Source organism: Variovorax sp. Soil_C_12 (genome assembly GCF_057657375.1).
The window spans coordinates 56025-281245 of the sequence record NZ_JBDGIO010000007.1 but is presented as its reverse complement, the minus strand read 5'-3'; the positions used below and the strand labels follow the sequence as shown (position 1 = coordinate 281245).

General features: G+C 65.6%; 211 protein-coding genes and 13 pseudogenes (2 of these 224 cut by a window edge). 140 read left to right on the top strand and 84 right to left on the bottom strand.

Annotated features, from left to right (window positions below):
- From AC3A6X_RS20680 to AC3A6X_RS20670, 3 genes are all read left to right on the top strand, one after another.
- Positions 1–57 carry the 3' portion of a Bug family tripartite tricarboxylate transporter substrate binding protein gene (locus AC3A6X_RS20680; RefSeq protein ID WP_487844085.1) on the top strand. Its footprint begins 921 nt before the window's first position, so only the last 57 of its 978 coding nucleotides appear in the window; the start codon falls outside the window, past its left edge; it ends in the stop codon at positions 55–57.
- A gap of 58 nt (positions 58–115) precedes the next feature.
- The gene (pobA, locus tag AC3A6X_RS20675; protein ID WP_487844084.1) at positions 116–1306 is read left to right on the top strand and encodes a 4-hydroxybenzoate 3-monooxygenase; all 1191 of its coding nucleotides are present in this window, start codon (positions 116–118) and stop codon (positions 1304–1306) included.
- A gap of 102 nt (positions 1307–1408) precedes the next feature.
- The gene (locus AC3A6X_RS20670) at positions 1409–2554 is read left to right on the top strand and encodes an alpha-hydroxy acid oxidase (RefSeq protein ID WP_487843956.1); all 1146 of its coding nucleotides are present in this window, start codon (positions 1409–1411) and stop codon (positions 2552–2554) included.
- On the opposite strand, the gene AC3A6X_RS20665 is transcribed toward AC3A6X_RS20670, so the two are convergent.
- Positions 2543–3556: an AraC-like ligand-binding domain-containing protein gene (locus tag AC3A6X_RS20665; protein ID WP_487843955.1), complete on the bottom strand. Its 1014-nt coding sequence runs from the start codon at positions 3554–3556 to the stop codon at positions 2543–2545. The genes AC3A6X_RS20670 and AC3A6X_RS20665 overlap by 12 nt on opposite strands.
- Before the next feature lie 273 nt (positions 3557–3829).
- Here AC3A6X_RS20665 and AC3A6X_RS20660 point away from each other — a divergent pair, with 273 nt between their 5' ends.
- The 7 genes and pseudogenes from AC3A6X_RS20660 to AC3A6X_RS20630 all read left to right on the top strand — a co-directional run.
- The gene (locus AC3A6X_RS20660) at positions 3830–5143 is read left to right on the top strand and encodes an ABC transporter substrate-binding protein (RefSeq protein ID WP_487843954.1); all 1314 of its coding nucleotides are present in this window, start codon (positions 3830–3832) and stop codon (positions 5141–5143) included.
- Between the two features lie 9 nt (positions 5144–5152).
- Positions 5153–5896, top strand: a complete 744-nt coding sequence (locus AC3A6X_RS20655; protein WP_487843953.1) for an ABC transporter ATP-binding protein — start codon at positions 5153–5155, stop codon at positions 5894–5896.
- Positions 5883–6575, top strand: a complete 693-nt coding sequence (locus AC3A6X_RS20650; RefSeq protein ID WP_487843952.1) for an ABC transporter ATP-binding protein — start codon at positions 5883–5885, stop codon at positions 6573–6575. The genes AC3A6X_RS20655 and AC3A6X_RS20650 overlap by 14 nt, the downstream gene beginning before the upstream one ends.
- 1 nt (position 6576) lies before the next feature.
- Positions 6577–7443, top strand: coding sequence for a branched-chain amino acid ABC transporter permease (locus AC3A6X_RS20645; RefSeq protein ID WP_487843951.1), 867 nt, complete (start codon positions 6577–6579; stop codon positions 7441–7443).
- Positions 7440–8441 (top strand): branched-chain amino acid ABC transporter permease, encoded by a 1002-nt coding sequence (locus AC3A6X_RS20640; protein WP_487843950.1) that lies wholly within the window; start codon positions 7440–7442, stop codon positions 8439–8441. The genes AC3A6X_RS20645 and AC3A6X_RS20640 overlap by 4 nt, the downstream gene beginning before the upstream one ends.
- Before the next feature lie 43 nt (positions 8442–8484).
- Positions 8485–9498, top strand: coding sequence for a nitrilase (locus AC3A6X_RS20635; protein WP_487843949.1), 1014 nt, complete (start codon positions 8485–8487; stop codon positions 9496–9498).
- A gap of 52 nt (positions 9499–9550) precedes the next feature.
- Positions 9551–9733: pseudogene (locus AC3A6X_RS20630) on the top strand (ATP-binding protein); the annotation flags it as partial.
- Positions 9734–9865: 132 nt separating this feature from the next.
- Here AC3A6X_RS20630 and AC3A6X_RS20625 read toward each other — a convergent pair.
- From AC3A6X_RS20625 to AC3A6X_RS20615, 3 genes and pseudogenes are all read right to left on the bottom strand, one after another.
- Positions 9866–9961, bottom strand: a pseudogene (locus tag AC3A6X_RS20625) (hypothetical protein); the annotation flags it as partial.
- Positions 9927–10361: a GntR family transcriptional regulator gene (locus AC3A6X_RS20620; RefSeq protein WP_487843948.1), complete on the bottom strand. Its 435-nt coding sequence runs from the start codon at positions 10359–10361 to the stop codon at positions 9927–9929. The gene AC3A6X_RS20620 and the pseudogene AC3A6X_RS20625, both read right to left, overlap by 35 nt.
- 273 nt (positions 10362–10634) lie before the next feature.
- Positions 10635–11426 (bottom strand): GntR family transcriptional regulator, encoded by a 792-nt coding sequence (locus AC3A6X_RS20615; protein WP_487843947.1) that lies wholly within the window; start codon positions 11424–11426, stop codon positions 10635–10637.
- A gap of 112 nt (positions 11427–11538) precedes the next feature.
- On the opposite strand from AC3A6X_RS20615, the gene AC3A6X_RS20610 reads away from it, so the two are divergent.
- The 7 genes from AC3A6X_RS20610 (at position 11539) to AC3A6X_RS20580 (ending at position 18110) form a co-directional block, all read left to right on the top strand.
- The gene (locus AC3A6X_RS20610) at positions 11539–12408 is read left to right on the top strand and encodes an isocitrate lyase/PEP mutase family protein (protein ID WP_487843946.1); all 870 of its coding nucleotides are present in this window, start codon (positions 11539–11541) and stop codon (positions 12406–12408) included.
- Positions 12408–13811 (top strand): 3-isopropylmalate dehydratase large subunit, encoded by a 1404-nt coding sequence (gene leuC / locus AC3A6X_RS20605; RefSeq protein ID WP_487843945.1) that lies wholly within the window; start codon positions 12408–12410, stop codon positions 13809–13811. Before AC3A6X_RS20610 ends, leuC begins: the two co-directional genes overlap by 1 nt.
- Before the next feature lie 2 nt (positions 13812–13813).
- Positions 13814–14437: a 3-isopropylmalate dehydratase small subunit gene (leuD, locus tag AC3A6X_RS20600; protein ID WP_487844083.1), complete on the top strand. Its 624-nt coding sequence runs from the start codon at positions 13814–13816 to the stop codon at positions 14435–14437.
- Between the two features lie 166 nt (positions 14438–14603).
- Positions 14604–15554, top strand: a complete 951-nt coding sequence (locus AC3A6X_RS20595; RefSeq protein WP_487843944.1) for a tripartite tricarboxylate transporter substrate binding protein — start codon at positions 14604–14606, stop codon at positions 15552–15554.
- A gap of 476 nt (positions 15555–16030) precedes the next feature.
- Positions 16031–16333: a hypothetical protein gene (locus AC3A6X_RS20590; RefSeq protein ID WP_487843943.1), complete on the top strand. Its 303-nt coding sequence runs from the start codon at positions 16031–16033 to the stop codon at positions 16331–16333.
- Between the two features lie 37 nt (positions 16334–16370).
- On the top strand, positions 16371–17105 hold the full coding sequence (locus AC3A6X_RS20585) for a Sua5/YciO/YrdC/YwlC family protein (protein ID WP_487843942.1): 735 nt from the start codon (positions 16371–16373) through the stop codon (positions 17103–17105).
- A gap of 9 nt (positions 17106–17114) precedes the next feature.
- Positions 17115–18110 (top strand): Bug family tripartite tricarboxylate transporter substrate binding protein, encoded by a 996-nt coding sequence (locus AC3A6X_RS20580; RefSeq protein WP_487843941.1) that lies wholly within the window; start codon positions 17115–17117, stop codon positions 18108–18110.
- A gap of 268 nt (positions 18111–18378) precedes the next feature.
- On the opposite strand, the gene AC3A6X_RS20575 is transcribed toward AC3A6X_RS20580, so the two are convergent.
- Positions 18379–19335: a PDR/VanB family oxidoreductase gene (locus tag AC3A6X_RS20575; protein WP_487843940.1), complete on the bottom strand. Its 957-nt coding sequence runs from the start codon at positions 19333–19335 to the stop codon at positions 18379–18381.
- Positions 19336–19355: 20 nt separating this feature from the next.
- Entirely contained in the window at positions 19356–20294 is a 939-nt protein-coding gene (locus AC3A6X_RS20570) for an NAD-dependent epimerase/dehydratase family protein (RefSeq protein ID WP_487844082.1), read from the bottom strand.
- Between the two features lie 238 nt (positions 20295–20532).
- On the opposite strand from AC3A6X_RS20570, the pseudogene AC3A6X_RS20565 reads away from it, so the two are divergent.
- A pseudogene (locus AC3A6X_RS20565) lies at positions 20533–21761 on the top strand (IS110 family RNA-guided transposase).
- Between the two features lie 19 nt (positions 21762–21780).
- Here AC3A6X_RS20565 and AC3A6X_RS20560 read toward each other — a convergent pair.
- The 3 genes from AC3A6X_RS20560 to AC3A6X_RS20550 are packed head-to-tail and all read right to left on the bottom strand — an operon-like array spanning position 21781 to position 24600.
- On the bottom strand, positions 21781–22566 hold the full coding sequence (locus AC3A6X_RS20560) for a cyclase family protein (protein ID WP_487843939.1): 786 nt from the start codon (positions 22564–22566) through the stop codon (positions 21781–21783).
- A gap of 4 nt (positions 22567–22570) precedes the next feature.
- Complete coding sequence (locus AC3A6X_RS20555) at positions 22571–23566, bottom strand: fumarylacetoacetate hydrolase family protein (protein ID WP_487843938.1); 996 nt, start codon at positions 23564–23566, stop codon at positions 22571–22573.
- On the bottom strand, positions 23563–24600 hold the full coding sequence (locus AC3A6X_RS20550; RefSeq protein ID WP_487843937.1) for an SMP-30/gluconolactonase/LRE family protein: 1038 nt from the start codon (positions 24598–24600) through the stop codon (positions 23563–23565). Before AC3A6X_RS20550 ends, AC3A6X_RS20555 begins: the two co-directional genes overlap by 4 nt.
- Before the next feature lie 96 nt (positions 24601–24696).
- On the opposite strand from AC3A6X_RS20550, the gene AC3A6X_RS20545 reads away from it, so the two are divergent.
- A complete protein-coding gene (locus AC3A6X_RS20545; protein ID WP_487843936.1) occupies positions 24697–25611 on the top strand; it encodes a LysR family transcriptional regulator in 915 nt (304 codons plus the stop codon).
- 5 nt (positions 25612–25616) lie between these two features.
- Here AC3A6X_RS20545 and AC3A6X_RS20540 read toward each other — a convergent pair whose 3' ends face one another.
- The 12 genes from AC3A6X_RS20540 to AC3A6X_RS20485 form a co-directional block, all read right to left on the bottom strand.
- On the bottom strand, positions 25617–26768 hold the full coding sequence (locus AC3A6X_RS20540) for an MFS transporter (RefSeq protein ID WP_487843935.1): 1152 nt from the start codon (positions 26766–26768) through the stop codon (positions 25617–25619).
- Complete coding sequence (locus tag AC3A6X_RS20535; protein WP_487843934.1) at positions 26765–27124, bottom strand: Rieske (2Fe-2S) protein; 360 nt, start codon at positions 27122–27124, stop codon at positions 26765–26767. The genes AC3A6X_RS20540 and AC3A6X_RS20535 overlap by 4 nt, the downstream gene beginning before the upstream one ends.
- A gap of 4 nt (positions 27125–27128) precedes the next feature.
- Positions 27129–28286 carry an alpha/beta hydrolase family protein gene (locus AC3A6X_RS20530; RefSeq protein WP_487843933.1) on the bottom strand — a complete coding sequence of 386 codons (1158 nt, stop codon included), beginning with the start codon at positions 28284–28286 and terminating at the stop codon, positions 27129–27131.
- Between the two features lie 26 nt (positions 28287–28312).
- A complete protein-coding gene (locus AC3A6X_RS20525; protein ID WP_487843932.1) occupies positions 28313–29335 on the bottom strand; it encodes an aromatic ring-hydroxylating dioxygenase subunit alpha in 1023 nt (340 codons plus the stop codon).
- Positions 29336–29349: 14 nt separating this feature from the next.
- Positions 29350–31761 (bottom strand): efflux RND transporter permease subunit, encoded by a 2412-nt coding sequence (locus AC3A6X_RS20520; RefSeq protein WP_487843931.1) that lies wholly within the window; start codon positions 31759–31761, stop codon positions 29350–29352.
- On the bottom strand, positions 31758–32858 hold the full coding sequence (locus AC3A6X_RS20515) for a WD40/YVTN/BNR-like repeat-containing protein (protein WP_487843930.1): 1101 nt from the start codon (positions 32856–32858) through the stop codon (positions 31758–31760). The genes AC3A6X_RS20520 and AC3A6X_RS20515 overlap by 4 nt, the downstream gene beginning before the upstream one ends.
- Positions 32859–32881: 23 nt before the next feature.
- Entirely contained in the window at positions 32882–34237 is a 1356-nt protein-coding gene (locus tag AC3A6X_RS20510; RefSeq protein ID WP_487843929.1) for a DUF1329 domain-containing protein, read from the bottom strand.
- Positions 34238–34257: 20 nt separating this feature from the next.
- Positions 34258–35931, bottom strand: a complete 1674-nt coding sequence (locus tag AC3A6X_RS20505) for a DUF1302 domain-containing protein (protein WP_487843928.1) — start codon at positions 35929–35931, stop codon at positions 34258–34260.
- A gap of 116 nt (positions 35932–36047) precedes the next feature.
- The gene (locus tag AC3A6X_RS20500; protein ID WP_487843927.1) at positions 36048–37178 is read right to left on the bottom strand and encodes an FAD-dependent oxidoreductase; all 1131 of its coding nucleotides are present in this window, start codon (positions 37176–37178) and stop codon (positions 36048–36050) included.
- Positions 37179–37366: 188 nt separating this feature from the next.
- Positions 37367–38293: a VOC family protein gene (locus AC3A6X_RS20495; protein ID WP_487843926.1), complete on the bottom strand. Its 927-nt coding sequence runs from the start codon at positions 38291–38293 to the stop codon at positions 37367–37369.
- Between the two features lie 51 nt (positions 38294–38344).
- Complete coding sequence (locus AC3A6X_RS20490; protein ID WP_487843925.1) at positions 38345–39091, bottom strand: EthD domain-containing protein; 747 nt, start codon at positions 39089–39091, stop codon at positions 38345–38347.
- Between the two features lie 43 nt (positions 39092–39134).
- Complete coding sequence (locus AC3A6X_RS20485; protein ID WP_487843924.1) at positions 39135–40238, bottom strand: FAD-dependent oxidoreductase; 1104 nt, start codon at positions 40236–40238, stop codon at positions 39135–39137.
- Positions 40239–40564: 326 nt separating this feature from the next.
- Here AC3A6X_RS20485 and AC3A6X_RS20480 point away from each other — a divergent pair, with 326 nt between their 5' ends.
- From AC3A6X_RS20480 to AC3A6X_RS20455, 6 genes are all read left to right on the top strand, one after another.
- A complete protein-coding gene (locus tag AC3A6X_RS20480) occupies positions 40565–41479 on the top strand; it encodes a LysR family transcriptional regulator (RefSeq protein WP_487843923.1) in 915 nt (304 codons plus the stop codon).
- Positions 41479–42396 carry a LysR family transcriptional regulator gene (locus tag AC3A6X_RS20475; protein ID WP_487843922.1) on the top strand — a complete coding sequence of 306 codons (918 nt, stop codon included), beginning with the start codon at positions 41479–41481 and terminating at the stop codon, positions 42394–42396. The genes AC3A6X_RS20480 and AC3A6X_RS20475 overlap by 1 nt, the downstream gene beginning before the upstream one ends.
- Positions 42397–42498: 102 nt before the next feature.
- The gene (locus AC3A6X_RS20470; RefSeq protein WP_487843921.1) at positions 42499–43521 is read left to right on the top strand and encodes an ornithine cyclodeaminase family protein; all 1023 of its coding nucleotides are present in this window, start codon (positions 42499–42501) and stop codon (positions 43519–43521) included.
- Positions 43522–43546: 25 nt separating this feature from the next.
- Positions 43547–44566 (top strand): dihydrodipicolinate synthase family protein, encoded by a 1020-nt coding sequence (locus tag AC3A6X_RS20465; protein ID WP_487843920.1) that lies wholly within the window; start codon positions 43547–43549, stop codon positions 44564–44566.
- An 11-nt stretch (positions 44567–44577) separates the two neighbouring features.
- Positions 44578–46053: an NAD-dependent succinate-semialdehyde dehydrogenase gene (locus AC3A6X_RS20460; protein WP_487843919.1), complete on the top strand. Its 1476-nt coding sequence runs from the start codon at positions 44578–44580 to the stop codon at positions 46051–46053.
- A gap of 21 nt (positions 46054–46074) precedes the next feature.
- On the top strand, positions 46075–47037 hold the full coding sequence (locus tag AC3A6X_RS20455; RefSeq protein WP_487843918.1) for a tripartite tricarboxylate transporter substrate-binding protein: 963 nt from the start codon (positions 46075–46077) through the stop codon (positions 47035–47037).
- Positions 47038–47647: 610 nt separating this feature from the next.
- Here the strand turns inward: AC3A6X_RS20455 and AC3A6X_RS20450 are convergent.
- Positions 47648–48562: a LysR family transcriptional regulator gene (locus AC3A6X_RS20450; RefSeq protein ID WP_487843917.1), complete on the bottom strand. Its 915-nt coding sequence runs from the start codon at positions 48560–48562 to the stop codon at positions 47648–47650.
- 213 nt (positions 48563–48775) lie between these two features.
- Here AC3A6X_RS20450 and AC3A6X_RS20445 point away from each other — a divergent pair, with 213 nt between their 5' ends.
- The 17 genes from AC3A6X_RS20445 to AC3A6X_RS20365 all read left to right on the top strand — a co-directional run bounded on the left by AC3A6X_RS20445 (position 48776) and on the right by AC3A6X_RS20365 (position 64121).
- Complete coding sequence (locus AC3A6X_RS20445; protein ID WP_487844081.1) at positions 48776–49699, top strand: NAD(P)-dependent oxidoreductase; 924 nt, start codon at positions 48776–48778, stop codon at positions 49697–49699.
- A gap of 36 nt (positions 49700–49735) precedes the next feature.
- Positions 49736–51235, top strand: coding sequence for an aldehyde dehydrogenase family protein (locus tag AC3A6X_RS20440; protein ID WP_487843916.1), 1500 nt, complete (start codon positions 49736–49738; stop codon positions 51233–51235).
- An 11-nt stretch (positions 51236–51246) separates the two neighbouring features.
- Positions 51247–52332: a glutamate cyclase domain-containing protein gene (locus tag AC3A6X_RS20435; RefSeq protein WP_487843915.1), complete on the top strand. Its 1086-nt coding sequence runs from the start codon at positions 51247–51249 to the stop codon at positions 52330–52332.
- 12 nt (positions 52333–52344) lie between these two features.
- Positions 52345–53628 (top strand): aminotransferase class I/II-fold pyridoxal phosphate-dependent enzyme, encoded by a 1284-nt coding sequence (locus AC3A6X_RS20430; RefSeq protein ID WP_487843914.1) that lies wholly within the window; start codon positions 52345–52347, stop codon positions 53626–53628.
- The gene (locus AC3A6X_RS20425) at positions 53625–54620 is read left to right on the top strand and encodes a glutamate cyclase domain-containing protein (RefSeq protein ID WP_487843913.1); all 996 of its coding nucleotides are present in this window, start codon (positions 53625–53627) and stop codon (positions 54618–54620) included. The genes AC3A6X_RS20430 and AC3A6X_RS20425 overlap by 4 nt, the downstream gene beginning before the upstream one ends.
- 54 nt (positions 54621–54674) lie before the next feature.
- Complete coding sequence (locus AC3A6X_RS20420) at positions 54675–55508, top strand: transporter substrate-binding domain-containing protein (protein ID WP_487843912.1); 834 nt, start codon at positions 54675–54677, stop codon at positions 55506–55508.
- A 30-nt stretch (positions 55509–55538) separates the two neighbouring features.
- Positions 55539–56192: an amino acid ABC transporter permease gene (locus AC3A6X_RS20415; RefSeq protein WP_487843911.1), complete on the top strand. Its 654-nt coding sequence runs from the start codon at positions 55539–55541 to the stop codon at positions 56190–56192.
- 7 nt (positions 56193–56199) lie between these two features.
- Entirely contained in the window at positions 56200–56841 is a 642-nt protein-coding gene (locus AC3A6X_RS20410) for an amino acid ABC transporter permease (protein WP_487843910.1), read from the top strand.
- Positions 56842–56886: 45 nt separating this feature from the next.
- A complete protein-coding gene (locus tag AC3A6X_RS20405) occupies positions 56887–57663 on the top strand; it encodes an amino acid ABC transporter ATP-binding protein (RefSeq protein WP_487843909.1) in 777 nt (258 codons plus the stop codon).
- Between the two features lie 38 nt (positions 57664–57701).
- Positions 57702–58469, top strand: a complete 768-nt coding sequence (locus AC3A6X_RS20400) for an amino acid ABC transporter ATP-binding protein (protein ID WP_487843908.1) — start codon at positions 57702–57704, stop codon at positions 58467–58469.
- Between the two features lie 53 nt (positions 58470–58522).
- Positions 58523–59395, top strand: coding sequence for a transporter substrate-binding domain-containing protein (locus tag AC3A6X_RS20395; RefSeq protein ID WP_487843907.1), 873 nt, complete (start codon positions 58523–58525; stop codon positions 59393–59395).
- 61 nt (positions 59396–59456) lie between these two features.
- Entirely contained in the window at positions 59457–60119 is a 663-nt protein-coding gene (locus AC3A6X_RS20390) for an amino acid ABC transporter permease (RefSeq protein ID WP_487843906.1), read from the top strand.
- A complete protein-coding gene (locus AC3A6X_RS20385) occupies positions 60116–60778 on the top strand; it encodes an amino acid ABC transporter permease (RefSeq protein WP_487843905.1) in 663 nt (220 codons plus the stop codon). Before AC3A6X_RS20390 ends, AC3A6X_RS20385 begins: the two co-directional genes overlap by 4 nt.
- 6 nt (positions 60779–60784) lie before the next feature.
- Positions 60785–60997 (top strand): hypothetical protein, encoded by a 213-nt coding sequence (locus tag AC3A6X_RS20380; RefSeq protein ID WP_487843904.1) that lies wholly within the window; start codon positions 60785–60787, stop codon positions 60995–60997.
- Positions 60994–62346 (top strand): NAD(P)/FAD-dependent oxidoreductase, encoded by a 1353-nt coding sequence (locus tag AC3A6X_RS20375; protein ID WP_487843903.1) that lies wholly within the window; start codon positions 60994–60996, stop codon positions 62344–62346. The genes AC3A6X_RS20380 and AC3A6X_RS20375 overlap by 4 nt, the downstream gene beginning before the upstream one ends.
- A 47-nt stretch (positions 62347–62393) precedes the next feature.
- Positions 62394–63566, top strand: a complete 1173-nt coding sequence (locus tag AC3A6X_RS20370) for an aminotransferase class V-fold PLP-dependent enzyme (RefSeq protein ID WP_487843902.1) — start codon at positions 62394–62396, stop codon at positions 63564–63566.
- 36 nt (positions 63567–63602) lie between these two features.
- On the top strand, positions 63603–64121 hold the full coding sequence (locus AC3A6X_RS20365; protein WP_487843901.1) for an MBL fold metallo-hydrolase: 519 nt from the start codon (positions 63603–63605) through the stop codon (positions 64119–64121).
- Positions 64122–64595: 474 nt separating this feature from the next.
- On the opposite strand, the gene AC3A6X_RS20360 is transcribed toward AC3A6X_RS20365, so the two are convergent.
- Positions 64596–64892, bottom strand: a complete 297-nt coding sequence (locus tag AC3A6X_RS20360) for a hypothetical protein (RefSeq protein WP_487843900.1) — start codon at positions 64890–64892, stop codon at positions 64596–64598.
- A 162-nt stretch (positions 64893–65054) separates the two neighbouring features.
- Here AC3A6X_RS20360 and AC3A6X_RS20355 point away from each other — a divergent pair, with 162 nt between their 5' ends.
- The 4 genes from AC3A6X_RS20355 to AC3A6X_RS20340 all read left to right on the top strand — a co-directional run bounded on the left by AC3A6X_RS20355 (position 65055) and on the right by AC3A6X_RS20340 (position 70064).
- The gene (locus AC3A6X_RS20355; RefSeq protein WP_487843899.1) at positions 65055–66215 is read left to right on the top strand and encodes a mandelate racemase/muconate lactonizing enzyme family protein; all 1161 of its coding nucleotides are present in this window, start codon (positions 65055–65057) and stop codon (positions 66213–66215) included.
- Between the two features lie 38 nt (positions 66216–66253).
- Positions 66254–67393 (top strand): M24 family metallopeptidase, encoded by a 1140-nt coding sequence (locus AC3A6X_RS20350; protein WP_487843898.1) that lies wholly within the window; start codon positions 66254–66256, stop codon positions 67391–67393.
- A 35-nt stretch (positions 67394–67428) separates the two neighbouring features.
- A complete protein-coding gene (locus AC3A6X_RS20345; protein WP_487843897.1) occupies positions 67429–68868 on the top strand; it encodes an amidohydrolase family protein in 1440 nt (479 codons plus the stop codon).
- A 71-nt stretch (positions 68869–68939) separates the two neighbouring features.
- A complete protein-coding gene (locus AC3A6X_RS20340; protein ID WP_487843896.1) occupies positions 68940–70064 on the top strand; it encodes an amidohydrolase family protein in 1125 nt (374 codons plus the stop codon).
- Here the strand turns inward: AC3A6X_RS20340 and AC3A6X_RS20335 are convergent.
- The 3 genes from AC3A6X_RS20335 to AC3A6X_RS20325 are packed head-to-tail and all read right to left on the bottom strand — an operon-like array spanning position 70029 to position 72311.
- Complete coding sequence (locus AC3A6X_RS20335; RefSeq protein ID WP_487843895.1) at positions 70029–71066, bottom strand: CobW family GTP-binding protein; 1038 nt, start codon at positions 71064–71066, stop codon at positions 70029–70031. The two genes, AC3A6X_RS20340 and AC3A6X_RS20335, sit on opposite strands and share 36 nt — an antisense overlap.
- Before the next feature lie 2 nt (positions 71067–71068).
- Complete coding sequence (locus AC3A6X_RS20330) at positions 71069–71539, bottom strand: RidA family protein (protein ID WP_487843894.1); 471 nt, start codon at positions 71537–71539, stop codon at positions 71069–71071.
- Between the two features lie 25 nt (positions 71540–71564).
- The gene (locus AC3A6X_RS20325; RefSeq protein ID WP_487843893.1) at positions 71565–72311 is read right to left on the bottom strand and encodes a GntR family transcriptional regulator; all 747 of its coding nucleotides are present in this window, start codon (positions 72309–72311) and stop codon (positions 71565–71567) included.
- Positions 72312–72510: 199 nt separating this feature from the next.
- On the opposite strand from AC3A6X_RS20325, the gene AC3A6X_RS20320 reads away from it, so the two are divergent.
- From AC3A6X_RS20320 to AC3A6X_RS20280, 9 genes are all read left to right on the top strand, one after another.
- Positions 72511–73485, top strand: coding sequence for an ABC transporter substrate-binding protein (locus tag AC3A6X_RS20320; RefSeq protein ID WP_487843892.1), 975 nt, complete (start codon positions 72511–72513; stop codon positions 73483–73485).
- A 15-nt stretch (positions 73486–73500) separates the two neighbouring features.
- Positions 73501–74325 carry an ABC transporter permease gene (locus tag AC3A6X_RS20315; RefSeq protein WP_487843891.1) on the top strand — a complete coding sequence of 275 codons (825 nt, stop codon included), beginning with the start codon at positions 73501–73503 and terminating at the stop codon, positions 74323–74325.
- Positions 74326–74388: 63 nt separating this feature from the next.
- Positions 74389–75177, top strand: a complete 789-nt coding sequence (locus tag AC3A6X_RS20310; protein ID WP_487843890.1) for an ABC transporter ATP-binding protein — start codon at positions 74389–74391, stop codon at positions 75175–75177.
- An 8-nt stretch (positions 75178–75185) separates the two neighbouring features.
- Positions 75186–76277, top strand: a complete 1092-nt coding sequence (locus tag AC3A6X_RS20305) for an NAD/NADP octopine/nopaline dehydrogenase family protein (RefSeq protein WP_487843889.1) — start codon at positions 75186–75188, stop codon at positions 76275–76277.
- The gene (locus tag AC3A6X_RS20300; protein ID WP_487843888.1) at positions 76274–77164 is read left to right on the top strand and encodes a dipicolinate synthase subunit DpsA; all 891 of its coding nucleotides are present in this window, start codon (positions 76274–76276) and stop codon (positions 77162–77164) included. The genes AC3A6X_RS20305 and AC3A6X_RS20300 overlap by 4 nt, the downstream gene beginning before the upstream one ends.
- Positions 77161–78510 (top strand): dihydroorotase, encoded by a 1350-nt coding sequence (locus AC3A6X_RS20295; RefSeq protein ID WP_487843887.1) that lies wholly within the window; start codon positions 77161–77163, stop codon positions 78508–78510. Before AC3A6X_RS20300 ends, AC3A6X_RS20295 begins: the two co-directional genes overlap by 4 nt.
- A 12-nt stretch (positions 78511–78522) precedes the next feature.
- Positions 78523–79200, top strand: a complete 678-nt coding sequence (locus AC3A6X_RS20290; RefSeq protein ID WP_487843886.1) for a hypothetical protein — start codon at positions 78523–78525, stop codon at positions 79198–79200.
- Between the two features lies 1 nt (position 79201).
- Positions 79202–79396, top strand: coding sequence for a 2-hydroxymuconate tautomerase (gene thmT, locus AC3A6X_RS20285; RefSeq protein WP_487843885.1), 195 nt, complete (start codon positions 79202–79204; stop codon positions 79394–79396).
- Complete coding sequence (locus tag AC3A6X_RS20280) at positions 79396–80385, top strand: isochorismatase family protein (RefSeq protein ID WP_487843884.1); 990 nt, start codon at positions 79396–79398, stop codon at positions 80383–80385. The genes thmT and AC3A6X_RS20280 overlap by 1 nt, the downstream gene beginning before the upstream one ends.
- Positions 80386–80918: 533 nt before the next feature.
- On the opposite strand, the gene AC3A6X_RS20275 is transcribed toward AC3A6X_RS20280, so the two are convergent.
- From AC3A6X_RS20275 to AC3A6X_RS20255, 5 genes are read right to left on the bottom strand one after another with little or no spacing between them, the layout of a single operon-like run.
- Positions 80919–81578 carry a hypothetical protein gene (locus AC3A6X_RS20275; RefSeq protein WP_487843883.1) on the bottom strand — a complete coding sequence of 220 codons (660 nt, stop codon included), beginning with the start codon at positions 81576–81578 and terminating at the stop codon, positions 80919–80921.
- Positions 81579–81611: 33 nt separating this feature from the next.
- Positions 81612–82574 carry a Bug family tripartite tricarboxylate transporter substrate binding protein gene (locus AC3A6X_RS20270; protein ID WP_487843882.1) on the bottom strand — a complete coding sequence of 321 codons (963 nt, stop codon included), beginning with the start codon at positions 82572–82574 and terminating at the stop codon, positions 81612–81614.
- A 31-nt stretch (positions 82575–82605) separates the two neighbouring features.
- Positions 82606–83562, bottom strand: coding sequence for a Bug family tripartite tricarboxylate transporter substrate binding protein (locus AC3A6X_RS20265; protein WP_487843881.1), 957 nt, complete (start codon positions 83560–83562; stop codon positions 82606–82608).
- Entirely contained in the window at positions 83555–84931 is a 1377-nt protein-coding gene (locus AC3A6X_RS20260) for an amidase (RefSeq protein ID WP_487843880.1), read from the bottom strand. Before AC3A6X_RS20260 ends, AC3A6X_RS20265 begins: the two co-directional genes overlap by 8 nt.
- Positions 84928–85596, bottom strand: a complete 669-nt coding sequence (locus AC3A6X_RS20255) for an RraA family protein (RefSeq protein WP_487843879.1) — start codon at positions 85594–85596, stop codon at positions 84928–84930. Before AC3A6X_RS20255 ends, AC3A6X_RS20260 begins: the two co-directional genes overlap by 4 nt.
- A gap of 73 nt (positions 85597–85669) precedes the next feature.
- Here AC3A6X_RS20255 and AC3A6X_RS20250 point away from each other — a divergent pair, with 73 nt between their 5' ends.
- Both AC3A6X_RS20250 and AC3A6X_RS20245 read left to right on the top strand, forming a co-directional pair.
- On the top strand, positions 85670–86623 hold the full coding sequence (locus AC3A6X_RS20250; protein WP_487843878.1) for a LysR family transcriptional regulator: 954 nt from the start codon (positions 85670–85672) through the stop codon (positions 86621–86623).
- Positions 86624–87126: 503 nt separating this feature from the next.
- A complete protein-coding gene (locus AC3A6X_RS20245) occupies positions 87127–87489 on the top strand; it encodes a DUF6351 family protein (RefSeq protein ID WP_487843877.1) in 363 nt (120 codons plus the stop codon).
- A gap of 128 nt (positions 87490–87617) precedes the next feature.
- Here AC3A6X_RS20245 and AC3A6X_RS20240 read toward each other — a convergent pair whose 3' ends face one another.
- Both AC3A6X_RS20240 and AC3A6X_RS20235 read right to left on the bottom strand, forming a co-directional pair.
- Positions 87618–88301 carry an IS6 family transposase gene (locus AC3A6X_RS20240; RefSeq protein ID WP_487844080.1) on the bottom strand — a complete coding sequence of 228 codons (684 nt, stop codon included), beginning with the start codon at positions 88299–88301 and terminating at the stop codon, positions 87618–87620.
- A 597-nt stretch (positions 88302–88898) separates the two neighbouring features.
- The gene (locus tag AC3A6X_RS20235) at positions 88899–90281 is read right to left on the bottom strand and encodes an aminotransferase-like domain-containing protein (protein WP_487843876.1); all 1383 of its coding nucleotides are present in this window, start codon (positions 90279–90281) and stop codon (positions 88899–88901) included.
- Between the two features lie 238 nt (positions 90282–90519).
- Here AC3A6X_RS20235 and ltaE point away from each other — a divergent pair, with 238 nt between their 5' ends.
- The 4 genes from ltaE to AC3A6X_RS20215 are packed head-to-tail and all read left to right on the top strand — an operon-like array spanning position 90520 to position 94343.
- A complete protein-coding gene (gene ltaE / locus AC3A6X_RS20230) occupies positions 90520–91566 on the top strand; it encodes a low-specificity L-threonine aldolase (RefSeq protein ID WP_487843875.1) in 1047 nt (348 codons plus the stop codon).
- A complete protein-coding gene (locus AC3A6X_RS20225) occupies positions 91559–92662 on the top strand; it encodes a four-carbon acid sugar kinase family protein (RefSeq protein ID WP_487843874.1) in 1104 nt (367 codons plus the stop codon). Before ltaE ends, AC3A6X_RS20225 begins: the two co-directional genes overlap by 8 nt.
- Positions 92662–93660, top strand: a complete 999-nt coding sequence (pdxA, locus tag AC3A6X_RS20220) for a 4-hydroxythreonine-4-phosphate dehydrogenase PdxA (RefSeq protein WP_487843873.1) — start codon at positions 92662–92664, stop codon at positions 93658–93660. Before AC3A6X_RS20225 ends, pdxA begins: the two co-directional genes overlap by 1 nt.
- Positions 93661–93671: 11 nt before the next feature.
- Positions 93672–94343, top strand: coding sequence for a beta/alpha barrel domain-containing protein (locus tag AC3A6X_RS20215; protein WP_487843872.1), 672 nt, complete (start codon positions 93672–93674; stop codon positions 94341–94343).
- 229 nt (positions 94344–94572) lie between these two features.
- Here the strand turns inward: AC3A6X_RS20215 and AC3A6X_RS20210 are convergent, their stop codons facing one another.
- From AC3A6X_RS20210 to AC3A6X_RS20195, 4 genes are all read right to left on the bottom strand, one after another.
- Complete coding sequence (locus tag AC3A6X_RS20210) at positions 94573–96021, bottom strand: NAD-dependent succinate-semialdehyde dehydrogenase (protein WP_487843871.1); 1449 nt, start codon at positions 96019–96021, stop codon at positions 94573–94575.
- Entirely contained in the window at positions 96018–96737 is a 720-nt protein-coding gene (locus AC3A6X_RS20205; RefSeq protein ID WP_487843870.1) for a cupin domain-containing protein, read from the bottom strand. The genes AC3A6X_RS20210 and AC3A6X_RS20205 overlap by 4 nt, the downstream gene beginning before the upstream one ends.
- Positions 96738–96764: 27 nt before the next feature.
- Positions 96765–98231, bottom strand: coding sequence for an aldehyde dehydrogenase family protein (locus AC3A6X_RS20200; RefSeq protein WP_487843869.1), 1467 nt, complete (start codon positions 98229–98231; stop codon positions 96765–96767).
- A 121-nt stretch (positions 98232–98352) separates the two neighbouring features.
- Positions 98353–99270: a LysR substrate-binding domain-containing protein gene (locus AC3A6X_RS20195; protein ID WP_487843868.1), complete on the bottom strand. Its 918-nt coding sequence runs from the start codon at positions 99268–99270 to the stop codon at positions 98353–98355.
- A gap of 105 nt (positions 99271–99375) precedes the next feature.
- On the opposite strand from AC3A6X_RS20195, the gene AC3A6X_RS20190 reads away from it, so the two are divergent.
- From AC3A6X_RS20190 to AC3A6X_RS20095, 20 genes and pseudogenes are all read left to right on the top strand, one after another.
- Positions 99376–99702, top strand: a complete 327-nt coding sequence (locus AC3A6X_RS20190; RefSeq protein ID WP_487843867.1) for a (2Fe-2S)-binding protein — start codon at positions 99376–99378, stop codon at positions 99700–99702.
- Complete coding sequence (locus tag AC3A6X_RS20185; RefSeq protein WP_487843866.1) at positions 99684–101066, top strand: FAD/NAD(P)-dependent oxidoreductase; 1383 nt, start codon at positions 99684–99686, stop codon at positions 101064–101066. The genes AC3A6X_RS20190 and AC3A6X_RS20185 overlap by 19 nt, the downstream gene beginning before the upstream one ends.
- Positions 101063–102232 (top strand): NAD(P)/FAD-dependent oxidoreductase, encoded by a 1170-nt coding sequence (locus tag AC3A6X_RS20180; protein WP_487843865.1) that lies wholly within the window; start codon positions 101063–101065, stop codon positions 102230–102232. Before AC3A6X_RS20185 ends, AC3A6X_RS20180 begins: the two co-directional genes overlap by 4 nt.
- A 30-nt stretch (positions 102233–102262) precedes the next feature.
- Positions 102263–103972, top strand: coding sequence for a peptide ABC transporter substrate-binding protein (locus AC3A6X_RS20175; RefSeq protein ID WP_487843864.1), 1710 nt, complete (start codon positions 102263–102265; stop codon positions 103970–103972).
- Between the two features lie 10 nt (positions 103973–103982).
- Positions 103983–104939 (top strand): ABC transporter permease, encoded by a 957-nt coding sequence (locus AC3A6X_RS20170; RefSeq protein WP_487843863.1) that lies wholly within the window; start codon positions 103983–103985, stop codon positions 104937–104939.
- Positions 104936–105823: an ABC transporter permease gene (locus tag AC3A6X_RS20165; RefSeq protein ID WP_487843862.1), complete on the top strand. Its 888-nt coding sequence runs from the start codon at positions 104936–104938 to the stop codon at positions 105821–105823. Before AC3A6X_RS20170 ends, AC3A6X_RS20165 begins: the two co-directional genes overlap by 4 nt.
- A 2-nt stretch (positions 105824–105825) precedes the next feature.
- Positions 105826–106938 carry an ABC transporter ATP-binding protein gene (locus AC3A6X_RS20160; protein ID WP_487843861.1) on the top strand — a complete coding sequence of 371 codons (1113 nt, stop codon included), beginning with the start codon at positions 105826–105828 and terminating at the stop codon, positions 106936–106938.
- A complete protein-coding gene (locus tag AC3A6X_RS20155; protein WP_487843860.1) occupies positions 106938–107927 on the top strand; it encodes an ABC transporter ATP-binding protein in 990 nt (329 codons plus the stop codon). The genes AC3A6X_RS20160 and AC3A6X_RS20155 overlap by 1 nt, the downstream gene beginning before the upstream one ends.
- Positions 107928–107936: 9 nt before the next feature.
- Entirely contained in the window at positions 107937–109265 is a 1329-nt protein-coding gene (locus AC3A6X_RS20150; RefSeq protein WP_487843859.1) for an NAD(P)/FAD-dependent oxidoreductase, read from the top strand.
- Between the two features lie 30 nt (positions 109266–109295).
- Positions 109296–109652: a cupin domain-containing protein gene (locus AC3A6X_RS20145; protein WP_487843858.1), complete on the top strand. Its 357-nt coding sequence runs from the start codon at positions 109296–109298 to the stop codon at positions 109650–109652.
- A gap of 2 nt (positions 109653–109654) precedes the next feature.
- On the top strand, positions 109655–110581 hold the full coding sequence (locus tag AC3A6X_RS20140; protein ID WP_487843857.1) for a 2-hydroxyacid dehydrogenase: 927 nt from the start codon (positions 109655–109657) through the stop codon (positions 110579–110581).
- A 3-nt stretch (positions 110582–110584) separates the two neighbouring features.
- A complete protein-coding gene (locus AC3A6X_RS20135; protein ID WP_487843856.1) occupies positions 110585–111760 on the top strand; it encodes an amidohydrolase in 1176 nt (391 codons plus the stop codon).
- On the top strand, positions 111760–113154 hold the full coding sequence (gene thrC, locus AC3A6X_RS20130; protein ID WP_487843855.1) for a threonine synthase: 1395 nt from the start codon (positions 111760–111762) through the stop codon (positions 113152–113154). The genes AC3A6X_RS20135 and thrC overlap by 1 nt, the downstream gene beginning before the upstream one ends.
- A gap of 6 nt (positions 113155–113160) precedes the next feature.
- Positions 113161–114120 (top strand): homoserine kinase, encoded by a 960-nt coding sequence (locus tag AC3A6X_RS20125; protein WP_487843854.1) that lies wholly within the window; start codon positions 113161–113163, stop codon positions 114118–114120.
- Between the two features lie 19 nt (positions 114121–114139).
- Positions 114140–115342, top strand: a complete 1203-nt coding sequence (kbl, locus tag AC3A6X_RS20120; protein WP_487843853.1) for a glycine C-acetyltransferase — start codon at positions 114140–114142, stop codon at positions 115340–115342.
- Positions 115339–116337, top strand: a complete 999-nt coding sequence (locus AC3A6X_RS20115; RefSeq protein ID WP_487843852.1) for an NAD-dependent epimerase/dehydratase family protein — start codon at positions 115339–115341, stop codon at positions 116335–116337. Before kbl ends, AC3A6X_RS20115 begins: the two co-directional genes overlap by 4 nt.
- 486 nt (positions 116338–116823) lie before the next feature.
- Positions 116824–117990: a DSD1 family PLP-dependent enzyme gene (locus AC3A6X_RS20110; protein ID WP_487843851.1), complete on the top strand. Its 1167-nt coding sequence runs from the start codon at positions 116824–116826 to the stop codon at positions 117988–117990.
- Positions 117987–118832, top strand: coding sequence for a GNAT family N-acetyltransferase (locus AC3A6X_RS20105; protein ID WP_487843850.1), 846 nt, complete (start codon positions 117987–117989; stop codon positions 118830–118832). Before AC3A6X_RS20110 ends, AC3A6X_RS20105 begins: the two co-directional genes overlap by 4 nt.
- A 24-nt stretch (positions 118833–118856) precedes the next feature.
- The gene (locus AC3A6X_RS20100) at positions 118857–119828 is read left to right on the top strand and encodes an ornithine cyclodeaminase family protein (protein WP_487844079.1); all 972 of its coding nucleotides are present in this window, start codon (positions 118857–118859) and stop codon (positions 119826–119828) included.
- Between the two features lie 52 nt (positions 119829–119880).
- Positions 119881–120003: pseudogene (locus tag AC3A6X_RS20095) on the top strand (transcriptional regulator); the annotation flags it as partial.
- Between the two features lie 250 nt (positions 120004–120253).
- Here the strand turns inward: AC3A6X_RS20095 and AC3A6X_RS20090 are convergent.
- The 6 genes from AC3A6X_RS20090 to AC3A6X_RS20065 all read right to left on the bottom strand — a co-directional run bounded on the left by AC3A6X_RS20090 (position 120254) and on the right by AC3A6X_RS20065 (position 126894).
- A complete protein-coding gene (locus AC3A6X_RS20090; RefSeq protein ID WP_487843849.1) occupies positions 120254–121093 on the bottom strand; it encodes an amidohydrolase family protein in 840 nt (279 codons plus the stop codon).
- 124 nt (positions 121094–121217) lie between these two features.
- On the bottom strand, positions 121218–122177 hold the full coding sequence (locus tag AC3A6X_RS20085; RefSeq protein ID WP_487843848.1) for a Bug family tripartite tricarboxylate transporter substrate binding protein: 960 nt from the start codon (positions 122175–122177) through the stop codon (positions 121218–121220).
- Positions 122178–122317: 140 nt separating this feature from the next.
- On the bottom strand, positions 122318–123289 hold the full coding sequence (locus AC3A6X_RS20080) for a Bug family tripartite tricarboxylate transporter substrate binding protein (protein ID WP_487843847.1): 972 nt from the start codon (positions 123287–123289) through the stop codon (positions 122318–122320).
- A gap of 198 nt (positions 123290–123487) precedes the next feature.
- Positions 123488–124456, bottom strand: a complete 969-nt coding sequence (locus AC3A6X_RS20075) for a Bug family tripartite tricarboxylate transporter substrate binding protein (RefSeq protein WP_487843846.1) — start codon at positions 124454–124456, stop codon at positions 123488–123490.
- 153 nt (positions 124457–124609) lie between these two features.
- Positions 124610–125791 carry a M24 family metallopeptidase gene (locus AC3A6X_RS20070; protein ID WP_487843845.1) on the bottom strand — a complete coding sequence of 394 codons (1182 nt, stop codon included), beginning with the start codon at positions 125789–125791 and terminating at the stop codon, positions 124610–124612.
- The gene (locus tag AC3A6X_RS20065) at positions 125788–126894 is read right to left on the bottom strand and encodes a threonine aldolase family protein (protein WP_487843844.1); all 1107 of its coding nucleotides are present in this window, start codon (positions 126892–126894) and stop codon (positions 125788–125790) included. Before AC3A6X_RS20065 ends, AC3A6X_RS20070 begins: the two co-directional genes overlap by 4 nt.
- A gap of 121 nt (positions 126895–127015) precedes the next feature.
- On the opposite strand from AC3A6X_RS20065, the gene AC3A6X_RS20060 reads away from it, so the two are divergent.
- On the top strand, positions 127016–127894 hold the full coding sequence (locus tag AC3A6X_RS20060; RefSeq protein ID WP_487843843.1) for a LysR family transcriptional regulator: 879 nt from the start codon (positions 127016–127018) through the stop codon (positions 127892–127894).
- A 562-nt stretch (positions 127895–128456) separates the two neighbouring features.
- Positions 128457–128936 carry a hypothetical protein gene (locus tag AC3A6X_RS20055; RefSeq protein WP_487843842.1) on the top strand — a complete coding sequence of 160 codons (480 nt, stop codon included), beginning with the start codon at positions 128457–128459 and terminating at the stop codon, positions 128934–128936.
- Here the strand turns inward: AC3A6X_RS20055 and AC3A6X_RS20050 are convergent.
- The 7 genes from AC3A6X_RS20050 to AC3A6X_RS20020 all read right to left on the bottom strand — a co-directional run bounded on the left by AC3A6X_RS20050 (position 128929) and on the right by AC3A6X_RS20020 (position 136158).
- Complete coding sequence (locus tag AC3A6X_RS20050; protein WP_487843841.1) at positions 128929–130503, bottom strand: UxaA family hydrolase; 1575 nt, start codon at positions 130501–130503, stop codon at positions 128929–128931. The two genes, AC3A6X_RS20055 and AC3A6X_RS20050, sit on opposite strands and share 8 nt — an antisense overlap.
- Positions 130504–131697: a fumarylacetoacetate hydrolase family protein gene (locus tag AC3A6X_RS20045; RefSeq protein WP_487843840.1), complete on the bottom strand. Its 1194-nt coding sequence runs from the start codon at positions 131695–131697 to the stop codon at positions 130504–130506.
- A 98-nt stretch (positions 131698–131795) separates the two neighbouring features.
- Entirely contained in the window at positions 131796–132689 is an 894-nt protein-coding gene (locus tag AC3A6X_RS20040; protein ID WP_487843839.1) for a fumarylacetoacetate hydrolase family protein, read from the bottom strand.
- A gap of 20 nt (positions 132690–132709) precedes the next feature.
- Complete coding sequence (locus tag AC3A6X_RS20035) at positions 132710–133771, bottom strand: ABC transporter ATP-binding protein (protein ID WP_487843838.1); 1062 nt, start codon at positions 133769–133771, stop codon at positions 132710–132712.
- A 108-nt stretch (positions 133772–133879) separates the two neighbouring features.
- Entirely contained in the window at positions 133880–134557 is a 678-nt protein-coding gene (locus AC3A6X_RS20030; RefSeq protein ID WP_487843837.1) for a hypothetical protein, read from the bottom strand.
- Positions 134544–135329 (bottom strand): 2-keto-4-pentenoate hydratase, encoded by a 786-nt coding sequence (locus AC3A6X_RS20025; RefSeq protein WP_487843836.1) that lies wholly within the window; start codon positions 135327–135329, stop codon positions 134544–134546. Before AC3A6X_RS20025 ends, AC3A6X_RS20030 begins: the two co-directional genes overlap by 14 nt.
- 7 nt (positions 135330–135336) lie before the next feature.
- A complete protein-coding gene (locus AC3A6X_RS20020) occupies positions 135337–136158 on the bottom strand; it encodes an IclR family transcriptional regulator (RefSeq protein ID WP_487843835.1) in 822 nt (273 codons plus the stop codon).
- Between the two features lie 132 nt (positions 136159–136290).
- Between AC3A6X_RS20020 and AC3A6X_RS20015 the strand changes: the two genes are divergently transcribed.
- The 6 genes from AC3A6X_RS20015 (at position 136291) to AC3A6X_RS19990 (ending at position 141882) form a co-directional block, all read left to right on the top strand.
- Positions 136291–137202 (top strand): carbohydrate ABC transporter permease, encoded by a 912-nt coding sequence (locus tag AC3A6X_RS20015; RefSeq protein ID WP_487843834.1) that lies wholly within the window; start codon positions 136291–136293, stop codon positions 137200–137202.
- Positions 137203–137271: 69 nt separating this feature from the next.
- Entirely contained in the window at positions 137272–138042 is a 771-nt protein-coding gene (locus AC3A6X_RS20010; protein WP_487843833.1) for a carbohydrate ABC transporter permease, read from the top strand.
- 35 nt (positions 138043–138077) lie between these two features.
- Entirely contained in the window at positions 138078–139400 is a 1323-nt protein-coding gene (locus AC3A6X_RS20005; RefSeq protein WP_487843832.1) for an ABC transporter substrate-binding protein, read from the top strand.
- Positions 139397–140254, top strand: a complete 858-nt coding sequence (locus AC3A6X_RS20000; RefSeq protein WP_487843831.1) for a shikimate dehydrogenase family protein — start codon at positions 139397–139399, stop codon at positions 140252–140254. Before AC3A6X_RS20005 ends, AC3A6X_RS20000 begins: the two co-directional genes overlap by 4 nt.
- Positions 140251–141270, top strand: coding sequence for a Gfo/Idh/MocA family protein (locus tag AC3A6X_RS19995; protein ID WP_487843830.1), 1020 nt, complete (start codon positions 140251–140253; stop codon positions 141268–141270). The genes AC3A6X_RS20000 and AC3A6X_RS19995 overlap by 4 nt, the downstream gene beginning before the upstream one ends.
- Positions 141271–141453: 183 nt before the next feature.
- Positions 141454–141882, top strand: coding sequence for a cupin domain-containing protein (locus AC3A6X_RS19990; protein ID WP_487843829.1), 429 nt, complete (start codon positions 141454–141456; stop codon positions 141880–141882).
- Positions 141883–142150: 268 nt separating this feature from the next.
- Here the strand turns inward: AC3A6X_RS19990 and AC3A6X_RS19985 are convergent, their stop codons facing one another.
- The gene (locus AC3A6X_RS19985) at positions 142151–143212 is read right to left on the bottom strand and encodes an AraC family transcriptional regulator (protein ID WP_487843828.1); all 1062 of its coding nucleotides are present in this window, start codon (positions 143210–143212) and stop codon (positions 142151–142153) included.
- A 259-nt stretch (positions 143213–143471) separates the two neighbouring features.
- On the opposite strand from AC3A6X_RS19985, the gene AC3A6X_RS19980 reads away from it, so the two are divergent.
- From AC3A6X_RS19980 to AC3A6X_RS19920, 13 genes and pseudogenes are all read left to right on the top strand, one after another.
- Positions 143472–144452 carry a Bug family tripartite tricarboxylate transporter substrate binding protein gene (locus AC3A6X_RS19980; protein WP_487843827.1) on the top strand — a complete coding sequence of 327 codons (981 nt, stop codon included), beginning with the start codon at positions 143472–143474 and terminating at the stop codon, positions 144450–144452.
- 238 nt (positions 144453–144690) lie between these two features.
- Entirely contained in the window at positions 144691–144972 is a 282-nt protein-coding gene (locus tag AC3A6X_RS19975; protein WP_487843826.1) for a putative quinol monooxygenase, read from the top strand.
- Between the two features lie 6 nt (positions 144973–144978).
- Positions 144979–145248, top strand: a pseudogene (locus AC3A6X_RS19970) (SDR family NAD(P)-dependent oxidoreductase); the annotation flags it as partial.
- 135 nt (positions 145249–145383) lie between these two features.
- Positions 145384–146181, top strand: a complete 798-nt coding sequence (locus AC3A6X_RS19965; RefSeq protein ID WP_487843825.1) for an enoyl-CoA hydratase/isomerase family protein — start codon at positions 145384–145386, stop codon at positions 146179–146181.
- 2 nt (positions 146182–146183) lie between these two features.
- Positions 146184–147470, top strand: coding sequence for a CaiB/BaiF CoA transferase family protein (locus AC3A6X_RS19960; protein ID WP_487843824.1), 1287 nt, complete (start codon positions 146184–146186; stop codon positions 147468–147470).
- A gap of 17 nt (positions 147471–147487) precedes the next feature.
- Positions 147488–148792 (top strand): fumarylacetoacetase, encoded by a 1305-nt coding sequence (gene fahA, locus AC3A6X_RS19955; protein ID WP_487843823.1) that lies wholly within the window; start codon positions 147488–147490, stop codon positions 148790–148792.
- On the top strand, positions 148789–149298 hold the full coding sequence (locus tag AC3A6X_RS19950) for a (2Fe-2S)-binding protein (RefSeq protein ID WP_487843822.1): 510 nt from the start codon (positions 148789–148791) through the stop codon (positions 149296–149298). The genes fahA and AC3A6X_RS19950 overlap by 4 nt, the downstream gene beginning before the upstream one ends.
- On the top strand, positions 149190–151676 hold the full coding sequence (locus AC3A6X_RS19945) for a xanthine dehydrogenase family protein molybdopterin-binding subunit (protein ID WP_487843821.1): 2487 nt from the start codon (positions 149190–149192) through the stop codon (positions 151674–151676). Before AC3A6X_RS19950 ends, AC3A6X_RS19945 begins: the two co-directional genes overlap by 109 nt.
- Before the next feature lie 4 nt (positions 151677–151680).
- Positions 151681–152538 carry an FAD binding domain-containing protein gene (locus AC3A6X_RS19940; protein WP_487843820.1) on the top strand — a complete coding sequence of 286 codons (858 nt, stop codon included), beginning with the start codon at positions 151681–151683 and terminating at the stop codon, positions 152536–152538.
- A gap of 22 nt (positions 152539–152560) precedes the next feature.
- Positions 152561–153169: a DUF302 domain-containing protein gene (locus tag AC3A6X_RS19935; protein WP_487843819.1), complete on the top strand. Its 609-nt coding sequence runs from the start codon at positions 152561–152563 to the stop codon at positions 153167–153169.
- A 49-nt stretch (positions 153170–153218) separates the two neighbouring features.
- The gene (locus AC3A6X_RS19930) at positions 153219–154421 is read left to right on the top strand and encodes an SRPBCC family protein (RefSeq protein ID WP_487843818.1); all 1203 of its coding nucleotides are present in this window, start codon (positions 153219–153221) and stop codon (positions 154419–154421) included.
- Between the two features lie 8 nt (positions 154422–154429).
- Positions 154430–156082 carry a 3-(methylthio)propionyl-CoA ligase gene (locus AC3A6X_RS19925; protein ID WP_487843817.1) on the top strand — a complete coding sequence of 551 codons (1653 nt, stop codon included), beginning with the start codon at positions 154430–154432 and terminating at the stop codon, positions 156080–156082.
- A gap of 62 nt (positions 156083–156144) precedes the next feature.
- Positions 156145–156360 (top strand): enoyl-CoA hydratase-related protein, encoded by a 216-nt coding sequence (locus AC3A6X_RS19920; protein WP_487843816.1) that lies wholly within the window; start codon positions 156145–156147, stop codon positions 156358–156360.
- A gap of 338 nt (positions 156361–156698) precedes the next feature.
- On the opposite strand, the gene AC3A6X_RS19915 is transcribed toward AC3A6X_RS19920, so the two are convergent.
- Entirely contained in the window at positions 156699–156929 is a 231-nt protein-coding gene (locus AC3A6X_RS19915) for a hypothetical protein (protein ID WP_487843815.1), read from the bottom strand.
- A 60-nt stretch (positions 156930–156989) separates the two neighbouring features.
- On the bottom strand, positions 156990–158174 hold the full coding sequence (locus AC3A6X_RS19910) for a thiolase family protein (RefSeq protein WP_487844078.1): 1185 nt from the start codon (positions 158172–158174) through the stop codon (positions 156990–156992).
- 245 nt (positions 158175–158419) lie between these two features.
- Between AC3A6X_RS19910 and AC3A6X_RS19905 the strand changes: the two genes are divergently transcribed.
- The 6 genes from AC3A6X_RS19905 (at position 158420) to AC3A6X_RS19880 (ending at position 163683) form a co-directional block, all read left to right on the top strand.
- The gene (locus tag AC3A6X_RS19905) at positions 158420–159016 is read left to right on the top strand and encodes a TetR/AcrR family transcriptional regulator (RefSeq protein ID WP_487843814.1); all 597 of its coding nucleotides are present in this window, start codon (positions 158420–158422) and stop codon (positions 159014–159016) included.
- 100 nt (positions 159017–159116) lie between these two features.
- On the top strand, positions 159117–159821 hold the full coding sequence (locus AC3A6X_RS19900; protein WP_487843813.1) for an SDR family oxidoreductase: 705 nt from the start codon (positions 159117–159119) through the stop codon (positions 159819–159821).
- 12 nt (positions 159822–159833) lie between these two features.
- Complete coding sequence (locus AC3A6X_RS19895) at positions 159834–160655, top strand: oxidoreductase (protein ID WP_487843812.1); 822 nt, start codon at positions 159834–159836, stop codon at positions 160653–160655.
- Positions 160652–161638: an acrylyl-CoA reductase (NADPH) gene (gene acuI / locus AC3A6X_RS19890; RefSeq protein WP_487843811.1), complete on the top strand. Its 987-nt coding sequence runs from the start codon at positions 160652–160654 to the stop codon at positions 161636–161638. The genes AC3A6X_RS19895 and acuI overlap by 4 nt, the downstream gene beginning before the upstream one ends.
- Before the next feature lie 30 nt (positions 161639–161668).
- Positions 161669–162121: an MFS transporter gene (locus tag AC3A6X_RS19885; protein WP_487843810.1), complete on the top strand. Its 453-nt coding sequence runs from the start codon at positions 161669–161671 to the stop codon at positions 162119–162121.
- 506 nt (positions 162122–162627) lie between these two features.
- On the top strand, positions 162628–163683 hold the full coding sequence (locus tag AC3A6X_RS19880) for a lysophospholipase (RefSeq protein WP_487843809.1): 1056 nt from the start codon (positions 162628–162630) through the stop codon (positions 163681–163683).
- A gap of 72 nt (positions 163684–163755) precedes the next feature.
- Here AC3A6X_RS19880 and AC3A6X_RS19875 read toward each other — a convergent pair whose 3' ends face one another.
- The gene (locus AC3A6X_RS19875; protein ID WP_487843808.1) at positions 163756–164553 is read right to left on the bottom strand and encodes a fumarylacetoacetate hydrolase family protein; all 798 of its coding nucleotides are present in this window, start codon (positions 164551–164553) and stop codon (positions 163756–163758) included.
- Between the two features lie 263 nt (positions 164554–164816).
- On the opposite strand from AC3A6X_RS19875, the gene AC3A6X_RS19870 reads away from it, so the two are divergent.
- The 11 genes from AC3A6X_RS19870 (at position 164817) to AC3A6X_RS19820 (ending at position 175714) form a co-directional block, all read left to right on the top strand.
- Positions 164817–165665 carry a branched-chain amino acid ABC transporter permease gene (locus AC3A6X_RS19870; RefSeq protein ID WP_487843807.1) on the top strand — a complete coding sequence of 283 codons (849 nt, stop codon included), beginning with the start codon at positions 164817–164819 and terminating at the stop codon, positions 165663–165665.
- Entirely contained in the window at positions 165656–167419 is a 1764-nt protein-coding gene (locus tag AC3A6X_RS19865; RefSeq protein WP_487843806.1) for a branched-chain amino acid ABC transporter ATP-binding protein/permease, read from the top strand. Before AC3A6X_RS19870 ends, AC3A6X_RS19865 begins: the two co-directional genes overlap by 10 nt.
- Complete coding sequence (locus AC3A6X_RS19860; protein WP_487843805.1) at positions 167409–168116, top strand: ABC transporter ATP-binding protein; 708 nt, start codon at positions 167409–167411, stop codon at positions 168114–168116. The genes AC3A6X_RS19865 and AC3A6X_RS19860 overlap by 11 nt, the downstream gene beginning before the upstream one ends.
- A complete protein-coding gene (locus AC3A6X_RS19855; RefSeq protein ID WP_487843804.1) occupies positions 168106–168702 on the top strand; it encodes a cupin domain-containing protein in 597 nt (198 codons plus the stop codon). Before AC3A6X_RS19860 ends, AC3A6X_RS19855 begins: the two co-directional genes overlap by 11 nt.
- Positions 168695–170023 carry a phosphopyruvate hydratase gene (gene eno, locus AC3A6X_RS19850; protein ID WP_487843803.1) on the top strand — a complete coding sequence of 443 codons (1329 nt, stop codon included), beginning with the start codon at positions 168695–168697 and terminating at the stop codon, positions 170021–170023. The genes AC3A6X_RS19855 and eno overlap by 8 nt, the downstream gene beginning before the upstream one ends.
- Positions 170020–170607, top strand: a complete 588-nt coding sequence (locus tag AC3A6X_RS19845) for an NADPH-dependent FMN reductase (RefSeq protein ID WP_487843802.1) — start codon at positions 170020–170022, stop codon at positions 170605–170607. The genes eno and AC3A6X_RS19845 overlap by 4 nt, the downstream gene beginning before the upstream one ends.
- 46 nt (positions 170608–170653) lie before the next feature.
- Positions 170654–171658 carry a VOC family protein gene (locus AC3A6X_RS19840; protein WP_487843801.1) on the top strand — a complete coding sequence of 335 codons (1005 nt, stop codon included), beginning with the start codon at positions 170654–170656 and terminating at the stop codon, positions 171656–171658.
- Positions 171659–171678: 20 nt separating this feature from the next.
- The gene (locus AC3A6X_RS19835; RefSeq protein ID WP_487843800.1) at positions 171679–172209 is read left to right on the top strand and encodes a carboxymuconolactone decarboxylase family protein; all 531 of its coding nucleotides are present in this window, start codon (positions 171679–171681) and stop codon (positions 172207–172209) included.
- 63 nt (positions 172210–172272) lie between these two features.
- Positions 172273–173496: an amino acid ABC transporter substrate-binding protein gene (locus AC3A6X_RS19830; RefSeq protein WP_487843799.1), complete on the top strand. Its 1224-nt coding sequence runs from the start codon at positions 172273–172275 to the stop codon at positions 173494–173496.
- 89 nt (positions 173497–173585) lie between these two features.
- Positions 173586–174713, top strand: coding sequence for an alcohol dehydrogenase catalytic domain-containing protein (locus AC3A6X_RS19825; protein WP_487843798.1), 1128 nt, complete (start codon positions 173586–173588; stop codon positions 174711–174713).
- A complete protein-coding gene (locus tag AC3A6X_RS19820) occupies positions 174710–175714 on the top strand; it encodes a phosphotransferase family protein (protein WP_487843797.1) in 1005 nt (334 codons plus the stop codon). Before AC3A6X_RS19825 ends, AC3A6X_RS19820 begins: the two co-directional genes overlap by 4 nt.
- 52 nt (positions 175715–175766) lie before the next feature.
- Here AC3A6X_RS19820 and AC3A6X_RS19815 read toward each other — a convergent pair whose 3' ends face one another.
- Both AC3A6X_RS19815 and AC3A6X_RS19810 read right to left on the bottom strand, forming a co-directional pair.
- On the bottom strand, positions 175767–176732 hold the full coding sequence (locus AC3A6X_RS19815) for a C-terminal binding protein (protein WP_487843796.1): 966 nt from the start codon (positions 176730–176732) through the stop codon (positions 175767–175769).
- 23 nt (positions 176733–176755) lie between these two features.
- Positions 176756–177808 (bottom strand): LacI family DNA-binding transcriptional regulator, encoded by a 1053-nt coding sequence (locus tag AC3A6X_RS19810; protein ID WP_487843795.1) that lies wholly within the window; start codon positions 177806–177808, stop codon positions 176756–176758.
- A gap of 255 nt (positions 177809–178063) precedes the next feature.
- On the opposite strand from AC3A6X_RS19810, the gene AC3A6X_RS19805 reads away from it, so the two are divergent.
- Positions 178064–179290: a porin gene (locus tag AC3A6X_RS19805; protein ID WP_487843794.1), complete on the top strand. Its 1227-nt coding sequence runs from the start codon at positions 178064–178066 to the stop codon at positions 179288–179290.
- Here AC3A6X_RS19805 and AC3A6X_RS19800 read toward each other — a convergent pair.
- Positions 179287–180216, bottom strand: a complete 930-nt coding sequence (locus AC3A6X_RS19800; protein ID WP_487843793.1) for a LysR family transcriptional regulator — start codon at positions 180214–180216, stop codon at positions 179287–179289. The two genes, AC3A6X_RS19805 and AC3A6X_RS19800, sit on opposite strands and share 4 nt — an antisense overlap.
- Before the next feature lie 119 nt (positions 180217–180335).
- Here AC3A6X_RS19800 and AC3A6X_RS19795 point away from each other — a divergent pair, with 119 nt between their 5' ends.
- The 7 genes from AC3A6X_RS19795 to dmpG all read left to right on the top strand — a co-directional run bounded on the left by AC3A6X_RS19795 (position 180336) and on the right by dmpG (position 185728).
- Positions 180336–181310: a tripartite tricarboxylate transporter substrate binding protein gene (locus tag AC3A6X_RS19795; RefSeq protein WP_487843792.1), complete on the top strand. Its 975-nt coding sequence runs from the start codon at positions 180336–180338 to the stop codon at positions 181308–181310.
- A 32-nt stretch (positions 181311–181342) separates the two neighbouring features.
- Entirely contained in the window at positions 181343–181867 is a 525-nt protein-coding gene (locus AC3A6X_RS19790; protein WP_487843791.1) for a GlcG/HbpS family heme-binding protein, read from the top strand.
- Between the two features lie 84 nt (positions 181868–181951).
- Positions 181952–182767 (top strand): 2-keto-4-pentenoate hydratase, encoded by an 816-nt coding sequence (gene mhpD, locus AC3A6X_RS19785; RefSeq protein ID WP_487843790.1) that lies wholly within the window; start codon positions 181952–181954, stop codon positions 182765–182767.
- The gene (locus tag AC3A6X_RS19780; RefSeq protein ID WP_487843789.1) at positions 182764–183531 is read left to right on the top strand and encodes a 2-keto-4-pentenoate hydratase; all 768 of its coding nucleotides are present in this window, start codon (positions 182764–182766) and stop codon (positions 183529–183531) included. Before mhpD ends, AC3A6X_RS19780 begins: the two co-directional genes overlap by 4 nt.
- A 3-nt stretch (positions 183532–183534) precedes the next feature.
- Positions 183535–183738 carry a tautomerase family protein gene (locus AC3A6X_RS19775; protein ID WP_487843788.1) on the top strand — a complete coding sequence of 68 codons (204 nt, stop codon included), beginning with the start codon at positions 183535–183537 and terminating at the stop codon, positions 183736–183738.
- Positions 183735–184694 carry an acetaldehyde dehydrogenase (acetylating) gene (locus AC3A6X_RS19770; RefSeq protein ID WP_487843787.1) on the top strand — a complete coding sequence of 320 codons (960 nt, stop codon included), beginning with the start codon at positions 183735–183737 and terminating at the stop codon, positions 184692–184694. Before AC3A6X_RS19775 ends, AC3A6X_RS19770 begins: the two co-directional genes overlap by 4 nt.
- A complete protein-coding gene (gene dmpG / locus AC3A6X_RS19765; protein ID WP_487843786.1) occupies positions 184691–185728 on the top strand; it encodes a 4-hydroxy-2-oxovalerate aldolase in 1038 nt (345 codons plus the stop codon). Before AC3A6X_RS19770 ends, dmpG begins: the two co-directional genes overlap by 4 nt.
- Before the next feature lie 218 nt (positions 185729–185946).
- On the opposite strand, the gene AC3A6X_RS19760 is transcribed toward dmpG, so the two are convergent.
- Entirely contained in the window at positions 185947–186159 is a 213-nt protein-coding gene (locus AC3A6X_RS19760) for a hypothetical protein (protein ID WP_487844094.1), read from the bottom strand.
- Here AC3A6X_RS19760 and AC3A6X_RS19755 point away from each other — a divergent pair.
- Positions 186143–186289 (top strand): annotated as a pseudogene (locus AC3A6X_RS19755) (IS6 family transposase); the annotation flags it as partial. The gene AC3A6X_RS19760 and the pseudogene AC3A6X_RS19755 sit on opposite strands and share 17 nt — an antisense overlap.
- A gap of 237 nt (positions 186290–186526) precedes the next feature.
- Here AC3A6X_RS19755 and AC3A6X_RS19750 read toward each other — a convergent pair.
- From AC3A6X_RS19750 to AC3A6X_RS19710, 9 genes are all read right to left on the bottom strand, one after another.
- Complete coding sequence (locus AC3A6X_RS19750; protein WP_487843785.1) at positions 186527–187282, bottom strand: SDR family NAD(P)-dependent oxidoreductase; 756 nt, start codon at positions 187280–187282, stop codon at positions 186527–186529.
- 11 nt (positions 187283–187293) lie between these two features.
- Entirely contained in the window at positions 187294–188766 is a 1473-nt protein-coding gene (locus AC3A6X_RS19745) for an NAD-dependent succinate-semialdehyde dehydrogenase (protein ID WP_487843784.1), read from the bottom strand.
- 21 nt (positions 188767–188787) lie between these two features.
- A complete protein-coding gene (locus AC3A6X_RS19740; protein WP_487844077.1) occupies positions 188788–189798 on the bottom strand; it encodes a PDR/VanB family oxidoreductase in 1011 nt (336 codons plus the stop codon).
- Positions 189770–190468 (bottom strand): ABC transporter ATP-binding protein, encoded by a 699-nt coding sequence (locus tag AC3A6X_RS19735; RefSeq protein WP_487843783.1) that lies wholly within the window; start codon positions 190466–190468, stop codon positions 189770–189772. The genes AC3A6X_RS19740 and AC3A6X_RS19735 overlap by 29 nt, the downstream gene beginning before the upstream one ends.
- Positions 190468–191220 (bottom strand): ABC transporter ATP-binding protein, encoded by a 753-nt coding sequence (locus AC3A6X_RS19730; RefSeq protein WP_487843782.1) that lies wholly within the window; start codon positions 191218–191220, stop codon positions 190468–190470. Before AC3A6X_RS19730 ends, AC3A6X_RS19735 begins: the two co-directional genes overlap by 1 nt.
- On the bottom strand, positions 191217–192170 hold the full coding sequence (locus AC3A6X_RS19725) for a branched-chain amino acid ABC transporter permease (RefSeq protein WP_487843781.1): 954 nt from the start codon (positions 192168–192170) through the stop codon (positions 191217–191219). Before AC3A6X_RS19725 ends, AC3A6X_RS19730 begins: the two co-directional genes overlap by 4 nt.
- An 85-nt stretch (positions 192171–192255) precedes the next feature.
- A complete protein-coding gene (locus AC3A6X_RS19720; protein WP_487843780.1) occupies positions 192256–193125 on the bottom strand; it encodes a branched-chain amino acid ABC transporter permease in 870 nt (289 codons plus the stop codon).
- A 23-nt stretch (positions 193126–193148) separates the two neighbouring features.
- Entirely contained in the window at positions 193149–194327 is a 1179-nt protein-coding gene (locus AC3A6X_RS19715) for an ABC transporter substrate-binding protein (RefSeq protein ID WP_487843779.1), read from the bottom strand.
- 50 nt (positions 194328–194377) lie between these two features.
- A complete protein-coding gene (locus AC3A6X_RS19710) occupies positions 194378–195430 on the bottom strand; it encodes an aromatic ring-hydroxylating dioxygenase subunit alpha (protein WP_487843778.1) in 1053 nt (350 codons plus the stop codon).
- Between the two features lie 276 nt (positions 195431–195706).
- Here AC3A6X_RS19710 and AC3A6X_RS19705 point away from each other — a divergent pair, with 276 nt between their 5' ends.
- The 6 genes and pseudogenes from AC3A6X_RS19705 to AC3A6X_RS19680 all read left to right on the top strand — a co-directional run.
- Entirely contained in the window at positions 195707–196453 is a 747-nt protein-coding gene (locus AC3A6X_RS19705; protein WP_487843777.1) for an IclR family transcriptional regulator, read from the top strand.
- A 196-nt stretch (positions 196454–196649) separates the two neighbouring features.
- Positions 196650–197044 (top strand): annotated as a pseudogene (locus AC3A6X_RS19700) (integrase catalytic domain-containing protein); the annotation flags it as partial.
- A 33-nt stretch (positions 197045–197077) separates the two neighbouring features.
- Positions 197078–197809 (top strand): Mu transposase C-terminal domain-containing protein, encoded by a 732-nt coding sequence (locus AC3A6X_RS19695; RefSeq protein ID WP_487844076.1) that lies wholly within the window; start codon positions 197078–197080, stop codon positions 197807–197809.
- A 1-nt stretch (position 197810) separates the two neighbouring features.
- Positions 197811–198533 carry a TniB family NTP-binding protein gene (locus tag AC3A6X_RS19690; RefSeq protein ID WP_487843776.1) on the top strand — a complete coding sequence of 241 codons (723 nt, stop codon included), beginning with the start codon at positions 197811–197813 and terminating at the stop codon, positions 198531–198533.
- Complete coding sequence (locus AC3A6X_RS19685) at positions 198530–198718, top strand: hypothetical protein (protein WP_487843775.1); 189 nt, start codon at positions 198530–198532, stop codon at positions 198716–198718. Before AC3A6X_RS19690 ends, AC3A6X_RS19685 begins: the two co-directional genes overlap by 4 nt.
- A 98-nt stretch (positions 198719–198816) precedes the next feature.
- Positions 198817–199023: pseudogene (locus AC3A6X_RS19680) on the top strand (phosphotransferase family protein); the annotation flags it as partial.
- Between the two features lie 29 nt (positions 199024–199052).
- Here AC3A6X_RS19680 and AC3A6X_RS19675 read toward each other — a convergent pair.
- The 9 genes and pseudogenes from AC3A6X_RS19675 to AC3A6X_RS19635 all read right to left on the bottom strand — a co-directional run bounded on the left by AC3A6X_RS19675 (position 199053) and on the right by AC3A6X_RS19635 (position 209924).
- A complete protein-coding gene (locus AC3A6X_RS19675; protein WP_487843774.1) occupies positions 199053–200648 on the bottom strand; it encodes a long-chain-fatty-acid--CoA ligase in 1596 nt (531 codons plus the stop codon).
- The gene (locus tag AC3A6X_RS19670; protein ID WP_487843773.1) at positions 200645–202468 is read right to left on the bottom strand and encodes an acyclic terpene utilization AtuA family protein; all 1824 of its coding nucleotides are present in this window, start codon (positions 202466–202468) and stop codon (positions 200645–200647) included. The genes AC3A6X_RS19675 and AC3A6X_RS19670 overlap by 4 nt, the downstream gene beginning before the upstream one ends.
- A 114-nt stretch (positions 202469–202582) precedes the next feature.
- Positions 202583–203323 carry a carbonate dehydratase gene (gene can, locus AC3A6X_RS19665; RefSeq protein WP_487843772.1) on the bottom strand — a complete coding sequence of 247 codons (741 nt, stop codon included), beginning with the start codon at positions 203321–203323 and terminating at the stop codon, positions 202583–202585.
- Positions 203324–203410: 87 nt separating this feature from the next.
- Positions 203411–204623, bottom strand: a pseudogene (locus AC3A6X_RS19660) (acyl-CoA dehydrogenase family protein).
- A gap of 4 nt (positions 204624–204627) precedes the next feature.
- A complete protein-coding gene (locus tag AC3A6X_RS19655) occupies positions 204628–205419 on the bottom strand; it encodes an enoyl-CoA hydratase/isomerase family protein (RefSeq protein ID WP_487843771.1) in 792 nt (263 codons plus the stop codon).
- 106 nt (positions 205420–205525) lie between these two features.
- Entirely contained in the window at positions 205526–206437 is a 912-nt protein-coding gene (locus tag AC3A6X_RS19650) for a phosphatidylglycerol lysyltransferase domain-containing protein (protein WP_487843770.1), read from the bottom strand.
- Positions 206415–207215, bottom strand: coding sequence for a TIGR03084 family metal-binding protein (locus AC3A6X_RS19645; RefSeq protein ID WP_487843769.1), 801 nt, complete (start codon positions 207213–207215; stop codon positions 206415–206417). Before AC3A6X_RS19645 ends, AC3A6X_RS19650 begins: the two co-directional genes overlap by 23 nt.
- A gap of 85 nt (positions 207216–207300) precedes the next feature.
- Positions 207301–208131 carry a helix-turn-helix transcriptional regulator gene (locus AC3A6X_RS19640; RefSeq protein WP_487843768.1) on the bottom strand — a complete coding sequence of 277 codons (831 nt, stop codon included), beginning with the start codon at positions 208129–208131 and terminating at the stop codon, positions 207301–207303.
- Between the two features lie 188 nt (positions 208132–208319).
- Positions 208320–209924, bottom strand: a complete 1605-nt coding sequence (locus tag AC3A6X_RS19635) for an AMP-binding protein (protein WP_487843767.1) — start codon at positions 209922–209924, stop codon at positions 208320–208322.
- Positions 209925–210184: 260 nt separating this feature from the next.
- On the opposite strand from AC3A6X_RS19635, the gene AC3A6X_RS19630 reads away from it, so the two are divergent.
- The 4 genes and pseudogenes from AC3A6X_RS19630 to AC3A6X_RS19615 all read left to right on the top strand — a co-directional run bounded on the left by AC3A6X_RS19630 (position 210185) and on the right by AC3A6X_RS19615 (position 213348).
- Positions 210185–210445, top strand: coding sequence for an ABC transporter substrate-binding protein (locus AC3A6X_RS19630; RefSeq protein ID WP_487844075.1), 261 nt, complete (start codon positions 210185–210187; stop codon positions 210443–210445).
- The gene (locus tag AC3A6X_RS19625) at positions 210442–210594 is read left to right on the top strand and encodes a hypothetical protein (RefSeq protein ID WP_487843766.1); all 153 of its coding nucleotides are present in this window, start codon (positions 210442–210444) and stop codon (positions 210592–210594) included. The genes AC3A6X_RS19630 and AC3A6X_RS19625 overlap by 4 nt, the downstream gene beginning before the upstream one ends.
- Before the next feature lie 108 nt (positions 210595–210702).
- A pseudogene (locus tag AC3A6X_RS19620) lies at positions 210703–211248 on the top strand (ABC transporter substrate-binding protein); the annotation flags it as partial.
- 57 nt (positions 211249–211305) lie between these two features.
- Entirely contained in the window at positions 211306–213348 is a 2043-nt protein-coding gene (locus AC3A6X_RS19615) for an oxidoreductase (protein ID WP_487843765.1), read from the top strand.
- A 3-nt stretch (positions 213349–213351) separates the two neighbouring features.
- On the opposite strand, the gene AC3A6X_RS19610 is transcribed toward AC3A6X_RS19615, so the two are convergent.
- From AC3A6X_RS19610 to AC3A6X_RS19590, 5 genes and pseudogenes are all read right to left on the bottom strand, one after another.
- Positions 213352–214152, bottom strand: coding sequence for a helix-turn-helix domain-containing protein (locus AC3A6X_RS19610; RefSeq protein WP_487843764.1), 801 nt, complete (start codon positions 214150–214152; stop codon positions 213352–213354).
- 52 nt (positions 214153–214204) lie between these two features.
- Entirely contained in the window at positions 214205–215026 is an 822-nt protein-coding gene (locus AC3A6X_RS19605) for an SDR family oxidoreductase (RefSeq protein ID WP_487843763.1), read from the bottom strand.
- Between the two features lie 25 nt (positions 215027–215051).
- Positions 215052–216998: an acetyl/propionyl/methylcrotonyl-CoA carboxylase subunit alpha gene (locus AC3A6X_RS19600; protein ID WP_487843762.1), complete on the bottom strand. Its 1947-nt coding sequence runs from the start codon at positions 216996–216998 to the stop codon at positions 215052–215054.
- A 14-nt stretch (positions 216999–217012) separates the two neighbouring features.
- On the bottom strand, positions 217013–218635 hold the full coding sequence (locus AC3A6X_RS19595) for an acyl-CoA carboxylase subunit beta (RefSeq protein WP_487843761.1): 1623 nt from the start codon (positions 218633–218635) through the stop codon (positions 217013–217015).
- 150 nt (positions 218636–218785) lie between these two features.
- Positions 218786–219588 (bottom strand): annotated as a pseudogene (locus AC3A6X_RS19590) (ABC transporter substrate-binding protein); the annotation flags it as partial.
- Between the two features lie 190 nt (positions 219589–219778).
- On the opposite strand from AC3A6X_RS19590, the gene AC3A6X_RS19585 reads away from it, so the two are divergent.
- Both AC3A6X_RS19585 and AC3A6X_RS19580 read left to right on the top strand, forming a co-directional pair.
- On the top strand, positions 219779–220528 hold the full coding sequence (locus AC3A6X_RS19585) for an electron transfer flavoprotein subunit beta/FixA family protein (protein WP_487843760.1): 750 nt from the start codon (positions 219779–219781) through the stop codon (positions 220526–220528).
- Position 220529: 1 nt separating this feature from the next.
- A pseudogene (locus AC3A6X_RS19580) lies at positions 220530–221467 on the top strand (electron transfer flavoprotein subunit alpha/FixB family protein).
- Between the two features lie 1304 nt (positions 221468–222771).
- On the opposite strand, the gene AC3A6X_RS19575 reads toward AC3A6X_RS19580, so the two are convergent.
- The 3 genes and pseudogenes from AC3A6X_RS19575 to AC3A6X_RS19565 form a co-directional block, all read right to left on the bottom strand.
- Entirely contained in the window at positions 222772–223233 is a 462-nt protein-coding gene (locus AC3A6X_RS19575; RefSeq protein ID WP_487843759.1) for a hypothetical protein, read from the bottom strand.
- A 634-nt stretch (positions 223234–223867) separates the two neighbouring features.
- Positions 223868–224521, bottom strand: a pseudogene (locus tag AC3A6X_RS19570) (site-specific integrase); the annotation flags it as partial.
- Between the two features lie 19 nt (positions 224522–224540).
- Positions 224541–225221, bottom strand: partial view of a GntR family transcriptional regulator gene (locus tag AC3A6X_RS19565; RefSeq protein WP_487843758.1) — the 3' portion only. 42 nt of this gene lie beyond the right edge of the window; 681 of the gene's 723 nt are visible here — the last part of the coding sequence; the start codon falls outside the window, past its right edge; the stop codon is at positions 224541–224543.

Genomic DNA, 225221 nt, shown 5'->3' with positions numbered 1-225221 from the left:
GAGGACGGCAAGCGATTCGGCAAGGTCATTCGCGAGAGAAAGATCGTCGGTGACTGAATACCGTTCGCACGACCTCATCACGCCATCCCACGCGGAACCGAAGGAAACAAAAAAAGTGCGCACCCAAGTAGCCATCATTGGTGCCGGCCCAGCCGGCCTGATGCTCTCTCACATGCTGTACCTGCAGGGCATCGAGTCCATCGTGCTCGAAACCCGCAGCCGGGAGGCCATCGAGGCCACCATCCGTGCCGGCGTACTTGAACAAGGCACGGTGGACCTGATGAAGCAGATGGGCATCGGCCCCCGCATGGAGCGTGAAGGCTTTCGTCACGAAGGAACGATCCTGCGCTTTGACGGCATTGACCGGCGCATCGACTTCCCCGAGTTGACCGGCGGCAAGGCCGTGATGGTCTACGCCCAGCACGAGGTCATCAAAGATCTCGTGGAAGCCAGACTGGCCACCGGTGGCGACATTCGGTTCGAAGTCAGCGATGTCAGTGTGCATGGTCTGGACTCAAAGACGCCGAGCGTGCAGTTTCGTCAGCAAGGCGGCGAACTTCAGACGATCGAGGCGGACTTCATCGCCGGCTGCGATGGAACGCAAGGCGTGAGCCGTCCCGCGATCCCAAAGGGCGTGCTCAAGGGTTTCGAGCGCCTTTACCCGTTCGGCTGGCTTGGCATCCTGTGCAAGGCGCCAGCCTCGTCTGATGAATTGATCTACGCCTTGAGCGATCGGGGGTTCGCGCTCGTCAGCACGCGTTCGCCTGACGTGCAGCGCATGTACCTGCAGTGCGAACCCACCGACAAGATCGAGAACTGGTCCGACGATCGTATCTGGAGCGAGTTTCGCGCCCGCCTGGCGACGCGCGATGGCTGGGCACCGAAGGAAGGTCCGATCTTCAGCAAGACGGTCGTGGGCATGCGCAGCTTCGTGACCGAGCCGATGCAGTACGGCAGGCTCTTTTTGGCGGGGGATGCCGCCCACGTGGTGCCACCGACAGGCGCCAAGGGTCTGAACCTGGCCGTCGCAGACGTGCGCGTGCTCTCGCGTGCCATCGGCGAGTTCTACAAGACAGGTCGCGAAGATTTGCTTGTCCGTTACAGCGACACCGCATTGCGGCGCATCTGGAAGGCCCAGCGCTTTTCCTGGTGGATGACGTCGATGTTGCACCGCTTCCCCGGTGCCGATGAATTCCAGCACAAGGTCCAGATCGCCGAGCTCGACTACGTCACCGGCTCGCGCGCCGCTTCGACCGCCTTGGCGGAGAACTACGTCGGGCTGCCGTTCGACGACCTCGCCAATTGACTCGTGCACACCGCTCACCAAGAGGCGGAAAAAGAATGAGTCGACACACCCGTGAGCGCCAGACAATGGCGAGCGCCCGATCTGGAGACGAGATCACTGCCCATGTTGTTGAACATTGAAGACTATCGCCGCAGAGCCCGCTCGGTGCTGCCGCGATTCGTCCATGACTACATCGAAGGATCTGCCGACGATGGCCATTGCATGCGTCGAAATGCAGGCGATCTGTCGTCCATCGAGCTCACGCCGCGCGTGCTGCGCGACACCACGCATGTCGACACTTCCGTCGAGGTCTTCGGCCGGAATTGGGCGCTGCCCATCGGCATTGCGCCGACCGGGCTCAACGGCCTGGTCCGGCCGGAGGGAGACCGCCTGCTGGCGGCCGCGGCCGCCGATGCGGGCATTCCTTTTTCACTGTCGACCGCTTCCAACATGCGGCTGGAGGATGTACGCGCAGCCGCCCCAGGCGGCGTGCAGTGGATGCAGCTGTACGTCATGCACCGCGAGATGGCGAGCCAGATCGTCGAGCGTGCCCAGAATGACGGCTACCAGGCGCTGGTGCTGACCGTGGACGTTCCCGTCAGCGGCAACCGAGAACTCGACCTGCGCAACGGGTTCCGCATGCCGTTTCGGCCGACACCCCGCCTGGCCTGGGACCTGGTGAGTCACCCCAGGTGGTCGCTTCGGATGGCCCCCCGCGGCGCGCCGGACTTTGCCAATCTGACGCCCTCGGGGAGCGGCGCGGGTTCGACCAGCATGCAGGCGGCCTTGCTGGCCCGCGCCATGGACCGGTCGCTCGTCTGGGAATCGCTGGCATGGCTTCGCGGAATGTGGAAGGGACCGCTCCTTCTCAAGGGCGTGCTCCATCCAGACGATGCACGCATGGCGGTCGACCACGGCATCGACGGCCTGATCGTGTCGAACCATGGCGGCCGCCAGAACGATGCGTCTCCCTCGGCGATCTCCGCGCTGCCGCGCGTCGCGGGGGCAGTCGCTGGACGCATTCCCGTGTTCATGGACGGCGGAATCCGCCGTGGTGGCGACGTCGCGAAGGCCTTGGCCTTGGGGGCCACGGCTGTGTTCGTGGGCCGGCCCACCCTTTACGGCCTGGCGGTGGGTGGGCAGCAGGGCGCGGCAGCCGTGCTGAAAATCCTGGCCGACGAGCTGGTGCGCAACATGACCCTGCTCGGTGCCACAACGGTGCGCGATCTTCCGGCTCGCCGGGTGGCGGGTGACGCCTCAGGCGGTTGAAGCGGTCGAAGGGGTTGAACCCGTCGAGACAGCGCCGCTTGCGCGGTACGCGCGGGGCGAGAGGTCGAACCGTTGCCGGAATGCCCGGCTGAAGTGGCTCAAGTCGTTGAAGCCGTGCGCCATCGCGATCGCTGAAATGCCGAGGCCGGCGCGCGCCGGATCCTGAAGGTCGGCCGCCGCACGCTCCAGGCGCCGTCGCCAGATGTACCGGGTCAGGGATGTGTTCTCGGCTTCGAACAATTTGTTGATGTAGCGCGGCGACAGATTCAAGGCGGTGCTCACCATGGACGTGTCGAGTTCGCACACGTCGAGATGGCGCTCCACGAAGTCCCTCACGCGCATCAACGCGGTTGCACGGTATTCGGAAAGCGGCAGCGGTGAGGCCAGGATGACTTCGTCCAGGGCGGCAGCCAGCAACTCGGTGAAGTTCCGGACCACCTTTTCCGACGCGGCCGGCGCCAGAAGCGAAGCCTGCTTGCTGAAACTGACCAGGTACCCGAAAAGGATCGGGCACATCTGGCTCGATTCGCCAAAGCTTGTGGCCGTGATGCGATGGATGCTCCCGGCCCGGTGCGCGATGGCCGAACGCGCCAGCTTGATCGTGATGATCTTGAACGTGTCGTCGAATCTGAGCGAATAGGGGCGCTGTGCATCGCAGACGGCGCCGTCGCCCGCCCTCAGCACCACGCTTCTCCCATCCTGCTGCGCCATGGCCACGCCCGAGAGGACGAAATTGAAGATCAGCGACTCTTCGCTGGCGCGCGCTATGGCCGAAGGCTGGCGCTCGACGCGGTGCGCCGAAGCTTCGATCCGGGCAACGCTCAGCCCCTCGAGGCGCGATCCCTCGACGGAGGCCTCGAAGGCCATGCCGCTCACCGGCCTGCACTCGAGATCGACCAGCGCACGGCACACGACGTCCTGCCAATAGCCGAATTTGTCGTGCTGATCGAGGCCGGCAGTGGAAGCGAGGATCGAGGTCGAGTTGACGGTGGAAGTCGACATGGCGGCCCGCCTTGGGGCTGACGTTGCACTTGCTCGGTGCCCGGGTAGCGCAGGCCCGGTGCATGAGTCCGGATGTCCGGAGTTTGATGGAAATCACGCAAGGTTGATGCCAAGAAAACCCTAGGTCACGCCTCGGTGACGCGCGTGTTTCTGCCCTCGGGCAGGGCCGTTCCAGTCAACTTTTGCGGCCGAGCCAGCAAAGTCGCGCGTGCCGGAAAAAAGCAAAGTTCGGGCAGGCCTTCGCGGAGGGCTGTAACCGCAACGGAGCGCACCTTGAAGACATCCACTTACATGCAGAACGCCAGCTACACAGGTCTCCTGGGCAACCGCCGCCAGCTGCTTCGCGGCGCGGCAGCGCTCGGCGCGGTGGCGGCCCTCGGCCAGGCCGGCAAGGTCTGGGCAGCCGACAAGGACACGATCAAGATCGGCTACATCAGCCCGAAGACGGGGCCTTTCTCTCCCTTCGCCGAGGCCGATGACTTCATCCTCGACCAGGTGCGCAAGTCGCTCGCGGACGGCCTTGTCGTCGGGGGCAGGAAATACAAGGTCGAGATCCTGGCGCGCGACGACCAGAGCAGCCCCGACCGGCAGTCCAACCTGGCGGCCGAGCTCATCAACAAGGAGAACATCGACCTGATGCTGGCGCAGGTGGCGATCGGCCCCAACGCATCGCAGCAATGCGAACTGAATGGCGTGCCCTGCATCTCGACGGTCGGCCCGTGGCAAGCGTGGATGTTCCCGCTCAAGGGCGATCCGGCCAAGGGCTTCAAGAGCGTCTTCCACTTCTTCTGGGGCCTTGAAGACATCTCCGACGTGTATCTCGACATCTGGTCCGGCGTGCCGTCGAACAAGGCGGTCGGATCGGTCTTCAGCAACGACGTGCCGGGCAACGCCATGGGCGACCTGAAGCTCGGCATGCCCGGCGCCTTCGCCAAGGGGGGCTACAAGATCGTGGACATCGGCCGGTTCCCGGTGGGCGCCGACGATTTTTCCTCCTACATCCAGGCGTTCAAGAAGGACAACGTCGAGATCGTCACCGGCCTGTTCAATCCGCCCGAGTGGGCTTCGTTCGTCAAGCAGTCCGCGCAGATGAACTTCAAGCCGAAGGTCGCGACTGTCGCCAAGGCTCTGCTCTTCCCGGGCGGGGTCGCCGCACTCGGGCCGCGCGCCGACGGCATGTCCACCGAGATCTGGTGGACGCCTGCCTATCCGTTCAAGTCGAGCCTCACCGGCCAGACGGCCAGGCAGTTCGCCGATGCCTACACCGCCGCCACGAAGCGCGAGTGGACCCAGCCGATGGGCGTCGTCCATGCGCTGTTCGAAGCGGGCATCCAGGCGCTCAAGGCCAGCGGCAACCCCAAGGACCCGGTCAAGGTGGCCGACGCCGTGCGCGTGATGAAACACGACACCATCATCGGCAGGCTGGACTTCACGTCGAGCGGCATCAAGAACGTCTCCAAGATGCGTGTCGTCGGCGGCCAGTGGCGGGTGAACGCTGCAGGCAAGCCGGAGCTCTTCATCACGAACAACAAGACCGCGCCGGAGATTCCCGTGCAGCGCAAGTTCGAACTCCTGAAGCTGGGCTGAGGAGCTGCCATGCTGCTCGAACTGCGTGACACAACCAAGCGCTACGGAGACATGGTGATCATCCCGAAGCTCTCGCTTTCAGTCGAGGAGGGCGAATTCATCGGGGTGATCGGCCCCAACGGCGCCGGCAAGAGCACGATGTTCGGGCTCATTTCCGGCAGCACGCGCTGTGACGGCGGCAGCGTCTTTCTCGATGGTATGGACGTCACCACGCTGGATGCGGCGCAGCGTTGCCGCGCCGGCATCGGACGCACCTTCCAGATTCCGCAGCCGTTCGAAGGCATGACCGCCTACGAGAACGCCCTGGTCGCCGCGAGCTTCGGCAGCAGCGGGACCGGGAGTGCCGCACAGGCCCTGGCGGTCGATGCGATCGAACGCTGCGGCCTCGCTCCGGTCGCGGACAAGCTGGCAGGCACACTCACGCTGCTTCAGCGCAAGCGGCTCGAGCTTGCGCGCGCGATTGCCACGCAGCCGCGCCTCTTGTTGCTCGACGAGGTGGCCGGGGGCCTGACCGACGGCGAGATGCAGCAATTGCTGCAGCTGATCGTCACGATCCATCAAAGCGGCGTCGCCATTCTCTGGATCGAGCACCTTGTGCACGCGCTGGTCTCGGCGGCGGACCGTCTCGTGGTGCTTGCCAGCGGCGCCGTCATCTGCGACGGCGATCCTGGATCGGTCATGGGCGACCAGACCGTGCGAGACACCTACCTCGGCTCCGACATCGGCGCGGAGGTCGACCATGCTGCGCACTGACCGTCTCGATGCGTACTACGGCCTGTTCCAGGCGCTGTTCGGCTTCACGTTCGAGGTCAGGCCAGGCGAAACCGTCGCCCTGATCGGATCGAACGGGGCGGGCAAATCGACGCTGCTTCGTTCGATCGTCGGTTCAGTCCGTACCCGACCGGACGGGGTCCTGCTCGACGGCCGGCCCGTGGGCGGGGAGCCGGAGCGCAAGCAGCTCGATCGCGGCATTGCACTGGTGCCCGAAGGCCGGCGGCTGTTTCCCAGCCTGACGGTGCGCGAAAACCTTCAGCTGGCGATGCGCAACGGCCGCAAGGGGCCGTGGACCGTGGAGCGCCTGATGAAGGAAATTCCGGCGATGGAAGCATTCCAGCACCGTCCCGCGACGGCGTTGTCGGGCGGCCAGCAGCAGCTCGTGGCTCTTTCCCGCGCGCTGGTCTGCAATCCCGACTATCTGCTGTGCGACGAGATCTCGCTGGGACTCTCGCCGGTCGCCGTCGACGAAGTCTATGAACTCCTGGGCCGCGCCCGCAGGGACGGGCTGGCGGTCGTGCTGGTGGAACAGAACGTGAAGCGCGCGCTTTCCGAGTCCGACCGCTTCTATTGCATCCAGAAAGGCCGCGTGGTGCTGGAAGGCAGCTCCGAACACGCGGACCACGCGCAAGTTGCCCAGGCCTACTTTGGAATCTGACATGCAAGCACTACTCGAAACCATCGCAGGCGGGCTGATGCTCGGCGCGCTCTATGCCCTCTTCGGGCTGGGCCTCAGCCTGAGCCTCGGCGTGATGAAGATGATCAACATCGCGCATGGCGACCTGATCGTCCTGGGCGCCTACCTGTGCAGCACGGTGATGCAGCTCCTGGGCATAGGTCCGTTCATCTCGTTGCTCGCCGTGGTCCCGATGATGTTCGTCATCGGCTATGTGCTGCAGAGGGTCCTGCTCAATCGCGTGGTGGGCAGGGGAGCGCTTTCGCCGCTGCTGCTGACCTTCGGGCTCTCGATCGTCCTGCAGAACCTCCTGCAGGAGGTCTATACGGCCGATACGCGCAGCCTCCAGGCCGGCGAGTTCGCGCTGCAGGGATTCGACCTGCGCGGGGTGTCCATAGGTCTGCTGCCGCTCGTCTCGACGTTGATCAGTGTGGCCATCTTCGCGGGCACCAGCTGGTTGATCGGCCACTCGCATCTGGGCCGGCAGGCGCGCGCCGTCGCCGACGACCCCGGCACCGCGCGGCTGGTCGGCGTCAACGACCGCAACTTCTTCTCACTGGTCACCGGCTTCGTCCTCGCCGTGATCGCGCTGGCGTCGGTGATGTACGGCATCAGAACGCCGTTTTCACCCACGGCGGGGCCCGAGCGCCTGCTGTACTCGTTCGAGGCCGTTGTGCTCGGCGGCCTCGGCAATGTCTGGGGCACGTTCGTCGGTGGCTTGATCATCGGCGTGGCGCAGCTCCTTGGTGCCAAGGTGTCGTCGGGCCTCGGCCCGTTCTTCGGACACCTCGTCTTCCTGATCGCGTTGCTGGCCCGTCCGCAAGGGCTTTTCGGAAAGGGTTCGCGATGAACTCGATCGCACTGATAAATGGGACCCGGCCGCGCAAAGCGGGCAGGGCGGTAGTTGGCGTCGTGTTGCTCGCCGTGCTGGGCGCCCTGGCCTTGGCACCGTGGTTCACCAGCTTCGCGACCCAACGTCTCCTCGTGGAAGTCTTCACCGTCTTCGCGATGGCGCTGGCCTGGAACCTGCTCGCAGGCTACGGCGGGCTGGTCGTCGTGGGGCACCAGATGTTTGTCGGCGTGGGGGCCTATGCCCTTTTCGCCCTGTCCAACAGGTTGGGAATCAACCCTTGGATCATGCTGCCGCTCGCGACGGCGGCGACCGCACTCTTCGCATTGCTGAGCGCGCTGCCGATGTTTCGGCTCAGCGGCGCGCATTTCGCGGTGGGAACATGGGTGCTCGCGGAGATGCTGCGGATCCTGACGCTCAACAATGAATGGCTGGGAGCAGGGGGCGGCATGCCGCTCGAGGCGCTCGGGAGCTTCGATCGTTGGACGCGCAACGCGGGTGTCTATTGGTCCGCGCTCATCACCGGCGTCGGCGCGCTCTTCATCGCCCGCCTGATGCTCAGGGGCAAGCTGGGCCTGGCGCTGATGAGCGTGAGGGACTCGGAGGCCGCCGCGGCCGCATCCGGCGTTTCGATACAGCGTGCCAAGCTGGCGCTGTGGGTCATCGCGGGCTCCATCACCGGCCTCGCGGGCGCCGTGGCCTACATGAATACGCTGCAGGTGACGCCGGATGCGACCTTCTCGCTGAACTGGTCCGCCGCAGCCATCTTCATTGCGGTGCTCGGCGGTATCGGAACGCTGGAGGGCCCGATTCTGGGAACGATCCTCTACTTCCTCCTGCGCGAGTCCTTCGCCAGCTACGGCTCGTGGTACTTCATCGGCCTCGGCTCGCTCGCCATCGCCACCATGGTGTTCGCGTCCGGCGGCGCCTGGAGCCTCGTCACCCGGCGATGGGCCATCGATCCATTCGGCGTGCGACGCGACATGCCCCGTCGCTGAAATCCGTCCTTTTCAACCATTCACCCACAGGCAGGAAATCCAGATGTCCGAAACAGCTTTCAAGGTGGCCGTCGTCCAGGCCGCGCCGGCGTTCCTCGATGCGAAGGCCTCCACGGAAAAGGCCGTCGGCCTGATCGCCCAGGCGGGGGCCAACGGCGCGAAGCTCGTGGCGTTTCCGGAGGTGTTCATCCCGGGCTACCCCTGGTGGCTCTGGCTCGGCGCGCCGGCATGGGGGATGCAGTTCGTCTCCAGATACCACGCCAATTCCCTGCGGGCCGACGGGCCGGAGCTGGCGGCAATCGCCGCGGCCGCCAAGAAGTCGGAGATCAATGTCGTGATCGGCTTCTCCGAGATCGAGGGCGGATCGCTGTACATCAGCCAGGCGCTCATCAGCGACAAGGGCGAGATGGTGTTCAAGCGCCGCAAGCTGAAGCCCACGCACGTCGAGCGCACCCTCTTCGGTGAAGGGGATGGCACCGACTTCCAGGTCGTCGACACCAGTGTCGGCCGCCTTGGCGCGCTGTGCTGCGCGGAGCACATCCAGCCGCTGTCGAAGTACGCGATGTACTCGATGCACGAGCAGGTGCACGTGGCGTCCTGGCCCTCGTTCACCCTGTACCGTGGCAAGGCCTATGCGCTCGGACATGAAGTCAACCTGGCCGCCAGCCAGATCTATGCGCTGGAAGGGGGCTGCTACGTGCTCCACGCGAGCGCGGTCACCGGGCAGGACATGTTCGACGCGCTGTGCGACACGCCCGACCGAGTGGCGCTGCTCAATGCCGAAGGCTGCAAGCCGGGCGGCGGCTACTCGATGATCTTCGGACCCGACGGACAACCTCTGGTGCCGCACATGCCTCAGGACCAGGAGGGCCTGCTCTACGCAGACATCGATCTCGCCAACATCGCCGTGGCCAAGGCGGCCTACGACCCATCGGGCCACTACGCTCGCGGCGATGTCGTACGCCTCATGGTCAACAAGAATCCGCGCCGGACCTGCATCAACTTCGGAGAAGGCGTTACCGACGGGAGCCAATGGACAGAAGCAAAGGCTGATTGAGAAGGTGGGTAACCATGAAGTCACCAGACCTTTGTTCAGTCGGCGATGAACTGTGAGGCTGTCCCTGAAGGTGGAAGCCGAGGATCTGGCCATCTTCGCGGACGTGGTGCGGGTCGAACAAATCTTCTGGAACTTGGCGAGCAACGCGCTGAAGTTCACGCCGCCCAGGGGCACGGTCCATCTTCGCCTGAGCCGTGACGGCTCCTGGGCGTCGCTGGAGGTGCGGGATCCCGGCCGTGGAATCGATCCGAATTTTCTCGGGCACGTGTTCGGCATGTTTCAGCAAGGAGACCACAAGCCCACCAACCCTGACGGCCTCGAAGATCGCGCGGTGGTCGCGAACGGCTGCCTGCCGGCGCACAGCGTCGGCCTGGGCGACAGTCCGGCGCGACAGCACGATCTGCGCGCTCAGGGAATTGAGCATGACCTCAAGCCGCGAATTGCGCGCCGCCTTGATCAGCACCGAATGGAAGTCGTGCCCAACTGGGCCCATTTCGCGTCGTTCTTCTCGCGCTCGTATCGCTGGCACAGGCGCTCCAGTTCGGCGATTCGGCCGCCGTGGCGCGCAATGCGGCGTAGCGCGTGGCGCTGGCCTCGAGCACTTCACGCAATTCGAAGAATTCCCGCAAGTCATCAAGAGAACGAAGCGGCACGGCATATCCGCGCGAGGGCAACTGCTGCAGGTAGCCCTCACGGGTGAGCAGCTTCATCGCTTCTCGAATGGGGGTGCGGCTCATGCCGAGGCGGTCGGCCAGATGGATCTCGTACAGCGGCTCTCCCGGAGCCAACGTACCTTGCACGATGGCTTCGAGGAGTTGGTCGCAGGCGCTCGCGGTGAGGCCGGATGGCTTTGATGTTTGCATTGGCGGATTCGCTGTGCATACACAGAGTCCACGCTGTGCCGCCATTAGGTCGACGTGTCAACGGAGCGCCTCTAACTATGACGAGCTCAGTTACTCGCACGCCGGCCTGATCAAATCGCTTCTCGCCGATGCTCGTCCAACCCTTGTGACAACGGCGATGCCCGATTGCAATCGCGAGTCACACTGTTTTCCGATCGCTCAAGCAGGTGCGCAACAAGACGGCGCCGCCGCTGCCCGCGCCTGGGTTGCGTGGATCGCCGCCTTGGTTGGACCTCATCTGGACAAAAGCTCGTCATCGACCGGCGCGTCCAGCACGATCTGCCCGGCCGTCAGGGTGTTCACGGTCGCTCCGGCGATCTCCATCATGATGCTCGCCCGATCCGCCGCCATGTAGGCGGTCAGGTGCAGCACCGGACGCTCGCCCATGTCATGCATCAGCCGCACCAGCTTCAACAGCGGCGCACCCACCTCCGTCTGCAGCAGTGCGGCGCGATCCGGGTCGCTCACCGTCGCGCTGAACTCCTGCACGACGCGGCCGAACTCGACGCCCTGCGTCATCAGGATCTCGTAGAGCGCCTTCTTCTTGAGGGCAGCCGCCGTCACGCGCCGGCCGACGGCCGCGGGCACCCACGCGTCCGTCAGCATCGCAGGCTGGCCGTTGCGGTTGGATCGAATGCGCAACGCGTGCACGGCCTTCTCACCTAGCGGAAGTTGCAGCAGCCTCGCCACATCGGCCGGCGGGACGGTCTGCTCGACCTCGAGGACGCGGACGATCGTCTCGATCGCGGTCTTGCGCAGGCTGTCGATGACGCTGAGGCTGGGCACGGGCCGCAGCTGTCCGGGCTCGCCCCGCACGAAGGTGCCACGGCCGTGCCTGCGCTCGACCAAGCCCAGCGCCGCCAGGTCGCCCAGGGCACGCCGCACGGTGATGCGGGAGACGCCGAATCGCTCGCAGAGCGCTTCCTCGTTCGGCAACGCACCGTCCGGAAACAGGCCGCGCGAAATCTCGTCGCGCAGCACCAGGTAGATCTGCCGGTGCAACGCGGTGCCCCGTGCCCCGTTCATCGGCGTAGTTCCAGTCGACAAGTTCATGGCGCGAGCATAACTTGTTGACTTGTTGTTATGTTGTGATAGTCTTAGTACAACAGAGATCAACCACGTTGAAAGGCCGCCGCCCATGACCCATCCCTCCCTTCGCGAGTTGCTCGCCGCGCCCAGCATGCTCATCGCGCCCGGTGCCTATGACGGCATCGGGGCGCGGCTGATCGAGCAGGCCGGCTTCAGCGCCGTGTACATGACCGGCGCCGGCACGGCGGCGGCGCGCGGCTTTCCCGACTTCGGCCTGCTCGACATGGGCGAGATGGTGGCCAACGCCGCCACGATGGCGCGCTCGATCGGCGTGCCACTGATTGCGGATGCCGACACCGGCTACGGCAACGAGTTGAACGTGACGCGAACGGTGCGCGAGTATGAATCGCGCGGCGTCGCCGCGATCCACATCGAGGACCAGGTCTCGCCCAAGCGCTGCGGCCACCTGGATGGCAAGGAAGTGGTCTCGCGCGACGAGTTCGTGTCCAAGATCCGCGCCGCGGTCGGTGCCCGCCGCAGCAAGGAGTTCGTGATCATCGCCCGCACGGATGCGCGCGCCATGCTGGGCCTGGACGAGGCCATCTGGCGCGGCAACGCGGCGCTCGACGCCGGTGCCGACCTGGTCTTCGTCGAGGCCACGCAGTCGCTGGAGGAGGTGGCGGCGGTGCCGAAAGGCGTGAAGGGGCCGTGCCTGCTCAACGTGGTGCCCGGCGGCCGGACGCCGATCTCCGACCTTCGCGAAGCCGAGGCCATGGGCTACAAAGTGGCGATCCTGCCCGGCCTGATGCTTGCGGCCGCAATCAAGGCCGGCGATGCGGCGCTGGCCCAGCTGAAGGCCACGCACAAGGCGCCCGAGGTCACGCAGAGCGTTGCCCAGACCTTCCGCCGCTTCGGCGCCGACGAGTGGGATGCGCTGCGCAAGCGCTTCAATGCCGGCGCCGTCATGGAAGAGAAGTGATGGCCGCCCGCACGCTTTTCGACAAGATCTGGGACGCCCACGTCATCCGCGACCTCGGCGATGGCTGGGCGCTGCTACACATCGATCGTCACCTGCTGCATGACCTCTCCGGCCCGCCCGCGCTTGCCGAAGTGACGGCACGCGGCCTGCCGGTGCATGATCCGGAGCTGGTGTTCGCCACGCCCGACCACGCGATGTCGAGCCGGCCCGGTCGCAATGGCGTGACCTACGCGCCCGGCGGCAAGCTGTGGACCGCGCTGCGCGACCGCACCCGGTCTGCCGGCGTGCGCCTGTTCGACCTGGGCGAGCCGGGGCAGGGCATCGTGCATGTCATGGGGCCGGAGCTGGGCATCGTGCTGCCGGGCCTCACCGTGGTCTGCGGCGACAGCCACACCTGCACCAATGGCGCGCTGGGTGCGATGGCCTTCGGCATCGGCTCGTCCGAGAGCACGCATGTCCTGGCCACCCAGACGCTGCGCCAGCAGAAGCCCAGGCGCATGCGCATCCGCTGCGACGGCACCCTGCGCGCAGGCGTCACCGCCAAGGACCTCGCGCTGCACATCATCGGTAAGCTCGGTACCGCCGCCGGCGTCGGCCATGTGATCGAGTACGCGGGCAGCGCGATCGAAGACATGGAGGTCGAGGCCCGGCTCACGCTGTGCAACCTCACGGTGGAGCTCGGCGCACGCTGCGGCATGGTGGCGCCCGACCAGCGCACCTTCGACTACCTGCGCGGCCGCTCCTTCGCGCCGCAGGGTGCGGCCTTCGACGCGGCGGTGGCGCAATGGTGGCTGCTGGCCAGCGATGCCGATGCTGTCTTCGATCGGGAAGAGTCCATCGACGTTTCCGGCATCCGCCCCACCATCACCTGGGGCACGAGTCCGGAGCACGCCATCGCCATCGACGCCCGCGTGCCCGATCCGCACGCCGTCGCCGATGCCGCGCAGCGCGACACGCTGGCCGCCGCGCTCGACTACATGGGCTTGAGCGCAGGCCAGCCGATCGCCGGCACGCCGGTCGACTGGGTGTTCATCGGCTCGTGCGCCAACTCGCGCATCACCGACCTGCGCGCCGCCGCCGAGGTGGCGCGCGGCAGGCATGTGGCGCCGGGCGTCACGGCCTGGGTCGTCCCGGGCTCCGAGAACGTCAAGCGCGCGGCGGAGGCCGAAGGCCTGCGCGAGGTGTTCGAAGCGGCCGGCTTCGCCTGGCGCGAACCCGGCTGCAGCATGTGCGTGGCGGCCAACGGCGAGCAGGTGCCGCCGCAGAAGCGCTCGGTATCGACCTCCAACCGCAACTTCGTCGGCCGCCAGGGGCCGGGTGCCCGCACCCACCTGGCGAGCCCTGCGATGGCGGCGGCCGCGGCCATCGCAGGTTGCATCGCCGATGTCGGGAGCATCCTATGAGCATCCCGCCCTTCACCGTCGTCAGCGGCGCTGCGCCGTACCTGCCGCGCGCCAACATCGACACCGATGTGATCATCCGCATCGAGCGCCTGACCTCGCTGCCCAAGGAGCAACTTGGCGCCTACGCGATGGAGGCGCTGCGCTACCGCGCCGACGGCAGCGACGACCCGGACTTCATCCTGAACCGTCCGATCTTCCGAGGCGCGCCGATTCTGCTGGCCGGCGACAACTTTGGCTGCGGCTCCTCGCGCGAGGGCGCGGTGTGGGCGCTGCAGGGCATCGGCGTGCGTTGCGTCATCGCGCCCAGCTTTGGCGACATCTTCCATGGCAATTGCTTTCAGAACGGCGTGTTGCCGATCCGTCTGCCGGCGCGTGAGGTCGGGGCACTGGCCGCGGCCTGCGCCGACGGAGCGCCGCTCACGGTCGACCTCGAACGGCGCACGCTGACTGCGCCGTCGGGCGCGCAGACCGCGTTCACCATCGACCCGCTGCGCCGCGAAGCGCTGCTCCTTGGCCTGGACGACATCGGCCTGACGTTGCGGGACGAAGCCCTTATCCGCGCCTGGCAACAGGCAGACCGCGCGCACCGGCCCTGGGCCTGGACGCCGGCCGCCGTTCCTCGTTGAAGGAGACGGCTTCGCAATTGAACGCTTTCGAGGCAAGGATGGCGCGGCACGCATGCGGCCTGTGCCTTCAGGATCACAGAACCAAGGAGACATCCAGATGATGAAGTGCGTGTTTCAACCCGCGTCGCGCGTTCTCAGGGACGCCAGCCGGCGGCTCCGCGCATATATGACGGCGCTGGCCGCTGCCGTGGCGGCGGCAGGTCTTCCATTCGGCGCCGACGCGGCCGACTGGAAGCCGGACCACCCGGTGACGATGGTGGTGCCCTATGGGGCCGGCGGCGGCACCGACGCGCAAGCGCGGGTGATGGCCAAGGAGCTGTCGCAGCTCTGGGGCCAGCCGGTGGTGGTCGAGAACCTCGGCGGCGCCGACGGGCTGATCGGCACGCGGCGCGTGATCGACGCCAAGCCCAACGGCCTCACGCTGCTGGTGCAGCTGCCCTCGATCACGCTGATCCGGCACCTGCCGGCCTTCAAGGGCGTCGATCCGGTGTCGCAACTGGTGCCGGTCTCGGCGTTCTCGACGCTGCCCGGCGTCGTAGCAGCCAATGCCGCGCTGCCGGCCAGGACCATGGCCGAGATGGTGCGCTATTGCAAGTCGGCCGCGCCCCCGTGCTCACTCGGAACCACCGAGAACATGGCGCGGCTGCAGGCGCGGATGCTGGGCGCAGAGAGCGCGTTGCCCAACCTCATCGTCGTCAACTACAAGGGCGGCGGGCAGTTGATCACCGACCTGGTGGCCAACAACGTCTCCTTCGCCATCGCCGGCAGCACGGCGGTGCTCCCCCATGTGCGCTCCGGCGCGCTCAAGGTCGTCATGACGATGGGCGACAAGCGCTCGTCGGTCTTGCCGGAGGTGCCGACGGCGATCGAGCAGGGCTTTGCCAGCTTCGACGCCACCACCTGGTACGGCATCTTCGTGCCGAAGGGAACTCCCACAGAGATTCAGCAGGGCATCGCGACCGCGCTGCGCGAGGCGGCGAAGAGTGAGGCGGTGCGCAAGGCCTTCGCGACCATCGGCGCCGAGCCGCTCGGCAACACGCCCGCCGAGTTCGCGGCGATGGTCCAGCGCGAGCGGGAGCGGGTCGACGCCTTGGCCAAGCGCTTTCCGCTCGAATGAAATCCACAGGAAGCAACGCATGATGAGCACCGTGACGACCACCCCGGCCGCGGGCCGCGACGCAGCCGCCTGGCGCGGCGCCGACCTCGCCAGCGATGCACGCTGGATGATGCACTTCGACGATGCAGAGCGCACCGACCTGCTGCGGGTGCTGCGCGCCGGGCATCGGCCCGGGCAGTCGCTGCTGGCCTACCGGCGCAGCGACTTTCCCTTCGGTCCAGCGGCGCTCGCGAAGATCCGCCGTGCCGTCGACGAGGCGCAGCACGGCCTCGGCGTCGCGCTGCTCAAGGGCTTTCCGCGCGCGAGCGTCACGCCGGACGAGTTCGTGCTGCTGACCTGGGCCGTTGGCCTCTATGTCGGTGTCGCGCGTCCGCAGGACAGGATGACGCGCTACATCAACCGGGTGCAGGACGTCGGCACGGTCTACCGCGGCCCTACCGGCCGCGGCTATTCGTCGAATGCCGAGCTCGACTTCCATGTCGACGGCGCCGACATCGGGCGACCTGCAGATCCTCAGCAACTTCACTGCGCTGCATTCGCGCACCCAGTTCGAGGACGCCCCCGAGCCCGAGAAGAAGCGGCTGCTGTTCCGCCTGTGGCTGGCCACACCCGATTCGCCACGCTTGCCCGCCGGCTGGGATGGCTTCTACGAATCCACCGAGCCCGGCGTGGTGCGGGGCGGCGCCTACGGGCAGAACTACGACGACGAATGCCGGCGCTTCGATGCCGAGCAGGCGCAGGCCATGGGCATGCGGCTCGGGCCTGGATTCTCGAATTGACCCACTGAACCCACTGAACCCCACCCAAGGAGAAATCATGAGCAGACTCGACATTGCCGGCGACGCCCGCCGCACCATCGACGTGATCAAGAGCGGCGGCATCGCCATCGTGCCCAACGACACGGGCTACGCCTGTTGCGGCTCCTCCATGGATCCGCTGAAGAAGATCTACGACACCAAGCGCCGCGGCAGCCACAAGCGCAATGCGATGGCGGCGGACCTGGAGACGCAGCGCGAGCTGCATACGCTGCCGCCCCGGGCGCAGCAGATGGTGGAGGCGCTCGTCGTCGATCACGACCTGCCTCTGGGCGTGGTCGGCACGTTCCGGCACGACCATCCCTTGATCCGCAAGCTGGACGACGACGCCATCAAGGCGAGCACGGCCGCCGGCACGATCAGCACGCTGGTCAACGCCGGTGTCTTCCACGCGGAGCTGTGCCGCCTGAGCCGCGAGGAGGTCGTGCCGCTGTTCGGCTCGTCGGCCAACATCTCGGGGACCGGCACGCGGTTCAGCGTCGAGGACATTCCCGATGAACTGAAGCAGATCGCCGACATCACCATCGACTACGGGCTGCGCCGCTATCACATCTATCGCCGGGCCGGGACGCTGATCAACTTCGAGACGATGGAGGTGATCCGCATGGGCGCCTGCTACGAATTGATTTCCGGCGTCCTCAAGCGCTGGTTCGACGTCGAGCTGCCGGCGGATCCGGGCGTCGAGGCGCTGCCGTCCGGGCACCTCAACGAGTTCGCATTGAAGAACGTCAAATAGGGGTCGGCCATGCACGCAGCGCTCTTCGATCCGCGGCGCCGCTCGGCGCTTGCCGGCGGCGCAGCCGCTCTCGCGCTCGCGATGCTGGGCGGCCGCGCGCAGGCGCAAGCCTGGCCGAGCAAGCCGGTGCGCCTGCTGCTCGGCTACACGCCGGGCGGTTCCTCCGACATCCTGGCGCGCGAGCTCTCGGTGCCGCTCACAAAGCTGCTGGGCCAGCCCGTGGTGGTCGACTACAAGCCCGGCGCGAGCGGCACCATCGCCGCGTCCGAGGTCGCGCGGTCCGCCCCTGATGGCCACACGCTCGGCCTGCTCGACAACGCGCCCCTGACCATCGTGCCGTCGCTGCGCAACCCGGGCTACGACCCGGTGGCCGGCTTCACGCCGATCGCGATGGCGTCCCAGTTGCCGCAGGTGCTCGTCGTGCCGGCGGCCAGCGGCATTCGCAGCACGCGCGAGCTGATCGCGGCCATGCGCAAGGAGCCCGGCAAGTTGAGCTATGGGTCGGGCGGCGCCGGCAGCGTCAGCCACCTCGCCGGCGAGCTGCTCAAGCTGCGCACGGGGACCTTCGCCGTGCATGTGCCGTACCGTGGCGCCGTGCCCGCGATCACCGCGTTGATCGCGGGCGACGTGCAGTTCGCCTTCCTGACCTACACGGGCACCTCGTCCTTCATCGCGAGCGGCAGGCTGCGGGCCATCGGTGTCAGCTCGCTGCAGCGGCTCCCCGCGATACCGGATGTGCCGACCATCGCGGAGAGCGGTGTGCCCAACTTCGACGCGCCGGGCTGGTTCGCGCTCATGGGCCCGCCCGGCCTGCCGCCGGCAGTGACCGCGACGATCCGCAAGGCGTTGGCCGAGGTCCTGGCGACCCCCGCGGTGGTCACGCGCATGCAGGAGCTCGGGCAAACGGTGGTCACCGGCCAGGCCGACGTGGGCCGGACCATCGCCAACGAACTGGCGATGTGGAAGCAGCTCGTCGCCCAGAGAAAGATCGTTATCGACGGATGAAGGCCATCCTTCCTGCTCCCCGCAACAAGGATTGGTGACAAATTGCATTGCGCCTCATCGAAGATGGCCAGATCGTCTTGAAGACTTGGATGTGGTGCAACCACATTCGGATGTTCCCGCCACAGTGTCTGCCATGAGGGCCATCTCGTTGAATGGGCGGATTGCGATTCGACTGCAGCGGCAAGTGCACGCGCCACATCGCATTCGTGCAGCCCCTGCCCAAGCCCGCCGTGCCAAGATCCTGCGCAGGAAGCCGCGTGCAGCGGCGCTATAGGTCAAGCACCAGCACGGGCGTCCTCGAGCGCGAGCAGCAGGGTGTGAACTGGTCGTTCGCCGCGTGTTCGGCATCCGAGAGGTAGACGTCGCGGTGGTCCGGCGTGCCCTCCAGCACGCGCGTGAGACAGGTCCCGCAGACGCCCGCCTCGCACGAGAAGGTGATATCGATGCCTGCGCCCAGCAGGACTTGCAGGGCGGTCTGGCTCGCCTCGACCCTCAGCGAGTGACCCGAGTGCGCGAGGCGCATCTCGAATGCGGTGTCCGCAGTTGAAGCCGCAGCCGATGCGGCGAAGTATTCGCGATGAAGCTGGTCCTCGGCCCAGCCAAGGCACCGCGCCGTGCCCAGCACATGGTTCATGAAGCCGGACGGGCCGCAGACATACAGGTGCGTTCCAGACGGTGAATTCGTCAGCACATGGTCGGCGTCGAACTTCTGCACCGGCTCGCCGTCGTCGAAGTGGAAGCTGACCCTGCCGGCAAAGGCCGCAGCTTCGATCTCGTCGCGAAACGCGGTGCGTGCGGGAGCGCGCGTGCAGTAGTGCATGTGGAAGCTGCGGCCCTCGCCATCCAGCGCTCGCGCCATGGACAGGATCGGCGTGACGCCGATGCCCCCCGCGATCAGGAGGCTGTGGCGCGCGGGAACAAGCGCGAAGTGGTTGCGCGGCGCGCTCGCTTGCAGCACGGTGCCTGGACGGACGTGGTCATGCATGCCGGCGGAGCCCCCACGCGAAGCCGCCTCACGCAGCACCGCGATGCGCCAGCGCCGCCGCTCGGCCGGATCGCCGCACAGCGAATACTGGCGCACGATGCCCGGCTGAACGTGCACATCGATATGGGCCCCTGCGGCGAACGGCGGCAGCTCGCCGCCCTGCGCGGGCTCGAGTTCGAAACTGCAGATCCCTTCGGCTTCCTGCCGCCAGCCGCGAACGACCAGACTCAGCGCTTCCATTGCTTCATTCCTTCGGTCTCTCAAGCGCTCAGCGCGCGCCGCACGAGCACCTCGGCTGACCCGTCGTCGCGCAGCCCCAACGCGCGCGAAGGAGCGTCGTCCAGCCGCGGATAGCGGCCGAACACGTTTTCAAGTCCAGCTTGAGGGGCAAACTGCACCAGCTGACGGCGGTCCTCTCCGTACAGCGCCGCACAGATCTCGATCACCTGCGCCATCGACAGCCACAGCACGGGCAGGGGCCATGCGCGGGCGGGATCGGCCTGCGAGACATCCATCACGGCCGCGTGCACCAAGTTCTCGGCACAGCACTGTGCCGACATCCACCAGGCCGTGGCCTGCGGCGACACCGGGCATGTGAATGGCTCGCCAGCGGCCAGCGCGTGCAGGATGTCGCTCATGAACGCGGACGCCAGGCCCGAGGGCGCACGGGGCCTGGCGATGATCCCGGGCAGACGCACCGAACGCCCGTCCAGCAGACCCCGGCGGCTGAAGTCGGCCAGCAGTATCTCGCAGGCGAGCTTGTGCGCGCCATAGGTGAGCGGTGGATGAAGAGGTGTCTCGGGGCCGACCCGCTCGGGGAGGCTGCTCCCGTAGACCGCGATGCTGCTGGCGTAGACGACCACTGGCGGCGTGTCACCATCGGCAAGCATCTCGAACAAGGCCAGCGTGGCGTCGAGGTTCACGCGGCGACCCAGCGCGTAGTCCGCTTCCGCCGCGCCGCCCGGCACGGCGGCAAGATGGAAGATCACGGCGGGCGCGAAATCGCGGATCTGCTGCAGCAGCCGTGCGGAGCCCAGATCCCCTTCCAGCGCCAGCGCGCCTGGGGGAACGTCGGCAAGCCGCTGATCGGCCAGCGCAAGGGCGCTGACCGGCTGCTGGCCGATGCGGCTTGTCGTGCGCAGCAGCGCCGCGAGCTGCGTGCCGATGAAGCCGCCCGCGCCTGTGATCAATACCTTCATCTCAGTTGCTCCACCGCGGCTGGCGCGACCCACGACGCATGAAACCTTGCTGTAATTGAGGGGCGGCGTCCGGCAAAGAGGTCGGTTTGTACTTGGTGCCTCGAACCCGTATCTCAGTTGGACCCGCGGCCTCACGAGCACCCCGTACTGTCGCCTGCGGCCTCGGGCCGCTGAGCACGCATTTCAGACTTCGATGACGTGGGCCGCACGCCGATGTCGCCGCGACACGGAGGCGATCATGGAGGTCATCTACCCGCGCTGTGCCGGGCTGGACGTGCACAAGCAGACGGTGGTAGCGTGCGTGCGCATTGCCGGCGACGGCCCCCCGTTGCAGGAATTGCGCACCTTTACCACCACCACCTCGGGCCTGTTGGCCCTGGCCGACTGGCTCGACTCGTTCGGCGTCGAGCATGTGGGTATGGAGGCCACGGGCGTGTACTGGAAGCCGGTGTGGCACGTGCTCGAAGGCCACTTCGAACTGGTGCTGGCCAACGCCGCGCACGTCAAGAACGTCCCCGGTCGCAAGAACGACGTCAACGACGCGATGTGGCTGGCCGACTTGCTGGCGCATGGCCTGATCCGCGCGAGCTTCGTGCCGCCAGCAGCGGTGCAGGAGCTGCGCACGCTCACGCGCACGCGCAAGCAGTTCGTGCGTGAGAGGGCCTCGCGCGCGCAGCGCATCGAGAAAGTGCTCGAAGACGCCAACCTCAAGCTCGGTGTCGTGCTCAGCGACATCCTGGGCAAGAGCGGGCGCGCGGTGCTGCAGGCGATCATTGACGGCCAGGACGATCCCGGGCGCCTGCTCGGCTGCATCGGCTGCATCGGCCGCGTCAAGGCCAGCCGCGCCGAGTTGCTCGAAGCCCTGCGCGGACACGTGCGTGCCCATCACCGCTTCATGCTCAAGCTGCACCTGGGCCACATCGACGCCCGAACAAGGCCATCGCCGAGATCGAGAAGGAGGTGGGCCTCGGGCTTGAGCCGTTTCGACAAGCCGCCAAGCTCCTGAGCACCATGCCCGGCCTGAGGAGCGTCGGCGCGCATGTGGTTGTCGCCGAGATCGGCATCGACATGTCGCGCTTCGCCACACCCGGCCACCTGCTGTCGTGGGCTTGCATGTGCCCGCGCAACGACGAAAGTGCCGGCAAACGCCGCAGCACCCGGCTGCGCCGCGGCGGCAAATGGCTCAAGACCACTCTCGTGCAAGCCGCTTGGGCCGCCATCAAGGTCAACGGCAGCTACCTTCAAGCGCAGTTCCATCGCATCCGCGCGCGCCGCGGCGCCAAGAAGGCCATCATCGCCGTGGCCGCCTCGATGCTCACCGCCGCCTGGCACAGGCTGCGCGACGGCACCGAATGGCACGACCTCGGCGCCGCTCACTTCGACCGCGCCGACGCTACCAAGACCGCCAACCGCCTCATCCAAAGACTTCAGCAGATCGGCTACCACGTCACCGCCGTGCCGGCTTGATCGACGAGACAGTTTCATTTCAGTCCTCGAAGATGGCGACCGCCCGCGTCCAGCCGGCCGATGCGCCGCGGATCTTGTGGGGGAAGCAGCAGATGGTGAACCCGTGGCCCGGCAGCGATTCGAGGTTGTGCAGCTTCTCGAGATGGCAGTAGCCGATGTCCTTGCCCGCCTTGTGGCCCTCCCAGAGCAGAGACCTGTCGCCGGTCTGCGCGAACCTCGTGGCGGTGTACGAGAACGGCGCGTCCCAGCTCCACGCATCGGTGCCGGTCAACCGAACGCCGTGCTCCAGCAGGTACATCGTCGCTTCGTAGCCCATGCCGCAGCCGGCATTGACGTAGTCGCCGTGGCCGTAGCGCGACCCGGCCCGCGTATTGATCACCACGATGTCGAAGGGCTTCAGTTCGTGGCCGATGCGCCGGAGCTCCGCCGCCACGTCGGCCGCCGTGCAGACGTGGCCGTCGGGCAGATGCCGGAAGTCAAGCTTCACGCCCGGGCGAAAGCACCAGTCCAGCGGCACCTCGTCGATCGTCATCGAGGGGCGCGGGTCGCCCAGCTTCGCATCCTGCGTGGAATGGAAGTGGTAGGGCGCATCGAGGTGCGTGCCATTGTGCGTGGTCAGCCGCACCCATTCGGCGGCGGCCGCCTCCTGGTCCGGGTAGTCCTCCGGCTGCGTGCCCGGCAGCAGCTTCATGAAGTCCGGCAGCGTGTCGCCGTGCTTCTGGTAGTCGATCTTCGGCGCCAGCATCGGCGGATCCGACAGCACCTCGTTCTCGAGGTAGATCGACAGGTCGACGAATCGTGGCATCGGCCTACCTCGTTTCTTGCGGGGGCCCAGCCCGGACCACGCGCTGGTCGATCGCGCCGAACACGGACCGCTCCTGCCAGCGGGCCTCCATGCGTACGCGGTCGCCGAACTTCATGAAGGCAGTCCTGGGCTCGCCCTGCTCGATGGCCTCGATCGCGCGGCGCTCGGCAATGCAGGCGGATCCCTTCTTCCCGGATGCGTTCGACACGGTCCCGGAGCCGATGATCGTCCCTGCGCGCAGGCGCCGCGTGGCGGCCGCATGCGCGATCAGCTGGTCGAAGCCGAAATTCATCTCGCTGCCGTTCGGGTTACCGAACCAATGGCCGTTGTGTTCCACGTGCAGATCGAGGCCGATGCGCGCATCGCGCCAGGCGTCGCCGATCTCGTCCGGAGTCACGACCACCGGGGCGAAGCTGGACGAAGGCTTTGCCTGGAAGAAGCCGAAACCGGTGCGCATCTCGCGCGGGCCGAAGGCGCGCAGGCTCACGTCGTTGATCTGCACCAGCAGCAGGATGCGGCTGCGCGCCAGCGCCGCGCCACAGCGCATGGGCACTTCGCCGACGATCACGCCGAACTCCCCCTCGAAGTCGATGCCGTGCGCCTCGTCCGGCAACGGGATGTCGTCGTGCGCCCCGAGCATGTCATCCGACCCGCCCTGGTACATGAGGGGAATCGTGTCCATGTCGGGAATGGGCGGAATGTTGAAGGCCTTTTCCATCAGGCGCCCGTGGTTCAGGAAGGCCGAGCCGTCGCACCATTGGGGAGGGCGCGGCAAGGGCGCCGCGGCCCGGCGTGGCTGGAAGTCGAAGGCGCCCTCCGCCCGGCCTTCGTTCAGCCGCTCGTACAGCGCGAGCAGGCGCGGCGCGGACGAGTCCCAGGTCTCGACAGCGGCCAGCAGGCTGGGCGCGACCGGCACGGCGTCGACGGCGCGCTGCAGATCGCGCGATACGACCACGAGGCGGCCGTCCTTGCTGTTGTCCTTGAGCGTTGCGAGTTTCATGAGGAGGAGGTCTCGTTCCAGTGGATCGGCGCCAGCCCGGCGACGGGCGAGCGGAAGCTGGGCAGGGTGGTGCCGCGCAGGCTGCCGAGGTACACGGTGCGCAGGTCGGGGCCGCCGAAGGTGAGGCTGGCCATCCAGGGTGCGAGCGTGCCGGCGCAGGCGCCCATGATCTCGGGCGTGAGGGTGCGCGCTTCGTAGTGCTCGTTCAGTCTCCGTGCGGCCTCGGGGTTGCTGTCGTCCAGCAGCGTCAGGACTTCGCCTTCGGGGGTGATGGCGATGAGCTGGTCCGTCATCACGAGCGTCACCCAGAGATTGCCGTACGCGTCGAAGGCGAAGCCGTCCGGAAAACCCGGCAGCGAGCTCGGGCCGTAGATCTCCCTGTGCGTCAGCGAGCCGTCGTCCTGCACCCGCAGGCGCGAGATGCGTCGGCCGTTGCTCTCCACGACGTACAGCCATTCCTCGCGCGCATCCAGCCGAACCTCGTTGGTTCCCTCGAAGCCGTCGGCGACGATGCGCACCCCCTTGTCATCGATGAGGGCGATGTAGCCGTCGCGGGCGCGTGCGTTGATGGAGTCGGTCCACGGCTGCATCCGCGTGGTCACCGTGAGCCACACCCTGCCGCGGCTGTCGCGCAGCACAAAGTTGGCCTTGCCGAGCGGGCGCCCGTCAATGCTGTCGAACAGGCGGCGCGCGCGCCCTTCGCGCGTCATCACCTCCACGGCGTCGTTGCCCCAGTTCGCGATGACGAGATCGCCGTTGGGCAGGAAGGCCATGCCGTTGGGCAGCGAGCCCTGGCTCTGCACGTAGCGTGTCTGGAAATCGGTAGCGGCCGCCGTCGCGCCGGATTGCTGCGGCACGATGAGGCGCTGGCTGCCGTCGGGCGCGATGCGCATCACGCCGCCGCGCGCATCGGCGGCCCACAGCATGCCGTTCTTCTCGGCGAGGATGCATTCGGGGCGCTGGAGGTCTTGGCCGATAGGACGGATGGCGTTGCGGTCGACCTGCCAGCCTTGCAGTGGATTGCTCTTTGTCATGGCGGCTGGAGCATAGGGACCACGGGCGCGCTGCACCAATGGCATTTCGCAATGCGAGCCATCGGCCGGCGCGATACCTGCCGCTATGATCGCCGCATGCGTTACCAGCGCATCGACCTCAACCTGCTCGTGGCCCTGGATGCGCTGCTGGCCGAGCGCAGCGTGACGCGCGCGGCCGAGCGCATGCACGTCACGCAGTCCGCCATGAGCGGCGTGCTGGCTCGGCTGCGCGAGCACTTCGACGACCAGTTGCTGGTCCCCGTCGGCCGGACCCTGCGCCTGACGCCGCGTGCCGAGACGCTGGTGCAACCGGTGCGCGACATCATCATGCGGGTCGACTCCACCCTCGGTGGGCGGCCCGACTTCGAACCCTCGACGGCGCAGCGGCATTTCACCATCGTCGCGTCCGACTACCTGTCGCACGTGCTGCTCGCCGACGCGCTGGGGTGCATCGCGCAGGAGGCGCCGGGCCTGAGCTTCGACATCCGGCCCAGCGGCGCCGGCATGGTCCAGGATCTGGACCAGGGCCGGATCGACTTCCTCATCACGCCCGCGCACCTGATGCTCGACGAGCATCCGCAGGCGGTGCTGTTCGAGGACACCTACCACGTGATCGCCTGCCGGCAGCATCCGGAGCTCGAGGACGGCATCACGCTGGAGCAATACCAGGCCCTGGGCCATGTGGTCTACCAGAATGACCGAGGCACGAACCCATGGTTCGAGCAGTGGTATGCCAACGAACATGGCGATACGCGGCGCATCGAGGTGGTCACTCACGGGTACGGGATCATGCCGCGCTTCATCGTGGGAACGCGCCGCATCGCCACCGTGCAGACGCGGCTGGCGAGGCAGTTCGCGCAAGCCACGCCCGTTCGCCTGCTGCGGCCGCCGATGGAGACGCCGCGGCTGACCGAGGTGCTGCAGTGGCACCGCTACCGCGCCGACGATCCCGGCGTGCAATGGGTGCGCGACCGGCTGATCGCCACGGCTCAGGCACTGCCGAAGACCTGAGCGCTTCAATCGGCTTGCCGCGAAAGCGCGGGCGTGAGGCGGCGTTCCCGCGCGCCGGTGAAGAGCAGTGCGGACAACACGCCCGTGCACGCCACGACGAGGCCCAGTGCCGGATAGCCCGCCAACTTGACCGCCGAGCCGCCGAGGAGAGGACCGACGGCGGCGCCGATCATCAACATTGCAGGCGTGGCCGCCACGGCCCGGCCGCTGGCGTCGTGGCGCGCCAGCAGGCCGAACAGGAAGGTGTGCGTGAAGAGCGTCATCGCGATCAGCGTCGAGACCAGCACCGCATACAGGGGGAATGCGGAAGTGTGGGTGATGGCGAAGCTGATGGCCGCATGCAGCAGCGGCCCGACCACCACCACGGCCTCCGCACGCAGCCGGTGCTGCAGCCATCCCGCCAGTGGCGCGGGCAGGAGGTTCACGACGCCTGCGGCGACCAGTACGCCAGTCACGGCGGTGGTGCCGTAGCCGCGGTCCGCGCCGACGCGCTCGACGAAGCTGAACATCGCGGCCTGCGCCAGCGCCAGCAGGCCCATGCCGATCATCCCGAACCAGACCTGCCGTGGCAGCCGCGCCTGCCCTGCGTCGTGCCGATGCGTCGTGTCGCCGGCCCGCGGAAAGCCGATCGTCGTCGCCACCAACGCCACCAGCATGACAACGGCGAACAGCGCGAAGAGCGCGGCGCCCCCGTGCCCCGCCACCAGCCTCGAGCCTCCGCCCAGCATCAGGATGCCAAACAGAGCAAGCGCGAAGCCGGCGGTGGCGAACAGCCGGTGCGGATTGCCGCTGCGCCCGATCAACCCGTGTGTCACGCTCAGTGCACAGCCCGCGCCCAGTCCGCCCGTGAAGTGCAGGAGGGCCATCACGGGATAACTCGTCGACAGGCTCACCCCGAGGAACGACAGCGCGGCAACCGCGAATCCGGTCGTGGCGGCTGCGCGCATCGGCACGCGCATGAACTTCGGCGCAAGCAGGACGCTGCTGGCCACCTGGCCCGCGAGGAACAGGCTGGCCAACAGCCCGGCCTGCTGCGGATCGAAGCCGTACCAGCCGATGAGCGCCCCCACCCATACAGGCAGGGACACCAGGTCCAGCATCCCGGCGCAATGCGCTGCGAGCAACGCCCCACGGCGGGTTCGGGTGAAATCATTCATTGGCTTGGCTCCAGTGCGTTCGGATCGACGGTCAACCACCCGTCAGCGCTTTCCACCAGTGCGACGCGGGCCAGGGCCTGGCCCAGGCACGGCCCGAGCACGCACATCCCGGTCTCGATCTCGAACTGCGCGCCATGGGCGGCGCAGACGATGCGGCTCGCGTCGGCGTTCAGAAAGGCGTCCTTGCGCCAGGCCATCGAGGTGTCCGACCAATGCGGGCAGGCGTTGCGGTAGGCATGAAGGCCGTTGCGGCGCACCACGAACAGGGTGTCCCGGCCACGCTCGGCCGGATCGAAGCCGCGGGCGGCGCCCTCGGGCAACTCGCTCGCGTGGCAAAGGCGCACGAGACGGTTCATCGACTCACGCGGTGCGCCCGCCCAGGGTCTCGGCGACCCAGTCGGCGATGTAGTGGCCGGCGTTGGCGCTGTTATCGAAGCTGGAGTGCTGTACTCCGCCCTCGCGCTCGGTGAAGATCTTCAGCTCTCGCCTGGGACTGTTGATCAACTGCTCGTAGGTGCGCTGTGCCCACGTCATCGGAATCTGCGAGTCCTTTTGCCCGTGCGTCACGAGGAAAGGGACCTTGATGCGGTCCAGCACGCCGTCCAGGTGGACGTCCTCGGCGATGCGCATGAAGTCGTCGAGATCGCTGGCTCCCCATACCCACTGGACGTGCTGCCAATAGTGCGGCACGGGGAAGCTGCCTTCCTTCTGCAGGCGCTTCTTCTGCACGTCGCGCCAGTCGTGGTTGGCCCCCCAGACGACACCGCAGGCGAAGCGCGGCTCGAAGGCGACCGCGCGCGGGCAGAAGTAGCCGCCCAGCGAAACGCCTTCGAGCCCGATGCGTTCCCGGTCCACGTCGTCGCGCGTTTCGAGCCAGTCCACCACGCGGCTGGCCCAATGCTCGCTGTCGAAGCGCGCCGCGAGCCCGTGCAGGCGCAAGGCTTCGCCGCTGCCCGGCTGATCGATCACCAGCGACGAGACGCCGCGCCTGGCCAGCCACGCCGGCAGCCCGACCCGGTACTTCATTTCCTTCGTCGAATCCAGGCCGTTGACCTGCACCAGCACCGGCGCGCGGCCGTCCACGCCCTCGGCGCGCACGTACAGGCCCGCGATCACCTTGCCTTCGTACGGAATCTCGACGCGCTCGCAGTTCTCCCGGGCGAGCCCGACGCCGCGCGTGAAGACATCGAGGAAGCGCTGGTACAGGGCCAGCCGCCCCGGCTCGCCGTGGGCCTGCAACCGCTCGCAGGTGATGAGATAGGTTGCCGCGCGGTTGTACTTCTCGCCGGCCGCGAGCAGCCGCCCGCGGGCTTCGTCCTCCTCGGCCAGCGCGCACAGCTTCTCGGCCATCTTGGCCCACGTCTCGCGAAAGGCCTGCGTGCCCGCGGCATCGGGCGCCTTGGCCGCCTCCTGGAGCGGGGCGCACATCTCTTCGATCTCGCCGATGCGCGCACCCATCTCGATGGCGAGGTCGACGGACAGGTTCCAGACGTAGTTGGTGGGGAAATAGCGGAACAAGAGGGTTCTCCGAAAACGTGACGGGATTAGGCGGCGGCCTCGGCCTGAGCGAGGGCCGTGAGCTTGCGGCGGGCGCGCACGGCGCCGGCGTCCGGCGCCAGCAGGACCGGCTTGAGCGACCAGAAGTCCTGCTCGCCCATGCGCCGCTGCTGGGCCTCGAGCATCGGCTTGTCCTCATGGCGGAAGATGTGCTCCACCATCGGGAGGATGGCGGCATTGGCCTCGGGCGAGATCGCGAAGTCGCGCGTGGCCCAGTACCAGTAGTGCGTGTGCCCGGGGCGCTCGGGCGTGCCCAGATGCAGGTTCAGGGTGGCGACACCCTGGCTGCGCGGTTCTCCTTGAAGGGTCGCGCCGACGCGAAGCAGCATGTTGGAAGGCGCGGTCCAGGTCACCTCTGTCCATTGGTCGGTGGGCTGGCCCTGCTGGCGCAGGTGCATGTCGAACGCGCGCGGCGCGATGTCGCCGCTGGAAACCCATGACACCTTGACGCTGCGATCGGACAGGTCTTCCACGGCCGCCTTCGCGCGCGAGATCGCGCCGCTGCCCAGCGTGGTGGGGTGCAGGAAATCGACGTGCGACAGGTCGAGGATGTTGTCGACCAGCAGCAGGGTGTCGCAGGCGGTGGGCAGGTAGCCGCGGAAGTACGAATGCTCGGGCGCGGCCGCGACGGCGCTGAAGTCGGGAATCAGCGCTTCTTCGGCAAGCGCCGGTTCGCCCATCCAGATCCAGAGCAGGCGATGACGCTCGCGCACCGGATACGACTTCACGCAGGCGGCCTTCGGGATCGTGCCGTGCGGATTGCGCACGCAAGTCCCCGAGCCGTCGAAGGTCAGGCCATGGTAGCCGCACTGGATGCTGCCCTCGCGCAGCGTGCCCGCCGACAGCGGCGCGAATCGATGCGGGCAGCGATCCTCCAGGGCCTTGGGCGTGCCGTCTGTCTCGCGGAACAGGACCACCGGTTCGCCGAGATAGGTGCGCGGCAGCAGCGCCCCGCTCTGCAGCTCGTCGTCGAAGCCGGCCACATACCAGACGTTGCGCGGGTAGGCCATGTTTGTTTTTCCTTTCAGGTATGCGCCAGAGGGGCGGCGACAGGCTGGTGGGCCGCGACCGGCGCACGTCGCACCGGGTCGAGCAGGAAGTGGGCGAGCGCTGGCAGCAGCACCAGCGCGCCCAGCATGTTCCAGAGGAACATGAAGGCCAGCAGCAGCCCCATGTCGGCCTGGAACTTGATCGGACTCGCCACCCAGGTGACGACGCCGATCGCGAGCGTGACCCCCGTCAGCATCACGACCTTGCCGGTGAACTGGAGCGCGCGGTAGTACGCGTCCGACAGGCTCATGCCCGCGCGCATCTGGGCGAGCGTCACGGACAGGATGTACAGGGCGTAGTCCACGCCGATCCCCACCCCGAGCGCAATGACGGGCAGCGTGGCCACCTTCACGCCCATCCCGAGCGCCACCATGAGCGCCTCGGCCAGAACCGAAGTCAGCGCCAGCGGCAGCACCGCGACCACCACCGCGCGCCAGGAGCGGAAAGTCACGAAGCACAGCAGCACCACCGCCCCGTACACCAGCAGCAGCATCTGTCGCCATGCCTTCTGCACGACGATGTTCGTCGCCGCTTCGACCCCCGCCGATCCAGCCGCGAGAAGGAACTGCACGTCCGCCGTGTCATTGGCCCGCGCGAAAGCCTCGACGTGCTGCACGACGGCATTGAGCGTCTCGGCCTTGTGGTCGCGAAGGTACACGTAGGCGGTCAGCAGGCCGCAGCTGTCGTTGTACAGCCCCCGCGGCGCCCCGGCGGTGACGGTATTGAGCATGTCCTGGTTCGGCAGGAACTCGTACCACTTCGGATTGCCTTCGTTGAGCCCCGTGAGCATGCGCCGGTTCAGCAGGGCCAGCGTGTTCGTCGTCTCCACGCCGTCGAGCTGCCTGAGCTCCCACTCCAGCGCATCGACCTTGTTCAGCGTCTGGTAGCTCGAGCACTGGCCTTCCGGGGTCTTCACGAGAACGGCCAGCACATCGCTGGAGGCGCCATAGGCCGTGTTCATGAAGGCAACGTCCAGGTTGTAGCGGCTGGCCGGCCGCAGTTCCGGCGCACCGGGATCGAGATCGCCGATGGACAGCTGCGTGCTGATCGCCAGTCCCAGCACTCCGAGGACCGCCGCTGCGCCGATGGCCACGGCCGCGGGGCGGCGCCGGGTGAAGCGGTCGAGCCAGGCCCACACCGGATGCTTCGCCGTTGCCCGCATGTCGCCCTCTTGCGCGCCGAGGCTGCGACGGGCCGCCTTCGGGCTGACCCCCAGGTACGACAGGAGGATCGGAAGCAGGATCAGGTTCGTGAAGATCAGGGCCGCGACGCCCAGGGATGCGGCGACCGCCAGCTCGCGAATCACCTGGATGTCGATCACCAGCAGCACCGCGAAGCCCACCGCATCCGCGAGCAGCGCGGTCAACCCTGCGAGGAACAGGCGGCGGAAGGTGAGGCGCGCCGCGACCAGCTTGTCCACCCCGCGGCCGACGTCCTGCATGATCCCGTTCATCTTCTGGGCGCCGTGGCTCATGCCGATGGCGAACACCAGGAAGGGCACCAGGATGGAGTACGGGTCGAGCGAGTAGTCGAGCGTCGGCAGCAGCCCGAGCTGCCAGACCACGGCGACCAGCGACGCGGCAACCACCAGGACGGTGGAGCGAATGCAGCGCGTGTATCCATACACCATGGCTGCTGCGATCGCGACGGCGAGCAGGAAGAACGCCAGCACGGCGCGCACGCCCTCGATCAGGTCGCCGACGACCTGGGCGAAGCCGGTGACGCGGATGCGTACGCCCTGCGCCTCGTACTTCTCGCGCAGCGCTTCGATGTGCCCGGCGAAGCGTGCATAGTCAAGCGGGCGCCCTTCGGCGTCTCTCGCCAGCAAGGGGACGTAGATCACGCTGGAGCGGGCGTCGAACGCGACCAGCTGCCCGATCTCGCCCGAGCGCGCGATGTTGGCGCGCAACTGCTCCAGCGAGCGCGCGGAGCCGTCGTACCCGTCCGGAATGACGGGCCCGCCCTCGAGCCCCTCCTCCGTCACCCCGACCCAGCGGGTGGTGGGCGTCCAGAGAGATTTCATCTGGTTGCGGGCCACGCCGGAAAGGAGGAACACCTCGTCGCTGAGCCTGCGCAAGGTGGCCAGGTAACGGTCGTCGTAGATCGTGCCGCCGGGGTTCTCCACCGCGATGCGCACGGCATTGCCCAGGCCGTTGAGCTCGCCCTGGTACTTCAGGAAGTTGCCGATGTACGGGTGATGCGTGGGGATGGTCTTTTCGAAGCTGGCGTTGAGCTGCAGCTTGCCGGCCTGCCAGCCGAGCACGGCTGTCAGCAGCAGGCACAGGGTGACGATGAGCGCGCGATGGTTGAACAGGGCGCGCTCGACCAGTGATCCCGAATGCGCATCGAAGGCTTCTGCGGCCGGGGTTGGAAGCTTGGCGTTCATTGCGACAGCCCCTTGCGAGCCTCATCCGTGCCGCGTACATCCACACGCAGCGCGCCCTGCACGGACAGCGCGAGGACGCGCGCGCGCTCCAGCGGCAAGACGAAGTTCAAAGGCGGCAGCCCAGCCGCGTTCAACGGCTTCAGCATGCCCCCCGACAGGCCGAGGATCATTCCCGCCTGGTTGACGAAGAGCGGCTGCCCGTCCGAACCCTGTGCCGAAGCCGTGATCGACACCGGCCCGGGCGATGCGAGCTGGGTCCAGTTGGCGCCGGCATCCGTCGAGCGCCAAGCATTGCCGCGCAGCCCAGCGACGAGGATCGTCCGGTCATCCGTCAACTCCGCGGTGAAGAAGCTGCCGCCGTACGGCGTCGCCACGCGCCTGAAACTCTGGCCGCCGTCGTGTGACTGCAGGATCAGGCCCTGCTCGCCCGCGATGACGATGCGGCTGCCGCGCTGGCGAACCGCATACAGATGGAGTTCCTTGGGGTTGTCGAGTCGCCCTTGCCAGGAGGTCCAGGTCGCGCCCCCGTCCTCGGTCGCCAAGGCCAGGCCGTAGGCGCCCACGGCAAGGATGCGTTTCGCATCGAAGACGAGGAGATCGAGCAGCGGCTTGTCCGGGCCGTCGTCGACGAGGCGTTGCGCGGATTTCAGGGCCGCCGCGTCACCGCCGGCCTTCGCCTGGGCCAGAAGCACTTGTGCCAGCTGCCGGCCGTCCAGGCGGCGTGTCCAGGTCTGGCCGCCGTCGGTCGTGCCGAGCACCGTACCGCCGTGCCCGATCGCATAGCCGTGCTCACGATCTGCGAAGCGCACGGCGGTCAGCGTGACGCTGACCGGCGCGCTCGCCTGGCGCCAGCGCTGCCCGCCGTCTTCGGAGAGCACGACGAGGCCCCGCTCGCCGACTGCGACGATGCGCGAGCCGGCCTGCGCCGCGCCCAGGAGCACCGAGCGCTCCGGCTGCCGGGCGCCGAGGGCGGCGCGATCCAGCGCGTCGGTCACGGGAGCGGCGGCATGCCCCGCCAGCGGCGCGACCACGAGGCCGAGGATCAGCAACGCCCGGCCCAGGCCTGGACGGCGACCGTGCTTCAAGACTTCTTGCATGGCGTGGGTTCGCGCTGCGGTTCTCAGCGGACGCCCTCGCCAGCCAGCGCATCACCCGTGAACGTGCTGTCCGGGTAGCGGGGCTTGAGTGGGTACTGCGCGGACTTGGTGTTGTAGAGGTTCGATACGAAGCCGGTGCCTGAGAGCAGGTCGTTGAAGCCGAAAGTGCTTCCCACGGTGCCCGGAAGGTCCGGCGCGACGAAGCTCGTCTGCCACAGCGTCTTCCAGAGCTGCCCGTTGGCGTCCCAGCGGTCTCCCAGCGCGCACATCCACGTGTCCTCGTCGCAGTAGTAGCGGCTCTTGGGCGCCTGGTGGCGCTGGCCCGAACGCAGCGCCGCCTCCACCACCCAGACCCGGTGAAGTTCCCAGCGCACGTGGTCGGGGTTGAGGCCGTTCTTGGCGAGCACGTCGCTGTCCGCCTTAGGCTGCATCAGCCTGTTGCCGTTGTAAGGGATGAACATCTCCTTCTTCCCGACCAGCTTCCAGTCGAAGCGGTCGAGCCGCCCGGTCCAGACCTCGAGCTCGTCGAAGCTCATCACGCCCGCCGCGGCCGGTGTCGGCGTGTCGCAGCACGGATTCGGCAGCTTGCGCACGCGGCGTTGCCCGGTGAGATAGACCCAGGCCTCGTCCTTCGTTCCATCGAGCTTGGTGCCCCCGGCGATCGCCTCGCCCGCCCGGATGGGAGGACCGGCATTGACCAGCCGGACCTGCCAGTAAGGAAGGCCGCTCTTCTCGAACGCTTCCGGCGATCCATCGGGCATGTAGAAGGACATCTGCTGGTCGCCGATGCCGTCCGTCGTCAGCACGGCGCGGCCGTCGGCGGTGATCTGGTACATCGTCGAGACGAACTGCCAGGAAGAGCCGCGCCAGCGCAGCATGTGGTTCCACATCACCTCGGCGCCGGTCCTGGGGATGGGAAAGGGGATGCCCCCGTAGCCGCCCTGCTCGATGTCGCCATCGAGCTTGGCGCGCGTCGCGTTCTTGAAGGTGTTCTCGTACACCCATTGCGGCGCAGCGGCGGTGCGGTGGGTCTTGTAGACGTCGATGCGGTACTCGGGGTACTTCTTCAGCAGCGCCTGCTGCCCGTCGCTCAGCTTGTCGGCGTGCTGGGCCATGTTCTGGGCGGTGATCGAGAGCAGCGGCTTCTCGTCCTTGAACGGATCGCCGCGGCGGCCGCCCGGCTTGTCGCCGGCGATCGGCGTCGTGTGGCCGCCGGTCCACGCCGGGATGCTGCCATCCTTGTTGCCGGCCTTCTCGGCCCCCAGGGGCGTCAGCTCGCCCTTGAGTCTGGCGGCCTCCTCGGCGGTGACGGCCGCCAGCGCGGGCGCCACCGCGCCGAGCACGGCCAGCGTGGCGGCCGCGAGAATGATTTGCTTCATTGCATGTCTCCAGTCTTGAATCAGAAGGTCCGGCGCAGCGAGACCGCGATGTTGTTGCGGTCCGCCAGCGGATTGCCGGTCGAGAAGATGGGTGAGCCGCCGCTGAGCAGCGGCGCGAATTCCACGAAGGGGGCGGCCTTGCCGATGTAGTGCGTGTAGGTGATCGCGAACTGCCACACGCCCAGGTAGGTGCCTTCCACGCCGATCGTGGCGCTGCCGCTGCCCCGTGCGTCCCAGGCGGTGATCGCAGAGCGGCCGTCGAGCGTGTAGCGCAGCCCGACCGGGACGTTGATGTCGAGCCCGGGGAGGACCTGCCGGTAGCTCGGGCTGTAGATGAGTTGCAGGGCGGTGGCGCTGCGTGTGCGGCCGGCATCGAGTTCCCGGTTCGGATCGTTGATCTTCAGGACCCGGTTCCAGGCGAGCTCGCCGATCAGGCTGCTTTCCCGGGCGAGGAAGTTCGGACCGAGCGCCGCCAGCCACGAGAGGTTCACGTGCGCGGTGCGCCCGGTTGCATAGGCAGGCGCAGGGCTGAAGGCCCCGGGATAGATCATGTTCTGGCTGCGCAGCGGCATGTTCCAGCGCAGCGACGCCTCGCCGGCGAAGTTCACGTCGCCGATGGAGCGGCTGGCACTGACGCCCGCGGTCTTGATCGCTTCCGGGAACACGTAAAACCACTGGCTGGCCGCCGGAGCGAACACGTTCAGGTTGCCGTACAGCTGCCCGCCCTTGTCGTGGTAGCGCGCCGCATAGAAGCCGAGGTCGGTCTCGGCCACGCGCCACTTGAGCTGCGCTCCGAACTGCCCCGAGTTGCGCGGCTTCACGTCGCCGGCGGGGTTGAGCACGTAGTTGCCCGCGAGCGGGCCGGACTGGATGCCGACCAGTTCCGGTTGCGTCGAGCCCCAGGGAATGTTGGCCACCGAGTAGAAGCTGCCCGCGGGTGGCAGGCGGTCGGCCTCCCAGTGGAACTGGTAGTAGCCGCCGATCGACAGATCCGGCGACAACTGCAGCTGCGTGGACACCTGCGGTACGGGGCGGATGATCTCCTTGAACTGCGCGTTGGGCGAGGACTGCAGCTTGAAGACGTCGACCGGTCCTTGCGCGCGTGCGATCCCGTTGTCCCCGAAGAACACGCTCTCTCCGTACAGCAATGCATGCTGGCCGAAGCGGGCCGTGAGCTTGCGGCCTTCGCCCAGCTCCCAGCCACCGAACACGAACGCATCGAGCAGCTCCGCCTTTTCGCCGGCCAGCTTGCGTGTGCGGGAAGGGAATTCGTTGAAAGGCGTCTGGCCGTTCGCGCGGTCGGTGGCATCGCTGGTGCCGTGGTAGGCGCCGTCGTACCAGGCCGCCGCGCTCACGCGCAGGCCGAAGTTCCTTCGATAGACCGCATCGAATTCGCTCAGCAGGTCGAGCCGCTTCGACACAAGACCGCGGTTGCGGAAGTTGTCGTCCCCGGCATTGAAGTTCAAAGCCTGGGGAAAGGCCGAGGCGGGGACGCCCGGCACCAGCTGTCGGAATGAGCTCGCGAGCGCCGGGTCGGCCGCCTCGGTGCGGTAGATCGTGCTGGCCTTCACGGTGTTGTCGAAGCGCACGCTCCAGTCCGGGTTGCCGGTGTCGAGCTCGATCGCCCAGCCACGGGCCGCCGTGAGCGCGGCGGCCGCGGTGAGGGTGAGCTTGAGTCTCCTCGTCTTGTCCATGTCGTCTCCTCGTTTTGGAATGGTTTTGTGATTCGGTGCCGCAACGCTTCGAAGCCCTCGGGGCTGCGGCAGATGTCTTCTGGGTGCGGGACGGTTCGTTGCGGGAGGTCCTTGCGTCAGATCGGTTCGGCCAGGGCGATCAGCGACTCGCGCATGACCCGCGCGTGTTCGTCCTTGTCGCCGCCAGCGATCTCGATCTCGCCGAGGCGCGCGGAGTTCTGCACGACCATGCGACAGCGTTCCCAGCGTCGCTGCTCGAAAGCGGCCAGCGCGGGCGCCGGGTCGTCCTGGCGGGCAAGTTCCTGGGCCAGCACGAGCGCGTCCTCGATGCCGATGCAGGCGCCGGAGGCCAGGTGCGGGGTCGTCGCGTGCACCGCGTCGCCGATCAGCACGATGCGACCGCGAAACCAGGGACGCGGCACCAGGAGGGCCTCGAGCGGACGGTAGACCACCAGCGAATCCGGACCGAGCTGTCGGCGGATCTGCTGCAGCTCGGGCGCCGGGAAATCGGCCAGCAAGGCGCGCACCTGCTCGACGAAGGTGGCCGGATCCAGGCGTTCGTTCACCAGCCGGGGCTCGGTGATGAAGAGGTACATCTCCTCCTTCGACACCGGGTTCACGCCGGGCTTGATCCTGGGGCCGACCCACATGGTCGCGGTCCGGATCTCCGGCGGCCGAGGCACCACCGCGCGCCAGACCCCCTGGCCGCTGTACTGCGGCCAGGGCGCATCGGGGCAGACCGCCTGCCGCACCTTGGAGTGCAGGCCGTCAGCGCCCACGAGCAGGTCGTAGCGCTCGCGGCGGCCGTCGGTGAAGCGCACCTCCACGCCCTCGGCATCCTGTTCGATGGTGCTGAAGGTGCAGCCCAGGTGCACGCGGGTGCCCGCCCTGCGCGTGGCATCGGCCAGGATCCTCGCCAGCACCGGCCGCATGATGGCGCCGCCTCCGGGCACGTCCGCCCCGGCGATCCGGGGGGTGGGCAACTCGCCGATCTGCACGCCATGGGGCAGGCGGATGGAGACGCCGTCGTGCGCGCTGCCATGCGCCAGGAATTCCTCGAGAACGCCGAGCTGGCGAAACGCCCGAAGGGTCGCCCCGCCCAGGCTGATGCCGGCGCCGTAGTTGCGCCATTCCGGATCGATCTCGACCAGGTCGACCTCGGCCCCCGTCTTGCGCAGCTCGATGGCCGCGGACATGCCTGCAAATCCGCCGCCGACGATGAGGATGCGCCGCGCTTGTCTTGTCATGAATGAATCTCCGAACGGTTGAATGGATCAGCGCGGCAGCGGCATCGAAGCGGCCCAAAGCGCCATCAGCAGGTAGCCGGCGAGCGCCGCCGCGACGAGGGGGGCGCAGGCAAGGGCGTCACCGAGCGATTCGCTTCGCACGCCCATGCCGTTGCACCTCCCTTCGCGTTGCAGGGAGCGCACCGGCGTCACTTCGGCCCCTTCGACGGCGGGCCGCCCGGAGCCCATTTCTCGCGGTACTGGAAAAGAAAGGCTTGCGAGGCATCCGCGCCCATCGGCGATTCGCGCGCCTGCCAATGCTCGTCATGCAGGTCCATGTCGGCGTCGTATTCGACGTGGCAGCCGAGCGGGCTGTTGAAGTACCAGAACCAGTTGCTGCCGAACTTGTGGCGCCCCGGCCCCCAGAACGACTCGTAGCCCTTCTGCACGAATCGTGTGCCCGCCAGCATCAGCTCCGTGGGTCCGCCCAGGTGGAAAGTGAAGTGCTCCACGCCCTTCATGAACTCGGGCGTCTGGATCAGGAACAGCGTGTGGTGGTCCTGCGTGCCGGCCGGCCGCAGAAAGGGACCGCAGTCCGTGAACAGGTCGGTCCGCACAAACCCCAACCGGGTATAGAACGCCTCGGCCTTGGCCGCGTCCGGCACGAAGTACACGACATGCGACAGCGTGCGGGGGCGTGCCGCCATGTCCTCGCGCACGCCCGGCACGTTCAGCCCGCGCTGCGTCGGCGCGCCGGGTGCGTTCACGGTTTCGATCGGCAGCGCCAGCGGCCTGCGCACGCTCACCTGGAAGGCGAGCGCGAAGCCCATGTCGTCGACGCAGCGCAGGACCCCATCCCTGCGCGTCACCTCGCGGTCGCGGCGCAGTTCGTTCTCGATCTCGTCCAGCGCCGCCGCATCGGCGACGCCGTAGACCGTTTCACGCAGCATGCTGGCGGTCGCCAGCGGCGCCGGCAGGCCCGGATCGTCTTTCGGTCGCAGCACGACCGCCGTGCCGTCCAGCGCCTCGAAGCGGCCGTCGGATGACGGCACCAGGCCATAGTCGGTCAGGTATTGAGCACAGGCGGCGACGTCGTCGACGCCGAACACGAGTGCGTCGGGTCCGATGATCTTCATTGCGTTTTCTTGGTCCAAGGAAGGGTGGAAGGTGGTCGTCGCGCAGGCGCGTCAGCGCTCGCCGCGCTCGTAGATCGGGACTTCCGTCGCGTGGAGGAAGAACGATTTCGATGGCTGATAGAAGGCCGATCCGGGATTGGCGTTGATGGCGAGCAGTGCGCGCTCGTACGCGCGGAAGGCCCCCACGCTGGCCACGTCGTCGAACCAGAGGCTCGCCACGCCTTCGTAGAAGACCTCCAGGCCGCCGAAGTACGCGAGCATCTCGTTGAACTGCGGCAGTTGCCGGTTGTGCACGCAGCGGCGCACCGCCTCCGCGGCAGCCGGCGCCGCGGCGAGGGCCTGCGTGTGCGCACGCGCCCAGCGATCGAAGAACTCCGCCAGTTCCAGGCCGTCGGCGGCCCGTATGAAATGCATGACCTTGGCGCCCGCACCGCGGCCAGGGCGCTGGACCGGCTGCTCGTTCTCCTGTGCGACCAGGCTCAATGCCACGCTCAGATCGCTGAAGTTGGCGCCATCGGGACCGACCTTCGTGCGCACATGCTCGTGCGCGAAGTTGGCGGCCATGTCCTGCGGGCTGTCCCAGTACAGCTCCGTCACCGAATCGCGCGCCACCACCATCGAATGCGCGCGGTCGAAGACAGTGCCGAAGGCGGCATCGAACACATGGTTCTGGACGTAGCGCCTCAACGTGACCGGTGTCTCGGTCGCGATCGGGCCATGCACGTGCTGCACGTACGCCACGTACTCGGCGTGGGTCATGCCGGGGCGACGGCAAATGGTGGCGACCATCTTGATCATCGAATGGAGTTCCTGTCGAAGGTCGGAAGTGGGGTTGTGTGGGTCATGCCGGAGCGGCGAGGATCGAGCCGAGTTCGTGTGACAGTGCCAGCAGGTCCGTCGCCGGCTCCGGCCGTGTGACCCATCGCGCCGCGCGTTCGAGCAGGGCATGCACGCGGCGTGCGCGTTCGCCGCGCCTGGCCATGTACTGCTCCAGCAGCAACGGGCGCGTGAGGCCGGCGCCGACGAGTTCGCCAAGCACGACAGCGTCCTCCAGCGCTTGCGCAGCGGCCTGCCCGAACGGCGGCATCTGCGCGTGCACGCAGGCACCCACGCCTACGACAGCTCCCCGGTACCAGGGGAACTCGAGCAGGGCGGTGCTTGCCGGGCGCAGCGCCGCAGGCGTCTGCGGACGGATCAAGGCCGCGAGGCGCCGCGGCAGGCCACCCCAGCCGGCCAGCGTTTCGCGCAGCACAGCGCCCTCCGTCGCAGCGCCTTCCGCCTGCGTCCGGATCACCGTGATGCCCGCGCGTGACATGTCGACGGGAACGAGAAGCAGGCGGCGTCCCGGGGCGCCCGCCATCCAGGTGGTACGGTCCAGGCCCTCGGGACGCGGGAGCAGCGCATGCCACCACCACTGCGCGCTCGCGCTGGGCGGCGCAGAGCCGAACAGTTGCGCGGCGAGCGGCGAGTCGGCACCCGTGGCGAGGACGACCAGATCGGCTTCGATGCGGCCGCCATTCGACGTGGACACGCCGCCCGTCGTGGGATCGACGATGGTGGCGCGCCGTCCCGCGTGAATCGCCGCGCCGGCTGCTTGCGCATGTGTGGTCAGGACCTCCAGAGCCTCGTCGTAGCCGATGCCAGCGGCACACGGCAGATGATTGCCGGCGAGACGCGGCGTCGGCAGCTCGAAACCTTGATCGCCGTGTTCGTTGACCACCGCGAGCCCGTTGTAGGCAAAGCCGCGGCGCACGCATTCCTCGGCGACGCCCAGCCGGGCGAAGTCGCGCAGCAGGTTGGGGACGAGGTCCAGGTGCGCCGGCGTCAGAGCCGGCCGGTCCCGGGCCTGCAGGACGTCCACGCTCGCCCCGGCACGGGCGCAGGCGAGGGCGCACGCCAGGCCCGCAATGCCGGCCCCGACAACCACGACGCGATGCACGGTCATCGTCAAGCTGCTGCGCGCCACGCATGGGCGCATCCGGCGAAGCCGGGATTCGCGGGCACGAGCACGCCCTCCGCCTGGCACATGGCCATTCGTTGTCTCCTGTCTGTGGTGTTGAGCCGCTGATCGCGGTGTTGGGGCTGGAGATTAGGTGGGTGCGCGTCTTCGGAAAATCGCTTTCGATGAAGGCGAGCTTTCGGTGCCGCCGAACGATCGAGGGTTAACCCGGGACACGCGACTCGCGCCCGAGCTGCGCGCCGCGAGCCCCGACAATCACGCGCTGTAAACGGGAGTCCGCGCCGCGGAACCAGACCGGAGATGACGGAACGATGAGATTCAAGAAGCTCGACCTCAACCTGCTGGTGGCGCTCGACGTGCTGCTGAAGGAACGCAGTGTGAGCCGCGCTGCCGAAGCGCTCAACCTGAGCGCCTCGGCGACGAGCAATGCGCTGGCGCGCCTGCGCGAGTACTTCGGCGACGAGTTGCTCGTGCAGATCGGCCGCAAGATGGAGCTCACGCCGCGGGCGGAGGGGCTGCACGCCGCCGTTCGCGATCTGCTCTTGCGCATCGACAGCACGATCGCGGACCAGCCGGTCTTCGAGCCGAACGGCAGCGACCGCGTCTTCCGCATCTTCGCCTCGGACTACACCCAGCTTGTGCTGGTGCCGTCACTGCTGGCGCTCGCGGCGAAGGCGCGTAGCACGGTCCGCTTCGAGTTCCTGCCGCAGGTGGCGGCGCCGCACCGGCAACTGGAACGCGGGGAAGCCGACATGCTCATCATTCCCACCGGCTTCATGTCGCCGGACCACCCGCGCGAGCTTCTCTACCGCGAGGACTTCGTCTGCATGGTGTGGCGACACAGCGCGCTTGCACAAGGAGAACTCAGCTTCGAGCGCTACGTGAACGCGGAGCACGTCGTCATGCAGCCCGTCGGTGGGCAGGCCGACGCCTTCGAGGGCTGGTTCCTCAGGCGCTTCGGCGTCACGCGCCGCATCGCCGTCTCGACCTACAGCTTCGTCACGCTCCCTGCGATGCTGGTGGGCACGGAGTATGTCGCGACGGTGCATGCACGCGTTGCGCACCGGCTGGTCCAAGCGTTTCCGCTCGAGATCCGCCCGACACCGATGCAATTCGACCGCATGGAACAGTCGGTGCAATGGCACAAGTTCCGCACCAGCGATCCCGGGCTGGTCTGGCTGCGCGGATTGCTCGCGGACGCGTCAAGACACATGGACGAGATCTGATGCCGGGCGCCATGCAGACCATCGTCGACGCTCGGTGGCGGCTTTTCGTCCAGGTGGCGGACGCCGGCAGCATCTCGGCCGCGGCGGTGGCACTGGACGTGCCGTCATCCGTGCTGAGCCGGCAGATCGCCCAGCTCGAAGCCGAGTCCGGAGCGCGCCTGTTTCGCCGCACGGGCCGCGGCATGGCGCTGACCGAATTCGGCGAAGAGGTGTATCCGCGCATCCTGGCGTTGATCCGGCAGGCCGAGCAGCTTGCCGATGAAATGCGCACCCGCAGCGGCATGCCCATGGGAGACGTGCGTTTCGGGCTGCTGCCTTCGACGGTGCCCCTGCTGGCGGGGGCGCTCTTCTCCGAAGTGCGCAGGCAATGGCCCGAGGTGCGCCTGCACCTCACCGAAGGTTCCAGCGCGCAGCTGGAGGAGTGGCTGGGCCAGGGCCGGCTCGACATGGCGCTGCTGCTGCGCGAGGAGGACACGGCGAGACCGGACGAGCCCGTGCTGGTTCGGCTGCCGCTGCGCCTGGTGGTGCCCGCCGGGCACGCGGTCGCGAAGCGCAAGAGCATCTCCTTCGAAGACGTGACCAAGCTGCCCCTGGTGCTGCCCAGCGAACCCCACCCGCTGCGGGCACGGCTGACGGCGCTGGCGCGCGAGCACCAGTTGTCCCTGATCCAGGCGCTGGAGGCCGATTCCATCCGGCTGCAGCATGAGATCGTCGCCTGCGGGGGCGGCTTCGCGATCACCGCCGGGGCACTGATGCCACACGACGCCCACCGGCTGGCGGCGGTGCGTATCACGCGGCCGACCTTGTGGCGATCCATCGTGCTCGGCGCCACGGCCCATCGCCCCCACACGCTGGCCACCCGTTCGGTTGCCGGCCTGATCCGCGCCATGGCCACGACCGCCCTCAACGCGGCCTAGGCGCGGCGGCCAGCCACCCGATAACGGCAAAGCTGCTTTCGCGCGCATGCGCTCGCTGCGCGGGCCTCGCCTGCCTAGCATCGGCTCCGACACAAAGGAGAGATGGCCTTGGGCATCCAGACACCCGATACGGCGGCTATCGTCCCGCCCACCCTGTTCCTCGGCGACACCGACGTCGCCGAATTGGCCGACTGGAAAGCGGCTTTCGACGCCCTGCGCACCGCCTACGCCGGTACGGTCGCGCCGGCGATGGTCCCGCCGCGTTCGATGGCGCGCGGCGACGGCATCTGGCTGCGTGGACTCACTGCGGTTTCGCCGAGCGGCCGCCACCTGGGCTGCAAGCTCATCGCGGCCAACACAAAGGCCCGGCGGGCCAGCTACCTGATCTCGCTGTTCGACCAGGAGACCATGGACCTTGCCGCGCTGATCGACGGCAACCGCATCACGGGCATCCGGACCGCGGCGACCGCCGCCGTGGCCGTGGATGCGGCCGCGCCGCGCCGGCCATTGAAGGTCGCCGTGATCGGCTCCGGATTCGAGGCCCGGGGCTTGCTGGCCGCGCTGGCCGCGGTGCGCACCATCGGACACGCTTCGGTGTTCAGCCCCACGCCGTCCAGCCGCGAGCGGTTTGCTGCGACCTTCCGGGACGAGCAGGGCCTGGCCATCGACGTCGCCGCTTCGGCAGCCGAAGCGGTGGCGGGTGCCGACGTGGTGCTGTGCGCCGCGCGCAGCCGCGACGAGACACCGGTGTTGCGCGGCGAATGGCTCCAACCCGCAATGACCGTGGTTTCCATCGGCTCGACGCTGCCCGAACAGCGTGAAGTCGACGAGCAGGTGATCGCGCGCGCATCGCGCATCGTCGCCGACATGCCCGAGGAGGTGGCGCACGACACCGGCGACATGCTGGCAGCCGTCCGCGCGGGGGTCGACTTCGCCGACAAGCTCGTTGCGCTGTCCGACTTCGTGGCAGGCAAGGTCGCGCGCGCGGCGGAAGACATCGTCCTCTACAAGTCCGTCGGCTCCGCGCTGCAGGACGTCATCACCGCCGAGATGCTGCTGGCCCGCGCGCGGGCCCGCCATGTCGGCAACGAGCTGGCACGGAGCATCGTGCCGGTGGTCAAGTAAACGTTAGGAAAAAAGGAAGATCCTCATGCCCGCGTACCAACGCCGCGATGCCCGTGCCTGGGCCCGCGAACACCTCGTCGGCTGCTCCGCAGTGACCATCCCGAGCTACTCCGCCGATCTGGCGCGGCTCAACGAGCGCGGTATCCGCCATGACGTGGCACTCGCCAAGGAGCTCGGCTACACCTACACGCTGCTGTGCTCGGAGGTCGCGATCACGCCGGAGGAGAACGCGCAATTCACCGCCTGGGCGCGCGACACCGCCGGCAGCGGCTTCGGCCTGTTCTTCCACGCGGCGTTCGGCACGCTGGCCGAGAACATCCAGGCCGTGCAACTCGCCGAGCAGACTGGTGCCGACATCGTGCTGCTGTCCTACCCGCCGCAGTTCTGGCCCACGACCGAGCAGGAGATCTACGACTACACGAAGCAGTTCTGCGACGCGACCGGACTCGCGGTGATGCTGTTCCCGATCCCCTTGTGGGGCTTCGAGCGCGTGCACCCCGCCGGCATGTCCGTCGAGCTCGTGCGCCGGCTGCTGAAGGATTGCCCCAACATCGTCGCCATCAAGTCCGAGCAGGGCTTCCCGCTGCCCGCAGGCATCTGCGAGATGTACCACCACTTCCGCGACGAGGTCGTGATCAGCTGCCCGATCGAAGGGGACGCGATTCCGCTCATGAGCCTGATGAAGCTGCAGTTCTCCGGCACGAGCAACACCCAATGGATGGGCAGCTACTACCCGCGCGCCTTCGAACTCGCACGCAAGGGCGAGTGGGAAGCCGCGATGGAGTTGTACTGGAAGGTGAACCCGGCGCGCAACGCCAACGGCGCCGCAGCCCAGAGCTACGCCGCAGGCACGGGTGTGCTGAACCGCACGATGTGGAAGTACCAGGACTGGCTGGCGGGCTTCAACGGCGGACCGCTGCGCGCGCCCGCGATGCGCGTGCCCGATCGCCTCATGAAGATGCTGCGCCAGGGCCTGGTCGCTTCGGGCCTACCGGTCACGCAGGACCCGGACGGCGCATTCATGGCCGGCCGCCATCCCTGTTGAGGAGCGGCGGCATGCGTCATCTCCTGAAGGACACGCAACTCTGGCGCGAAGGCGCGTACGTGGGCGGCAATTGGATCACCTCGTCGCCGCACGGCAGCTACACGCTGCGCAACCCCGCGAGCGACGAAGCGCTCGTGGACCTGCCGCGCTTCAAGGAAGCGGAGACGGCAATCGCCATCGAAGCCGCGCACCGCGCCTTCCTCTCGTGGCGGCAGACCACCGCGAAGTCGCGCTCGGAGATCCTGCGCCGCTGGTACGAGCTGATGGTGCTGCATCGCGACGACCTGGCGACGCTGATCACCCTCGAGGAGGGCAAGCCCCTGGCCGAAGCGAAAGTTGAGATCGATTACGCCGCCTCCTTCCTGCAGTGGTTCTCCGAGGAGGCCAAGCGCGTCCGCGGCGATGTGATCCCGGCGCCGCGGGACACTGCGCGCATCGTCGTGCTGAAGGAGCCGATCGGCGTTTGCGCGGCCATCACCCCCTGGAACTTCCCCGCCGCGATGATCACGCGCAAGGCCGGTCCCGCGCTCGCCGCCGGCTGCAGCATGGTCGTGAAGCCCGCAAGCCAGACGCCGCTCACCGCGTTGGCCTTGGCCGAGCTCGCCCGGCGCGCGGGCGTGCCAGCGGGGGTGTTCAACGTCGTGACCGGCAACGACACGCGCGCGATCGGCGGCACACTGACCTCGCACCCGCTGGTGCGCAAGATCACGTTCACGGGCTCGACCGAGGTGGGGCGCATGCTCCTCGGCCAAGCGGCAGCGACGGTCAAGAAGTGCTCGATGGAGCTGGGCGGCAACGCGCCCTTCATCGTCTTCGACGACGCCGACCTCGACGCGGCGGCAGACGGCCTGGTGGCCGCCAAGTTCCGAAACACCGGCCAGGCCTGCATCAGCGCGAACCGCGTGCTCGTCCAGTCGGGCGTCTACGAGGCGTTCGCGGCCAAGCTGGTCGAGCGCGTGGCCGCGCTTCGCGTGGGCAATGGCCTCGAGCCTGGCGTCCAGCAGGGGCCGCTGATCGACGATGCGGCTGTGGCCAAGGTGGAAGAGCACATCGGCGACGCTGTCGGTCAGGGTGCCACCGTGCTGTGCGGGGGCAGGCGCCACGCGCTCGGCGGCCGCTTCTTCGAGCCGACGGTACTCACTGGCGTGATGCCGCAGATGGCGGTCGCCCGGGAGGAGACCTTCGGGCCTATCGCGCCGCTGTTCTGCTTCCGGACCGACGAGGAGGCCTTCGCGATGGCCAATGCCACGGAGTACGGCCTGGCCGCTTACCTGTACAGCCGGGACGCGGCGCGGATCTGGCGGGCGTCGGCCGCCATCGAGTCGGGCATGGTGGGTGTGAACTGCGGATTGATCTCGAACGAGGTGGCGCCCTTCGGCGGCGTGAAGCAAAGCGGCCTCGGACGCGAGGGCTCGCAGTACGGTATCGAAGAATTCCTCGAGATCAAATACCTTTGCTGGGACGGATTGGCACCGGCCTTCAGCTGAATACAGGCAAGGAGACAAGACATGCAGATTCATCTTCGACGGGTACGGCAGATTTGGCTCGCGGCGAGCTTCATCATGGCGACCGGTCTGGTGCAGGCGCAGCCGAATGTGCTCAAGCTGGTCGTGCCTTTCCCTGCGGGCGGCGTGACGGACCAGGCCGCCCGCATCCTGGCCGACAAGATGTCGCAGCAACTCGGCCAGACCATGATCGTCGAGAACCGCCCCGGCGCCGGCAGCCGGCTCGGCGTCGATGCCGTGGTGAAGGCACCGGCGGACGGTGCCACGCTGCTCTTCACCAACTCAAGCTACAGCATCCTGCCGATCGTCGATCCCAAGGTGCCTTTCGACCCGATCAGGGCGCTGGCGCCGGTGAGCATGTCCGCAACGTACGGGTTGCAGATCGTCACCAGCAACAAGATCCCGGTCAACAGCTTGGCCGAGTTCATCACATATGCCAAGAAGAGTCCGGGCAAGCTGAGCTACGGCAGCGCCGGCGTGGGCAGTGGCACGCACTTCGCCGGTGAATACTTCAAGGCGCTGACCGGGACATTCCTGGTCCATATCCCGTACAAGTCCACGAACGGCGCATTGAACGACGTGGCAGGTGGCCAACTGGACTTAGTGTTCGATGCCGCGGCCAAGCCGCTGGTCGACGCAGGACGGGTCAAGCTCCTCGCCGTGACGAGTGAGAAGCGCGATCCTCGTTTTCCCAGCACGGCGACCGCCGTGGAAGCCGGGGTCAAGGGTTTTGTCCAGCAGTCCTGGGTGGGCCTGCTCGCGCCGGCCGCAACGCCTGCGGGCACGCTCGAACGATTGAACAAGGCCGCTGCCGCCGCAGTGGCAGATCCCGGTGTTCAGAAGCGGTTCGCGGAACTCGGCTTGCAGGCCCAGGGCGGACCGCCGAGCCGGCTTGCCGGCATGATTGGCGACGAGCTCACGCTCTACCGCAAAATTGCGGTCGATGCCAAGCTGCAGTTCGAGTAGCGAGTGTGCCTACAGGGGGGACGATCGCTCTGCTATGCAGCGAGCGTGCCACCGTCCACGGGCAGCGTCACGCCATTGACGTGGCTTGCGCTGGCAAGTTTTTCCGGTTGCCCCATGCGGTGCAGAAAGCGCTGCAAGCGCTGCGCGTGGGCTCGGTCATGGGTGTCTGGATCACGCCCGGCGCTTGCGCATTGACGCGGAGGCCGTCCCGCAGCAAGGTCCGCCGCCAAGGCCTGCGAGCATCTTCATGCCGCCTTTCGCGTCCGCGCCGGTTTTGACCAAGCCGCCCAGTGCTGCACCAATCTGAGTGAGCGTCTGACCCTGTTTCCACCGGCTCCACAGTTCTCGCACTTCCTGAGTGCTCAGGCGTGATCCGCGTCTTCCCATCTCGGTCCTCCAACATCATGCAAAACAATAATGTTGCGTAGACCGGTTGAATCCACCCGCGTCCGAGTAGCCACCATGACCGTCATGCCTTGACAAAACAGTCCTCATAGAAGCTGACGTTCAGACCGCGGCAAGCACAATGACCGCGATCCAAACGCAAACCGAGCAGGAAAATCCCGGGACGGCGGCTGCTAGTCGTCCCTCAACTCTCTCTTGGGGGCCTTTACGCTTCCTTTGCGAAACGAGGCACGACACCGTCAAGGGCTTTCAAGACCGCTGCAATCGCCGGTCTACGAAAAGTACCCTGGACCATCGCCACAAAGATCCGCCGCACCATCAAAGGGTGCACTGGCACCACACTGAACGCCGGGTCTAATGCTGCCGCTCTGAGAGCCAGGGCAGGTAGCACCGTAACGACATAGCCGGTTCGTACCATCTCAAGCGTGGCAGCCATGTTGCGGCAGCTCGCTACCACTCGAGGAGCGTAGCCCGCCTCGTGACAAGCATTCACGATTTGAGCTTTGTAGGTCTGAGCATTTCTGTTGATTGCCCAGTTTTCAGCCTCGAGGTCCTCGATGCCGACCGAAGCGGCTCCCGCCAGTCGATGACTCGAAGCCATCACAGCAGCGAAATGGTCCTCGTAGACCGGGCGGAAGTACAGCATGCTCGAGAGCGCTTCAGCACTGATTGAATCATCAACAAGTGCCAGGTCAACCTGCTTCGCTGCGGCGGCCTTCAGGCTTTCACCAGGCTCGAGTTCCTCGAAACGAAGGTCAAGCTGCGGGTACTCACGAATCAACGACTCGAACACCGCTGGTATGAAAGTCGTCGCGACTGAGCCGAATGCAGATATCCGTACCTCGCCAGCAACCGAACCCTTGGCTGACGCGAGGTCCGATTCGATTTCACTTACTAGGTCGAGCACCTTCCCTGCCCGTGCCACCAAGCTTTCCCCCGCCAGTGTGAGTTGAACCCCTCGGCCTGAGCGCTCGAACAGAACGGTGCCCGTCTCCTGCTCAAGGATTGCCAACTGCTGCGAGACAGCGGGCCGCGTGAGCTTCACGGCGTCGGCGACTTTGGCGATGGTTCCGAGTACGGCGAGTTCGCTCAGAAGATGGAGGCGAGACAGGTTCAACATATGAACGATAGAAAAGCTAACGCTTCCTACACGCCGCGTTCACCCCTCCCTGTGGGTTGCATCAGGGTAATCCCCAATAAAACTAAGCGAAGGGCATACGCTCGCAAGCTTTGTGCCCCATGCCATGCACCAAGGCGAACCCCCGCCGAATAGGAAAGAAATTCTAACTCGTCCCGTAAGCATCGGTGGTCTTATCGCGGCGATCGCCTATCCATAAAGTTCGCCCATCCAAACAGGAGCGCTTACGAAATGAAGAACGTTGCATTTATCGGTGTCGGCAAGATGGGCGCGCAAATGGCTGCGCGACTCGTGGCGGCTGGATTCAAGGTCACGGTTTTTGATCCCAACCGCAGTGCGGTCGACGACTTGGTTTCGAAGGGTGCGGCCGCTGCCGCAAGCCCTAAGGCGGCCGCTGAAGGAGCTGACGCAGTCCTCTTCAGCTTGCCCACCCCAGCCATCCTCAAGTCGGCGATTACCGGGGCAGATGGCGTTCTGGGCTCGCTGTCGAAAGGCGCCGTCCTGATTGATTTCAGTACCGTCGACCCGGAAACGACCAAGGCCTTGGCTGCCGAGGCAGCAAAGAAGGGCGTCGACTTCCTCGACGCGCCGGTCAGCGGCGGTGTCGCAGGCGCAACAAACGGCAAGCTCGTCGTGATGGTCGGCGGCGAGGCCGCTGCACTCGAGCGCGTCACCCCGTTGCTGAACAACCTGGCCGGACGCATCGTCCACTGCGGCGACATCGGGGCCGGCCAACTCACGAAGCTGAGCCACAACCTTGTGGTGGCAATCAACACCGTCGCCCTGGGCGAAGTTCTCGCAGCAAGCGTCAAAGCCGGCGGCAATCTGGAAGTGCTGTGCGACGTGATGACCGCAGGCATGGCCGGCAGCAAGATGCTCGACTGGTTCCAGAAGACATTGTTCACCGCTGAGCGTCCGGCGTTCTTCGCCGTCGATCTGATGAACAAGGACCTCGGCCTGTGCCTCGACGAGTTCTCAAACTACCCGATGCCCCTGGGCCAGCTGGTCAAGCAGACCTACAACGCCGCCCGCGCCAAGGGCCTCGGCGGCAAGGACTCGACCAGCATCTGCGAAATCTACGAGGAACTGCTGGGCGTCCGCCTGCAGGCCGCCGCCTAGACCCGCTTCTCCCCATCCAGCCAAGAAACACCTCAAGTGAACACCACCTCCAAGCCTACCTACGGGACCATCAATCTCCCGACGTCCGGTCTCGCCGGCAACTTCATCAACGGCGAGTGGGTCAAGCCCATTGGCGGAAAGACCCTCGCAGTCATCAACCCCTGTCGCCTCGACACCATCGCCAACGTCGGCGCCGCGGATTCGCGCGACGTGGACGCCGCTGTCGCCGCGGCAAGGGCGGCATTCCCAAAATGGCGCCGCAAGGCAGCGCGCGAACGCGGCGCCATGCTTATCGAGTTCGGCAATCGCATCACGGCAAACGCCGAAGAAATCGCAAGAATTCTGGCCGCCGAAACGGGTAACGCATTGCGCACCCAGAGCCGGCCTGAAGTTGCCAGCACTGCCGAGGTTCTGCGCTACTACGGTGGCGTCATCGCCGAGCAAAAGGGTGAGACCCTGCCGCTTGGCCCGGGCCTCTTCAGCTACACCACTCGCGAGCCCTTCGGCGTGGTCGGGGCCATCATCCCTTGGAACTCGCCGCTCGTCTTGGCCGCGGTCAAGATTGGCATGTCGCTAGGCACTGGCAATACGCTGGTCCTGAAGCCGGCTGAAGACGCACCGCTCGCTGTCATTCGCATCGCCGAGCTCGCCGCCGACATCTTCCCGGCTGGCGTACTCAATGTCGTGACCGGGGAAGGCCTGGAAGCGGGCGCCCCACTCAGCACGCACCCCGACGTTGCGAAAGTGTCGTTCACCGGCTCACACGAGGTCGGTCAAAAGGTCGCGCACGCAGTTGCAGACCGCATCGGCCATCTGACGCTGGAGCTCGGCGGCAAGAGCCCTTGCATCGTCTATCCGGATGCCGGTACCGACGCAATGCTGGACACCACGGTAAACCACATCATTGCGGCGATGCGCTTCGCTCGTCAGGGCCAATCCTGCACCGCCGGCTCGCGCCTGTTCCTGCACAAGTCCATCTGGGACAAGGTCATGCCGCGCCTGGTCGAGAAGGTCAATGCGCTGAAGGTCGGCGACGCCCTCGACGAGACCTCCGACATCGGCGCTGTGATCAACGCCGAGCGTTACAACGCGGTTTGTGGCTTCATCAAAGAGGCGATGGATGCCGGCGCAAAGATCGAGACCGGCACGCTGCCCCCCGCCGCGGGCGACGCCAAGGGCTACTTCCCGACGCCCGTCATCTTCACTGGCGTGGACAACACGTGGCGGATTGCACGCGAGGAGGTCTTCGGCCCCGTGCTCGTGGCCATCGCATGGGAGAGCGAAGCGGAAGTCCTCGCGATGGCAAACGACACCCACTACGGTCTCGCCGCTTACGTGTTCACCAGCGACATCGGCGCTGCGATGCGTGCGACCGAGCAGCTCGACGCTGGCTGGATTCAGGTGAATCGCGCCGGCGGCCAGATTCCTGGCATGTCCTACGGTGGTGCGAAGCAGAGTGGCATTGGTGCCGAGTACTCCATCGAAGGCGCCCTCGAGAGCTACACCAGCCGCAAGAGCGTTACGTTCGGCATCTAAGGGCAGGAAATATGGACGTCACCACCTCTTCGACATCAGCGAGCGCCTGGGCGAACGATTTGACATCGGAGCAGGTCGAATCGGGTAACCGAATCGACCGCCTCATGACCCTGGAAATCCGCCCCCTCACCGGGGGTCTGCCCCCAGGGATCGTGGTGCCAATGTACGAGGTGTGTCGCGCCCGCCAAGGAGCACCGCTCTCCATGGCTGCTGCAGCCGCATTGAAGGACAAGGTTCGTCCAGGCAGCACCGTCCTCATCGCGACCGGCGCTGGGGTCGCGCCCAAGCTGCCCTTCGGTGAGACCGACGGTCCCGTTGGCGCCGCAGCTCTGGCGGCAGCTATCGTGAAGGGATTGAAAGCCAAAGTGGTGTTTGTGACGGAAGACGCTCACATGCCACCGGTTGCGGCCGCCGTCGAACTCATCAACGCCAAGCTTGCAGCCTGGGCAGCTAGTCGCCCAGGGCGTAGTGTCGAGCCGATAACCGTCGAGTCGTTCCCAATCGGGATGAACCGTGGCCAGGCCAAGTCACGTGAGCTTGTAGAGAAGCATCAGCCCAGCGCAGTTGTCTTCGTCGAACGGGACGGTCCCAACGTCGAAGGTGAATTCCACGGTGTGCGCGGCGACTGCCGCGACCCGCTGACGGTCGGCTACGTGTACCTGCTCGCCTATCACGCTGCTGAGGCAGGCATCCTTACGGTCGGCATCGGCGACGGCGGCAACGAAGTTGGCTTCGGCGCAGTTCGGGAAGCCATTCGGGATGTACTTCCGATGCGAGGGCGGTCGCTCGCAGGCCATGCTTCAGGGGTGGTGACGGTCGTCGCAACCGATGTCACGGTGAGCGCCGCAGTATCCAACTGGGGCGCGTGCGCGGTTGCCGCGGCACTGGCTGTGCTTCTCTCCGATCCCGACGTCCTGCACGACGCCGACACCGAGCACGAGCTGATTGCAGTAACCGTCGCGGCTGGCGCGCGTGATGGCGCGACCTCGAAGCAGACCATGGTCGTCGACGGCATCGACTTTGCCGGCCATCTCGCCTTCGTCTCCCTCCTCAAGGTCGTAGCCGGGATTTCCATCCGCACTGCGTCCGCAGCGTGACCAGGAACCTCCATGCAACACAAGAAAACTGCTGACTCCTTCGGGAACCCGCTCGACCCCATCGTCGGATTTGCCAGGGGCACGATCATCCAATCCAGCGTCGACGAAGCACGTCGTCTGCGGCAGGGACAAAAGGTCGCGGCTGAACGCGTCCGCAAACTTGGCCCCAAATCGATTGGAGTCTTCACCGGCAATCAGCGTGAGTTCCCCCTGCTGGTCGAGGACTTGAACACCAACTGCGAAGAGTGGGTGGGCCCCGGTCTCTTCGCGGAAGAACTCCGCGAGTTCGCGGTCGACCACATGGGTGGGCGCGCTGACGACGGCGCCGCAGTCGTCAACCGCACGAGCGCGGGCATCATCGCCGCTATCGCCGCGCTGGCCGAAGGAGAAGACGTTGTGTCTGTCGTGCCGCCGGGCGGGCGTTCTCATGCATCTGTCATTCGTGGCAGTGGTGTGGCGCGGGTCGCGCTGCACGAGGTCCAAGGCGACAAGAACTGGGCGTCGGTACTTGAGGCGCAGAAGCCAGCGCTCGTTGTCGTGACAACGGTCACCAGCAGCCTCGAATTCCTTGACGACAACATCGCGATGGATGTGGCGGCAACGGCACGGCGCCTGGGCGCGCTGGTGCTGTTTGATGAAGCCTATGGTGCACGGATGAGGCCTGTTCTTCGAGGGGGCGCAAAAAGCCTAGATCTCGGCGGGGACCTCGCAATCACCAACTGCGACAAGGCAGGCTTGTCTGGTCCTCGCTCGGGCCTTCTGGTCGGCCGTCCCCATCTGGTCACCCGCGTGTCGGCAAAGGCTTCCGAGTTCGGCATGGAGGCGAGAGCACCCATTGCGGCGAGCGCGCTGCGCTCCATCCAACGCTTCTCGGCTCAAGACCTTATTGAGGAGGCACAGAGCGGTCAGCAGCTGGCGCATGCACTGCGTGAACGCCTCGGGACGGAGCTCGTCGCCGTGAGCGATCTGGGGCCGATGATTGAAGAGGATCTCGTGTTCAAGGAAGTCTTTCGAAGGGCGGGACGGAGCTACGACAACGCGGGAGTCACGCCGGCGGAGATCACCTCGGCTTTGGGCATGGTGCTCTTGCGCGACTACGGAATCTTGACCGTCAACACCCACGGCCAGCCCGGCGCGCGAGTCTCTGTGCGCCTCAAGCCGACACACGGCGCCATTGAGCGAGTGGGCGGCATGGCGAAAGTCATCGACGCGATGGACGCTGCATTCACCGAAGTTGCCCGGTTTGTCGGTGCGCCAAAGGAACTGGCTCAACTGATTCTGGGAGAAACGAAATGACGGTCGACGCCAAGCTGCTCGATGCCATCGACGAACGACTCGACAAGCTCGTCAGCCTGGACATCGGAGGTCGCGGAGTGGAACATCTGTTTGCGGCCGCTCGCTCCCGCCAGGGACGCTCCCTTGTTGGCGCAGCAGCGGATGCGCTGCTCTCCGTGCCCGACGGCTCAACCATCTTCGTCACCACCGGTTCGGTGTCGAGAGCATGGATCTCCACTGAAATCGGTGAGAACGACGGACCTGCCGGGGCTGCTGTCGTCATCCGAGCGTTGACACTGGCCAAGCGCGTTCATTGCGTGCTCTTGGCCGAAGAGACGTTGTTGCCTGGCATAAAGGCCATCCTGACCAGTGCTGGCCTCACGGTGCTCCCCTACGAACAGGCCGAGATCGCCTGCAAAGATGGAAGCCTTGCAGTGGCTTCGCTCCTGCCTTTCACCACCAAAGACGAAGAGGCAGCTGGCGAGGCAAAGTCTCTTCTGGCTCGCTACAAGCCGAGCCTCTTCTTCTCGACCGAGCGGGTTGGACGCGCCAAGGATGGTGTGTACTACAGCATGCGCGCAATCGACTACGGCATGGGGCGCGCCCGTATTGACATCCTATTCGATGAGGCGCTCGCACAAGGCATTCCTACCGTTGCAGTTGGGGACGGCGGAAACGAGATTGGCATGGGTGCCATCCCGCAGGCGGTGGCAGAGCACGTCAAGTTCGGCTCAACTATTGCTGCGGTGACGCCCGCCGACGTTCTGGTCACAGCAGCCTGCTCGAACTGGGGCTGTAACGCCATCGCCGCCGCCATCGCCGCTCGCCGCCAGGATGGGCGTCTTCTGAACTCGCCTGAGCTGGAGCGTCAGTTGCTGATGCGCGGCGTGGACGTAGGCCTCATCAACTCGGTCCAGAACGTCGTCGACGCCAATGTCGATGGCATGCACCTGGACACGCATGTGGCTTTCGCCGAGATGATTCGCGCCGTCGTCAAGCCCGCACTTCTCTAGCCTGCTCCAGTATCAAATTTCCTTCTCAACCCAACTCACGAAAGAGGAATCCCTATGCGCAAACTACTTGGTACCGCTTGCCTGCTCTTTGCAGGCCTGTTCATCTCGCAAACTTCTGCTGCCCAGGAGAAGTCCAAGCTCGACGAAGTACTTGCGCGAGGCAAGGTCGTCGTGGGCGTCAGCAGTGAGTCGCCACCCTTTGGATTCGTCAATGAAAAAGGTGACCTGTCCGGCTTCGATATCGATGTGGCCAAGCTCATCGCGAAGGGACTGTTCGGGAGTGACGACCCGAAGCATATCGAGTTCGTGAAGCAGAGCTCGGCTGCTCGGTGGGAGAACGTCAACAGCGGAAAGGTTGACTTCGGAATCCACGTAGCCACGATCCTGCCCGACCGAATTGCACGTGTTGCGTTCACTCGGGGCTACATCGACTCCTCCATAGTCGTCATCGTGAAGGCCGATTCAAAGTTCAAAACCTTCTCGGACCTGAACAGCGACAAGGTCACGACCGCGATCCTGTCCACCCCTGTGCAGGCGGACCGGGCCAAGCAGTTCTTCCCGAAGGCCAAGGCCACCACCCTGGACTCCATAGGAGCTCAGTTCACCGCGGTGAAAGGAGGCCGCGTTGACGCCGCCCAGTTGGACGAGCCCGTCGCGCTCTGGTATGCCGCACAGAACAAGGATGTTCGGATTCTGGACGAACGGATGACGGCGGTCACGAACAACGCCATCTACATGAAGCAGGGCGACTTTAAATGGTGGCTCGCGCTGGACACGTACGTCAATGAGATGCGGTCCGGCTCCATGTTCAACGACTATGCGGCCAGCTACAAAAAGTGGTTCGGCAAAGAGCCGCTCAACGCCAAGTACTACGTCAACGCCAAGTAAGCGAAGAGCCGGGAACAGAGGAAATCAAGCATGAACTGGCTCAACATGGCTGGAGGATGGCTGCCGGAATTCTTCGACGGCTTCCTGGTGACGCTCGCACTTGTCGCGATGTGCCTCCCAGCTGCGTTGGTCTTGGGCATGCTGCTGGTCCTGCTGCGCATTTCGGAGAAGGCCGTGGTGTGGGCTCCGACCTACGCCGTGATCGAGTTTCTCCGAAACGTTCCGACTTTCCTGCTCATACTGGTTGTGTACTACGGTGCCCCGCTCCTGGGATCGAGGCTCGATGGCATCTACTGCGGAGCCCTTGCGATTGCCGTCCAACACACGGCCTATCTCGCGGAGGTCTTTCGTGGAGGCGTTAGCGCGGTACCGAGGACGCAATGGGATGCGGGGAGAGCCATCGGATTGAAGCCGGCGGGAGTCTTCTTCCGGGTTGTGCTGCCACAAGCCGTACTGAAGGTGGTTCCGGCAATCGGAAACCAGGTGGTGGTGCTCATCAAAGACACATCGCTGGTCGCAGGCATTGGCGTCGTCGACCTAACCTTAAGCGGCAAGCTCATCATGGAGCGAACCGCATCCTCCTATGAGGTGTTCGTTGTCGTCGCCGCCTTCTATCTCATCTTGACAACCCTCACCAGCGCGCTGTTCCGCTGGCTCGAGGTTCCTTCGGGCAGGCGCCGCTGAGGCTCATATGGAAGTTGCTTTTCTAAACCTCGGCTATCTGCTCAAGGCAGCGGTGGTGACCCTCGAGATGGCCGCAGCGACGGTTGTCTTCAGCTTCCTCTTGGGTTCTGCACTGGGCGTGTTCGCCGCCCTCGGTGGCAACGCCGTACGCTCTGTGCTTGCGGTCTACGTCTACATCGTCCGCGGGGTGCCTGTCCTGGTGCTGATCTTCATTGCGTACTTTGGTCTCCCACGATTGGGTGTCGATGCGCCGAACTATGTGGCGGCGACGATCGCGCTGGTCGCGTACTTCGCAGCCTTTGTGGCGGACATCGTTCGGGGTTCGATCCTCGCTGTCCCCAAGACGACCGTCGAGGCAGGCATGTCAATCGGACTCCGCAAGAGCCAGATCCTCATGCAGATCCAGCTCCCACTAGGAATGCGTCTGGCGATGCCGCCGCTTGTCACTACTGCGTCCATTGCGGTCAAGAGCACATCCTATGCATCCATCGTGGGTGTCTGGGAACTGACTTATGCCTCGCGTGAGGTTGTGGAAAGAACTCTGGCAGCGTTCCAGATCTTCTTCGCCGTGATGCTCATCTACTTCTGCATCTGCTACCCCATCTCGCTTGGCGCAACCTATCTGCAGCGCCGCTACAAGACGTCCTGAAGGCACAAGATGAACTTAGCCCGTTCCCCCTCTACTCGGCGGACCATGATTGAGGTCAAGAGCGTCTCGAAGAGCTTTGGCAGCAACCAGGTCTTGAAGGACATCTCGTTCGACGTGAAGGAAGGTGAGGTCGTCGTCCTCGTCGGGCCCAGTGGGTCGGGGAAGTCGACGCTCCTTCGCTGCATCAACTTCCTGGAGGAGTTCCAGGCCGGCCAGATTCTCGTGGACGGCAGTTCTGTTGGCTACAACGGGGGCGCGAGCGGTCAGTCGAGACGTCGCCAGTCAGAAGCTGACATCGCCAGCCTCAGGACGAAGGCGGGGATGGTCTTTCAGAACTACAACCTCTTCCCGCACAAGACTGCCATACAGAATGTGATGATGGGTCCGGTTCTGGTGAATCGGGAATCGAAGGCGGAGGCGCACGCCCACGCCTTGACGCTTCTGCAGAAGGTTGGTCTTGCAGACCGGGCAAACCACTTTCCCTCGCAGTTGTCTGGCGGCCAGCAGCAGCGGGTGGCGATAGCACGGGCACTTGCGATGCGGCCGAAGGTGATGTTGTTCGACGAGGTGACTTCGGCGCTCGATCCGGAGCTTGTCGAGGAGGTTCTGAAGACGCTCCGCGACCTCAGCAATGACGGCATGACGATGATCATCGTGACGCACGAGATGCAGTTTGCGCGAGACGTCGCAGATCGTCTGCTGTTCTTCTATCAAGGAGCAATCATTGAAGACGGTCCACCGGCGGAGGTGTTCGCCAATCCAAAGACAGAGCGATTCCAGACGTTCGTGAAGCGATTCCAGGACAACAGCCAACGCAGTTGAACAGAGCCCACCATGAAACTTCATGAAGGTGTATCAGCATGACCAGAACGGCTGCAACAAGGACTGACGAACAGCCAATACTGGAGTTGCGAAGCATCCATCTATCGTATGGCGACAACGCGGTCCTGAAAGGCGTCGACCTTACCGTCAATCGCGGAGAAGTGGTCGTCATTGTAGGACCCAGCGGCGGTGGAAAAAGTTCACTTCTGCGATGCGCGAACCTACTCCAACGCATCGACTCCGGGCAGATTCTGCTCGAAGGTGAAGACCTAACTGGGGGGGCGGTGAACGAAAACCAGATCCGTCAGCGGATAGGGATGGTCTTTCAGCACTTCTACCTCTTCCCGCATCTCAACGTACTCAAGAACCTTACATTGGCGCCGCGGCGCGTGTTGAAGGAGCCCGCAGCCGAGGCAGAACTGCGCGCACGCGAATACCTGCGCAAGGTCGGCCTGGCCGAGAAGGCAGAACAGTACCCGGATCAATTGTCTGGCGGACAGCAACAACGTGTCGCAATTGCTCGGGCCCTGATGATGCAGCCACACGTGATGCTCTTCGACGAGGCAACCTCGGCACTCGACCCTGAGCTGGTCGGCGAGGTGCTGGCGGTCATGAAAGACCTTGCGAAATCGGGAATGACGATGCTTGTGGTCACCCATGAGATGGGCTTTGCCCGCGAGGTTGGTGACCGCGTGGTGCTTATGGCGGGCGGATCCATCGTTGAGCAGGGGCTGCCCTCCGAGGTCCTTGACCATCCGAAGCATGAACGAACCAAGCAGTTTCTTTCGCGCATGAAGAAGCACTGATTTTTGTCAACTTTGCCTCGACCTTTCCGTCACATCTCTATTGAAAGCAAGCTATGAATCGCCTTTTGCTCGCCACCATGAACGCTGTCATCGGTTCCATGTTCCTTGCCGCCAGTGCAGCAGCAGCCAAAGTGGATGCGCCATTGCCTCCCGATGTGAAGGCCGCAGGGTTTCTTACTGTGGGCATCAACTGCACATATCCGCCCGCCGGCTACGTAGGCCTTGACGGCAAGCCCGCGGGGTACGAGTACGCAATGGTCAAGCGTGTTGCCGAGTTCGCCCTTGGCACTGGCGACGGCCTGCGCACCCAGTGCGTCAATGACAGCAACCGCATTCCGTTCTTGCAGTCGGGGAAGATTGACATGATTCTGGCCTCCCTTGCGTACACGCCGGCAAGAGCTGAACAGCTTGACTACTCGAGCCCGATCTGGGTGAGCAACCTGCAATTGATCGTTCCCAAGGACTCGAAGGTGTCTGATTACGCCGACCTGGCAGGCAAGACCGTGGTCACGCCGACTGGTAGCACCTATCAAACATGGCTGCAGAAGTGCTATCCCCAGGCCAATCTCGTCACCGTGCAAACCGCGGCGGAAGGGGGGACCATGTTGAGCCAGGGCAGGGCCGACGCCTTCGCCTATATCGACGTCTACGGCTTCAACTTCACGCAGATGCAGAAGAACTACAAGGTAGTTGGCACTTTGGCAGCTTCAGCAGTTCAGGGCGTCGGTGTGAAGAAGGGCAACAAGGCGATGCTCGACTGGGTCAATGCTGTACTCGAACAGATGCGGGCGGAGGACGCCTTTTATAAGGCCTTTTCGCAGGAGGTCAAGGACCCGACGTTCGTCGCGAAGTACCGTCAAGTCGTTCCTGGCCCGAGCATGAAACTGGACTACTCCAAGAGCGGTGCGCTGGACTGTCTGAAGTAAGTGATTTCCCGCGGTGAGGGCCGTCCCAAGCGACTGCCCAAACCAACACGGAGCGATACACATGTCGACGACCTTTGTGAATGAGCTTCTGGTCCTGTTCGATGGACTTGGCCGAACCCTCCTGATCAGTTCCATCGGCATCGCGATGGGTATCGCGCTCGGGATGCTCATGGGGGCCGCTCGTCACGCGCGCATCCCGGTGTTGAGCCAAGCAATTGCTTGTTATGCGAACCTGTTCCGCTGCACACCGTTGCTGGTTCAGGTGGTCATGCTCTATTTCGCGCTGCCTGACCTCGGAATCAAGCTGACGCCCTTCGACACCTCCTGGCTGGCGCTGGGGCTTTGGGGCGCCGCCTATCACACGGAGATCTTTCGCGCCGGGTATGGCTCGGTGAACCCGAACGAAGTGGTTGCGGCGCGAGCATTGGGCATGTCGGCGCCTCGAGTGTTCCTGGATGTCACCTTGCCGCTGGGCTTACGGGCATCGATTCCCGCCGCCACGACCATGGCCATCACACAGTTCCGCTCGTCGTCTTTCATGATCGCGGTGGGCTACCAAGAACTGACCTACGTGGCGAATCGTATGGTCGCGGACACGTTCAAAGTGTTCGAGATCTTCGGGATCGCGGCTCTGGCCTATCTGGTCGTGTCGAACATTATCGCCATCGCCTCGCGCAAGCTGGAGCGCGCGGCTGCTGTTCCTGGATTGGGAGTCGTCAAGTGAACCAGGATTGGATTGTTCCGGTCGCGTCGCATATGCTCAGCGGGCTCAATGTGACGCTCTGGGTTTCGTTGTTGACGACCTTGCTGGCCACAGTCATCGGCGTATTCATCGGCTCGCTTTCAGCGAGTACGACGACGTGGATTCAAGTCGCTGTGCGACTGTATATCGACGTCTTCCGCGGAGTTCCGTCCCTGATCACGCTCCTGTTCGTCTTCTTTGCGCTTCCCCATGTTGGGATCACGACTGGTCCTATCACGGCCTCGGTGCTGGGACTTGCCGTATGGGGCGGGGCGAACATCGCTGAAACCGCACGCGGCGCGTTGAATTCGATCTCCTCGCGCCAGACGGAAGCGGCTAGAGCGCTCGGGCTGGGCAAGGTCCAGGCCATGGTCTTCGCGGTAATGCCCCAGGCAATCCGGCGTTTCCTTCCCCCTTACATAGGGCAGCTTACAGTGCTCATTCAGGCGAGTGCACTCACTTCAGTGGTGGGTGTTACTGACCTGCTGGGCTCCGCTCGCCAGATGATTGAGCGACTCGCCTACGTCAGCACTGAACCCCACGCAGTGCCGATCTACTGCGGAGTGCTACTAGTGTTCTTTGCCATCTGCTATCCACTCACCCTGCTCGCCGGCTTTCTAGAAGCCAAGCTGCGCAGCTAACTCCATATGAACAGCCTCGCTCAGAATCGCCTCAATGCCGAGGCTGGCTTGCTGCACCCCGTTGAAAGTCACTTTGCCAGGTGCTCGACCGGATCTGATGACGCATCGTATCGCCACCTCGCGTTGATGATCTGCGGCGCAGTTTCCTTCGTTGGCGACGAACGTGAAGTGGAGCTTCGGAACGTTGCTGTCTTAGGCTACAACCAGGACTCGCCATGACGGGGCAAGATGCAGGCGCAAGTCTTGCGCGACCGAAACCGACACAATCCGGGCAACGTCATCGTGTGGTGATTGTTGGCGGCGGGGCGGCGGGCTTGGAGCTTGCAACTCAATTGGGGAGGGATGAGCGCTTGGCGGTGACGCTCATCGACAAGGCGCGTTCTCATATCTGGAAGCCGAAGCTGCACGAGATTGCCGCCGGCAGTATGAATATGGGCCGGCATGAGGTGGGCTATCTGGCGCACGCCCGTGACCATGGTTTCGTCTATCGGATGGGCGAAATGACGGGGTTGGACCGTGCAACCCGTGAGGTCGCAATTGCGCCGTTCGTCGACGCGGAAGGCGAGCAGATTACGCCGGCGCGAGCGTTTCGATACGACACGCTGGTTCTCGCGGTCGGCAGCCAAAGCAATGACTTCGGTACGCCCGGAGTCAGAGAGCATGCGCTCAAGCTCGAATCGCTCGGTGATGCCGCCCGCTTCAATCGGAAGCTCATGAATGCCTGCTTTCGCGCGCAAGCTCAAGACACAGCGCTTTCGCCGGAGCAGCTGCGCGTGTGCATCATCGGAGCAGGTGCGACGGGGGTCGAGCTGGCAGCGGAGTTGCTCCGCACGGGACGTGAGGTGCTTGCGTACGGAGCTTCTGCGTCACCCACGAGCAAGGGCCTTGAGATTCGCTTGGTGGAAGCCGCGGACCGAATCTTGCCGGCTCTGCCTCCTCGTCTTTCGGCCGCCGCACACCAACTCCTCTCGAAGCAGGGGGTGGCGGTTTACGTAACTGCGAAGGTTGCAAGCGTTGAGCGACGTGGGGTCGTACTCCATGATGGGCGGGTGATCCCAGCGGAGATCACGGTTTGGGCGGCCGGAGTTCGAGCGCCAGATTTCCTGCGCAGCCTGGCGGGCTTGGAATCCAACCGGCTCAATCAGCTTGTAGTTCGGCCTTCCCTTCAAACGACGCACGACCCGAGCATCTTTGCAATTGGTGATTGCGCCGCATGTCCCAGGGCCGATGGTGAAGGCTTCGTCCCTCCCAGGGCTCAGGCCGCCCACCAGCAGGCGGTCTTCCTGGCGCGCCATCTGCCCGCCTTCATCGCAGGGCGGCCACTTCCCGATTACAGATATCGAGACTTTGGCTCTCTTGTCTCCTTGGGTACTTTCAGCACAGTCGGAAGCTTGATGGGTGGGGTCGTTGGCAAGAGCATGTTCGTGGAAGGAGTTTTCGCCAAGGCGATGTACCTCTCTACGTACAAGATGCACGAGGCCGCCCTCCACGGATGGCGACGCGTGACGATGGACACGTTGGCACGTTGCCTCGAGCCGTCCAGCGGATCCCGGATCAAGCTTCACTGATCTGCGGGTTGGATGCCCATCCCCTTGGCAAACACGAAGAACTTCACATGAACGCTTCTATCGACGCTGAATTCATCCGGCAGGAATTTCCTGTAACCAAGCGGATGCTCTACCTTGATTCTGCCCATCAAACGCCTATGCCGACCTGTGTCCGTAAGGCGTTGGATGACTTTCTGGCCGAAGGAAACGAGATGGCGGGTCCCAAGTCAATGTGGATGGGGCGTGTTGAGGCCGCCCGCGAAGCGGTGGCAAGGCTCGTGAACGCGTCGCCCGGAGAGATCGCGTTCACGAAGAACACCTCGGAAGGGCTCAACATTGCCGCGAACGCAGTGCCTTTGAAGGCGGGCGACTCAGTGCTGATGTTGCAAGGCGACCATCCGAACAACGCCTACGCCTGGCTCAATCTGAAGCGTAAAGGTGTGAACGTTCGTTTCATTAAGCTTGACGATGACCGGGTTGCAACCGCTGGTACCTTTGCTGCCCATCTGGATGCGACCACCCGGGTGATTTCACTGTCGCACGTGTCATTCCACGCTGGGCAACGCCATGATATTGAGGATATCGGTCGGCTTTGTGCTGCCAAGGGCATTTACCTTGTAGTCGATGCGATGCAGTCAGTTGGCATCTTGCCGATCGACGTAGAAAAGCTTGGAATCTCCGTCCTCGCCGCCGGGTGTCACAAGGGACTTCTCATTCCCCAAGGCGCAGGGATTCTCTATGTGAAAAATTGCCTTCAGGAACTACAGCCGGTGTACCTGGCCATGACCAGCTTGGCCAACCCTCCCGGAGACTACGTAGCGAGACCTGACGATTTGTCGCCTCGACGAGATGCTGGTCGATTCGAGCTCGGGAACTACAACCTGCCGGACCTACACGCGCTTTCCAGCTCCATTGACTTTATCCAGAGAATCGGGGTGGCTGCGATTGCAGACCATGTACTGAGATTGGGTGACAGCTTGGTTGCTGGCCTCGACGAGTTGGGAGTCCAGTTGGTGGGACCGCGAGAGCGTGGAAGGCGAGCTCACATCTATGTGATGGCACTGCCTGTTGCCAAGTGGGTGGACTATCTCACCCAGAACCTTGTTCGCGTATCTCCCGAACGCGGGGGTGTACGCATTTCGTTTGGAATCTTTAACACTGCTGACGATGTGGAACAGCTCCTGACGCTCATCGCGGCACGCATGGGTAAGCGCACGGACAACACAATCTCGGGACGATGACCCAGAGGCAGTTGGAGTTTGCCACCCCGGCCTGGGATGACCCGCCGCGGCGCAACCCCGGCGCGCGACATCGCGGCCAAGGCCGGCGACGTGCTCCGGCTGGGCGACACCACCATGGCGCTCTACCTGACGCCCGGTCACACCATGGGTAAGCTGTCACCCGCCTTCGAAGTTCGGCTTGGTGCGCAGCGGCAACGTGGATTGCTGTGGGGCGGCACGAACTTCAATTTCGGGCGGGACTTCGGCCGGCTCGACGCCTACATTGCCGCCACGCAGCGCGTCTCCGGCCTCGTGGACGCACAGCACATCCAGGTTTTTCTGTCTCATTCGAGCTGGGACGACTCGATTCCGAAAATGGACGCCATTAAGCGCCAGGGCGCGACGGCACCCAGCCCCTTCGGGGTCGGCGAGACCAAGGTCAAGCGCACCCTGACGGTGATGAACGGTGTGCCTAGGTGGCGAAGGCGTGATATCTTTCGCAGCCTTGACCCCAGCACATCGCTGGCGACCGGCAGCCGTCTTGCGAGCGGTGCGCAGTACCGCTTGGTTCTATGAATCAGTTGAGGGGAAGGCGAGGCAGTAGCATGGCATAGCGGTCCTTGCCCTGCTCGACGCCTAGGGTCGTGCGCTGGCTATCGCGAGCATGCTGCCTTGATATTACCTCGTCATTGCCGAAGTGATCAGGTGATCCGCACGTCTGGCGATGGAGGCAGCGCGCACCCGCTTGCAGCTTTTTCCCGTCCGACTGACGGTCACAACTCACAACTCTCAGCCCAGGTGAGTTGACCGTTCAGAGGATGGCGCGTGAGCAGCGCGTGAAAGGTTTTTGCGCGAAGGTTCAAAGCCACCTTCGACCAATACGTTATGAGACGGTGACCCAGGTGCGATGGACGAGCTTCGGCAGGTACGGAGGCGCGCTTGCAGATCTGGCGACCGAGTTGGGCTTTTCCAACCACGCACACATCACTTCAGCGGCCAAGCGAACCACTGGTGTGCCGCGAAGCGATCCAGCCGCCAGTCAAGCGACGCCTATTGCGTTTCCTGCTGCAGGTTGCGCTCGAAGCGCTCCAGGAGTGTGTGCATGTCTTGCCGCGCATGCGTGAATTCTTCGGACGCGCCGCGAGCAGCCAGATCGCGCTCGTAGTCTGCGCGGGCATCGAACGTGCACTCCCATCGCACGTCGGGGCCGGCGCCTTCGAGCTTCTTGAAGATGCGCCCCGCCGGCAGTCCGAGTCGCGTCCGGATTTCGCTGACGAGTCGACGCTGCGCCAGAACCGCGTCGGCCTGGCCGGGCAACGCGTAGTAGTTGGTGATCTCGATGAGCATGACTGGGCCTCCTTGCCCGATGCAAGCCGTTTTCTACCGCGCCGTGGCACACGGATGGACGTCACTATTGACAAGCACAATATTTGATCACAAACTGTGATCACAGTAAAGGTTCCGCAGATGGGCTGTGGGAACCCGACACCCATATGAGGAGTTCTATCGATGCCGACGATACGGTCCATTGACACGCTGCTGGTCCAGCTTCCCACCCGGCGAGAGCACAAGTGGACCGGCCTGACCGAGTCCATCGGCCGTTATCTGCTGACGCGCGTGGTCGATAGCGACGGTCGCGTCGGGTGGGGGGAGGCCCCCGCATTGAAAGACTGGGGCGGCGAGTTCGGCCGCTACTTCGGCGAGTCCACGGCGATCGCCAGGATGGTCATCGAGAAGTACCTCGCGCCTTCGCTGATTGGGATCGAGCTCGGCAACTTCGCCGAGATGCATACGCGCATGGACGCGGTCATCCGCGGATATCCCTATGCCAAGGCGGCAGTCGAGTTCGCCGCCTATGACGTCACAGGCCGTTGGCTCGGCCTGCCGGTCCACATGTTGTTGGGAGGCAAGGCGCGCTCGCGCGTCATGGTCACCCATTCGATCGGGCTGATCCCGATCGCCGAGGCTGAGAGGGAGGTGGTGCAGGTCGCTTCCGAAGGCATCAGGACGATCAAGATCAAGATCGGCGTGGATGCGAAGCGCGACATCGACATGGTGCGCACGGTGCGGGCAGCGGTGGGTGACGACGTCGAACTGTGCGTCGACGCCAACGAAGGCTATCGCACGCCGGGCGAGGCCATTGCCACGGTGCGGGCGATGGAGCCGTACCGGCTCAAGTACGTCGAGCAGCCGGTGATGGGCATCGAGCGCATCGCCGAGGTCGCCCGTGCGATCGACCAGCCGGTGATGGCCGACGAGTCGGCCTGGAATGCGCACGACGTGATCCAGATCAGCGAGCAGCGCGCGGCGCAGATCGTGTCCATCTACAGCACCAAGCCGGGCGGGCTCTACAAGGCGATGGAAGTCGCCGCCGTGTGCCGCGCGGCCGGAATCATCTGCAACGTCAACGGTTCGGTGGAGACCGGGGTCGGCAACCTCGCCAACATCCACCTGGCCGCCGCCGCACCGGCTGCGACGCTGTCGTGCGTGGTCCCTGTGTCGACCCCGGCCGAGTGGCAGAAAGGGCAGGTCGGCGGCATCTACTACCGCGACGATCTCATCGTCGCACCGATGAAGCTCGTCGAAGGCGGCATCGAAGTGCCGACCGGGCCCGGCATGGGCATTGACGTCGATCTCGCCAAGATCGAGAAGTACACCGTCCGCGACTGAAGTTCGCTGCGTCAACATACATCCACGGAAGGTTCCAGATGCGCCAAGCAATCATCGAGCGACAGGTCAAGGCGATCGCCGAGCACGGACTCGACGCCATGGTGTCGTGCTCCCCCGAGAACTACGCCTACGCAACCGGCTTCGTCGTGCCGTCGCAGCCGCTGATCCGGCATCGTCATGCGATGGCGATCGTCACGGCCGATGGCCGTACGGAGCTGTTCTCGGTCGACATGGAGGCCAGCACGGTGAAGCGCCGTGCGCCGGAGGTGCCGACGCGCATCTGGGCCGAGTTCACGGACGACGCGATGGCCGTGTTGGCCGACCAGATGAGCAAGCTCGGCCTTGGGCGCGGCCGCATCGGCATCGAGATGGACTACCTGCCCGCCGGCGACCTGGCACGCCTGCAGAAGGCGCTCCCCGGGGCGCGCTTCGAGCCCTGCGAGCAGATCCTCGCGCGACTGCGCCAGATCAAGACACCGCAGGAGATCGCCTTGCTGCGCCGCCTGTCGCGCATCGCCGACCAGGCGATCACCGATGCGCTCGCATCGGTCAAGGCGGGCGACTCGGAGATGGACATCGCCGGGCACCTGACACGCAACGTTTATGCGTTGGGCGCCGAGCACTTCAAGCTGATGATCATCGCGACCGGCGAGCGCAGCGTGCTGCCCAACGTCGGCCCGAGCGAGCGCCGGCTCAAGCCGCGCGACGTCTGCCGCGTCGAGATCTTTTCCGTGATCGACGGCTACCAGGCGGGCGTGTGCCGTACCGCGGTCGTGCACGAGCCACCGCCGAAGGCGGAAGCCATCTGGCAGCACCTAGTGGATTGCAAGTACCGCATCATGGAGATGGTCAAGCCAGGCGCCAGCTGCCGCGCCATCTACGATGCCTTCATCGCCAAGCTGTCCGAGATGGACCTGCCGCCGATCTCGTTCGTCGGCCACGGCATCGGCCTGCACCTGCACGAAGATCCCTACCTGGGCAAGACACCGGTCCTGGGCCGGCCCGGAAGCGACGCGCTGATCGAGGAGGGCATGGTGCTCGGCTTCGAGCCGTTGTGCTATGAAACGGGTCACGGCTTCGGCATGCAGAACAAGGACATGCTGTTGGTCACGGCCAATGGCTGCGAACTGCTGTCCGACTATGCCAACACCGACAAGCTGCTGGTCATCCAGGGCTGAACGACAACAGACCATTCCAACCTGGAAAGATCGCCATGCGCACGCTCATCGAGCACCTTGAATTCGCATTCCTCGTCGATGCCAACGACACGGTGGTGCGCGACGCCAGCCTCCTGATCGACAACGATCGCATCGTAGACATCGGTCCCGCCGCGGACGTTGCCGCGAGACATCGCGGCGAGCACTTCGACCGCGTGATGGACGGGCGCATGCTTGGAATCTGCCCGGGCTTCGTCGACAGCCACGTCCACCTGTCCGAGACCCTGTCGCGCGCCGTGTTCCCCGACAACCTGAACACGCGGGCCTGGGTGTTCCACTGGGCCAAGCCCTTCTATGCGCACATCACCGAGGAAGACGAATACTGGGGTGCGCTGCTCGGCATCACCGAGATGCTGCGCAACGGCACCACCTGCTTCATCGACATGGGCTCGCAGTACGACCCCGGCATCACGGTCCGGGCGATGGAAAAGGCCGGCATCCGCGGCGTGACCGGCCGCCATGCGGCGGACAACCCGCCGCCCGAGCTGCCCCGCGGCTGGACCGAGGAGATGGCGCGGCACCACTTCTTCCCGAGCGCGGAGGCTGCGCTCGCGGAACTGGAGGCCTGCGTGCGCAAGTACGACGGCGCCCTCGACGGCCGCGTGCGCTGCTGGGTGAACATCGAGGGGAAGGAGCCCTGCACGCTGGAGCTCCATGTCGGCGCGCAGAAGCTCGCCGAGCGGCTCGGCGTCGGCACCACCTACCACCTGGCGACGTCGATCGAGGAAGCGAAGGTTTGCGAAGACAAGTACGGCTGCTGGCCGATCACGCGCATCGACCGCGCGGGCGGCATCGGCTCCAACCTCGTCATTGCCCACGGTGCCGCCGTCAGCGACGAGGAGGTGAAGCTGCTCGCGAGCCGCGGCGCCAAGGTGGCGTTCTGCCCGTGTTCGTCGTTCAAGCTCGGCAAGGGCGCGACGGCGATCGGCAAGTATCCCGAGATGGTCGCCGCCGGCGTCACGGTCGGGCTCGGCACCGATGGCGTGTCGGCCGCCGGCAACATGAACCTGATGCGCCAGATGCTGATCGTCGCCGGCATGTTCAAGGACGCGCGCATGAAGCCCGACGTGTTCACGGCCCGGCAGGCCCTCAGGGCGGCCACGATCGAAGGCGCCAAGGCGGCGCTGTGGGACCATGAGATCGGTTCGCTCGAGATCGGCAAGAAGGCCGACTTCATCCTGTTCGACCTCGATCACATCGAATGGACGCCGTTTCACGATCCCCTGCAGGCGTTGGTCTTCTCCGCATCGACCGCGTCGATCTCGCAAACCTGGGTCGATGGGAAGACGCTCTACAGCGAGGGCCAGGTCCATGGGGTCGACGAGCCGGCGCTGCGCCGGAAGGCCAGGGAACTGGCCGCGGCCGCGGTGGAGCGTGCGGGACTGCACGACGAAAACGTCGAAACCACGACCACGCTGTACGACACCGGCAACTGATGCGGGTCATTCGGAGCGTCGCACTCAGCGATCGGGCGGGCAGTTTCGACCTTGCGCTCGAGGGAGAGCGCGTGCACGCCATCTCGGCCGCCGTCGACGCGGCCGCGCCGCGCTGGCTGGCCATGCCATCGCTGGTCAACATGCATGCGCATGCCAACCGCGCGTACGCGGCGCCCGCGCAGCGTCCGCTGTCGCTCGGTGATGCGGTGGCGTCGGCGCAGCGCGAGCGGGCCAGCGGCAGCGCCGAGGACATCCGGGGGCGCGCCTCGCGGCTGTTTCACAGGTCGATCGCGCATGGCGTCTCCTCGGTACGCACGCACACCGACATCGATGCCGTTACCGGCAGGCGTGCGATCGAAGGGGTGCAGGCGGCCGCGAGGGAGTTGGGCTCGTCGCTCGACGTCGAGGTGGTGGCATTCGCGAGCGCCGCCGCCGACCCCAGCCACCCCGAGACACAGGCGCTCTTCGCCGAGGCGGTCGGGAGTGGCGCGTCGCTGATCGGCGCCGTGCCGGCACTCTGCGCCCAGCCCGCCGCGGCCCTGGAGGCGCTGCTGGACACGGCGCTTGCGCTGGGTGTGTCGGTCGACGTTCACCTGGACGAGCATCTCGACGCGCCGAACGCGCTGATCCATCGGCTGGTCGACGCCACCGTGGCGCGTGGCCTGCAGGGCCGCGTCACGGTCAGTCACGCCTGCGTGCTCTCGGCCCTATCGCGCGACGATGTCCGCCGGCTGGTGGACCGGATGGCCGCGGCCCGCATCATGCTGGTGGTGCTGCCCGAGCTGAATCTCTACCTGCAGGCGCGCGGCGACGGAGCGCCGCGCGCGCGGGGATTGGCCCCTGTCGTCGAAGCGCTGCAGGCCGGCGTGGCAGTGCGCTTCGGCACCGACAACGTCAGGGACTGGTTCTTTCCATTCGGCGATGGCGACATGCTCGACACCGGCTTCGTGGGTGCGATGGCCGCGCACGTCGATGCCGCGGAGGAACTCGGCTCGCTGATCTGCGGCGGGCGTCGGCGCATCGAGGTCGGCGACGTGGCGGATCTGTTGCTGATACCGGCCTCGTCTTTCGACGATGCGCTCGCGAGGCGCCCGGGCGGGCGCGTGCTGCTGCGCAGAGGATGCGTGGTCGACGCCGCCGCCGGTGCGAGTGCAGCGATCTCAGGCCAGGCTGGTCTCGTAGACGCTGCGGATTGAGTTCTCGATCGCCCGCGGCGTCAGGTCGCGTGCGATGAAGACGATCCATCCGGGAGCAGCGGACGCCTGCGGCCATGCCGGCAGGCGCTCGATGGGGTAGAGCACGTGCTGCACACCCTGAACGACCACGGGGCGCCCATCGTCGGTCACTGCCAGCAGACCCTTCACGCGCAGGATCGAATCGCCGCGGCTGGCGAGCAGCAACTCCAGCCACTCGACGAAGGCAGCCCACTCGACCGGCTGCTGCAGCGCCACCGTGAAGGTCTTGATGGCCTCGTCATGTCCGTGCGCCTGAGGCGCCACGGGAATCTCGTAGGCAGAATCAAGGATAGGGCCGAGCTGGGCAGGCACGGGGGCTCGCCATGGCCCGTCGGCCTCCCTGAGGATCTCGGCGGCGGGCAGTCGTGCCTTGCGCGAGACGAGCAGGCTCGCCGACGGATTCATGGCCCGGAGCTTTTCACCGAGCGCATCGCCCTCGGATTCGCCGACCAGATCGGTCTTGGTCAGGATCAGCCGGTCGGCCGTTGCCAATTGCTGCCTGGCCTCGCGATGGCGAGCCAGCGTCTGCTCGCCGTTGACGGCGTCCACCGTCGTGATCACCTGGCCGAGGCGGAACCACGGCACGAGCGTCGTCTCGCTCAGAATGGCCTGCATGATCGGCGCCGGGTCGGCCAGTCCTGTGGTCTCCACGACGACCCGGGCAAATGCAGGAATCTCGCCGGCCCGCATCAGCGCATGCAGTTCGGCCAGCGTCGACACCAGGTCGTCGCGAACCGAGCAGCACAGGCAGCCCGAGCTCAGCAGCACGACGTCTTCGGCGACCTCGCGCACCAGCAGGTGGTCGAGCCCGACCTCGCCGAACTCATTGATGACCACCGCGGTGTCCGCCAGGCTGGGATCGGCCAGCAGATGGCGCAGCAGCGTGGTTTTGCCGCTGCCCAGGAAGCCGGTCAGCACATGGATCGGCACACGGGCGTCAGCCCGGGACGCGGCGTGCTCCATCGTCAGGCCAGCTCAAAAATGGCATCGACCTCGACGGCGACATTGCGCGGCAGCGAATTGCAGCCGACTGCGGCGCGCGCATGCCGGCCCGCATCGCCGAACACCTCGACCATCAGATCGGAGGCGCCATTGATCACCTTGGGATGGTCGCCAAACTCGGGCGTGGCGTTGACGAAGCCGCCCAGGCGCACGCAGCCCGCGACGCCATCCAGACTGCCGCCCAGGGCCGTGCGCAGCTGGGCAAGGATGTTGAGCGCGCACAGGCGCGCCGCCTTCTGGGCATCCTCGATCGACACGTCCTGGCCCACCTTGCCCACGTACTGGTCCTTGCCGCCGGCGGTCGGGACCTGGCCCGCGATGTAGATCAGCGATCCGCTCTTGCGGGCCGGCACATAGTTGGCGGCGGGTGCGACGGCCTTCGGCAACTCAATGCCGAGTCGGGCCAGGCGTGCTTCGGGTCCTTGCGTTGTCATTTTCTGGTTCCTTTGGGGTCGAGGGTCAACTCCCGAAATAGAGGTCGTCGAGCGGGGCGGAGAGCAGGTCGTCGGCATTCGGCTCGCTGAGGGCGGGTGCGAGCGTGCTGCCCGTGGTGCGAATGTCGCGCAGCACACCCTGCATCGCCATGGCGGGCTTCTTGGTGCGCAGGCCTTCGAGGATCTCGACGTGCGCGGAGGCGTCCCAAGGGGTACTCGGGGACAGCAGCGACAAGTACATGGTCGGGCCGAACTGCAGCCACAACGATTCGATCAGCGGCATGACCACTTCGGTGCCTGACGCCTCGTACAGCGTGAAATGAAAGCGCTGGTTCGAGGACAGGCAGCCGAGCAGGTTGCGCTTTGCGATGGCCTCCAGCAACTCCTTGTTGATGGCGCTCAGCGTGCTCAGCAACGCCGGCGTGCAATTGCGGCACGCCATCTCTGTCGCCATGCCCTCGATCAGCTCCCGCACCGCGAAAAGCTCCTTCAGTTTCTTGGGAGTCAGTCTGGGCACGCGAACAGAACCGCTGGCAGTGGCTTCCAGCGCATTGATGACGACCAGCCGAGCCAGTGCGTCCCGCACCGGCATCGGGCTGGTGCCGAAGCTGCTGGCAAGCTTGCGCAGGCTCATCACCTGGCCAGGCACGAAGGCACCGACCATGAGGCCGCGCCGAAGGCGCTGGAAGACTTCCTCGGGGACGCTGCCGCGCGCGCGTTTGCTCGGTGCCTCAGGGGCGGGTTGTCGAAGCCGTTCGGCGATCTGTTCCATGGGCTCTCTCGTTGGTTGCCGGGATGCGGGTTAACCCGATTGTGTGTGATTATACGTGTGATCACACTCTGTGATCAAGCCGAGTTCATCTACCCCATCCGAACCCTAAGCCCCTGGGGCCGCGAGGGCAAGGGCTGGTTCTTCACACATTCAACCTCACGGACGGTATTCCATGCGACTCCTGCGATCCGGCATTTCCTTGAGCTCCCATCTCAGAACGGCTGCCCTGGCAGCCCTCGTGGTCTCGACCTCCGCCGCCTGGGCGACGGACGCGGTGAACGTGCGCTTCAGTTGGAAGCTCAAGGGCGAGTACGGTCACCTCTATCTGGCCCAGGAGCAGGGCATTTACGCCTCGAAGAACTTGGCCGTGCGCATGGGCGAGGGTGCTGGGGCACCCGCGGCGCTGGGCGCCCTGCTGCAAGGACAGGAAGACGTGGTGGTGATGCCCGCGATCTTCGCGGTCTCTGCCATCCAGAAGGGCATGCCGGTCAAGATCGTCGCGCTCTACCATCCCCGCACGCCGGTGGTGCTGATCTCGCAGCCCGACAAGCCGGTTGCGCAGCCGAAGGACCTGGAAGGCAAGACGATCGCGCACTCGGTCGGAGAAACGGGCACCTCCTACCTGGCCGTCTTCTGCGCGGTCAACGGCATCGATTGCGCCAAGGTCAAGAAAGTCCAGATGGATGCGCAGTCGCGCGTGCCGCAGTTCCTGCAGAAGCAGGTCGACGCGGTGAGTGTCTATCGCACGAGCGACCTGCCTGTGCTCGAGGCCAAGGTCGGCACCAAGTTCACGGTCCTCGACCTGGCCCAGCATGGCCTGGCGATCCCCGGGTTGGCCGCGGTATCGAGCAATGCGGCGATCGCCAAGCGGCCCGAAGTCCTGCGGCGCTACCTGGCGGCGGTCAACGAAGGCATCGCCGCGACGCGCAAGGACCCGAAGGCCGCCGCGGCAGCCTTGATGAAGACCTGGCAGGGCAGCCCGCCGCAGGAGGTCGTGGAGGCGCAGGTGCGCGCGACGATGGACGCGGTCCCGTCCGGGCCCGGCAAGCCGGTCGGATGGATCGATGCCAAGGCCATCTCGCAGGCGCTGGACCTGCTCAAGACGGACGAAGCGATCGGGACATCTAAGCCCGTCGAGACCTTCTTTACCAATGACCTGCTGCCCGCCCTGTGAACAAAGGCCCAACGCATGACTGAGCTCAAACACGCCCAAGCCATACCGATGCCCACCACGCGCAAGCCCAAGAAGAAAGCCCCCGGCGGCAGCTTCACGGAGCGCTACGCCTCCGTGCTGCTCGCCGTGGCCATCCTGCTCGTCTGGCAGTTCGCGGTCCCGCTGCTGGGCCTGTCGGAATTCGTGCTGCCCACGCCGCTGGCGATCGGCAAGCGGATGGTGACGGATTTCAATCTGCTGGCGGTCCATTCGTACGTCACGCTGCTTGAGGTGCTCGCTGGCTTCCTCGCCGGGGTGATGATCGGCATCCCCCTGGCGCTGGCGATCTTCTATTCGAAGGCATTCGAGCGCGCGGTCTATCCGCTGCTGGTGGCGCTGCAGACCGTGCCGAAGATCGCGCTGGCACCCCTGCTGGTGCTCTACCTCGGCTATGGCTGGGGGCCCAAGATCAGCCTGGCGTTCCTGATTTCCTTCTTCCCCATCGTGATCTCGACGGTGGTCGGCCTCCAGTCCCTCGACAAGGGCCTGGTCAACATGGTGCGCTCGATGGGCTCGACCGAATGGCAGACCTTCTTCAAGGTCAGGTTGCCCGCGGCCTTGCCGAGCATCTTCGGCGGGCTGAAGGTGGCCATCTCCCTGGCCGTGATCGGGGCCATCATCGGCGAGTACATCGCCGCGGAACGCGGGCTGGGCTACCTGCAGCTGCAGGCGAACTCGCAGTTCGACACGACGCTGAACTTCGCCACCGTCGTCACCATCTCCCTGCTCGGCGTGCTGCTCTACTTCGTCCTGGCACTGATCGAGTCCAAGGTTTCCTATCAACGTGAGAGTGCCAAATGATCAGACGCGACGCCGTGACATCCATGCGGGCCGTCGTGCGTCTCGCGCAATCGGAGGGCCGCCATGAGTAATGCAGCCAACGTGCGGGTCGAGGGCGTGTCCAAGACCTATGAAGTGCGCGCCGGCGACGATGTGAAGGCGCTCGATCGGGTCGACCTCGACATCGCCCCGGGCAGCTTCGTGGCCATCGTCGGGCCCAGCGGATGCGGCAAGAGCACGCTGCTGTCGCTGCTCGCCGGATTGACCCCGGTGTCCTCGGGCCGCCTGCGCATCGACGGCGACGAGGTCGTCAAGCCGCATCCCAAGGCGGGCGTGGTCTTCCAGTCGGACCTGCTGCTGCCGTGGCGAAGCATCATCGACAACGTGCTGCTGCCGATCGAGATCAAGGGGAAGGACCGGGCGGCCGCCGCCGGCCGCGCGCGCGAGCTGCTCGCCCAGGTGGGCTTGCAGGGCTTCGACAACAAGTTCCCGTTCGAGCTCTCGGGCGGCATGCGCCAGCGCGTGGCCATCTGCCGCGCGCTGATCCAGGAGCCGGGGCTGCTGCTGATGGACGAGCCCTTCGGCGCGCTCGACGCGCTGACGCGCGAGCAGATGATCATGGATCTGCAAACGATGTGGCTGCGGCTGCGCAACACCGTGCTGTTCATCACGCACGGCATCGACGAGGCGGTGTTCCTCGCGGACCGCGTCATCGTGATGTCTCCGCGGCCGGGTCGCGTGGATCTCGACCTGACCATCGACATTCCGCGGCCGCGCCGCTGGAGCGGCATCCACGGGAACCCCGCCTTCCAGCACCACGTGCGCCAGGTGCGGGAGATGTTCGAAGCCAAGGGCGTCCTGGTCGCTCACTGAGGAACACCATGAAAGTTTCTATTCTGGGCGCTGGCGCCGGCGGCGCCGCGGCCGTGGCCGAGCTCACGCAGGCCGGCCACGAGGTGGTTCTGTGGAACCGATCTGCCGAAACGCTTGCACCTTTCCAGGCGCTTGAGGGCGTCCGCTACGACGGTGTGCTCGGCACGGGCATCGCGCGCCCGCGCCTGATCACGGCCGACCTGAAGGCCGCGATCGAAGGCGCCGATGCTGCGGTTGTCACGCTGCCGACCTTTTCCCATGCGCCGGTCGCCCGCGCCCTGGCCACTGCCGGCTGGCCGGCGAACCGTCCAGTGGTGCTGAATCCGGGCCACACCGGCGGTGCGCTGGAATTCGCCCAGGCCTGGCGCGCTGTCCGCTCCGATCTGCCGCCGATCGCCGAGTTCTCCACTTTGACCTACGTGGCGCGCAAGTACCAGCCGGACGGCGTGACCGTCACCGGGCGTGCTCGCCAGGTCCGTGCGGCAGCGCTGCCCGGCGGGGATGCGGCTCTGGCCGTGGCCTGCGCGCTGTTCCCGGGCGCCTCGGCCGTCGGCGACGTACTCGCCTGCGCGCTCGCCAATGCGAACCTGGTGCTGCATCCGCCCGGGGCGGTGCTCGCCGCCGCCTGGGTCGAGGCGACGCAGGGCGACTTCACCTTCTACGTGCAGGCCATGACGCCCGGCGTAGCGCGCACGATGCGCGCGCTCGACGATGAACGGCTCGCCGTCGCCGCCGCCTTCGGCCATCGCCTGCCCAACCTGGTCGAGGAGATGAAGCTGATCGGCACGGTGGAGTCTTCTGTTGAAGACACGCAGGACTTCATGGCCGCGATCGCGGGCGGCGAGGCCAACAAGCGCATCAAGGGTCCCGACTCGCTCCAGCATCGCTACTACCGCGAGGACTTCGGGCACGGCGTGTTGCCCTTCCTGGAGCTTGCGGCCATCGCCGGGGTGGCCACGCCGGTGGCGCGCTCGCTCTTCACGCTGGCGCAGGCGCTGGTCGGCATCGACTACGCCAAGGGTGGGCGCACCGCCGAGGCGATGGGGATCGCCGGAATGTCCAGCAACGAACTTCTACAACATGTGAGGCAGCAGCCATGAACTGGGACCAAGTCGTCATCGCGATAGTCGGCGGCGATCGACGCGAACAGGAGATCGCGCGCTGCGCGGTGGCCGCGGGGGCGCAAGTGCGCGCCTACGGTTTCCCGTGGCCCGAGCAGGGCATCGAAGGCGTGCAGCACGCAGCCAATGCACGCGAAGCGCTGGAAGGCGCCGACATCGCGCTCTTCCCGATTCCCGGCATCGCGCCGGACGGGGCGCTGTTCGCGCCCCAGTGTGCCGATCGCATCATTCCCGACGCCGCCATGCTCGGCGGCATGCGCCGTCCAGCCCACATCATCCTCGGCTGGGCCGACCCCAAGCTCAAGGCGCACTGCGAGGCCATCGGCATCACGCTGCACGAGTACGAATGGGATGAGGACCTGATGCTGCTGCGCGGGCCGGCGATCGTCGAAGGGATGCTCAAGGTGCTGATCGAGAACACCGACATCACGATCCACAAGGCCAAGGTGTGCCTGGTGGGGCAGGGCACCATCGGCTCCCTGGTCACGCACACGCTGCTGGCGCTCGGCGCACGCGTCCATGTGGCGGCACGCAATGCCGTTCAGCGCGCCGCGGCGCACGCGGCCGGCGCCGAATCGCACGAGCTGACGGCCCTGGCGGACGTGCTGCCCGGCACGGACATCGTCATCGCGAGCGCGCCGGCGCGCGTGCTCGGGCGCGAGCAGCTCCTGAAGCTGCCATCGCACGCCTTGCTGGTCGACCTGGCCGCGCCCCCGGGAGGCATCGACCGCGATGCCGCGCAGGAACTCGGCCTCAAGTTCGTCTGGGCGCGCGGGCTCGGCGCGAGGGCACCCATCACGGTGGGCCGCAGCCAATGGAGCGGCGTGCGCCGCCGCATCGACAACATCCTGAAAGAGATCCAATGAGCCAAGCCGACCTGGTGATTCGCAACGCACGCGTGGTGCGGCACGATGGAGAGTTTCACGGCGGCGTGGCCGTGCAGGACGGAAAGATCATCATGACGGGCGCCGACAGCGCCCTGCCCAAGGGCCATCGCGAGATCGACGCCGGCGGCCGCGTGCTGATGCCGGGCGTCATCGATCCGCACTGCCACCTCGGGGTCAAGTACCCCTACGCCGAGGACATGCGCACCGAGACGGCAGCCGCGGCCTCGGGCGGCGTGACCACGGCGCTGCTCTACATCCGCAACCTCAAGCCTTCCTACCTGCCGTTCTACGAGGAGCGCAAGGCGGTCGGCGAAGAGAACTCGATCATCGACTTCGGCTTCCACTTCGGCATCCAGCGCGAGGAACACATCGCGGAGATCCCCGAGATCGTTGCAAAGACCGGCGTGCGCTCCTTCAAGTGCTACTTCGGCTACGAGCCCGACAACCCGATCGGCATCGTTCCCGCGACCGACGGCTGGGTGTACGCGGCGATGCGCATCCTGTCGAAGATCCCCGGCGGTGTGATCAACGTGCATTGCGAGAACACGCAGATCGCCTCCTGGCTGAAGAACGAGATCAAGGCGACGGGGCGCCAGGACCTGGGCGCCTACACCGAATCACGCCCCGCCTTCTGCGAGGTCGAGACCATCCGTCGCATGATCTTCCTGGCCGAGCGCACGGGCTGCTCGCTGCACCTTGTGCACACGTCCGTCGGCATGGGCCCGGTGCTGGCCGCCGAGGCGCAGGCGCGCGGTGTGCACGTCACGGTCGAAACCTGCCAGCACTACCTCACGCGCACGGCGTACGACAGCGACCTCGACATGCGCGCCAAGATTTCGCCTCCGCTGCGCGACAAGGAGGAACAGGAAGGCCTCTGGCGTGGCGTCCTCAATGGCTCGGTTTACAGCCTCGGCACGGACCACGTCCCCTTCCTGCCGAAGAAGCTGGAAGACCTCTGGAGCGAACTGCCCGGCGTGGTGTCGTTCCCGTGGGAGCTCTCGCTGATGCTGCACTTCGGCGTGCACCAGCGCGGCCTGCCGTTGTCGCGGCTGGTGCAGCTCAATTCGGCCAATCCCGCGCGACGCTTCGGCCTCTGGCCGCGCAAGGGCAACATCGAGGTCGGTTTCGATGCCGACATGGTGCTGGTCGACCTCGACGAGGAGCGCACGGTCGAGCACACGGGCAAGGGCACCTGCATCTACGAGGGCTGGAAGCTCAAGGGCTGGCCGGTGCTCACCGTGGCGCGGGGTGCGGTGCTCTTCGAGAACGGCGCGGTCGACGAAAGCCAGTTCGGGCGCGGGCGCTGCGTCACCGTGCCCGCCTGATCGCACGAGAACATGGAAACCGGACTCGACACCCCGATGCGTGGCAGCGCGGCGCCGTCCGCGCGCAGCCTCGGCGAACGCGTCGCCGCGCTCCACGCCGCGGCACGCGAACTCGCGCAGTGCCCGCGGCGGCCCCGACAGGAGCGCCTGTCGGGCCTCCACAACCCCTGGGGCCACGGGGACCGGGCGGTCGACCCCTGGCTGCTGCTGGAAATCTGCGAAGACCCCGAGGTGCTGGACGGCGTGGAAGCCCTGATCGGCCCTGACATCGTCCTGTGGGACACCGACTTGTACCTGGAGGCCGCCGCCTACCAGCGCTTCGTCGCGCAGGGGAGGGAGGGCCGCTACTGGCCGGCAATGCCTTTGCAGGGGGCGCTCGTTCTGGTCCAGGCGGGGACGGCACAGCCCTTGATCTTCCTGGACCTTACACAGATCGCACGCGAGGGCGTGCTGGCGCTGGATCCGCTGTCGCCGCTCTATGTGCTGCGCTACATGCCGACGACCAGCCACTTCGTGCGCGACAGCCGCGCGCCCGCCAACTGGGTGGCAATGGAGGAGCAGCCCCTCATCAACTACACCACCCGTCCGCTCTGGCTCATGCGTGGCGAGGATCGCGCCGGCAGTGATTTCGTCACCGGCTTTTCACTACCGGTGCCGCGCTGGGCCGGCAACCAACCCAAGGAGAACTGACATGCCATTCGTCATCGTCGAAATGTGGCAAGGCCGCACGGTCGAGCAGAAGCGCAACCTGGTCAAGGCCATCACGCAGGCCATGGTCGAGCATGCCGGCTGCAAGCCCGACCACCTGCACGTGGTCATTCACGACACGCCCAAGGACAACTGGGGACGCGACGGCGTGCTCGGCATCGACATGAAGGAAAACTGATGACGCTCGACAACCTCGATCCGCGCAGCTCGGCCCTGCTGGTCATCGACCTGCAGAACGCATTCATCCATGACAAGGGCACGCTCGGCATCTCCGGCGTCGACACCCAGCGCCTCTCGGCGATCGTGCCGACGCTCGCCGAGCTGATCCCGCGCTGCCAGGCTGCCGGCATCCCGGTGATCTGGACCGTGCAGGAGCACTTCGCGGTCGATGCGAGCCGGGCCCGCAAGAAGCTCGCCGGCCACACGTCGCGGCGCAAGCAGGTGTCCGCGCTGGCAGGAAGCTGGGACGAGGAGATCGTCGAGGAGCTCAAGCCACTCGCTGCCATCAACCCGGCTTATGTGATCCGCAAGCACCGCTTCGGCGCCTTCTACGAGACGCGCCTGGAGATGATGCTGAAGATGCTGGGCACGCGGACCCTGTTCGTGGCCGGCACGACCACGAACGCCTGCGTGGAGACCAGCATCCGCGAGGCCTATCTGCGCGACTACGACGTGGTGGCGCTCGACGATTGCATCTCCGGCGTCAATGGCGAATGGGAAGAGATAGCCAAGAAGGTCTGGAAGCAGTACTTCTGCGAGATCTCCGATTCGAAGGAGATGCGCGCGTGGATCGATGCGCAGTCGGCCCCGCGCACGCTCGGCTTCGGCCACATGCTGCTGATGGTGCAGGACGTGCCGCGCTCGGTAGGTTTCTATGTCGACCAGCTCGGCTTCTCGATCCGGCCGGCGAAGCCGCTGGCCGACGGCCGGCCGTTCACCGCCTTCCACCAGGGGGTGGCTGTCGTCGGAGGGCGAGTGCCCTCGCATCGGCAGATCGATCACATTGCGTTCGAAGTCAACGACGTGCGCGCGCTGCGCGACAAGCTGAAGAAGTCCGACGTCGAGTTCCAGCAGGACCTGCATGACGGGCCCTACGGCCTGACGATCTACGTGACCGATCCCGACGGCACGCGCGTCGAGCTGTACCAGGTGGGCGCGACCGCCTGAGCGGTCGCTCTGCACACGCCCGCGAGCGCGGGCTTCTTGCGACTGGCAGTCCACGGCCGGGAGGGCCGTGCACTGCCGTGCCCGATCACAACACCCAGAGGGACATCCCACGCTGATGGGCGTTCCGGCTGAAACGGTGCCCGGTGAAACCCGAGTGGATGTCACATCCGAAACGGCCAAGCGGTTGTCGCGAAGGTTCATACCGTGCGCGTGCAGTCCGGCGCCGGCATCACTGCCGCGATCACCGATGCCGTGACGCCTTTGCCTGCGAGCCCGTGCTCACGGTGCGCTGGCCCGCTGGGCTACTGGCGATGTCCGATGGACGCGCTCTTGCAGAAATTTTCTTGGTAAGCGGCGCTCATCGTCCGTCTGCTTCCTGGCGTCGTGTGGCACTTTGGTGGCTGGCGCTCCGTGCTTCCTACGGTCTCGGTCGCGAGCTGATCCGCAAAGGCGCCCGGATCGTGGGTACTGACACGCCGACCATCGAAGGGACCCACCGGTTCCGCCGTGGGAGTCTTTGCCCCGGTCGCGCGCTAGCCTGCCGCTAGAGCCGACGCGCCGATGTCCATGCGATAGCGATAGACCCGCGCGTCGATCAGTTCACCGTAGCGCTTCTCCGGCAGGCCAAGTTCGGCCAGCGCGCGCTCGGCAGCGGCTTCGTTCGTGCATTCGATGATCACGTAGCAATCTTCGCTGCCCACGTAGTCCGGGCCCGCGGTCACGGGCCTCGAGAGCCTGGCATCGGCTTCCACGAAGTGAATCGAGGCCGTCCCCGGTCTGTCCAGCGCATCCAGGATGCTCGCGAGCGCAGGCATCATGGCCGGATCGCCCGAAGGCCGCAGTCTGATCAGGGCAACGGCGACGCCTCGCGCCACCCCGGCGCTGTGCGCCAGGCGGCCAACGACGCGCGTCGGATCGATGAAACGGGCAATGTGGTGGTTGGACCATGCGGTCTGGTTCGCCAGGGCAGCGCGATAAGGTGCGCTGTCCAGCACATCGAATCCCGTGGTGTTGTAGATCTGCAGGTACCGTGTCGGAGCGCCGGCGGATTCATACCGTCGTGCCTCGAGAAAACCTGGGATCGACACCCGTTCGCCCAGGTGTTCGCGGTCGAACCATTCGTTGAAATCGGCCTCCTCTTCGGGGAGGACCTCCATCGAGGAGATCAGAATGCCCGTGCCGGCAAATACCATATCAGCGCTCTCTCGGTGATGTCACAAGGCGGATCAGTCGATCCGGATGTTCGATTCGGCGATCACCTTCTCCCACTTGACCCGGTCCCGCCTGATCGTCTCTGCCAGCCTCTGAGGCGAGCCGCCCTCGATCTCCATGCCCATCTCGATCAGCTTCTTCTTCACCTCCGCGTCCTGCAGGATCTCGTTCACGTTCCTGTTCAGCAGCGCGACGACGGCGTCGGGCGTCTTCGCCGGTGCCAGCAGGGCGAACCAGTGCAGCAGTTCGAAATTGGCGAATCCCTTGGTTTCGGAGACTGCCGGCAGTCCGGGGTAGGCGTCCGAGCGTTTCGCCGTGGTGACCGCCAGCGCCTTCATCTTGCCCGCCTTGGCCATCGGCATCGACTCTGGGCCGATGGCCATCATGACCGACACCTGGCCCGACATCAGGTCCTGGAGCGCGGGTGCGCCACCCTTGTAGGGCACGTGCGTCATGTCGACGGATGCCACCCGCTTGTACAGCTCCATGCCCAGGTGGCTCGGGTTGCCGGCGCCGCTGGAAGCGTAGTTGATCGGCGTCGGCGAGGACCGCGCGAATGCGGTGAGCTCGTCGAACGAACCGACCGGCACCGACGGATGGACCATGACGACACTCGGAAGGGTCACGGCCATCGCGATCGGCGCGAAGTCCTTTTCCGGGTCGTAGGCGAGCCGTCCCTTGTAGAGGGTGGGATTGACCGACAACCCGGCGGTCGAGGCCAGCAGGATCGTGTAGCCGTCCGGGCTCGCCTTGGCGACGAAGCTGGCCGCGATCTGTTCGGTGGCGCCGGGCTTGTTCTCCACGACCACCGGCTGCTTGAGCCGCTGCGAGAGCTGCTGGCCGATCAGCCGTGACACCGTGTCGGAGGCGCCGCCCGGTGGGTAGGGAACGACGATGCGGATGGGCTTGTCGGGGTAGTCGGCCGCCGAAGCGAAGCCGGTCATCGCGAGCACGACGGCATACAGGGCATGTTTCAAGGCAGTCTTCATGTCAATCCAATCGAGTGAGTCACTGGGGGGTGATGTTTGCGGCCTTCACCAGGCGCGCGTAGGTGTCCGCGTCCTTGCGGATGAATTCGCGAAAAGCTTCGGGCGAGTCGCCGACCGGAATGAGCGTGGTCTCCTCCAGCTGCCGGCGCAGCTCGCCGCGCAGCGCGACCTTGATCGCGGCGTTGATCGTGTCGATCACGGCACGCGGCGTGCCGGCCGGGGCGGCGATGCCGGTCCACGTGACGACTTCGAAGTCGGCCAAGCCCGCTTCCTTCATCGTGGGAACGTCCGGAAGCAGCGGCGAACGCTGGCCGCTGGTGATGGCCAGGGCACGCAGCTTGCCGCTCCTGGCGTAGGGCAGGGCTGTGGGCGAGGTATCGAACAGCATGTCGATCTGCCCGCCCATGAGATCCACGAGCGCCGGGGCGCCGCCCTTGTACGGAACATGCAGCAGCTCGACGCCTGCCTGCTGCATGAAGATCTCCGTGGAAAAGTGCTGCGCGGAGCCGACGCTGGCGCTGCCGAAGCTCAGCTTACCGGGACGCGCCTTGGCCATCGCGATCAGGTCCTTGACGCTGCGGGCCGGGGACTGCGTGCCCACGACCAGGATGTTGGGCTGATCGACGATCCGCGTGATGGGCGCAAACGCCTGCAGCGGATCGAAGGGCGGGTTGGCATACAGGAACTGGTTGGCGGCGAAGACGCCGGCGCTGCCGACCAGGAGCGTGTATCCATCTGCCGGAGCCTTGGCGACGTAGGCGGCACCCACGTTGCCCGAGGCGCCCGGCTTGTTGTCGACCACAAACGGCTGCTTCAGCGCGTCCTGCAGGCTCTTGCCGACCAGGCGTGCGACGAGGTCCACGCTGCCGCCCGGAGGGAACGGAACGACCAGGCGCACCGGCTTCTGCGGATAGTCCTGGGCGACCGCGCACGGAAGGACGAACGCCAGCAGCAGGGCAAGCAGCCTGCTATGCACTGCAGGTCTCCTGGAGCGCGGCGCGCGCGGGACGCAGTGCGGCTGCGACTTCGGACGCGACGTCGAGCAGCGCGTGATCGTCGCGCGCGCGCCCGACGAGCTGCAGCCCGATGGGGCGCTCGTCGTCGTCTTGACCCGCGGGGAGCGCGATGCCGCACAGTGCCAGCAGGTTGACCGGGCGCGTGAAGTGCACCGGTGCGAGGTTGTGGTCGACATCCTCGATGCGCGGCGCGGCCATCGCCGTGACGGGCATGGCCACGGCAGAGAGTTCCAGCCGGTCCATCTCGTCGGCGAACGCCTGCTGCCAGCGCGACGCGGTGGCCCGGGCCTCGAGATACTGCACGGCCGTGGTCGAGCGGGCGGCGATGAGGCGGGGCCGCACCGAAGGGTCGATCTGCAGGTCCGGGTCGTCGAGGAAGCGGTCGTTCACCCGCGCACCCTCGGCGATCATGATGGCGTTGGTCGGTTCCTTGAACGCGGCCAATGGGGCCGGAAACCGGAATGGCACCAGGCTGAAGCCCGCCTGCTCGAGACGCTGCAGGCTTTGCGCGTGGCATCGCGCGGCTGCGGGCGAGAGCGACTCGAGTTCATCCGCTTCCAGGATGCCGATTCGCCGTCGGACTTCGTGCGCAGCGCCGCGCGCGCCGGCGAGCGCCTCGAAGCACGACCGCGCGTCCTCCACGGACGATGCCAGAATGCCCAGGCTGTCCAGAGTGTCGCTGAGCGGGTAGACCCCCTCGCGCGGCAGTGCATCGATGGTTGGCTTGAAGCCCACGATGCCGCAGAAAGCCGCGGGCACGCGAACCGAGCCTCCGGTGTCGGAGCCGACTGCCCACGGCACCAGGTGAGCAGCCACGGCCACCGCCGATCCGCTGCTGGAGCCCCCGGGCGCCAGCGTGTCCGTGGCGCGACCGGCCGGATTGCGCGGCGTGTCCATGTGCGCATTGGTGCCCCATGCGCCGAGCGCGAACTGCACGAGATGGGTCTTGCCGACGATGACGCCCCCAGCGTCCGCGATGCGGCGGACGATGGCCGCATCCTCGTGCGCGACGTTGGACGCGAGCAGCGGGGAGCCGGCCGTGGTGGGCTTGCCCTGCATGTTCACAAGGTCCTTCAGCGCCACGGGGATGCCGTGCAGAAGACCGCGGTCGCGGCCGGCGCGAAGCTCCTGGTCGGCCAGGGCAGCCGCAGCCAAGGCCTCCCCTTCGTGGACGGAAAGGAAGCTCTTGAAGTGATCGTCGTGCGCTGCGATCCGGCGCAGGCACTCGCGCGTGAGCGCCACCGAACTCGTCTTGCCCGCACGCAGGGCGCGTGACAGTTCCGCGATCGACGCGAAAGCGGGCGGCTTGATGTGCGCGGGACTCGTCATGCGGCCATCTCCTGGTTGAAAAGTTGGGTGCCCAGCACCTGGGGATAGGTCTCGCCGGCGCGCAGCCGTGCCAGCGCCTGTTGTTCTGCTTGCTGCAGGCCGATCGCCCGTTCGGCCAGCGCCCAGGCCTCGTCGGGCGCCATCACCAGGATGCCGTTCTCGTCCGCCAGCACGGCGTCGCCGGGATGCACGCGAACCCCTGCGCAATCCACGGGCCGGCAGAAGCTGCCCACGCGGCCGCCGGCGCGGGTGGTGCGGGCGCTCAGGCCGCGGGCCCACACCGGCACGCCGAGTTCGCGCAGCTCGGCAATATCGGTGACGCAGCCATCCACTGCCACGCCGGCGACGCCGCGAAGACGCGCGGCCAGCACGCTGGCGCCGCCCATGCACGCGATCGTCTCGTCACCAGCCCTGTCGACGAACAGGAAGTCGCCCGGCCGGAGCTGCCCCAGCGCGTGATGCAGGATGGACCCGTCGGAGCGCTCGCAGCGCACGGTGACGGCGGTGCCGACGCTGCGCGTGACCGCCGCGATGGCCTTGATCCGGCCGTCCAAGAAGCCGCGATCGTGAAAATGGCCGATGGTGGCCGGTTCGGCTTGCTTCAGGAGGGCCAGGAGCTGCGGCGCACAGGGTGGCGGCGGCGTTCCCAGCTCGATGCCTGTCATTTCGGATATCGTCGTCATATGGCGGCCAATCGTAGGGACGCGCATGCAACTCGGATATTGATCAATTCTCAGGATGGCTGATTCGGGTTCCTTATCAACGCGGTTCACCCTGCACCAGCTTCAGGCCTTCGTGTGGACCGCGCGCCTCGGCACCGTGCATGCGGCCGCGCGGCACCTGCACCTCACGCAGCCGGCGATCTCGCACCGTATCCGCGACCTGGAGCAGGAACTCGGCATCCAGCTGTTCGAGCGTCAGAGCCAGCGTCTGCAGGTCACCGAGCTCGGCCGCAACGTCCTCGTGTACGCGGAGCGCGTGCTGGCCTCGGCCCAGGACATGGCGCGGCTCGACCTGCGGCGCACCATCACGGGCCTGGTGCGCCTGGGCGTGGACGAGTCCTGCGCCATCATCGGCATGCCGCAGATCCTGAAAGACATCAAGGACAGCTATCCGGTGCTTCGCGTGGACCTGACGGTGGGCGGCGGCGCGCAACTGCTTCAGAAGATCAACAACCACGAGCTGGACATCGCGCTGCACACGGGACAGAGCAGCCAGCCGGACGTGACGAGCCAGTTCATCGGACTGACCCAGCATCAATGGGTGGCGGCTCACGACCTAATGGTCGCGGACGGAGACTTCCTGCCGGCGCACGCACTGAACCACCGCATCGTGTGCAATGCGCCGCCTTCCACGTTGCATGAATCGGCCTCGCGCTGGCTGGCCTCGGACGGCTATGCCTTCGACGAGTACAGCAGCTGCAACTCGCTCTCGCTGATGGTGGCGCTGGTCGCCTCAGGCCACGCGATCGCCATGCTGCCCGCATCCATCACGCGCCGGCAGGTCGCCGAGAAATCGTTGCAGGTCCTTCGCGCCAGGCCGGCGGTTCCGCACGTGCCCTACTACTTCTCGTACCTCGTGCATCAGCGCAGCGAAACCACGGCGCGAATCCTGGACATCGCGCTGCGCAACCTCCGCGACGCCGGGTTCTTCCATGCCGAGGGATCGCCTCCGGACACTGGCCGTAACTGACGGGAGCGGAGGCGGGGCGCGCGAGCCCTCCTACTGGAACTACTGGCTGGAAGTCCGCCCGACGCCGGCGCTACGCGGCTGTCTGAAGGAGATCCACGGTTTCCGGTTCGCTTTTGAACCTGCGCGGGTTGCCGTGGATCCAGCGATCGATCGCGGATACGGCTCGTCGATCCCATTGAGCGCCAAAGGCGTGGCACGAAGGAGGCACGTCGCCGAGCGTTCTCGAGCATCCGGCTGACCTTACTGCCCAGCGCGCTCTCGTCGCGGAAGCAGCCCATCACGGTTGGGACGCTGTGATACACGGTCATGGCCATTGTCTCGGACAGCGAAAGTTCTGCCGGCCCGCTTCCGTCACGAACCCGGCCCTGAGCGAGTGCGCAGAAAATTTCCCCTCCCCCCGCCAACGCACATCGCTCCTTCACGACGTCGCGCACGGCCGCAGGTGCCAGGGGCTCTCCGAGATGACCCCCTTGCGGATGCGGCGGAAGAGGGCGCCTTCCTGGATGCCTTTTTCCGTTAGCACGGCGAGCCACGCCTGCATGGCCTGCGCTGCCCACCAGCTTCACATCCTCCGGGCGCTCGGCGCCCGCCTGGTTGGCGATGCGGCTTTCCTGCAGTGCGACGACCTCATAGGGCGCGCATCGGCATCCGGCAATCGCTTTCAGCAGTCGTCCGGCACCTCCGTGTTCGACGCGAATGCACTGGCTGCCGGCTTCATGGTCGCGAACGCCCAACTGACCAACCGCAACGACAACAACAACGAACTGCTCGCCGCCGAAAACATGATGATGGTCAAGGAGCACATCATCGACACCTACGGAGAGATCCGAGTGCGCTGGCCAGCCTTAGCAAGGGCGAACGCATGATCCTGGTGGAACTGTTGCACAAGTTGGCGGTGCGCCGCGGGGCGTGAGGGCGGCGTCGGATCAGGACGTCGGCGCCGGTTCTGTCGCGATAAGCCGGTTGAGGCGAGTTGATGCAGGAAACGGTCCGGTCAACGGACCGCGAGACTGTAGAAGTGGTCGGCATGTGTAAATGCCAGGCCGCCGGCGTAGCGCAACTGCCCCTTCTTGATCATGTGCATGGTCTCGATGCCAGCGATCAGGCGGCCAGCACAGTGAAAGGACTTGAATCCCATCATCGGCCGGATTCTGGGCTTGACGCTACGATGGTCCTGCTCGACAAGATTGTTCATGTACTTGGACTGCCGTAGTTCAATCGCGACGCCGCTATCGGCGATCAGACCCCGTACGGCGGCGGTGTTGGCACCGCTCTTGTCGATGGTGATCTTCTCGGGCAAGTCGTGCTGCCCGATGGCGCGCTCGAAGAACCGACGTGCGGCCGCTACATCACGGCGGGCGGTCAGAAGGAAGTCGACGGTCTGGCCGAGGCGATCGACGGCTCGGTACAAATACTTCCACTGGCCGCCCACGAGCAAGTAAGTCTCGTCGACGCGCCATGACCGCCCGACCGGGTGCTTGCGCCGACGAAACACCTTGGCCAATACGGGCAGCATCTTCAATGACCAGCGGTGGACGGTGGCGTGGTCGACCAGCACACCGCGCTCGGCCATCATCTCTTCAAGGTTGCGCAAGCTCAACTGATACGCCGCGTACCAGCGAACGCAAACCAGCATGAGTTCAAGCGGAAAATGCAGCCGCTTGATCACCCCTTGCAGAGTTGAGTTCTGAAGTTGGACGTGCAGCGGTCCATGGCTGCATTCTGGCAGCGCGGCTTATCGCGACAGAGCCGGCCGACATCGCCGTCGCTGCCGGCATCAACAGCGGCTTCGGATGGAAAGGCCGCGCTCGCCAAGGCATCTGCCGCAACGCGGCCACGGCGGCGGCCTGATCGCGGCTGGCGGGGTGGAGGGACCACAGGCGGTCTGCGCAGCACGGGCCGGTTCGCGGGTCCTAGGCTCTGCCGGGGTTGAACACGCCCGCCGGCAGGCCCGCGCAGCGTTCCTGCCTCACGCCGAGCGCGAGGCAATCGCGACTGCTCCGGCATCGGCAGGTCGGACATGGCGCAGCGCGCACGGTGCTGCGGGCTTGCACCACCAGAGACCCTCGTCGCGCGCTGCAGCTGACGACGCGCTTGCCCACACGAGCGAGAACGCGATCGATTGCACCGGTACCACCGGTCATGTTCCCCGCAGATGAGGTCGCCCAGCACCGCAATCTCCAGCTTGAGCGTCACACAAAGTGCGGAAGACCCACAGTCGGTTTTTGCTACGCCTGAAGGACGCACCTCGCTGCGTTGGACCTTGCGCCGCCGCTCACGCGCGAACGCCAGTAGCCAGGTAGGCCTCACGAAGCAAATGGGCAGCCACTTGAGCCCCAACTCTTTCCATGTGGCCGTAACCCATCAGGACTTCGTCGGTGTCGCGGCCGAAGTCGCCGACGGTTTGCAGCACGACGCCTCGCACCCGCAGCTCTTTTGCCAGCTTCCGGTCTAGCTCTTTCCGCCCGAGCGTCAAGACGAGGTGCAGGCCGCCTTCTGTGCCGCGCACCTGCAGCTCAGGACACGATTGGCGGATGGCAACAAGTAGACGGTCACGTTGAATGGCGTGGTGACGCCTGGCGCGCCGCAGGTGTCGTTGAAGCTCTCCGGAAACAAGCATCCACTGCAGGGACACCTGAACGGGCCAACTCGAGTGCAGGCCCTCCCTGGCGATGGTTGACGCCAGTGCATCCACCACGCGCTGGGGTGCGGCGATGAACCCGATCTTCAACGCGGGGCTGATGGACTTCGCGAACGTGCTGACCAAGACTGTCTGCGCAGGAAGGGCCGCGGCCAGTGGCGCGTGGTTCTGGCCCTCGTAGATGAATTCGTGGTCGTACTCGTTCTCGACAACAAGCGTTCCCGACCTTGAAACGAGGGATGCAAGTTCCGCGCGGCGTAACCCGGAGAGTCGCCCTCCCAACGGGTATTGGTTCGCTGGCGTCAGATGGAAGACGCTCGGATCGGCGCTCGCGAAGGCCTTCCTGATGACGGCTCCTTGCTCGTCGACAGGCACCCGCACGATGGTGCCGCCAATCGACTCGAACGCGGCCAATGCACGCGGATAGCCGGGGCTTTCCACAGCGCAAAAGTCGCCCGGTCGCACAAGCGTCCGCGCAAGCAACTCCACGGCGCTTCCGGCGCCCTGAGTGATCACGATCTGCGTCGCTTCGTGCTGCGTACCGCGGTGCCGGCGCAGCCATGCGGCGATTGCTTCGCGCAGTGTCATCAGCCCTTGCGGGTCCCCATACCCCGACGGGGGAAGATGCCGGCCAGCCTCGCGGCACGCTGAACGCCACACGTCCAAGGGCAGCAGCTGAGTGCCGCTCTGGCCCAATCGCCAGTCCTGTGACACCGCGGCGGGAGCGGCGGACCTGGAGGACAAGCGCCGCACGACGCGAGGCGGCGAAGCCGCCGGCTGCAGGACAGCCTTGGCCTGCCGTGCCACGAAGGTACCGAGCCGACCGCGGCTTTCGAGCAGACCCTCTGCCGAGAGCTCGGCGTACGCGTCCACCACCGTGTTGCGACCCAGGCCAAGCTGACGCGCGGCATCCCGCGTCGGCGGCAGCCTGGAGCCGGCAGGCAGGCGCCCATCGCGTATCGCTTGCGAAAGCGCCAAAGCCAATTGGGCATTCCGAGCTTGGGATGTGTCGGACATCTCCAGCGTCGGGAGCACGGAAGCCGCAATGTTAGGCATCAGTTTGGTTGCTCAATTTTGAAAGAAATTGGAGCTTAACAAACAACCAATGACCGCGCAGACTTTCCAGCATGCAGATCCGGGTTCGTCGCGGACCGTGCTCGAAGCCACCAAGAAAAGGACCACGAATGAGGCACCCGGAACCCATCCCCACGGAGCATGGCCACGCCATGCTGCGCAACTTCCCGGAGCAGGCGACATGAACCAAGTAGTAGACCTTCGCAGCGACACGGTCACGCAGCCGACGCGCGCGATGCGCGAGGCCATGATGGCCGCCCCGCTCGGTGACGACGTGTTCGGCGAGGACCCCAGCGTCAACGCGCTGCAGGACAAGATCGCGTCCCTGCTCGGCTTCCAGGCGGCGCTTTTCGTGCCGACCGGCACGCAGAGCAACCTGTGCGCCGTGCTCGCCCATTGCCAGCGCGGCGACGAGTTCATCACAGGCCAGCTGCAGCACTGCTATCGCTGGGAAGGCGGCAACGCGGCCGTATTCGGCGGCGTGCAGCCGCAGCCGATCGCGCACCAGCCGGACAAGACGCTCGCGCTGGCCGACATCGCGGAGGCGATCAAACCGGACGACCAGCACTTCGCGCGCAGCAAGCTGCTGGCGCTGGAGAACACGCTGATGGGAAAGGTGATCCCGCTGGACTACATCGCGGAAGCGACCGCACTGGCGCGCGGCAAGGGACTGGCGACGCATCTCGACGGCGCGCGCTTATTCAATGCGGCCGTGGAGCAGGCTCGCCGCACCGGCAGCGACGCCCAAACGGAGGCCAGGAAGATCGCGCGGCACTTCGACACGGTTTCGGTGTGCTTCAGCAAGGGGCTGGGCGCGCCGGTGGGTTCGGCCCTTTGCGGCTCAAAGGAGCTGATCGCGCGTGCGCGGCGTACCCGCAAGATGGCGGGTGGCGCCATGCGGCAGGCGGGCTTCCTGGCGGCCGCGGTGTCGCATGCGCTCGACCACCATATCGACCGGCTCGCGGAGGACCATGCGCTCGCGAAGCGGCTGGCCGAAGGCTTGCGCGGCATCGACGACCTGCAGGTCGAGGTGCCCGACACCAACATCCTGTTCGTCGACCTCCGCGGCCCTGCGCGCGACAAGTCGGACGAACTGCTGGAGGCGCTGAAGCAGGAAGGCGTGCTGGCGTGGGGGCTGTATCGCTTGCGCTTCGTCACCCACCTCGGTGTCGGGGCCGAAGGCATCGACCGCTGCATTGCGGCGGTGCGGAGGTTTTTCCATGCCTGACGCGCGGCATCTCGTCCGGATACGGCAAATCCGAGTGATCACCGATGACTTCACCAGCGCAACGGATGCGCTGCCCGCGTTCGCGCAGCGCGGATGGCCCACGCGCGTGGTCCTTGGTGAAGGACTTTCAGCTCCGCAGGTTCCGGAGGTCTGGAGCACTGACACCGACAGTCGAACGCTGGACGACGCCACCGCTGGAAGCCGAGTCGCGGCCTGGGCGCAGCAGTGGCGTGACGCGGACACCCTGGTGAAGCAGTTCGACTCCACGCTGAGGGGCCCTGTCGCCTGCGAAGTGATCGCGGCGTGGCGGGCCAGTGGACGCAGGAAGCTGCTGGTGGCACCGGCCTTCCCCGCAGCGGGACGTACCACGGTCAACGGTGAGGTGCGGGTCGACGGAGTTCCCGTGGCGGAGACAGCGTTTTCACGCGACCCTCAGGCGCCGGTGCGAGTCAGCAGCGCGCCCGCCTTGTTCGCCGCCGCAGGGCAGCAACTGCACGTCGCCCGTGATGCGGCGGAGGCCATCAGCCTGCTGGACAGGGTCGATGCGGTGGTGGTGGACGCATCCACCGAAGCCGACCTGCAAAAGCTGGTTCTTGCCGCCGGCCAACTGCGAGACCTCCTGTGGGCCGGGTCGACTGGACTGCTGCGCGCAATGGCCCTTGCATTGCCCGAACGACAGCAGGCTGTGCCGGCCTGGAAGGGGGCGCAGCGCCCTGGCATCGTGGTTGGCAGCGTCAACCCCAGGTCGCGCGCCCAGCTGCGTCATGCCGAAGCCCGCGGCGCCCTTGTCTGGGCCACCCCGGATGAACGGGGTGCGTCAGACGCGCTGACGGCGGAACTCGTTGAGAGGGTCTGCGATGCGGTGCTGACTGGCCGCTGCGACGGGCTCGCCGTCACCGGAGGCGAAACGGCCAAGCACATCGCCCGCCACCTGCAAGCATTCGAAATCGCGGTCCTGCGCGAAGTGGAGCCGGGCGTTCCTTTGTGCCTGATGCGAACGCCCGAAGGGGAGTTCCCGTTGGTCACGAAGGCAGGAGGCTTTGGGGACGATGACGTTTTTCAGCGTTGCCTGCAGTCATTGAGGAAAGAGATTTGATGAAGCCAGTCGTGATCACCTTTGGGGATGCAGCGGGAATCGGGCCTGAGATCGTTGCCAAGACGTTCTCCGACGCAAGTTTCATGGAGCAGTACTCCGCGTTCGTGGCGGGGGACCTGGGAATCCTCCAGGAAGCTGCATCGCGTTGGGGAAATTCCCTGGTGGTAGAGCAGATCTCCGCCCCCGAGGAGCACACGCCCGCCGCGGGACGCATGCAGGTGGTCAGCCTGAGTGCGCTACCGGCCCATCTTCGCCACGGCGAAGTCAGCGCGGCAGCAGGCCAAGCGGCCTTTCACGCCATCCGCCAGTCGATTGAATGGGCGAATGAGGGGCGCGTGAGCGCCATCTGCACGGCGCCGATCCACAAGGAGGCACTGGCTGCCGCAGGCGTACCTTACCCCGGCCACACCGAAATGCTGGCCGATCTCTCCGGCACCAGCGACTTCGGGATGATGCTGGCCAACCCGCACCTGCGCACTCTGCTGGTGACGGTGCACTGTTCGATCCTTGACGCGGTTCGCAAGCTCAGTGTCGACCGCGAACTGCAGGTCATCCGGCTGGCCCATCGAAGCCTGCGGAGCATGGGCATCACCCAACCGCGCATTGCGGTGGCCGGCCTGAACCCCCATGCGGGCGAGGGTGGGCTGTTCGGCAGCGAAGACATGGAGCTGATCGCGCCGGCGGTGGCACAAGCCAGGCAGGAAGGCATCGATGCGGTTGGCCCGCTCCCCGGAGACACCGTGTTCATGCAAGCCCGCAAGGGACGCTACGACATCGTGGTCGCCCAGTATCACGACCAGGGGTTGATTCCCGTGAAGCTTCTGGGTGTCGAGGATGGAGTGAACGTCACGGTGGGTCTTCCCTTCGTGCGGACCAGCCCAGACCACGGCACCGCGTTCGATATCGCGGGCCAGGGCATCGCCGATCCATCCAGCCTCAAGACGGCCCTGGCCACCGCTCACCAACTCGCCCGCAGTTCCTCTGCGGCAGCCACCTGAAGGAAAAATCCATGTCGCACTTCGTCTTCATGCTCACCAAAGAGGACCGCACGGTCCTCGACGCCGCGCAGATCTACGCGCACCTGGCGCGAACGCCGCTTCGCTACATCGGATTCAAGGACATCGGCCTGCCGGTGCAGGAGCTGGTGTCCCTGGCCGCCGCCATGAAGGGGGACGGTAAAAAGGTGATGCTCGAAGTGGTGAGCACGAGCCGCGAAGCGGAGATGCGCTCGGTGGAGGCGGCTTGCGAGATCGGCGTGGACTACCTGCTGGGCGGCCGCCATGCGGAAGAAGCGGTTCGTATCCTGAAAGGCACGGACATCCAGTACTTCCCGTTCGCGGGCCATACCGAAGGCCACCCCACGCGCCTGGTGGGCACCATCGACGAGATCGTGGAGGATGCCAAGCGGCTGGCCGCCTTGCCGGGCGTACACGGCCTGGACCTGTTGGCTTACCGGTTCGCCGGCGATGTGGAGCAGCTGGCCGCGCGCGTGGTGCGGTCCGTCAGCATTCCGGTGCTTGCGGCCGGCAGCATCGCCAGCAACGAGCGGGTCCAGGCCATGCGGCGCTGCGGCGTATGGGGCTTCACCGTGGGCAGCGCCATCTTCGATGGTGACTTCCTGCGAGAGCCCGTTCCCCAGCAGATCGAGAACATCCTGCAGCTCGAAGGCGTGACCGCCTGATACCCGATGTCCAGGCTGTACAAAGCGCCTGACGCGGACTAGGGACTCGGATGCCCGCCAGGTTCAATAGCCGGCGGGCATCATCGGTTTTGGGATGCGGCCGGCAACCGCGTCGTGAACACACTTCGCCCTGCCTTCAAGAACAATGCCCCGCGAGCGGGGCATTCGGTTCGTAGTCCGCATCAACCTATTTGCGCGCCTGTGCCTGCACGCGCGGACCCGTGAACGCTCACAAGTTGCCCTGGCACAGGTATTTCGTATGCATGTAGTCCTCGAGGCCCCAACGGGAGCCTTCCCGCCCGTAACCCGATTCCTTCACGCCGCCGAAAGGCGCGCTCGGCGCCGAGATGGCACCTTCGTTGATGCCCACGATGCCGGTCTCCAGCGCGGAGGCGACGCGCCAGATGCGCTTGACATCGTTGGAATAGAAGTAGCCCGCCAGGCCGAACGGCGTGTCGTTGGCCAGTTGGATCACCTCTTCTTCATTCGCGAAGCGAAAGATGGGTGCCACCGGTCCGAAGGTCTCCTCGCACGACAACTCCATCTCGCGCGTGGCGTCGGTCAGCACCGTGGGCGCGTAGTAGTTGGGGCCGCTGGCGATCTCATTGCGCACGCGCCTGCCGCCGACAACGGCCTTTGCGCCCTTGGCGATCGCGTCATTCACGTGGCGTTCGATCTTCTCCACGGCGCGCGCGTTGATCATGGGGCCGATCTCGGCCTGGGGCCAAGTGGCCGGTCCGACCTTGAGCGCGCCCACGCGAGCCGCGAGTTTGTCCACAAAGCGGTCGTGCACGGCCTCGTGCACGTACACCCGATTGGGGCTCACGCAGGTCTGGCCGCCGTTGCGGAACTTGGCCGCCATCAGTCCCTCGACAGCGGCGTGGAGGTCCGCATCCTCGAACACGATGAAGGGCGCGTTGCCGCCCAGCTCCAGCGACAGCTTCTTGAGCGTGGCGGCCGATTCGCGCGCCAGCAGCTTGCCCACGGCCGTACTGCCCGTGAAGCTGATCTTGCGCACGCGGCCGTCGGCCAACCATTGGCCGACCACCTCGGGCGTGCGCTCGCGCGAGGCCGTGACTATGTTCAGCACGCCAGGCGGAACACCGGCCTGCTCGGCGAGCCCCACCAGCAGCAGCGACGTGAGCGGCGTGTCTTCGGCAGGCTTCGCCACCACCGTGCATCCGGCGGCCAGTGCTGGCGCGATCTTGCGCGCAATCATGGCGGCCGGGAAATTCCAGGGCGTCACCACGGCCACCACGCCGACGGCTTCCTTCAGAACGAAGAAGCGCTTGCTCGCCACCGGCGCCGGGATCATCTCGCCATGGGCGCGCACGGCTTCCTCGGCATACCACTCCACGTAGCCGGCGCTATAGGCGACTTCGCCGCGCCCCTCGTTCAGCGGCTTTCCCTGCTCGCGCGAGATCAGCGCGGCGATAGCCTCGGTGTTCTGCACGATGAGCGCGTGCCAGCGCTTGAGCACCTGGGAACGCTCCTGTGCCGTTTTCGCCTTCCAGCCGGCGAGCGCCGCTGCCGCGGCATCGGCCGCGCGCCGCGCGTCATCCGCACCGCTGTCCGGCACCTGTGCAACGATGCTCTCGTCGGCGGGGTTGCGCACGTCGAACACGCCGCCTTGCGCGGCCGGGAGCCACTCGCCGGCGATGCAGTTGAGTATTCTCATGCGGTCTTCTGGGTCACGTAGAACTTCGCGACGCGCTCACTGCTTTCCCATCCGATGGACGCACCCTGCGGAACGAAGAGCGCGTCGCCGGTGTTCGCCGACAGCACGCTGCCGTCGGGCGCGGCGAACCGCACACTTCCGGACACCAGGTGCATGTACTCGTTCTGTCGATGAGTGCGGACGATGCGGTGATACGGCGTCGAATCCCACGTCCCCGCGCTGTATTGCGCCGCGTCGTCGCTGAACACGTTGTCGGCGCGGCACTCGGGAGGCACGCCGCTCACCAAAGCCTCCGGCGGGAGCGAATTGGAGGGCTTGAAATTCGCTTCAGCGCGCACGGCGAAGAGTCCGCGCTTCGTAGGCCGCTCGCAGGCGGCCGCGCAGAACGTGAACAACGCATGGGTGGTGGCCGCGATACGCAGGGAGGTGCCGTGTCCGATGACAGCTCCCGAGTTGGGGCCGAGCACCAGCGCAGATCCGCCGGCCGGGGTGAGGGTCAGCTCGCCCTCCGCCACGACGATGGTCTCGATGTGCGGAAAGGCTGGGACATCGAGCTCGCCGATGAAGCTGGCCCGGCCCACGGCCATCGAGTCAGGTCCCTCCCAGGCGATCTCGCGCTGGCGCGCAAAGGGGTCGTCCTGGCCAAACGCCGCCCGGCGGAACGCGGTGGAAACGGGCGCGCCGTCGGCGCGATGCAGCATGAGGGCTACGGTCATGATTTGCTCCTGCGCGTTGTGCGCTGTTCACTGAAACTGGTAGCCGAGAACGGCCTTGGTCTCGAGGTACTCCTCGAGCCCTTCGATGCCGTACTCGCGGCCGTTGCCCGAGCGCTTGTAGCCGCCGAAAGGGGCGTAAGGGCTCCAGGCCGGGTAGTTGATGTGGACCTGGCCAGACCGGATGCGCGCGGCGACTGCGCGAGCGGCGACCAGGTCCTGTCCTTGCACGTGGGCGCCCAGGCCATAGACGGTGCCGTTGGCGATCTCCACGGCTTCGTCGACGCTGTCGTACGGGATCACCACGAGCACCGGCCCGAAGATCTCTTCCTGCGCGACCTGCATCCGCGGGTGCACCGACGAAAAAACGCTCGGGCGGCAGTAGAGGCCGTGTGCCAGGCCTTCGGGCCGGCCCGCGCCGCCGCACACGAGCCGCGCGCCCTCGGCGACACCGACGCCGATCATTTCTTGCACGCGATTGAACTGGGCGCGGTTCGCCACCGGGCCATGGGTGGTTTGCGGCGAGCGCGGATCGCCGACGATGAAGCTCGCAGCAGTTTTGGCCGCGATCCGTTCGACCTCCTGGAGCCGTTCGCGCGGAACGATCATGCGCGTCGGAGCGCTGCAGGATTGGCCGACGTTGCGCATGCCCGCCGCGACGCCCAGAGGAACTGCGCGCGCCAGATCGGCATCGGGCAGGATCACGTTAGGTGACTTGCCGCCGAGCTCCTGCGCCACCCGCTTCACCGTCGGGGCGGCGGCCTGTGCAACCAGCACGCCGGCTCGGGTCGAGCCGGTGATGGAGATCATGTCCACGTCGGGGTGCGCCGACAGCGCGGCACCGACTTCGGGCCCGCTGCCGTTCACCAGGTTGAACACTCCCGGCGGAACGCCGGCGTCGTGCATCAACTCAGCGAAGAGCAGCGCGGAAAGTGGCGACAGTTCGCTTGGCTTGAGAACGACCGTGCATCCCGCGGCCAAGGCGGGGCCGACCTTGGCCGTGATCTGGTAAAGCGGCCAGTTCCAAGGTGTGATCAGCCCGCACACGCCGATGGGCTCGCGCAGGATGGCCACGTCGCCCCGCGGCGCAAGGAACGGGTAGCTGGTCACGTTGTCGCGCGCAACGCGGATGTGCTCCGCTGCGACGGGAACCTGGGTGCTGCGCGCGAAGCCGATGGCAGCGCCCATCTCCAGGGAAATTGCCTGTGCGAAGGTTTCTGCCCGTTCCAGGATGAGGCTGTGTATGCGGCCCAGCAGCTGGGCCCGCTGCTCGACGGAGCTGGCCGACCAGGAGGCAAAAGCGCGCCGCGCTGCTGCCACTGCCATATCCACATCCTGTGCATCGCCCAGCGCGATCTCCGCCACAGGTTCCTCAGTCGAGGGGTCAATCACCGTGGCGCGGGCCCGCCCACGCGGCATGACCCACTCGCCATCGATGAATATGCGATCCAGGCGGCCACGCAGGCGCTCGGGGGTGAAGGAGTTCGCTGACGTCATGGCGTCTCAGTATCGAAACGCCAGTTCATACCGTCAAATTCCAGTTTTGCCCGTATTCATACCTGTCTGATATGAAGGCTCGTGGCCATGCTGCCTGCTGCAATTGGCATCTGGGGCGTCATCACGCAGGCGACCGGGCACCGCTCCTGCGCGCTGGAATATCGCTGCCGCGCACCACGATGCGCAGGGCGTCGACGAAGTCGGCGACGAGCGCCTGCTCCGGCTGCTGGTGGGCCCGTATCAGATGGCAATCGAAGTGGATCGCGGGTTCGAACTCCAGCGCATGCACACCGGCGAGACCGAGGTCGGTGAGAACCGCCGGATTCAGGATGCTGACGCCGAGCCCGCGCGCCACCATGGCGCACATCGTGGTGGCCAGCGTCGTCTCGATCTCCAGCTTGCGGACCTCGGGAACGAACACCTTGTCGATCTCCGCACGCGCCACGTCCGGGGGCGACGCCGAGATGAATGACTCGCCGGCTAGATCCGCGGGGCCGACCTTGCGCCGGCGCGCCAGCCGGTGCCCCTTCGGCACGATGCAGACGGCACGCTGTGAAAGGACGAGTTCGCTGTCGACTTCCTGCGGCAAAGCGACATAAGGCGCCAGTCCGAGGTCGTAATAGCGCGACGACACCCCTTTGCAGATGGTCGCGGAATCCGCCGTGGTCACCACGACGGGCACATGCGGGCGCATGCCGCGAAATACCTGCAGGATGCGCGGCACGGGGTTGATGGCCAGGGCCGGGGTGACCGCGATCCGCAGGCCTTCCACGCCCAGCGTGCGGATGCGCTCGGCAGCCGCGCTGATGGACTGCAAGCCCACGTACACGCGGTCCACTTCTTTCAGCAGCGCAAGGGCTTCAGGTGTCGGGACCACGCGCAGCCCGACGCGCTCGAACAGCTTCAGCTGCGTTTCGCGCTGCAACAGCGCGATGGCCCGGCTCACGTTGGGCTGCGAGGTGTGCAGCTGCGACGCGGCAAGTGTCATCGAGCCGGTGTGCATGACGGCGCGAAAGCATTCGATCTGGCGGAAGTTCATATCAACTTAGCATGAATTGGGGTGAAACTTGTATTTGACCGTATGAAGACCTGTTTCGATACTTCGGGCAATCCAGTACTTCGGTGTGACCCAACAAGGCTTCCAATGAACGGTGTGAACACCCCTCTGCCGCGCTTCGTGCGGCTCGGCGAAACCGGGCGCCGCGAAATCCGGCTGTGGATCGATGGTCGACGCACGAGGGCCCTCGAGGGCGACACGCTGCTGGTCGCGCTGCTTTCGAACACAGGGCATCTGCGCCATTCCGAGTTCTCGGAGGGTGTGCGCTCCGGCTTCTGCCTGATGGGCGCGTGCCAGGATTGCTGGGTGCGCGACGAGCAAGGGCAGCGCATCCGCGCCTGCAGCACGCCGGCGCGCGACGGCATGCGCATCCTCACTTCCGCACAGGAGGCCGAATGGGCGAAGCTCGCATAGTCATCGTCGGTGCTGGCCCTGCCGGGGTCCGCGCGGCGGAGGCGCTGGTTGCACGTGGCATCCGCCCTTTGGTGGTGGACGAGAGCCGCCGCGATGGTGGCCAGATCTACCGCAGGCAGCCCGAGGGATTCAAGCGTCCCTACGCGAAGCTGTATGGAACCGAAGCGGACAAGGCGCAGGCCTTGCACCGCAGCTTCGAGCAGCTGCGTGACCGCATCGACTGGCGTGCCGAGACGCTGGCGTGGCATCTTGAACCCGGTTGGTTGCACGTCGTGCGTGCCGGCAAAGCCGAGGTTCTGCCGTTTGACGCCCTGATCGTCTGCAGCGGCGCCACCGACCGGCTGATGCCGGTGCCGGGCTGGGACCTGGCCGGCTGCTACAGCCTGGGCGCCGCGCAGATCTCGCTGAAGTCGCAGGCTTGCGCGATCGGCCAGCGCGTCGTGTTCATGGGCACCGGCCCGTTGCTCTATCTCGTCGCTTCCCAGTACCTGGCCGCAGGTGCACAGGTGGAGGCGGTTCTGGATACCTCGGCCTCCGCGCTGCGCCTGCGCGCGCTGCCCCGGCTCGCCACCCGCCCGGCCGTCCTGCTCAACGGCTTGAAGCTCGTTGCCTCGCTGCGCATGGCGGGAGTGCGCGTGATGACCGGGGTCACGCCCGTCGAGATCAGCGGCTCGCCGCAAAGCGGCGTGAGCGCCGTGCGGGTGCGCGACGGCCGCGGCCGCGAACACGCTTTCGAGTGCGATGCCGTGGCGCTGGGATACCACCTGCGGTCCGAAGCGCAGCTCGCGGATCTCGCCAAGTGCGAATTCCGGTTCGACCCGGCGTCGCGTCAGTGGCTGCCCCGCATCGACGAGGATGGCCGCAGCAGCGTACGGGGAATCTACCTTGCGGGCGACGGCGTGCGCCTGGCCGGCGCCGACGGCGCCGAAGCGGCTGGGCGCCTCGCGGCGCTGGCGTGCCTGGCCGACCTGGGCATCAAGCGCAGCGAACCGGAAGTTGCCGAGCTGCGCGCCACGCTGCAGAAGATGGAGCGCTTCCGCCAGGGCCTGTTGCAGGCGTTTCCCTGGCCGCACCAGGCGGCGGCCGTATTGCCGGACAGCACCGTGGTCTGCCGCTGCGAAGTGGTCACCGCGGGTGAGCTGCGCACCACCGTCAGGGAGCTCGGTGCCTGCGAGATCAACCGTGCCAAAGCCCTGTGCCGCGTGGGCATGGGCCGTTGCCAGGGCCGCTATTGCGGGCACGCGGCAGCAGAAATCGTGGCGCATGCCGCCGGGATCCCGGTGGAGCAGGTCGGGCGCATCCGCGGGCAGGGGCCAGTGAAGCCGCTGCCGATTTCAGCGCTCGCCATGGGAGGTGCCGAATGAGCGGCAAGCAACTCGCCGCGGACGTCGTCATCGTCGGCGGCGGCATCGTGGGCGCGGCCAGCGCTTTCTTCCTGCGCAAACGCGGCTTGTCGGTCGTGTTGCTGGAGCGTGGCCTGGTGGGCCAGCAGGCCAGCGGCGTGAACTTCGGCCACGTGCGGCGGCAAGGCCGGTTCCTGCCGCAGCTGCCGCTGGCGCATCGCTCGCGCGACATCTGGGGGCGCCTGCCGGAACTGATCGGTCACGACGCGGAGTTCATCGTGAGCGGCAGCATCAAGGTGGTGTACGACGAATACGGCGTCGCGGCGATCGAGCAATACGCGGCCGATGCGCGCCCCTGGGGACTCAAGCTGCAGATCCTCGGCAAAGCCGAAGTCCATAAGCGTTTTCCGTTCTTCGCACCGGACGTGATCGGCGGGTCGTACTCCCCGAACGATGGCCACGCCAATCCCCGCCTGGCGGCACCGGCGTTCGGCCGCGCGGCGCGCAAGGCCGGCGCGACCATCGTGGAAAACTGCGAGGTGCTGGACATCCATAAGGACGCGCTCGACTTCCATGTGGCCGCCAAGGACGGGACAACCGTCACCGCACCCATTGCGCTGGTTTGCGCAGGCGCCTGGGCCGGCAAGTTCAGCGAGGGCTTCGGGGAGTCGGTGCCCCTGGTGCAGCGTGGTCCCACGATGGGAGTCACCGAACCGATGCCCTACGGCATCGTGCCGGTGGTCGGCGTCACGAGCGCGAACCCCGCCGAGGACATGTACTTCCGCCAGGTCCAGCGCGGCAACATCGTCTTTGGCGGCAGCGTGCGCAACGAAGCGCACCTGGATGAGCGCCGCGCCCAGCCCAGGCCGGGCAACACGCTGCTGCAGCTGCCGCACCTGCGGCGCATCGCCCCGGCGCTCGCGAACGTCCACGTGCTGCGCACCTGGAGCGGCGTCGAAAGCTACTTCCCGGACGATCTCCCGGTCATGGGATCCAGCCAGCGCGTGAGCGGCCTGTACTACGCCTTCGGCTTCTGCGGCCACGGCTTCCAGACGGGGCCGGGCGTCGGCGATGTGATGGCGGAACTGATCGACCGGGGCGCCACGGACATCGACCTGGCGCACTACAGCATCCACCGATTCGCCGCCATCGTTCCTGCACTGCAGCCGGAAGCCGCAACCGCTTAGTTACCCAGCAAACCTACCAAGGAGACAACGATGAACGACCACCGCACAGAACCAAGGGGCATGCACATGGAGCCGGCGACGAGCACCGGCGATCCCCTCATGGTCAACCTGACCCGTCGCGACGCCATCTTCGCAGGGGCCGCTGCGTTCGCCTTGAGCTCCGTCGGCCTGGCGGCGAGCGGGCGCGCCTTCGCCCAGGCCACGAAGCCCACCGGTCAGGCCATCCTTGCCTTCTCTCAGGAGGTGACCGTCCTGCACCCGCTGATGACCGCCAATGAGGTGGACCAGGGCGTCTGGTGGAACCTCTTCACGCCCCTCTGGTTGCTGGATGCCCAAGGCAAGTTCGTGCCGATGCTGGCGAAGGCAGTCCCGACCCTTGAAAACGGCGGCATCTCGGCCGATGGACTGACCTGGCGCGTCGAGCTGCGCAGCGACGTGAAGTGGCATGACGGCAAGCCCCTGACGGCGGAAGACGTCCGGTATTCGATGGCCTTGATGAAGAACCCGGCGTTCCGCGCCCGCAATCGCACCGCTTTCGAGCTCATCGCGACCGTGAGCGTGGAGGGCGACAACGTGATCACGTGGAAGCTGAAGGAGCCGTACGCGCCGATGACTTCCGTGCTGAGCTGGACCTTCATCGTTCCCGCGCACATCCTGTCGCAGGACCCTGACCCGAACTCGCCGAAGTTCGCCGCCGCCCCCATCGGGACGGGGCCGTACCGCTTTGTCAGCCGCAAGACCGGTGACCACGTGATCCTCGAAGCCAACCCGAACTACTTCGGCAAACCTCCCGGCCTGAACCGCCTGATCTTCAAGTATGTTCCGGACCTGAACGCGATGTACACGCAGTTCAAGACCGGGGAAATCGACTACATCGGCCTGCAGGGCATCCCGACCAATTTCTACAAGGAAGCCACGGCCCTGCGTGGCCGCCGCGTCCACACGGCGCACAAGCCCTCCGTCGAGAACCTGACGCTCAACCTGGGGCACCCGGCCTTGGCGGACAAGGCGGTGCGCAAGGCGCTGAACATCGCGATCGACCGGCAGGCGATCTGCGACCAGGTCTACGACGGCCTTCCCAAGCCGGCGAACAGCTACCTGGTCCCCACCCACTGGGCCTACAACGCCAACCTGCCGAAGCCCGAGTTCGACCCCAAGAAGGCCGCGGCGATGCTGGACCAGGCCGGCTGGGTGCGGGGCCCCGATGGCATCCGCGTCAAGAACGGCGTGCGGTTGTCCTTCACGAACTCGACGGTCACGGGCAACCAGCTGCGCGCGCAGACGCAGCAGCTCATCGCGGACGACTTCAAAAAGATCGGCGTCGAGATGCAGATCAAGAACCTGGTGGCGGCGGTGCTGTGGGCCGATTTCTGGCGGAACTCCGAGTTCGACAGCTTGCTGACGGCTCCAACCTACACGATCGCCTCGGACCCGGACGTCACGCACCGCTTCGGCTCCGGCGCCATCCCGAAGGAGACCAAGACGGGCTCGAACGTGAGCCAGTACAAGAGTCCCGGGGTGGATGCGCTGCTCGCCAAAGGGCGCCAGGAATACAACGTCGCCAAGCGCAAGGAAATCTATGCCAAGGTCCAGGAGCTGATCATGGACGACCTGCCCTTCCTGCCGCTGTTCAACTCGGTGGAGATTGAGGGCACGAAGGTCGGCCTCGATGGCTACGCCTCCAACGTGAACACGCTGGCGAACAGCTGGAACGCCTCCAGCTGGCGGTGGACAGCCTGAGGAACCCGCCATGGGACGCTATCTCCAGACCCGCCTGCTGCAGGCCCTGCTGCTGCTGTGGCTGGTTTCGATGATCGCCTTCGCGATCCTGCACCTGGCGCCGGGGGGGCCGCTGTCGCAGTTCCTCGCGACCGGCACTCTCGGGCCCGAGGACGTGGAGCGGCTCATGGCCCAATACGGCCTGGATCGCCCACTGCCCGTCCAGTACCTGGATTGGGCCGGAAACCTGCTCCAGGGTGACTGGGGCAGGTCGTACCGGGACGATCTGCCGGTCCTGGTGAAGATCGGGATACACGTCGGACCGACCCTTGAACTGATGATCTCGTCCACCCTGCTGGCGATGTTCCTCGGCGGAATGATCGGCATCCTGGGCGCCGTTCGCCGCTACTCGTTCTTCGACCATCTGGCCACGATCGGCGCCATGGTGGCGCTGTCGATCCCGACCTTCTGGTTCGGGCTGGCCGTGATCTACGCCTTCTCGGTCAACCTCGGCTGGTTGCCGGCTGGCGGCCGCGAAACCATCGGCGATGGCTCGTTCGTCGACCGCCTGCAGCACCTGGTTGCGCCGTGCATCGTGCTGGCGTTGGTATCCACTGCCGTCTGGAGCCGATACATGCGGTCCTCGATGCTCGACGTCATCAATCAGGACTACATCCGGACAGCCAAGTCAAAGGGTGTCTCGCCGGCACGCATCCTCGTGCACCACGCGCTGCGCAACGCCTTGCTGCCGATGATCACCATCACCGGCCTGCACGTCTCCACGCTGCTGAGCGGCGCTCTGGTGACCGAGACCGTCTTCACCTGGCCGGGGATGGGGCGGCTTTTCCTCGACAGCGTGAGCAACCGCGACTATCCCGTGGTCATGGGCATGCTGATGTTCACCGCCTGCATGGTGCTGCTCGGCAGCCTGCTGGCGGACCTTTTCTACTCCGTTGCGGACCCCCGCATCAAGGCAGGTGCCCAATGAGCGCCGCTCACACTACGCAGATCGCGCCGGGGCGCCGGCCTTTGGGCGAACGGTATCCGGCCCTCCGCCGCTTCATGCGGCACCGCATCGCGATGCTGGGACTGTTCGTGGTCGTCTTCATGACCCTGTTCAGTTTCCTGGGACCGTCCCTGATCCCGTTCAACGCCACGGACACCGACATCCGCAGCCGCTTCATCGAGCCGTTCGCGGGACCGCACATCCTCGGCACCGACCCGCTGGGGCGCGACATCCTGGCGCGGCTGATGTACGCCGGTCGCATTTCGCTGTCGGTGGGCTTTGCGGCCACGCTGCTGTCGATGCTGATGGGTGTGCTCGTGGGCCTGGTGGCAGGTTTCTACCGCGGCGTCGTCGGCGCCGTGCTGATGCGGTTCGTGGATGCCATGCTTTGCTTCCCGACGATCTTCCTGCTGCTGGCGGTCGCGGCGCTGATCGAGCCTTCGGTCACGTCCATCGTCGTGCTCATCGCCGTGGCCAGCTGGATGGAAGTCGCTCGCGTGGTCGAAGGGCAGGTCCGATCGCTGCGCGAGCGCGACTTCGCGCTGGCCGCCGAGTCCCTGGGCGCCAGTGACCTGAGGATCATGTTCCGCGAGCTGCTGCCCAACGCGGTCGCGCCTATCGTCGTGGCCGCCACGCTGAACATCGCCCACGCGATCCTGGCGGAGTCGTACATCAGCTTCCTCGGATTCGGCATCCATCCCCCGACGCCCAGCTGGGGAAACATGCTGGAGAACGCACAGAGCTACCTGACCAACGCGCCGTGGCTCGCGATCGTGCCGGGCGTGGCGATCGCACTGACCGTGACGAGCTTCAACTTCATCGGCGATGGCCTGCGCGATGCGCTGGACGCCAAACTGGATCGTTGACCATGATGGACGCAATCCATTTTGAACCGATGACCGTCGGCTGCGCTCAGGCGGCCGCCGAAACGGACAACATCATGAATGCGCATGCCCGAGCCACCGCCGAAGCGGAAAACATCCTGGAGGTGCGCGATCTGAACGTCGCATTCCGCTCGGGGTCCGGGGCCGTGCACGCCGTGCGTGATGTCAGCTTCTCGGTGCGGCGCGGCGAGACGCTGGCGCTGGTTGGCGAAACCAGTTCCGGCAAGAGCGTGACTTGCCTGGGCCTGCTAGGTCTCACGCCACCCGCGCCCTACTGCACGATCACCGGGTCGGCACGACTCGCGGCGCGCAATGGCAAGACCTACGAACTCGTGGGCACGTCCGAGCACGTGATGCGCCAGGTGCGGGGGGGCGTCGCCTCGGTGATCTTCCAGGAGCCGATGACCTCGCTGAATCCGGTGCATACCGTCGGCGCGCAGATCTGCGAAAGTTTGCGGATCCACCTGGGAATGAACGGGCGCGCGGCAATGGACCGTGCTGCCGAACTCCTGAATCAGGTCGGCATCTCGGACCCGAAGCGGCGGCTCGCGAACTACCCCCACGAGTTGTCTGGGGGCATGCGCCAGCGCGTGATGATCGCCATGGCGATCGCCTGCGAGCCCTCGCTGCTGATCGCCGACGAACCCACCACGGCCCTCGATGTCACCATTCAGGCGCAAATCCTGGAATTGCTGCAGAAGCTGCAGTCGCAAACCCGGATGGCCATGATCTACATCACGCACAACCTCGGAACAGTCGCCGAGATCGCCGACCGCGTGATGGTGATGTACGCGGGCCGCATCGTCGAGAGAGCCGGTGTCGTGGAGCTCTTCACCGAGCCCCGGCATCCCTATAGCCGGGGGCTGATCCAGTCGGTTCCGCGGCTCCACTCGAACCGTGCGCGCAAGACGCCGCTGTTCGCGATCCCGGGCAACGTGCCCGATCCGGCTGCGCATCCTCCGGGCTGCACCTTCGGGCCGCGCTGCGGCCATTTTGAGCCGGGCCGCTGCGATGCCGCGGTGCCGGACCTGGAAAGCGCCGGCCCCGGCCATCTCGTGCGGTGCGTGCGTTGGCCGGAAATCCAAGGAGGCGTGTGATGCAGCAACAACAATCCGCCGCTGTGCTGTTGCAGGTCGAAGGCTTGCGCAAGTGGTATCCGCTCGGCGGCGGCTGGCTGGGCAAGCCGGCGCACACCGTGAAAGCCGTCGACGGCGTCAACTTCGACATCCGCCGAGGCGAGGTGCTGAGCCTGGTGGGCGAAAGCGGCTCGGGCAAGAGCACGATCGGCCGTGCCATCCTGAACCTGGATCCACCGACGGCAGGACAGGTCCACTTCGACGGCAAACCGCTGGTGGGCCTCACGCGCCGCCAGATGCGGCCACTTCGCCGTGCAATGCAGATGGTGTTCCAGGACCCCTACTCCTCGCTGAACCCGAAGCACACCGTCGAGGAACTGCTTTCCGCTCCGCTGGCGATCCACATGCCGCAGCTGACGGCGCAGGAACGGCGCGACCGCATCGATGCCGTGCTGAAGACCGTTGGATTGAACCCGGTGCACCGTTCGCGTTACCCGCACGAGTTCTCGGGCGGACAGCGCCAGCGCATCGGCATCGCGCGCGCGCTGATGACCCAGCCGCAGCTGCTGGTGGCGGATGAGCCGGTGTCTTCCCTCGATGTTTCCGTGCAGGCGCAGGTGATCAACCTGCTGCTGGAGCTGAAGCAAAGGCTCGGCCTCACGATGCTCTTCATCAGCCACGACCTCGCGGTAGTGGGCCATATCTCGGACCGCATTGCCGTGATGTACCTGGGCCGCCTCGTGGAGATCGGCGACGCCGAATCGCTGCTCAACAATCCGCGGCATCCCTACACGCGTGCCCTCATGGCCGCCGTGCCGAACATCGATCCGCGGCAGCGTCGCCCGCGCGAACTGCTCAAGGGCGACATTCCGAGTCCGCTGGCGCCTCCGTCGGGCTGCGCATTCCGCACGCGCTGCCCGCACGCGCAGCCGGCGTGCGCGGGCGGGGTGCCCGAACTCAGGATCGTCGATCGCAACCACGCGACAGCGTGCATTCGCGACGACATCTGACGAAAGCTTATGTCTCCATCCATCCTTCGCATCCACAGCGACGAAAAGCTGCCCGAGCGCGCCGACGCCGTCGTGATCGGCGGCGGCATCGTGGGCGTTTCCACGGCCTATTTCCTGGCCAAGCGTGGGCTGTCCGTCGCCGTCCTGGAAAAAGGCTACGTCGGCGGCGAGCAGTCCAGCCGCAACTGGGGCTGGTGCCGCCAGCAGAACCGCGACGTGCGCGAACTGCCGCTGTCGGGCCTCTCGATGCGCCTATGGGACGAGATGACGCGCGACATCGGTCGCGACCTCGGCTTCCGGCGCTGCGGCCTGTACTACGCCAGCGATGATCCGCAGCAGATCGCCACCTGGGAAGCCTGGGGCAGAGAGTCCGGACGGCCGTTCGGCGTGCGAACGCGCATGCTCGATGCTGCGGAGGCCGCGAGCGTCATGCAGGGCAGCAGTGCCCGCAAATGGCTGGGCGGCGTGCACTCGATGGATGACGGCACGGCCGACCCCGCGCTGGCAGCGCCTGGCATTGCCGAAGGCGCGCGTGCTCTCGGGGCCACCCTCCACCAGGACTGCGCGGCGCGCGGCCTCGATATCGCCAATGGCACGGTCAGCGGCGTGTTCACCGAGCAAGGCCTGATCAGGACGGGCGCCGTGGTGTGCGCTGGCGGCGCCTGGGCATCCGCGTTCTGCCGCCGCCATGGCATCTCGTTTCCGCAGGCGAGCGTGCGCGCATCCGTGCTGCGCACACCGCCGATCGAAGGTCTCGCACCAGCGCTCGCGACGCCGGAGTGCACGCTGACGCGCCGCCCCGATGGCGGCTACATCGTGGCCATCAGCGGCAAAGGGACGCTGGAGCTCACGCCCCAGGGCCTGCGGTACGCACGTGACTTCATGCCGATGTTCATCAAGCGCCTCAAGGCGGTCGAAATCGGCGTCGGACGCTCGTTTTTTCGTGGGCCCGAAGCGCTCAACCGCTGGGAGTTCGACGAGGAATCGCCGTTCGAGCAGATCCGGGTGCTGGATCCCGCGCCGGACCCCAAGGCGATCCGCTACCTGGTGGACCGCTTCAAGCGGCTCTATCCTGCACTGCCCGGCATCAAGGTGTCCCAGGCCTGGGGCTCCTACATCGACAGCACGCCCGACGCGGTGCCCGTCATCTCGCCCGTCGATCGCGTCAAGGGATTCGTGCTTGCCGCCGGGTTCAGCGGCCACGGCTTCGGCTTGGGGCCCGCCGCAGGGCAGGTGGCCGCGAGCATGGCCACGGGCGTGCAACCCGCGATCGACCCCGCGCCCTTCCGCTATTCCCGCTTTGGCGATGGCTCGAAGGTCGAGGTCGGCGCCATCTAGGCCGCAGCATTCAATACAGGAACATTCTTCATGAGTAATCTCACCTTCTTCAAGTTCGACGACCTGGGCACCGCGCGCGACGGTGGGCCATTGCCTGAACGCGTCATCGCAGGCAACGCGCAGTTCAAGAACTGGGACGTCGACCGCTCAAACGACGAAAAGGTGCGGGCCGGAGTCTGGGAAACCACGCCGGGCACGTACCGCTCCATCAAGGGCGGCACCTGGGAGTTCTGCTACATCCTCTCTGGCGTGTCGGAAGTGACCGAGGACGGGAAGGCGCCGGTGCAGGTGCGCGCCGGCGACGCATTCGTGATGAAGCCCGAGTTCACCGGCATCTGGCACTGCATCGAAACGACCCGCAAGATCTGGGTCGTCTACAACAAGTAGCCATGGCTTTCGTCTACAAAGCCGATCCCGTGCGCGGGGCGGAGTGGGCACGCCTGTTCGCCGCGAGGGCGCCAGACCTGCCGTTCCACATCTGGCCTGACACCGGCAACCCGGAGCGCGTGCGCTACCTGGCCGCGTGGACACTGCCCGAAGGCTTCGAGCGGCAGTTTCCCAACGTGGAACTGGTGTTCTCCACCGGCGCCGGGGTGGACCAATTCGATCTGAGCAAGGTTCCCCAGGGGCTGCCTGTTGTGCGGCTGGCCGAACCTGGCGTTGTCGCCGGGATGGTGGAGTACGCAACGATGTCCGTCCTGGCGCTGCACCGGGATCTGCCCGCGTACATCGAGCAGCAGCGGCAGGGAAAGTGGACCGCGCATCGCGTCCATCCAGCCTCCAAGCGGCGGGTGAGCGTTCTCGGCATGGGCGTGCTGGGCCAGTCGGTGCTTGCGCAACTTCGCAGCTTTGGCTTCCAGCTGGCCGGCTGGAGCCGCTCACGCCACCAGCTCGAGGGCGTGACTTGCTACGCGGGCGAGAACGAACTGCCAGTCATGCTGTCGGCTACCGACATCCTCGTCTGCCTGTTGCCGCTGACGAATGAAACGCGCGGCATTCTCGATGCGAAGCTCTTCGGTGCGTTGCCGCGTGGAGCGTCACTGGTCCATGCGGGGCGGGGCGCGCAGCTCGACCACCAAGCCCTTCTTGACGCGCTCGATAGCGGCTGGATCTCCGCCGCAGTGGTCGATGTCACGGCACCGGAGCCGCTGCCTGTGGACCACCCGTTCTGGTCGCATCCGCGAATCATGCTGACGCCACACGTCGCCAGCATGACCCAGCCCGAGACGGCGGTCGATCTCGTGCTGGAGAACATCCGTCGCCACGAGGCCGGCGCGCCGCTGGTGGGCATGGTTGACCGCGAGAAGGGGTACTGAGCCATGACCGCCATGATTGACGATCTCATCCCGGACTTGATCGCCCTGCGCCGCCGCCTGCACGCGTACCCCGAACTGGCGTTCGAGGAGCGCAGGACGTCCGGTATCGTCGCGGCAGCCTTGCGCGAGGCGGGTCTGGAAGTGCACGAAGGTATCGGTGGCACGGGCGTGGTCGGCGTCCTGCGCCGGGGACGCTCGGATCGCATGGTCGGGCTGCGCGCCGACATGGATGCCCTGCCCATCCTGGAACAGGGTGATCGCGCGCACATCAGCCGCTTCCCCGGGCGGCACCATGGATGCGGGCACGATGGCCACACGGCGATGCTGCTTGGCGCCGCACGTCATCTCGCGCGCGACCAATCGCTCGAGGGCTGCGTCACCTTCATCTTCCAGCCGGCCGAGGAAGGGCGGGGCGGGGCGCGCGAGATGGTGCGAGAAGGCCTCTTCGAACGATTCCCCTGCGAGGCCGTGTTCGCCGTGCACAACTGGCCGGACCTGCCGCTGGGCGTGGCGGCGACGCGGCCCGGGCCCATCATGGCTGCGGCAGATCGCTTCGACATCGTGGTGCGGGGGCGCGGCGGACATGCGGCCCAGCCCCACAACACGCCCGATGTGGTGCTGGCCGCTAGCGAACTGGTGGCCCAGCTGCACACGATCGTTTCAAGGCGCGTTCCGCCCACCGAGAACGCGGTGCTCTCGGTCACGCGCATCAGCGGTGGCCAGTCGCACAACGTGCTGCCGGCGGCGGCCGAGCTGACCGGCACCGTGCGCAGCTTCAACGTGGCTGTGCAGGACACGATCGAGAAGGCCGTACGCGATGTCGCCGCCGGCGTGGCACGCGCGAGCGGCTCCACCATCGACGTCGAGTACACGCGCTACTACCCTGCCACCATCAACAGCGCCGCCCAGGCGCAGCTCGCCCTGGAAGCGGCGCGTAGCGCCGGCATGGAAGCGCAGACCGCTGCGGCACCGGCATTCACCTCGGAAGACTTCGCCTTCATGCTGCAGGATCGGCCGGGAGCCTACCTGTGGCTAGGCCAGCGAGGCGCCGCGAACCCCGCGCCTCTGCACGATCCTTCTTACGATTTCAACGACGACGCCTTGGCCTTCGGCGTGCGCTGGTTCGTGGCTGTGGCACGGCTGGCGCTGCACGGCACGGACTCGTCCTCCAAGCGATGATGCTCTACCTATCCACACGGGGCGATCCCGCCCGCAAGCGATTCTGCGACATCCTGCTGGAAGGCTTGGCGCCCGATGGCGGTCTCTACCTGCCCGAGCACTATCCGCAGGTCAGGCCCGATCAGCTGTCGAAGTGGCGAGGCCTGTCGTATGCGGACCTCGCCTTCGAGATCCTGTCGCTTTACATCGACGATATTCCCGCCATCGACCTGCGCGCCATCTGCCGCAAGACGTACACCGCGGAAGTGTTCGGCACCAAGGCCATCGTGCCGCTCAAGAAGCTGGAAGAGGGCGTGTTCCTCGAGGCCTTGTCCAATGGCCCCACGCTGGCCTTCAAGGACATGGCCATGCAGCTGCTGGGCAACCTGTTCGAGTACGAGCTGGGCCGCCGCGGCGAGGAGCTGAACATCCTCGGCGCCACCTCCGGGGACACCGGCAGCGCCGCCGAGTACGCGATGAAGGGCAAGAAGGGCGTGCGCGTCTTCATGACCTCGCCGCTCGGCCGCATGAGCCCCTTCCAGCAGGCCCAGATGTTCAGCCTGCAGGATGCGAACATCCACAACCTCGCGATCGAGGGTGTGTTCGACGATTGCCAAGACATCGTCAAGGCCGTTTCCAACGACCTGGACTTCAAGCGCAGCTACCGGATTGGGACGGTCAACTCGATCAACTGGGCTCGCCTGGTGGCGCAGGTGGTCTACTACTTCGCGGGCTACTTCCAGGCGACGAAGGGCGACGGCGAAAAGGTGAGCTTCGCCGTGCCCTCGGGCAACTTCGGCAACATCTGCGCCGGCCACGTGGCGCGCATGATGGGCCTGCCAATCGAGCGGCTGGTGCTTGCCACCAACGAGAACGACGTGCTCGACGAGTTCTTCCGCACCGGCATCTACCGCGTGCGCCGCAGCGCCGACACCTACGAAACGTCCAGCCCGTCGATGGACATCTCCAAGGCCAGCAACTTCGAGCGCTTCGTCTTCGATCTTGTCAGGCGGGATGCTGCAACGGTCAAGCGGCTCTTCGGTGAGGAACTGCGCACGAAGGGCCGCTTCGAGCTTGCCAGCGATGCGAAGTTCGGCTTCGTCTCCGGCAAGAGCACGCACGCGGACCGGATCGCCACGATCCGCGACACGTTCGAGCGCTTCGAGGTGATGATCGACACGCACACGGCCGACGGCCTGAAGGTCGCGCGCGAGCACCTGCGGCCGGGCGTGCGCATGATCGTCCTGGAAACGGCCCTGCCCATCAAGTTCGCCGCCACCATCCGCGAAGCGCTCGGGCGCGAGCCGGACCGGCCGACGAAACTGCTGGGCCTCGAATCCCTGCCCAAGCGCGTCCAGGTCCTGCCCGCGGATGAGCAGGCGGTGAAGGCCTACATCGCCGCGCATGTGGCCTGAACTGCCATGGCTGTCTTCACCGAAGTCTCGTTTGACGAAGGCGCTGCCTTCCTGCGCACGCTTGATCTGGGGCACTTGCGGGCTCTTGTTGCCTGCTCCGGCGGCATCGAGAACACCAACTACTTCGTCGAAACGGATAACGGCCCGCATGTGCTGACGCTGTTCGAACGCCTGGCGGTGGACGAACTGCCCTTCTACTTGCACCTGATGCAACACCTGGCTGGACGGGGAATTCCCGTGCCCGACCCGGTGCCGGATCGTGAGGGTCGCATCCTGCACCGTCTGAATGGCAAGCCCGCGGTGGTGGTGAACAGGCTGCGAGGCAAGAGCGAACTGGATCCTTCTAGCGCGCACTGCGCAGCCCTGGGTGCGATGCTCGCGCGCATGCATCTGGCTGCGAGGGAGTACGGCCGGTACCAGCCCAACCTTCGTGGGCTGCGCTGGTGGGGCGAAACCGGTTCTTTGGTGTCTCCATACCTCGACGAAGGCCAGCGCAAGCTGCTCACGGGCGAGGTCGACTTCCAGAACCGCATTGCCGCGTCCCAAGACTACGCGGCACTGCCGCGCGGACCGGTCCATGGCGACCTGTTTCGCGACAACGTGCTGTTCGAGGGCGAGCGCCTGACGGGCATCCTCGACTTCTATTTCGCCGGTTGCGATACCTGGCTGTACGACATTGGCGTGTCCCTGAACGACTGGTGTGTGGACCTGGGCGGCGGGCGGCATGACGCCATGCGCGAAGCCGCATTCCTGGCGGCCTACCAATCGGTGCGCCCGCTGCAGCCGCAGGAGCGTCGCCTGTTGCCCGCGATGCAGCGTGCCGCAGCGCTGCGCTTTTGGCTGTCGCGCTTGCGGGACCTGCACATGCCACGCCCGGCCGCCGTGCTGAAGCCGCACGACCCCGGCCACTTCGAGCGTGTTCTGCGCAAGCGCGTCAGCGCCCCAGCCGCAGCAGAGATTCTCTAGCTCAAAACAGGACGACCCTATGGAAACCACCACAGACTTCTACGCCGCGGTGCGGCAGGAACTCGAACAGATCCAGGCTGCAGGCCTGCTGAAGGCCGAACGCACCATCACTTCGCCCCAAGGCAACCGCATCGCGACAGCCGACGGGCGCGAAGTCATCAACCTGTGCGCCAACAACTACCTCGGCCTTTCGTCCCACCCGAGTGTGGTTGAAGCGGCCCATGCCGCCCTTGATGCCCGGGGCTTCGGGCTGAGCTCCGTGCGATTCATTTGCGGGACGCAGGATGCTCACAAGGAACTGGAAGCACGGCTCTCGTGCTTTCTGGGCACGGAAGACACGATCCTGTATGGATCGGCCTTCGACGCCAATGGTGGCCTGTTCGAGACCTTGCTGGGGCCGGAGGATGCGGTGATCAGCGACGAGCTCAATCACGCCTCCATCATCGACGGCATCCGCCTGTGCAAGGCGAGGCGCTTTCGATATCGGCACGACGACCTGCAGGACTTGCGCGCGCAGTTGAAGGCTGCGGATGAAGCTGGGGCCCGGTACAAGCTCGTGTTCACCGACGGCGTTTTCTCCATGGACGGAACCATTGCGCGCCTGGATGAGATTCGGGCGATCTGCGATGAGTTCGGTGCGTTGCTGGGCGTGGACGACTCGCACGCCACCGGCTTCCTCGGCAAGAGTGGGCGCGGCACCCACGAGTATCGAGACGTATTCGGCAAGATCGACATCATCACGGGCACGCTGGGCAAGGCGCTAGGCGGTGCGTCGGGTGGATTCACCAGCGCGAAGCGGGAAGTGGTACAGCTGCTGCGGCAGCGCTCGCGCCCCTATCTGTTCTCCAACAGCCTGGCTCCGGCCATCGTCGGTGCGACCTTGAGGGTGCTCGATCTGCTGGAAGGTGACACGAGCCTGCGCGACAGGCTGGAAGACAACGCGCGCTATTTCCGCGCGGGCCTCCTCGCACGTGATTTCGATCTGAAGCCGGGCGACCATCCGATCATCCCCGTGATGCTTTATGACGCGGAGCTGTCGCAACGGTTCGCCCGCCGGCTGCTGGAGCTGGGTATCTACGTCACGGGCTTCTTCTACCCGGTCGTGCCCAAGGGCCAGGCTCGCATCCGCGTGCAGATCAGCGCGCAGCACACGCGGGAGCAGCTCGACGATGCACTGCGTGCCTTTGAGCAGGCGCGCCACGAGTTGAAGGTGATCGCATGACGCAGGCACCTCGGATTCTCGTCATCGGTGCCAATGGCCAGTTGGGCACGGAGCTCACGGCGGCACTGGCCGACCGTTACGGCGCGGACAACGTTGTCGCGAGCGACCGGCTCGAAGCCGGCCAGCATGCGTACCTGCGCTATGAGATGCTCGACGTCACCGACGCGCAACGGCTTGCCGCGCTTGTGGAGAAGCACCGCATTACGCAGATCTACCACCTGGCGGCAGCGCTCTCGGCGACCGGAGAGACGCAACCGGCCTGGGCGTGGAGGCTCAACATGGACGGCTTGTTGAACGTCCTCGAGGTCGCGCGGCAGTACAAGCTGGACAAGGTGTTCTGGCCCAGTTCCATCGCGGCGTTCGGCCCGACGACCCCGGCGGATGGCACACCGCAGACGACCGTGATGGAGCCAAGAACCGTCTACGGCATCTCGAAGCTCGCGGGGGAGGGCTGGTGCCGCTGGTACTTCGAGAAGCACGGTGTCGACGTGCGAAGCCTGCGCTACCCGGGCCTGATTTCCTGGAAGACGAGTCCTGGAGGCGGAACAACAGATTACGCCGTCGACATCTTCCACTCCGCCTTGAAGGGCGAGCCCTACACCTGCTTTCTCGCGCCAGATGAAGCTCTGCCCATGCTGTACATGGACGACGCAGTGCGTGCGACCCTCGAATTGATGGAGGCTCCCGCGGCGGGGATCACCGAGCGGGGCAGCTACAACCTGGGCGGGCTGAGCTTCATGCCGAGCGACATCGCGGCGGAAATCCGAAAGCACCTGCCGGGTTTCGAGATCCGGTACGAACCGGATTTTCGCCAGTCCATTGCGAGTGGCTGGCCCAACGCGATCGACGACCGCTGCGCGCGCAACGATTGGGTTTGGCGGCACAACTACGACTTGCCACGGCTGGTGCGTGAAATGCTGGCAAATCTGTCACGGGTGCTCGGCAGCCGAGCCTCGGCGAAGGGGACGGTGTGCAGGGCCGGCGTCACGGTTTGAGCGCTCGCCTGCGCCACGGCGGCGGCGAGGGATTGGCGCAGCATGGCGAGAAAAGGGCGGTGGTGCGGGCGCTGCGGCCGGATCGCGTGCCCAGCATGGCAATCACATCGTCTGCCGGCGCGTCCCAGCTGGGAAGGAGTGGCTTGAGAGCGTCACAGCGTCACGTCCTCGTCGTTCTCGCGCACCACCAGGCAGCGATGGCGCGCCGTACGAGGCCACCAGCGGACCCTCCTCGGTGAGGGTGATCTTGCGGCCGGCCCGGTCGATCAGAGGGACGCCGATGCGCTCTTCCAGCACGCGCAGCCGCTCGTCACGGCGGGCGGCGTCGCATCGAGTTTGCGGGCGCACTCCGCCAGCGTCTCGGACTTGGTCAGGACGTTGAACAAGTGCAGATCGTCGGAGTTGGGCATTAACTCCCATACCAATCTTTAATAAGCCAGGTTTGATTAATTGAAAACTGAATCAATCGAGGGCACGATCCGTGCCATGGAACACACGCAGACCGAATCGAGGGCGTCTACACTGGAGAACCTGGCGACTCCTTGCCTCGTCCTTGATGCCGACCGGATGGAGCGCAACATCGTACGCCTGCGAAGCCGGCTGGATGGCCTGGGCGTCGGCCTGCGGCCGCATCTGAAGACTGCGAAGTCGGTGGAGGTTGCGCGGCGCGTGATGACGTCGCCGGCCGGGCCGGCCACGGTGTCCACGCTCAAGGAAGCCGAGCAATTCGTGGCAGCCGGCGTGCGGGACATCATCTACGCCGTCGGAATCGTGCCGACCAAGCTGCCGCAGGTGCTCGCGCTGCGGGCTAAGGGCGCTGACATCGCGGTGGTGCTGGACACGGTGGAGCAGGCGCGCGCGGTCGCAGCAGCTTCGCGCGAGGCGTGCACGTCGATTCCCGCGCTGATCGAGATCGACTGCGACGGCCACCGCTCGGGCGTGCGGCCCGATGACAAGCAACGTCTGGTGGATATTGGCCGTGCCCTCGCGGACGGCGCGGAGTTGCGCGGCCTGCTGACGCATGCCGGTGGCAGCTATGGCGCGCGCGGCGCAGATACCCTGCGGCAATGCGCGGAGGTGGAGCGCCGCAGTGTTGTGGATGCCGCCGCCATCCTGCGCGAGGCGGGCCTGGCCTGTCCTGTCCTTAGCGTTGGCTCTACGCCCACTGTGCACAGCGCGACCGACCTCACCGGCGTCACCGAGGTGCGCGCCGGCGTGTTCGTGTTCTTCGATCTCGTGATGGCGGGCGTCGGTGTCTGCCAGGTCGATGACATCGCCCTGTCGGTGCTTGCGACCGTCATCGGGCATCAGCGCGAGAAGGGCTGGATCCTCACCGACGCGGGCTGGATGGCCATGTCGCAAGACCGCGGCACGCGCAAGCAGAAGGTCGACCAAGGCTACGGGCTGGTGTGCGACATCACGGGCAAGCCCTATGCCGACCTGATCGTCGCCGATGCGAACCAGGAGCACGGGATCATTACGGTGCGGCCGGGCTCGGGCGGCGTGCTGCCCGAGCTCGCCATCGGCGACCGCGTGCGCATCCTGCCCAACCACGCTTGCGCCACCGGTGCCCAGCACTCCGGTTATCACGTCGTCCGCGGCAGTTCCAGCAGGGTCGAGGCAGAGTGGCCGCGCTTTGGAGGCTGGCAATGAGCGGCGCGGATCAGGTGAGACTCGTTTCGTTCGGCCGGACCCACCTAGGCGGCGCGTACAAGCTGTCGCAGGAGATGTCTTGGATGCACCGCCGCGAGGACTGGGAGCTCGCGCTCGAAGTAGGCCAAGGCTTCGTGCTGGAGGATGCCGGCAACGTCATCGGCACGGCGATGTGGTGGCCGTATGGCGACACGCATGCTTCGATGGGGATGATCATCGTCGCGAAAGCAGCGCAAGGCCGGCGCCACGGCGCTCGGCTGATGGATGCGCTGCTCGCGGCGGCGCAGCCGCGCACCGTCACGTTGAACTCGACGGCGGAGGGTTTCGAGTTGTACAAGCGGCGCGGCTTCACTCCGATCGGCGTTATCCACCAGTACCAAGGCGTTCCAACGCGGGAGTTCGAGGCACCGCCGCTCGGGCTCGTTCGTTCCATGGCGGCCTCGGATGCCGAGGCGATCGAGCGTCTCGACCGGCAGGCCACGGGCTGGACGCGGCCGCAGATGCTTCGCCGGTTGGCGCAGCTGAGTGACGGTTATGTGCTTGTGGGAGATGGCACGCTCCGCGGCTACGCTTTCTGCCGTCTCTTTGGTCGCGGGCACGTCATCGGGCCCGTGGTCGCGGAGAACCTGCAAGATGCGCGTGCCCTGATCGAGACCGCGATCGCACGGCTGGGGCGTACTTTTGTCCGAGTCGATACTTCGACCACCACGCAGCTGGGCCCGTGGCTCGAAGGGATCGGGCTCAAGCAGGTTGGCGACAACACGACCATGGTGCTGGGCCCGCAAATCCCGCCCGGCGGCCCGGCACGCATGTTCGCGCTGGCCGCCCAGTCCTTCAATTGACAGGAGCGACCCGCCATGAAGCCCATCCCCGCAAAGGCGACGCTGCTCCTGCTGGACAAGAACGTGGTGGAGCAACTGCTCACGCCCGACGAAGTCATGGTGGCGGTCCGCGAGGCCTTCCTGCTGCACGCCCAACGTGAAGGTCGCGTCTTCCCGGTGGTCCGCGAGAGGCTGTCCACCGGCGGCGTCTTCGGCATCAAGGCCGGCGACGTGCTCTCACAGAGCCTTCTGGGTTTCAAGGCCGCCGGATTCTGGCCGCGCAACCGCGAGCTCGGGAGCGAGCCGCACCAGGCGACGATCCTGCTGTTCGATCCGGCGACTGGAAGGCCGCTGTGCGTGATCGATGGCAATGCCATCACCACGGTGCGCACGGGCGCGGCGGGTGGTCTGGGGCTGGCGTCTCTTGCCGGGTCGGACAGCAGCCGGCTCACCGTGTTCGGCACTGGCGTGCAGGCGCGCTCGCAACTGCGCTTTGCGCTGCGCACGCTGCCTGGCCTCTCCTTAGTGCGCTATGTGTCCGTAGACCGCGGCGCCGACCCTGCCTTCGAGTCCCTGTTTGCGGATCGGTGCGAGATCCGCTGCGCGCGGGACCCCGACGCGGCCGTGGCCGACAGCGATGTCGTGATCACCGCGACGCCGGGAGCGGGGCCGTTGTTCGATGCGGGCGCGGTGCGCCCGGGCACGCACCTGAACTGCGTGGGCGCCGACACCGCGGGCAAGCGGGAGCTGCCCCCTGGCGTGTTGGAGCGCGCGCGACTGGTCGTGGACGACCGTGAGCAGGCGCTCCAGCTGGGCGAGCTGCAATGGGTCCGCGAAACGCCTTGTACGGAACTGGGGCACCTGCTGCCGGACGAGGCTCGGTTTTCGCGCGCGGCCGATGACATCACCGTCTTCGACATGACGGGCCTGGCCTTGCAGGACCTGACGGTGGCACGGTTGATCTACGAGCGCGCCTGCGCTCAGGGTCTGGGCACCCCGGTCGGCTGGCCTTGGTAGATCTCGGACCGGGCGTACTGCATCGAGCCCTTGCGTGTCGCAGGTGGCAGAGGTGCTGCAAGCCTGTGAGGCACGGCACTACCCGATCTCCCCTCCGGACCCGATCGAGGCCATCAAATTGCGCATGGAGCAGGACGGATTGAGTGTGGCGGATATGGTGCCCTACATCGGCCGAACGCCTATGGATCGTGTGGACGATCGGCAGCAAAGTGCCCCTTCCGCATACCGCTTCGCGAAGCGCGTGCACACCCACTGGCTGTAAGGCAGGATCCGGCTGGCCATATCCAGTCATTCGCTACTGGATGCTTTCTGGTGCCAGCTTCCCGCTGAGCGAGACGATCGTACCGCTAGCGCTGCTGGCCTGCCGGCCGGCGCTAGACGGTACCCCGAACCGTTTCGAGTAGCGATCTCGACGATCAAAATCTTCAAGCCGTGCCCCAGTAGAGACTTGCGGGATTCGATACAAGGATTCGGTCTAGCGAGGCCTGATCCTCGACCCACGAAAAGAGCTTCTCCATTAAGAGAGCTGTGTCTGGTGGTTGTTTCAACGAGGTATGGGGCCAGTCGCTTCCCCAGACCACACGCTCGGGCGCTACCTTGATCCAATGCCTGGCTGCGCGATCCACATCCGCGTAAGCCCCATCGCTGCCGACGAGCGAATCCAAGTATGGGGCCGAAAGTTTCATCCATGCGCGACCGTCGCGCATCAACCTTTCGATGATCGCCGCGGCAGGGTGATCGAGCCCACGCGCAACAGGCAGCCTGCCCAGATGATCAAACACGATGTCCACTGGGAGCCGGTCAAGCAGTTCCTCATGCGCAACGACCTGATCGGCGGTCCAATGGAGCTGCACGTGCCAGCCAAGATCTTTGATCCGCGCCGCAATTGGCTCGATCATGTCGAACGAGGTCGGCGCGTGCTCTGGCGTGTAGAGGGTGAAACGGACGCCACGAATGCCCTGCGCGTTGAGTCGGACAAGCATGGAATCATCTACGTCCGGACGTAACACCGCGACACCCCTCGCGCGGTCAACGCCGATTTGGGCGATTGCGTCCAGGGTGACGGCGTTGTCCGTGTCGTAATTTCTGGGCGTGACCACTACGGCGCGATCGACCTTCAGTGCCTGTTGCACCCTTGCATAAGCAGACGCAGTGCACGAAATCGCGCCCATGTCGTCTGCAGGTAGGATTTCTCGGAACCGAGGATCGAAGACGTGAAGATGTGAATCGCAGGCGTGAGGCGGAACCAACAACTGTGTGGCCATGATTGGGTTAATGTCAAGTGACTGCTTGCTATGAAAGACGCCTCGCACTTAGGATCGCCAGGGTCAGCAATCGTTCGTGCGTAAGTAGTTTGGATGAAGGCATCGCCAGTCCGTTGGAACGCACTCAATCTACTTTGATGTTCCGCGCCTTCACCAAAGCATTGGCTCGACTTGTTTCATCCTGCACGAACTTGGAGAACTCTTCGGGCGTAGTGTTGCCCGGCTCCAGGCCGAGTTGCAGCAGCTTTTCCTTGACCTTCGGGTCGTTCAACGCCGATTGAAGAGCCTTGCCCAGGCGCTGCACGACGTCAGGCGGCGTTCCCTTGGGCAAGAACACGCCGTTCCATTCCGACGTGTTGAAGCCCGGCAGACCCTGTTCAGCCAGGGTGGGGATCTCGGGTAGCAACGCCAGACGCTTGGTAGAAGTGACGCCAATGGGCCGCACCTTGCCCCCCTTGATGTAGCTCAGGCTGAAGGCCACATTGCTGAAGTACATCGACACCCGTTCGCCCATCAGGTCGGTGATCGCAGGGGCACCGCCTTTGTACGGCACATGCATCAGGTTGAGCTTGGCCTGCTGGTTGAACGCTTCTGCGGCCAGGTGCGAGCCGGTGCCGGATCCGGCCGATGCGAAGTTGAGCGCGCCGGGATTCTTGCGCGCGAAGTCAAGCATTTCGGGCACCGTCTTGTATGGCGCAGCGGCAGGTACCAACAGGACTTGCGGTGCCGTGGCAACCAGCGACACCGGGATGAAATCCTTGGCGGCGTCGAACGGCAACTTGTAAAGCGATGGGTTAACCGAGAAGGCTGACGCGTCGTACAGCACGGTGTAGCCGTCGGCGGCTGACTTGGCAACGGCGTCGGCGCCGATCACTCCCCCGGCGCCCGGCTTGTAGTCGAGGACGATCGGTTGGCCCAGCACAGAGCTCATCTCCTGCGTCACGATGCGCGCGGTGATGTCGGCGCCCCCGCCGGCAGCGTAGGGCACCACCATGCGTATCGGCTTCTCTGGCCAAGCGGCCCAGCCGCAAAGAGGAAGGCTGACGGCCAGCGCCGCAATGGTTCCAAGGATTTGTCTTTTCATGGGTATGTTTCGATCGGTGGGTTGAGAAACGTTGCTCTTCTCGTGTGGGATTTGTCTAGTGAGGTGAGGCAGACTGCGTTGGATGGCGCCAGCCAAATCGCTCGAGGCGTTCCAATGCGGCGACCGCCACCCTCACGGGTCTACTTGTTGATGCGTTCGATCTCACTCATTTCAGAACTGAACACTTTCTCGAACTGCTCACCCGGGAGACCGAGGGACATGTCCGTGAGGTTGTTCTTCTGGATGTAGTCCGTCATCACCGGCCCGCTCCTGGCTTTGAGGAATGCCTGCTGCAGTGCCTGGTAGCCGTTCGGGTCCTTCTTCACGAACTCGGCGGACACGACGTAAACACCGTAGCGCGAGAGGAAGTTGGGCGACGGCATGGAGTGGCCCAGCTTTGCGAGCTGGCTTTGCAGGGTCTGCGCCTCGTCCCATCGGGGGCTCTTGCGGTCTGAGCCGATGAAGAGCGCCGTTGTCTTCGGGCGCAGCACCGAGCGCACGAAGTCGTCACCCAAGTTGGCGGTGACGTCGCCTGCCAGAAGGGCGTTGGCACTTTCGGCGCCGCCCTTGTAGCTGACGACCACAACGTCGATCTTCAGCGTATCGATGAGCCACTTGGCCAGGACCTCCTGGGCCGTACCGCCTGTCACCGAGATGGAAAGCTTCCCGGGATTGGCCTTTGCCTTGCTTATAAAGTCCACGAAGTCGCGGATGCCAGAGTCATTCTTGACGAGGAAGACCCGCGACTCGTGCAGGTCAGCCATCATGACCCGAAAGTCGGTCCCCTTGAACCCCGCGTTTCCGCGCGCGATGGCAAGATTCAAGTCTGGTTGGTTGATCGCCAGCACCGCCGAGCCGTCGCGGCCCTCACGAAGCAATGCACTGGCACCCAACTGACCACCGGCGCCCGGTTGATTGCGCACCACGACAGTCCGGTTCATCACCTCCTGCAGCGGAATCGAGATCAGCCGCGCGAAGGCATCGGTGCTGCCTCCTGGCGGGTAGCCGACGATGATCTGCAATGGCTTGTCGCCCTGGGCAATGGCGATGCGGGGCAGTGCCACGCTTGCAGCCGTCATTCCGAGGGCACGGGAAAACAGGCGGCGGGACATTTGAGGACAGGGCATGTTCAGAACTCCAGGGTTGTTGGTTGAAGGGTGACCGACATGGCGGTCCGCAAGAGCAAGGCTGTCCAGCCACGCCCGGGCGACGGGCTGCTGCGCAAGTTGGGCTAGCCCCAGACGGGCGGCCACACGTGGTTGGCAAGCGAGCCGGGCGACTCGGCTGCGCACGGAGGGAGAACGGGTGGATCAGTCCACCGTCGCACCGGACTCGCGAACAATCTTCTGCCACTTGGCGCGCTCCTTTTGCAAGAACGCGCCGAAGCTTTCAGGCGTGCCTGGCTGGACGAAAACGCCGCGGTCGGCCAGGCCCCTTTTCAGATCGGCGGTCTGCAAGGCACGGTTGAGTTCGCGGTTGAGCGCCGTCACTACAGCTGGCGAGATTCGAGTCGGTGCCACAACGCCGTAGAAAACGTAGTAGTCCAAGCCCGGATAGCCCGCTTCAATGAGCGTCGGCACGCTCGGCAACGCATCGACACGCTTGGCGGATGTCACGGCAAGCGCCTTGAGCTGGCCCGACTGGATCAGCGGCAGCGCGGCGGTCAGCGAAGAGAAGTACATATCGACCTGTCCTCCCAGCATGTCGGTCATGGCAGGGCCTGCACCTTTGTAAGGCACATGGGTCAATGAAGCTCCGCTTTGCTTCTTGAAGCTTTCACTGACCAGGTGGCCAACCGTGCCGCTGCCGGATGAGGCGTAGGTCAGGCCGTTCTGCTTGGACGCTACGACGACGTCGCCGAGATTGCGATAGGGCCTGGTGGCCTGCACCACCAGCACCAGTGGACCAGTGCCGACCAGCGCGACAGGGACCAGCTGCTTTTCCGGATCCACCGGCATCGACTTGTAGAGGTACTGGTTGACGGTGAGGTTGCTGGTTTCACCCATGACCAAGGTGTAGCCGTCGGCCGGCGCGGTGGCGCCGGCAGCCAAGCCAATGTTGCCGCCCGCGCCTGGGCGCGTCTCAACCACGAAATTCCACTGTGCCAGTTCGGCCACCTTGGCCGTCAACAGCCGGGTGGCGGTGTCGGTCCCTCCACCTGGTGGACTGGGCGAGATGATCTTGATCGGCTTGTCCGGATAGGACTGGGCCCGTGCGGCGGTGCCGAGCCCTAGCGCAACGATCGAAAGAATGGCGATGGTGGACGAGATGGTTTTCATGGTCTTGCCTGTTCAGCGCTAGCGCCTCTTGAAATCCTTCGTCGCGACAGTGGAGTTGTCACGGCGATCAGCTTTGCGCCCATGGCCGCGACAAAGTCACGGCGCCCAACCGGGGACAGGTTCTCGCTGCTTCCCCGGTTGGCTTAAAGGGGATCAGCCCAGCAGACGTGTGTCGTAGGGCGTGGTGTTGAGTTGCTCGCAGCCGGTTGCTGTCACCACCACCACGTCTTCCAAGTGGGCGCCGCCCACGCGCGGCTGGTCGGGCAGAACGATGCGTGGCTCCAGGCACATCACCATGTTCTCCTCGACGACGAAGTCGACACGGCGGTCCACGAGCGGCTCGCCGTGCAGTCCGTAGCCGAGTTGATGGCCCGTATTGCCGGTGTAGGTGTAGTCGCCCCAGCCGCTGTCCGCGATGACCTCACGCGCGCGCGCATCGATGGCCTTGCCCGTCACACCTGGGCGAATCATCTTCTTGGCCTCCTGCAGAGCAAGGTAAGTGGCCTTGTAAATGGACCGCTGCGTTTCCGTCGGCTCGTCGCCGCACAGGACAGTGCGACCAAGGTCGGCGGTGTAGCCTTTGACGACCGCGCCGAGGTCCAGGATGACCATCTCGCCGGAGTTGATGACCTTCTCGGTTGCGATGCGCTCGAACATCGAGGCGTTCGCGCCGGAGGCGATGAGCGGGATGAAAGGCTCGAACTCGGATCCCGCGCGGCGCATGGCGGTCACCGCGGCCGCAGAGACCGACTGCTCGGTCACTCCGGGTCGGATGGCGTCAATCGCGGCCAGCGCGCCCAGGTCGGCCACACGCAGTGAATTGCGGATGAGCTCGATCTCGATGGGGTGCTTGACCGCTGTCAGCTGCAGCCACATCGGCGTGACGTCGCCGATCTGCAGCGCGGGGCAGCTCTTCGTGAGCCCCTGGAACACCATGTGCGGCATGATGTCTGTGGCGATGCGTCCTTCGCTCACGCCGTAGTCCGCGAGCATCTTTTCGATGACCTCATGCCACTTCGATACGTGGGGCAGCCGGCGCGCGTCCTCGATGTCCGACTTGAAGCGGATGCGCAGGTCGTCGCTGCCGGAGATGTAGCCAACCACAGGCGGCCGGCCTTTGACGACCAAAGCTACATACTCTGGCTCCAGGAAGGGGCGAAAGCCTTTGACGTAGAAGTCGGTTGCCCATCGCACCGCTTCGGCCTTGAAGAAGAGGAATGCGTCGAAGCCGGACTTCTCCAGTGCGTTCTGCAGCTTTTGCTGCTTGATGGCATGCAGTTCGTCGCCTGCGTAGTAGCTGGGCGGCTGTTTGGCGAAGTTGATGTCCTTGTTCATGGCTGAGTGGTCCGTTTGGTGGTGGTGGGGCGCGTGCTTTCAGAGCCGCGTACGTGGGTGCCGCGTTCGGCGGCAACAGCTTTGAAGACTTCCACGGCAGTTCTGATGCCGCTTTCCGAGACATGACGATGGGTGACACACCGCATCAGGGTGGGCCCCCACGGGCGGACCAGGACACCTTGACTGCGCAGAGAGGTCTCCCATTGCTGGGCAGTGCGCCCCGTCGCCAGCACGTCCACCTGGACGATGTTGGTCTGCGGGTGCTTGATGCGAAAAGTTGCAACGCTGGCCAGCCCGTCAGCCAACAGCCGTGCGCAGGCATGGTCTTGCGACAAGCGGTCCACCATCGACTGCAGTGCTTCCAGGCCTGCTGCCGCGGCAATGCCAACCTGGCGCTGGCTTCCGCCCAGCAGCTTGCGCAGCCAGCGCGCACGCTGGATAGTCTCGACAGGGCCGACAAGAACGGCGCCCATGGGTGCGCTCAGTCCTTTGGATAGACAGACAGAGACCGTGTCGGCCTGCGCGGCAATGCTCGATGCAGGAACGCTCAGCGCGAGAGCCGCGTTGAACAGGCGCGCACCGTCCAAATGGACGCGAGCGTCCGCAGCGCGCGCCAACTCGAAGACCTGGCGCATGTGGTCCAGGGAAGCCACCGCGCCACCTTCGTTGTTGTGCGATGTTTCAGCACACACGAGGCGGACCTTCAGGCCTCCCTTCGTCGACGCAAGCGTTGCCTGCAGTGCGGCCAGGTCAAGCGCGCCCTCAGGGTCGGGGATGGGCTGGTAGAACGCCCCCGTGATGGCTGCTGCGCCGCGTTCGGCGGTGTAGATGTGGGAACCGCTGCCTGCGATGACAACGTCCTGCCGGCTGGCTTGCGCCAGGATGGCCAGCAGGTTGGCCATCGTGGCGCTCGGCGCATAGAGCCCGGCGGGCTTGCCCAAGAGCTTGGCGGTGTACTGCTCAAGCTCAACGGCAGTCGGGTCGCCGTCCAGTCCATCGTCGCCCAATGGCGCCTGGCGCATGCGGTCGTACATCGACTCGGTCGGCAGCGTGACGGTGTCGCTACGCAGATCGACGGTGTTGGAACAAGGGGTGATGCTCATGGACTTGATTAGTTGCATTTGGTGACTGGATCGTGAACGCCGCGTCGCCGTGAAAGTAATTTATGCAGTTCACGCTGTGAAGGGAATTGATAAGATCCGATTTCAGTTTTGATAAATCCTCGTGAATCTTTCGGCTTTGAACACCCTTCGCGCCATCCTGGTGCACGGAAATTTCACGGCCGCGGGTGTGGCGGTCGGGTGTACGCCTAGCGCCGTGAGCCTGCAGATCAAGCAACTGGAGCAGTTCTTCGGACAGCCACTGTTCGACCGCAGCACACGTTCCGTGAGACCCACCCCGTTAGCCTTGGAGATCGCGGGAGCGGCCACGGACTTCATCGCCAAGGTCGAGTCGCTGCGGTCGCGGCCGTCGATGACAGTGGAGGGCCTGTTCCGCCTCGGCGTCATCACGAGCATGCAAAGCGATGTTCTGCCGGTCGCCCTTCGCACGCTGCACTCCCGTCACCCTTTGCTGAGTGTGCGCATCCCGCCGCTGAACGACTCCGACGAGCTGCTGACTGAGTTGCGGGCGGGACGCATCGATGCCGCGCTACTCGTGCGCCCTGACAACGGGGGCTCCACTCGGATGGTCTGGCGCGAGGTCTATCGGCAGCCCTACGTGATGCTTGCGCCTGCAGACGCAAAATCGTCAGACCCGAGGGTGCTGCTGCGCACCTACGGCTGGATTGCCTACGACATGAGCTTGGCTGGTGGCAGGACGGCAGCCAGACAGGTGCGCGGCTTGGAGCCCAACATTCAAAGCACCATGGAGCTGCGCTCGGTCGATGCCATCGTCTCGATGGTCTCCGAAGGGATGGGCGTAACGGTCTTGCCGCTGCCGCGCCGCCCGATACTGCAGGCGTACGAATTGAAGGAAATCGGGCTGGGCCGCACCACGCCCTTCCGCCGCATTTCGCTGGTCTGGCGGCGTGCCGATGATGACAACAGAAAAGTCGCAGCCGTAGCGGATGCGTTCAACAGCCTTCAGTCGCCGCAGCGCTGAGCCATGGCCTCCCGGCACGCACGGTTTTGGCGTACGCGCAGCAAAGTCGTTCCCGGCTGGCCGCCCGAGCTTGCAAGCTTCCGGGCGGGGCTGCGACCCGCTACGCCTGGCAACGTGCCATACATCGGCACCAGTGCTGTGAAGAATCTTTGGCTGAACACTGGCCACGGCACACTGATATGGTCGCTCTCGTCAAGAGGGCGCGGGAGTGCAATGTTGGCCAGTGGCACGGGGTGATGCGACACAAGTCGCAATGAAGGAATAGCGAACCACATTGGCCCCACCCGTGCGTAGGCGCTCGTGAGGGTGTCGGCGAAGCGTCGGCAGGGGAGTACACAGGCCAGCCATTGAGCCGCGAAAGGATATTAGTTCCGGGTGCCGACGCCGTATCCGCAGCGGACGGCAACACGGTCGGGCGCGTCATCGCGAGTGCCCGACCGACCCGGCGTGGTCATAGAACCTGGCATGTGTGCACGCTCCTTGTTCGGGAACCGGGAGATCTCGGGTCTGGCCAGCGCCGCATGGGGCTGGTCCGCATCGGGAAGGCGAGGAGCCGTAGCCGATGATGCACAGACTCGAGAAGTCAGACTCGGCCATAGTAGCGATGAAGCTTGCGAACAACGCCGCCAGGGCGGCTGCGGAGCGGGTGGAGCCAAGGGCCGGGATCAAGGGGAACGCGCAACAGTCGCGCACGCAACGGACACAGCGCCGAGTAAGCGTGTCACCGGGACTGGATCGCGTACGGCACGCTGCAAGGCAGCGGAATAAGGAGAAGTTCACCGCGCTGCTGCACCATGTCACGGTCGATCTACTCAGGGATGCGTTCCTGGCGCTCAAGCGCCGTGCCGCGCCGCGGGCGGACGGTGTGACGTGGCAGGACTACGAGGCGAACCTGGAGGGCAACCTCCAGGATCTGCATGCACAAGTCCATCGCGGCACGTATCGGGCGCAAGCTGTCCGGCGGCGGTTCATCCCGGAGCCGGGTACGGATGAGCGGCGCCCGCTCGGGATCGTTCTTGAACACGTTGCTTCTTTCAGGTGATCGCGCCCAGCTGCCAGGGCACGAACTCGTTCTGGCCATAGCCGTGCAGCTCGCTCTTGGTCTTCTCGCCGGACGCGATCCGCAGGATCTGCTGGAAGATCTGCTCGCCCATCGCATCCACCGACACCTCCCCATCGACGATGCCGCCGCAGTTGATGTCCATGTCGGCAGATTGGCGCTGCCAGAGCGCGGTGTTGGTCGCCAGCTTCATCGACGGCGCGGGTGCGCAGCCGTATGCAGAGCCACGGCCGGTGGTGAAGCAAATCAGGTTGGCGCCGCCGGCCACCTGGCCGGTCGCGCTCACCGGGTCGTAGCCGGGCGTATCCATGAAGACGAGGCCGCCCGCGGGCACGGGCTGCGCGTACTCCACCACGTCCACCAGGTTGCTGCTGCCGCCCTTGGCGACGGCGCCCAGCGACTTCTCGAGGATGGTCGTCAGCCCACCGGCCTTGTTGCCGGCGGACGGGTTGTTGTTCATGTCGGCGCCCATGCGCTCGCAGTAACGCTCCCACCAGCGGATGCGGTCCAGCAGCTTGCCGGCCACGGCAGGGCTTTGCGCGCGTCGTGTCAGCAGGTGTTCGGCGCCATAGATTTCGGGCGTTTCCGACAGGATGGCGGTGCCGCCGTGGCGCACCAGCCGGTCCATCGCGGCGCCCAAGGCGGGGTTGGCGGTCATGCCGGAATAGCTGTCGGAGCCGCCGCATTGCAGCCCCACCACAAGGTGGCTGGCTGCCACCGGCTGCCGTGCGACACGATTGGCGTCGAGCAGCAGGCCGCGCACCGCCTCCACCCCGCGCTGCACGGCGAGCGCAGTCCCGCCGCTTTCCTGGATGGTGAAGGTCTGCAGCGACGCGCTCGGCTGCAGGCCCTGCGCTTCGATCCATCCGGCAATCTGATTCGTCTCACATCCGAGGCCGATCACCAGCACCGCCGCGAAGTTGGGATGCACTGCATAGCCCGCCAGCGTGCGGCGCAGCACGCGCAGGCCCTCGCCGTCGGCATCAACCGCGCAGCCGGCGCCGTGGGTCAGCGCTACCACGCCATCGATATTCGGGTAATCCGCCAGCGCCTGCGGCCGCACGTCGCGGCGATACTGGTCGGCGATGGCACGCGCCACCGTGGCCGAGCAGTTCACAGAGGTCAGGATGCCGATGTAGTTGCGCGTGGCGACGCGTCCATCGGCGCGGACGATGCCCATGAACCGCGCCAGCTGCTGCGCCGGTACGATCGGCTTCGCGTCGAGGCAGGCCACCGCGGCAGCATCACGGTCGAACGAGCCCATCGCCAGGTTGTGCACGTGCACGTGCTGCCCCGTGCGAATCGCCTGCGAGGCGAAGCCGATGATCTGCCCATAGCGGCGCACCGGCTCGCCGATGGCGATGTCGCGGACCGCGAGCTTGTGCCCGGTCGGAATCATTCCCGCGACCGTCACGCCCTCTTCGGCCAGCCGAGTGCCGGAGATGAGCTGGCGCCGGGCAATGACGACGTTGTCATCGACATGCAAGCGGATGGTTTGCAGCGTCGCGGCGGCGAGAGGCATGCCGCCGGCCTTCGAAGAGGTGGCCATTTACAGCCTTCCCGTCGCCAGCAGACCGCGGCCTGAGAGGTTGGCGATGAGGGCGCGCAGGCCGAAGGTCCAGGGCGCGACATCCTCGCAGTGGCGCACCCGGTTGCACAACTCGCCGAGCCGCGCGCTGCGGATGCTGACGCGGTCGCCCACCTTGTGGGTGAAGCCGCCGCCCGGATGGTCGCGGTCCTGCGTCGGGGCGAAGAGGGTGCCCAGGAACAACATGAAACCGTCCGGATACTGGTGCGCGGCGATGGTCTGGTCGACGAGGTCCTGCGGCTCGCGGCTGATGAACTGCATGGAGTTGATGCCTTCCAGCGCGAAGCCTTCCGGGCCGTCGACTCGCAGGTTCACCACTTCCTCGCGCACGTCGGCCAGGCCGAAACTCCGGTCGAAGAGGCGGATGAAAGGGCCGATCGCGCACGATGCGTTGTTGTCCTTGGCCTTGCTCAGCAGCAGGGCGCTGCGGCCCTCCAGATCACGCAGGTTCACGTCGTTGCCCAGCGCCGCGCCGACGATGCGACCACGGCTGTCGACCGCCAGCACCACCTCGGGTTCGGGGTTGTTCCAGGATGAGTCGGATCTGACACCGATGTCGGCGCCCGTGCCCACGGCCGACAGCACCGGCGCCTTGCTGAACACTTCGGCATCGGGGCCGATGCCCACCTCCAGGTACTGCGACCAGAGGCCTTGCTCCTGCAGAACCTGCTTCAGCGCCCTGGCCTGCGGCGAGCCTGGCTTCACCGCCGACAGGTCGGTGCCGATCTGCGCCACCACGCGCGCGCGCACGGATTCGGCGCGTTGGGCGTCGCCGCCGGCCTGCTCTTCGATCACGCGCTCCAGCATGCTGCTGGCGAAGGTGACGCCGGCCGCCTTGACCACCTGCAGGTCGCAGGGGGCGAGCAGAAAGGGCCGGGCCGCATCGCGCGTCGCCTCGTCGCTGTTGGCCAGCAGTTCGTCGAGACTCGCGATGCGCTCGCCGGCGGCCTCGCGCACGGCGCGGGCGGGCTCGGGCAGATCGAGCAGGCTGCTCATGGTGGGGAACTCGGCGCTCAGGTCATGGATGCCGCCCTCGCGGATCGCCACCACGGAGGGGCCGGCGAGCTCGGGGCGCCAGACACGGCCCACGAGGATGCCGGTGTAGCCGTCGTCGGGGAGGCAGCGCTCGGCGCGCAGTGCGAGCGGGAGGCTCATGGGGTACTCACTTTCGCAGGTTGGCACGGGTCACTGGCCCGTCAGGCCGAGCTTCTGGATCAGCGTGCGGTAATAGGCGTGGTCGCCCCCTTGCAGCATCAAAGCTGCGGCAGGCGGGCTTCGCGCCAGCGCGCCCCCATGGCTTCGTCGTCGTAAGCCACCACGCTCTGGCGCTGCTCGCCCAGCAGGGGGTTGCCCAGCGCGACGCGGTCGCCCGCCTTCAGGAACAGGGGCGGCTTGTGGCCCAGTCCCACGCCAGGCGGCGTGCCGGTGGCGATCACGTCGCCGGGGGCCAGGGCCATGAAGCGGCTCAGGTAGGACACGATGTGCGCGACGCCGAAGATCTGCGTGCGCGTGTTGCCGCTCTGGCGCCGCACGCCATTGACTTCCAGCCACAGGTCCATGGCCTGCGGGTCGGGTACTTCGTCGGCGGTCACCAGCCATGGGCCCAGGGGCGCATAGCCGTAGTAGCTCTTGCCCTTGGTCCACTGGCCTTCGTACTCGAGCTGCCAGGCACGCTCCGAAACGTCGTTGCACAGGCAGTAGCCCGCGACGTGTCGCAAGGCATCCTCTTCGCGCACGTGCCACGCCGGCGTGCCGATCACCACCGCCAGCTCCACCTCCCAGTCCAGCTTGACCGAACCCGGCGCGAGGATCAGCGCGTCGTTGGGGCCGGCCGCAGCGCCGGTGTGCTTGTTGAACACGACGGGCTGTGAAGGGATGGGCGTGTTGGTTTCGGCCGCGTGGTCGGAGTAGTTGAGGCCGATGCAAACCAGGTTAGGGATGCTGCCCACACATGCGCCAAGCCGCACGCCCGCGGGTGCAGCCGGCAGTGTGGCGAAGTCGATCTCGCGCAGGCGCGCCAGCGCCGCCGGCGACAGCGCACGGGCATCGATGTCCGGCACCACGCCCGAGAGGTCGCGCACGACACCTTGAGCGTCGATCACCCCGGGTTTCTCGCTGCCGCGAGCACCGAATCGGACAAGTTTCATTTCTTGTGTTCCTTTCAGGTTCAGTGCACCGGCTCGAGCCGCTCGCCCGAGTCCGCGCGGAAGAGATGCAAATGCGCCGTGTCCGCACCCAGGCGCACGTGGTCGCCGGGGCGCACGCCGACCCGCTCGCGCAGCACGCAGGTGAGCTTGGTGCCACCCGCATCGACGACGAGGTGCGTTTCCGAGCCGGTGGACTCCACCACTACTACGCGCGCCTCCACGCCCGCGCCGTCCAGCCGCAGGTGCTCGGGCCGCACGCCCAGCGTGAGGGCCTGGCCGCTTGTGGCCGGCACGCGGGGCACGCCCCAGTGGTTGCCCGCGTTGTCGACAACGCCCTGGCCGTTGACCTTGACGGGCAGCAGGTTCATCGACGGCGAGCCGATGAAGGCCGCGACGAAGACGTTGCGCGGGCGATCGAACAGCTCCAGCGGTGTGCCCACCTGTTCCACCACGCCGTCGTGCATGGCCACGATCTTGTCCGCCATTGTCATGGCCTCGATCTGGTCGTGCGTGACGTAGACGGTGGTGGCCTTCAGGCGCTGGTGCAGCTCGCGGATCTCTGCGCGCATTGCCACGCGCAGCTTGGCGTCCAGGTTGGACAGCGGCTCGTCGAACAGGAAGACCTGTGGGTCGCGTACGATGGCGCGGCCCATGGCGACGCGTTGGCGCTGCCCGCCGGAGAGCTGCTTGGGCAGCCGCGCCAGCAGTGGCTCCAGCCCCAGGATCTTGGCCGCGCGCGCCACGCGCTGCTCGATCTCTTGCTGCGGCGCATGGCGCAGCTTCAGCGAGAACGCGAGGTTGTCGGCCACCGTGAGGTGCGGGTAGAGCGCGTAGTTCTGGAACACCATGGCGATGTCGCGATCCTTGGGCAACAGGCCGTTCACGCGGCGGCCGCCGATGCGGATCTCGCCGGCGTCGATGCCCTCCAGCCCTGCGATCATGCGCAGCAGGGTGGACTTGCCACAGCCCGAGGGGCCGACCAGCACCACGAATTCACCGTCGCGAATGTCGATGCTCACGCCGCGGATCACCCGCGTGCTGCCGAAGGACTTGGTTGCGTCCTGGATATCAACGGTTGCCATTTGGGGTACCTCGTTCAAAAGGGATCTTGTTGCAGCGCGAAGTCGGTCGCGTGCCGCTGCGCCGCCGCAACCGCGCGCACTCCGGGTCCAGGGGCGAGTTGTGATCGCTCATCCCGCTTGCCAGGCAGTCTTCAGCCGTGTGTATTCATGCAGGTAGCGGCCCACGGCGGCTTCGCGCAGTTCGGTGAACTCTCGCAGTAGCGCGAGGGCCGCGCCAAAGGCGTTGACGTCGCAGCCTTCCAGCAACACCACCCAGCGCGCCGGTGCCAACAGGTCCTTGCGGTCCTTGCTTTCGGCGGTGGACTGGCCCGACACGCCGGCATCGGATCCCAGCAGGTGCGCACCGCTGATGCGCGGCAACCGTGCAGCGGCTTCCAGCGCCGAGGTCAGACGCGGCACCACGTCGTGCACAGCGTCGTCTGCGATGTCGAAGCGCAGGGTCAGCATCGCGCCACCCGAGCCCACGCCGTGGCTGGCCACGACGCGTGTGAGTGAGCGCGTGGTCGTCTGGAAATGTGCGGTGGTCGCACGCGTCCATTCCGTAGGCTCGTTCAAGCGCGAAAGATAGTCGCTGCCCTGGATAACCTGGAAGCTCGAGGTTTCGTACAGGGTGAAGAACTCCGGCTGCGTCGATCCATCGGCGGCGCGATAGCGCCGCCCCCGCACAAAGCCGGGAATGCCCACGCGCTCGGGCATGTGCTCGTGCAGATGCCAAGCGTAAAACTCCGCGCGCCCGGCCTCGGCAATGTCGTTCCAGATAGCCACGGCACCTTCACCTGCCAGCATGGTTTTGCTCCTTGGATGTCGGGGGCACGGTTTCGCGCAGGTTGAGCGCGACTTGGCCGATCCCTTCGAAAACACAGCGCAGCCGCTCGCCGGGCCGCGCACGATGGACGCCGGTATGGGAACCGGCCAGCACAAAAGTCCCCGCCGCGAGGGTCTGGCGGCGCAGCGCCAGGTGGTTGGCGAGCAGGGCGACCGCGAGTAGCGGGTCTCCAAAAGGATTGCCGCCCGGTTTGTCGACCACGGGCACGTCGTCGGCCCACAGCGTCACGCGCAGCTTGTCGAGCTCCAGCGGGCGCCAGTCGCTGCACGGCGCACCGAGCACCACCGCGCCATGGCCCAAGCAGTCCGCCACGATGTGTTCGCGCGGCGAGGCGAACCTGGCCGGCAAGCGGCTGCACAGCAATTCGAAGGCCGGCATGACGACGCCCACGGCGGCCATCACGTCGTCGCGTGTGCATCCGCCCAAGGGCAGGGGGCGGTCGATGCGCAAGGCCAGTTCGCATTCGACACCATCGCGCAGCGCCGCGGTGTCGGCGAGGACGGCGTCGGACGCCATGCAGCCGATGTCGAACAGGGGCGCCGAGATCACCTCGGCGGCGGGCGGCGCCGCGAGCTTCCAACCCACAACCGTGGCGCCGAGTTCGGCGCGCACGCTCTCCTGCAGACGATAGGCGCCCTCGAAGCCATCCAGGTGCTCGAGAGCGTGAGCCGTCATGAAGCCATGGGTGCGGCGCGCGACAGCGAGCTCGCACGCCAGGCGTTCGTCGCTCATCGTGCCTTCAGCCATTGGCCGCTTTCAGCGGCGTCTGCCCCATCATGGCCTCCATCACCTTGCGGCTGGGCCACAGGTCGGCGATCTCCGCTGCGGTGGCCTGCACGTCGGGCGCAATGGCGGCGATGCGCTCCGGCGGGAGTCGCGCCACAGGACCGGCCACGCTGACGGTACCGATCGCGCGGCGGGTTTGCGGGTCCACGATGGCGCAGCCCACCGCGCACGTGCCTGGCTCCCCTTCCTCGATGGAAGTGCCGTAGCCGCGCTTGCGCGTCAGCGCGAGTTCGGCACGCAGGCTGGCCTCGTCGCGCACGATCGGCCGGCCGAACCGGGATGGCACGACGAAGCCGCGCGCCTTGACCAAGGCCACGGCCTGCGCCTCGTCCAGGGTTGCGAGCCAGGCTTTGCCGGTCGACGTGGCGTGCAGCACCACGGGTTGACCCATATCCGGGTCGTAACGCAGGCCGGAGAGGGCGCCCTGGGCCTTGGCGATCCAGATCAGCGCATCGTCTTCCACCAAGGCGAGGCGCACCAGTTCTCCGGTGCGCGCCGCCAGCCGGTCCAGGGAGGGTTGGCAAATCTCCGTGATGCCGGAGGCGGCGAGGAAGCGAAAGCCGATGGCGGCCAGCTTCACCGTCATGCGGTAGCGCTGGCTGTACTCGTCCTGCACCGCCAGTCCCCGCCTCACCAAGACGGACAGCAGCCGGTGCACGGCGCTCTTGGGCAGGTCCAGCCGCCGCGAGACATCGCTGATCGGCAGGCCTTGGGGGTGATCGGCCAGCAGCGTGAGGATGTCCAGCACGCGCTCGATCATGTCGCCAGTGGCCACGGAATCTCCATGTATTTAGAACATGGTTCCAATGTAGCACTTGAGTTCAGTGCGAAATCGAGGGATTTCCCGGGTGTCGAGCAGCCTCGCGACACTTACAGTGGAACAACGTTCTAAGTAAGGCTGCTTTTTATGAATGCCATTCCCTACACGGAGGCCGCGACCGCGCTGCAGACCGATCCTCGGCCGCCGGGCTTCTGGGCGCGTTTTGTCTGGTTCGCGCCGGCCGTGGCCATACTGCTGGCCGTCACGCTCTACCCCACGGCCGTGGTGCTGTGGCTGAGCGTCCACCGCACGCGCCTCTATGAAGTGGTGGAGGGCGTGGGCCTGGCGAACTACGTTGCGGTGCTCACGTCCCCGGCCTTCCTCGATCTCAGCCTCAACTCCCTGCTGTACGTGTTTGGCGCGCTGGCGGTGGTGCTGCCCATAGGTCTGGCCTGCGCCCTGGCGCTGCAGAACATTGCGCGCGGCGCTGCGTACGTGCGCACCCTGCTGTTGCTGCCCTGGACGTTGTCCATGGGCGTGGTGGGCTGCTTCTGGCTGTGGCTGCTCAATCCCTCGTATGGGCCCATGAGCTATCTGATGCGGTCCCTGGGCATGGAGCCCGGCCTGATGCTGGGTGAACCTTCGCTGGCGCTCCTTCTCGTCATCCTGGTCACCGCGTGGTGGTCCTTTCCCTACGTGATGGTGATGATGAGCGCCTCGCTGCAAAGCATCCCGGCGGAGTTGTATGAGGCGATCGACATTGACGGCGGCGGCCTGCGCGCGCGACTGCGCCACGCGGTGTGGCCGCACATCGCGCCCACGCTGGGCAGCACCGCCCTGGCGCTGGGCATCCTCTATCTCACGCTCATCACGCTGATCCTGGTGCTCACTGGCGGCGGGCCGCTGGGCTCGACCGCCACCTGGAGCTTCGAGGTGTTCTCCAGCGCTTTCCGCTCCGTCGACCTGTCGCCCTCGTCGGTCATCTCCGTCGTGGTGCTGGGGGTCAATCTCTTCCTTGGTTACCTTTACACGCGGCTCACCGGCCGCGTATCGGGCTGAAACACCATGCATATCCGCCGTTCCGAAAAAATGCTGTCCTGGGCCGTGTTGACGGCCTTGGTACTGGTCGTGCTGATCCCGCTGTCCTGGGCGGTGCTCACCTCGCTCAAGAGCGAGGCCAACGTCATGGCCTACCCGCCTACCTTCTTTCCTACCGAGCCGAGCCTCTCGGCTTACAAGGCGGTGTTCCGGAACCAGACCTTTGGCTCCGACCTGTTCAACTCGGTTCTCTATGCGGTCGGCGCGGTCGCGCTGGCGGTACTGCTGTCCGCGCCCGCCGGCTACGCGGCGTCACGCTTTGAGTTCCGCGGCAAGCGCGCCGTGATGCTGATGATCCTGTCCACGTCCATGATCCCCGGCGTTGCGCTGCTGGTGCCAACGTACTTCCTTTTGGACGCGCTGGGCCTCTTGAACAACGCTGCGGTCATCATCGTGGTGCAGGCCGCGCGCCTGGTGCCGCAGACGGTGTGGTTCATGCAGAACTTCGTGGACGCCGTGCCGCGCGAACTGGACGAGGCCACTCAGGTGGACGGCGCCAATCACTGGCAAACCTTCACACGGGTCATCCTGCCTCTGGTGCGACCCGGCATCGCCGCAAGCGCCGTGATCGGCATGATCACTACCTGGAACGACTACATCACCGTGGCCGCGTTCGCGCCTGAGGTAGCGCACCGCACGATGCAAGTGGCCCTGGTCAACCAGGTGTTCGACAGCATCGGCATCACCTGGTCGTACGTCATGGCCTATGCCGTGGTGTCCTCCCTTCCCATCGTCGCCATCTTCGTGCTCGCGCAGCGATGGTTCATCAGCGGCCTGACCGCCGGCGCCGTCAAAGGCTAGCCCGCCACATGCTTACTTAAACCAGGAGACAAAACATGACCGAGCAGAAACCCGCAAACGTGAACGAACAGAAGCCAGTGCCCCGCACGAACCGGCGCATCTTCCTCGGTGGCGTGGCCGCCATGCTCGGCGCACCCGCGGGCCAGGTCTTCGCGCAAACCACCGAGACCATCGCCTACGACACCTTTCTCGACCCGGCCAATTCCAACGACCCGCGCGCGGCGGCGCAGACGCAGATGATCGCGGCCTTCGAGGCCAGCCAGCCGCGTGTGAAGGTGCGCGTGGTGGTCGACCCCGCCGGGCAAAACGGCGTACGCGCGGCGCGCGCCAAGTCGGACAGCCCGGACGTGATCCGCGTGAACAACTTCCAGATGCCCGAGTTCGTGGCCACCGGCTCGGTGCTGGCCATCGACGAGCTGATCGCGCGCGACAAGGTGGACACCACGGACTGGCTGATCAGCATGGACCAGACGCGCGTCAACGGCAAGATCTGGGGCCTCCAGCAGGACTATCGCATCCCCATCTACGTCTACCGCAAGAGCAAGTTCGACGAGGCGAAGATTGCCACGCCTCCGCGCACTTACGAGGAAGTGGGCGCGCTCGGCCCGCTGCTGACCAAGCAGAACCAGATGGCCTACGGCGTCCCTATCGGCCTGAGCGGCGGGATCGGCGGTGCGCAGGCCTTCATGGAGTTCATTGTGAGTTCCATCGTAACGGGCAACAGCGACCCTTTCTTCGCGCCCAGCGGCCGCGAGATCGGCTTTAGCGAAAAGCGACTGCTGCTGGCCGCCAGCATCGTCAAGGACCTGTTCGGGAAGAAGGCTGCGACACCCGTGAGCCTGCAGTTCGCCTATAACGAGCTGCAGGACGGAATGCGCGCGGGCACGGTCGCGTCTGCCACCTTCGGGCTGTACCGCTACCGAGGCCTGAAGGCGGCCGTGGCCAACGACCTGGCCTGGGCACCGGCCCCTTCGGTAGCGCCTGACGACAAGCACGCGGTGTACGGCTTCCAGATGTGCATCAACCGCCATTCGCCACGCCAGGGCGGCGCATGGGAGTTCGTCAAGTTCATGGCCAGCCCGGCAGCTCAGGCGATCGCCGCGCGAGGTGGGGAAGTGGTGGCGCGCGCCAGCGCCTACAAAGACCCCTACTTCAAGACGCCGGAAGCCGAGGACCAGCTGGGCTGGAAGGCGCTGGTGGAAAAACGCGGCCGCATGGTGAACTACTCCATCATCCAGTCAACCTTCAACCAGATCTGCGGTGAAGCCTTCCAGCGCATGATCCTGCGTGACCTGGCGCCTGCGGCCGTGGCGCTCGAGGTGCGCACCCGCTACACCGAAGCGCTGGCCAAAGCATGATGCTGCATGTCACTGGAACAACCCGACTCTATGGGTTGGTGGGCGATCCGCTGACGACGGCCAAGTCACCCGAACTATTGAACCGGCTCTTTATCGAACAGCGCGCAGACGCGGTTTGCATCCCATTTGTGGTCAAGGACGATAATCTGCCCGCATTCGTCACCGGCGCACGAGCGTTGGGGAATCTCTCCGGCGTGCTGGTCACGATGCCTCATAAGCAACGGATGCTGGCCTTTGTCGACGAACTGCATCCGACTGCTCGTCAGGTTGGCGCACTCAACGTCATCCGTTGCGATAAAGATGGGCGCTGGGTCGGTGCCATCTTCGATGGTCTTGGTTGTGTGCTTGGCATGCAGTGGGAAGGTAACCACCCGGCGAACAAGTCGGTTCTTCTCGTCGGCGCTGGAGGGGCAGGAAGAGCGATCGCGTTCGCAGTCGCAGGCGCGGGCGCCCGGACGTTGACCATCTTCGATGTCGACCAGCGTCGCGCCGACGACCTCGCCAAATCCGTCGCCGCCGCGACCGGTTGCAACACACATTCTGGCTCAGCTGATCCACTCGGATTCGAGATCGTCATCAATGCCACGCCGCTGGGCATGAACACGAATGATCCCATGCCGGTAGATCCCGAGCGGCTGGATCCCGGCAGCATCGTCGTAGACATCATCAATGCGCCCGAGCCGACGCCGCTTTGCCGCGCCGCTCATGCGCGTGGTTGTCGCACCCAAGGCGGACGCCCGATGCACGAAGGGCAGGCGTTGCATGCCTTGCATTTTCTTGGATTCGATTGCCGCCCCGATGGGAAGTCAATACCACGTGATGGCTCGGAATGTGCGAGGGGAGAACACGCATGAAAGTTGCATTGCTGGAAGCCAGTCATTGGCACGTCCCACTCTATCTTGATGCGCTCGAGGTGCCCGGGATTCAGGTGGTCGCCGTTTCGGACGCGGAGCACATCAAAGGAGGGGCGATCGCCGCACGATTTGGCAGTACGCTGTACTCGTCGGCCCATGAGCTGCTCGAGCGCGAGGAAGTTGAATTTGCTTTTGTGTTCGGCCGGCATTCCGAAATGCCGACGCTCGCGGAGGCCCTGATCGCACGAAGAATTCCATTCGCACTGGAAAAACCCTGTGGCGTCAACATGTCGCAAGTCTCCCGGCTGCGGATGCTGACCGAGGAGGCCAACCTCTATTGCGCGGTACCACTCATCTTTCGCATGAGCGACCTGCTCCGCGCGCTGGACGGGGCTGAAGGCAGCATCCCGTCGGACTTCAACTACATGTCCTTCCGTTTCATCGTGGGTCCGCCTGGCCGTTACGAAGCCGCGGGCTCAGGCTGGGCGCTCGATCCCGCGTTTTCCGGCGGCGGATCCACGATCAATGTCGCCACGCACTTTATAGACCTCTTTAGATTACTGACCGGCAAGGAAGTCACTCGCGTCTCAGCCACCATGAACGCACGAACACACCGAGGCGCCGTTGAGGACTATTCGTTGCTGACGATGCAAACCGATGATGGCGTGATCGGGCTCGTGGAGACCGGATACAGCTTCCCGAGTACTCCAGACGAGCAGCGCGAATTCTCGTTCACTCTTTCATCCAATCGCATGTACGCGAAATCGGGCCCCGACCGGATTGAGATTCGGGACCGTACCAACCTTGCCGCCGGCACCCGGAGTCTGCGCCTCGAGTTGGAAACTGATGCTTACTACCCCTTGTTCGTCAAGCGGGTGTTATCTGAATTTCGCACGGGTGCAAAGCCGATCGCGTCATTGCGCGACGCCGAGGCAATGATGCAGGTCATGGACGCGGCCTACGCTTCGGCTCGGCAAGGGGGGGCGCTTCAGATTCTTGCGCCGATTGCCGTGTGATCCGAGCGCTCAACGCGCTGGATGCTTGACTGCCAAGGGGGCGTCATGAATCCGGGATCGTCTTGTCCGGCTATTGCGGTCCACGATTTTTGAAATCGTGGCCGACCAACAGCACATCGCCATCCAGGCCAGCGCCGCGCATCTCCATAGCACACGCTGGCCAATCAACTGAAAGGGAATACGGTGAAGAAGTCTGCGCGATACCAAGGTCCATTGCCGCTTGATCAGGCAAAATCCAAGTTTGTTCTCACTCCCCTCGAAGACAGCCGTTTTCACCGGGAAGGTCCTCGCGCCAATGTTGAGTATCGGGATCTCGGAATGGCGGAGGCTTCGGATGGCCGCATTAGCGCGAAGCACATCCGCGCTGTTCAGCCGTTCGGCGAGGAGACCGGTTGGCATTGGCACGACATGACAGCGCACTTCGTGTACGTGCTGAAAGGCTGGGTCGAATTCAAGTTCGACGGTATGGCCAAATCGGTGACAGTCGTTGCCGGCTCCTGCCTCAGTCAGCCCGCCGGTGTGGCTCACAATGTCATTGGTCAGTCTGGCGACCTCGAGTTGATCGAGATCAACATGCCCGCGGACTATGTGACGGTGGAAGGCCATCTCTGAGCGGCAGCGGCGCGGCCAAGCTGCTGCTTCTCAACGTGAGTTGGCTCCGAAACCTACCTGAGTCAGCGCGAGCACGAGTAATGGCCGATGCCTATGAAAGGGAATACGTGGCCGGCGCACGGTCGTTCTCCAGGTTGGAGGTGACCCAAAGCTGGTTGGGTCGCTCGGCGTTGAATCGCCGGCGCACCTTGTCGCTAAGCGACGCCGTGGCCGGATCGCCGAAAGTCGGCCGGCCAGGGGTTGGGCGCCCCCTGGCTATTTAGTGCGATTACGCCCCCGTCGCGGCACTCTCGGCGCGGAAATGGCTTGGCGATCTGCCCATCCACTTCTTGAACGCCTTGCGAAAGTTGGACGGATCCGAAAAGCCAACGCGCTCGCAGACATCCTCGACCGAGAGCGAAGTGCGCTCGAGGTATTCCACGGCAAGCGTCCTGCGTACATCGTCGATGATCGATTGGTAGGACAGTCCCTCTGAGGCCAATCTGCGGTTGAGCGTGCGCAGCGACGTGCCGAGGTGCGCGGCAATCTCATTGATATTTGGGAAACGCCCGGGCTGATTCACGAGGATGACCCTGATGGAGTCGGCGAGTTCCGACGCCGGGGGTTGCTCCGACAAGACCTGCTCGCAGAAGCGCTGGCAAACCTGGGCCGCCATGGGGTTCGCGTTCGGCAGCGGCAACGTCCAGGCCGATTCGGGAAAGTGCCACTCCATCGTCTCGGCTCCGAACTCGACCGGGCAGTTGAACATCTGGCTGTAAGCTCGCCAATGGGGCGGCGCAGGGTAGGGAAGCAGCATGCGGGTGGAAGGAAACGGCGCCTCCAGCGCCCGGCTGAGGAAGGCATGGTTCGAGCTGCGCCAGAATTCCGCAACGAATGGCAGGAGTTCGCCCAGCGACGCCGGGTCATGACTGCGCATCTTGATTGTCCCTCCCTCAACGCATGATGTGATTTGCAGCACAGGTCCAGCTTGCCGAAGGTGTCGAAAACTCAGGTTCATCGCATCCCCAAGCGTCTTGCTGCTGGCCAAGGCATAGCCGTAGATGCCGAAATCGCTGATGCGTTGCCGAGCCCCCGCGCGCAGCGCCACATCCGACCGTTTCGCGAGACGCTGCGCATTGCGATAGATGGCTAGCCGCTGGTCCCGGGAGATCAGCGCTGCATAGTCGTCGAACTGCTCGGCGCAAACCCCCGTGCCACGCAGCAAGGCACGTGATGTCACGCCCTGGCTCTCCATTTCTTCGATGAGCGCCTTCAGTCCGAAAAGGCTGAGCTGCGGCGTATTGCGATCCCCTGGACGGTGGATGAAAGTCAGCTTGGGCACGGCCGTCATGACAGTCGCCAGTGGTTGAAGATGTGGCACGAGACAACCTGCATATTGGCATTAAATCACCTTTTCGTCCGGGAGGTGTGCTCGGACAATCCCCCCAGAAACAAGATGTTCTGCGCTGATAACCCGGAGCGGCCCGAACCTGAATCGTAACCACGAGCAGCCGACGCTGTGGGCCCACTTGACCACGTAACGAAACGGCGAGCTTGAGCGGCGTCCGCGCCAACATCTCGTAGACAGAGACCTAAGCGGAGACAAACGTATGACGAAATTCCTTTTCCAGCTGGCTTGTGCGGCGGCGATGCTTTTGCCCGCCTTCACCGCGTCGGCTCAAACGTACCCCAGCATGCCCGTCACCATCCGCGTGCCGTTCCCAGCCGGCGGTCCGGCGGATGCCGGTTTCCGGCAGCTGCAGCCAGGGCTTCAGGCGCAACTCGGCCAAGCGGTCGTTGTCGACAATCTGCCGGGTGCGGGCGGTTCCATTGGCGTGATGAAAGTGCTGGGCTTGCCGGCCGACGGGTACAACCTGCTGGGACACACGGCATCGGACCTGATCCTGGCGCCCTTGGCCATCGCCGCCGCGAAGTACGAGCCGGGCCAACTGCGGCTGGTCTCACCGTTGCTGATCACTGACTTCGTGCTTGTCAGCTCCTCGCGCTTGTCGTTCAAAGGCGTAGACGACCTCTTGGCCTATATGCGGCAGCCGGGCAACAAGGAACTGTCGATCGCCCACTGGGGCCGTGGATCGACGACGCACATCGTCGGCGCCGATTTCCAGAATCGGGGGAATGTGCGATTCCTCGAGGTTCCTTACAAGGGCGTTGCGCCCATCATCCCCGATTTGATTGGCGGGCAAGTGGACTTGGCCTTTCTGCCGCTCTCAGGTCCTACGGTGGGCCTGATCAGGACGGGCAAGGTTCACCCTATCGGGGTATCGGCCGCCCAGCGCGCCGCTGGCTTGCCGGAGGTGCCGACCCTCAACGAGGGCAAGGTGATCAAGGGCTTTGACCACCAGATCTGGACCGGTGTATTCGTCGATCGCAAAGTGGGCAACGCGGAGGTGGCCAAGCTGGCGCAGGCGATCAACGCGGTCGCCAAGTTGCCGGAGTTTGCCAAGTTCGCGGCCGACCAAGCTGGCCGCACTCTGGATCCGATGACGCCTGCGCAGGCAGACGAGCATTTCAAAGCTGAAACCAAACGCCTGACGGACATCGCGCGATTGATCAAGCTTCAACCCGAGTAGGGATGCCCCACACTGGGTTTGACGCAAAGCCCACGGTTCTTGATTTCGACCCTGCTCGAGCTTTCATCGGTATGCCTGGAACGGCTGCCACCGGGGTGGGCCAGCTGGCCAGACCCCCGGACGGGGCTGTCGCCATCTGGAGCCGTACTTCGGCGCATCGGGCTCGGACCCGGCGATGCACTTCACCAATCCACCTGATCGCGGGCCGCTCCGTTCACTTACTTTGGGAAAAATGCAAATGATCGTCGTGCTCGCCAGACTCAACATCCTGCCCGGAAGCTCCGAGCACTTTCTGCAGACAGCAAAACAGCTCGTCGAGGCTTCTTGCAAGGAAGCCGGCGTGATCGGATACGAGTTGCTTACGGAAGGCGAAAACCGTTTCGCCTTTCTCGAGCGATACAAGGACGCGGGTTCCGCAGCCACCCATCTCAAGACGGATCACTACCGCACGCTTGGCCGGGAACTTGGCCGATACATCGACGGCAAACCCGAAGTCTTGAAGATGACACCGACCTCCTGAGGCAGCATGGCCAGCATCAAACAAGCATTCGATCTGAGCGGCAAGACCGCCCTCATTACCGGCGGCTCGTGTGGAATCGGTCTGCAGATCGCAGAGGCCCTGGGTGAACAAGGCGCCTCCATCGTTCTTTCGTCGCGAAGGGCCGAGGAACTGGAGAAGGCCCAGCAACACCTGAGCGCGATGGCCATCAAGGCCGACTGGATCGCCGCCGATGGCCAGAAGGCCGAGGACGTCGAACGGCTGGCGCGGAACGCCATGTCGAAACATGTAGCCATCTCATGTTCAACCACGCCCTTCATTGAATTCGGAAAGCGAATGCGTCGTGCAGCAAGGCGAAGTTGGGCCTCAATCCATCGGTTTCGTACAGAACGATCAACGCGCATCGACTGATGCGGAGATAGGAGATATGTGATGAATGATGATGTTGTCCTCAAAGAGCGACACGGAAATGTGGTGGTGCTGTCGATGAACTGCGCTCCGCACAATCTCATGGGCCCAAGGCTGCTCAACCCCCTGATTGCGGCGATGCGGGAGGCGGTCAACCAGGGGGGGCGTGCGGTCGTCCTGAGGAGCAGCCTGAGAAACTTCTGCGCTGGCGCTGACGTCAAGCAGTTCGACGCGTTGATCGAAGAGGCGACGACCGGCAAAACCTCCGTCCAGAAGCCGGAACTGAGCGTGCTGGATGTCCTGCAGGCTTTCGAAACCTTGCCCATCCCCATCGTGGCAAGCATCAATGGCGCCTGCCTCGGCGGCGGGGTCGAATTGGCGCTGGCCTCCGACTACATTGTTGCCGCTGCATCGGCAAAGATCGGCTCGGTCGAGAGCGCCTTGGGGTTGCACCCGCTCATGGGTGGCATTCAGCGGCAGGTGCAGCGCATCGGCTTGGCGCGGGCCAAGGAAATGTCGATGCTGGGTCGCCGCTATGACGCCGAAACGCTGGAGCGCTGGGGGCTGATCAATCTGGTCGTGCCCGACGACCGCCTCGACGCGGTCGCCTTGAGCGTCGCCACGGAACTTGCAAATGGACCGACTGTTGCCCACGCGGCGACCAAGCGGATTGCGGCCATCGCCGCGAACGAAGGCATCGAGGCAGCCGATCTGGCCATGGCCGAGTTGCAAAAGCCGATCTGGGCATCCAAGGACCTGAAGGCCGGACTCGCTTCCTTCCTGGCGCAAGGTCCCGGTTTGACGAAATTCGAGGGGCGCTGATCATGTCCGGACCACTGCAGGGCCTGAAGGTCGTCGACTTGTCCCGCGTGCTGGCGGGGCCGCTGTGCGCCCGCACCTTGGCCGATCTGGGGGCCGAGGTGGTCAAGGTTGAACCGCCTCGGCCCGATGTCTCGCGCTTTTCCTTTCCCTTTGACGATGGGATGTCCGGCTACTACGCGCAGCAGAACGTCGGCAAACGCAATGTCAGCATCGACCTGAACGTGCCTGGCGCGCGCGAGCTGATCCTCAAGCTGTGTGAAGACGCGGACATCTTCATCGAGAACTTTCGCGCCGGCACGCTCAAGTTCTTCGGCCTCGACTACGAATCGCTGGCGCGCCGCAATCCGCGCCTGATCTACGTGTCGATCTCCGGTTACGGCCAGGGCGGCCCGTGGGCGTCGCGCATGGCGTATGCGCCGACCGTGCAGGCCGAGACGGGCTTTACGCACAATACCCTGCGCCACTATGGCGACAATCTGAAGCGATGGCGGCCGGACCCACTGTCGCACGCGGACGTCTACGCCGGACTGCAGGCCACCATTGGCGTGCTGGCAGCAGTGCGGCGGCGCGAATCGACAGGCCGCGGCCAGTACATCGACGTCGCCATGGCGGCGGTCATGCTGGCAATCAACGAGCGCGCGCACGTTGACCTGGCCGGAGTCGATACTGGCGCCGAACCGGCAGTGCTGGGCGCGACTGATGGTGCATTCTGGGTGGGCCCCGGTGGCGAGCACTTCCTGACACCAGCAAGCCTGGTCAGCAGCCTGACGTTTCCCCAGTACCTGATGGCCATGCGCCGGGTTGAACTTGCCAGCGACCCGCGCTTCGCCACTGCGGCGCTGCGGGCGCAAAACTATGATGCCCTGCACGAGATCGTTCAAACCTGGATGCTGACGTTCCGCGACATGAAGTCGCTGGACGCCCAGCTGGACGAATCCAAGATCGCGATGGGCGAAATCCGCTCCATGAAGGAGCTTGCGGAAACCGAATGGGCGGCCTATTGGGGCGCCGTGCACGAGGTGCCGGACCGTCGCGGCGGCACTTACCGCCTGCACGGCCGTCCGTGGCGGTTCTCGGAGGACTCGTTGGATGCGCCTGGCTTGCCCGCTTTCCGCGGCGAGCACAATGCCGAAGTGTTCGCCGGCCTCGGCATGAGCGCGCAGGAGATCGATGCGATGAAGGCGGCAGGCATGCTGGTCGAGCATCAGTTCGAGAGCCCGGTCGTCCTGGCTGCCTCAACAGCACCAGCGGATGAGGCCAGCACGGCGGACGCCGGCATCGCCGCATAGCAGGCGGCAGCAACGCCATGACCGCGAAAGTCGACGACACGCACGACCTGGGTGCGCAAAGCTGGGTGAGCAGTGCCAACGAGCCCGGCAACGAGTTTCCTATCCAGAATCTTCCGCTAGGGGTCTTTTCCCCGTTGGGAGCATCGGTCGGCAGGCTCGGTGCTGCCATAGGGAATCAGATTCTGGATGTGACTGGGGCGCTGGATTGCGGCCTGCTACCAGGTCTCGGCAGCTTGTCCGCTGCGCTGCGCAGCGACAACCTCAATGCGCTGATGTCGAGTGGCAGGACTGCGAGCCTGGCGTTGCGGCGTGCGGTCTTTAAACTCCTTCACGCCAGCAATCCCGACATCGCGGCTGCCGCCCGCTGCCTGGTGCCGATGGACAGCGCGCGCATGCATCTTCCCGCGCGCATCGGGGACTTCACGGACTTCTTCACCTCGATCCATCATGCCCGCCGCACCGGGGAGCTGTCGCGGCCCGACATGCCCGTGGCGCCGAATTTCAGGCACATGCCGATCGGCTATCACGGCCGAGCGTCCAGCGTGGTCGTGAGTGGGGTGCCGTGCGTACGGCCGCGCGGGCAGGTCGGTGCGGGTCAGGGCTATGTGCCAGCGCGGTGGCTCGACTTCGAACTCGAGGTCGGATGCTTTGTGGGAGGCGGAAACGCCCTGGGCGCCGCGATCTCAATCGACGACGCCGAGAACCACATGTTCGGCTTGTGCCTCGTCAATGACTGGTCGGCGCGCGATATCCAGATCTGGGAGAGTTACCCGCTGGGCCCGTTCTTGGCCAAGAGCTTCATGACGACGGTGTCACCCTGGGTCGTCACGCTGGAGGCGCTCGCGCCATTCCGTGTGGCCGCGCCGACACGTGCCGAAGGTGAGCCGGCACTGCCGGCCGCACTGACGTCGCCAACCCATGCGGCAGTAGGAGGCATCTCGATCTCTCTGCAGGTCCTGTTGCAGACGCCCGTCATGCGAGAAAAGGGCTTGGACCCGGTCGTGCTCTCGCGGCCCCGATTCGAAGACCAATATTGGACGCTGACGCAAATGCTCACACATCAGACGAGCAACGGCTGCAATCTGCAGACAGGAGACTTGTTGTCCAGCGGGACAGTCTCCGGTGCGGATCGCGAGAACAGCGGCTGCCTCGTCGAATTCAATGCCGGAGGGAAGACCCCTCTGCGGCTGCCCTCGGGAGAAACACGCCTCTTCCTGGAAGACGGGGACATCGTGTGGCTGCACGGCATGTGCCACCGAGAAGGTTACCGACCCATCGGGTTCGGCGAGTGCAAGGCGCAAATTTTCAAGGAGATGCAATGACACCGCAAAAAGTGACTGTCGCAGTCAACGGAGCACCCGTGACTGCCGAGGTCGAATCGCGCGAGTTGCTGGTTCATTTTCTGCGGGACCATGCGGGCACGGGAACGCACATCGGTTGCGACACATCCCAATGTGGGGCCTGCACGGTACGGATCGACGGCAAGACGGCTAAGTCCTGCACGGTTCTGGCGGTGCAGGCGCAAGGCCACGACGTCACCACGATCGAGGGCCTGGGCACGCCGAAAGAGCTGACGCCGCTGCAGCAGGCCTTCATGGAAGTGCATGGGCTGCAATGCGGCTTCTGCACGCCCGGCATGATCTTCGCCGGACAGGCGCTGCTGGATCGGGTCCCGAACCCCACCGAAGAGCAAGTGCGTGAAGCGTTGCACGGCAATCTGTGCCGCTGCACCGGGTACCAGAACATCGTCAGTGCGGTCCTGCTGGTGGCCAGCCGCAGCAAACAGGCGGCCGAGAGACCCGCCACGGCAACCGAAGGCCTGTCATGAGTAAGCTGAATGACCTGCCAGCTACCCTGGTCGGGCAATCTGTCACCCGGCGCGAAGATCCGCGCCTGCTGACCGGCCGCGGCCGCTTCACCGACGACATTGCCATTGAAGGCCTGACTTGCGCGATGGTGCTGCGCTCGCCGCACGGTCACGCACTGATCAAGTCAATCGACACGTCGGCGGCATTGGCCATGGAAGGCGTGGTGGGCATCCTGACCTACGACGACCTGCGCGGCAAGGTGGGCGATATCCGGCCCAACTGGGTGGTGGGTGAGGTGCATATTCCGGCTCATCCCCCACTGGCGGATGGGCGAGTGCGCTACGTCGGCGAATCGGTCGCGCTGGTGGTCGCCAATACGCGCCAGCAAGCCGCCGACGCGCTCGAAGCCATCGTCGTCGAATACGAAGTGCAGCCCGCCGTGGTGGACGAGGAACTGGCCGTGCGGGAAGGCGCGCCGCAATTGCATGACAACGTGCCCGGCAACCTTCTCAGCGTCTTCCGCGCCGGCGGCGGCGACTACGAGGCGGCAGCCGAGCAGGCTGACCACCTGGTCCGCGTGCGGCTCGTCAACAACCGGCTGATACCCAGTCCGATCGAGCCTCGGGCCGTGCGCGCGGTCTATGACAAGTCGGACGAAAGGCTGACGTTCTACCTGCCCTCGCAGGTGCCGCATATGTCCAAGCGCTGGCTGGCCGAAACCCTGGGCTGGCCCGAACACAGGATCCATCTTGTCGCGCCCGACATCGGCGGCGGCTTCGGCTGCAAGATGCACTTCTACGCCGAGGAGATCCTCGTTGCATTCGCGGCGAAACACTTCGGGCGGCCGGTCGGTTGGACCGAGACGCGCAGCGAAGCGCACACGGCCACGACCCACGGCCGCGCGCACATCGAGTACGTGGAAGCAGCGGTGAGGAAGGACGGCCGCGTGCTTGGCATCAAGCTGCGTTCGTTCGCCAACCTGGGGGCCTACCTGTCGAACATGGGCACCGGCATCCCGACGATCAACACGGTGTCCTTCGCCTGCGGCAACTACGACATTGCCGCGCTGGATGGGGAAATGCGGCTGGTCACGACGAACACCACGCCGGTGGATGCCTACCGCGGCGCCGGCCGGCCGGAAGCCTCGTACATCATCGAACGCACGATGGACGCCGTCGCGGCCGAACTGGCCATGGACCCGGTCGAACTGCGTCGCATCAACCTGATCCGGTCGCACCAGTTTCCCTATCGGCCTTACGGACACCCGCTCCTCCTGTGGGATACCGGCAATTACGAAGGTTGTCTCGAGGCTGCGGTGAAGCAGATCGGCTACGGCGAATGGCGCCACCGGCAGGCGGATTTGCGGGCGAAGGGTCGCTATATCGGCATTGCCGTCACCTGCTACATGGAATTGGTTGGCATGGGCAGTTCGGCCGTGCTCAAGATGCTCGGCTTCGACCGCGGCGGATGGGAAAGTGCGCTGCTGCGCGTGCATTCCGACGGCAAGGTCACGCTCTTCTCGGGTTCCATGCCGCAGGGACATGGGCACGCGACCAGCTACGCGCAGATCATCGGCGACGTGCTGCAGCTGCCGGTCGGTGATATCGATGTCGTCCAGGGCGATACCGACCGGGTTCCTTTCGGGCACGGGACCTTCAATTCACGCTCTATGGTCGTGGGTGGCACCGCGGCCCACATGGCGGCAGAAAAAGTTCTGGCCAAGGCGCGGCGCATCGCCGCTTGCATGCTCAAGGTGCAGCCGGATGAAGTCAACTATGCGCAGGGAACTTTCAGGGTTGCTGGCCAGCCGGAGCGCAGCGTGGGCTTCGGCCAGGTCGCGCGCATGGCGTACGTGGCCTCTGGACTGCCGGTGGGCATGGCGCCGGGGCTGGAAGAAACCGTGTTCCACCAACCCGAACAGATGGTGACGCCCTTCGGCAGCCACGCCGCCGTGGTGGAGGTGGACATCGAAACGGGTGAGGTGAAGATTCTCGACTACGTCGCCGTGGACGACGTCGGCAACATGATCAACCCGATGCTGTGCCATGGGCAGATGCACGGCGGCATCGCCCAGGGGATCGGCCAGGCGCTGTACGAAGGCGTCGAATACGACGAGACCGGGCAGCTGCTGACCGGTTCACTGCTTGATTACGCCTTGCCCAAGAGCGACCAGGTCCCGGCGATGCGAACCAGCTTCCAGGTGACGCCGACCCCGGTCAATCCCCTGGGCGTCAAGGGAATCGGCGAAGCAGGCTGCGTGGGTGCGCCTACGGTCATCGTCAGCGCCGTTTGCGATGCGCTCAAGAGCTTCGGTATCACCCACATCGACATGCCGTTGACGCCGCCCAAGGTGTGGTGCGCCATCCGCGCCACGCAAGACGCCGAAACGAGGAGCTGAGCAAGTGATACCCAGTGCTTTCGAATACGTACGGCCCGGCAGCCTATCCGAGGCGCTTGACCAGCTCACCCGGTGCGGCGATGGCGCCAAGTTGATGAGCGGGGGGCACTCGCTGCTTCCAATGATGAAGCTGCGCCTCGCCGCTCCGGCCACCCTGATCGATATCGCCGGGCTTGCGGAACTCCGCGGCATCAGCGTCGGCGCCGAAGCGGTCGTGATCGGTGCCGCAACCACCCACGCCGAGCTCGAACACGATGCCGAAGTGGCCAAGGCGTTGCCGCTGATTCCCGCTGTGGCTCACCTGATCGCGGACCCCACCGTCCGCAACCGCGGCACCCTTGGCGGCTCGTTGGCGCACGCCGATCCGTCGGCGGACTGGCCGGCCGCCATGCTGGCGCTCGATGCGACTATGGATGTCTTCGGGCCGCAAGGTTCGCGATCAATTGCGGCAAATGCGTTCTTCAAGGGCCTGTTCGAAACCGATCTGGGGCTAGACGAGGTCCTCGTGCGTGTGCGCATTCCGGTGGTTCCAGGCCGGCGTGTGGCTTACCGCAAATTCCGCCATCCCGCCTCGGGCTATGCCGTTGTCGGCGTGGCCGTCGTGCTGGACGTACAGTCCGGTCGATGCAGCGGCGGGCGGATCTCGGTCACCGGACTTGCCGATCACCCCTTCCGCGCGAACCTGGCTGAAGCCGCCTTGACGGGATATGCCGGTCAGCCCGAGCACACCGAACGCTTGCTCGGCTTGGCTTTCAACGGAATCGACCCCCTGGAAGACCGCTTCGCTGACGCCGACTATCGCACCCAGCTCGCGCGGACGATGCTGCGCCGTGCGCTGGCTGATGCGGTCGCGACTGATTGATCCACAACACGAGGAGACGGCCATGTTTGCAATTCGAGTCAGAACCGCGATCAAGTCGCTGAGATCCGCCCTGCTGGTGCTGGGGATCGGCGCGCTTGTGTCAGGGCACTCTCTTGCCGCCGAAGCCGATAACGATGACCGCGCGAGCGTGCGGCCGTTGACGCTGGAACATATCCGCATCCGTTCGACACGGTCTTTCGACGAAGTGAGGGCCGCGCTTGAATCCCGCATTCGTCCGTTCCGCATCGAGCGGGTGATGCCGTTCGTCCAAAAGGGAGACATGGCCGGTGCGCGCGCCGAACTGGAGCAATTGGCCGCGCCCACGGGACTGTCGATTCTGTACTCGCTGGATCATGGACTTGCCCTCGCCTTGGAGGGAGGCCCGCGGAAAGCCGTGGGTTACGGCATTGGCAATGTCCTGACTGCCGCCTCGATGAACAAACACAACCTGGCCGCGGGTCTCTACGCACCTATCCGAGTGGTCCTGTATGAGGGTGCCGACGGTACCGCAGTGTTCGAATACGACAAACCTTCCTCGATGTTTGGGCTGTACGGTGACGCCAGTATCAACAGCGTGGCGACGAAACTCGACGTCATGCTGAAGGAACTGCTGATGCACGTCAGCAAGTAGAGCTGCGCTGCTCAATCAATCAATCTTTCGGAGTCACTGGGCTGCATGTATGGAACTTGTTGGAGAAAAATTGATACCGGCCCCGATCCAGGCGACCTGGGCGGCGCTGAATGACGCTCAGGTGCTCAAATCCTCCATTGCGGGTTGCGAGTCGTTGGTCCATGTGCAAGAGGACATGCTCGCCGCTCTGGTGGCTCTGAAGATAGGCCCTGTCAAGGCGCGCTTCAAGGGCACGCTGACATTGAGCGACATGAAGCCGCCGCACAGCTATGTAGTGTCCTTCGAAGGACAGGGCGGGATTGCCGGTTTTGGCAAGGGATCGGCAGACGTCTCGCTCACGGAGCAGGGCAATCAGACGCTCCTGCGTTACACGGCCCGTGCGCAGGTGGGCGGCCGCCTGGCCCAGGTCGGATCGCGGCTCATCGATGCTGCCGCGGCGAAGATCACAGAGGACTTCTTCACCGCCTTCGAAACCCGTTTGGCACCGGCAAGCGCCGACGCGATGGATATGGAGCCAATCGTTCTCGGCAAGACCGAAGCGCTGGCCACATCCCGATCGGCCCATGCGCTTGCCCCGGCGGCCATCGCGCAACCCTCGGTGGCAGTGCAGCCGTTGGCGGCTGCGGCGACGGCGGATCGACCCAACGCTTCCGTCGAGGCCCCGGCGCAGGCCCGACCGCGTTCGGCCGTGGCTGCCACGCCGATCCGACTCGTCGGAGAGAGGGTCTTCCCCGCACCGATCTTTGCGACTTTCAATGCACTGAACAACGCCGAAGTGCTCAAGTCCTGCATCTTCGGATGCGAGTCACTGGATCATCTGCGGGCGGACGCACTGGCGTCCGTGCTCGCTTTGGGGATCGGTCCGCTCCGCATGCGCGTCAAGAGCACCATCCAGGTCACCATGCACAGTATCCCGACCCGGTATGAGCTGTCGTTCGTGGGCGAGGGCGGAACCAATGGTTCGGCCAACATCTCGCTGATCGAAGAGGGCAGGCGCACGCGCGTGCGCTACGCGCTGCAGGCCCAGGTCATGGGCCCCTTGGCCAACGCGGGTCCGCGGATGATCGAACGCGTGTCCGCGATGATTGCCAAGAGTTTCTTTTCGGCGTTCGAGGCCCGGTTGTTGCAGGCGTCGGCGGACATGGGGACGGATCGTTCCGCAGCTCAGGGCAGGACCGGGTCGCCCGCAAAAAGGTGGCTCTGGATTCTCTTGGCCACCGGCGCGGCGGCGGCTGTTGCCATGTGGAGGTAGTCGAAGCGATGTCGGACTACCCGAAGAGTCCCCTCATGGGACAGATGATGAGCCAGCCCCTGCTCATCTCCAGCATCATTCAACACGCTGATCGCTATTTCGGCGGCAACGAGATCGTGTCGCGTCGCGTCGAAGGTGACATCCACCGCTATACCTATCGCGATTGCCACAAGCGCGCGCGCCAGATGGCGAACGCCCTCGATGGTCTGGGTGTGAAGACAGGTGACCGCCTCGCCACCCTGGCATGGAACGGATACCGGCATCTGGAGCTGTATTACGCGATTTCCGGTTCTGGCGCGGTGATGCATACCATCAATCCACGCTTGCACCCCGAACAGATCGCGTACATCACCAACCATGCGGAAGACCAGTACGTGTTCTTCGACATCACATTCTTACCGCTGGTTGAGACTTTCGCCGTGCACTGCCCAATGGTCAAGGGCTTCGTGATGATGTGCGACCGCCAGCGCATGCCGGTGCAAAGCAAAATCCAGAACCTGCTGTGCTACGAAGACTTGATCGGCCAGAACTCCGACCAGTACGAATGGCCGCTGTTCGACGAGAACTCCGCATCGAGCCTGTGCTACACCTCAGGGACGACCGGCAATCCGAAAGGCGTCTTGTACTCGCATCGCTCGACTGTGCTGCACTCCTATGCATTGACGATCCCGGATGGATTGAATGTCTCTGCACGCGACGTCGTCATGCCGGTGGTGCCGATGTTCCACGTCAATGCGTGGGGCTTGCCTTATTCGTTGCCGCTGGCCGGCGCCAAGATGGTGCTCCCTGGTGCCGGGCTGGATGGCGAATCGATCTATGAACTCCTCGAGCGGGAAGGCGTCACGTTTTCCGCCGGAGTCCCGACAGTGTGGCTCGGCTTGCTGACCTACGTTGGCGAGAACAATCTCAGATTCTCCACCTTCAACCGGATGGTCATCGGCGGCGCCGCATGTCCACCCGCGATGTTGAAAACCTTCCGTCATCAATACGGCGTTGAAGTCATCCATGGCTGGGGCATGACGGAAACGTCTCCGTTGGGGACGACCTGCACGTTGCAGAGCCGCCACTTGAACCTGCCGGAAGAAGCGAAACTGGCCATTCTCGAAAAGCAGGGGAACGTCATTTTCGGTGTCGACATGAAGATTGTCGGTGACGACGGAAAGGAACTTCCTTGGGATGGCAAGACCTACGGCAACCTGCTGGTGAAGGGTCATTGGATTGTCAGCAGCTACTTCAAGAACGAAGGCGGCGATGTGCAGGAGGATGGCTGGTTCCCGACCGGTGATGTCGCCACGATTTCTCCCGATGGGTACATGCAGATTACCGACCGCAGTAAGGATGTGATCAAGTCCGGCGGCGAATGGATCGGCTCGATCGACCTGGAGAACATCGCGATGGCGCATCCGGCGGTGCAACAGGCGGCTTGCATCGGTGTGTTCCATCCGAAGTGGGACGAACGCCCCCTGCTGATCGTCGTCAAGAAGCCTGGCGCCGAAGTCAGCAATCAAGAACTGATCAACTTCTATGAAGGCAAGATCGCCAAATGGTGGACGCCGGATGACGTCGCCTTTGTGGAGGCGCTGCCGATCGGTGCCACGGGCAAGGTCTTGAAGAACCGCATCCGGGAACAGTTCAAGGGGCATAGGCTGCCGACGGCATGAGTTCGTGTCGGCACGCTGCAGTTCTTGCGGGAACACGATTTTGAGAGGGCGACAATGAGCAAATGCGTGGCAGTCACCATGATGACAGCATCGCCCATCTCAGACTCAATCGGCCGCATAGGATGAATGCGCTGAACACGGCCATGTATTCCGAGTCGCTCGATGCGGGCGAGAGCCTGAGACAGGATGTTTCATTGCGCGCGGCGGTTCTGTCCGGGAACGGCAAGGCGTGTTGGCGCAGGGCTGGACATGCAGTCTTTCGAGCGCAAGGGAGCTGATGGTGTTCGACACCTCGGAGGACGGGGGCACGCGCATGGTGAGTGAGCAAGTCGCGGTGCCTGCACCCGAGCAACCTTTGGCCACCCGTGCGGCGCACTGGGTGAAAAGACGGACAACGAGGTGTGTGATGCCGTAGCGCCACGGTCGGCGCGTATGAGAGAGGCCCTTGGTAGGACAATCGATTTGCTCAGGTTCGGAAACCATGCCCATTCACCCGGGCGCCTCCCACTTTGCCCGACTCGGGCGTTTCTGCGAGCACCTGGCAGTAGATGTCGCAGCCCGAACAGAGCGCGCGCTTATCGGTCATGGTTGGCTCGTCAGGAATTGGGGGATCTGTTCAGGCAAAGTCCACTTCGCGGTGTACTTCAGCCGTGATCTCCGGTGGCGCGTAAAGCCGGCCGACCATCGCGCGGGCAAATAAGTAGCTGCTGCGGGCACGTTCGCTCAGCTCGTCCATGACCACATGACCCGCCGCGTCACACGGGCACGTGAACTCGTTCGTTTCGCCAGCGAGGGAGCGGAATCGCAGCTGGAAAGCTGCCCGGTCGCCGTTTGCCTCGAAGCTCACGAAAGACTCCTCACGATCTAACCTCCTTGGCAAGGCGTTTAGCCATGATGACGCGAATGATCAAACGCGCTCGAGGCACAACGCGATGCCTTGCCCACCGCCGATGCACAGCGACACCACCGCCTTGCTGCCACCCGTTCGCTTCAGCGCGTGGGCGACCTTGGTGATGAGGATCGCGCCGGTGGCGCCGATCGGATGGCCGTGGGCGATCGCTCCGCCATCGATGTTGAAGCGTGATGGGTCGATCTTGAGCTCATCGCGAACCACGATTGCGATGGACGCGAAAGCTTCATTGACCTCGTAGCGATCGACGTCGCCCACCTTCCACCCCGCGCGGTCGAGCGCCTGACGGATAGCCGGCAAAGGCCCCAAGCCGAAGAAGCCCGGCTCGACACCTGCCACCGCAACGCTGCGGATGGCGAGCAACGGCGTTAGGCCGGCTTCACGTGCTACCGAACTTTCACAGACGATCATGGCGGCAGCGCCGCCGTTGATGCCCGGTGCGTTGCCTGCAGTGATCGTGCCGTCGGGGCGGAACGCGGGCTTGAGGCGTGCGAGCGTCTCCATCGTGGTGTCCGGGCGGTTTCCTTCATCCGAAGCGAAAATCGTCGCCCCTTTGTTGCCCTTGATCGTCAACGGCTCGATCTCCTCCTGGAACCATCCCGCCACTTGCGCCGCCGCGAACCGCTGCTGACTTTGCGCCGCAAAAGCGTCTTGGGCTTCGCGCGAGACGCCGTACTTCTGCACTAGGTCCTCCGTGTGCCAGCCGGAATGCTTGCCGGAGAACGCGTCGTTCAATCCGTCGAGCAGCAGGGAATCCATGGCCTCGGCATTTCCCATGCGGGCGCCGAAACGCATGCCGGGCAGAAGGTAGGGCGCGCGGTCCATGTTCTCGACGCCACCGGCGATCACGATGCGCGAAACGCCGGCGAGCACTTCCGCATACGCGGTCGCGACACCTTGGGCGCCGGAGCCGCAGACGCGGTTCACGGTCATGGCGGGTACGTTCACTGGCAAGCCCCCGTGGATTGCCGCCTGCCGGGCCACGTTCATGCCATTGCCGGCTTGCACGACGTTGCCCATCACGACGGAATCCACCAGGGCCGGGTCGAGCCCGGAACGGCGCAACGTGGCAGCGATGGCATGTGCGCCCAGTGCGGCTGTAGGCGTTGTCTTGAGCGATCCACCGAAACTGGCGATGGCGCTGCGCACGGGGGAACTGATGACGATGTCTTTGCTCATGATGCTTGTCCTTGGATGCTTTCAGAGTGGAATTGCGGGGCGCGCTTGTCAATGAAGGCTTGAACGCTGCTGTCCAGTTGCGTCGCGGCTCTTTCCAAACGCCGGCGGATTATCTAACGATCGTTTACTAAATAAAGAGTATGCCGTCGCGGCCCCCGTGTCAAGGCGCTGAGCGACTTCTACTATCGGTCGCCAGGGCGTGTGGCCGATGATATGATGCGCATCATATTTTACGCTAGAATCCGTCCGTGAGCACGACCCGCCAACCCGGCCGCAAGGAGTTGAGCCATCAACGCATCGTTGAAGCCGCGGCGCGGGCGATCCGGCGCGAGGGCTTCGCCGGTGTCGGTGTCGCCGACATCATGAAAGAGGCCGGGCTGACGCATGGTGGCTTCTACGCGCACTTTCCGTCGCGCGATGCGTTGCTGGTCGAGGCGATCGAGAGCGCAGGGCTCGAGAACGCCAAGAACGTTCTCAGCAGCGCCCAGGACGCGCGACTGCGAGGCATCAGCGCCTTTCACAAACTGGTCGTGGGCTATCTGTCCGAGGCCCACTTGAAGAGCGCCGAAATTGGCTGTGCCGTCGCCGCGCTCGCGTCCGAGATGCCGCGCCAATCGACGGCAGTGCAAAAGGCCGCCGCGCAGAGTGTCCGAAGGATGCTGGATGCTGTGCAGCAGGCATTGCCGCCAGGCGTCGAGCCGGAAGCGGCCGCCTCGATCGCGAGCCAGATGGTGGGCGCCTTGCAGATGGCGCGCGCCCTTGGCGCCAATGCCGAAGGCAAGTCGCTGCTAGCCGCGGTGCGCCGGCAGCTGCTTGCCGAGTACGACACCCGCCGGCACCACTGACCCATGTTAGTTCGGCCCGTCCGGACTTTTCCATTCAGTCCAATATGATGATGATCATATCAACTCGTTGATCTCTATCCCATCAGCAGGAAACCTCACCATGAAACTCGACAACGCCATCGTCTTCATCACTGGCGCCAACCGTGGCATCGGGCTGGCCTTCGCACGCGAGGCGCTGGCCCGCGGCGCGCGCAAGGTCTACGCCGGCGCCCGAAACCCGGCGAGCGTCAAACTGGCCGGCGTTGAGCCCATCCAACTCGATGTGACCAACCCTGCCGAGGTTGACGCTGCCGCGGCGCGTTGCGGCGACGTCACGCTGCTGATCAACAATGCGGGCATCGCGAACTTCGGCGGATTTCTCGCAGACGGAAGTGAAGAATCGGCGCGCGCCCAGCTTGAAACCAATTTCTTCGGTCCGTTGCGCCTGAGCAAGGCATTCGCGCCGGTGCTGGCGGCGAATGGCGGTGGCGCGATCCTGAACGTGCTCTCCATCGCGAGCTGGATCAACCGCCCGGCGCTGGGCACCTACGGCGCCAGCAAGTCGGCAGCTTGGGGCCTCACCAACAGCCTGCGCCACGAACTGCGCGCCCAAAAGACGCAAGTAGTCGGCATGCACGTCGCCTTCGTCGACACCGATATGACAACCGCGATCGACATGCCCAAGTCCTCGCCCGACGTGGTCGTGCGCCACGTCCTGGACGCAATCGAAGCAGGCGCCGAGGAAGTGCTGGCCGACGAGCGGACACGCCAGGTCAAGCAAGGGCTCTCGGCCGAGCCGGGCATTTATCTCGTGACGCCCGCCTGAGAGACGCCGATAATGAAAGACAAGGTCGCACTCGTCACCGGTGCGTCGTCCGGCATCGGCCAAGCTACTGCCCAGCGGCTCGCCCACGCGGGCTACAAGGTCTATGGCACCAGCAGGCGGGGCGGCCAGGCGGGCAGCCAACCGTTCGCGATGCTGGCGCTGGACGTCACCAGCGATGAATCGGTGGAAGCCGCCGTGCAGGAACTGATTCACACTGAAGGCCGCATCGACCTGCTCGTGAACAACGCCGGTTTCGGTGTTGCCCCTGCTGCCGCGGAAGAGAGCTCGATGGAGCAGGCCCGCTCGATCTTTGACACCAACTTCTTCGGCATCGTCCGGATGACGCGTGCCGTCGTGCCGCACATGCGCAAGCAGGGCGCAGGCCGCATCATCAACATCGGTTCGGTGCTGGGTTTCCTGCCGATGCCCTATGGGGCCCTGTATGCCGCGACCAAGCACGCGGTCGAGGGCTACTCGGAGTCGCTCGACCATGAACTGCGCACCCGGGGCATTCGGGTTTCGGTCATCGAGCCCGCCTATACCAAGACGCGGTTCGACGCGAATTTCGCGGAGCCGGACGCCAAGCTCGATGAATATCGCGAAGTGCGAGCGGCTCTGGGCAAAACCTTGAACGAGGTGATGGCGGCAGCCGACGAGCCGGCCGTGGTGGCAGACGCGGTCCTGAAAGCGGCAGCCGCTTCTCACCCGAAGGTGCGCTACACCCCCGGGGGCCTTGCCAGCCGCCTGCGCGTCCTGCGCAGGTTCGCTCCGTCCGGGCTGCTGGACTCGGGAATCCGAAAAGATTTGAAACTCGACTTGAAGGCTGCATCATGACGTTCAAAGCACTACTCGCCACCCAAGACGGCAACACGGTTTCGACCCGCGTGGTCGACTTGAGTGAGCAAGACCTCATGCCTGGGGACGTGTCGATCGCCGTCGACTATTCGACCGTCAACTACAAGGACGCGCTGGCGATCAGCGGCCGTGCTGACGTCATCAAGACGTTCCCACTGATCCCGGGCATCGACCTGGCGGGTACGGTCGAGGCATCGTCGTATCCCGGTATCGCAGTCGGGGACCGGGTGGTCGTCAACAGCTGGGGGTTGAGCCAGACGCACCACGGCGGCTATGCGCAGAGGGCGCGCGTCAAGGGCGAGTGGGTAATCAAGCTCCCGGACGTATTCTCGACCTGGGATGCGATGGCCATCGGCACAGCCGGGTATACGGCGATGCTATCGGTCCTCGCGTTGGAACATGGCGGGGTGACACCCGACCGTGGCGACATCATCGTCACTGGCGCGAATGGCGGCGTCGGCTCGATCGCGATCGCGCTTTTGTCGGACCTCGGCTATCGCGTCATCGCGTCCACGGGACGGCTGCAGGAAAGCCAGTACCTTCGCGATCTCGGCGCGGCCGAGATCCTCGATCGCAAGACCCTCTCGGAAGCAGGCGCGCCCATCGCGAGGGAAAGATGGGCCGGCGCCGTGGATTCCGTGGGCAGCTACACCTTGGCCAACGTGCTGGCGCAAACGAAATATCGCGGCGTGGTGACGGCGTGCGGCTTGGCTCAAGGGCTAGATCTTCCGGCATCGGTGCTGCCCTTCATCCTGCGCAACGTGACCCTCGCCGGCATTGACTCGGTCAATGCCCCGCAGCACGTTCGCGTCGAGGCATGGTCGCGACTCGCCCGCGACCTGGACCTCGCCAAGCTCGCCCGCACGACCCAGGTCATCGGCCTGGCCGATGTGCCCGCCATCGTCGGGCGGATCTTCGAGGGACAGGTTCGCGGCCGCACCGTCGTCGACGTCAACGCGTAAGGGGTTGAGCAGGGGCATCGGCCACTTTGTGTGCATGACTTGGCCGAGCACCTACGGGCTAGTCTTGAAGAGGCCGAGGCTGGGACCCCGGCACAGGAAATTGGGGCGTGGCCTGCCATCCTGCTGGTGCTTCTGCGCTGCATCCAAGGCCTTGCCATGGGCGGCGAGTGGGCCGGTGCGACCGTCGTGACGGCGGAGTTGGCACCGGTACGTCGGCGCGGGTACTACGGCATGTACCCACAGCTCGGACCAGCGCTTGGATTCTTACTTTCCAGTGCGACTTTCTTGCTCACGACTCTCACGATGAGCGACGCTGCGTTCCTCTCGTGGGGATGGCGGGTTCGCTTCCTTGCGAGCGCCGTACTGATCGTCGTCGGCTTCGTTGCGCGAATGGCACTTGAAGAACCGAAGAGTTTCAGAAGAACGTTCGAAGCACGAACCAATCGGTGCGGACTGGCCACGAACAGCCGCGGCTTGCGATAGCGGTCGGTTCCCGGCACGCGCGTGGGCGCGCCTTCGCCGTAGATGCTATGTGGGGACTACCCGAGCGAGACCCATTTGGCTAGAACCGAATTTCCTCAACCTCGGTAGCAAGGAGATGAAAATGTCGACAATCCAAGCGGTCCCACGACGGGCGAATACTGCGGTCCTGGACGAGTTGTATATGAGCTTCGAGCTCGGCGACAAAACGTGGAAGGTCTCATGGTCAAGAACAGGCTTGTGACACGCGACCTGCCGTTCGAGGTGGAGAAGCTCCTCTACAAGTTGGTCTGGCATGAGCGGCTGCATGCTCACCCTGCGCATCAAGGTTCCGCTCGCTCGTGGCGGAGGTCTGTGGCGCAGCCGTGAGCGATCGTTGACCACACCCTGGCCGGTGCGCACGGCTCGTCAATGAGCGGAGCCAATGAGTTCATTGGCTTTCCTCGTTGGACGCGCCCCACCCGAGGACCTCTAATGCGTGCGTCACCAGAACACAACGGAGACGCTTCATGCTTCACATGGACGGAAAGATCGCCGCCGCAGTTTGCGCGCTCGTGCTCGGATGCGGGTGCATCGGGGCTGCCGCTGCCGCCTCGATCGGCGGCCCCCTGAATCTGGCCGACGAAGGCATGTTCTTCGTCAACGGGAAGCCCGCCACCTCGAAGCATCCGGGCGTCTCGCCGGCCGGCCCGGTCAAGCCGGGAACGGTGACGGTCAACCAGATGTACGTGCACTACCGCATTCCCGCCAACAGGACCAGCGCCATCCCCATCGTGCTGGTGCATGGCGGCGGGTTGACCGGCATGAGCTACGAGACCACGCCCGACGGACGAGAGGGCTGGGCCACCTACCTTGCGCGCAAGGGGCATGCCGTCTACGTGGTCGACACGCCCGGGCGCGGACGCTCCGGCTTCGATGCGACAGCCATCAACGCAGCCAAGGCCGGAGAGAGCGTCGCCGGATTGCCCGCCAGCGTGTTGATGGTCACGGCCGAACTCGCCTGGCCTCTCTTTCGCTTCGGGCCTTCTCACGGTACCGCGTTCCCCGACACGCAGTTTCCCGTCGAAGCATTCCCGAAATTCGCTTCACAGGGCGTGCCCTTCGCCGAGGCCATGCTCGACGGCGGCGGCATGGGCACGGCCCCGCAGGCGCTCGCGGCCCTGCTGGACGACATCGGGCCCGCGATCGTCGTCGTGCACTCGCTGGCGGGGCCCTTTGCCGATGCCCTGGTCGGCCTGCGTCCCGCGCTGGTCAAGGCTGTCGTCAACATCGAAGGCGCGCAGTCGGTCGCGCCCACCGACGCACAGATCGCGGCCTATCGGGATGTCCCCGTGCTGGAACTGTTCGGGGACCATCTGGACGCGCCCGTGTTCACGGGCCGGCCCCGCTACGAGGCGCGCAAGGCCGTGGTCGAGCGGATCAACCGCGTCGACGGGGGCAGGGCGTCCCTGGTGCGTCTTCCCGATGTGGGCCTCAAGGGCAACTCGCACATGATGATGCAGGACAGGAACAACCTGGAAGTGGCGGACTTCATCCTGCGCTGGATCGCGGACCAGCTGCGCTGAGTCATCCCTGGCAGCGGGGCAATGGCGATGAAGAGGCCGACCCGCTTTCCGGCCGGCCCCGGGACCGACCGCTCACGATCCGCTTGTCGCGCTGCTGCGATCCTCGGCCACAACATCGTTGCGCAGGATGCCGATGCCCTCGATCTCGACTTCGATGGTGTCGCCCACCTCGATCGGGCCGACGCCCGCGGGAGTGCCGGTCATGATCATGTCGCCAGGCAGCAGGGTCATGTAGCGGCTGAGATAGGAAATGATGGCTGGCACCGAGAAGAGGAGGTCCGAGGTCGTGCCGTCCTGGCGCACTGTGCCGTTGACCCGCGTGACGATCCTGAGCCTGGCAGGGTCCAATCCGGTGGCGATCAGCGGTCCCATCGGCGCGAAGGTGTCGTAGCCCTTGCCCGCCAGCAGACAGCCGAACTCGCTTTCGCGGCGCTGCAGCACCCGGTCGCTCACGTCGTTGCCGCAGGTGTAGCCGAACACGTGGTTGAGCGCGTTCGCCTCGGACACATGGCGCGCCTGCGTGCCGATGACGACGGTGAGCTCGCCCTCGAAATGGATGTTCTGTCCATCGTCGGGATAGACGATCGACTCCTGCGGACCGATGACGCTCGTGCTCGGCTTCATGAACAGCACCGGCAATTGCGGGACCGCCTTCCCGACCTCCTTGGAATGCGCGACGTAGTTGTAGCCGAGCCCGAACACGCGGGGCCGCTCGATGGGTGCGAGAAGGCGCACGGCTGCGAGCGCATCGATGGCGCCGCTGCGCTTCAGGCCGTCGAGCGGCGAGCCCTCCAATCGAACGATCGACGCCTCGTTCTCGACGATTCCATAGTGGACGCAGTCGTCCAACGCGTACCTGGCGATGTGCATGGGGAGCTCCGTTTTGTTCCGTTGGGATGGTGAGTTGATGCGAACGTTAGCCCTCAAGTCATCCCCTGTCAACAAAGATGCCGCCTACTGTAGATTCTAAAAAAGTCGTTGACAAGGTGAGCATGCGTTTGCAGAATCAATGCCAACGTTAGCACAACAAGGAGACATCGACTCATGACCAAACTTGGACAACACCCTCTGTGGCGCATCGCTGCGTGCGCCGCATCACCCGGGCGGGGCCCCGAGCCGGACGCGCGCGCATCATGAGCATGACGCTGCTCGCTCAATCGGCCATCGGCGGCTTGTTGCTCGGTGGCATCTACGGGTTGCTGGCACTCGGGCTCAGCCTGAGCTGGGGCTTGCTGCGCCTGGTGAACCTGAGCCATTTCGCCTTGGCCTTCCTGGGTGCCTATCTCACCTACCAGCTGGGCACCCAGTTCGGCATCGCGCCGTGGTTCTCGGCGCTCGTGGTGATGCCCGCGTTCTTCTTGGCCGGCCTGGCCTTGCACGCGCTCTTCGTGCGTTTCAAGGTCGACGAGTTCGCGTCGATGCTGGTCACGTTCGGGATCACCATCCTGATCGAGTCGATGATCCAGTGGTTCTGGTCCGCCGACTATCGCAAGTTCGAGTCCGGCTACGCCCAGGAGTCGCTGCGGATCGGGCCCGTGTTCGTGCCGGTGCTGGAACTCGCCGCCTTCGCTTGCGCGGCGCTTCTTGCGATCGCCGCGTGGGCGGGGCTGAACCGGACCTTGCTCGGCAAGGCGCTGCGCGCAGCCGCCCACGACGGCGCCATCGCGGCCGCCTTCGGCATCAATGCCACCCGCCTGTCGTACCTCCTGGCCGGCCTGTGCGCCGCCTTGGCCGGCGTCGCCGGCGTGTTCATCGCGCTGACCTCGACGCTCGCGCCCTCGCAGATCGAGGCCTGGATCGGCGTCGTCTTCGCGGTCGTGATCATCGGCGGGCTCGCCAGGCCGCTCGGCGCGCTGGCCGCCGGCGTGCTGATCGGCGTTTCCGAGTCGGTCACCATGGCGGCGGTCAATCCCGCCTGGGCGCCCCTGGTCGCTTTCTCGATCCTGATCGTCCTTCTTCTGTGGAAGCCCAGATGGCTCTGACACTACAACGTGCCCGCGCAGCGACCGTGGCGGCGGTGGCCGGGCTGATCGCGCTCCCTTACGCAGGCGTCGCCGACTTCTACCTGTCGTACCTCTATGTTGTCTTCTTCTGGATTGCGCTGGCCACCAGCTGGGGCATCCTGAGCGGCTATTCGGGCTACTGGAGCTTCGGCCACGCAGCCTTCTTCGGTGCCGGCGTCTATACGGCGGCCACGCTGGCCGGCAAGTGGGGCGTGCCCTTTCTGCTGACCGTGCCCGCAGCGGCGGCGATCGCGGCAGCGCTGGCGCTCGGCATCGGCCTCGTCGTGTTCCGCATCAAGAGCCTGCGGGCCGAGTTCTTCGCGCTGCTGACGCTCTCGGTGACCTATGTGCTGGCGGCCATCATCTCCAACACGCCGCTCGACGGCGGTGGCGGCGTGTACCTGAGCAACGTCTCCATCCCGCAGTTCGGCACGACGGTGCCCGGTGCCATCTACCTGCTGGGACTCGCGCTCGCGCTCGCCGCGCTCGCCGTGTCGCGCCGCATCCTCCGTTCGCGCCTGGGGGCAGGCCTGCTGGCCATCCACGACGACGAGGATGTGGCGGAGGTCAAGGGCGTTCCGACCCTGCACTACAAGCTCGTCGCCTTCGCCATCTCCTCGGCGATCGCCGGCGCGGCGGGCGCGATCCAGGCGGCCTACCTGGGCTACGTGACCGTGGGGGAGACCTTCTCCATCACCGTGCCGCTGTACGTCGTGCTCATGAGCATCCTCGGCGGTGCCCGCCACTGGGCGGGGCCGGCCATCGGCGCCACCCTCATTACCGTTGCCTTGAGCCTCTTCGTCGGTGGCGGCCATGCCGAGATCGGCCGTGCCGGCGTTGCGCTCGCACTGGTGGTCGTGATCCTGGTCCTGCCGCAGGGGATCGCTCCCAGCCTGCTCGCGCGATGGGGCCGCCGCAAGGATACTGCGGCTGCGGCTGCGCAAGAGCCGGCCAAGGTGGTGGTCATGAAACCGCCCGCCGTCCACGGCTCGACCGGACGGCCGTTGCTGGTCTGCCGCGGCGTCGCGAAGTCCTTCGGCGGCATCCGGGCCTTGCAGGGCGTCCATCTGCAGGTGGACGAGGGCGAGATCCTGGCGCTCGTCGGGCCGAACGGCTCGGGCAAGTCGACGCTGATCAACATGATCAGCGGGCACTTCTCGCTCACCTCGGGCTCCATCGAGCTGGCGGGCGCGCGCGTCGACGGGCTGGCGCCCCATGAGATCGCGCGCCGCGGCATCGCGCGCACCTACCAGATCCCGCGCCTCTTCGACCACCTGACGGTGCTGGAGAACGTGCGGCTGTGCGCCTTCTTCGGCGGGGCGCACGAGACGGCGGGGGAGGGCGATGCCGAAGCGCTGGCCCGCCGCTGGCTCGCATTCACCGGCCTGGAGGCCAAGGCGGATGTCTTGCCGCCCGCGCTCAATCTGCATGAACGCAAGTTCGTCGAGTTCGCGCGCGCATTGGCAGCCCGGCCGCGCCTGCTGCTGCTCGACGAGGTGCTGTGCGGATTGACCCCGACCGAGGTCGACCAGGCCATCGCGATGATCCGCAAGATCAGGGCGGGCGGCACAACCATCGTCTTCGTCGAGCACCTGATGCGCGCCGTGGTGGCACTCGCCGATCGCATCGCGGTGCTCGACCAGGGCGCGCTGCTCGCCCTCGGACTCCCGCGCGAAACGATGCGGGACCCCCGCGTCGTGGGCGCCTACCTGGGGACCGCCCATGCTGCTTGAAATACGAAACCTCCACGTCTCCTACGGGGATGCGCCGGCGCTCTGGGATGCGGCGCTGGAAGTCGCCGCGGGCCAGGTCGTGGCCGTGGTCGGCCCGAACGGCGCCGGCAAGAGCACGCTGATCAACACCATCGCCGGCATCCTGCGCGCGCGGCAGGGCGAGATCCGGCTCGACGGCCAGGACATCGCGAAGATCCCGGGCCATCGCGTGTGCGAGCACGGCATCGCCATCGTCCCGGAAGGCCGGCGCCTGTTCACCCACATGAGCGTTCTCGAGAATCTCGAGCTCGGCAGCTACCGCGCCGAGGCGCGTGCCTCGGGCGAGGGCTCGCTGGAGAAGGTGTTCTCGCTCTTCCCGATCCTCAAGGAACGGCGCCATCAGATCGCGGGTTCGATGTCCGGTGGGCAGCAGCAGATGGTCGCGATCGGCCGCGCGCTGATGGCGCGTCCCCGGCTGCTGCTGATGGACGAACCTTCGCTCGGCCTCTCGCCGGCCGTGGTCGACGACATGTTCCGGATCATCCGAACGATCAACGAGCGCGGCGTGGCCGTGCTGCTGGTCGAGCAGAACATCCACAAGGCGCTCGAGATGGCGCACCACGCCTATGTCATCGAGCAGGGCCGGATCGTGACCTCGGGCAAACCGGACACGCTGCTCGGCAACCCCCGCATCCGGGAGGCCTATCTTGGCGTCTGATCTCCAGTCTCGCGAAGACGAGCTGCTCGTTATCCGTCGCGTCGTCGCCGGCCATGACCCGGCAGGCGCGTCGGCGGTGGTGCTTGACACGGCCGTTCCGCGTTCCGACGCCTTCCGCCACATACCGGGCATGGTGTCCCGGCTCGTGTGGGCGAGTGCGCCGGTGCCCGGCTTGCCCTTCGACGGCGTGGACCCGACGCTGGCCGTTGCCGACCTCGTGCCGGCACCCGGCGCGACGCGATTCCTGATCGTCACCTTCCCGCCGGACAGCGTGTTCTCCGCGCCGGACTTCGATCCCGCTGCTGCTGCCGCAGAGAACCTCGCCATCAGCCCGGGGCTGGCGGAGCGCTTCGAGCCCGATGGCATGCACACCACCGACACCGTGGACTACGGCATCGTGCTCGACGGCGAGATCTGGCTCGAGCTCGACGAGGGGCGCTCGGCGCATCTGCGCCGCCATGACGTGGTGGTGCAGAACGGCACCCGCCACGCGTGGCGCAACAAGAGCGAGCGCCCGGCGACGCTGGCCTTCGTATTGATTGGCGCCCATCGCCAGGCCTTTGACAGAAAGAAGATTCATGACTGATACGACGATCGCGCGCCTGCACGGCCGGCGCGTGTGGGATTCGCGAGGACGCCCCACGGTGGAGGCGGAGGTCGCCCTGGCATGCGGCACCGTGGCGCGGGCCATTGCGCCGGCGGGTGCATCCACTGGCAGCCGCGAGGCGCTCGATTTGCGCGACGGCGGGCTGCGCTTCGGTGGCCAGGACGTGACGAAGGCGCTCGCCTCGGTCCGCGAGATCGCGTCGGCGCTGGTCGGACTCGACGCCTGCGATCAGGCCGGCATCGACGCTCGCATGGTCACGCTCGACGGCACCCCCGACCGCAGCCGGCTCGGCGGCAATGCGATCGTGGCCACGTCGATGGCGGTGCTGCAGGCCGCGGCCGCCGCGATGGAGCTGCCGCTGTGGCGCTATCTGGCCGGCGAGCGGCCGGTGCGCATGCCCTTGCCCGAGGTGCAGATCTTCGGCGGCGGTGCGCACGCGGCACGGCGTGTCGACGTGCAGGACTTCATGGTGATGTGTCCGGCTGCCGGCAGTTTTGGCGAGGCGCTCGAATGGACGGCCGAGATCTACCGCGCCGCCGGCGCTCTGATGAAGAAGCATGGCAAGCTCCAGGGCGTTGCCGACGAGGGCGGCTACTGGCCCGCCTTCGACAGCAACGAGCAGGCGCTGGACCTTCTCGTGCAGGCCATCGCCGATGCCGGGCTGCGGCCGGGCACGCAGGTCGGCATCTCGCTCGACATCGCCGCGTCCGAGTTCGGCAGCAACGGGCGCTACGTGCTGGCGCTGGACGGCCGCCGCCTCGATACGGGCGGCATGATCGACATGCTCGGCGGCTGGCTGAACGCGTACCCGATCCTGTCGATCGAGGACCCGCTCGCCGAGGACGACCCGGCGGGCTTCCAGCGCTTCACCGAAGCCTATGGCGAACGCTGCCAAGTCATCGGCGACGACTTCCTGGTGACGAACGCCGGGCGGGTGCTGGCCTCTGCCCGTGAGCGGTGCACGAACGCCGTGCTGATCAAGCCCAACCAGGCCGGGACCATCACCGAGGCGCACGCGGCGCTGACCGTCGGCCGGCAGGCGGGCTTCGGGACCATCGTCTCGGCGCGCTCCGGCGAATCCGAGGACACGACGATCGCGCATCTCGCGGTCGGCTGGGACGCGGGCCAGTTCAAGGTCGGGTCGTTCTCGCGCTCCGAGCGCATGGCCAAGTGGAACGAAGTCCTGCGCATCGAGGAATCGCTGGGCCGCGACGCCGTGTTCAGCGGCTGGTCGGCCTTGCCGTTCAAGACTCCTTCCATCCGCGTGGCAGAAGCCGCTTCAACAGGCAATTCGCAATGAACACGATCCGGCTGGCAGGCATTTCGGGAAGCCTGCGACAGAACTCCAGCAACACCGCCATCCTGCGCACGCTCCAGGCGTCGCTGCCCTCGGGCGTGGAAATGACGCTGCTGCCGCTCGATGGCATTCCTCTTTACAACCAGGACCTCGATGGGGCCGGCCTGCCCGATGCCGTGCGCCAGTTCAAGGCGGCGGTCGATTCGAGCGATGGCGTGGTGATGTGCTCCCCGGAGTACAACTTCGGCATGCCGGGCGTCTTGAAGAACGCGATCGATTGGGCATCGCGGCCGGCATTCGCGTCCCCGCTGAAAGGCAAGCCGGTGCTGGTGATGACCAGCTCACCGGCATTCACCGGCGGCGTGCGCGCACAAGCCCAGCTGCGCGAGACGCTGGGCGGCACTTTGTCGCGCGTCATCGCGAGGCCGCAGGTCGTCATCGGCGGAGTCAACGGAAAGATCGAGGACGGCCGACTGACGGATGCCGCGAGCCTGAACTTCGCGCTCGAGGCGATTCACGACCTGATCGTGGAGATCGGCCTGCTTCGTATCGCACGAACGCCTGCCATTCAGCCAGCCGAAGGCTGAGCCACCAATCCATCTCTCTTTCTTTCATCCATCCGCGAGGTTCCTCATGCTGCCCGCCGTCAACCTTCGTCCGCCGTTCAACATCACGCGTGCCAGCCACGTCGTCCTCCATGTCTCGGACCTCGCCAAGAGCCGGGACTTCTACGTCAACATCGTCGGACTCGTGGTCTCCGAGCAGGAAGACGGCGTTTGCTACCTGCGCGGCCTGGCAGAAGCCTGCCATCACAGCCTGGTGCTGGTGCAGTCGCGCACGGAGCAGACCTGCAAGCGCATCGGCTTTCGCGTCTTCTTCGAGGAAGACCTCGACAGCGCCTACGCCTTCTTCAAGGCCGAGGGCCTGGCCGCCGAATGGGTCGACGTCCCGCATCAGGGACGCACGCTCCACGTGGACGATCCGATCGGCACCAAGATCGAGCTCTGTGCCCAGATGAAGACGCTGCCGCGGATGTACCTGAAGTGCGAGAGCTTCACCGGCGCGCATGCGCAGCGTCTCGACCACTACCAGCTGCTGGCGCCCGACACCTATGCGCTGTGCGAGTTCTACAGCCGGCTGGGCTTTCGAAATTCCGAGTACATCGCGCATGGCGACAAGCTGCTGGGCGCTTTCATGTACCGCAAGGGCACCTGCCTCGACTTGGCGATCGTGAATGGCCAAGGGCCCCGCCTGCACCACTTTGCCTATACCGTCTCGGAGTCGCACCACATTTTCACGGCCTGCGACCTGGCGGGCAACTACGGCTACGCCGCCTCGGTGGAGCGGGGGCCCGGGCGCCATGGGCCAGGCGGCATGCTGTTCGTCTACCTGCGCGACCCGGATGGTCACCGCGTGGAGCTGTTCAACAGCCACTACCAGACCATCGACATCGAGATCGAGCCCGTCCGGTGGGAGGCGGCCGCACTCAGCACCAACGTGCGCTGGGGAATTCCCGCCCCGGCCCGCTGGTACTTCGAGGCGACCGGTTTCGCCGGCACCCCCCTCATCGAACCGGCCGAGAAACCCAATCCCGAAACGCTGGAGAGCTACGCGCTGAAGCTCTCCTCCCAGAAGTAAACACGAGAAAGGTCATTGCCATGGCGCGAGTCAAATATCTCCAACGTTCGGACGCCCAGGCCGATCAGGCCCTCTTCGACAGGCTGGAACGCGAGCGCAAGGTGCCCACCGCCAACATCTTCCGGGCGCTGGCGCACGCGCCGCAGGTGCTGGACGGGTTCATCTCCTATGCCAATACGCTGCGTGGCTCCAAGCTGAGCCCGAAGCTGCGCGAGCTGGCGATCCTCACCGTCGGGCACTGCACCGCGTCGGCCTACGAGATCGCGCATCACCAGTCCCATGGACTGAAGGCGGGCATCAGCGCGGAACAGCTGCGGGCCGTGCCCGAATTCGAAGGCTCGCCGCTCTTCGACGAAGAGGAACGCGCCGTCATGGCGCTGGCGCGCGAGTCCACCCTGAAGGTCGATGTGAGCGAGCCCACCTGGCGCAAGGCCGCCGCCTTCCTGTCCGAGCGCGAGCAGGTGGAACTCGTCCTCACGATCGGTTGGTACAACTCCGGCGTTCGCATCATGGGCGCGCTCGCCATTGAGCTCGAGGACGGATACCGGTGAACGCCGCCGCATGCACGGTCGGCATCGCCTGAGCCGGTCACCTGACATTCGAGGAGACAAACGATGAGCATTGCTGGATTTCAACGACAGCGCCGAACCCTTCTGGCCGCCGCCGGCACCCTGGTGCTGGCCCATGGAGTGCCCGCGCACGCGCAGGCGGGCGGCAGCACGGAGTCGATCCGGGTCGGCGGCACGCTGCCCCTCACCGGACCTCTCGCGCCGGTGGGCGGCATCCACAAGGTCGCGGCCGAGGCCTTCGTCGATTCGCTGAACAAGCGAGGCGGGTTGCTGGGCCGTAAGGTGGAGTTCCTGCTGCTCGACGACCAGTCGCAGCCGGGCAACGCGCGCACCTTGTATGAGCGCCTGATCACGCGGGAGAAAGTCGATCTGCTGATGGGGCCCTATGGCACGAGTTCGATCATCGCGGCGATGGGCGTGGCACAGCGCTTCGGCAAGCTGTTCATCCAGAGCAGCCTGGGCGACCCGAGCCTGGCGCCCTACGAGATGCAGTTTCCCGCACTCCCCCTGGGGCCGGAGCCGCGAACGGCCGATACCGAGGTGCTGTTGGACGCCTACGCCAGCACCGCGACGCCGCCGAAGACCATCGCCTTCGTCACCAGCAAGTTCCCGTCGGCCCTCGATCTCGCCAAGGGTGGGCAGGAGGTCGCGGCTAAGCGCGGCCTGAAGGTGGTGTTGTCGCTCGAGTACGAGTTCGGAACGCGCGACTTCGGCGGCATCGCCGCACGCATCAAGGACGCCAAGCCGGACCTGCTGTGGTCGGGCGCGGTCGGCCTCGAAGCGGCCCAGCTGCTCGATGCCATGAAGCGGATCGACTACCAGCCCGAGCGCCAGTTCCACCTGTTTCCGGCGCCGGGGCCCACCGTGTCGAATCCGCAGGCGGGCGGGCTGACCACGCTGACCTGGTTCGAGGACCACGCGCCCTTCACGCAGAACGCGGGGGCGGCCGAGTTCATCGCCTCGTACAGCGAGCGTGCGAAGGCGGCGGGCCTCTCCTGGCCGCATGTCGACTACCAGGCTGCGGCGGAGTATGCGGCCTGGCAGATCCTCGAAGCGGCGGCAAAGGCCGTCGGCCGCCTCGACGACAAGGCGATGGCCGCATGGCTCAGGGCCCATCCGGTCGACACCGTGCTGGGGACGCGCCGCTTCGACGGCAAGTTCAACAGCGGGGTTGCCGACACCAAGATCAAGCAAGCCCAGAACGGCAAATGGGTGACCGTTTGGCCGCCCAAGTTTCGCCCTTCGGGCGCGGCCTTCGCCGCACCCTGAGGTTTTCCCAGAACGCTTTCGCGCCAAGGCCGAGCCGGCTTCGGAGGCCGGCCTGCGCGCGAAAGATCCGCTCACGCAAAGAGGTCCCCATGAACAGAACCATGATCGCAGCCAGGCTGCATGCGCTCGGCACGCCGATGTCGCTCGACACGATCCCGATCCCCAAGCCTCGCCCCACCGACGTGTTGGTGAAGGTGATGGCCTGCGGCATCGTCCCCAACATGGCCAACGTCATCAACAACTGGCCGAGCTGGTTTCCGCACCAGCCCTTGCCGCGGTTTCCGGCCGTCTTCGGGCTGGACCCCGTCGGCATCGTCGAAGAGGTCGGCGAGGCCGTGATCAACACCAGGCCGGGGGACCGCGTCTACGTGAGTCCGCTGCGCTCCTGCGGTTCGTGCCAGGCATGCCGTGCCGGCCAGCGCAGCCATTGCCGGTACTTCACGCTCAACGGCTACTTCAGCACGAGCCGTGACGGCCAGCGCATCTTCGACCTGTATCCCTACGGCGGGTTCAGCCAGTACATGACGGCGCCGGAGTACGCGATCGTCGACATCCCGGACAACCTGAGCTTCGAGCAGGCCGGGCGCTTCGGCTATCTGGGGACCTCCTACGGCGCCCTGAAGAACGCGGGCGCGGGCCCGGGCCAGGTCGCCCTGATCGACGGCATCACCGGCACGCTCGGGGTCGCGGCCACGATGCTCGGGCTGGCCATGGGCCTGTCGCAGATCCTCGGCACCGGGCGCGACGAGCGGCTGCTCGCCAGGATCAAGGCGCTGGCGCCCGATCGCATCCAGGTGATGAAGCTCGGCCACGGGTCCACCGGCGAATGGGCCAAGTCGCTCACGGGCGGGGAGGGCGCCGACTTCGCCATCAGCGCATTGGGCGCGAAGGCGCCCGCGTCGACCATGCTCGACTCGATGAAGGGCGTGCGCCGCGGCGGCAAGGTGGTCAATGTGGGCGGCGTGGCGGAAGACCTGCCGATCGACGTGAAGTGGCTGATGGACGAGCAGATCCAGTTGATCGGATCGAACTGGTTCACGACGGCACAGGGCCAGGAGATGGCCGAGATGGTCCGCACCGGCACGCTCGACCTGTCGTACCTGGAGCATCGCAGCTTCCCGCTCTCGCGCGTGAACGAGGCGATCTCCGGCCTGAAGGACCGCGACGGCGGCTTCAGCAACTACGTCGTGCTTCCCCAGGTCGTGGACGCGGCGTGAACGGTCCGGAATCTGCGCTCGGCGCATTCCTGGTCTCCCAGGGCCTCGCGAGCGCGCAGGAGCCTGCGCGCTGGCATGCGCTGGCGGGCGGGGTGTCCTCCGACATCTGGCGTGTCGACCTCCCGGGCCGTTCGCTGTGCATCAAGCGGGCGCTCGCCAGGCTCAAGGTCTCCGCGGATTGGCAGGCCCCGGTGTCGCGCAACGCGTACGAGTGGGCATGGATGCAGTTCGCGGCGGGACACGCGCCGGACAGCGTGCCACGTCCGCTCGCCCATGATCCGGCGGCGGGCCTGTTCGCCATGTCCTTCCTCTCGCCGGAAGCGCATCCGGTCTGGAAGGATCAGTTGATGGCCGGCGATGTGTCGACGAGCACGGCACGCGCCGTCGGGCAGGTGCTCGGCGAACTGCATGCGGCGAGTGCGGGAAAGGCCGAGCTCGCTGCCGCATTCGACACCACCGACAACTTTCGCGCGTTGCGCCTCGATCCCTACCTCGTCGCGACAGCGCAGCGTCACCCGGTGCTCTGCGCCCCGCTGACGGCGCTGGCGCAGCGAACGGCCGGGCTGCGCATCGCACTCGTGCACGGCGACATCAGTCCGAAGAATATTCTCGTCGGCCCGCGCGGACCCGTGCTGCTCGACGCGGAGTGCGCCTGGTACGGAGATCCGGCCTTCGACCTGGCTTTCTGCCTGAACCACCTCCTGCTGAAGTGCCTCGTGCGGCCGGACCGGAGCCTGGCCCTGCTTGCAGCCTTCGCGGCGCTGACCGATGCCTACTTCGGCCGGGCCGGCTGGGAGCCGCGCGCGGGTCTGGAAGAACGGGCCGCCAGCTTGCTGCCTGCCCTGCTGCTGGCCCGCATCGACGGCAAGTCGCCGGTCGAGTACGTGAGGGACGAAGCGCAAAAAGAGCGGGTGCGCGCCTTCGCCCTCCCGCTGGTCCTTCGTTCGGTGAGCCGCCTCTCGCTCGTCGCCAGCGAGTGGGGCCGCGTGTTGGCTCGCTGAGCCTGCACGTGGTTGCGGCCATGCGCCGCGACCGGCGGCGCCAGGGCCAAGGCTATCGCCGCGGCCCGGCGTTGCGGGGTTGCTGCGGCGCTTCTCCACGCAGTACCCTCACCACTTCCTCGGTCGCACGTCGGCGCAGTTCGACCAGCGAGGCGTCCGACGAGAAGGCGACATGAGGTGTGAGCATGGCGCCGGGATGGGCGCGAAGCGGGGCAGGCACGTCGGGCTCGGACTCGAGAACGTCCAGGCCGGCGGCGGACAGCTGGCCGCTGTCGAGTGCTTCGATCACCGCGTCCGTATCGACGACGGCGCCGCGACTGACATTGATCAGGAGACCGCCGGGGGGCATCAGGGCGATCCGCTCTCGGTCGATCAGGTGCCGTGTCGTTTGCGTCAGCGGCGCATGCACGATCACGATGTCGCTGCGGGAGAGGAGAGTGCCGAGATCCAAGCTCTCAACGCCGTCGCAGTCGTTGGCAAGATGGGGATCGTGTGCCAACACCCGACAACCGAAGGCGCCCAGCTTGCGCGCCGTGGCGCGGCCGATGCGCCCGAAACCGACGATCCCGCAGGTGAGCGCCGCAAGGCGGCGCAGCCTGGCCGTCGCAGGGTCCCAGCGGCCGGCGCGCACCTGGCGGTCGAAGCGAAGCAGCCCGCGGGTCCACGCGAGCGCGAAGCCGACCGCATGGTCGGACACTTCCTCCACGCAGTAGTCCGGCACGTTGGTCACCCAGATGCCGCGCTGCGTCGCCGCGTCGACCGCGATGTTGTCGAGTCCCACCCCGAGCCTGGCGACGATCTGGAGCTCCGGCACTGCCGCGATGGCGCCGGCCGATACGGGCGCCCAGCATGTCAGGATGGCCGAAGGCTGGTGCTCGCGCGCCAGGGCTTCGATGCCCTCCGCCGGCAAGGGCGTGGCCGGCCCGCTCACGAGGCGCATGCCGGCGGCTTCGACGATGGTGCGCTCGATGCTGTCGTCGGGCCAGGCGTAGTCGGTGAGCAGGACAGTGTGGTTCATGGTCTGAGTGAAATGGAATGCGCTTAGCCGGCGAGCTGGCGAGAGCGCGCCGGGGCGCGGCTGGCGTTGGCCGCCTCTACCGCGCGGGTGCTGCCGCGCACGACGAGCGAGGGCGGCGAGACCGAGCTGTACGGCGCTGGGTTGGCAGACTTCTGCTTGAGCTGATGGATGAACCAGAGCCCGCAGGCGGTGGCCAGTTCGGATACGGGGAGGCTGATCGTCGTGAGACCGGGGCCCCACCACCGGAAGCCCAATTCATCTCCGAAGCCGACCACGGACAGCGTTTCGGGCACGCTCACGCCGCTTGCATGCAGCTCTTCCAGCGCGCCTTGCGTGTTCTGGACCGAACCCAGCACCACCGCCGTGGGCGGGCTGCGCAGCGCGAGAAGGCGCCGGATCGCGTCGCGGCCGAAATCCGTCGACGCGGGGGCGCCGAGTTCCTCGCGCACATGCGCGGCTGCCTTGCTGCCGGCGACGGCGCTGTGAAAGCCTTGCAGCCGCGCGGCCCCGGTGGGCAGGTCGGTGGTGCCGCCGATGTAGGCGATGCGCTGGTGACCCAGTTCGACCAGGTGCCGGGTCGCCTGGAACAGCGCCTGCGTGTCGTCGATGCCGAACCAGTGCTCGCCCAGCGAGGCATGCCTGCGCAGCAACTGGATGCACGGCGTCATCTTGAGCAGGCGCACCGATTCGGGATGCGGCCGCGCGGTCGGCACGATGATGATGCCGGCCACGTTGACGCTGGTGAGTTCGCGGATGTGGCGCAGCTCCACCAGGCGATCGTCATCGGTCTCGGAAAGCGTGAGCTGGAGGTCTGCGCTCTCCAGGCATTTCGACAAGGCGTGCGCGATGGTCGAGTAGAAGCTGTTGCGAATGTCCGGGACGACCAGGCCCACCAGGTTGCTGGAGACGCCGCGCATCATCCGCGCCGCCCGGTTCACGACGTAGCCCATGTCGTTCGCGACCTCCTGCACCTTCTGCTTCATGGCAGCGCTGATGCGCGGATCGTCGGCCAGGGCGCGCCCCACGGTGGAAGCGGAGACCTCGAGACGCGCGGCGATGTCTTTGATCGTGACCATGGAGTGAGATGAATGCCGGAATGAAATAACGATAGCACAGGGGATGGCTGCCTGCCAAGCCGAGTTGCCCCGGATCAGCATTGACTTTCCTGCGCCGGCACCTTTAGAATTTATGCTAACGATAGCATAAACATGCCGGATCGACTGATCCACGCCCGGCAACCCCCCATCGGATCGCAACGAAAAACAGGAGACAACGTGAAGCGCAACCCTCATGCACGCCATGGAGACCGATCGAGATATGCATTGCTTGGCATGCTTGCCCTTGGCTCGGCCGGTGCGGCCTGGGCCCAGTCCTCGGTCACGCTCTTCGGCGTCGTCGATGCATCGGTGAGCCACTACAGCAGCAAATCGGAGGACCGGAACACCGCCACGCCCGCCTCGCCGTTCTACGTGAACCAGGGCTCGCGCACTGTCAGCCGCACCGCGCTCTCGAACTCGGCCTACAACAACAGCCGCCTCGGCTTCCGGGGCACGGAGGATCTGGGGGGAGGGCTCGCGGCCGGCTTCTGGCTCGAAAGCCCGATCACCAACGACGACGGCGCGACCGGCCTCGCGAACTTCGGCCGGCGTTCGACGGTGAGCCTCATGGGCGGATTCGGCGAGATCCGCTTGGGGCGCGACTTTGCGCCGACCTTCTGGAACGACACCGTCTACGACCCGTTCGGCGCGGTGGGCGTGGGGGCCAACCTGATCTCGTCGGCCAGCCTCTTCAATCCCGCTGGCGGTGCGGGCGGCTTCGGCGGCAACGCCAACTACCTTCGCGTCAGCAACTCGATCGGCTACTTCCTGCCCTCCGGGCTGAGCGGCTTCTATGGCCAGTTCATGTATGCGCTGCACGAGAACAACAGCTACGACCCGGGCACCGCGACGCCGCCGGGCGTGAACCCGCTCACCGGGCAGCTCAACAGCGGTGCGGTCGCAAGCACCCGGGCCGGCCGCTATGTGGGAGGCCGCCTGGGCTACGCCAGCGGCCCCCTCGACATGGCGCTCGCCTACGGCAGCAGCACCGCGGCTGACGACTATTTCGCCGGCACCACCGACAATGTCAAGACGGCCAATCTGGGTGCGTCGTACGACTTCGGCTTCGTGAAGCTCTTCGGCGAACTGTCCCGCGTCAGCAGAACGCGTGACTACGCGGTCTCACCGCTGATCGCATTGCCCGACACCGATCTCAAAGGCTATTTGATCGGCGCGACCGTCCCGGTGGGGCCGGGCCTCATTCGCGCCGCCTATTCGCGCGTCAAGTACGACCTGAATGCGACGACCTTGGCCGCGGTGCCCGACCCGAAGGCCAGCAAGGTGAGCCTCAGCTACGTGCACAACCTCAGCAAGCGCACGGCGCTCTATGCAACCGTCGCTCGCGTCAGCAACAGGAATAGGGCTGCGCTGACCGTGGGCGGGCCGGCGTTCATCAGCACGAGTGTGTTTGCGCCCAGAACTTCAAGCGGGTACGACTTCGGCATCCGCCATGCGTTCTAGAGCGCCTTGCTCCTAGCCGGCTTGGCCCGTGCTGGAGCTTGCGCTGCCGGCGCGACGATAAAGTCGACAAAGCCTTGGGCAGCGTGCGACAGCGAAACGCCGGCGCGCTGCACCAGCGCGACTTCGCGGTCGATCAGCGGGTTCTCCACGCGGCGCCATCCGATCCGCGCGGGGTCCGCCAGCTTCACTGCATAGCCTGGAAGGATCGCGACGCCGAGCCCGGCGTCCACCATCCCGATGAGCGAGCCCGCATAGTTGGCCTCTCTCGCGGGCTTCAGCATCAGCCCGGCCGCCGCAAAGCCTGCCTCGGTGAGATCGCGGAACACGCTCCCGCGGCTCAATGCGAGCACCGGCTCCTGCGCGAGATCCGCCCAGGTCAGTTGCTGTAGGCGGGCGAAGGCATGCCCGGCCGGGAAGGCGGCCGCCATCGCTTCCGAGAACAGCAGCGTGCGCTGGATGTCGGCCTCGTCCGAGGCGAAGGTGCCGATACCGACGTCGGCCGCACCGCCGCGCACCAGCGGCAACACCTGGTTGGGCAGCGTGTCCTGCAGCACGACCTCGATGCCGGGGTACTTCGCGCTGAAGGCCGCCAGGATCGGCGGGAGATAGGTGCTGGACAGGACCAGCGGCGCAGCCACCACCACGCGTCCACGTTCCCTCGCCACGAGCTTGTCGACGCCCGCGAGCGCCGACTCCAGCTCGGCCAGCACCCGTTCCGCGCGCGGGAAGAAGTCGCTGCCGGCGGCCGTCAGGGCCACGGCTCGCGTGGTGCGGTCGAACAGCCGGCTGTCGATGGCACCCTCGAGTTCGCGCACGAGCAGGCTCAGGGCCGACTGCGTGACATGCATGGCCTGTGCGGCACGGGTGAAGTTGCCGAGCCGCGCGACCAGCACGAAGGCCCGGAGCTGGCGGAGGGTCACATTCATGAGCGCAGCCACTCATTCGATTGGAAAGTCTCGATTGAAACATAGCCTCCTGCATCTTCTAATCACCGCATGCAAGCCGATGGAGACCCGGCCTGCACCTTCACAGAAAGACCCGAGACATGAAACGCCGTGAACTCCTCGCCGCCGTGCCCGCACTGGCTGCCGCCGCCTTGCCGTCATGGACCGCAGCGCAGCCTGTCTATCCGGCCTCGCCCGTCAAGGTGCTGGTGGGCTTCCCGCCCGGCACCGCGACAGACGTGGCGGTGCGTGCCGTCTTGGAGCAGATGGCCAGGCGCCTGGGCCAGCCCTTCATCGTGGACAACAAGCCCGGCGCCGGCAGCAACATCGCTGCCAAGGCAGTGGCCACGGCGCAGCCCGATGGCTACACCGTCTTCGCGATCACGATCGCCAACGTCATCAACGCCGCATTCCCGGGCGCCAATGCAGTCGATCCGCTGAAGGAATTCAAGCCCATCACCCTCATCGGGAACGTTCCCAACGTGCTGGTGGTTCACCCCTCGCTGAAGGTCACGTCCGTGGCCGAACTCATCGCGCTCGCCAAGGCCAAACCGGGCTCGCTGGCCTATGCGTCGTCCGGCATCGGCACCTCGCCCCACCTGTCCGGCGAGCAGTTCGCGCTGATGGCCGACGTCAAGATGGTCCACGTCCCGTACAAGGGGAGCACGCCCGCGGTCACGGACCTGCTCGGCGGCCAGGTGCAGCTCATGTTCGCGCCGGCTTCGACCGTGCTGCCGCACGTGCGCGCGAACAAGCTGGTGGCGCTGGCCGTCACCAGCCCTCGCAGGACCTCGGGCGCGCCGGATCTGCCCACGCTCGACGAACTGGGGCTGAAGGGTTTCGACACCTCGGTGTGGATGGGGCTCGTCGCCCCGGCCCAGACGCCGTCGAGCGTGATCGGGAAGCTGCGCACCGCCGCCCACGCGGCGCTCGATTCGAGCGAGCTCCAGGCGATCTACAAGGCGCAGGCCATCGATGTTCTCAAGACCAGCGACGAGGAGATGTCGCGCTTCCTGCGCAGCGAGGCGGCGCGCTGGTCGAAGTTCGTTCAGCACACGGGCATCAAGCCCGAGTGAGTGAAGCACATTTTTCAGAAAGGAATACCGAGATGTCCAAACTGCACGCGACCGAGTGCCGCGAGTTCATCGCTGCCGTGAGCGAGAAGGCTGCCGAGATGGGCGTGCCCATCTCCGTCGCCATCGTCGGCCCCGAAGGCCACCTGATCGCGCTCGAGCGCATGGATGACGCGGGCTTCATCACGCCGGAGACGGCGCGCGCAAAGGCCTTCACCGTCGCCGCTTTCCGCTCGATGAGCCCGCGCTTCAGCGACGGGCTGGTCATTCAGCAATGGTTCAAGGAGCGCAATCCGCAGATGCTGGTGAACGCATCGGTCTTCACCAACGGCCAGGTGGTGGCCTCCGGTGGCTGTGCGCCCGTGTTCAAGGGCAACGAGATGGTCGGCGCCTACGGCATCAGCGGAGCGACGGGCGACCAGGACGAGGAGATCGGCCAGTACGCGCGCGCGAAGGTCGGCTGGGCGCACATGCCGGTCGACGACACGACGCCCGAAAGCGTGAAGAGGCACGTGAACGAGATCTACGGCAAGGTCGGCCTGAAGGACCGCGCCCTCTGAGCACCGCGGCCGGCGGACGAGCCGGCCCGCCATCCCCACCCCCGAATTTCAATCTGCCCGCCGCGCGCGGGCAACGGAGAACCCATGCCTTCCCAACCAGCCGTCCTGGCTGAAGCAGCCGCAGCCCTGTGGGACGCTGCCAGGACCGGCCGCTACACGCAGCCCTTGAGAGTGAGCTATCCCGGCCTGGATGCTGCGGATGCCTACGCCATCCAGCGGACGAACACCGAGCGCAGGCTGGCCGGCGGCCGCCGCGTGGTCGGACGCAAGATCGGCCTGACGGCACGCGCCGTGCAGGTGCAGCTCGGCGTCGATCAGCCGGATTTCGGCGTCCTCTTCGACGACATGAGCTTCGGCGACGCCGAACCGATCCCCATGCAGCAGCTCGATCAGCCGAAGGTCGAGGCGGAGATTGCGTTCGTTCTCGGCCGCGACCTCGACATGGCAAACCCCGGACACGCAGACGTGGTCAAGGCCGTGGACCACGTCCTTCCCGCGATCGAGGTCGTCGGCAGCCGCATCGCGGGCTGGGACATCCGCTTCGTCGACACGGTGGCGGACAACGCATCGTCCGGTGCCTTCGTCCTGGGTGGAAGCCCGCGGCTTCTCAGGGACGTGGACCTTCGGCTGTGCGGCATGGTCATGAGCCGCCGGGGCGAGCCGGTGTCGGTCGGTGCAGGTGCGGCATGCCTGGGCCACCCGGTCAATGCGGTGGTCTGGCTGGCCCGCACCATGGCCGCGCTCGGCCAGCCCTTGCGGGCCGGCGACCTGGTGCTGTCGGGCGCACTCGGCCCGATGGTGCCGGTCGCGGCCGGCGATGTGTTCGAAGCTCGCATCAACGGCCTCGGGAACGTCAAGGCCGTGTTCGAAGCCGCTGCCGCTGCCAAGGAATCGACATGAGCCAAACCCTCGAACTCGCACACCTGCTGGACGACGCGGCCCGCCATGCCAAGGCAGTGCCGCAGATCGACCCCCATGGCGACCTCTCGTTGGCCGATGCCTACGCGATCCAGTCCGCGTCGATCCAGCGGCGCCTGGCGCGCGGCGAGCGCCGCGTCGGCGTGAAGATGGGCTTCACCAGCCGCGCCAAGATGGTCCAGATGGGCATCGACGACGTCATATGGGGACGCCTGTCGAGCGGCATGCAGGTGGAGGAGGGTGCGCCCTTGAAGTTCGCGCGCTTCGTGCATCCGCGCGTCGAACCGGAACTGGCCTTCGTGCTGAAGAAGCCATTGGCCGGCGACGCCACGCTGGTCGAGGCGCTCGCCGCGGTCGAGGCCGTGGCGCCGGCGCTCGAGATCATCGACTCCCGTTACCAGGACTTCAAGTTCAGCCTGCCCGACGTGATCGCCGACAACGCCTCGTCGAGCGGCTTCGTGATCGGCACGTGGAGCGACCCGCAGCAGGATTTCGGCAACCTGGGCTTGACGCTGAGCATCGACGGCCGCGTGGTGCAGGTCGGCTCCACCGCCGCCATCCTCGGCCATCCGCTGCGCTCGCTGGTCGCCGCCGCGCGCCTGTCGGCGGCGGCGGGCGAGCCGCTGCAGGCCGGCTGGGTGGTGATGGCGGGCGGTGCCACGCCGGCCGAATGGATCAAGCCGGGCCAGTACGTCTCGATCGAGATGGAGCGCCTCGGAACCGCAGGCTTCCACGTCGAGGAGTGAACCATGCCCATCGCCCTGATCAAGATCATCGAGGGGCGCAGCCCCGACAAGAAGCGCCGGCTGATAGAGAGTGTTTCGCGTGCCATGGCGGACAGCCTCGAATTGCCGGTCGACGCAGTGCGGGTCCTGCTCCACGAATACCCGGCAGGCCATTGGGGACGCGGGGGACAACTCGTGTCCGATATTCGAGAGAAGGAAGCAACGTGACGAACAAACTGAAGGTCGCGATCATCGGTCCGGGCAACATCGGCACCGACTTGATGATCAAGGTCATGCGCAACGGCAAGCACCTCGAGATGGGTGCAATGGTGGGCGTCGACCCGAGCTCCGACGGCCTGGCCCGCGCCGAGCGCTTCGGCATCGCCACCACGGCGGAAGGCATCGAAGGGCTGGTGAAGCTGGGCGTGTTCCGCGACATCGACATCGTGTTCGATGCCACCTCGGCCGCTGCCCACAGGCACCATGACGAGGTGCTGCAGGCCCATGGCGTGCAGGTCATCGACCTGACGCCTGCTGCGATCGGCCCCTATGTGATCCCGGCGATCAACCTCGATGCGGAGGACGCCGGCAACATGAACATGGTGACGTGCGGGGGACAGGCGACCATCCCGATGGTGGCTGCCGTCTCGCGCGTCGCCAAGGTGCACTACGCCGAAATCGTGGCATCGATCTCGAGCCGAAGCGCCGGCCCCGGCACGCGCGCCAACATCGACGAGTTCACCGAAACGACCCGGGCCGCGATCGAGAAGCTCGGCGGGGCGGAGTGCGGCAAGGCGATCATCGTGCTGAATCCGGCGGAGCCGCCGCTGATCATGCGCGACACGGTTTTCGTCCTGTCCGAGGCGGCCGATCAGGCGGCGGTGGAAGACAGCATCGCGCGGATGGTGGCGAGCGTGCAAGCTTATGTGCCCGGCTACCGCCTGAAGCAGCGCGTCCAGTTCGACCCGATGCCGGCCGACCGGCCGCTCAACATTCCCGGGCTCGGCTTGCGGCACGGCCTCAAGACCTCGGTCTACCTCGAGGTCGAGGGCGCGGCGCACTACCTGCCCGCCTATGCCGGCAACCTCGACATCATGACCTCGGCCGCGCTCGCATGCGCGGAGCTGATGGCGCAGCGGCGCATCGACAGCGGCATCGCCCGCGGCCTGAAGGAGCTTGCATGACGCCGGCCCATAAGCTCTACATCAGCGACGTGACCCTGCGCGACGGCAGCCATGCCGTTCGCCACCAGTACGGCATCGCGCAGGTCAAGGCGATCGCCGCGGCACTGGACGCCGCCGGCGTCGACAGCATCGAGGTCGCGCACGGCGACGGACTGGAAGGCTCCAGCTTCAACTACGGCTTCGGCGCGCACACCGACGTCGAGTGGATTGCCGCGGTGGCCGAGACGGTCAGGACCGCCAAGGTCGCCACCCTATTGCTGCCCGGCATCGGCACCACGCACGACCTGCGCAATGCCTACGACGCAGGTGCGCGCATCGTGCGCGTCGCCACCCACTGCACCGAGGCCGATGTGTCTCGCCAGCACCTGGGATATGCGCGCGAGCTTGGCATGGATCCGGTGGGCTTCCTGATGATGAGCCACATGACCACGCCGAGGAAGCTGGCCGAGCAGGCGCTGCTGATGGAAAGCTACGGCGCGAGCTGCGTCTACGTCGTCGATTCCGGCGGCGCGCTCGGTATGGACGACGTGCGGGACCGGTTCCGGGCGTTCAAGGACGTGCTGAGCGCCGACACGCAAACCGGCATCCACGCGCACCACAACCTGAGCCTTGGTGTGGCGAACTCGATCGTGGCGGTGGAAGAGGGCTGCGACCGCGTCGATGCCAGCCTGGCCGGCATGGGCGCCGGGGCCGGCAATGCGCCGCTCGAGGTGTTCATCGCGGCGGCCGAGCGCCAGGGCTGGCGTCACGGCACCGATCTCTACCGGCTGATGGACGCGGCCGACGACCTGGTGCGCCCGCTGCAGGACAGGCCGGTGCGCGTCGACCGCGAGACGCTGGCGCTCGGCTATGCGGGCGTCTATTCGAGCTTCCTGCGCCACGCCGAGGCGGCCGCGAAGAAGTACGGCCTGAAGACCGTGGACATCCTCGTCGAACTGGGCGCACGCAAGATGGTGGGCGGCCAGGAGGACATGATCGTTGATGTGGCACTCGATCTGCTGCGCCTGTCCGAGCGCGACCGTGCGCACTCCTGACTCGCGCTGAACGAAGCTGCATGACCGGGCCACTCGAGAGACGTGATGGCGTTTGGCATCTGCAGTTGACGCCTTCTCCTGAGGTGCACCAGGAACGACGCGCAGGCCCATCACCTGTCTGTAAGAGTGATGGACCCATCTGGACACCGGACGTCCATCTTGCCAAACTGCCCCGCATGGCACTTCACCCGGGCAGCCGTCCCATACGGCGATCGGGCCTACTTCTTCGCCGCATCCATCCAGACGTCGGCCACCACGCCGTCGGCCGTCAGCGAATGGTCGTGCACGCGCTGGTTGGCGATGGTGAGCACCGGCTGGTAGAGGTTCAGGTCGGCCACGTCGCGCGCCACCGTGTCCTGGAATTGCTTGAGGAGCTTCAGGCGCCTTCTCGTGTTGTTCTCGACGGTGGCGTGGCCAATGCTGGGATTCAAGTCTTTCAACTGCGCACGCGTTCTCATTGCCGGCATCGAGACCGTGCACATGATCAAGAAGGGGCAGCTCCACTGCCCTGAAGGCACAGCGTCCTCCGCAGCGTCGAAGTTCTACTCGCTCGCATTTTGAGTGGCACGCTGCGGCCTGGCTTTACTGGGCGCCACGGCGTTACCGCGACAGAACCCTCAAGGTCATTGGACGTATTGAGCTCCAGCGAGGTAGAGAGCTCCCAGGTCTTCGAGACATGCGATTCCACCGGTACTAGCTCGAACTCTGAGCAAACTAGCGACAGCTATGAACTTCAACAGCACGCGCGACAAAATCTTCGACGCCAGAAGGGCGGCAGACGATGCAGCATATCGGCAATCAGTTGAAATGCGAGCCGCCATCCACGAGAAGCGTCTGACCGGTGATGAACTCCGAGCCTGCGGACATGAAGAAGCCGACGGCGCCCACCACGTCTTCTGCGACCTGGTCGCGTGCCAGGGAGCGCGCATTGCGCGAGATCTCGCGCAGCTTCTCGAGCTGCACCGGATTGTGCATCACCCCGTCGCTCAGCGTGAAACCGGGCGCGACCCCGTTGACAAGGATGTTAGCCGGACCGAGCTCCTTGGCGAGGGAACGTGTCATGCCCAGTACGGCGCCCTTGCTCGCCACGTAGTGAAGCATGAAGGGAATACCCTTGAAGGGCACGCCCGAAATGATGTTGACGATGCGACCGCTGCCTGCGGCGCGCATGTGCGGTGCCACTGCCTGGCAGCAGCGCGCCAAGCCGAACACATTCACTTCAAACAGCTTGCGCCATTCGTCCAGATCGATCTGTTCGAACGGACGCGGCACGATGGTCGAGTAGATGCCAGCGTTGTTGACCAGCCCCTCGAGCCCGCCCAACTGCGCAATGCAGTCCGCCACCATTGCATCGACCTGCGCCGCACTGGTGACATCGGCGGCTATGGCAATGCCGCGCCCTCCGGCAGCCTGTATCGCCTCGATCGTGTCAACGGGCGCCCGGATGTCCGCTGCGGCTACCGATGCCCCGCGCGCTGCGAGCGACAGAGCGATCGCGCGGCCGATGCCGCTGGCCGCGCCAGTGACGATGATTCTTCTGTTGTTCAGGTCCATGTAATCTCCGTTCAGGCAAACGCCTGGCAAATGAATTTGGTTTCCATGAAGTCGGTGATGCCCTGGCGCGCGCCTTCGCGTCCGATGCCGGATTCCTTGAACCCGCCGAATGGCGCCACCTCGGTCGCAATCGCGCCAGTGTTCACGCCCACAATGCCCGTCTGCAGCCTGCGCGTAATACGATGGATCCGGTCGGCGCTCCGACTGAAGACGTAGGAAGCCAGCCCGAAGCTCGTCGCGTTGGCCGTCTGCAGCAGATCGGCCTCGTCGCGCCAGCTCGCAATGCCGACCACGGGCCCGAAAGTCTCCTCCTGGAACATCAACATCTCGGGGGTGACGGCCGTGAGCAGCGTCGGCGCGTAGAAGCTGCCCGGAGCATCCAGGGGCCGACCGCCGACATGCAACTGTGCGCCCTTTGCGAGTGCGTCCGCGACATGGGCCTTCACCTTGCGGACTCCCGCATCGCTGATGAGCGGGCCGAGGTGCATGCCGGGTTCCCGGCCATCGCCTTGCCGCAGGATCTGCATCGCCGCCGTCAGCTGCCGGACGAAGGCCTCGTGTACATCCACATGCACGAAGAACCGGTTCGGCGCGATGCAGGTCTGCCCTGCGTTGCGGAACTTGGCGAACACGGCGCTTTCCACCGCGATGTCGAGATCCGCGTCTTCGCAAACGATGAAAGGCGAGTTTCCGCCCAGTTCGAGCGACAGGCGTTTCATCGTCCCGGCGCAGGCCGCCGCAAGCTTCTTGCCCACTGCAGTGGAGCCGGTGAAGCTCAGCTTGCCGACCGCAGGATGCGTCGTCATCACCTCGCCCACCGACTGGCTGCCGGCCCGGTCCGACGGCACGATGTTGAAAACGCCGGGCGGAATGCCGGCGCGCAGTGCAAGCTCGCCCAGCGCCAGCGCAGTGAGCGGCGTGTCTTCCGCTGGCTTGAGCACCATCGTGCAGCCGGCCGCCAGCGCTGGCGCCGCCTTGCGAGTCACCATTGCGCATGGAAGATTCCAGGGCGTGATGCCGGCCGCGACACCGATGGGTTCCTGTACGGTCGTGAAGGTCACGTCGCGGCGCGCGCCGGGAATGACCTCGCCATAGGTACGCTTTGCCTCCTCGGCAAACCACTCGACGAAGGATGCGGCAAAGACTACCTCATTGCGCGCATCCTGCAACGGCTTGCCTTGCTCGGCAGTCAGAATGGCAGCCAGGTCCTCTACGTTCTCGACGATCAACGCGGCCCACTGCCTCAATGGTCCCGCGCGTTCCTTCGCTGTTCGCGCGGCCCATTCCGGAAAAGCCCGGTCGGCAGCCACCACTGCCTGCTCCGTTTCGCGCATGCCGCATCGCGCGACACGCGCCAGGCGACCACCCGTGGCGGGATCGTTGACGTCGAAGGTGATGCCTCCCTCAGACGCAAGCCATTCGCCATCGATGAGTGCGCGATCGCGCAAGAGGCGATCGTCGCGGAGTTCGATTTTTACTTCCATGGTTTTTCCCGTTCCTTTGCTTCAGAGATCCAGCACCAGCTCGCCGCTGCGCACGCGAGAGACGCAGATGCACATCTGGCGGCCTGTCGTCCGGTCGGCGTCGCTCAGAACGTAGTCCCGGTGGTCGATGTCGCCACTCACGACGGTCGTGGCACACAGGCCGCATTCGCCGCGTTTGCAGTCGTAGAGAGGCTGAACGTCTTCGCGCAAGAGCGCATCTAGCACGGACTCTTTCGCGCCCACTGCGACGCAGCGCCCGCTCGCCTGGAGGCGCACCTTGAATCCGCCATCGCCGGCGGCCGGCGTGGCGGCACTGAAGAACTCATGATGCACGCGGTCGCGCGGCCAGCCGGCCGTCGCCGCAGCAGCGATCACCGCTTCGTTGAGTCCACGCGGCCCGCACACATAGACATGGCTGCCGGCCGGAGCGGCCGAGATGAGGCCGCCTACGTCCAGACCCCGGCCCGGGTCGCCGCCATCCAGATGCAGGTGCAATCGCGCCCCGGCCAGACGCGCGAGTTCCGGGACGAAGGCGGCGTCGTCCAGCGCGCGTGCACAGTAGTGCAGCGCCCATTCCTCGCCCGTGGCGCGCAGGGCATGGGCCATCGCCAGCAGAGGTGTGATGCCAATGCCACCTGCGACGAGCACATGATGCCCACCGCCGGCGAGCGGTGATGCGGCTAGCGGGAATTGGTTCTTCGGCACACTGAAGCGCACCCGTGTGCCGGGTAGCCAGGTGCGGTGGACCGCGATTGAGCCGCCACGGCCGGAATCTTCGCGCAGCACACCGAGTCGCCAGTTCTCGTGCGCGCCAGGTTCACAGCACAGCGAGTACGAGCGCTGCAGCGGCTGGCCGTCATTGCCGGCAACGGTCACATCCACATGCGCGCCGGCCTCGAAGACGGGCAGCGGCCCCCCATCGGGACGGCGGAACACGAAGCTGCGCACCCGTGCGGTTTCGTTGCATGCGCTCGCGACGACGAGGTCTATGGTTTCCATGGCTTCAGACACCCAGGTATCGATGCTGCGCATCAAGATCGGCCGTCAGTTCGGCGGAACTTCCGGTCCAGACGACGCGCCCCTTTTCGAGCACGTAGTGACGGTCGGCGACTTCCAGCAGATTGCGGAGGTTCTTATCGATGACCAGAATCGACTGGCCCATCGACTTGAGCTGACGCAGGCACTGCCAGATTTCCAACCGGATAAGGGGCGCCAGCCCCTCCGTGGCTTCGTCGAGGATCAGCACCTGTGGATTGGTGAGGAGCGCGCGCGCGATGGCGACCATCTGCTGTTCGCCTCCGGAGAGCCGGTTGCCATAGTTGCCCAGTCGCTCGCCCAACCGGGGAAACAACTCGACCACCGTCTTCAACGTCCACGGGTTCTCGGCTGCGCGCCGGTTGCCTGCAGTCGCGAGCAGGTTCTCTTTGACCGTGAGGTTGGGAAAAATGCGGCGTCCTTCGGGCACCAGTCCGATGCCGGCACGGGCGATCCTGAATGGTTTCAGATCATCGATGCGCCTGCCGCGCAGGCTGACCTCGCCACGCGATTTCATCAGGCCGAGGGTGGACATGACGGTGGTCGTCTTGCCCATGCCATTGCGTCCGAGCAGTGCGACCACTTCGCCCTCGGCGATGTCCAGATCGACGCCGAAGAGCACCTCGCTCAGTCCATACGACGCGTGCAGGTTGCGGATCGTAAGCATCAGGCCTCCTCGCCCAAGTAGGCAGCACGCACCTGCGGATTCGCGCGGATGTCATCCGGTGTTCCGGTTGCTTCGCAATGGCCGTAGACCAGCACGCTGATGCGGTCGGCCAGGGCGAACACGGCATCCATGTCGTGTTCGACGAGCAGGATCGTGTAGTGCCGACGGAGCTCGCGCAACAGGTTCACCATGCGCCGGCTGTCGTCGATCCCCATGCCAGCCATGGGTTCGTCCAGCAGCAGCAGACGCGGTCCGGTGGCCAGCGTCACGGCCAGTTCAAGCTGGCGCTGCTCCCCGTGGGACAGCGTTTCGGCCAGCCGGTTCGCCTTGTGCGAGAGGTCCACGCGATCCAGCAGTTCAATGGCAGGATCGCGCAAGGTTGCAACGTCGCGCGCGCGCTCCCAGAAGCGGAAGGCATGGCCTTCATTGCGCGCTTGCAGCGCGATGATCACGTTTTCCAGCAGCGACAGCGCCGGCCACAGCGAGGTGATCTGAAACGAGCGCGCGATGCCCCGACGCACGCGTTGAACGCAGTCGAGTCGCGTCACATCTTCGCCGTCAAACACGATGCGACCCTGAGTGGGTTCGAGCATGCCGGAGAGCTGCGCAATGAAGGTCGTTTTTCCCGCGCCGTTGGGGCCAATGAGCGCGTGCAGTTCACCCTCCCGGACCTCCAGGTCGAGATCGTCGGTGGCCTTGATTCCGCCAAAAGTCTTGACCAGGCCTTGCACCTGCAGCAGCGGGCGATTCATCGCACTCCTCCACGCCATCCCGCCGGCAGCAATCCGGCGAGGCCGCCCTTGCCGAACAGCACGATCACGATCACCAGCGGCCCCATAACCAGTTGCCAGTGTTCGGTGACGTGGCCCAGGGCGAATTCGGCGAACAGGTAGAAGAAGGCGCCGAAGATTGGACCGTACAGCGTTGCCATTCCGCCCAGCACCACCATCACGATCAGCTCGCCAGAGCGGGACCACGACATGTCCGCCGGGCTGACGAAGGCCTGGCTGCTGGCGAGCAGCACGCCAGCCAGGCCCGCGATGGCGCCGGCGATCACGAACGCCGCAAGGCGATAGCGATACGGCGGGAAGCCGACGGCCGACAGGCGCGTCGCATTGGAGCGGCTCGCGCGAAGGACCAGTCCAAACCGCGAGTCGACGATGCGGCGGCACAGCAAATAGACCGCCAGCAGCGCAACCAGCACCACCCAGTACAGCTGTTGCCGGTTGCCGGTATCGATCGGTCCCAGCATCGGAACAGTTTCAAGCGTCAGGCCATCGATGCCGCCGTAGGCAGGCGCTGACGCGGCGACGAAGTACAACATCTGCGCGAACGCGAGCGTGATCATGATGAAGTACAGGCCGCTGGTGCGAAGTGCGATGGCGCCGAACACGAGGGCCAGCAGCGCCGAAACCGCGATCGCGAGCGGCCAGACCACAAAGGCATTGGTGCTGCCCGGAAGAGAGAACCCGGCAATCATCAACGGTTCGCCGGAAGAAGCATGGGAGGCCGCGATGCCAACGACATAAGCGGCGGAACCGACGAACATCGCATGGCCAAAGCACACCATGCCGCCGAACCCGAGTACCAGGTCCAAGCTGATCGCCATGATCGCGAAGATCATCATTCGCGTGACGACGCGCACGTAGAAGGTGTCGCCCGCAATGGCCGCGATGAAGGGGACCGCGGCGAGCAAGGCCACGCAGACTAGCACTGCGACGAGACCTGATCTGCGCGGGCGTGGGTCGCCTGCTGGAGCCGCCGAGGTCGCCGAGGAGAGGAGTGTGTCAGCCATGGGCAGGGAACAGCCCGCGGGGGCGCCAGAAAAGGATCATCGCCATGGGGACGTAGATCAGGATGTTGCCGAAGCCGGCGGGAAGCGTGACGCGGCCCACCGTATCGATGACGCCGACCAGAAGTGAAGCGAGCAACGCGCCGTGCACGGAGCCGATCCCTCCAATCACGATCACGACCAACGTGAGGATCAGGATGTGGTCGCCCATGCCGGTCTGCACGGTGTAGATCGGGGCGGCCAGGATGCCCGCCAGCGCCGCCAGCGCGGCGCCAGCTGCGAAGACCAGCGCGTACAAGAACTGGATGTTGACGCCCAGTCCGACGATCATCATGCGGTCGGACGCGCCGGCGCGGATCAGCATGCCGAGCCGCGTGCGCGTGATCACCAGGTGCAGACCGATGGCGACGATGGCACTCACCACGATGATGGTCAGCCGGTAAGTCGGGTACGCGATGCCCGCAAGGTCGACCGAGCCGTCCAGTATCTTTGGCACATCCATGCGCAGCGGCGCCGAACCCCAGATCACGCGAGCCAGTTCGTTGAGGAACAGGATGATCCCGAAAGTGCACAGCACCTGGTCGAGGTGATCGCGCTTGTAGAGCGGCTGGGCGATCAGCACTTCGATCACCAGGCCCACCAACGCCGTGCCCAATATGCCCGCGCCGACCGCCAGCAGGTGGTTGCCCGTCAGCATCTGGACAGTCACCGCCAGGAAGGCGCCGATCATGTAAAGCGTGCCGTGCGCCAGATTGATGAAGTTCATGATGCCCACGACCAGCGTGAGGCCGGAGGCCATCAGGAACAGCATCATCCCCAACTGCAGGCCGTTGAGCAGTTGCTCGAGGAAGAGGGTCAAGGCCACGGCAGTTCTTTCCGCGTTGCCGCTCAGAGCGCTGCCATCTTGCATTCGCCAAAGTAGTTATCTTTGGCGTTGCTGAGGATGGTCTTGCGGGTGACTTGTGCCACGTTGCCGTCCGCGCGCTTCACGGTCTCCAGCAAATAGAAATCGCCGATCGGAAAGTTGTTGGTGTTGAACGAAAACGCGCCGCGCACCGACTCGAACTTCGCAGCGCGAAGCGCACCTGCAAAAGCCTTCTTGTCGGTCAGCTGACCGCCCGATAGCTTCAGCGCCGCACCAATGAGGCGGGCCGAGTCATAAGATTGCGCAGCGTAGTTCGACGGAAGGTAGCCATACTTCTTCTGGAACGCGGCCACGAACTTTTGGTTGGCTGGCAGCTTGAGGTCGGCGTTCCACAGGTTGCTCTGGAAAGTACCCACCGCGGCCTCGCCCACCGCTGGCAGCGTGATCGCATCGATCGTGAAGGCCGAGTACATCGGAATTTCACCCACCAGCCTGGCCTGCGCATACTGCTTGGTGAAATTCACCCCCATGCCGCCAGACAGGAAAACGTAAATGGCATCCGGTTTGGCGGCCCGGATCTGGGAGATTTCGGCCGCGAAATCCAGCTGGTTCATCCCGGGATAGGACTCCCCGACGACTTCGCCCTTGTATGCAGACTTGAAGCCGCGCAGGGCGTCCTTGCCGGCGTTGTAGTTCGGTGCGACAAGGTAGACCTTCTTCACGCCCGTGGCTTGGAGATGCGCGCCCATGGCCTCGTGCGGCTGGTCGTTCTGCCAGGCGGTGGCGTAGAACCAGGGCGAGCATTGCTTGCCGGCGAGTTGCGATGGCCCGGCGTTGGGACTGATGAAGAACACCTTGTTCTCCACCGAGGGCTTCAACGCGGCCATCGCCACATTGGAGAAGATCACGCCTGTGAGGATCTGGATCTTGTCGCGCTCAGCCAGCTTGGTGGCGAGCTGCACTGCGACGTCGGGGCGCAACTGGTCGTCCTCCACGATCACTTTCGTCGCGAACCCTCCTAGCTTGCCGCCTTCTTCGTCGACCGCGAGATTGAAGCCGTCGCGCACATGCTGTCCCAGCGGCGCGAGCGGGCCTGTGAGGGTTGTGAGAAGGCCGATGCGCACCTCCTGCGCCGGGGCGGCGATGCTTGCGAGCAGGGCGGCAGCGGCAGCGCCGGCCTTGATCAACGATGCGAGTGTCATATGTCTCCTTCTTTGTTACCGTGGGGTTGGGCCTCTGGCGTCGAGCCGGCCTATGCGCTCGGCGCCCTGGCCGGCTGCCGCGCCTGGGTCGCAAGGGAAGAACTTTCCGCGCGGATCAGGCGGTCGAGGACCCGGCGAGCGGCGATCGAACCGGCGTCTGCGCGCACGCCGATCTCCTGGCGATCCGGGCGATCGGTCTGGATCATCAGCTGCTGCTGTTCGAGTATCTCGACGTCCTCCATGAAGGTCGCATAGATGGACTTGTGAATCAGCTCGGTGAGCGCCTCGTCGTCCTGCGCGAAGCACCGCGTGATCGTCCAGTAGTAACGGCAGCTCTTGTCGTCCACCGGCGTGATCGAATTGATCGAGAACCAGCGCAGTGCCTTGTCCAGGTCTTCGCTTCCGGCCGGGTAGCCGCGCGCGTCAATGGAAACATTGGCCGGTACCTGGAAGCGGATCGTCTGCCAGCGATCAATGTTCTCGTCGGTGCCGCGCACCTTGGCAAACAGCGGCGGCGGCGGCGTGTCTCGCATGATGCGCTGCACATGCACCTCGCTGCCCTCGGTGCGATGTGTCATCGGCCATTCGACGATGGCGTTGTTGCCGATCGTCTGGGCGTGGACGTAGGTTTCATGCGTCAGGTCCAGCAGGTTGTCGGTCAGAAGCTGGTAGTTCGCCTTGACGTCGATCGTGCCGCCAGTCGAGACCCAGCCCGGCTCGTCGTTCCAACGGAAATCCGGAATCAACGCTTCGTCGGCCGCCGCAGGGTCGCCCAGCCAAACCCACACCCATTGCCATTTCTCAACAACCGGGAACGCACGGGTACGCATGGACGGCGGGATGGTCGACTGGCCGGGAATGCGCACACATGCACCGGAGCAGTCGAGCTGAACGCCGTGGTAGCCGCACTGCACCGTATCGCCGATCAGCTTGCCCATGGAAAGCGCCGCTCGGCGATGAGGGCATCGGTCCTCGAGTGCCGCGACCTCGCCCGCTTCCTTGCGAAACAAGACGACCGGCTCGCCTGCAATCCAGCGTTGGGTCAAGTTGCGGCTGATCTCGTGCGACCAGGCGGCGATGTACCAGGCATTTTTCAGGAACATAACGATCAAACCTCAATTTTATGAATAGCGTAACTCAGTTACGAAAGTGGCTTGAGGCGGATTGTGTTCAGTAAAAACCTGGATGCACCCCGGTGGAAACCCTATGCTGACGATGCCAAAAGGGCTGTCCGCAGTCGCGGAGACCCTCGTGTAAGCTCGCTCGCGATGACGAAATCGAAGAAATCAGGGCCCGCGCCAGGGACAGAGGTCGCAGCAGGGGATGCCGTCAAGGTGGCAGGCAGGCGCGGGCAAAAGGTCCAGTCGGCCGAAACCGGCATGACGGTGCTGAAGGCCCTGGGTCAGCTTGGAGGCGGTGCCACCATCAGCGCGCTCGCCGCGCATGTGCAGGAACATCCCGCCAAGGTGCACCGTTATTTGTCAAGCCTCATCAGCGCAGGATTTGTTGAGCAAGACCTGGCCCGCGGGCGCTATGTGCTGGGCAGCGAGGCCATCCTCCTGGGCCTCGCCGCGCAGCGCCAGTCCGGTGCATTGCGCCTGGCGGCCGCCGAAACCGCCGAACTGGTCGAAAAGCTGAATGTGAGCTGCTTCGTGGCCGTGATGAGCAATCACGGGCCGGTAATCGTGCACTGGGATGAGCCCGTGCAAGCGATTGTCATCAATGCGCGCGTCGGCTCCATCGTTCCGGTACTCTGGTCCGCAACGGGGCTCGCATTCGCCGCCTTTCACAAGTCCGACCTGATCGACTCGCTCATCGTCCAGGAACTGGCGAGCGCGACCGACGAGCAGCGGCGGCAGTTTCCGGACCGACGCGCCGTCGACGCCATGCTCGATGGATACCGCACCCATCGATGCACTTGGGTGCGCAACTCGCTGTTGCAGGGTGTGAGTGCGGTGGCCGCGCCGATCTTCGATGCGTCAGGCCATGTACCGGCGGTCATCGTCGCCATCGGCGTTTCCGACAGCTTTGATGTGCGCCCCGAAGGGCCGAACGCCAGGACGCTGCGCGAGAGCGCGGCGCAGGTCAGCCAGCGGCTCGGCTACGTCGCGCAAGCGTTGGCTTGAGACGCTTCACCTCGACCTTTGCACGTGGCTGCGCTCCATTTGCACTGACCTGATCTGATCGCGCCGCGGCCTGTTTCAACACCGCTGCAAAGTCGGCGATAGCCGGTTTGGCCGCAGCGCCTCTGCGGGATACAACGAAGAGATCGAGGTACACAGCGGGTGTCGGTTTCCCTTCAATCTGTCGCTGTACGACCCGGTGCCGGGGAACTACAGGGTCGACCGCGCGCTCGAGGTTGTGCAAATCGACCACACCCGAGTCGATGCGATCGTTGTCGACGAGACCCACCGCCTGCCGATCGGGAGGCCCTGGTTGACCTTGGCCATCGACGTGGCCACGCGGGTCGTAACGGGTTTCTACGTGTCGCTGGAGGCGCCGTCCTCGACCTCGGTGACCCTGTGCTTGGCCCAGGGGTGCTACCCAAAGAGCCGTGGCTGCGAGTGAGAGCGATGACTTGTGCCTGGCCCGTCTGGGGGATGCCGCGTGCGGTCCACGCGGACAACGGCGCCGACTTCACGAGTACAGCTTTGCGTCGGGGATGCGATGAGCATGGCATCGCCCTGATCTTGCGGCCAGTGGCCACACCGCACTACGGCGGCCATATCGAACGCCTGATCGGCACAATCATGGGTCGGGTCCACTTGCTGCCCGGCACCACGGGCTCGAACCCGGCAGACAAGGGCGCCTACCCCGCCGAAGCCGAGTCCGCGTTGACCATGGCCGAGCTGGAGCGCTGGCTCGCCATCGAGATCTGCGAGCACTACCACCAGCGCGTTCACCGGGGCATGCGCCGCAGCCCGCTCTCGGGGTGGGAGGATGCGCTGCGCCAGGCCGGCGCTGGCCTTGGCGCGCTCCCTGACCGGCCGGAGCAGTTCGCCCTGAGCTTCTTGCCCTTTGAGCATCGCACCTTGCGTCGCGACGGCCTGCATCTGTTCAACATCCGCTACTGGGACCCGGTGCTGCCGGCGATCGTCAGGCCCGGCGAGTCGGTACTCGTGCGCTATGACCCGCGCAACCTGTCCAAGATCTATGTGGCGGGCCCTGACGCCAGCTACATCCCAGTCCCGTATGCCGATCTGACCCTGCCGCCCATTACGCTGTGGGAACAGCGCGCTGCCATGGCCAAGCTGAGGGAGCAGGGCGACAATGCGCCGGCCCAAGCCAGGATGTTCGAGGCGGTGCTCAAGCAACGTGAACTGGTCAAGCAAGCCAACGCCAAGACCAAGGCGGCACGGCGCCACGTTCAGCGCCGCCGCGACGCAATGCAGGCCACGACGGGCAACGCAAAGTCGAGAGAGGGTCCGGTGGACTACTCGCAACCCGCGAAGCCCTCGAAGGCCGAGGTCTGGGACGACTGACGTGGCGCACGACCTGGAGCATCTGCACAACGGGGTCTGGTCCTTCCTGGACGAGGCGCAGGAGCATCGCATCACCCGCTTGTACATGCCCAAGTGGGTTTCCTACGCTCGAGGCGACGAGGCGCTCGCGAGGATGGAGCATCTGCTGCGGCACCCGCCGTGTTCGCGGATGCCCAGCATGCTGCTGTATGGGGACAGCGATATCGGCAAGACGATGATCGTCGACAAGTTCGTCCGGGACCATCCGGATATCTGCAACGAACACGGCGAGGTCGAAGCAAGGAAGGTTCTTCGGCTGCAAATGCCGTCCAGGCCCAAAGACGACAAGCTGTACGCACAGATCATTCAAGGGCTAGGACATCAAGCGCCGTACTCACGCCGCGGCACAGACCTGAAGATCCTGGGCTTGCGCCTGCTGCATCGGCATCCGCCGCGACTGATGATCGTCGACGAGGTTCACCATCTGTTGGCTGGCACCGTGCGCGAACAGCGCCAGTCGCTGAACCAGCTCAAGTTCCTGAGCAACGAGTTGCGCATGCCGATCATTGCGCTGGGAACGAGCGAGGCGCTTTACGCGATGCAGGCGGACCCTCAGATCGCGTCGCGCTTTGAAGCGATGGCCCTGCCCAGATGGCGCCAGAGTGCCGGGCTGCGCGAGTTCGTGGTCGGTTCGGCCGACTCCTGCCGCTGCATCGGCCATCGCCGTTCGGCGAGAAGGAGATGATCCAGAAGCTGATGGCGTTCAGCGGTGGCCTGACCGGGAGGATCACCAGCTTGCTGGTTCAGGCGGCCGAGTTGGCGATCCGTGAGAAGACGGAATCGATCAGCCTCGCGCTGCTCGACCGGGCTGCCGCGGCAGGGATTTTCAAACTTCCGGCAGAGCAGGAGCCCGACGAAGCCGATGTGTGAACGGATCCGAAAGTCGCCGGGGCGCGACTGATGACACATTGAAAGGATCATCAGTGCCAATTGAAAGATCAGAAGTGACAGATTGAAGGGAAACCGACACCGGCCGCTCGCCTGGTGAGCACTGGGAGTTCTACATGGCCTACAACCTGTTTCGCATGGCTGCGATCCTGCACGGCATCGCTGCGCGCGCCGCAGCCGGAACCGCGGCGGCAACCGACGCCGTCGAGACGGGCCGCAAGGCCGAACCGCTGGCGGAGATCGGTTGGGATTGCGCCTTGCGCTACGGCGCGGCGAAACGAGGCTAGCGGCTGGGGCGGCCTGAGCGCGTACGCGCTCAGGCCACCGCCCGCTGCTGCCCTTTCCAGTAGGGCTCCCGCAAAACCCGCTTCAGGACCTTGCCGCTCGGATTGCGCGGCAGGGCGTCGACGAAGTCGATGCTTTTCGGGCACTTGTAGTGCGCCAGGCGTTCACGCATCCAGTCGATGATCTCCCCCTGCGTCGCCTGCATACCGGGCCGGAGCACGACGCAGGCTTTGACCGCCTCGCCCCACTTCACGTCCGGCACGCCGATGATGGCGCCGTCGAACACGGCGGGATGCTTCATCAGGAGGTTCTCGAGCTCTGCCGGATAGATGTTCTCGCCGCCCGAGATCACCATGTCCTTGATCCGGTCATTGATGTAGAGGTAGCCGTCCTCGACGTAGCCGCCGTCGCCGGTGCGTAACCATCCCCCACGCTCGTTACGGCCTTCGGGGAATGCGCGCCGGGTCGCTTCCGGGTCGCGCCAGTATTCCTTGAGATTACGCACGGATTCGTGCCACACCTCGCCGGTCTGGCCCTCGGGCATGTCCTTGCCGGAAACCGGGTCGACGATGCGCATCCGGCAGTTGCCGATGGGTTTCCCGGCGGAGCGCAGGAGCGAAGGCTTTGTCGAGGCGAGCCGATGATCTTCCTGCGAGAGGAAAGTCGCGGGGCCGGAAACTTCCGTCAGGCCATAGACCTGCAGGAAGTCGCACTTGAAGGTGTCCATGGCCTGCTGCAGGAGTGTCTCGGAAATAGGCGAGCCCCCGTAGGCGATCAACTTCAATTTGCGGTAGTCGCCTTGCGTCGCCGCGGGCGACTGCAGCATGAAGAGCAACATGGCGGGCACGAGGAAGGAATGCGTGATCCCTTGTGTACCGATGCTGTCGATGAAAACTGCCGGATCGAATTCCGAGTAGGCCGACGTCATGCCGCCAGTGTAGAGAGTCAGCAGCAACATGGTCATTCCTGCGACGTGGAAGGTCGGCAGGGGATTTCCCAACACATCGTGCGCGCCGAAGTGCCACTCGCTGCTCACCACCCGGGACGTCGAGAGCAGCCCGCGATGCGTCAGCACCACGCCCTTGGGTAGGCCCGTCGTGCCGGACGAGTACAGCTGCAACGCGGCATCGTCGGTGTCCGCCTCCACGGACCGGAAATCGTCGGCACGCGAGGAATACCAGTCCTCGAAGCCCGTTGCACCATCCAGTGCTCTTTCCGTACAAAGCACTGCGCAGCCTGCCGGCAACATGGCCGCGCCGCCGGGCAGAAAAGTCGCGGCGAAGCTTTCGTCGACCAACAGAAGCCGAGCCTGGCCGTGGCCGATCACGTACTCGGCTTCCGCGGGAGCGAGCCGCCAGTTCACTGGCATGCAAACAGCGCCCACTTTCAGCGCACCCAGCGTGAGCAGCATGCACGGAACATGATGTTTCGTGAGCAGGGCGATGCGGTCTCCAAGGCGCACGCCTTGTGCGGCCAGTGCGTTGGCGATTCGGTTCGTATCCCGTTCGAGTTCGCCGAAGGTCCACGTCCGCGTGCCCCAGCGGTATGCAGTCCGGTCGGACCGGTCATGCAGGTGTCGCTTCAGCGCGTCGAGCAAGGTGAGATCGCTTCGTCCGGGGTCGCTCATGATTTCTCCTGGGATGAGCCGGCATCGCTCCACAAGCGCGCCGCGAGCGTGGCCGGTACACGGATGGGCATGTCCAGCAGGATCTGCGCATTCCCCTTGCCGAGCGGGTCGAATCGCGCGGAGGCCGGGCCACCGCCCGCCAGGGCGTCGTACAGCAGCAGGTTCAAGGAATCGGTGCCCGGCAGGTGGAAGCGCTCCACCCGTCCTTGGACCATGTGGGCGAAGTATGTCCCTACAGCTTCCGGCGTGAGACGCGCCCACAGGAGAGGCAGCCACTCCGGCTGGCGGGCGATGACGCCGATGTTCGAGATGTTCCCCTTGTCGCCGCTGCGCGCCTGGGCGAGCAGTACCAGAGGCACTTCCAGCAACGGCTCTCCATCCGGATCGGTCCACCCGGACGGGGGCGCCAGTTGCAAGGCTTGCGTTGCGGCCCTGCTGCCCATGGACAGGTCGGGCACGGAAGTTTCTCCGCCCATGCGGACGCGTACCGCCACACGGGCCTTGTCGAGCAGGAAAGAGAAGGGCTTGATCAGCGGGGACGGCGAGGGCCGCCCGCCTGAGGGCATGGTCGTTCCCGGTGACCAGGAGGTGCCGGCAGGGGCGATCTCACGGGCGAAAATCTCCAGCGCCTTTTTCTGGGGATGGTCGACGGCCACGCGCACCATCACTTCGCGTGAAGCCTGTGTGCGCGCGTTGGCCCCGTAGAGGGATTCGCAGCCGAACAGCTCGATTTGGACGTTCGAATAGTCGGGCATGCCGGATTGCAGCAGAATCCCGCGCGTGCGTTCGACGATCGCTTCGCCTGTTCGCCTCGCCTTCGCCGCCGCGTCGATGCCGACGATCACCATCATCCCGGCGCAGCGATACCCGTCGATCTGCGTGGCGGACACCTTGTACATGGCCGTCGGTGCACGTCCCGTTGCGCCGCTGACGCGAACGCGATCTTCGCAGAGCTGCTGCACTCGGACCTCGCGAAAGTCGCAGCTCACGTCAGGCAAGAGGTAGGACCCCGGATCGCCGATCTCGTAGAGCATCTGCTCGATGACGCAGGCGCGATCGATCAACCCGCCGGTGCCTGGCGCCTTGGTCAATTCGAAGCTGCCATCGTCCGAACAGTCGATGATGGGATAGCCGATGTGCGCCCAGTCCTTGACCCGTTGCCAGTCCGTCGACACGCCGCCCGTCGCCTGGCACCCGCACTCGATGATGTGCCCCGCGAGGCTGCCTCCGGCCAGCCTGTCGTGGTCCTCGGGCTTCCAGCCGAATTCATGAATGAGCGCGCCCAAGGTGACCGCGCTGTCCACGCACCGGCCCGTGATCACGATGTCCGCCCCGGCGGCGAGCGCACGGGCGACTGGGAATGCACCAAGGTACGCGTTGGCGCTGAGCACCTGCGCCGGCAGGGCCTCGCCCGTGAACATGTCGCGCACACCCTCCTCGCGCAGGCTGCCCATCAGCCCGCTCACGTCGTCGCCCTCGACCACCGCGATGCGCGGGTTCAGGTTCATGGACGCCGCGAGCGCCTGCAGCGCATCGGCGCATCCCTGCGGGTTGATGCCGCCCGCATTGGCGATGACCTTGATGCCGCGCTTCATGACGTCCGGCAGGACCTGCCGCATCGCGATCTCGACGAAGTCGGTCGCGTAGCCCATCTCCGGCTTTTTCGATCGCGACGCGGCCAGGACGGCCATCGTGGTCTCGGCGAGGTAGTCGAAGACCAGGTAGTCGATCATCCCTGAGGCCACCAGCTGCGGCGCGCCCACCATGCTGTCGCCCCAGAAGCCCGATGCGCCTCCAATGCGCACGATCTTGTCTGCCATGTCAGGCCTCCACGAAGTAGTCGAAATCCGGGGTGATCGCGGGGTTGGCCACAATGGCTTTGCCGATGCTGCGGCCCGCTACGGTGATCAAAAGTGTCTTGTCGTGGATTGTTTTCATGGCGCAAAAGGATGTGGCGTGCATGATTCCACCGATCGGTGGACGGGGTCTTGCGCAGAATGGCTATGCAGCTCAGCAGTAGCCCGCGAAGTGCGCCACAGCTCCAGCAGTGCCTTGCGACGCCACTCGCGAAGATCGACCGTGCCTTCGACGGTCGCGCCGAGGTGGCGAAGAATGCCGTCGCCCACGCCATACACGAGCCCATGCACGGCAATCGCCTGGCCCCGGGCCCATGCTGCTTTCAGAGTCGGCAGCTGCGCCACGTGGCAAACCTGCTCGACGACGTTGAGCTCGGACAGCTTGTCCGCACGCGCATCGTCGTCGGAAAGCTTCCCCAAGCGGCGATGGTGAACCTGACGCAAGTCTTCGAGGTGCCTCAACCAGTGGTCGGCGAGGCCCACACTGCGAGCGCCAAGCACGGCTTTCACGCCGCCGCAGCCGTAATGCCCGACCACCACCACGTGGCTGACCTTCAGCTCGTCCACGGCGAACTGCACGACCGACAGACAGTTGAGGTCGGTATGCACAACAAGGTTGGCCACGTTCCGGTGCACGAAAACCTCACCGGGAGCGAGGCCGATGATCTGGTTGGCCGGGACGCGGCTGTCCGAGCAGCCGATCCAGAGATAGCGCGGCGTCTGGAGCTTCGCCAAACGCTCGAAGTAGTGCGGATCGCAGGAGACCATGCGATCGGCCCACGCACGGTTGTTGGCAAGCAGGGAAGCTATGTCGTCCATTGCCCAATGGTGCAACGGCTCGCGGAGCAGGTCTTGCGCGCAGTGGCCGCGACCAGTCCGCCCAAAACCCATGGCGGGTCTTCTTCTCTACGCCGACGTCCGGTATTTCTGCAATTCCAGCTTGCCGATCTGGTTGCGGTGCACTTCGTCCGGGCCGTCGGCCAGGCGCAGCACCCGCGACATGGCGTAGCCGCGCGCCAGGATGAAGTCGTTGCTGGTGCCCCCGCCGCCATGCGCCTGGATGGCCCAGTCGATCACCTGGGCCGCCATGCCGGGGACGGCGACCTTGATCATCGCGATCTCCACTTTCGCCAACTTGTTGCCCACCGAGTCCATGCGGTCGGCAGCGTTCAAGGTCAGGAGGCGCGCCTGCTCGATCATGATGCGCGCCTGGGCGATTCGCTCGACGGTCACACCTTGCTGCGCGACCGGCTTGCCGAATGCAACCCGCGCTAGCGAGCGCCGGCACATGTCTTCCAGCGCGCGCTCGGCCAGGCCGATCTGGCGCATGCAGTGGTGGATGCGTCCCGGCCCGAGCCGGCCTTGGGCGATCTCGAATCCGCGACCTTCGCCCAGCAGCATATTGGAAGCCGGCACGCGAACATCCTCGAAGAGCACTTCGGAGGCGCGGTCCGGCACGCCGTAGTAGCCGAACACCGGAAGCGGGCGCAGCACCTTGACGCCCGGCGTTTTCATGGGCACCAGGATCATGGATTGCTGCTGGTGCCGATCCGCGTTGCCGGGGTCGGTCTTTCCCATGAAGATCGCGATCTCGCAGCGCGGGTCGGTGGCATTGGTCGTGTACCACTTGTGCCCGTTGATCACGTAGTCGTCGCCGTCGCGAACGATGGAGGACTCGATGTTGGTCGCTTCACTGGAAGCCACCTTGGGCTGCGTCATCGCGAAGCACGAGCGGATCTCGCCTGCGAGGAGGGGCTTGAGCCATCGGTCCTGGTGCTCGGGCGTCCCGTAGCGGGCCAGCACTTCCATGTTCCCGGTGTCCGGCGCCGAGCAGTAACACCTCCGGCGCGAGGAACGAGCGGCCCATGATCTCGCACAGCGGCGCATACTCCAGGTTGGTCAGTCCTCCCCCGTGTTCCGATTCGGGCAGGAACAGGTTCCAAAGGCCCGCGGAGCGCGCCCTGGGCTTGAGGTCCTCGATGACCGGATAGACCTTCCAGGGGCCGAGCTCCTCCGCTTCCTCGTACAGTCGTTTCTCGTTGGGGTGGACGTATTCGTCCATGAACGCCGTGAGGCGGCGCTGCAGTTCCTGCACTTTGGAAGAGGGTTCGAAAGCCACTTCGTCAGCGTCCGGTCCACACCGGCTTGCGCTTTTCGTTGAACGCTGCCATGCCCTCGCGCGCGTCCTCGGTCATCGGCATCACGGCGATCTGGCTTTCGGTATAGGCGATCGCCTGATCGAAAGACATCGCGGAGATCGCGCGCATCGCGTACTTGCCGCGGCGAATCGCGGTGGGCGACATGTCCACGAGCCGGTCGATCAGCCATTGCGTCTTCGAGTCGAGATCCGCGGCCGGAACGACGTGGTTGACCAGTCCCACCCGCAGTGCTTCTTCCGCGGAGAAGGGTTCTCCCGTCAAGGCCCACTCGCGGACGATGCGCCGCGGCACCAGGTCCTGGAGCAGGCTGAGGACCTGCATCGGGAAGAGGCCTAGCTTCACCTCAGGCAAGCCGAAGAGAGCGTGGTCGGCTGCCACTGCCATGTCCGCCATGCACAGCAGCCCCATGCCCCCCGCCATGCAGGTCCCGTTCACCCGGACCACGATGGGCAACGTCGCGTTCTGCGCTTCGCGCAGCAGGTCCGCATAGTCGACGCTCGGGCGCGAAAAGTCGAACGCAAATGCTTTTCCGGGCTGCAGATCACCACCTGCGCAAAATGCCTTCTCGCCGGCGGCTGTGAGGATCACGGCTCGCACGTCGGGGTTGGAATGCGCCAGGCGCAAGCCTTCGCGAATGCCGGCGATCACTCCCGCATGGACGGCGTTGCGCTTCTCGGGCCGGTTGATGGTGATCCAGAACGAACGGTCCCGTCGTTCATGCAGAACCTCCGCTTCGGGGGGTGACTCCTGGCTCATCGGGTAATTCCTTCGGCCGTGTCCGGCTCTATCTCGGCAATGATCCGCCCTAGTGCCGCGCAGGGTCTTGCGCGAAGTGGCTGATGGCTTTCGTGACGCGCGCGAATCAGTTTCCGTTGCGGGGCATGAGACGCCACTTCGGCAGCAGGATGGCCGGCCGATAGCTCAGTTTGGTGTGGCGGAAACTGACCAGGCCGAGGTCTTGCTCGAAATTGAGCCAGTCCACCTGCCGGTCGCTCCGGCACGCGAAGTGGTGGAACATGTATTGGGCGATCCCCTTGAAGCGCACCAGTCCCTTGGCGAACCGGATCACCCACACGCCGGGTTGCAGTTCCTCGGCCAGCAAGAACCCGGCAGGCTCGCCGTCGGCCCAGTGAATGAACCCATCCAGACGCAGTTCCGGTGCGAGCGAGAGGGCGTCTCGGCAGGCCGCATCGTCGGCATCGCCCGGCGCCTTGCCCTTGTCGCGCATCCAGCCATCCAGCACTTCGAGAGCCTGATCGCGCAAGTGGGCGCCATACAGCTCGACTTCCAGTCGATGCGCTGTCCGCAGCTGTGCCATCAGGTTGGCTTTTTTCTGCAGCGCCCGGCCGCGGTAGACACGAAACTGCTCCGCCGGGTAGATGTAGTCCGCGTCATCCCGGCAGGCCTTGAGTTCGAAAGGCGAAGACGCCAGTGCTTCAGCCTCGCGCTCGGATAGAGGGAAGAGCCCACCATGTCGGCTCACGATGGCGCTCAGCTCGTCGAGGGACGCCTCGCGCACGTCAAACAAGGGAAGTGCGAGACGCTGGCCATCGTAGGCGAGCCCGCTGATGCATGGCCACTTGCCGTCATGCCATCGCCAGTGGTGCGCGCCGCGGAACATCCAGAGATTTCCGAACGTGAGATCCGCCGGCGTCCGCTCGGCGAGGCCATCCGTGCGCCGGGCCAGCATCGGCGCGATGCGGGGCGCCAGGCCCAGCGTCAGCTCGGACCCTTCGCCGGAGTCGGCAGGTTCACTCGCGAGTGGCACGGGCACCCGGTGCGGGTCCGTCGGCGGGTTCGCCGGCGAAGCACTGCGCCATCCGCGTCCATTGATCGGCGGAATCGCCCGCCCATTGCAGCAGCGTGTCCGCGCGATTGCGGCGCTGTGTCACCAGCAGCGCGAAGTCCAGTGCCGGTCCCCGGACGTAGTGCTGCGCCGACGGCTCGCCCCAGGTCCAGTTGCTGCCGTCCGGCGCTTGCAGCTCCAGGAACGGCATGGGCTGGGGCACCGGCAGCTTGCGATTGCCGAAGGTCCAGCCATAGGTCGTGACGCCCAGGTGCGTGATGTGCCGCAGCCCGGGGCCGGGCGGACGCTCGCGGCCCAGCATGTCCCAGACGTCCTGGCCATGCGCCCAGGTTTCCATGAGCCGTGCGGTCGCGAAGGAACGGGCGCTCATCGTTGGGCCGTACCAAGACAGACGCGCTTTGGGGTCCATTCCCGTCAGAGCCTGAACGAGCGCCTCGTGCCGCTGGCGCCAGGTCGCGAGCAGCGCCGGGCCGTCCAGGTGGCCGTACCGGCGCCGGGCGATGGCGCTCATCTCCTGGCCGGTCGCGAGTTCGCTGCTCAGAGCCCTCTTGTCCGCTTCGAAGCGTGCCGCATCGTGCACCGACTGCAGCCCCGTTTCGTCGAAGTAAAGCAGGTGCGCGATCTCGTCCCATGGCGTCCAGCCGTAAAAATCGGTTTTCGCGCGCCATTGCTCGGGCGTGAGCTCTGCGCACAGGTTGGACAACGCCCGGTATTCGGCGAGCAGGTCTGCAGCCAGGTCTTTCATGGGAGCACCGCGGTGTTGCCGCGAAGGTCGTCAATCATGGACTGCATCGTCGCCGGGGCCGGCGAATGCGTCTTGCGCGAACTGGCTAGTTCGGCATCGTCGCGGAGCTAACGGGCTGCTGCGTGATGATTCGCAGCTTGCGGGAGCCGGCGAAGATGTCCTTCGGCTTCAGCCCATAGGTCTGCCGGATCGAGTGGCTGAAATGCGTGGAGTCCGGATAGCCGATGTCCAGCGCCACGTACACCAGGCGGCTGTCGCTGTTCACGTGGTGCAGCAGGCTGCGTGCGCGTTTCCAGGTGCGTACGCTGCGGAAGGGGGCGCCGACCTGTTCCTTGAAAAGGTGCAAGAACCGCGAGAACGAGAGCCGCGCCTGCGTGGCGCACTGCTCCGCCGCGGCAACCGTCGAGGGGTTGTTCTTGATGCTTTCGAGGACCGCGGCGATGCGGGTGTCCAGCGCGCGCGACGGCAGCGGCTGGCCGAAAAAGATGTTGTCGAAGTCCGCCGGGCGCAGGTCCAGCGTGCTCCCGGCGCGCACCATCTGCTGATGCGTGGCTCGCACGCGAGCGGCGAACTCGGGCGCGTCGACGGCACCGCACGCGCGCAAGAGCGGCGGAAGGCGGTCCAAGTTCACGGTCTCGGGCTCGATCAGGATGTCCAGCGCGTGGCGTCCTTCGCATGCGACTTCGTAAGGCACGAAGGGCTGGACCACTGCGACTTCTGCAGATTGCCAATCACCGCCAGCGATGCGCACCTTCAGCCGGCCTTCGATGGCGATGTAGACGATGATGGCGCCCTTCGTGTGCAGCGCGGGTGCTCCGAGCAGGCCGGCATAAAAGATGCGGTCCGGCGTGATCCACATCATCCGCTCTGCGCTGCTGCAGCGGCGGGGCACGAACACGTCGTTCGAGAAGGTCATCAAAGTCTCCAGGAGGTCGGAATCGCACATCGCTTCCGATCTTCTATTTGCCATTCAGGGCCCGCCATCCGCAGGTTCGAGCCGTAAGGATAGGCTGCAGCGCCCGCCCGGTTCTTGCGTAAGCTGGCTAACCTCCGCTTGCTTGATCCGGGTTTGCCCGAGTTTGCAGCGAAGTGCCCCTAGATTGCTCAGCGGGTGCCCGCGCCGTGCTGCGCCTCGCGCAGCGCGGCTTTGTGGATCTTGCCTGCGGGCGTGAGCGGCAGCTCGTCCCGGAACTCGATGCGACGCGGAACCTTGTAGTCGGAAAGCTCATCGGCACACCAGGCGCGCAGCGCATCCTCGGTGACCTGCGCGCCCGGTCTGCGGACAACGAAGTAGTGGCCGATCTCCCCCAGCACCGGATCGGGCACGCCGATGCCGGCCACCATCAGCACGTCGCGGTGCCGCGCGATGTGTGCCTCCACCTCCGCAGGATAGACGTTGAATCCACCCTGGATGTACATGTCCTTGGCCCGCCCGCACAGCGTGATGACGCCTCGTGCGTCGACCCGGCCGAGATCGCCGGTGCGCAGCCAGCCGCCCGGCAGGAAGGCTTCGCCGGTGTGCGCAGCTCCGACGTAGCTGGCGACGACGCCGCAGCCGCGAAAACAGATTTCCCCTACCTCGCCCGCGGCCACGTCCTGGTCACTGCCGGGCAGCACCACGCGCAGTTCCGCATTGCCGATCGGGGCGCCGATGCTGCCCACCAGGTCCTCGTCGCTCGTGTCCCAGGGGGTGAGCACGATGGCTCCGGACGTTTCCGACAGTCCGTACAGGTTCATGAGTGTGGCACCGGGCATGCGCTGGCGCATCTGCTCCAGCAGCGAGGGCTCCACCGAGGAGCCGCCGATGAACGCGAGGCGGACGCTCGAGAAGTCGACGTCCCCGCCTTGCGAGTGCATGAGGATCAGCGTCATGATCGTCGGCACGCCCGCGAGCAAGGTCGGGCGGTGACGCCTGACGCACTCCAGCATGGTCGCGGGCTTGAATTCGGGCAGCAGGGCGATGCGTCCTCCCCCCAGCAGCAAGGCGAGCACGCCGCACGTGATGCCGCCGACGTGATTCAGCGGCAAGGGCAACGGCAGGAGATCGTCCTGGGTGACTTTGATATGGGCGGCCTGGGCGGCGGCCGAAGCCAGCATGCTGCCGTGGGTCAGGCACGCCCCCTTGGGCCTGCCGGTGGTTCCGGACGTGTAGATCACCATTGCCGGATCGCTTGCACCCAGGGATGCTTCGATCGAACTCAACTCCCCGGAAGGCGAAGGCGCGTCCAGCTGGGCGTACGGGGTGTGCCGCAGGCGTCCGGCTTGGCCGCCGGCCGCCGCGCCGGGCAAGAGAATCAGGTGTTCAAGTGAGGGTGCATCGGCGGCCAGCTGCTCGAAAAGTGCCCGGAAATCGCAACCTTCGTGGCTGTCGATGGTCGCGACCGCCTTCACCTGGCTGTCGCGCAGGATGTAGCCCAGTTCCGCGGCCCGGTAACGCGGGCTCATGCCGACGGCGACGGCACCGATGCGTGCACACGCGAAGAACAGCACGACCCATTCGGGTCGGTTCAGCGAAAGCAGGGCGACGCGGTCTCCCCGCCCGATACCCAGGCGCCCGAGCCCGGCGGCGAGCCGTACCGACGCGGCTTCGAGTTCGGCATAGCTCAGCCCCACGTCACCGTCGATGAGGAAGGTGGCCGAGCCCCGCTTGCGGGCGGCCTGCGCGAGCGTGCCGGTGAGGGTCTGCGGCGGTGCTTCGAGGAGAGTCATGGTTCGGGCCCGAAAGGAAAGGGTTCATTGTTCACGGCGCCGTGAGCTGCGGTCTTGCGTTTTCTCGCTGTGGCGGGCGGTCGAGGTAGGCAGTCGGCGCAAGCCAGTCCGGTTCGGACTGCCTACAGTGAATCGCACCACCAACGAGATTCAACAAGGAGACAAGCATGAGGACGCAAGGCATTCAAAGGCTCGCGATGCTCGGCCTCGCCGTCCTGCCGCTGTGCAGTTTCGGCGACTAGGGAGTCACCAGGAACGAGATCCTGATCGGCACGATCCAGGACCTCTCGGGGCCGCTTGCCGCTTACAGCAAGGAAGCCCTCAACGGCATGAACATGCGGCTCGAGGAATTGAACGCCGCCGGTGGCGTGAACGGCCGCAAGAAGATCCGTCTGCTGGCGGAAGACTCGGGCTACGACACCAAGAAGGCGATGCTGGCGGCGCAAAAGCTGGCTCAGAGCGACAAGATCTTCGCGGTCGCAGGTTCCATGGGAACCAGACCACTCAGCAGGTGTTCATGAATGCGGGCGTGATCAACCTGTTCCCGCTGGGATCCGCACGAGGCCTGTACGACCCGCCGGAGATGAAATTCGCCCTCGCGGTGCCGTACTTCCAGCAGGGAAGCGCCATTGTCAAGTCCTTGAATGCGACCAAGGCGGACCGGAAGTGATGCTCACTGGTGCAGGACGACGACCTCGGTTCCGAGTTGATGTCTGGTGTGGATTCCGGGATGAAGCAGGTGGGCAAGACCGTTGCCTAGCGCACCACGTACAAGCGAGGCGCCCCCGACTTTTCCTTGCAGGTGGCTCGCCTGAAGGCGGCGAACTGCGACACCGTCATTCTCGGCACGACATTGCGCGAGACGGTAGGCACGATGAGCGTAGCCAGGAAGAGCGGATTCGCCCCGCAGTTCGTCACCGCCTCCGCTGCCTACAGCCACCTGCTCCCCAAGCTCGGTGGTGCCGTGACCGAGGGCCTGTACGCCTCCCATTCGGCGACGCAGCCGTATGCCGACGAAGGGTCCCAGGCCGCGCGCGACTGGTACGCGGCCTATGTCGCCAAATACAAGGAAGAACCGGGGCAGTTCGCGGTGATGGGCTACGCGATGATGGACTGGACGATCAAGGCCGCTGAAAAAGCGGGCCCCAACCTCACTACGAAAGGCTTCATCCAGGCGATGGAAAGCAGCAGCTTCCCGGGTGACAAGCTTGGCTTCGACACGATGACCTTCTCCAGGACGAAGCACCTCGGCTCCGAGGCGATCCGCCTTTCGCAGCTGAAGAACGGCAAGTGGATGCCGGTCACCGACTACATCGCGCCCTGAGAGGGGACAGCCAATCGCCGCAAGACGGGCAGGGGTCTGCCGTGCATCCTCGGGGCCATGACATCCTCCCTCTATCCGACCCTCCTTTCGCCTTTGAAACTGCCTCATGCCGCGCCCGGGACGCCTGAGCTGCGATGCCGGGTGCTGATGGGCTCCATGCACACGGGCCTGGAAGAAACCCCCGACGGCTTTCGCCGGATGGCCGCTTTCTATGCGGCCCGGGCCCGCGGTGGCGCCGCACTGATCGTCGTTGGCGGCCTGTCGCCCAATGTGGAAGGCAACACCTGGGAAGGTATGCGCACGTTGGCCACACCGGAGGACGCGGCGCCCCACCGCGAAATCACGCAGGCCGTGCACGCCCACGGCGCGCTGATCGCGATGCAACTGCTGCATGCCGGCCGTTACGCTCGGCATGCGCAAGGTGTCGCGCCATCGGCCTTGAAATCCCCGATCTCTCCCGCCACGCCGCGCGAAATGAGCATTGAGGACATCGAACGAACCCTGGATGACTATGCGCGCGCCGCGCAACTGGCCCAGAGCGTTGGCTACGACGGGGTGGAGGTGATGGGCGCCGAGGGCTACCTCATCAACCAGTTCGTAGCGCCGCGGACCAACCACCGCACCGACGAGTGGGGCGGAACCGCAGAGAAGCGGATGCGTTTCGCCATTGAAGCCGTGCGCCGGGTCAAGAAGGCAACACAGCCGGGTTTCATCATCATCTACCGCCTGTCGATGCTGGACCTGGTCGAGGGCGGCAGTACGTGGGATGAGGTGGTGATGCTCGCCCGTGCCGTCGAAGCCGAGGGCGTGTCCATCATTAACCCCTACGTCGGCTGGCACGAGGCGCGGATTCCCACCATTGCCACTGTCGTGCCCAGAGCGGCGTTCGTTTCGCTTACAGCGCGGTTGAAGTCGGTCTTGCGCGTGCCAGTCGTGGCCAGCAACCGGATCAACGACCCCGCGCTCGCGGAAGAGATCCTTGCACGCGGCGATGCCGACCTGGTCTCGATGGCCCGCCCGCTGCTGGCGGACCCAGACTTCGTGCAAAAGGCGCGCGACGGGAATGCAGGCGGGATCAACACTTGCATCGCTTGCAATCAGGGCTGCCTGGACGAAGCCTTCTCGGGCCGACTGACCGGCTGCATGGTGAACCCGGCCGCCTGCCGGGAAACGGAACTTGTGATCGAGACGACAACCCGGCCGCGCCGCATTGCAGTGGTCGGCGCGGGGCCCGGCGGCCTTGCATGCGCCGCGACAGCCGGCGAGCGCGGGCACGACGTGACTCTGTTCGAAGCGGCGCCCTCTCTCGGCGGGCAGTTCAACCTCGCCAGCCGTGTACCTGGCAAAGAGGAGTACGAGGCAACCGTACAGCACTTCGGCACGCGCCTGAAACGCGCGGGTGTGCAGGTCCAGCTTGGGCGCGTAGTAGATGTCGCTCAGTTGCGAACAGGCAAATTCGATCATGTGGTGTTGGCAACAGGCGCCACGCCCCGGCTTCCCGACATCCCGGGTATCGAGCACCCCATGGTGGCCACCTATGCCGATGTGATCGCGGGACGCCGCGCCGCCGGAGCCCGCGTAGCCATCGTCGGTGCCGGCGGCATCGGCTTCGACGTGGCCGAACTGCTCACGCACGAAGAGGTGCCGGGCGACAACGATGTGGAGCGCTTCTGCGCCGCCTGGGGTATCGACAAGAGCGTGAGTCACCGCGGCGGACTGGTGCCTCCCGCCGCGCCCTGGTCGCCGCGCGAGGTGTGGTTGCTGCAGCGCAAGGACGAGACCCTCGGCAAAGGGTTGGCCAAGACGACCGGGTGGATTCGCCGAGCCTTGATGGCGCGCCGCGGCGTTCATCTGCTCGCTGGGGTGACTTACGAGCGCATCGACGATGCAGGGCTGCATGTGCGGGTGCGCGGCGAGGCGCGCACGCTGGCGGTCGACACCATTGTGGTGTGCGCGGGGCAGGAGTCTCAACGCACCCTTCTGGGCGACTTGCAGTCGCAAGGCATCGAGGTCAGCCTGATCGGCGGGGCCCGCCATGCCGCTGAACTCGATGCGACGCGCGCGATTTCGGAAGGTGTGACCGTCGCGGCCGCCCTGTAGGCGCTAGCTCGCGTGCGTTGCGGCGTGCACCGCAAGCCGTCTCGAGCCGGCCAGGATGTCTCGTGGCGTCAAGCCGAAGGCTTGACGAATCGAATGGCTGAAGTGGGTTGAGTCGGGGTAGCCGGCGGCCAGTGCGATATTGACGAGCGAGGAGTCGCTGTTTGCGTGATGCAAGAGATGTCGCGCGCGCCGCCAGGAGCGATAGCGGCGGAAGGGCACCCCAACTTCAGACTTGAACAGGTGCACGAAGCGCGACAAGGACAAGTGCACGCTCTGTGCGCAGGCTTGTCCAGACGTTTGGCCGCAAGGATCGAATTTGATCGCATCGATGACGCTCAGGATGCGGGCGTCCAGGACGCGGTGAGCCAAGGTCGCGCCGAATATTTCCGCGTCGAAATCGAAACGTGCCAACTTTGGCGCGGACGTCGTGCCGAGGTGAGCGCAGACACTCCTCAGGCGTTCAACAAAGGCCGAAGCCGCGGCGGATGGATCGCCCGTGGGCCAAGCGGGCAATGCATCCACCGCAACCAGCTCAGGCTCAACCAGTATGACCCCAACCCGCCGTGCTTCGCAACGCACCTGGTGCGGCACGTAAGGGCCAACCGTTCCCAACACCATGCGCCGCCATGGCCCGCCATCCAGCGAGAGCTCAATCGGTGCGTCGAGTCCCACATAGGTCACGTGCGCACCAAGTACGCGCAGAGATGGCTTGCCCAGCAGTCCAGCATAAAGAACCCGGTCGGCGTCTATCCACATCACCCGGCGGGTGTCGTCCTGCGGCCGCGGCTGGCTGCGAACTTCCATGGCGCATGCTGCCACCAAGCACGCACGCCGGCAAGCGAGGCAAGAATCCGTACTAGTGCTGCTTGTGCGCCACCGTGGCCCGTCCGGCCGCTTCCAATGAGGCCTTGACGCTTTCGAGCGCACCGCCCCCATCGCAGGGAATGAGCGCGCCGGAGATGTAGTCGGCAAAAGGCGAAGCCAGGAACAAGGCGAGGTTGGCGATGTCTTCCGGCTGCCCGAAGCGTTGGAGCGGCACAGCGGCGGCCGCTGCCGCGCGATCCGCCGGCGTCGGCGCGATCAGGCGGTCGAACCCTTCCGTGCCCTCGATCGGGCCCGGCGATATCGAATTCACGCGAATGCCTTCGCCGCCCCACTCAGTGGCGAGGACTCGCATCAGCTGGTCGACCCCGGCCTTGGCGGCGCAGGCATGCGCCTGGTAGCGCATGGGAACATACGATTGCGGCGCGGTAATGTTGATGACGGCGGCGCCCGGCTTGCGCAGATGAGCATGCGCCTGGCGCAGGACGTGGAAGCTGCCCACCAGGTCGATGTCGATCACGACCTTGAACCCGTTGGGGGACATGTCCTTGGCCTCGCACAGGAAGTTGCCGGCGGCGCCCGAGACGAGCACGTCGATCGGCCCGAATCGATCGACGGCCTCGGCAAAGGCGCGTCCTACGGCGTCGAAGTCCCGCACATCGGCGCAGACACCATGCGCGGCCGCCCCCAGGCCGGACAGCCGCTCGCGGGCAGTTTGTACGTTCTCGGGCTTGCGGCTGGCCACGGTGACGGATGCCCCGCGCCGGGCGAAGGCCTCTGCGACCCCCAGGTTGATTCCGGTGGTGCCGCCGAACACGAAGACATGGTGATCGGTGAAATCAATATCGACTAGCAAAAGAGATCCTTTGGGGAATGGGGTGTCATGCAGTGGCCTCGATCTCGGCGATGACGCGATGGGCGCCGACCTGGTCGCCGACGCTCACATGAAGGGCGCTCACGCGGCCTGTCGCGGGTGCCGCATGGACATGCTCCATCTTCATCGCTTCCAGGATGACCATGGGCTTGCCTGCGGTGACCGCATCACCCACGGCGACGGCCAGGGCGACCACACGGCCGTTCATCGAGGCCCGCAGCTTGCCGTCGCCGCCGCTCTGGGAGTGGCGCACGATGGCCTCGCGGGTGAGGTCTTCGATGCGCCACGGCTGGCCCAGGTAATGCAGCGCGATCGCGGCGCCGTCGCGGTGGAGCGCCGCCCGGCGGGCCACGCCGTTGCAGACGACGCGCGCGTCGTGCTCGCCCACTTCCAGCAACTGCAAGGCGAATTCCCGATCGCCGATGCGCACGATGCACCCGTGCCCCGCTTCGTTCGCCAACAGCACGCTCGTTGTGTCCGTGCCCATCTTCAGGCGCAAAGGGGTAGAGAACGAATGCCGGATGGCGTTGCCGCTTTCGGCATGCAGCAATGCCGCGGCCAGGGCGAGCGCTTCGTGCGCGTCGTCAGTGGGCGCCGCGATCAACGCATCCTGATGCTGGCCGATGAATGCCGTGGTGGCGGCGCCCGCGGCGAACACGGGATGACGCAGGCAGCGGGAAAGAAACGCCTGGTTGGTCACCACGCCCAGCGCCACGGTGTCCGCGAGGCCGTGAAGCAGCCTTCGCCGCGCCTCATCGCGTGTTTCACCATGCGCGATCAGCTTGGCAACCATCGAGTCGTAGAAGGGCGGGATGTCCGAGCTGCGGTTGAGCCCGTGCTCCACCCGCAACGCGCAGGACGGCTGCCAGAGTGCCATGTGACCGCTCTGCGGCATGAACCCCGCCGCCACGTCCTCGGCGCACAGCCGCACTTCGATCGCATGTCCTTGGAAGCGGACCTGCTCCTGCGTCAACCCGAGAGGCTCGCCGCTCGCGACGCGCAATTGAAGCGCGACCAGGTCGAGGCCTGTGATCGCTTCCGTGACGGGATGCTCCACCTGCAGCCGCGTGTTCATCTCCATGAAATAGAACTGGCCCTCGCGGTCCAGCAGGAATTCCAGCGTGCCCGCACCTTCGTAGGCGATGGTCTTCGCCGCTTGCACGGCGGCGGCGCCCATCCGCGCGCGCAGCTCGGGGCCGACCGCGGGGGAGGGCGCCTCCTCGATCACCTTCTGGTGACGCCGCTGGACCGAACAGTCGCGCTCGCCCAGGTGAACGACGTTACCGTGGCGGTCCGCCATGATCTGGATTTCGATGTGGCGCGGCTCGAGGATCGCGCGTTCCAGCAGGACCTCGTCATCGCCGAAAGCGCCCCGCGCCTCGGATTTCGCGCTCCTGAGGAGTTCCAGGAATTCGCTGGCCTGCGCGACCAATCGCATGCCGCGGCCCCCGCCGCCGGCCGTTGCCTTGATCATCAAGGGAAAGCCCACGCGAGAAGCCTGTGACAGCAGGTGCTGTTCGTCCTGGTTATCGCCCTGGTATCCCGGGATGCAGGGCACGCCGGCTTCCATCATCAGGCGCTTGGCGCCCGCCTTGTGGCCCATGGCAAGGATCGCCTTGGGCGATGGACCCACGAAGACGAATCCCGCATCGATGCAGGCCTGCGCGAAGTCCTCGTTCTCGGCCAGGAAGCCGTAGCCCGGGTGGATCGCGTCGGCGCCGCAGCGCCGTGCAGCGTCAAGAATCGCGTCGATTCGCAGGTAGGACTCGGCTGGCAAGGGGCCGCCGATGCAAATGGATTCGTCAGCCGTCAGCACGTGACGGGCGGCGGCATCGGCGGTGGAATGCACGGCCACCGTGTGGTAGCCCATGGCCTTGGCGCTGCGCATCACGCGCACCGCGATCTCGCCCCGGTTGGCGACGAGCAGTTTGGTGAAAGGTGTCTTCTTGGTCATGGCGCGGGGAAATGTCAGGGACGGGCCACGGCGAATTGCATGGTCTGCGGCTGGCGCCGTTCTGCGTCTCGGCAGATGGACAGCACGTTGGCGAGCACGGCGCGGGTGTGTCGGGGGTCGATCACCCCGTCGTCAAGAAGGCGGGCGCTGGTCGCGAACACGCTCATCTGCCGGTCGAAGTTCTCGACGATCTTGGCCTCCAGCGCTTCGAGCTGCACGCGATCGACCGGCACACCCTTGCGTTCGGCCGCCGCCTCCTGGACGATGCCCATGGTGCGGGCGGCCTGCTCGCCGCCCATCACGGCGGTTTTCGCGTTGGGCCAGGAGAAACAGAAGCGAGGGTGGAAGCCGCGGCCGCACATCCCGTAATTGCCGGCGCCGAAGGAGGCGCCGCAATGGATCGTGAACTGCGGCACGGTGGCATTGGTCACGGCCTGGATCATCTTCGAGCCATGCTTGATCATCCCGGCCTCCTCGTAGGCGCGCCCCACCATGTACCCGGTCGTGTTCTGCAGGTAGAGGATGGGGGTGCGCGCCTGGCAGCAGGCCTGGATGAAGTGCGTGGCCTTGTTGGCGCCCGCCGGATCGATGGGGCCGTTGTTGGTGACGATGCCCACGGGCATTCCGTCGATGCGCGCGTTGCCGCACACCGTTGCCCCGCCGTAGCGTTGGCCGAACTCGAGGAAGTCCGAGTCATCGACAATGCGCGCGATGACCTCGCGCATGTCGACGGGGCGCTTGTGATCCGCGGGCATGATGCCCAGCAGTTCGTCGGCGGCGTAGCGCGGTGGGCGCACGGTGCGCGTGGGCTCCAGCGGCAACTGACCATTCCAGTCGATGTTGCCTATGATTTCACGGGCCAGGCGAAGCGCATCGCGATCATCCTCGGCCAGGTAGTCGCCCAGGCCGGAGATGCCGGTGTGCATCTCGGCGCCGCCGAGCTCTTCCTCCGACGCGATCTCGCCCGTCGCGGCCTTCAGCAAGGGCGGACCTGCCAGGAAAGCCCGCGAGCGGCCGCGCACCATCACGATGTAGTCCGACAAGCCGGTTTGATAGGCGCCGCCCGCCGTCGAGCTGCCGTGTGTCACGGTCACCACCGGCAGGCCGGCTGCGGACAAGCGTGCCAGGTTGCGAAACAGGTTGCCACCGCGCACGAACTCCTCGACGCGGTAGGTCATCAGGTTGGCGCCCGCGCTTTCGACCAGCTGCACGTAGGGAAGCTTGTTCTCCAGCGCCAGTTCCTGGGCGCGCAGCTGCTTGTCCAATCCCATGGGTTGCAGGGCTCCCGCGTCGATGCCGGAATCGGAAGCGCTGATCATGCAGCGGGTGCCCGACACGTAGCCGATGCCGGCGATGACGCCGCCGCCCGGCACGCTCTTCTCCGGATCGGGGCGGTCCAGGCAATAGCCGGCCAAAGTCGAGAGCTCCAGAAAGGAGCGACCGGGGTCCAGCAGCAATGCGATTCGTTCTCGTGGCAATAGCTGCCCGCGCTTTTCGAAACGATCGCGCGACGCATCGGAGGCCGTGCGCGTTCGTTGCTCCAGGGCGCGGATGCGCTCGAGCGTGCCCAGCATGCCTTCGCGATTGCGGGCGAACGCCTCGCTGGTCGTCGAAAGGGTCGATTCAACAATGGCCATGATTCTTCGCAAACGCCTCGCGTCAATTCGTCGTGAAGGCATCGTAGGGATGGCGAGCGAGACCGTCTTGCGGCAGTTGGCTACGCACAAAGAAAAAGGCGCCCGATGCACGGGCGGCTTATTCTCGAGACTCGGGCCAGCAGCGGGCGCTCAGTCGTTGAAGAATTCGGAAACGACCTGGAAGCGTCCATCTTTCTGCGGGACCATCTTGAGGCCGTTGAAGGCCACGTAGTCGGATACCACCTTCCAGCGGCCGTCCTGGATCTGGGACAGGCGCGAATAGGGACTTGCCCAGGTGTTTGGTGGGGCTGTAGGTGCCCTCGGCGGAACCGAAGATGTCGCGCGGGACCGTGAGGCTGTCCATTGCCTTCACGAAGCTGTCAGTCGTCAAATGCGGACCGGCTTTTTGAGCCGCGCGAATGAAAGTATCCCCCGCGATATAGCCATAGGCCGCCATCACGCTGGGCTCCTCATTGAACCGCGTCTTGTACTTGTTCGCCCAAAAGCGAATCTGCTGGGTGGCTTCGTCCAGGTACGGATGCTGCGCCGTCATGGTCGCGTACAGGCCGTCCATGTTCTTGCCGCCAGCTTGGGGATCAGGTCGGTGTAGGCACCGGCGGAAGCGAGGAACACCGGGGTGAAGCCAATCTTGCGCGCTTCGTTGATGGTGCCCACGGACTCCCGGATGATGGTGCCCAGCACCACCAGCTCACACCCCGCCGCTATCATCCGGGCCACTTGGGACGAGAAGTCCGTCGCGCCGCGCTTGAAAGAGGTCTTTCGACGAGCTCGAGGTTGAGCAGTTTCAGCCCGGCTTCGGCGCCACGAACGACCTCCAGGCCATATTCATCGTCCTGGTAAAGGGTGCAGGCCTTCTTCAGGTTGCGATCCTTCATCAAGCGCAGCGTCCCGATGCGCATCTGATCGTAATAGGGCGCGAAGTTTGCGTATCTCGACATCCAGGGCGGCAATCATGGAAGCGAAACCACGTTGGCGCTGGCGTGGCAAAGCGGGAACGAAAGTCCCGCGGCGCATCGCTTCATCGAACTGGTCCGCAGCCGCGGGCCACTATAGCGAAACCAGATAGGCAAGCGTCGAATCGGAATTGGACCGCGGGGGCCGGATTGCTTATCGTCCTCGCTCATGAAGATCCTTGTACCTGTGAAGCGTGTCGTCGACTACAACGTGAAGGTCCGCGTGAAGTCGGACAACACGGGCGTGGAGATCGCGAACGTCAAGATGAGCATGAACCCGTTCGACGAGATCGCCGTGGAAGAAGCGGTGCGCCTGAAAGAGAAGGGGGTCGCGACCGAAGTGATCGCCGTGTCCTGCGGCGTGCAGCAGTGCCAGCAGACCCTGCGCACCGCCATGGCGATCGGGGCCGATCGCGCGATCCTCGTGCAGACCGACGAACAGCTGGAGCCGCTGGCGGTCGCCAAGCTGCTCAAGGCGCTCGTTGACAAGGAGCAGCCGGGCCTGGTGATCCTGGGCAAGCAGGCGATCGACGACGACTGCAACCAGACCGGCCAGATGCTCGGTGCGCTGGCCGACCTGCCGCAAGCGACCTTTGCCTCCAAGGTGGAAGTCGCAGGCGGCAAGGCCAAGGTGACCCGCGAAGTCGACGGCGGCCTGGAGACGTTGGAGATCACGCTGCCGGCGGTGGTCACGACCGACCTGCGCCTCAATGAGCCGCGCTACGTGACGCTGCCCAACATCATGAAGGCGAAGAAGAAGCAGCTGGACACCGTCAAGCCCGAGGACCTGCGCGTGGACATCAAGCCGCGCCTGAAGACCCTGAAGGTCACCGAGCCGCCGAAGCGCGGCGCCGGTGTGAAGGTGCCCGACGTGGCCACTCTGGTTCAAAAGCTCAAGACCGAAGCGAAGGTGATCTGAGATGGCTGCTCTCGTCATTGCTGAACACGACAACAAATCCATCAGGGCCGCGACGCTCAACACCGTGACGGCGGCGGCCGCTTGGGGTGGCGAAGTGCACGTGCTGGTTGCGGGTGGAAATGCCGGGAATGCCGCCAAGGCCGCTGCGCAGATCGCGGGCGTGGCCAAGGTGATCCACGCCGACGCGCCGGGCTTCGAGCACGGCTTGGCGGAGAACGTCGCCGCGCAGGTGCTGGCCATGGCCGGCAACTACTCGCACATCCTGCTCCCCGCCACCGCCAGCGGCAAGAACATCGCTCCGCGCGTGGCCGCAAAGCTCGATGTTGCCCAGATCTCCGACATCACGAAGGTCGACGCCGCCGACACGTTCGAGCGCCCGATCTATGCCGGCAACGCGATCGCCACCGTGCAGAGCGCGGACAAGGTGAAGGTGATCACGGTGCGCACGACGGCCTTCAATCCCGCCGCCACGAGCGGCGGCAGCGCTTCCGTCGAGAACGCGAGCGCGCCGGCTGACAATGGCAAGTCGAAGTTCCTTGGCCAGGAGATCGCCAAGAACGACCGCCCGGAGCTCACCGCGGCAAAGATCATCGTCTCCGGTGGCCGCGCGCTCGGTTCTTCGGAGAAGTTCCAGGAGGTGCTGACGCCGCTGGCCGACGCGCTCGGTGCCGCGATCGGTGCGAGCCGCGCGGCAGTGGATGCGGGCTACGCGCCCAACGACCTGCAGGTCGGCCAGACCGGCAAGATCGTCGCTCCGCAACTGTACGTGGCCTGCGGCATCTCCGGCGCATCCAGCACCTGGCCGGCATGAAGGATTCAAAGGTGATCGTGGCGATCAACAAGGAACCGGAAGCGCCGATCTTCAGCGTGGCGGACTATGGGCTGGAAGCGGATTTGTTCGTCGCCGTGTCGGAGCTGATCCGGGAACTGGTGTCCTGAGAGAACGAGCGATACGGCTGTGCGAGCGCCGATCAACCAGTCGGTGGATCCACGGCCCGAAAAAGACAAACTCCATCCGCGCCCGCATACCCACGTCGTGATGGAGTAAGTCAGGGTGCGCCGGCGCGGTGGGTGAGCCATTAAGGAGAGCGATTCAAATGGTGGGGTCATGCCGCCAAGGACATCGTCGGCGCGTTGGACGGGAACCCGGGGCACCAACGCGCCGTGCGCGATGTAGGCGGGGCTCAGGCCCAGCATGAAGGGGCGCGGCAGGTTCAGGGCCGCCGCGATGGAATAGGCCAGTACCGCGGCGAGCGTCGCGAAGCCCAGGACGGCCATCAGGTAGCCGCGCTGCGAGGGCTGGCGCCAGGCCATCCAGCCCAGCAAGGCGCGCACAGCCAGGGTCCGCCGACCGCGATGGCACCGGCCACGGGCGGGGTTCGAAACCCGCAGCCATCCAGTGAAAGAAAAGCAGGTCGAATGCCTTCATGCGGGAAGGCGGCCAAGTCGCGGGATCGGTCACATGGCCGCGACTCTAGGCGTCGCTCGTGAAGCCCAGCTGAACGCTGCCCTCAGCTTTGGCGGCACCTTTGAGTAGTGTGCCGCACGCGGAAAAGAGCGATCGCATCTGCCCTGCAAATCGGGGGCCGCTGCTCGAAACTTTTCCAGCCGCAGTGCTCCCTGTCCTCGACGACGCCACCGCGGACGGGACCTGCAGCAAAGGGGGGGTTTACTTCGACGGCAAGACGATCCTGCTGCCTGCGCGCCATGGCCCTTATGGACAAGCACGTGTAAGGTCATTCCTATGCCAAGTCTGCCTTCGAGAACCGCGCACTCGGTGACCCATTCGATCAACTTCGAGCAGCGCTTCGTAGAGCTCCCCTTCACGCAGGAGACGGGCAGCTTGACTGTCAGCATCACGTTGCATGAAGGACCGAACTCGCTGGCGATCGCCCAGGGACGTCCCAAGCGAGTTTCCGGAAATCCCGCGAGCTCCCTCCGTAGTGGGCTTTTTTCATCCGGCTGAAGTGGGCCGCATCCTTGAAACCGACCGAGCACGCAATGTCGATGACCGCGCGCCGCCGGCCCAGGATTCAGGCTGGGCCTATCGATAGCCTGCAAGCTCGTGCTTGGCGTTCGCGTTGCCCGACCGCAACCCAATTCGAGCTCGACCCCACCGCCCACAGGACGCCTGCGCGAGATTCTGACGCGCGCCGCCAGCGCATCGGCCCCGAATACCCACAGCTGCATCGTGTTCGCGGATGGGCTGCCCTCTATGCGCATCGCGTCGTCGGACAAGCAACTCAGTCGAGATAGTCGAGGAAATAAGGGGTCACTTCCTGGAGAAGCTTGACTTCCTCCGCCTCGATGCTGCGGGGCTCTAGATCGAAATGGATGAATGTGCCGTAAGGTGTTCCGGAATCGCGTCTGAGCAGCCGCCCATAGTACGACTCGACGAGGCCAACATACGGGCGGTAGCTGATCAGAGACTTGTCCTTCGAGACATGACTGGTCGCGAACTCGCCCTGCTCGATCGCGTGCTGGCAAAAGCTCTTCTCCAAGGGAACGGCCTTCAACCAGGTGCGGTATTCAGAGGCGCGGTCAAAGACATGCTCTGCCCGCAGCGCACCGCCGCTCAACTTGTAGATGGCCGTATATCGGTACTGCGTCCTGCCATTGAGCATTGCCAACGCGGGGTGAATCCCATGGGTAGAAAGGGTGCTACGAACCGCAGCTGCCTGTGCGGGCAAGTCGATCTTGGACATGGGGACTGTGAATTTCTTGGGAAGCCCGGGGTGCGGCGTAGTGGTAGTACCCCGTTGCGAACGTTAGTAAGAAAGGGCGCTGACATGGAAGTCGTTTCGTTGATCGCACCCGGCTCGCGCAATAGCTGGGCCGCCGTGCACGGACACGGCTAGGCTGCGGACGCAAGTCGCGCTTGAGTCCTGGCTGCAGCGCGGCCTTCGTTAGTCACCTTGAGAAGGATCGCGGGTCCTGTGTACCGGCAACATCCATCTTCGACGAGCAACGGAGGGATGTCTGCCTCGACCAAGGCTGCGGACCTCAGCACTGCGAGCTTCTCAATATCGTCTTGGTCGAACACCTCGGTCGGACCACCCTCAGCAGCACAGAGCCGCGCGAGCAATTTCATTGGCACCTTCGTTCCTCCCTGTCTCTTCAAAGTAGGCCCGCAATTCTATGAAAACTCATCAATAAACATGTGCCAAATGGGCGACATCGACGGTCCAAATCGATGCTTTGCTCCTCGCAATAAAGAACGACCCAGGCACATATCAGGGTGCCAACGCGCGGACACAGACCAGCGTTCCATTGATCGCCAAACGCGCGGTAGAAGGAGGCGTGCTTCTGAACAGCTTGCGCGGCCTGATAGAGAGCAAGTCAATCGTTGTCGAGCATCCGGCTGACCTTGCTGCCCAGCGCGCTCTCGGCGCGGAAGTAGCCCATCACGGTCGCGACGCTGTGATGACCGGTCATGGCCATCGTCTCGGGCAGCGACATGTTCTGCCGGCCGGCTTCCGTCACGAACCCGGCCCTGAGCGAGTGCGCAGAGAACTTCCCCTCGACCCCCGCCATCGCGCATCGCTCCTTCACGATGTCGCGCACGGCCGCTGGCGCGAGTGGCTCGCCGAGATGCCCCCCCTTGCGAATGCGGCGGAAGAGGGCGCCTTCCTGGATGCCGCTGGCGACGAGCCACTCCTGCATGGCCGCAGCCGCGCTGCCCACCAGGGGTTTCACGTCCTCGGGACGCTCGGCGCCGGCCTGGTTGGTCTTGGAGTGCGTGAGCGTGTAGAGGTAGGAGCGGCCACTGTCTCCGCCCATGCGCTGAAGGTTCTCGAGCGTGGCCGAGGCGACCTCGGAGCGCCGCCGCCCGCCGGTGGCCCATGCGAACAGGAGGAGGGCGCGATCGCGTTTTCCGCGCAGGGTGTCGTCGCAGGTCGCCAGCACCGCCTGCAGCGGATCCTCGGTGAGCGCGCGCTGCTTGCGCGCTCGCGCGCCGCGCTTGGCGTAGGCGCGGCGCGTCTGGGCCAGCAGCATTCCAGCGCGGCTTAACTTAACTAGGGTCAAGCGTGGAATCGGGCCGCAAGAATGTCTCGTCCAGTTCGCCAAGCCTGCAGTCCAGAAGTGCTGGCTCGACTTCACGCTCCAGCACTTCGAACATCCCTTCGACAAAGTCCACCAGGCGATCGGATGCAGCAATCGCATCGTCAACATTGCCAGTGGCGACTGCATCAAGGACGGCAATGTGCGCGTCCACCGTGTCCATCAGGTTGGCTCCCCGCTGCGCGTGCGTGTGGTAGATCCAGCCGATGCGACGGAAGATGGTGTGCAGTGGCCGCAGCGTGCTCTCGACGAAAGGTTCTCCCGCGGCGGCAAGAAAGAGCTGGTCGATGCGCCGGTCCACCACGTTGAACTGCTCCAGCGTCATGCCGTCCCTGTGTTCGGCCAACTGGCGCTTGAGGTGCAGCATCTGATTGCGCTGTGAGGAGCCGGACCTTTCGGTAGCCAACCGGATCACGAAACGCTCCATATCGCGGCGAAGACGCAGAAGCAGGCGATCGCGCGTGAGGTCGACGGGCGCGATCTGCAAGCCATGCCGTGGCGTCACGTGCACCAGCGTGTCGGCTGCGAGCCGGTTGACGGCCTGAAGCACCGGCGTACGGCCATAGCCGACCATGCCCTGCAGTTCATGCGTGGCCAGGAACCGGCCGGGTTTGAGCTCGCAGCAAACAAG

What these genes read in the sequence shown, in the direction of transcription:
- AC3A6X_RS20670 (WP_487843956.1), top strand. Translation starts at nt 1,409, where the DNA reads ATGTTGTTGAACATTGAAGACTATCGCCGCAGAGCCCGCTCGGTGCTG.
- AC3A6X_RS20665 (WP_487843955.1), bottom strand. Translation starts at nt 3,556, where the DNA reads ATGTCGACTTCCACCGTCAACTCGACCTCGATCCTCGCTTCCACTGCC.
- AC3A6X_RS20655 (WP_487843953.1), top strand. Translation starts at nt 5,153, where the DNA reads ATGCTGCTCGAACTGCGTGACACAACCAAGCGCTACGGAGACATGGTG.
- AC3A6X_RS20650 (WP_487843952.1), top strand. Translation starts at nt 5,883, where the DNA reads ATGCTGCGCACTGACCGTCTCGATGCGTACTACGGCCTGTTCCAGGCG.
- AC3A6X_RS20645 (WP_487843951.1), top strand. Translation starts at nt 6,577, where the DNA reads ATGCAAGCACTACTCGAAACCATCGCAGGCGGGCTGATGCTCGGCGCG.
- AC3A6X_RS20640 (WP_487843950.1), top strand. Translation starts at nt 7,440, where the DNA reads ATGAACTCGATCGCACTGATAAATGGGACCCGGCCGCGCAAAGCGGGC.
- AC3A6X_RS20635 (WP_487843949.1), top strand. Translation starts at nt 8,485, where the DNA reads ATGTCCGAAACAGCTTTCAAGGTGGCCGTCGTCCAGGCCGCGCCGGCG.
- AC3A6X_RS20620 (WP_487843948.1), bottom strand. Translation starts at nt 10,361, where the DNA reads ATGCAAACATCAAAGCCATCCGGCCTCACCGCGAGCGCCTGCGACCAA.
- AC3A6X_RS20615 (WP_487843947.1), bottom strand. Translation starts at nt 11,426, where the DNA reads ATGAACGGGGCACGGGGCACCGCGTTGCACCGGCAGATCTACCTGGTG.
- AC3A6X_RS20610 (WP_487843946.1), top strand. Translation starts at nt 11,539, where the DNA reads ATGACCCATCCCTCCCTTCGCGAGTTGCTCGCCGCGCCCAGCATGCTC.
- leuC (WP_487843945.1), top strand. Translation starts at nt 12,408, where the DNA reads ATGGCCGCCCGCACGCTTTTCGACAAGATCTGGGACGCCCACGTCATC.
- AC3A6X_RS20595 (WP_487843944.1), top strand. Translation starts at nt 14,604, where the DNA reads ATGACGGCGCTGGCCGCTGCCGTGGCGGCGGCAGGTCTTCCATTCGGC.
- AC3A6X_RS20590 (WP_487843943.1), top strand. Translation starts at nt 16,031, where the DNA reads ATGTCGACGGCGCCGACATCGGGCGACCTGCAGATCCTCAGCAACTTC.
- AC3A6X_RS20585 (WP_487843942.1), top strand. Translation starts at nt 16,371, where the DNA reads ATGAGCAGACTCGACATTGCCGGCGACGCCCGCCGCACCATCGACGTG.
- AC3A6X_RS20580 (WP_487843941.1), top strand. Translation starts at nt 17,115, where the DNA reads ATGCACGCAGCGCTCTTCGATCCGCGGCGCCGCTCGGCGCTTGCCGGC.
- AC3A6X_RS20575 (WP_487843940.1), bottom strand. Translation starts at nt 19,335, where the DNA reads ATGGAAGCGCTGAGTCTGGTCGTTCGCGGCTGGCGGCAGGAAGCCGAA.
- AC3A6X_RS20570 (WP_487844082.1), bottom strand. Translation starts at nt 20,294, where the DNA reads ATGAAGGTATTGATCACAGGCGCGGGCGGCTTCATCGGCACGCAGCTC.
- AC3A6X_RS20560 (WP_487843939.1), bottom strand. Translation starts at nt 22,566, where the DNA reads ATGCCACGATTCGTCGACCTGTCGATCTACCTCGAGAACGAGGTGCTG.
- AC3A6X_RS20555 (WP_487843938.1), bottom strand. Translation starts at nt 23,566, where the DNA reads ATGAAACTCGCAACGCTCAAGGACAACAGCAAGGACGGCCGCCTCGTG.
- AC3A6X_RS20550 (WP_487843937.1), bottom strand. Translation starts at nt 24,600, where the DNA reads ATGACAAAGAGCAATCCACTGCAAGGCTGGCAGGTCGACCGCAACGCC.
- AC3A6X_RS20545 (WP_487843936.1), top strand. Translation starts at nt 24,697, where the DNA reads ATGCGTTACCAGCGCATCGACCTCAACCTGCTCGTGGCCCTGGATGCG.
- AC3A6X_RS20540 (WP_487843935.1), bottom strand. Translation starts at nt 26,768, where the DNA reads ATGAATGATTTCACCCGAACCCGCCGTGGGGCGTTGCTCGCAGCGCAT.
- AC3A6X_RS20535 (WP_487843934.1), bottom strand. Translation starts at nt 27,124, where the DNA reads ATGAACCGTCTCGTGCGCCTTTGCCACGCGAGCGAGTTGCCCGAGGGC.
- AC3A6X_RS20525 (WP_487843932.1), bottom strand. Translation starts at nt 29,335, where the DNA reads ATGGCCTACCCGCGCAACGTCTGGTATGTGGCCGGCTTCGACGACGAG.
- AC3A6X_RS20520 (WP_487843931.1), bottom strand. Translation starts at nt 31,761, where the DNA reads ATGAACGCCAAGCTTCCAACCCCGGCCGCAGAAGCCTTCGATGCGCAT.
- AC3A6X_RS20515 (WP_487843930.1), bottom strand. Translation starts at nt 32,858, where the DNA reads ATGCAAGAAGTCTTGAAGCACGGTCGCCGTCCAGGCCTGGGCCGGGCG.
- AC3A6X_RS20510 (WP_487843929.1), bottom strand. Translation starts at nt 34,237, where the DNA reads ATGAAGCAAATCATTCTCGCGGCCGCCACGCTGGCCGTGCTCGGCGCG.
- AC3A6X_RS20505 (WP_487843928.1), bottom strand. Translation starts at nt 35,931, where the DNA reads ATGGACAAGACGAGGAGACTCAAGCTCACCCTCACCGCGGCCGCCGCG.
- AC3A6X_RS20500 (WP_487843927.1), bottom strand. Translation starts at nt 37,178, where the DNA reads ATGACAAGACAAGCGCGGCGCATCCTCATCGTCGGCGGCGGATTTGCA.
- AC3A6X_RS20495 (WP_487843926.1), bottom strand. Translation starts at nt 38,293, where the DNA reads ATGAAGATCATCGGACCCGACGCACTCGTGTTCGGCGTCGACGACGTC.
- AC3A6X_RS20490 (WP_487843925.1), bottom strand. Translation starts at nt 39,091, where the DNA reads ATGATCAAGATGGTCGCCACCATTTGCCGTCGCCCCGGCATGACCCAC.
- AC3A6X_RS20485 (WP_487843924.1), bottom strand. Translation starts at nt 40,238, where the DNA reads ATGACCGTGCATCGCGTCGTGGTTGTCGGGGCCGGCATTGCGGGCCTG.
- AC3A6X_RS20480 (WP_487843923.1), top strand. Translation starts at nt 40,565, where the DNA reads ATGAGATTCAAGAAGCTCGACCTCAACCTGCTGGTGGCGCTCGACGTG.
- AC3A6X_RS20475 (WP_487843922.1), top strand. Translation starts at nt 41,479, where the DNA reads ATGCCGGGCGCCATGCAGACCATCGTCGACGCTCGGTGGCGGCTTTTC.
- AC3A6X_RS20470 (WP_487843921.1), top strand. Translation starts at nt 42,499, where the DNA reads ATGGCCTTGGGCATCCAGACACCCGATACGGCGGCTATCGTCCCGCCC.
- AC3A6X_RS20465 (WP_487843920.1), top strand. Translation starts at nt 43,547, where the DNA reads ATGCCCGCGTACCAACGCCGCGATGCCCGTGCCTGGGCCCGCGAACAC.
- AC3A6X_RS20460 (WP_487843919.1), top strand. Translation starts at nt 44,578, where the DNA reads ATGCGTCATCTCCTGAAGGACACGCAACTCTGGCGCGAAGGCGCGTAC.
- AC3A6X_RS20455 (WP_487843918.1), top strand. Translation starts at nt 46,075, where the DNA reads ATGCAGATTCATCTTCGACGGGTACGGCAGATTTGGCTCGCGGCGAGC.
- AC3A6X_RS20450 (WP_487843917.1), bottom strand. Translation starts at nt 48,562, where the DNA reads ATGTTGAACCTGTCTCGCCTCCATCTTCTGAGCGAACTCGCCGTACTC.
- AC3A6X_RS20435 (WP_487843915.1), top strand. Translation starts at nt 51,247, where the DNA reads ATGGACGTCACCACCTCTTCGACATCAGCGAGCGCCTGGGCGAACGAT.
- AC3A6X_RS20430 (WP_487843914.1), top strand. Translation starts at nt 52,345, where the DNA reads ATGCAACACAAGAAAACTGCTGACTCCTTCGGGAACCCGCTCGACCCC.
- AC3A6X_RS20425 (WP_487843913.1), top strand. Translation starts at nt 53,625, where the DNA reads ATGACGGTCGACGCCAAGCTGCTCGATGCCATCGACGAACGACTCGAC.
- AC3A6X_RS20420 (WP_487843912.1), top strand. Translation starts at nt 54,675, where the DNA reads ATGCGCAAACTACTTGGTACCGCTTGCCTGCTCTTTGCAGGCCTGTTC.
- AC3A6X_RS20415 (WP_487843911.1), top strand. Translation starts at nt 55,539, where the DNA reads ATGAACTGGCTCAACATGGCTGGAGGATGGCTGCCGGAATTCTTCGAC.
- AC3A6X_RS20410 (WP_487843910.1), top strand. Translation starts at nt 56,200, where the DNA reads ATGGAAGTTGCTTTTCTAAACCTCGGCTATCTGCTCAAGGCAGCGGTG.
- AC3A6X_RS20405 (WP_487843909.1), top strand. Translation starts at nt 56,887, where the DNA reads ATGATTGAGGTCAAGAGCGTCTCGAAGAGCTTTGGCAGCAACCAGGTC.
- AC3A6X_RS20400 (WP_487843908.1), top strand. Translation starts at nt 57,702, where the DNA reads ATGACCAGAACGGCTGCAACAAGGACTGACGAACAGCCAATACTGGAG.
- AC3A6X_RS20395 (WP_487843907.1), top strand. Translation starts at nt 58,523, where the DNA reads ATGAATCGCCTTTTGCTCGCCACCATGAACGCTGTCATCGGTTCCATG.
- AC3A6X_RS20390 (WP_487843906.1), top strand. Translation starts at nt 59,457, where the DNA reads ATGTCGACGACCTTTGTGAATGAGCTTCTGGTCCTGTTCGATGGACTT.
- AC3A6X_RS20380 (WP_487843904.1), top strand. Translation starts at nt 60,785, where the DNA reads ATGAACAGCCTCGCTCAGAATCGCCTCAATGCCGAGGCTGGCTTGCTG.
- AC3A6X_RS20375 (WP_487843903.1), top strand. Translation starts at nt 60,994, where the DNA reads ATGACGGGGCAAGATGCAGGCGCAAGTCTTGCGCGACCGAAACCGACA.
- AC3A6X_RS20370 (WP_487843902.1), top strand. Translation starts at nt 62,394, where the DNA reads ATGAACGCTTCTATCGACGCTGAATTCATCCGGCAGGAATTTCCTGTA.
- AC3A6X_RS20365 (WP_487843901.1), top strand. Translation starts at nt 63,603, where the DNA reads ATGACCCGCCGCGGCGCAACCCCGGCGCGCGACATCGCGGCCAAGGCC.
- AC3A6X_RS20360 (WP_487843900.1), bottom strand. Translation starts at nt 64,892, where the DNA reads ATGCTCATCGAGATCACCAACTACTACGCGTTGCCCGGCCAGGCCGAC.
- AC3A6X_RS20355 (WP_487843899.1), top strand. Translation starts at nt 65,055, where the DNA reads ATGCCGACGATACGGTCCATTGACACGCTGCTGGTCCAGCTTCCCACC.
- AC3A6X_RS20350 (WP_487843898.1), top strand. Translation starts at nt 66,254, where the DNA reads ATGCGCCAAGCAATCATCGAGCGACAGGTCAAGGCGATCGCCGAGCAC.
- AC3A6X_RS20345 (WP_487843897.1), top strand. Translation starts at nt 67,429, where the DNA reads ATGCGCACGCTCATCGAGCACCTTGAATTCGCATTCCTCGTCGATGCC.
- AC3A6X_RS20335 (WP_487843895.1), bottom strand. Translation starts at nt 71,066, where the DNA reads ATGGAGCACGCCGCGTCCCGGGCTGACGCCCGTGTGCCGATCCATGTG.
- AC3A6X_RS20330 (WP_487843894.1), bottom strand. Translation starts at nt 71,539, where the DNA reads ATGACAACGCAAGGACCCGAAGCACGCCTGGCCCGACTCGGCATTGAG.
- AC3A6X_RS20325 (WP_487843893.1), bottom strand. Translation starts at nt 72,311, where the DNA reads ATGGAACAGATCGCCGAACGGCTTCGACAACCCGCCCCTGAGGCACCG.
- AC3A6X_RS20315 (WP_487843891.1), top strand. Translation starts at nt 73,501, where the DNA reads ATGACTGAGCTCAAACACGCCCAAGCCATACCGATGCCCACCACGCGC.
- AC3A6X_RS20310 (WP_487843890.1), top strand. Translation starts at nt 74,389, where the DNA reads ATGAGTAATGCAGCCAACGTGCGGGTCGAGGGCGTGTCCAAGACCTAT.
- AC3A6X_RS20305 (WP_487843889.1), top strand. Translation starts at nt 75,186, where the DNA reads ATGAAAGTTTCTATTCTGGGCGCTGGCGCCGGCGGCGCCGCGGCCGTG.
- AC3A6X_RS20300 (WP_487843888.1), top strand. Translation starts at nt 76,274, where the DNA reads ATGAACTGGGACCAAGTCGTCATCGCGATAGTCGGCGGCGATCGACGC.
- AC3A6X_RS20295 (WP_487843887.1), top strand. Translation starts at nt 77,161, where the DNA reads ATGAGCCAAGCCGACCTGGTGATTCGCAACGCACGCGTGGTGCGGCAC.
- AC3A6X_RS20290 (WP_487843886.1), top strand. Translation starts at nt 78,523, where the DNA reads ATGGAAACCGGACTCGACACCCCGATGCGTGGCAGCGCGGCGCCGTCC.
- thmT (WP_487843885.1), top strand. Translation starts at nt 79,202, where the DNA reads ATGCCATTCGTCATCGTCGAAATGTGGCAAGGCCGCACGGTCGAGCAG.
- AC3A6X_RS20280 (WP_487843884.1), top strand. Translation starts at nt 79,396, where the DNA reads ATGACGCTCGACAACCTCGATCCGCGCAGCTCGGCCCTGCTGGTCATC.
- AC3A6X_RS20275 (WP_487843883.1), bottom strand. Translation starts at nt 81,578, where the DNA reads ATGGTATTTGCCGGCACGGGCATTCTGATCTCCTCGATGGAGGTCCTC.
- AC3A6X_RS20260 (WP_487843880.1), bottom strand. Translation starts at nt 84,931, where the DNA reads ATGACGAGTCCCGCGCACATCAAGCCGCCCGCTTTCGCGTCGATCGCG.
- AC3A6X_RS20255 (WP_487843879.1), bottom strand. Translation starts at nt 85,596, where the DNA reads ATGACAGGCATCGAGCTGGGAACGCCGCCGCCACCCTGTGCGCCGCAG.
- AC3A6X_RS20250 (WP_487843878.1), top strand. Translation starts at nt 85,670, where the DNA reads ATGGCTGATTCGGGTTCCTTATCAACGCGGTTCACCCTGCACCAGCTT.
- AC3A6X_RS20245 (WP_487843877.1), top strand. Translation starts at nt 87,127, where the DNA reads ATGCCTTTTTCCGTTAGCACGGCGAGCCACGCCTGCATGGCCTGCGCT.
- AC3A6X_RS20235 (WP_487843876.1), bottom strand. Translation starts at nt 90,281, where the DNA reads ATGTCCGACACATCCCAAGCTCGGAATGCCCAATTGGCTTTGGCGCTT.
- ltaE (WP_487843875.1), top strand. Translation starts at nt 90,520, where the DNA reads ATGAACCAAGTAGTAGACCTTCGCAGCGACACGGTCACGCAGCCGACG.
- AC3A6X_RS20225 (WP_487843874.1), top strand. Translation starts at nt 91,559, where the DNA reads ATGCCTGACGCGCGGCATCTCGTCCGGATACGGCAAATCCGAGTGATC.
- pdxA (WP_487843873.1), top strand. Translation starts at nt 92,662, where the DNA reads ATGAAGCCAGTCGTGATCACCTTTGGGGATGCAGCGGGAATCGGGCCT.
- AC3A6X_RS20215 (WP_487843872.1), top strand. Translation starts at nt 93,672, where the DNA reads ATGTCGCACTTCGTCTTCATGCTCACCAAAGAGGACCGCACGGTCCTC.
- AC3A6X_RS20210 (WP_487843871.1), bottom strand. Translation starts at nt 96,021, where the DNA reads ATGAGAATACTCAACTGCATCGCCGGCGAGTGGCTCCCGGCCGCGCAA.
- AC3A6X_RS20205 (WP_487843870.1), bottom strand. Translation starts at nt 96,737, where the DNA reads ATGACCGTAGCCCTCATGCTGCATCGCGCCGACGGCGCGCCCGTTTCC.
- AC3A6X_RS20200 (WP_487843869.1), bottom strand. Translation starts at nt 98,231, where the DNA reads ATGACGTCAGCGAACTCCTTCACCCCCGAGCGCCTGCGTGGCCGCCTG.
- AC3A6X_RS20195 (WP_487843868.1), bottom strand. Translation starts at nt 99,270, where the DNA reads ATGAACTTCCGCCAGATCGAATGCTTTCGCGCCGTCATGCACACCGGC.
- AC3A6X_RS20190 (WP_487843867.1), top strand. Translation starts at nt 99,376, where the DNA reads ATGAACGGTGTGAACACCCCTCTGCCGCGCTTCGTGCGGCTCGGCGAA.
- AC3A6X_RS20185 (WP_487843866.1), top strand. Translation starts at nt 99,684, where the DNA reads ATGGGCGAAGCTCGCATAGTCATCGTCGGTGCTGGCCCTGCCGGGGTC.
- AC3A6X_RS20180 (WP_487843865.1), top strand. Translation starts at nt 101,063, where the DNA reads ATGAGCGGCAAGCAACTCGCCGCGGACGTCGTCATCGTCGGCGGCGGC.
- AC3A6X_RS20175 (WP_487843864.1), top strand. Translation starts at nt 102,263, where the DNA reads ATGAACGACCACCGCACAGAACCAAGGGGCATGCACATGGAGCCGGCG.
- AC3A6X_RS20170 (WP_487843863.1), top strand. Translation starts at nt 103,983, where the DNA reads ATGGGACGCTATCTCCAGACCCGCCTGCTGCAGGCCCTGCTGCTGCTG.
- AC3A6X_RS20165 (WP_487843862.1), top strand. Translation starts at nt 104,936, where the DNA reads ATGAGCGCCGCTCACACTACGCAGATCGCGCCGGGGCGCCGGCCTTTG.
- AC3A6X_RS20160 (WP_487843861.1), top strand. Translation starts at nt 105,826, where the DNA reads ATGATGGACGCAATCCATTTTGAACCGATGACCGTCGGCTGCGCTCAG.
- AC3A6X_RS20155 (WP_487843860.1), top strand. Translation starts at nt 106,938, where the DNA reads ATGCAGCAACAACAATCCGCCGCTGTGCTGTTGCAGGTCGAAGGCTTG.
- AC3A6X_RS20150 (WP_487843859.1), top strand. Translation starts at nt 107,937, where the DNA reads ATGTCTCCATCCATCCTTCGCATCCACAGCGACGAAAAGCTGCCCGAG.
- AC3A6X_RS20145 (WP_487843858.1), top strand. Translation starts at nt 109,296, where the DNA reads ATGAGTAATCTCACCTTCTTCAAGTTCGACGACCTGGGCACCGCGCGC.
- AC3A6X_RS20140 (WP_487843857.1), top strand. Translation starts at nt 109,655, where the DNA reads ATGGCTTTCGTCTACAAAGCCGATCCCGTGCGCGGGGCGGAGTGGGCA.
- AC3A6X_RS20135 (WP_487843856.1), top strand. Translation starts at nt 110,585, where the DNA reads ATGACCGCCATGATTGACGATCTCATCCCGGACTTGATCGCCCTGCGC.
- thrC (WP_487843855.1), top strand. Translation starts at nt 111,760, where the DNA reads ATGCTCTACCTATCCACACGGGGCGATCCCGCCCGCAAGCGATTCTGC.
- AC3A6X_RS20125 (WP_487843854.1), top strand. Translation starts at nt 113,161, where the DNA reads ATGGCTGTCTTCACCGAAGTCTCGTTTGACGAAGGCGCTGCCTTCCTG.
- kbl (WP_487843853.1), top strand. Translation starts at nt 114,140, where the DNA reads ATGGAAACCACCACAGACTTCTACGCCGCGGTGCGGCAGGAACTCGAA.
- AC3A6X_RS20115 (WP_487843852.1), top strand. Translation starts at nt 115,339, where the DNA reads ATGACGCAGGCACCTCGGATTCTCGTCATCGGTGCCAATGGCCAGTTG.
- AC3A6X_RS20110 (WP_487843851.1), top strand. Translation starts at nt 116,824, where the DNA reads ATGGAACACACGCAGACCGAATCGAGGGCGTCTACACTGGAGAACCTG.
- AC3A6X_RS20105 (WP_487843850.1), top strand. Translation starts at nt 117,987, where the DNA reads ATGAGCGGCGCGGATCAGGTGAGACTCGTTTCGTTCGGCCGGACCCAC.
- AC3A6X_RS20090 (WP_487843849.1), bottom strand. Translation starts at nt 121,093, where the DNA reads ATGGCCACACAGTTGTTGGTTCCGCCTCACGCCTGCGATTCACATCTT.
- AC3A6X_RS20085 (WP_487843848.1), bottom strand. Translation starts at nt 122,177, where the DNA reads ATGAAAAGACAAATCCTTGGAACCATTGCGGCGCTGGCCGTCAGCCTT.
- AC3A6X_RS20080 (WP_487843847.1), bottom strand. Translation starts at nt 123,289, where the DNA reads ATGTCCCGCCGCCTGTTTTCCCGTGCCCTCGGAATGACGGCTGCAAGC.
- AC3A6X_RS20075 (WP_487843846.1), bottom strand. Translation starts at nt 124,456, where the DNA reads ATGAAAACCATCTCGTCCACCATCGCCATTCTTTCGATCGTTGCGCTA.
- AC3A6X_RS20070 (WP_487843845.1), bottom strand. Translation starts at nt 125,791, where the DNA reads ATGAACAAGGACATCAACTTCGCCAAACAGCCGCCCAGCTACTACGCA.
- AC3A6X_RS20065 (WP_487843844.1), bottom strand. Translation starts at nt 126,894, where the DNA reads ATGAGCATCACCCCTTGTTCCAACACCGTCGATCTGCGTAGCGACACC.
- AC3A6X_RS20055 (WP_487843842.1), top strand. Translation starts at nt 128,457, where the DNA reads ATGATGCACAGACTCGAGAAGTCAGACTCGGCCATAGTAGCGATGAAG.
- AC3A6X_RS20050 (WP_487843841.1), bottom strand. Translation starts at nt 130,503, where the DNA reads ATGGCCACCTCTTCGAAGGCCGGCGGCATGCCTCTCGCCGCCGCGACG.
- AC3A6X_RS20045 (WP_487843840.1), bottom strand. Translation starts at nt 131,697, where the DNA reads ATGAGCCTCCCGCTCGCACTGCGCGCCGAGCGCTGCCTCCCCGACGAC.
- AC3A6X_RS20040 (WP_487843839.1), bottom strand. Translation starts at nt 132,689, where the DNA reads ATGAAACTTGTCCGATTCGGTGCTCGCGGCAGCGAGAAACCCGGGGTG.
- AC3A6X_RS20035 (WP_487843838.1), bottom strand. Translation starts at nt 133,771, where the DNA reads ATGGCAACCGTTGATATCCAGGACGCAACCAAGTCCTTCGGCAGCACG.
- AC3A6X_RS20030 (WP_487843837.1), bottom strand. Translation starts at nt 134,557, where the DNA reads ATGCTGGCAGGTGAAGGTGCCGTGGCTATCTGGAACGACATTGCCGAG.
- AC3A6X_RS20025 (WP_487843836.1), bottom strand. Translation starts at nt 135,329, where the DNA reads ATGAGCGACGAACGCCTGGCGTGCGAGCTCGCTGTCGCGCGCCGCACC.
- AC3A6X_RS20015 (WP_487843834.1), top strand. Translation starts at nt 136,291, where the DNA reads ATGAATGCCATTCCCTACACGGAGGCCGCGACCGCGCTGCAGACCGAT.
- AC3A6X_RS20005 (WP_487843832.1), top strand. Translation starts at nt 138,078, where the DNA reads ATGACCGAGCAGAAACCCGCAAACGTGAACGAACAGAAGCCAGTGCCC.
- AC3A6X_RS20000 (WP_487843831.1), top strand. Translation starts at nt 139,397, where the DNA reads ATGATGCTGCATGTCACTGGAACAACCCGACTCTATGGGTTGGTGGGC.
- AC3A6X_RS19995 (WP_487843830.1), top strand. Translation starts at nt 140,251, where the DNA reads ATGAAAGTTGCATTGCTGGAAGCCAGTCATTGGCACGTCCCACTCTAT.
- AC3A6X_RS19985 (WP_487843828.1), bottom strand. Translation starts at nt 143,212, where the DNA reads ATGACGGCCGTGCCCAAGCTGACTTTCATCCACCGTCCAGGGGATCGC.
- AC3A6X_RS19980 (WP_487843827.1), top strand. Translation starts at nt 143,472, where the DNA reads ATGACGAAATTCCTTTTCCAGCTGGCTTGTGCGGCGGCGATGCTTTTG.
- AC3A6X_RS19975 (WP_487843826.1), top strand. Translation starts at nt 144,691, where the DNA reads ATGATCGTCGTGCTCGCCAGACTCAACATCCTGCCCGGAAGCTCCGAG.
- AC3A6X_RS19965 (WP_487843825.1), top strand. Translation starts at nt 145,384, where the DNA reads ATGAATGATGATGTTGTCCTCAAAGAGCGACACGGAAATGTGGTGGTG.
- AC3A6X_RS19960 (WP_487843824.1), top strand. Translation starts at nt 146,184, where the DNA reads ATGTCCGGACCACTGCAGGGCCTGAAGGTCGTCGACTTGTCCCGCGTG.
- fahA (WP_487843823.1), top strand. Translation starts at nt 147,488, where the DNA reads ATGACCGCGAAAGTCGACGACACGCACGACCTGGGTGCGCAAAGCTGG.
- AC3A6X_RS19950 (WP_487843822.1), top strand. Translation starts at nt 148,789, where the DNA reads ATGACACCGCAAAAAGTGACTGTCGCAGTCAACGGAGCACCCGTGACT.
- AC3A6X_RS19935 (WP_487843819.1), top strand. Translation starts at nt 152,561, where the DNA reads ATGTTTGCAATTCGAGTCAGAACCGCGATCAAGTCGCTGAGATCCGCC.
- AC3A6X_RS19930 (WP_487843818.1), top strand. Translation starts at nt 153,219, where the DNA reads ATGGAACTTGTTGGAGAAAAATTGATACCGGCCCCGATCCAGGCGACC.
- AC3A6X_RS19925 (WP_487843817.1), top strand. Translation starts at nt 154,430, where the DNA reads ATGTCGGACTACCCGAAGAGTCCCCTCATGGGACAGATGATGAGCCAG.
- AC3A6X_RS19920 (WP_487843816.1), top strand. Translation starts at nt 156,145, where the DNA reads ATGCGTGGCAGTCACCATGATGACAGCATCGCCCATCTCAGACTCAAT.
- AC3A6X_RS19900 (WP_487843813.1), top strand. Translation starts at nt 159,117, where the DNA reads ATGAAACTCGACAACGCCATCGTCTTCATCACTGGCGCCAACCGTGGC.
- AC3A6X_RS19895 (WP_487843812.1), top strand. Translation starts at nt 159,834, where the DNA reads ATGAAAGACAAGGTCGCACTCGTCACCGGTGCGTCGTCCGGCATCGGC.
- acuI (WP_487843811.1), top strand. Translation starts at nt 160,652, where the DNA reads ATGACGTTCAAAGCACTACTCGCCACCCAAGACGGCAACACGGTTTCG.
- AC3A6X_RS19880 (WP_487843809.1), top strand. Translation starts at nt 162,628, where the DNA reads ATGCTTCACATGGACGGAAAGATCGCCGCCGCAGTTTGCGCGCTCGTG.
- AC3A6X_RS19875 (WP_487843808.1), bottom strand. Translation starts at nt 164,553, where the DNA reads ATGCACATCGCCAGGTACGCGTTGGACGACTGCGTCCACTATGGAATC.
- AC3A6X_RS19870 (WP_487843807.1), top strand. Translation starts at nt 164,817, where the DNA reads ATGAGCATGACGCTGCTCGCTCAATCGGCCATCGGCGGCTTGTTGCTC.
- AC3A6X_RS19865 (WP_487843806.1), top strand. Translation starts at nt 165,656, where the DNA reads ATGGCTCTGACACTACAACGTGCCCGCGCAGCGACCGTGGCGGCGGTG.
- AC3A6X_RS19860 (WP_487843805.1), top strand. Translation starts at nt 167,409, where the DNA reads ATGCTGCTTGAAATACGAAACCTCCACGTCTCCTACGGGGATGCGCCG.
- eno (WP_487843803.1), top strand. Translation starts at nt 168,695, where the DNA reads ATGACTGATACGACGATCGCGCGCCTGCACGGCCGGCGCGTGTGGGAT.
- AC3A6X_RS19845 (WP_487843802.1), top strand. Translation starts at nt 170,020, where the DNA reads ATGAACACGATCCGGCTGGCAGGCATTTCGGGAAGCCTGCGACAGAAC.
- AC3A6X_RS19840 (WP_487843801.1), top strand. Translation starts at nt 170,654, where the DNA reads ATGCTGCCCGCCGTCAACCTTCGTCCGCCGTTCAACATCACGCGTGCC.
- AC3A6X_RS19835 (WP_487843800.1), top strand. Translation starts at nt 171,679, where the DNA reads ATGGCGCGAGTCAAATATCTCCAACGTTCGGACGCCCAGGCCGATCAG.
- AC3A6X_RS19830 (WP_487843799.1), top strand. Translation starts at nt 172,273, where the DNA reads ATGAGCATTGCTGGATTTCAACGACAGCGCCGAACCCTTCTGGCCGCC.
- AC3A6X_RS19825 (WP_487843798.1), top strand. Translation starts at nt 173,586, where the DNA reads ATGAACAGAACCATGATCGCAGCCAGGCTGCATGCGCTCGGCACGCCG.
- AC3A6X_RS19815 (WP_487843796.1), bottom strand. Translation starts at nt 176,732, where the DNA reads ATGAACCACACTGTCCTGCTCACCGACTACGCCTGGCCCGACGACAGC.
- AC3A6X_RS19810 (WP_487843795.1), bottom strand. Translation starts at nt 177,808, where the DNA reads ATGGTCACGATCAAAGACATCGCCGCGCGTCTCGAGGTCTCCGCTTCC.
- AC3A6X_RS19805 (WP_487843794.1), top strand. Translation starts at nt 178,064, where the DNA reads ATGCTTGCCCTTGGCTCGGCCGGTGCGGCCTGGGCCCAGTCCTCGGTC.
- AC3A6X_RS19800 (WP_487843793.1), bottom strand. Translation starts at nt 180,216, where the DNA reads ATGAATGTGACCCTCCGCCAGCTCCGGGCCTTCGTGCTGGTCGCGCGG.
- AC3A6X_RS19795 (WP_487843792.1), top strand. Translation starts at nt 180,336, where the DNA reads ATGAAACGCCGTGAACTCCTCGCCGCCGTGCCCGCACTGGCTGCCGCC.
- AC3A6X_RS19790 (WP_487843791.1), top strand. Translation starts at nt 181,343, where the DNA reads ATGTCCAAACTGCACGCGACCGAGTGCCGCGAGTTCATCGCTGCCGTG.
- mhpD (WP_487843790.1), top strand. Translation starts at nt 181,952, where the DNA reads ATGCCTTCCCAACCAGCCGTCCTGGCTGAAGCAGCCGCAGCCCTGTGG.
- AC3A6X_RS19780 (WP_487843789.1), top strand. Translation starts at nt 182,764, where the DNA reads ATGAGCCAAACCCTCGAACTCGCACACCTGCTGGACGACGCGGCCCGC.
- AC3A6X_RS19775 (WP_487843788.1), top strand. Translation starts at nt 183,535, where the DNA reads ATGCCCATCGCCCTGATCAAGATCATCGAGGGGCGCAGCCCCGACAAG.
- dmpG (WP_487843786.1), top strand. Translation starts at nt 184,691, where the DNA reads ATGACGCCGGCCCATAAGCTCTACATCAGCGACGTGACCCTGCGCGAC.
- AC3A6X_RS19750 (WP_487843785.1), bottom strand. Translation starts at nt 187,282, where the DNA reads ATGGACCTGAACAACAGAAGAATCATCGTCACTGGCGCGGCCAGCGGC.
- AC3A6X_RS19745 (WP_487843784.1), bottom strand. Translation starts at nt 188,766, where the DNA reads ATGGAAGTAAAAATCGAACTCCGCGACGATCGCCTCTTGCGCGATCGC.
- AC3A6X_RS19740 (WP_487844077.1), bottom strand. Translation starts at nt 189,798, where the DNA reads ATGCGCAGCATCGATACCTGGGTGTCTGAAGCCATGGAAACCATAGAC.
- AC3A6X_RS19735 (WP_487843783.1), bottom strand. Translation starts at nt 190,468, where the DNA reads ATGCTTACGATCCGCAACCTGCACGCGTCGTATGGACTGAGCGAGGTG.
- AC3A6X_RS19730 (WP_487843782.1), bottom strand. Translation starts at nt 191,220, where the DNA reads ATGAATCGCCCGCTGCTGCAGGTGCAAGGCCTGGTCAAGACTTTTGGC.
- AC3A6X_RS19715 (WP_487843779.1), bottom strand. Translation starts at nt 194,327, where the DNA reads ATGACACTCGCATCGTTGATCAAGGCCGGCGCTGCCGCTGCCGCCCTG.
- AC3A6X_RS19710 (WP_487843778.1), bottom strand. Translation starts at nt 195,430, where the DNA reads ATGTTCCTGAAAAATGCCTGGTACATCGCCGCCTGGTCGCACGAGATC.
- AC3A6X_RS19705 (WP_487843777.1), top strand. Translation starts at nt 195,707, where the DNA reads ATGACGGTGCTGAAGGCCCTGGGTCAGCTTGGAGGCGGTGCCACCATC.
- AC3A6X_RS19695 (WP_487844076.1), top strand. Translation starts at nt 197,078, where the DNA reads ATGGGTCGGGTCCACTTGCTGCCCGGCACCACGGGCTCGAACCCGGCA.
- AC3A6X_RS19685 (WP_487843775.1), top strand. Translation starts at nt 198,530, where the DNA reads ATGATCCAGAAGCTGATGGCGTTCAGCGGTGGCCTGACCGGGAGGATC.
- AC3A6X_RS19675 (WP_487843774.1), bottom strand. Translation starts at nt 200,648, where the DNA reads ATGAGCGACCCCGGACGAAGCGATCTCACCTTGCTCGACGCGCTGAAG.
- AC3A6X_RS19670 (WP_487843773.1), bottom strand. Translation starts at nt 202,468, where the DNA reads ATGGCAGACAAGATCGTGCGCATTGGAGGCGCATCGGGCTTCTGGGGC.
- can (WP_487843772.1), bottom strand. Translation starts at nt 203,323, where the DNA reads ATGGACGACATAGCTTCCCTGCTTGCCAACAACCGTGCGTGGGCCGAT.
- AC3A6X_RS19655 (WP_487843771.1), bottom strand. Translation starts at nt 205,419, where the DNA reads ATGAGCCAGGAGTCACCCCCCGAAGCGGAGGTTCTGCATGAACGACGG.
- AC3A6X_RS19645 (WP_487843769.1), bottom strand. Translation starts at nt 207,215, where the DNA reads ATGAAAGACCTGGCTGCAGACCTGCTCGCCGAATACCGGGCGTTGTCC.
- AC3A6X_RS19640 (WP_487843768.1), bottom strand. Translation starts at nt 208,131, where the DNA reads ATGACCTTCTCGAACGACGTGTTCGTGCCCCGCCGCTGCAGCAGCGCA.
- AC3A6X_RS19635 (WP_487843767.1), bottom strand. Translation starts at nt 209,924, where the DNA reads ATGACTCTCCTCGAAGCACCGCCGCAGACCCTCACCGGCACGCTCGCG.
- AC3A6X_RS19625 (WP_487843766.1), top strand. Translation starts at nt 210,442, where the DNA reads ATGAATGCGGGCGTGATCAACCTGTTCCCGCTGGGATCCGCACGAGGC.
- AC3A6X_RS19615 (WP_487843765.1), top strand. Translation starts at nt 211,306, where the DNA reads ATGACATCCTCCCTCTATCCGACCCTCCTTTCGCCTTTGAAACTGCCT.
- AC3A6X_RS19610 (WP_487843764.1), bottom strand. Translation starts at nt 214,152, where the DNA reads ATGGAAGTTCGCAGCCAGCCGCGGCCGCAGGACGACACCCGCCGGGTG.
- AC3A6X_RS19600 (WP_487843762.1), bottom strand. Translation starts at nt 216,998, where the DNA reads ATGACCAAGAAGACACCTTTCACCAAACTGCTCGTCGCCAACCGGGGC.
- AC3A6X_RS19595 (WP_487843761.1), bottom strand. Translation starts at nt 218,635, where the DNA reads ATGGCCATTGTTGAATCGACCCTTTCGACGACCAGCGAGGCGTTCGCC.
- AC3A6X_RS19585 (WP_487843760.1), top strand. Translation starts at nt 219,779, where the DNA reads ATGAAGATCCTTGTACCTGTGAAGCGTGTCGTCGACTACAACGTGAAG.
- AC3A6X_RS19575 (WP_487843759.1), bottom strand. Translation starts at nt 223,233, where the DNA reads ATGTCCAAGATCGACTTGCCCGCACAGGCAGCTGCGGTTCGTAGCACC.